This is a genomic window from Roseivirga sp. E12, from assembly GCF_017592825.1.
Taxonomy (GTDB): domain Bacteria; phylum Bacteroidota; class Bacteroidia; order Cytophagales; family Cyclobacteriaceae; genus Roseivirga.
This window is the reverse complement of sequence record NZ_JAGFMD010000001.1, coordinates 115,344-346,029: the sequence shown is the minus strand read 5'-3', so window position 1 is coordinate 346,029 and position 230,686 is coordinate 115,344. Positions and strand designations below refer to the sequence as shown.

200 protein-coding genes and 3 tRNA genes (1 of these 203 running past the window's edge) are annotated in these 230,686 nt (G+C 41.6%); 104 read left to right on the top strand and 99 right to left on the bottom strand.

The genetic code is table 11. From position 1 onward, the window contains the following. Window positions 1–51: 51 nt before the first annotated feature. From ilvC to J4E76_RS01470, 13 genes are all read right to left on the bottom strand, one after another. On the bottom strand, window positions 52–1,125 hold the full coding sequence (gene ilvC, locus J4E76_RS01530; RefSeq protein WP_208500739.1) for a ketol-acid reductoisomerase: 1,074 nt from the start codon (window positions 1,123–1,125) through the stop codon (window positions 52–54). 17 nt (window positions 1,126–1,142) lie between these two features. Continuing rightward, a complete protein-coding gene (ilvN, locus tag J4E76_RS01525; RefSeq protein WP_208500738.1) occupies window positions 1,143–1,649 on the bottom strand; it encodes an acetolactate synthase small subunit in 507 nt (168 codons plus the stop codon). A gap of 1 nt (window position 1,650) precedes the next feature. Beyond that, window positions 1,651–3,372: a biosynthetic-type acetolactate synthase large subunit gene (ilvB, locus tag J4E76_RS01520; protein WP_208500736.1), complete on the bottom strand. Its 1,722-nt coding sequence runs from the start codon at window positions 3,370–3,372 to the stop codon at window positions 1,651–1,653. A gap of 6 nt (window positions 3,373–3,378) precedes the next feature. Further along, the gene (gene ilvD, locus J4E76_RS01515) at window positions 3,379–5,052 is read right to left on the bottom strand and encodes a dihydroxy-acid dehydratase (protein WP_208500734.1); all 1,674 of its coding nucleotides are present in this window, start codon (window positions 5,050–5,052) and stop codon (window positions 3,379–3,381) included. Beyond that, window positions 5,043–5,945 carry a branched-chain amino acid transaminase gene (locus tag J4E76_RS01510; protein WP_208500732.1) on the bottom strand — a complete coding sequence of 301 codons (903 nt, stop codon included), beginning with the start codon at window positions 5,943–5,945 and terminating at the stop codon, window positions 5,043–5,045. Before J4E76_RS01510 ends, ilvD begins: the two co-directional genes overlap by 10 nt. A 629-nt stretch (window positions 5,946–6,574) precedes the next feature. Continuing rightward, complete coding sequence (locus J4E76_RS01505; protein ID WP_208500731.1) at window positions 6,575–6,967, bottom strand: rhodanese-like domain-containing protein; 393 nt, start codon at window positions 6,965–6,967, stop codon at window positions 6,575–6,577. Further along, window positions 6,964–7,665: a gluconate 2-dehydrogenase subunit 3 family protein gene (locus J4E76_RS01500; RefSeq protein WP_208500729.1), complete on the bottom strand. Its 702-nt coding sequence runs from the start codon at window positions 7,663–7,665 to the stop codon at window positions 6,964–6,966. Before J4E76_RS01500 ends, J4E76_RS01505 begins: the two co-directional genes overlap by 4 nt. 5 nt (window positions 7,666–7,670) lie before the next feature. Then, window positions 7,671–9,395 carry a GMC family oxidoreductase gene (locus J4E76_RS01495; protein WP_208500727.1) on the bottom strand — a complete coding sequence of 575 codons (1,725 nt, stop codon included), beginning with the start codon at window positions 9,393–9,395 and terminating at the stop codon, window positions 7,671–7,673. An 11-nt stretch (window positions 9,396–9,406) separates the two neighbouring features. After that, window positions 9,407–10,363: a sugar phosphate isomerase/epimerase family protein gene (locus J4E76_RS01490; protein WP_208500725.1), complete on the bottom strand. Its 957-nt coding sequence runs from the start codon at window positions 10,361–10,363 to the stop codon at window positions 9,407–9,409. Between the two features lie 84 nt (window positions 10,364–10,447). Further along, window positions 10,448–10,867: a cyclic nucleotide-binding/CBS domain-containing protein gene (locus tag J4E76_RS01485; RefSeq protein WP_208500722.1), complete on the bottom strand. Its 420-nt coding sequence runs from the start codon at window positions 10,865–10,867 to the stop codon at window positions 10,448–10,450. A gap of 126 nt (window positions 10,868–10,993) precedes the next feature. Continuing rightward, window positions 10,994–11,066: transfer RNA gene (locus tag J4E76_RS01480), tRNA-Thr, on the bottom strand. 105 nt (window positions 11,067–11,171) lie between these two features. Further along, entirely contained in the window at window positions 11,172–13,352 is a 2,181-nt protein-coding gene (locus J4E76_RS01475; protein ID WP_208500721.1) for a DUF349 domain-containing protein, read from the bottom strand. A 61-nt stretch (window positions 13,353–13,413) separates the two neighbouring features. Further along, window positions 13,414–13,989, bottom strand: coding sequence for a YqgE/AlgH family protein (locus tag J4E76_RS01470; RefSeq protein WP_208500719.1), 576 nt, complete (start codon window positions 13,987–13,989; stop codon window positions 13,414–13,416). Window positions 13,990–14,094: 105 nt separating this feature from the next. Between J4E76_RS01470 and pdxH the strand changes: the two genes are divergently transcribed. Beyond that, window positions 14,095–14,736, top strand: coding sequence for a pyridoxamine 5'-phosphate oxidase (gene pdxH / locus J4E76_RS01465; RefSeq protein ID WP_208500717.1), 642 nt, complete (start codon window positions 14,095–14,097; stop codon window positions 14,734–14,736). Here the strand turns inward: pdxH and bshB1 are convergent. The 8 genes from bshB1 to J4E76_RS01425 form a co-directional block, all read right to left on the bottom strand. Beyond that, window positions 14,733–15,449, bottom strand: a complete 717-nt coding sequence (gene bshB1 / locus J4E76_RS01460) for a bacillithiol biosynthesis deacetylase BshB1 (RefSeq protein ID WP_208502681.1) — start codon at window positions 15,447–15,449, stop codon at window positions 14,733–14,735. The genes pdxH and bshB1 overlap by 4 nt on opposite strands. 59 nt (window positions 15,450–15,508) lie before the next feature. After that, entirely contained in the window at window positions 15,509–16,477 is a 969-nt protein-coding gene (gene trxB / locus J4E76_RS01455) for a thioredoxin-disulfide reductase (protein ID WP_208500715.1), read from the bottom strand. A gap of 127 nt (window positions 16,478–16,604) precedes the next feature. Then, complete coding sequence (locus J4E76_RS01450) at window positions 16,605–17,468, bottom strand: RNA polymerase sigma factor RpoD/SigA (protein ID WP_208500714.1); 864 nt, start codon at window positions 17,466–17,468, stop codon at window positions 16,605–16,607. Between the two features lie 88 nt (window positions 17,469–17,556). After that, window positions 17,557–19,695: a polyribonucleotide nucleotidyltransferase gene (locus J4E76_RS01445; RefSeq protein ID WP_208500712.1), complete on the bottom strand. Its 2,139-nt coding sequence runs from the start codon at window positions 19,693–19,695 to the stop codon at window positions 17,557–17,559. 93 nt (window positions 19,696–19,788) lie between these two features. Further along, complete coding sequence (rpsO, locus tag J4E76_RS01440) at window positions 19,789–20,064, bottom strand: 30S ribosomal protein S15 (protein WP_208500710.1); 276 nt, start codon at window positions 20,062–20,064, stop codon at window positions 19,789–19,791. A 72-nt stretch (window positions 20,065–20,136) separates the two neighbouring features. Next, window positions 20,137–21,834 carry an LptF/LptG family permease gene (locus J4E76_RS01435; RefSeq protein WP_208500709.1) on the bottom strand — a complete coding sequence of 566 codons (1,698 nt, stop codon included), beginning with the start codon at window positions 21,832–21,834 and terminating at the stop codon, window positions 20,137–20,139. Between the two features lie 79 nt (window positions 21,835–21,913). Continuing rightward, complete coding sequence (locus tag J4E76_RS01430; protein ID WP_208500707.1) at window positions 21,914–22,309, bottom strand: START-like domain-containing protein; 396 nt, start codon at window positions 22,307–22,309, stop codon at window positions 21,914–21,916. Window positions 22,310–22,482: 173 nt separating this feature from the next. Beyond that, window positions 22,483–22,556, bottom strand: a tRNA-Met gene (locus tag J4E76_RS01425). Between the two features lie 116 nt (window positions 22,557–22,672). Here J4E76_RS01425 and J4E76_RS01420 point away from each other — a divergent pair. Then, the gene (locus J4E76_RS01420) at window positions 22,673–23,095 is read left to right on the top strand and encodes a hypothetical protein (RefSeq protein ID WP_208500705.1); all 423 of its coding nucleotides are present in this window, start codon (window positions 22,673–22,675) and stop codon (window positions 23,093–23,095) included. Window positions 23,096–23,143: 48 nt separating this feature from the next. On the opposite strand, the gene rplT is transcribed toward J4E76_RS01420, so the two are convergent. The 9 genes from rplT to J4E76_RS01375 form a co-directional block, all read right to left on the bottom strand. Next, window positions 23,144–23,491: a 50S ribosomal protein L20 gene (rplT, locus tag J4E76_RS01415; RefSeq protein WP_208500703.1), complete on the bottom strand. Its 348-nt coding sequence runs from the start codon at window positions 23,489–23,491 to the stop codon at window positions 23,144–23,146. A gap of 88 nt (window positions 23,492–23,579) precedes the next feature. Next, a complete protein-coding gene (rpmI, locus tag J4E76_RS01410; RefSeq protein WP_069841484.1) occupies window positions 23,580–23,774 on the bottom strand; it encodes a 50S ribosomal protein L35 in 195 nt (64 codons plus the stop codon). Between the two features lie 18 nt (window positions 23,775–23,792). After that, entirely contained in the window at window positions 23,793–24,338 is a 546-nt protein-coding gene (infC, locus tag J4E76_RS01405) for a translation initiation factor IF-3 (RefSeq protein ID WP_069841485.1), read from the bottom strand. A 92-nt stretch (window positions 24,339–24,430) separates the two neighbouring features. Beyond that, complete coding sequence (thrS, locus tag J4E76_RS01400) at window positions 24,431–26,383, bottom strand: threonine--tRNA ligase (protein ID WP_208500701.1); 1,953 nt, start codon at window positions 26,381–26,383, stop codon at window positions 24,431–24,433. Between the two features lie 105 nt (window positions 26,384–26,488). Next, the gene (locus J4E76_RS01395) at window positions 26,489–28,996 is read right to left on the bottom strand and encodes a DUF5686 and carboxypeptidase-like regulatory domain-containing protein (RefSeq protein WP_208500699.1); all 2,508 of its coding nucleotides are present in this window, start codon (window positions 28,994–28,996) and stop codon (window positions 26,489–26,491) included. A gap of 80 nt (window positions 28,997–29,076) precedes the next feature. After that, window positions 29,077–29,760: an RNA methyltransferase gene (locus J4E76_RS01390; RefSeq protein ID WP_236017255.1), complete on the bottom strand. Its 684-nt coding sequence runs from the start codon at window positions 29,758–29,760 to the stop codon at window positions 29,077–29,079. Window positions 29,761–29,914: 154 nt separating this feature from the next. Next, complete coding sequence (locus tag J4E76_RS01385; protein WP_208500698.1) at window positions 29,915–32,698, bottom strand: DNA gyrase/topoisomerase IV subunit A; 2,784 nt, start codon at window positions 32,696–32,698, stop codon at window positions 29,915–29,917. A gap of 6 nt (window positions 32,699–32,704) precedes the next feature. Beyond that, entirely contained in the window at window positions 32,705–34,570 is a 1,866-nt protein-coding gene (locus J4E76_RS01380) for a DNA topoisomerase IV subunit B (RefSeq protein ID WP_208500696.1), read from the bottom strand. A 146-nt stretch (window positions 34,571–34,716) separates the two neighbouring features. Further along, window positions 34,717–35,187 carry a hypothetical protein gene (locus tag J4E76_RS01375; RefSeq protein WP_208500694.1) on the bottom strand — a complete coding sequence of 157 codons (471 nt, stop codon included), beginning with the start codon at window positions 35,185–35,187 and terminating at the stop codon, window positions 34,717–34,719. A gap of 138 nt (window positions 35,188–35,325) precedes the next feature. On the opposite strand from J4E76_RS01375, the gene J4E76_RS01370 reads away from it, so the two are divergent. Genes J4E76_RS01370 through J4E76_RS01360 form a run of 3 tightly spaced genes read left to right on the top strand, consistent with a single transcriptional unit; the run spans window position 35,326 to window position 38,196 of the window. Then, window positions 35,326–36,552 carry a sterol desaturase family protein gene (locus J4E76_RS01370; protein ID WP_208500693.1) on the top strand — a complete coding sequence of 409 codons (1,227 nt, stop codon included), beginning with the start codon at window positions 35,326–35,328 and terminating at the stop codon, window positions 36,550–36,552. A 35-nt stretch (window positions 36,553–36,587) separates the two neighbouring features. Next, window positions 36,588–37,829 (top strand): sterol desaturase family protein, encoded by a 1,242-nt coding sequence (locus J4E76_RS01365; RefSeq protein ID WP_208500691.1) that lies wholly within the window; start codon window positions 36,588–36,590, stop codon window positions 37,827–37,829. Window position 37,830: 1 nt separating this feature from the next. Further along, entirely contained in the window at window positions 37,831–38,196 is a 366-nt protein-coding gene (locus tag J4E76_RS01360; RefSeq protein WP_208500689.1) for a hypothetical protein, read from the top strand. 269 nt (window positions 38,197–38,465) lie between these two features. Here the strand turns inward: J4E76_RS01360 and J4E76_RS01355 are convergent, their stop codons facing one another. Further along, window positions 38,466–39,311 carry a S1 RNA-binding domain-containing protein gene (locus J4E76_RS01355; RefSeq protein WP_236017254.1) on the bottom strand — a complete coding sequence of 282 codons (846 nt, stop codon included), beginning with the start codon at window positions 39,309–39,311 and terminating at the stop codon, window positions 38,466–38,468. Between the two features lie 47 nt (window positions 39,312–39,358). Here J4E76_RS01355 and J4E76_RS01350 point away from each other — a divergent pair, with 47 nt between their 5' ends. Both J4E76_RS01350 and J4E76_RS01345 read left to right on the top strand, forming a co-directional pair. Then, window positions 39,359–40,465, top strand: coding sequence for an endonuclease/exonuclease/phosphatase family protein (locus J4E76_RS01350; protein WP_208500688.1), 1,107 nt, complete (start codon window positions 39,359–39,361; stop codon window positions 40,463–40,465). Between the two features lie 24 nt (window positions 40,466–40,489). Continuing rightward, window positions 40,490–41,203 (top strand): hypothetical protein, encoded by a 714-nt coding sequence (locus tag J4E76_RS01345; RefSeq protein ID WP_208500686.1) that lies wholly within the window; start codon window positions 40,490–40,492, stop codon window positions 41,201–41,203. Here J4E76_RS01345 and J4E76_RS01340 read toward each other — a convergent pair. Beyond that, window positions 41,200–41,865 (bottom strand): copper homeostasis protein CutC, encoded by a 666-nt coding sequence (locus J4E76_RS01340; protein ID WP_208500685.1) that lies wholly within the window; start codon window positions 41,863–41,865, stop codon window positions 41,200–41,202. The genes J4E76_RS01345 and J4E76_RS01340 overlap by 4 nt on opposite strands. An 85-nt stretch (window positions 41,866–41,950) precedes the next feature. Between J4E76_RS01340 and J4E76_RS01335 the strand changes: the two genes are divergently transcribed. The 6 genes from J4E76_RS01335 to J4E76_RS01310 all read left to right on the top strand — a co-directional run bounded on the left by J4E76_RS01335 (window position 41,951) and on the right by J4E76_RS01310 (window position 45,919). Next, complete coding sequence (locus J4E76_RS01335; RefSeq protein WP_208500684.1) at window positions 41,951–42,841, top strand: 3-hydroxyacyl-CoA dehydrogenase family protein; 891 nt, start codon at window positions 41,951–41,953, stop codon at window positions 42,839–42,841. Between the two features lie 163 nt (window positions 42,842–43,004). After that, the gene (locus J4E76_RS01330) at window positions 43,005–43,361 is read left to right on the top strand and encodes a hypothetical protein (protein WP_208500683.1); all 357 of its coding nucleotides are present in this window, start codon (window positions 43,005–43,007) and stop codon (window positions 43,359–43,361) included. A 122-nt stretch (window positions 43,362–43,483) separates the two neighbouring features. Then, entirely contained in the window at window positions 43,484–44,266 is a 783-nt protein-coding gene (locus tag J4E76_RS01325; protein ID WP_208500682.1) for a DUF2268 domain-containing putative Zn-dependent protease, read from the top strand. Window positions 44,267–44,332: 66 nt separating this feature from the next. Continuing rightward, on the top strand, window positions 44,333–44,857 hold the full coding sequence (locus J4E76_RS01320) for a DinB family protein (RefSeq protein ID WP_208500681.1): 525 nt from the start codon (window positions 44,333–44,335) through the stop codon (window positions 44,855–44,857). A 5-nt stretch (window positions 44,858–44,862) separates the two neighbouring features. Continuing rightward, on the top strand, window positions 44,863–45,447 hold the full coding sequence (locus J4E76_RS01315) for a DUF998 domain-containing protein (protein ID WP_208500680.1): 585 nt from the start codon (window positions 44,863–44,865) through the stop codon (window positions 45,445–45,447). Window positions 45,448–45,481: 34 nt separating this feature from the next. After that, window positions 45,482–45,919 (top strand): hypothetical protein, encoded by a 438-nt coding sequence (locus tag J4E76_RS01310; protein WP_208500678.1) that lies wholly within the window; start codon window positions 45,482–45,484, stop codon window positions 45,917–45,919. Between the two features lie 31 nt (window positions 45,920–45,950). On the opposite strand, the gene J4E76_RS01305 is transcribed toward J4E76_RS01310, so the two are convergent. Then, complete coding sequence (locus J4E76_RS01305; protein WP_208500676.1) at window positions 45,951–46,595, bottom strand: porin family protein; 645 nt, start codon at window positions 46,593–46,595, stop codon at window positions 45,951–45,953. Window positions 46,596–46,656: 61 nt separating this feature from the next. Here J4E76_RS01305 and J4E76_RS01300 point away from each other — a divergent pair, with 61 nt between their 5' ends. Together J4E76_RS01300 and J4E76_RS01295 are read left to right on the top strand one after the other, a co-directional pair. Then, on the top strand, window positions 46,657–46,914 hold the full coding sequence (locus J4E76_RS01300; protein WP_208500674.1) for an acyl-CoA-binding protein: 258 nt from the start codon (window positions 46,657–46,659) through the stop codon (window positions 46,912–46,914). A gap of 116 nt (window positions 46,915–47,030) precedes the next feature. Next, window positions 47,031–47,495: a hypothetical protein gene (locus J4E76_RS01295; RefSeq protein WP_208500672.1), complete on the top strand. Its 465-nt coding sequence runs from the start codon at window positions 47,031–47,033 to the stop codon at window positions 47,493–47,495. Window positions 47,496–47,547: 52 nt separating this feature from the next. On the opposite strand, the gene J4E76_RS01290 is transcribed toward J4E76_RS01295, so the two are convergent. After that, entirely contained in the window at window positions 47,548–49,023 is a 1,476-nt protein-coding gene (locus J4E76_RS01290; RefSeq protein ID WP_208500671.1) for a glycosyltransferase family 39 protein, read from the bottom strand. 56 nt (window positions 49,024–49,079) lie between these two features. On the opposite strand from J4E76_RS01290, the gene J4E76_RS01285 reads away from it, so the two are divergent. The 7 genes from J4E76_RS01285 (at window position 49,080) to J4E76_RS01255 (ending at window position 56,533) form a co-directional block, all read left to right on the top strand. Further along, on the top strand, window positions 49,080–49,769 hold the full coding sequence (locus tag J4E76_RS01285; protein ID WP_208500669.1) for a 16S rRNA (uracil(1498)-N(3))-methyltransferase: 690 nt from the start codon (window positions 49,080–49,082) through the stop codon (window positions 49,767–49,769). Between the two features lie 9 nt (window positions 49,770–49,778). Continuing rightward, complete coding sequence (locus J4E76_RS01280) at window positions 49,779–51,011, top strand: nucleoside recognition domain-containing protein (RefSeq protein ID WP_208500667.1); 1,233 nt, start codon at window positions 49,779–49,781, stop codon at window positions 51,009–51,011. A gap of 61 nt (window positions 51,012–51,072) precedes the next feature. Continuing rightward, the gene (locus tag J4E76_RS01275; protein WP_208500666.1) at window positions 51,073–51,630 is read left to right on the top strand and encodes a DUF2911 domain-containing protein; all 558 of its coding nucleotides are present in this window, start codon (window positions 51,073–51,075) and stop codon (window positions 51,628–51,630) included. 154 nt (window positions 51,631–51,784) lie between these two features. Then, window positions 51,785–54,097, top strand: a complete 2,313-nt coding sequence (locus J4E76_RS01270; RefSeq protein WP_208500665.1) for a DPP IV N-terminal domain-containing protein — start codon at window positions 51,785–51,787, stop codon at window positions 54,095–54,097. A gap of 109 nt (window positions 54,098–54,206) precedes the next feature. Further along, window positions 54,207–55,157, top strand: a complete 951-nt coding sequence (locus J4E76_RS01265; protein ID WP_208500664.1) for a tetratricopeptide repeat protein — start codon at window positions 54,207–54,209, stop codon at window positions 55,155–55,157. 48 nt (window positions 55,158–55,205) lie between these two features. Then, entirely contained in the window at window positions 55,206–56,105 is a 900-nt protein-coding gene (locus J4E76_RS01260; protein WP_208500663.1) for a GyrI-like domain-containing protein, read from the top strand. A 2-nt stretch (window positions 56,106–56,107) separates the two neighbouring features. Continuing rightward, window positions 56,108–56,533: a VOC family protein gene (locus tag J4E76_RS01255; RefSeq protein ID WP_236017253.1), complete on the top strand. Its 426-nt coding sequence runs from the start codon at window positions 56,108–56,110 to the stop codon at window positions 56,531–56,533. Here the strand turns inward: J4E76_RS01255 and J4E76_RS01250 are convergent, their stop codons facing one another. After that, the gene (locus tag J4E76_RS01250) at window positions 56,534–56,908 is read right to left on the bottom strand and encodes a RidA family protein (RefSeq protein ID WP_236017252.1); all 375 of its coding nucleotides are present in this window, start codon (window positions 56,906–56,908) and stop codon (window positions 56,534–56,536) included. Continuing rightward, a complete protein-coding gene (locus J4E76_RS01245; protein WP_208500662.1) occupies window positions 56,909–57,307 on the bottom strand; it encodes a DUF4399 domain-containing protein in 399 nt (132 codons plus the stop codon). 163 nt (window positions 57,308–57,470) lie between these two features. Here J4E76_RS01245 and J4E76_RS01240 point away from each other — a divergent pair, with 163 nt between their 5' ends. Next, window positions 57,471–58,085 carry a TlpA disulfide reductase family protein gene (locus J4E76_RS01240; protein ID WP_208500661.1) on the top strand — a complete coding sequence of 205 codons (615 nt, stop codon included), beginning with the start codon at window positions 57,471–57,473 and terminating at the stop codon, window positions 58,083–58,085. Here the strand turns inward: J4E76_RS01240 and J4E76_RS01235 are convergent. Beyond that, the gene (locus tag J4E76_RS01235) at window positions 58,078–59,487 is read right to left on the bottom strand and encodes a sodium:alanine symporter family protein (RefSeq protein ID WP_236017251.1); all 1,410 of its coding nucleotides are present in this window, start codon (window positions 59,485–59,487) and stop codon (window positions 58,078–58,080) included. The two genes, J4E76_RS01240 and J4E76_RS01235, sit on opposite strands and share 8 nt — an antisense overlap. Window positions 59,488–59,857: 370 nt before the next feature. Here J4E76_RS01235 and J4E76_RS01230 point away from each other — a divergent pair, with 370 nt between their 5' ends. Then, complete coding sequence (locus J4E76_RS01230) at window positions 59,858–61,258, top strand: hypothetical protein (protein WP_208500659.1); 1,401 nt, start codon at window positions 59,858–59,860, stop codon at window positions 61,256–61,258. On the opposite strand, the gene J4E76_RS01225 is transcribed toward J4E76_RS01230, so the two are convergent. From J4E76_RS01225 to J4E76_RS01215, 3 genes are read right to left on the bottom strand one after another with little or no spacing between them, the layout of a single operon-like run. Continuing rightward, on the bottom strand, window positions 61,255–62,310 hold the full coding sequence (locus tag J4E76_RS01225; protein WP_208500658.1) for an agmatinase family protein: 1,056 nt from the start codon (window positions 62,308–62,310) through the stop codon (window positions 61,255–61,257). The two genes, J4E76_RS01230 and J4E76_RS01225, sit on opposite strands and share 4 nt — an antisense overlap. After that, on the bottom strand, window positions 62,307–63,587 hold the full coding sequence (gene speE, locus J4E76_RS01220; protein WP_208500657.1) for a polyamine aminopropyltransferase: 1,281 nt from the start codon (window positions 63,585–63,587) through the stop codon (window positions 62,307–62,309). The genes J4E76_RS01225 and speE overlap by 4 nt, the downstream gene beginning before the upstream one ends. A gap of 60 nt (window positions 63,588–63,647) precedes the next feature. Continuing rightward, window positions 63,648–64,136 carry a histidine phosphatase family protein gene (locus tag J4E76_RS01215; protein WP_208500656.1) on the bottom strand — a complete coding sequence of 163 codons (489 nt, stop codon included), beginning with the start codon at window positions 64,134–64,136 and terminating at the stop codon, window positions 63,648–63,650. 145 nt (window positions 64,137–64,281) lie between these two features. Here J4E76_RS01215 and topA point away from each other — a divergent pair, with 145 nt between their 5' ends. The 5 genes from topA (at window position 64,282) to J4E76_RS01190 (ending at window position 70,641) form a co-directional block, all read left to right on the top strand. Further along, complete coding sequence (gene topA / locus J4E76_RS01210; protein ID WP_208500655.1) at window positions 64,282–66,771, top strand: type I DNA topoisomerase; 2,490 nt, start codon at window positions 64,282–64,284, stop codon at window positions 66,769–66,771. 67 nt (window positions 66,772–66,838) lie between these two features. Next, a complete protein-coding gene (locus J4E76_RS01205) occupies window positions 66,839–67,819 on the top strand; it encodes a S9 family peptidase (protein ID WP_208500654.1) in 981 nt (326 codons plus the stop codon). Then, a complete protein-coding gene (locus J4E76_RS01200) occupies window positions 67,816–68,361 on the top strand; it encodes an HD domain-containing protein (RefSeq protein WP_208500652.1) in 546 nt (181 codons plus the stop codon). Before J4E76_RS01205 ends, J4E76_RS01200 begins: the two co-directional genes overlap by 4 nt. Before the next feature lie 24 nt (window positions 68,362–68,385). Then, window positions 68,386–69,063, top strand: a complete 678-nt coding sequence (locus J4E76_RS01195) for an NAD-dependent deacylase (RefSeq protein WP_208500651.1) — start codon at window positions 68,386–68,388, stop codon at window positions 69,061–69,063. A 171-nt stretch (window positions 69,064–69,234) separates the two neighbouring features. Continuing rightward, the gene (locus J4E76_RS01190; RefSeq protein ID WP_208500650.1) at window positions 69,235–70,641 is read left to right on the top strand and encodes an MATE family efflux transporter; all 1,407 of its coding nucleotides are present in this window, start codon (window positions 69,235–69,237) and stop codon (window positions 70,639–70,641) included. Window positions 70,642–70,658: 17 nt separating this feature from the next. Here J4E76_RS01190 and J4E76_RS01185 read toward each other — a convergent pair whose 3' ends face one another. Continuing rightward, a complete protein-coding gene (locus tag J4E76_RS01185; RefSeq protein WP_208500649.1) occupies window positions 70,659–74,069 on the bottom strand; it encodes a VCBS repeat-containing protein in 3,411 nt (1,136 codons plus the stop codon). A 14-nt stretch (window positions 74,070–74,083) separates the two neighbouring features. On the opposite strand from J4E76_RS01185, the gene J4E76_RS01180 reads away from it, so the two are divergent. Genes J4E76_RS01180 through J4E76_RS01165 form a run of 4 tightly spaced genes read left to right on the top strand, consistent with a single transcriptional unit; the run spans window position 74,084 to window position 78,482 of the window. Next, window positions 74,084–76,180: a thioredoxin domain-containing protein gene (locus J4E76_RS01180; RefSeq protein ID WP_208500648.1), complete on the top strand. Its 2,097-nt coding sequence runs from the start codon at window positions 74,084–74,086 to the stop codon at window positions 76,178–76,180. Between the two features lie 55 nt (window positions 76,181–76,235). Continuing rightward, window positions 76,236–76,688 (top strand): hypothetical protein, encoded by a 453-nt coding sequence (locus tag J4E76_RS01175; RefSeq protein ID WP_208500647.1) that lies wholly within the window; start codon window positions 76,236–76,238, stop codon window positions 76,686–76,688. A 5-nt stretch (window positions 76,689–76,693) separates the two neighbouring features. Continuing rightward, entirely contained in the window at window positions 76,694–77,149 is a 456-nt protein-coding gene (locus J4E76_RS01170; protein WP_208500646.1) for an SRPBCC family protein, read from the top strand. A 40-nt stretch (window positions 77,150–77,189) separates the two neighbouring features. Further along, the gene (locus J4E76_RS01165; RefSeq protein WP_208500644.1) at window positions 77,190–78,482 is read left to right on the top strand and encodes a sulfatase-like hydrolase/transferase; all 1,293 of its coding nucleotides are present in this window, start codon (window positions 77,190–77,192) and stop codon (window positions 78,480–78,482) included. A gap of 70 nt (window positions 78,483–78,552) precedes the next feature. On the opposite strand, the gene J4E76_RS01160 is transcribed toward J4E76_RS01165, so the two are convergent. Further along, window positions 78,553–82,056 carry an amidohydrolase family protein gene (locus J4E76_RS01160; protein ID WP_236017250.1) on the bottom strand — a complete coding sequence of 1,168 codons (3,504 nt, stop codon included), beginning with the start codon at window positions 82,054–82,056 and terminating at the stop codon, window positions 78,553–78,555. A gap of 94 nt (window positions 82,057–82,150) precedes the next feature. On the opposite strand from J4E76_RS01160, the gene J4E76_RS01155 reads away from it, so the two are divergent. Continuing rightward, the gene (locus J4E76_RS01155; protein ID WP_208500642.1) at window positions 82,151–83,161 is read left to right on the top strand and encodes a DNA/RNA non-specific endonuclease; all 1,011 of its coding nucleotides are present in this window, start codon (window positions 82,151–82,153) and stop codon (window positions 83,159–83,161) included. Window positions 83,162–83,233: 72 nt separating this feature from the next. On the opposite strand, the gene J4E76_RS01150 is transcribed toward J4E76_RS01155, so the two are convergent. Together J4E76_RS01150 and J4E76_RS01145 are read right to left on the bottom strand one after the other, a co-directional pair. Continuing rightward, window positions 83,234–83,629 (bottom strand): hypothetical protein, encoded by a 396-nt coding sequence (locus J4E76_RS01150; protein WP_208500641.1) that lies wholly within the window; start codon window positions 83,627–83,629, stop codon window positions 83,234–83,236. Window positions 83,630–83,755: 126 nt separating this feature from the next. Then, a complete protein-coding gene (locus tag J4E76_RS01145) occupies window positions 83,756–84,358 on the bottom strand; it encodes a tetratricopeptide repeat protein (RefSeq protein ID WP_208500640.1) in 603 nt (200 codons plus the stop codon). Between the two features lie 202 nt (window positions 84,359–84,560). Between J4E76_RS01145 and J4E76_RS01140 the strand changes: the two genes are divergently transcribed. The 5 genes from J4E76_RS01140 to J4E76_RS01120 are packed head-to-tail and all read left to right on the top strand — an operon-like array spanning window position 84,561 to window position 88,573. Next, window positions 84,561–85,250 carry a prolyl oligopeptidase family serine peptidase gene (locus J4E76_RS01140; protein ID WP_208500639.1) on the top strand — a complete coding sequence of 230 codons (690 nt, stop codon included), beginning with the start codon at window positions 84,561–84,563 and terminating at the stop codon, window positions 85,248–85,250. A 12-nt stretch (window positions 85,251–85,262) separates the two neighbouring features. After that, the gene (locus J4E76_RS01135) at window positions 85,263–85,802 is read left to right on the top strand and encodes a DinB family protein (protein ID WP_208500638.1); all 540 of its coding nucleotides are present in this window, start codon (window positions 85,263–85,265) and stop codon (window positions 85,800–85,802) included. Between the two features lie 24 nt (window positions 85,803–85,826). Continuing rightward, a complete protein-coding gene (locus tag J4E76_RS01130) occupies window positions 85,827–86,654 on the top strand; it encodes a hypothetical protein (protein ID WP_208500637.1) in 828 nt (275 codons plus the stop codon). Window positions 86,655–86,710: 56 nt separating this feature from the next. Continuing rightward, the gene (locus tag J4E76_RS01125; protein ID WP_208500636.1) at window positions 86,711–87,781 is read left to right on the top strand and encodes a sensor histidine kinase; all 1,071 of its coding nucleotides are present in this window, start codon (window positions 86,711–86,713) and stop codon (window positions 87,779–87,781) included. A gap of 3 nt (window positions 87,782–87,784) precedes the next feature. After that, window positions 87,785–88,573, top strand: coding sequence for a LytTR family DNA-binding domain-containing protein (locus J4E76_RS01120; RefSeq protein ID WP_208500635.1), 789 nt, complete (start codon window positions 87,785–87,787; stop codon window positions 88,571–88,573). A gap of 27 nt (window positions 88,574–88,600) precedes the next feature. On the opposite strand, the gene J4E76_RS01115 is transcribed toward J4E76_RS01120, so the two are convergent. Further along, window positions 88,601–89,413, bottom strand: coding sequence for a 2,3,4,5-tetrahydropyridine-2,6-dicarboxylate N-succinyltransferase (locus tag J4E76_RS01115; RefSeq protein ID WP_208500632.1), 813 nt, complete (start codon window positions 89,411–89,413; stop codon window positions 88,601–88,603). A 35-nt stretch (window positions 89,414–89,448) separates the two neighbouring features. Between J4E76_RS01115 and J4E76_RS01110 the strand changes: the two genes are divergently transcribed. From J4E76_RS01110 to J4E76_RS01070, 9 genes are all read left to right on the top strand, one after another. Then, a complete protein-coding gene (locus J4E76_RS01110; protein ID WP_208500631.1) occupies window positions 89,449–90,567 on the top strand; it encodes a glycosyltransferase in 1,119 nt (372 codons plus the stop codon). Between the two features lie 152 nt (window positions 90,568–90,719). After that, window positions 90,720–91,379: a metal-dependent transcriptional regulator gene (locus J4E76_RS01105; RefSeq protein ID WP_208500630.1), complete on the top strand. Its 660-nt coding sequence runs from the start codon at window positions 90,720–90,722 to the stop codon at window positions 91,377–91,379. Beyond that, a complete protein-coding gene (locus tag J4E76_RS01100) occupies window positions 91,376–92,287 on the top strand; it encodes a metal ABC transporter solute-binding protein, Zn/Mn family (protein WP_208500628.1) in 912 nt (303 codons plus the stop codon). Before J4E76_RS01105 ends, J4E76_RS01100 begins: the two co-directional genes overlap by 4 nt. Window positions 92,288–92,332: 45 nt before the next feature. Further along, on the top strand, window positions 92,333–92,710 hold the full coding sequence (locus tag J4E76_RS01095) for a four helix bundle protein (protein WP_208500626.1): 378 nt from the start codon (window positions 92,333–92,335) through the stop codon (window positions 92,708–92,710). Between the two features lies 1 nt (window position 92,711). Then, the gene (locus J4E76_RS01090) at window positions 92,712–93,503 is read left to right on the top strand and encodes a metal ABC transporter ATP-binding protein (protein WP_208500625.1); all 792 of its coding nucleotides are present in this window, start codon (window positions 92,712–92,714) and stop codon (window positions 93,501–93,503) included. Continuing rightward, the gene (locus tag J4E76_RS01085; protein ID WP_208500624.1) at window positions 93,504–94,790 is read left to right on the top strand and encodes a metal ABC transporter permease; all 1,287 of its coding nucleotides are present in this window, start codon (window positions 93,504–93,506) and stop codon (window positions 94,788–94,790) included. Window positions 94,791–94,917: 127 nt separating this feature from the next. Continuing rightward, a complete protein-coding gene (locus tag J4E76_RS01080; RefSeq protein ID WP_208500623.1) occupies window positions 94,918–95,817 on the top strand; it encodes a metal ABC transporter permease in 900 nt (299 codons plus the stop codon). A 50-nt stretch (window positions 95,818–95,867) separates the two neighbouring features. Further along, on the top strand, window positions 95,868–97,247 hold the full coding sequence (gene mnmE / locus J4E76_RS01075) for a tRNA uridine-5-carboxymethylaminomethyl(34) synthesis GTPase MnmE (RefSeq protein ID WP_208500622.1): 1,380 nt from the start codon (window positions 95,868–95,870) through the stop codon (window positions 97,245–97,247). A 150-nt stretch (window positions 97,248–97,397) separates the two neighbouring features. Beyond that, window positions 97,398–98,435 carry an alpha/beta fold hydrolase gene (locus tag J4E76_RS01070; RefSeq protein ID WP_208500621.1) on the top strand — a complete coding sequence of 346 codons (1,038 nt, stop codon included), beginning with the start codon at window positions 97,398–97,400 and terminating at the stop codon, window positions 98,433–98,435. A 116-nt stretch (window positions 98,436–98,551) separates the two neighbouring features. Here J4E76_RS01070 and J4E76_RS01065 read toward each other — a convergent pair whose 3' ends face one another. Both J4E76_RS01065 and J4E76_RS01060 read right to left on the bottom strand, forming a co-directional pair. Beyond that, window positions 98,552–99,616, bottom strand: coding sequence for a helix-turn-helix domain-containing protein (locus J4E76_RS01065; RefSeq protein ID WP_208500620.1), 1,065 nt, complete (start codon window positions 99,614–99,616; stop codon window positions 98,552–98,554). Between the two features lie 197 nt (window positions 99,617–99,813). Then, complete coding sequence (locus J4E76_RS01060) at window positions 99,814–100,554, bottom strand: hypothetical protein (protein ID WP_208500618.1); 741 nt, start codon at window positions 100,552–100,554, stop codon at window positions 99,814–99,816. Window positions 100,555–100,793: 239 nt separating this feature from the next. Here J4E76_RS01060 and J4E76_RS01055 point away from each other — a divergent pair, with 239 nt between their 5' ends. Together J4E76_RS01055 and J4E76_RS01050 are read left to right on the top strand one after the other, a co-directional pair. Beyond that, complete coding sequence (locus J4E76_RS01055; RefSeq protein ID WP_208500616.1) at window positions 100,794–103,976, top strand: AsmA-like C-terminal region-containing protein; 3,183 nt, start codon at window positions 100,794–100,796, stop codon at window positions 103,974–103,976. Between the two features lie 207 nt (window positions 103,977–104,183). Further along, window positions 104,184–104,456 (top strand): DUF1456 family protein, encoded by a 273-nt coding sequence (locus tag J4E76_RS01050; RefSeq protein ID WP_208500614.1) that lies wholly within the window; start codon window positions 104,184–104,186, stop codon window positions 104,454–104,456. A gap of 17 nt (window positions 104,457–104,473) precedes the next feature. Here the strand turns inward: J4E76_RS01050 and J4E76_RS01045 are convergent, their stop codons facing one another. Next, window positions 104,474–104,974, bottom strand: coding sequence for an outer membrane beta-barrel protein (locus J4E76_RS01045; RefSeq protein ID WP_208500612.1), 501 nt, complete (start codon window positions 104,972–104,974; stop codon window positions 104,474–104,476). A gap of 355 nt (window positions 104,975–105,329) precedes the next feature. On the opposite strand from J4E76_RS01045, the gene J4E76_RS01040 reads away from it, so the two are divergent. Continuing rightward, window positions 105,330–105,899, top strand: a complete 570-nt coding sequence (locus J4E76_RS01040) for a hypothetical protein (RefSeq protein WP_208500610.1) — start codon at window positions 105,330–105,332, stop codon at window positions 105,897–105,899. 1 nt (window position 105,900) lies between these two features. Beyond that, window positions 105,901–106,296, top strand: coding sequence for a hypothetical protein (locus tag J4E76_RS01035; RefSeq protein ID WP_208500608.1), 396 nt, complete (start codon window positions 105,901–105,903; stop codon window positions 106,294–106,296). On the opposite strand, the gene J4E76_RS01030 is transcribed toward J4E76_RS01035, so the two are convergent. Then, window positions 106,286–107,359, bottom strand: coding sequence for a serine hydrolase (locus tag J4E76_RS01030; RefSeq protein ID WP_208500607.1), 1,074 nt, complete (start codon window positions 107,357–107,359; stop codon window positions 106,286–106,288). The two genes, J4E76_RS01035 and J4E76_RS01030, sit on opposite strands and share 11 nt — an antisense overlap. Before the next feature lie 247 nt (window positions 107,360–107,606). Here J4E76_RS01030 and J4E76_RS01025 point away from each other — a divergent pair, with 247 nt between their 5' ends. Together J4E76_RS01025 and J4E76_RS01020 are read left to right on the top strand one after the other, a co-directional pair. Beyond that, window positions 107,607–108,407, top strand: a complete 801-nt coding sequence (locus J4E76_RS01025) for a sensor histidine kinase (RefSeq protein WP_208500605.1) — start codon at window positions 107,607–107,609, stop codon at window positions 108,405–108,407. Further along, window positions 108,404–109,102 (top strand): LytTR family DNA-binding domain-containing protein, encoded by a 699-nt coding sequence (locus J4E76_RS01020; RefSeq protein ID WP_208500604.1) that lies wholly within the window; start codon window positions 108,404–108,406, stop codon window positions 109,100–109,102. Before J4E76_RS01025 ends, J4E76_RS01020 begins: the two co-directional genes overlap by 4 nt. Window positions 109,103–109,108: 6 nt before the next feature. Here J4E76_RS01020 and J4E76_RS01015 read toward each other — a convergent pair whose 3' ends face one another. From J4E76_RS01015 to J4E76_RS01005, 3 genes are all read right to left on the bottom strand, one after another. After that, on the bottom strand, window positions 109,109–109,336 hold the full coding sequence (locus J4E76_RS01015) for a hypothetical protein (protein ID WP_069841571.1): 228 nt from the start codon (window positions 109,334–109,336) through the stop codon (window positions 109,109–109,111). 484 nt (window positions 109,337–109,820) lie between these two features. Next, the gene (locus J4E76_RS01010) at window positions 109,821–110,744 is read right to left on the bottom strand and encodes a GyrI-like domain-containing protein (protein WP_208500603.1); all 924 of its coding nucleotides are present in this window, start codon (window positions 110,742–110,744) and stop codon (window positions 109,821–109,823) included. 81 nt (window positions 110,745–110,825) lie between these two features. Beyond that, window positions 110,826–111,734, bottom strand: a complete 909-nt coding sequence (locus J4E76_RS01005; protein ID WP_208500602.1) for an SMP-30/gluconolactonase/LRE family protein — start codon at window positions 111,732–111,734, stop codon at window positions 110,826–110,828. A gap of 514 nt (window positions 111,735–112,248) precedes the next feature. On the opposite strand from J4E76_RS01005, the gene J4E76_RS01000 reads away from it, so the two are divergent. Continuing rightward, complete coding sequence (locus J4E76_RS01000; protein ID WP_208500601.1) at window positions 112,249–112,476, top strand: DUF3820 family protein; 228 nt, start codon at window positions 112,249–112,251, stop codon at window positions 112,474–112,476. Here the strand turns inward: J4E76_RS01000 and J4E76_RS00995 are convergent. After that, on the bottom strand, window positions 112,473–113,624 hold the full coding sequence (locus J4E76_RS00995) for a serine hydrolase (protein ID WP_236017249.1): 1,152 nt from the start codon (window positions 113,622–113,624) through the stop codon (window positions 112,473–112,475). The two genes, J4E76_RS01000 and J4E76_RS00995, sit on opposite strands and share 4 nt — an antisense overlap. Before the next feature lie 278 nt (window positions 113,625–113,902). After that, a complete protein-coding gene (locus J4E76_RS00990) occupies window positions 113,903–117,100 on the bottom strand; it encodes a TonB-dependent receptor (protein WP_208500600.1) in 3,198 nt (1,065 codons plus the stop codon). 179 nt (window positions 117,101–117,279) lie between these two features. Between J4E76_RS00990 and J4E76_RS00985 the strand changes: the two genes are divergently transcribed. The 5 genes from J4E76_RS00985 to J4E76_RS00965 all read left to right on the top strand — a co-directional run bounded on the left by J4E76_RS00985 (window position 117,280) and on the right by J4E76_RS00965 (window position 122,850). Next, entirely contained in the window at window positions 117,280–117,798 is a 519-nt protein-coding gene (locus tag J4E76_RS00985) for a YdeI/OmpD-associated family protein (RefSeq protein ID WP_208500599.1), read from the top strand. Between the two features lie 144 nt (window positions 117,799–117,942). Continuing rightward, window positions 117,943–118,401 (top strand): CBS domain-containing protein, encoded by a 459-nt coding sequence (locus J4E76_RS00980; protein ID WP_208500598.1) that lies wholly within the window; start codon window positions 117,943–117,945, stop codon window positions 118,399–118,401. A gap of 98 nt (window positions 118,402–118,499) precedes the next feature. Then, entirely contained in the window at window positions 118,500–118,823 is a 324-nt protein-coding gene (locus tag J4E76_RS00975; RefSeq protein WP_208500597.1) for a PadR family transcriptional regulator, read from the top strand. Continuing rightward, the gene (locus J4E76_RS00970; protein WP_208500595.1) at window positions 118,823–121,456 is read left to right on the top strand and encodes an FtsX-like permease family protein; all 2,634 of its coding nucleotides are present in this window, start codon (window positions 118,823–118,825) and stop codon (window positions 121,454–121,456) included. The genes J4E76_RS00975 and J4E76_RS00970 overlap by 1 nt, the downstream gene beginning before the upstream one ends. Next, window positions 121,456–122,850, top strand: a complete 1,395-nt coding sequence (locus J4E76_RS00965; protein ID WP_208500594.1) for an SUMF1/EgtB/PvdO family nonheme iron enzyme — start codon at window positions 121,456–121,458, stop codon at window positions 122,848–122,850. The genes J4E76_RS00970 and J4E76_RS00965 overlap by 1 nt, the downstream gene beginning before the upstream one ends. Before the next feature lie 8 nt (window positions 122,851–122,858). On the opposite strand, the gene J4E76_RS00960 is transcribed toward J4E76_RS00965, so the two are convergent. After that, window positions 122,859–123,143 carry a GNAT family N-acetyltransferase gene (locus J4E76_RS00960; protein WP_208500593.1) on the bottom strand — a complete coding sequence of 95 codons (285 nt, stop codon included), beginning with the start codon at window positions 123,141–123,143 and terminating at the stop codon, window positions 122,859–122,861. Window positions 123,144–123,161: 18 nt separating this feature from the next. Between J4E76_RS00960 and J4E76_RS00955 the strand changes: the two genes are divergently transcribed. From J4E76_RS00955 to J4E76_RS00945, 3 genes are all read left to right on the top strand, one after another. Then, entirely contained in the window at window positions 123,162–123,764 is a 603-nt protein-coding gene (locus tag J4E76_RS00955) for a DUF6134 family protein (protein WP_208500592.1), read from the top strand. A 176-nt stretch (window positions 123,765–123,940) separates the two neighbouring features. After that, window positions 123,941–124,014: transfer RNA gene (locus tag J4E76_RS00950), tRNA-Asp, on the top strand. A 36-nt stretch (window positions 124,015–124,050) separates the two neighbouring features. After that, on the top strand, window positions 124,051–124,299 hold the full coding sequence (locus J4E76_RS00945) for a GIY-YIG nuclease family protein (RefSeq protein ID WP_208500591.1): 249 nt from the start codon (window positions 124,051–124,053) through the stop codon (window positions 124,297–124,299). A gap of 148 nt (window positions 124,300–124,447) precedes the next feature. Here the strand turns inward: J4E76_RS00945 and J4E76_RS00940 are convergent, their stop codons facing one another. Next, window positions 124,448–126,523 (bottom strand): hypothetical protein, encoded by a 2,076-nt coding sequence (locus tag J4E76_RS00940; RefSeq protein WP_208500590.1) that lies wholly within the window; start codon window positions 126,521–126,523, stop codon window positions 124,448–124,450. Window positions 126,524–126,720: 197 nt separating this feature from the next. Between J4E76_RS00940 and J4E76_RS00935 the strand changes: the two genes are divergently transcribed. Then, complete coding sequence (locus J4E76_RS00935; protein ID WP_208500589.1) at window positions 126,721–127,605, top strand: LytTR family DNA-binding domain-containing protein; 885 nt, start codon at window positions 126,721–126,723, stop codon at window positions 127,603–127,605. Between the two features lie 5 nt (window positions 127,606–127,610). Here J4E76_RS00935 and J4E76_RS00930 read toward each other — a convergent pair whose 3' ends face one another. Next, a complete protein-coding gene (locus J4E76_RS00930) occupies window positions 127,611–128,741 on the bottom strand; it encodes an acyltransferase family protein (RefSeq protein ID WP_208500588.1) in 1,131 nt (376 codons plus the stop codon). Window positions 128,742–128,894: 153 nt separating this feature from the next. Between J4E76_RS00930 and J4E76_RS00925 the strand changes: the two genes are divergently transcribed. Then, window positions 128,895–129,638: a sulfite exporter TauE/SafE family protein gene (locus tag J4E76_RS00925; RefSeq protein WP_208500586.1), complete on the top strand. Its 744-nt coding sequence runs from the start codon at window positions 128,895–128,897 to the stop codon at window positions 129,636–129,638. Between the two features lie 65 nt (window positions 129,639–129,703). On the opposite strand, the gene J4E76_RS00920 is transcribed toward J4E76_RS00925, so the two are convergent. The 11 genes from J4E76_RS00920 to J4E76_RS00870 all read right to left on the bottom strand — a co-directional run bounded on the left by J4E76_RS00920 (window position 129,704) and on the right by J4E76_RS00870 (window position 147,321). Next, on the bottom strand, window positions 129,704–131,074 hold the full coding sequence (locus J4E76_RS00920; RefSeq protein ID WP_208500585.1) for a hypothetical protein: 1,371 nt from the start codon (window positions 131,072–131,074) through the stop codon (window positions 129,704–129,706). A gap of 121 nt (window positions 131,075–131,195) precedes the next feature. Then, the gene (locus J4E76_RS00915) at window positions 131,196–134,504 is read right to left on the bottom strand and encodes a hypothetical protein (protein ID WP_208500584.1); all 3,309 of its coding nucleotides are present in this window, start codon (window positions 134,502–134,504) and stop codon (window positions 131,196–131,198) included. Window positions 134,505–134,596: 92 nt separating this feature from the next. Next, window positions 134,597–135,790, bottom strand: coding sequence for a winged helix-turn-helix domain-containing protein (locus J4E76_RS00910; protein WP_208500583.1), 1,194 nt, complete (start codon window positions 135,788–135,790; stop codon window positions 134,597–134,599). Between the two features lie 26 nt (window positions 135,791–135,816). Then, on the bottom strand, window positions 135,817–136,503 hold the full coding sequence (locus J4E76_RS00905; RefSeq protein ID WP_208500582.1) for a DUF1080 domain-containing protein: 687 nt from the start codon (window positions 136,501–136,503) through the stop codon (window positions 135,817–135,819). Next, the gene (locus tag J4E76_RS00900; RefSeq protein WP_208500581.1) at window positions 136,493–138,733 is read right to left on the bottom strand and encodes a c-type cytochrome; all 2,241 of its coding nucleotides are present in this window, start codon (window positions 138,731–138,733) and stop codon (window positions 136,493–136,495) included. The genes J4E76_RS00905 and J4E76_RS00900 overlap by 11 nt, the downstream gene beginning before the upstream one ends. A 15-nt stretch (window positions 138,734–138,748) precedes the next feature. Beyond that, window positions 138,749–139,867, bottom strand: coding sequence for a histidinol-phosphate transaminase (locus tag J4E76_RS00895; protein ID WP_208500580.1), 1,119 nt, complete (start codon window positions 139,865–139,867; stop codon window positions 138,749–138,751). A gap of 122 nt (window positions 139,868–139,989) precedes the next feature. After that, window positions 139,990–142,617, bottom strand: a complete 2,628-nt coding sequence (locus J4E76_RS00890; protein WP_208500579.1) for an ABC transporter permease — start codon at window positions 142,615–142,617, stop codon at window positions 139,990–139,992. Further along, window positions 142,614–142,949, bottom strand: coding sequence for a PadR family transcriptional regulator (locus tag J4E76_RS00885; protein WP_208500577.1), 336 nt, complete (start codon window positions 142,947–142,949; stop codon window positions 142,614–142,616). Before J4E76_RS00885 ends, J4E76_RS00890 begins: the two co-directional genes overlap by 4 nt. Window positions 142,950–143,301: 352 nt before the next feature. Beyond that, entirely contained in the window at window positions 143,302–145,830 is a 2,529-nt protein-coding gene (locus tag J4E76_RS00880; protein WP_208500575.1) for a TonB-dependent siderophore receptor, read from the bottom strand. A 20-nt stretch (window positions 145,831–145,850) separates the two neighbouring features. After that, a complete protein-coding gene (locus tag J4E76_RS00875) occupies window positions 145,851–146,765 on the bottom strand; it encodes a FecR domain-containing protein (RefSeq protein WP_208500574.1) in 915 nt (304 codons plus the stop codon). Window positions 146,766–146,808: 43 nt separating this feature from the next. Then, window positions 146,809–147,321, bottom strand: coding sequence for an RNA polymerase sigma factor (locus J4E76_RS00870; RefSeq protein WP_208500573.1), 513 nt, complete (start codon window positions 147,319–147,321; stop codon window positions 146,809–146,811). A 275-nt stretch (window positions 147,322–147,596) separates the two neighbouring features. Here J4E76_RS00870 and J4E76_RS00865 point away from each other — a divergent pair, with 275 nt between their 5' ends. The 3 genes from J4E76_RS00865 to J4E76_RS00855 all read left to right on the top strand — a co-directional run bounded on the left by J4E76_RS00865 (window position 147,597) and on the right by J4E76_RS00855 (window position 152,323). After that, window positions 147,597–150,920 carry a phosphoribosyltransferase family protein gene (locus J4E76_RS00865; RefSeq protein WP_208500572.1) on the top strand — a complete coding sequence of 1,108 codons (3,324 nt, stop codon included), beginning with the start codon at window positions 147,597–147,599 and terminating at the stop codon, window positions 150,918–150,920. Between the two features lie 148 nt (window positions 150,921–151,068). After that, entirely contained in the window at window positions 151,069–151,668 is a 600-nt protein-coding gene (locus J4E76_RS00860) for a hypothetical protein (protein ID WP_208500571.1), read from the top strand. A 73-nt stretch (window positions 151,669–151,741) separates the two neighbouring features. Continuing rightward, complete coding sequence (locus J4E76_RS00855) at window positions 151,742–152,323, top strand: hypothetical protein (protein WP_208500570.1); 582 nt, start codon at window positions 151,742–151,744, stop codon at window positions 152,321–152,323. Between the two features lie 49 nt (window positions 152,324–152,372). On the opposite strand, the gene J4E76_RS00850 is transcribed toward J4E76_RS00855, so the two are convergent. After that, window positions 152,373–153,338: an alkaline phosphatase family protein gene (locus J4E76_RS00850; protein WP_370592782.1), complete on the bottom strand. Its 966-nt coding sequence runs from the start codon at window positions 153,336–153,338 to the stop codon at window positions 152,373–152,375. A gap of 784 nt (window positions 153,339–154,122) precedes the next feature. Here J4E76_RS00850 and J4E76_RS00845 point away from each other — a divergent pair. After that, window positions 154,123–156,177 (top strand): S9 family peptidase, encoded by a 2,055-nt coding sequence (locus tag J4E76_RS00845; protein WP_208500569.1) that lies wholly within the window; start codon window positions 154,123–154,125, stop codon window positions 156,175–156,177. A gap of 95 nt (window positions 156,178–156,272) precedes the next feature. Here the strand turns inward: J4E76_RS00845 and J4E76_RS00840 are convergent, their stop codons facing one another. Both J4E76_RS00840 and J4E76_RS00835 read right to left on the bottom strand, forming a co-directional pair. Continuing rightward, the gene (locus tag J4E76_RS00840) at window positions 156,273–157,676 is read right to left on the bottom strand and encodes an IPT/TIG domain-containing protein (RefSeq protein WP_208500567.1); all 1,404 of its coding nucleotides are present in this window, start codon (window positions 157,674–157,676) and stop codon (window positions 156,273–156,275) included. Between the two features lie 149 nt (window positions 157,677–157,825). Continuing rightward, on the bottom strand, window positions 157,826–158,194 hold the full coding sequence (locus tag J4E76_RS00835; RefSeq protein WP_208500565.1) for a hypothetical protein: 369 nt from the start codon (window positions 158,192–158,194) through the stop codon (window positions 157,826–157,828). An 81-nt stretch (window positions 158,195–158,275) separates the two neighbouring features. Here J4E76_RS00835 and J4E76_RS00830 point away from each other — a divergent pair, with 81 nt between their 5' ends. After that, window positions 158,276–159,073 carry a TlpA disulfide reductase family protein gene (locus J4E76_RS00830; protein ID WP_208500564.1) on the top strand — a complete coding sequence of 266 codons (798 nt, stop codon included), beginning with the start codon at window positions 158,276–158,278 and terminating at the stop codon, window positions 159,071–159,073. Here the strand turns inward: J4E76_RS00830 and J4E76_RS00825 are convergent. The 4 genes from J4E76_RS00825 to J4E76_RS00810 form a co-directional block, all read right to left on the bottom strand. Further along, window positions 159,070–159,825, bottom strand: a complete 756-nt coding sequence (locus J4E76_RS00825; RefSeq protein WP_208500562.1) for a hypothetical protein — start codon at window positions 159,823–159,825, stop codon at window positions 159,070–159,072. The two genes, J4E76_RS00830 and J4E76_RS00825, sit on opposite strands and share 4 nt — an antisense overlap. Before the next feature lie 2 nt (window positions 159,826–159,827). Further along, window positions 159,828–161,531 carry a hypothetical protein gene (locus J4E76_RS00820; protein WP_208500560.1) on the bottom strand — a complete coding sequence of 568 codons (1,704 nt, stop codon included), beginning with the start codon at window positions 161,529–161,531 and terminating at the stop codon, window positions 159,828–159,830. A gap of 64 nt (window positions 161,532–161,595) precedes the next feature. Further along, on the bottom strand, window positions 161,596–162,696 hold the full coding sequence (locus tag J4E76_RS00815; RefSeq protein WP_208500559.1) for a hypothetical protein: 1,101 nt from the start codon (window positions 162,694–162,696) through the stop codon (window positions 161,596–161,598). A 14-nt stretch (window positions 162,697–162,710) separates the two neighbouring features. Continuing rightward, window positions 162,711–163,622 (bottom strand): hypothetical protein, encoded by a 912-nt coding sequence (locus J4E76_RS00810; RefSeq protein ID WP_208500558.1) that lies wholly within the window; start codon window positions 163,620–163,622, stop codon window positions 162,711–162,713. 214 nt (window positions 163,623–163,836) lie between these two features. Here J4E76_RS00810 and J4E76_RS00805 point away from each other — a divergent pair, with 214 nt between their 5' ends. Next, on the top strand, window positions 163,837–164,232 hold the full coding sequence (locus J4E76_RS00805) for a hypothetical protein (RefSeq protein WP_208500557.1): 396 nt from the start codon (window positions 163,837–163,839) through the stop codon (window positions 164,230–164,232). Between the two features lie 201 nt (window positions 164,233–164,433). Beyond that, window positions 164,434–164,733, top strand: coding sequence for a GIY-YIG nuclease family protein (locus J4E76_RS00800; protein WP_208500556.1), 300 nt, complete (start codon window positions 164,434–164,436; stop codon window positions 164,731–164,733). A 67-nt stretch (window positions 164,734–164,800) separates the two neighbouring features. Here J4E76_RS00800 and J4E76_RS00795 read toward each other — a convergent pair whose 3' ends face one another. The 4 genes from J4E76_RS00795 to J4E76_RS00780 form a co-directional block, all read right to left on the bottom strand. Continuing rightward, complete coding sequence (locus J4E76_RS00795) at window positions 164,801–167,635, bottom strand: PD-(D/E)XK nuclease family protein (RefSeq protein WP_208500555.1); 2,835 nt, start codon at window positions 167,633–167,635, stop codon at window positions 164,801–164,803. Between the two features lie 250 nt (window positions 167,636–167,885). Beyond that, complete coding sequence (locus J4E76_RS00790) at window positions 167,886–171,020, bottom strand: exodeoxyribonuclease V subunit beta (RefSeq protein ID WP_208500554.1); 3,135 nt, start codon at window positions 171,018–171,020, stop codon at window positions 167,886–167,888. Window positions 171,021–171,078: 58 nt separating this feature from the next. After that, a complete protein-coding gene (locus J4E76_RS00785; RefSeq protein WP_208500553.1) occupies window positions 171,079–174,225 on the bottom strand; it encodes a gliding motility-associated C-terminal domain-containing protein in 3,147 nt (1,048 codons plus the stop codon). 116 nt (window positions 174,226–174,341) lie between these two features. After that, complete coding sequence (locus J4E76_RS00780; protein WP_208500551.1) at window positions 174,342–177,542, bottom strand: gliding motility-associated C-terminal domain-containing protein; 3,201 nt, start codon at window positions 177,540–177,542, stop codon at window positions 174,342–174,344. Window positions 177,543–177,750: 208 nt separating this feature from the next. Between J4E76_RS00780 and J4E76_RS00775 the strand changes: the two genes are divergently transcribed. From J4E76_RS00775 to J4E76_RS00765, 3 genes are read left to right on the top strand one after another with little or no spacing between them, the layout of a single operon-like run. Continuing rightward, window positions 177,751–178,131, top strand: a complete 381-nt coding sequence (locus J4E76_RS00775) for a DUF3127 domain-containing protein (RefSeq protein ID WP_208500549.1) — start codon at window positions 177,751–177,753, stop codon at window positions 178,129–178,131. Window positions 178,132–178,134: 3 nt separating this feature from the next. After that, window positions 178,135–179,331, top strand: coding sequence for an L-2-hydroxyglutarate oxidase (gene lhgO / locus J4E76_RS00770; protein WP_208500547.1), 1,197 nt, complete (start codon window positions 178,135–178,137; stop codon window positions 179,329–179,331). A gap of 40 nt (window positions 179,332–179,371) precedes the next feature. After that, window positions 179,372–180,211: an endonuclease/exonuclease/phosphatase family protein gene (locus J4E76_RS00765; protein ID WP_208500545.1), complete on the top strand. Its 840-nt coding sequence runs from the start codon at window positions 179,372–179,374 to the stop codon at window positions 180,209–180,211. Between the two features lie 23 nt (window positions 180,212–180,234). Here J4E76_RS00765 and J4E76_RS00760 read toward each other — a convergent pair whose 3' ends face one another. After that, on the bottom strand, window positions 180,235–181,194 hold the full coding sequence (locus J4E76_RS00760; RefSeq protein ID WP_208500544.1) for a YheT family hydrolase: 960 nt from the start codon (window positions 181,192–181,194) through the stop codon (window positions 180,235–180,237). A gap of 90 nt (window positions 181,195–181,284) precedes the next feature. Here J4E76_RS00760 and J4E76_RS00755 point away from each other — a divergent pair, with 90 nt between their 5' ends. Together J4E76_RS00755 and J4E76_RS00750 are read left to right on the top strand one after the other, a co-directional pair. After that, a complete protein-coding gene (locus J4E76_RS00755; protein ID WP_208500542.1) occupies window positions 181,285–183,690 on the top strand; it encodes a TonB-dependent receptor domain-containing protein in 2,406 nt (801 codons plus the stop codon). Between the two features lie 189 nt (window positions 183,691–183,879). Continuing rightward, entirely contained in the window at window positions 183,880–184,497 is a 618-nt protein-coding gene (locus J4E76_RS00750) for a deoxynucleoside kinase (RefSeq protein ID WP_208500540.1), read from the top strand. A gap of 136 nt (window positions 184,498–184,633) precedes the next feature. Here J4E76_RS00750 and J4E76_RS00745 read toward each other — a convergent pair whose 3' ends face one another. Beyond that, a complete protein-coding gene (locus J4E76_RS00745) occupies window positions 184,634–185,107 on the bottom strand; it encodes a DUF2452 domain-containing protein (RefSeq protein ID WP_370592781.1) in 474 nt (157 codons plus the stop codon). 33 nt (window positions 185,108–185,140) lie between these two features. After that, on the bottom strand, window positions 185,141–185,320 hold the full coding sequence (locus J4E76_RS00740; protein ID WP_208500538.1) for a hypothetical protein: 180 nt from the start codon (window positions 185,318–185,320) through the stop codon (window positions 185,141–185,143). A 61-nt stretch (window positions 185,321–185,381) separates the two neighbouring features. On the opposite strand from J4E76_RS00740, the gene dinB reads away from it, so the two are divergent. Next, a complete protein-coding gene (gene dinB / locus J4E76_RS00735; RefSeq protein WP_255551973.1) occupies window positions 185,382–186,473 on the top strand; it encodes a DNA polymerase IV in 1,092 nt (363 codons plus the stop codon). Window positions 186,474–186,504: 31 nt separating this feature from the next. Beyond that, complete coding sequence (locus J4E76_RS00730; RefSeq protein ID WP_208500534.1) at window positions 186,505–186,969, top strand: MaoC family dehydratase; 465 nt, start codon at window positions 186,505–186,507, stop codon at window positions 186,967–186,969. Window positions 186,970–186,974: 5 nt separating this feature from the next. Here the strand turns inward: J4E76_RS00730 and J4E76_RS00725 are convergent, their stop codons facing one another. After that, entirely contained in the window at window positions 186,975–187,388 is a 414-nt protein-coding gene (locus J4E76_RS00725; RefSeq protein WP_208500533.1) for a DUF4442 domain-containing protein, read from the bottom strand. A 78-nt stretch (window positions 187,389–187,466) separates the two neighbouring features. Here J4E76_RS00725 and J4E76_RS00720 point away from each other — a divergent pair, with 78 nt between their 5' ends. After that, window positions 187,467–187,901, top strand: a complete 435-nt coding sequence (locus tag J4E76_RS00720; protein ID WP_208500531.1) for a peptidylprolyl isomerase — start codon at window positions 187,467–187,469, stop codon at window positions 187,899–187,901. 32 nt (window positions 187,902–187,933) lie between these two features. Here the strand turns inward: J4E76_RS00720 and J4E76_RS00715 are convergent, their stop codons facing one another. Beyond that, window positions 187,934–188,965 (bottom strand): formimidoylglutamase, encoded by a 1,032-nt coding sequence (locus J4E76_RS00715; protein WP_208500530.1) that lies wholly within the window; start codon window positions 188,963–188,965, stop codon window positions 187,934–187,936. Between the two features lie 113 nt (window positions 188,966–189,078). Here J4E76_RS00715 and J4E76_RS00710 point away from each other — a divergent pair, with 113 nt between their 5' ends. Next, complete coding sequence (locus J4E76_RS00710; protein WP_208500528.1) at window positions 189,079–190,437, top strand: sigma-54 dependent transcriptional regulator; 1,359 nt, start codon at window positions 189,079–189,081, stop codon at window positions 190,435–190,437. Here the strand turns inward: J4E76_RS00710 and J4E76_RS00705 are convergent. Continuing rightward, complete coding sequence (locus J4E76_RS00705) at window positions 190,434–190,814, bottom strand: response regulator (RefSeq protein WP_208500526.1); 381 nt, start codon at window positions 190,812–190,814, stop codon at window positions 190,434–190,436. The genes J4E76_RS00710 and J4E76_RS00705 overlap by 4 nt on opposite strands. A gap of 246 nt (window positions 190,815–191,060) precedes the next feature. On the opposite strand from J4E76_RS00705, the gene J4E76_RS00700 reads away from it, so the two are divergent. The 4 genes from J4E76_RS00700 to J4E76_RS00685 are packed head-to-tail and all read left to right on the top strand — an operon-like array spanning window position 191,061 to window position 196,634. After that, complete coding sequence (locus tag J4E76_RS00700; protein ID WP_208500525.1) at window positions 191,061–193,454, top strand: prolyl oligopeptidase family serine peptidase; 2,394 nt, start codon at window positions 191,061–191,063, stop codon at window positions 193,452–193,454. 20 nt (window positions 193,455–193,474) lie between these two features. After that, on the top strand, window positions 193,475–195,175 hold the full coding sequence (gene ggt / locus J4E76_RS00695) for a gamma-glutamyltransferase (RefSeq protein ID WP_208500524.1): 1,701 nt from the start codon (window positions 193,475–193,477) through the stop codon (window positions 195,173–195,175). 50 nt (window positions 195,176–195,225) lie between these two features. Then, window positions 195,226–196,227, top strand: a complete 1,002-nt coding sequence (locus tag J4E76_RS00690; protein ID WP_208500523.1) for a hypothetical protein — start codon at window positions 195,226–195,228, stop codon at window positions 196,225–196,227. A gap of 5 nt (window positions 196,228–196,232) precedes the next feature. Further along, window positions 196,233–196,634, top strand: coding sequence for a thioesterase family protein (locus J4E76_RS00685; protein WP_208500522.1), 402 nt, complete (start codon window positions 196,233–196,235; stop codon window positions 196,632–196,634). On the opposite strand, the gene J4E76_RS00680 is transcribed toward J4E76_RS00685, so the two are convergent. The 8 genes from J4E76_RS00680 to J4E76_RS00645 all read right to left on the bottom strand — a co-directional run bounded on the left by J4E76_RS00680 (window position 196,635) and on the right by J4E76_RS00645 (window position 203,342). Next, entirely contained in the window at window positions 196,635–197,135 is a 501-nt protein-coding gene (locus J4E76_RS00680) for a hypothetical protein (RefSeq protein ID WP_208500520.1), read from the bottom strand. A 13-nt stretch (window positions 197,136–197,148) separates the two neighbouring features. Next, complete coding sequence (locus J4E76_RS00675; RefSeq protein ID WP_208500519.1) at window positions 197,149–198,843, bottom strand: OmpA family protein; 1,695 nt, start codon at window positions 198,841–198,843, stop codon at window positions 197,149–197,151. Between the two features lie 172 nt (window positions 198,844–199,015). Beyond that, a complete protein-coding gene (locus J4E76_RS00670) occupies window positions 199,016–199,918 on the bottom strand; it encodes a histone deacetylase (RefSeq protein ID WP_208500517.1) in 903 nt (300 codons plus the stop codon). A gap of 42 nt (window positions 199,919–199,960) precedes the next feature. Beyond that, window positions 199,961–201,097, bottom strand: coding sequence for a serine hydrolase (locus J4E76_RS00665; RefSeq protein WP_208500515.1), 1,137 nt, complete (start codon window positions 201,095–201,097; stop codon window positions 199,961–199,963). A 66-nt stretch (window positions 201,098–201,163) separates the two neighbouring features. Next, window positions 201,164–201,715, bottom strand: coding sequence for a hypothetical protein (locus tag J4E76_RS00660; RefSeq protein ID WP_208500514.1), 552 nt, complete (start codon window positions 201,713–201,715; stop codon window positions 201,164–201,166). Between the two features lie 48 nt (window positions 201,716–201,763). Beyond that, on the bottom strand, window positions 201,764–202,285 hold the full coding sequence (locus J4E76_RS00655) for a thioesterase family protein (RefSeq protein WP_208500513.1): 522 nt from the start codon (window positions 202,283–202,285) through the stop codon (window positions 201,764–201,766). Beyond that, on the bottom strand, window positions 202,285–202,797 hold the full coding sequence (locus J4E76_RS00650) for a DinB family protein (RefSeq protein ID WP_208500511.1): 513 nt from the start codon (window positions 202,795–202,797) through the stop codon (window positions 202,285–202,287). Before J4E76_RS00650 ends, J4E76_RS00655 begins: the two co-directional genes overlap by 1 nt. Before the next feature lie 32 nt (window positions 202,798–202,829). Beyond that, window positions 202,830–203,342, bottom strand: a complete 513-nt coding sequence (locus J4E76_RS00645) for a gamma carbonic anhydrase family protein (RefSeq protein WP_208500509.1) — start codon at window positions 203,340–203,342, stop codon at window positions 202,830–202,832. A gap of 140 nt (window positions 203,343–203,482) precedes the next feature. Here J4E76_RS00645 and J4E76_RS00640 point away from each other — a divergent pair, with 140 nt between their 5' ends. Both J4E76_RS00640 and J4E76_RS00635 read left to right on the top strand, forming a co-directional pair. Then, window positions 203,483–204,223 carry a YceI family protein gene (locus J4E76_RS00640; RefSeq protein ID WP_208500508.1) on the top strand — a complete coding sequence of 247 codons (741 nt, stop codon included), beginning with the start codon at window positions 203,483–203,485 and terminating at the stop codon, window positions 204,221–204,223. 86 nt (window positions 204,224–204,309) lie between these two features. After that, entirely contained in the window at window positions 204,310–205,632 is a 1,323-nt protein-coding gene (locus J4E76_RS00635; RefSeq protein ID WP_208500507.1) for an anthranilate synthase component I family protein, read from the top strand. On the opposite strand, the gene J4E76_RS00630 is transcribed toward J4E76_RS00635, so the two are convergent. Beyond that, complete coding sequence (locus J4E76_RS00630) at window positions 205,610–206,419, bottom strand: FKBP-type peptidyl-prolyl cis-trans isomerase (RefSeq protein WP_208500506.1); 810 nt, start codon at window positions 206,417–206,419, stop codon at window positions 205,610–205,612. The two genes, J4E76_RS00635 and J4E76_RS00630, sit on opposite strands and share 23 nt — an antisense overlap. Before the next feature lie 101 nt (window positions 206,420–206,520). Next, a complete protein-coding gene (locus J4E76_RS00625) occupies window positions 206,521–208,083 on the bottom strand; it encodes a hypothetical protein (RefSeq protein ID WP_208500505.1) in 1,563 nt (520 codons plus the stop codon). 176 nt (window positions 208,084–208,259) lie between these two features. On the opposite strand from J4E76_RS00625, the gene miaB reads away from it, so the two are divergent. The 10 genes from miaB (at window position 208,260) to J4E76_RS00575 (ending at window position 218,220) form a co-directional block, all read left to right on the top strand. Further along, window positions 208,260–209,729 carry a tRNA (N6-isopentenyl adenosine(37)-C2)-methylthiotransferase MiaB gene (gene miaB, locus J4E76_RS00620; RefSeq protein ID WP_208500504.1) on the top strand — a complete coding sequence of 490 codons (1,470 nt, stop codon included), beginning with the start codon at window positions 208,260–208,262 and terminating at the stop codon, window positions 209,727–209,729. Window positions 209,730–209,740: 11 nt separating this feature from the next. Beyond that, window positions 209,741–211,009 carry a sigma-54-dependent Fis family transcriptional regulator gene (locus J4E76_RS00615; RefSeq protein WP_208500503.1) on the top strand — a complete coding sequence of 423 codons (1,269 nt, stop codon included), beginning with the start codon at window positions 209,741–209,743 and terminating at the stop codon, window positions 211,007–211,009. Next, a complete protein-coding gene (gene lptE / locus J4E76_RS00610) occupies window positions 210,996–211,523 on the top strand; it encodes an LPS assembly lipoprotein LptE (RefSeq protein WP_208500501.1) in 528 nt (175 codons plus the stop codon). Before J4E76_RS00615 ends, lptE begins: the two co-directional genes overlap by 14 nt. Before the next feature lie 35 nt (window positions 211,524–211,558). Next, entirely contained in the window at window positions 211,559–212,233 is a 675-nt protein-coding gene (locus J4E76_RS00605; RefSeq protein WP_208500499.1) for a hypothetical protein, read from the top strand. After that, a complete protein-coding gene (gene secG / locus J4E76_RS00600; RefSeq protein ID WP_208500497.1) occupies window positions 212,226–212,582 on the top strand; it encodes a preprotein translocase subunit SecG in 357 nt (118 codons plus the stop codon). The genes J4E76_RS00605 and secG overlap by 8 nt, the downstream gene beginning before the upstream one ends. 218 nt (window positions 212,583–212,800) lie before the next feature. Beyond that, window positions 212,801–213,085, top strand: a complete 285-nt coding sequence (gene groES / locus J4E76_RS00595; RefSeq protein WP_069841694.1) for a co-chaperone GroES — start codon at window positions 212,801–212,803, stop codon at window positions 213,083–213,085. A gap of 31 nt (window positions 213,086–213,116) precedes the next feature. Next, on the top strand, window positions 213,117–214,754 hold the full coding sequence (groL, locus tag J4E76_RS00590) for a chaperonin GroEL (RefSeq protein ID WP_208500495.1): 1,638 nt from the start codon (window positions 213,117–213,119) through the stop codon (window positions 214,752–214,754). An 89-nt stretch (window positions 214,755–214,843) separates the two neighbouring features. Then, window positions 214,844–215,416 carry a hypothetical protein gene (locus J4E76_RS00585; protein WP_208500493.1) on the top strand — a complete coding sequence of 191 codons (573 nt, stop codon included), beginning with the start codon at window positions 214,844–214,846 and terminating at the stop codon, window positions 215,414–215,416. A gap of 82 nt (window positions 215,417–215,498) precedes the next feature. Next, window positions 215,499–216,512: a hypothetical protein gene (locus J4E76_RS00580; protein ID WP_208500491.1), complete on the top strand. Its 1,014-nt coding sequence runs from the start codon at window positions 215,499–215,501 to the stop codon at window positions 216,510–216,512. Between the two features lie 64 nt (window positions 216,513–216,576). Further along, entirely contained in the window at window positions 216,577–218,220 is a 1,644-nt protein-coding gene (locus J4E76_RS00575; protein ID WP_208500489.1) for an AMP-binding protein, read from the top strand. 4 nt (window positions 218,221–218,224) lie between these two features. Here J4E76_RS00575 and J4E76_RS00570 read toward each other — a convergent pair whose 3' ends face one another. After that, complete coding sequence (locus J4E76_RS00570) at window positions 218,225–218,836, bottom strand: trimeric intracellular cation channel family protein (RefSeq protein WP_208500487.1); 612 nt, start codon at window positions 218,834–218,836, stop codon at window positions 218,225–218,227. A 110-nt stretch (window positions 218,837–218,946) separates the two neighbouring features. On the opposite strand from J4E76_RS00570, the gene J4E76_RS00565 reads away from it, so the two are divergent. The 4 genes from J4E76_RS00565 to J4E76_RS00550 are packed head-to-tail and all read left to right on the top strand — an operon-like array spanning window position 218,947 to window position 222,100. Further along, on the top strand, window positions 218,947–219,636 hold the full coding sequence (locus J4E76_RS00565) for a hypothetical protein (RefSeq protein ID WP_208500486.1): 690 nt from the start codon (window positions 218,947–218,949) through the stop codon (window positions 219,634–219,636). Window positions 219,637–219,657: 21 nt separating this feature from the next. Next, window positions 219,658–220,212, top strand: a complete 555-nt coding sequence (locus J4E76_RS00560) for a GNAT family N-acetyltransferase (protein ID WP_208500484.1) — start codon at window positions 219,658–219,660, stop codon at window positions 220,210–220,212. Continuing rightward, the gene (locus tag J4E76_RS00555) at window positions 220,212–221,510 is read left to right on the top strand and encodes an MFS transporter (RefSeq protein ID WP_208500482.1); all 1,299 of its coding nucleotides are present in this window, start codon (window positions 220,212–220,214) and stop codon (window positions 221,508–221,510) included. Before J4E76_RS00560 ends, J4E76_RS00555 begins: the two co-directional genes overlap by 1 nt. Before the next feature lie 5 nt (window positions 221,511–221,515). Then, window positions 221,516–222,100, top strand: a complete 585-nt coding sequence (locus tag J4E76_RS00550; protein WP_208500480.1) for a uracil-DNA glycosylase family protein — start codon at window positions 221,516–221,518, stop codon at window positions 222,098–222,100. Window positions 222,101–222,161: 61 nt separating this feature from the next. Here J4E76_RS00550 and J4E76_RS00545 read toward each other — a convergent pair whose 3' ends face one another. Both J4E76_RS00545 and J4E76_RS00540 read right to left on the bottom strand, forming a co-directional pair. Next, window positions 222,162–225,011, bottom strand: coding sequence for a pitrilysin family protein (locus J4E76_RS00545; RefSeq protein WP_208500478.1), 2,850 nt, complete (start codon window positions 225,009–225,011; stop codon window positions 222,162–222,164). Between the two features lie 58 nt (window positions 225,012–225,069). Then, window positions 225,070–226,608, bottom strand: a complete 1,539-nt coding sequence (locus tag J4E76_RS00540) for a peptide MFS transporter (RefSeq protein WP_208500476.1) — start codon at window positions 226,606–226,608, stop codon at window positions 225,070–225,072. A 222-nt stretch (window positions 226,609–226,830) separates the two neighbouring features. Here J4E76_RS00540 and pckA point away from each other — a divergent pair, with 222 nt between their 5' ends. Then, window positions 226,831–228,447, top strand: a complete 1,617-nt coding sequence (gene pckA, locus J4E76_RS00535; RefSeq protein WP_208500475.1) for a phosphoenolpyruvate carboxykinase (ATP) — start codon at window positions 226,831–226,833, stop codon at window positions 228,445–228,447. Between the two features lie 141 nt (window positions 228,448–228,588). Here the strand turns inward: pckA and J4E76_RS00530 are convergent, their stop codons facing one another. After that, window positions 228,589–229,194, bottom strand: coding sequence for a hypothetical protein (locus J4E76_RS00530; protein WP_208500473.1), 606 nt, complete (start codon window positions 229,192–229,194; stop codon window positions 228,589–228,591). Window positions 229,195–229,497: 303 nt separating this feature from the next. Here J4E76_RS00530 and J4E76_RS00525 point away from each other — a divergent pair, with 303 nt between their 5' ends. Beyond that, entirely contained in the window at window positions 229,498–229,965 is a 468-nt protein-coding gene (locus J4E76_RS00525; protein ID WP_208500472.1) for a (2Fe-2S)-binding protein, read from the top strand. Further along, window positions 229,962–230,686, top strand: partial view of a xanthine dehydrogenase family protein molybdopterin-binding subunit gene (locus tag J4E76_RS00520; RefSeq protein WP_208500471.1) — the start only. It continues 1,444 nt past the right edge of the window; only the first 725 of its 2,169 coding nucleotides appear in the window; its start codon is at window positions 229,962–229,964; its stop codon lies off the right edge, out of view. The genes J4E76_RS00525 and J4E76_RS00520 overlap by 4 nt, the downstream gene beginning before the upstream one ends.

Sequence of the window (230,686 nt, the reverse complement as noted above, 5' to 3'; positions counted from 1 at the left end):
AAGAGCACACTCTACCTCCATCAAGAATAGACGGAGGTAGAATGATTTTTTTTAAACGAGTTCTTCTTGCTGAACTGCAGGGGCGTTTTCTGGCCTTAAAGCCCTTACGGCCTTTCCTGCTCTCCACATTTCAGAATTATGAAGCTCATCAAGTTCTTCTTGCAATTTCTCTCTGTAATCAGCTTGAGAGTTAGAATCAATCGATCGCTGTGCTTCAGTACCTGCAACAACAGAAGCATACAATTCCTCAAACACGGGTTTTGTAGCAGCATGAAACTTATCCTTCCAATCCAATGCACCTCTTTGAGCAGTTGTAGAGCAATTAGCGTACATCCAATCCATTCCATTTTCTGCAACTAATGGGTACAGTGACTGAGTAGCTTCTTCTACCGTTTCATTAAATGCCTCTGATGGTGAGTGGCCATTCGCTCTTAATACCTCATATTGTGCCATAAAGAGGCCTTGAATAGCTCCCATCAAGGTTCCTCTTTCTCCTGTAAGGTCGGAAGTCACCTCTTTAATAAATGTAGTTTCGAATAGATATCCCGAACCAACTCCTATGCCTAAGGCAACAATTCTATCCTTCGCCTTTCCAGTAGCATCTTGATGGATAGCAAAAGAGGAATTAAGCCCTTTGCCTTCAAGGAAAAGGCGTCTCAAGCTAGTTCCAGAGCCCTTTGGAGCTACTAAAGCAACATCTACATCCGCTGGAGGCACAATCCCTGTCTTTTCTGAATAGGCGACACCGAAGCCATGAGAGAAGTAAAGCATTTTACCTGCAGTCAGGTGTTTCTTTACTGTCGGCCAGAGCTGAATTTGTGCAGCATCGGATAAAAGGTAGCAAATGATTGAAGCGCGCTCTAAAGCCTCTTCAATTGGAAACAATGTCACTCCAGGCTCCCAGCCATCAGCAATCGCCTTGTCCCATGTTTTTGATTCTTGTCGTTGACCGACCAGGACCTTAATACCATTGTCTTGAAGGTTAAGTGACTGACCAGGACCTTGTACCCCATAGCCAATGATGGCAACTGTTTCATTTGCCAATACGTCTTGTGCTCTTGAAAGTGGAAACTCATCTCTTGTGATAACATTTTCTTCTACTCCACCAAAATTGATTAAAGCCATTTTATTCAGATTAAAGTTTATAGTTCTTTTTGTAATTCATTTTTAGGCCGAATGACAGACACCCTGCCTGACCTGACAAACTCGATAAGGCCATAAGGCTTTAAAAACTCGAGTAATTCTTGTGTTTCTTCTTTATGACCAGTCTTTTCAATGATCATAAATTCCTGTTCCATTGATAATATCCTTGCATGGTTATCGCGTATAAGCCGCTCCACCAAGTTGTTTTCGGAAGCCTTTTCTGTCGACACTTTATACAAAGCAATCTCTTGAAAAACAGTCTCGCCATCCAGATGATAAACCGCTTGCAAAACCTCAATTTGCTTCTCTATCTGCTTGACAATCTTCTGGACTAGCTCTTCCTCTGCATTGACCACGATTGTGAAACGAAAGACATTTTCTGTCTCTGATTCTGAGGTATTTAAGCTTTGAATACTCAAATGCCTCTTCGTGAAAATCGAAGTGATTCTATGCAGTAAACCAATACTGTTCTCGGTGAAAATCGATATGGTAAATGACTTGACCATCTTATGACAACCTTATATCAGAAACTGAAGCACCAGATGGCACCATTGGAAATACATTATCTTCTCTACCGACTTTTACTTCAAGTAGGAAGCTTCCATCATATGCGATCATCTCTTCGATTGACTTGCTTAGATCATCACGATCGCTTACAGACTTTCCTTTAATGCCATATCCTTCCGCGATTTTGATAAAATCCGGATTGACCAGCTCTGTGCTTGAATACCTCTTATCGAAGAAGAGTTGTTGCCACTGGCGAACCATTCCCAAAAAGTTATTATTGAGGATCACGATTTTTACTGCTGCTTCAGTCTGGAAGATCGTGCCCAACTCTTGAATGGTCATTTGGAAGCCACCATCGCCAACAACTGCAATAACTTCACGGTCTGGCGCTCCTAGTTTAGCTCCCAATGCCGCTGGTAAGCAAAAACCCATAGTACCAAGGCCACCTGATGTAATATTGCTCCTGCTCTGATTGAATTTGGTATATCGACAGGCCATCATCTGGTGTTGCCCTACATCCGTTACGAGAATAGCTTCGCCTTTTGTGAGTCCATTGATCTTGCTGACCACCTCTCCCATTTTCAGGGCACCATTCTCTGGCTTGAGCTCGTTGGCAATGACTTTATCATATTCTATTTTATCATAGGCTCTAAACTCCTCCAACCAAGCCCGATGACTATTGAGCCTCACCTGTCTTAGCAATTCGCTTAATGTCTCCTTACAGTTGCCCAAAACAGGAATATCAACTTTGACATTCTTGTTGACCTCTGCAGGGTCGATATCCAAGTGAATGACTTTGGCTTGCTTCGCATAATGTTCTAGATTACCCGTCACGCGATCGTCAAAGCGCATACCAATAGCAATAAGTACATCGCATTCATTCGTCAGCTTATTCGGGCCATAATTACCATGCATTCCCAACATACCTACATTTAATGGATGATCGGTGGGCAATGCTGAAAGTCCTAAAAGTGTCCAGGCAGAAGGTATTCCCGTCTTCTCAACAAACAGTTTAAACTCCTCTTCAGCCTTTCCGAGAATCACGCCCTGACCGAATAGGATCATTGGCTTTTGAGCCTCATTGATAAATTCAGCAGCTTTCTTGACTTGGACAGGATCCAATGCGGGAGCCGGTTTATAACTTCTAATTTCAAGGCACTTTCTATACTCAAAATCGAAAGGTTGAAACTGTGCATCTTTTGTAATATCCACCAATACAGGACCTGGACGGCCGGATTTGGCAATATAGAATGCCCTTGCCAGTGCTGTTGGAATATCCTCGGCCTTAGTCACTTGACAGTTCCACTTGGTCACGGGCATTGAAATACTTACAATATCTGTTTCTTGGAAAGCATCAGAGCCCAACAAACTCGAGCCTACTTGCCCTGTGATACATACCAAAGGTGTCGAGTCAATCATGGCATCGGCAATTCCCGTAATCAAATTCGTAGCACCAGGACCTGAGGTAGCCAATACTACACCTACCTCACCCGTTGCTCTTGCATAACCTTGTGCTGCATGAATCGCACCTTGCTCATGCCTTGTCAGTACATGCTCAAGTTCCTCTTGAAAATCATAGAGAGCATCATAAACAGGCATAATGGCTCCACCAGGGTAGCCGAAAATCATTTTTATATCTTCAGCCAATAGTGACCTTATCAGCGCTTGTGCACCGGATATATGAAGTTTCGTATCAGTCGTTGGTTTCAAAATTGCTTCCATACTAAATTAATTATCGGTGACACAGCCTTCCGAGGCTGATGCGACTGTTTTAGCATATTTTTTAAGCACTCCAGCGCTTACTTTCAGAGACGGAGACTTCCAATTGGCTCTCCGTTTCTCTATTTCTTCATCTGAGATATTGAGTGTAATGGAGTTTTTCTGTGCGTCAATGATAATCTCATCTCCATCTTCCACTAAGGCTATGGTACCTCCTACCTGAGCTTCTGGTGTTACATGTCCAACCACGAAACCATGACTTCCCCCGGAGAACCTTCCATCAGTAATTAATGCTACGGATTTACCCAAACCAGCACCCATAATAGCGGATGTAGGCTTTAACATTTCAGGCATACCCGGTGCACCCTTGGGGCCTTCATATCTAATCACTATGACATGGCCGGGCTTCACCGACCCATTTCGTATACCGTCAATTGCAGAAAATTCATCATTAAAGACAATCGCATTGCCCTGAAAGCGCTCTCCTTCTTTTCCTGTAATCTTGGCTACTGAGCCTTCTTCAGCTAGATTACCAAAGAGCATCTGCAAGTGCCCCGTTTCCTTGATGGGGTTGCTCAATGGTTTCAAAAGCTTCGTCTCAGGTTTGATAGCCTCTACTTCCAATAGATTTTCGGCAATTGTATGGCCGGTAACCGTCATGCAATCTCCATGAAGCATGTCGTTATCAAGCATAAACCGCATAACAGCCGGAACTCCACCTGCTTCGTGCAAGTCTTCCATTAGATACTGACCGCTTGGTTTCAGGTCAGCGAGAAATGGGGTTTGGTCAGAAAGTCTCTGAAAGTCTTTTAGTGCCAGGTCGATATCAACGCTTTTGGCTATCGCAATCAAATGCATTACCGCATTCGTGGAACCTCCTAGGACAGTAATTAGGCGAATGGCGTTTTCGAACGATTTTTTAGAAAGTATATCTCTTGGTTTAAGGTCTAGTTCCAGAAGCCTACGCACGGCCCTACCAACTCTTGCACACTCTTCCGTTTTATCTAAACTAATCGCAGGGTTAGATGAGCTGTAAGGGAGAGACATTCCCAAAGCTTCAATGGCTGATGACATCGTATTGGCAGTATACATACCACCGCAAGCACCAGCACCTGGGCATGAGTTCTTAATAATTCCCTTATAATCTTCATCGGAGATATTCCCAGCGAACTTCTCTCCCAATGCTTCAAAGGATGAAACTATATTGAGCTTTTTCCCTTTGTAGCAACCAGAAGCAATAGTACCACCATAAACCATTAAAGATGGACGGTTGAGACGTCCCATCGCCATTAGGGCTCCGGGCATATTCTTATCACAACCAACTACTGTAATCAAGCCATCGTAGTAATGAGCTCCGGCAACAGCCTCTATTGAGTCAGCTATGATCTCTCTGGAAACAAGAGAATATCTCATTCCTTCTGTTCCATTGGAAATGCCATCACTAACTCCAATGGTGTGGTAAATCAAACCAACCAGGTCTGCACCCAAGACACCAGCTTTTACCTGAACCGCCAAATCATTCAAGTGCATGTTGCATGTATTGCCTTCATAGCCAGTACTGACTATTCCTACCTGCGCTTTGCTCATGTCTTCTTCCGTCAAACCAATACCATAAAGCATGGCCTGAGAGGCAGGCTGCGTAGGATCTTGCGTAAGTCTTTTGCTATACTTATTCAATTCCATTTTAATTCCGTTAGCTGTCTTTTGTTTGAGGGTTTTCTTACCAATTCCTTGTACCTCTCTGATATTTTATATCCTATTGTATCCTTCCAATCGAGTTTAAATGGGCTACCATCTAAGTATCCAATTCCTGCAATTTCTGCTGCTGTTCCTGTGAAGAAAGCTCCATCAGCGCCCTTTACCACTTCAGGAGGAAAGTATTCTTCTCTCACTTCAATACCCATTTCTCCAGCAATATCCATAGCCGTAAGACGGGTAATACCTGGCAGTATATTTCCCAATGGCGGAGTGTACAAAACACCTTCTTTTTCAAAAAAGAAGTTGGCACCACTACCTTCTGCCACACTTCCGTTTCTATCAAGCAATAATGCTTCATCAAAACCCTTTGCCTTAGCTTCTGTGGTCGCCAGAATGGAGTTGGTATAATGCCCGGTTACTTTTGCTTCTACGGGTACTGCCTTAGGGTTTGGTCGCTCATAAGATGAAACCATAACATTTAACAAGGAATCACCCAAGTACTTACCCCACTCCCAGCCACATAGCATCAAATGAACCTTATCTACAGTATGGAGGGTCATATTTTCACCCAAATAAAGTAGTGGCCTGATGTAGGCATTCTTCAAGTCATTTTTTCTCAGCAATTCATAACTATGGTTCGTCAACTCCTCTACTGAATAATCACATTTGATGTGCATTTTTCGGGCCGAATAAAGAAGTCTTTCATAGTGTTCTTCTGCCTTGAATATCATTGCTTCTCCATTGGCGTCATATGACCTGATACCTTCAAAAACTCCTGAACCATAATGGAGTGTTTGGCTAAACAAACTGCCTTTGGCATCGTTGGCCTTGAGCCATTGCCCATCTAAAAAAACTATTGTGTTATCGTTGTAATACATTATTTCTTGTTTAAACTTATTTTCATTCTCAACTTTAATTGAATCAATTTCTCTGCACTCTACAGTTCTAAAATCACCAAGCACACTCCATATCTATTTGTTAATCAACATTTTACACTTCCTTCATTTACAACTTTCAGAACTAACTGGAATCGTTTTCCATCAGCTCATTTTTTCTTATTACTCATGTAGCCTTAACCTTTGAAGCATAAAAAAAGCCTTTCTCGTTTGGGTGAGAAGGGCTCCTTTGCATTGAACAATAGCTTCTTACTCACCCACTGAGGCAGGTAATAATGACTACTGTAATAATGACTGTACACTTATTCATGTTCCTGTTGTTTCCTAACTTTAAAATGACCTTTTCGGCCCTAAAATAAAAAAGCCTTCTCGCGGTGCGGGAAGGCTTGAGTTTCTTTAGTATTGAGACTATATCCTACCCGGCTTTGTGATCTAACACAACGCTAATAATTTGGGTAATGACAATTGGATTACTTCTCATATCTGACACCAAGGTGAGTATTGTAAAATTTAAAATCAAACAAAATTTAATTTAATCTAAGTACCAACTTTGACCGGCTGATTTTAACACCTAGTTATTCCTCTGACAATCAGCAACATATTGAATTGAATTAGTTTTCAATTGGAAGCTTCTTCTCTCGCCAGGCCTCTATTCCTCCGGCTAGGTCATAAGCCTCTTTAAAGCCGAGTCTCTTAAGGATTTTTAAAGTGCTATTACTCCTTCCTCCAATGGCGCAATAGACAGCTATCGGTTTATCCTTATCTAGTTTTTGAAGCTGAGCTTTGAAGTCAGGTTTATAATAATCGATCAGCACAGATTTGGATAAATGGCCTCTTTGGTACTCTCCAATTGTTCTGACATCTACCAATTGTAACTCTGACTTCTCCTTAATCAACCCTTGTAATTCGTCTACCGAAATTACCTTAGATATCAATTTCTCCTGTTCAGAAGATGTAGAACAAGAAAAGAGAAATAAAACCGACAGCGTCAGCAGCTTAATCATGTCAGCAAATTGCCGTCATCATCCCATTGAGCAATATCCATACGCTTGCTTTGGTCAACACACTTAGCTAACCATTCTTCATCGTAAGATAAACCTTGCTCGTCTAAAACGTCTTGAGGAACGCCATCCCAAACACCCGGTCTATTACCCTGATATCCTAAATCTTTGATACCCAATTCAGAAGTGTAATAACCAGTAAGCGTCAAATTCCTTATTCTGGTAAAGAACTTCTCTCCCGCTAGTAATTCAGGGGCTGTTTTTCCTGGGTATGCTATTGTATCGCAAATCGCCAATTGCTGTTCTTTGGTGAGTTTCTTGAACTCCAGGTTATGAAGTTTATTGGAATGATTATCCAACCAAGCCAGTCCACCTCGCATAGGTAGTTGCTGACGAGGCATATCCTTTACGATAAACTCAATAAAGGCAGGAACCTCAGCATCTATCGCACCTCCAATTTCAGCTTTAGCAGGTAGAATTATATCGCACAGAACGGCTATTGTTTCTAACTCATGCTCGTTCAAAAATATCTCTGCAAGTACTTCATTGTCGTGCTCTTGCTCAGGCACAGTACGGCCATAACCGGGTAAACTTACCTCTTCGGTAGTTTCTTCTGCAACGTCAGGCGCACATCCAGTAACAAGTAGTCCGCCTGCGACTGAACCTACTAACAAACCTTTTAATGAATCTCTTCTATCCATAACTCTTAGATATTACGTTTTTTGACTTGGTCTACTAAATAGTCCGATGCTCTCCAGGCAAGTGCCAAGATTGTCCATGTAGGGTTTTTATCTGCTTGGGATACAAATGGTCCAGCATCCATTACAAATACGTTTTCACAATCATGCAATTGATTGTACTTGTTGGTCACAGAAGTTCTTGGATCGTTGCCCATTCTGGTCGTGCCCACCTCATGAATGATTTCACCGGGTTTTGTCAGGCCATACTCACGATCGGCACCCGGTTTATCCCCTAGGAGAATTCCGCCTGTAGCACTTAATACCTCTTCGAAGGTGTCCTGCATGTGCTTAGCCTGCTTAACCTCGTTATTTGTCCACTGATAGTTGAACTTCAAGACTGGGATTCCCCATTCATCGACCACTTCATTATCAATTTCACAATAGTTATCCTTTTGGGGAACGCTTTCGCCCCTACCAGAAATACCAACAACGGCTCCATAATAGCGCTTAATGTCTTCGCGTAGTGAATCACCATAACCACCGACATCGCCCATTCCCGTCACTTTATTCAAATCATTCGGATTGAAACCAAAACCATAACTTGGCATGCCCATTCCTCCCCAAACTTCGATATGATATCCTCTAGGGAAGTCCAGCTTGGCATCATTGAGCCACCAAGGGGTGTATACATGCATACCTCCTACACCATCTTCGTTATAGATCTTACGATCCATAAGTTTAGGAATGAACACTGCTCTGCTGGCACCAGTAGAATCGTGTAGATATTTTCCAACAACGCCACTGCTATTACCTAGTCCATCCTGGTGTACCGAACTCTTTGAATTCAGAAGTATCCTTGCCGAAGAACAAGCTGAAGCGGCCATTATCACCACTTTTGCTTTTAAATGATAGGTCTTTCTGTCCAGTTTGTTGACATAGGTAACACCTGTGGCCTTTCCTTCTTTGTCCGTAGTCACTTCGCTCACCATTGCCTCGTTGAAGAGTTCTACTTTCCCTCCATTTTTCTGGGCCGGGAAGATCAAACAGGTACCCGAAGAAAAGTCAGCATAGGCAGAACATGCACGATTACATTGTCCACAATAGAAACAGCTGCCTCTCTGATTATTAATTCTTTTCGTAAGAATGGAGAGCCTAGAAGGAATTACAGGAATCCCCGTTTTTCTAGCTGCATTGATATAGTGCAGCTCGTGGAGCCTTGGCTTGGGCGGTGGTAAGAAGAAGCCATCAGGTTCGTTCTTGAAATTTTCTTTACTGCCAAAAACACCAATCAGCTTATCAACCTTATCATAATAAGGCTTAACATCATCATAGCCAATGGGCCAGTTATCTCCCAAACCATCAATACTTTTTCTTTTGAAGTCTAAAGGGCCAAACCTCAGAGATATTCTTCCCCAGTGATTTGTCCTACCCCCAAGCATTCTTGATCGGAACCAGCGAAAGTCTGTGCCTTTTTCATTGGTGAATGGTTCACCTTCCAAATTCCACCCACCATAGGCTGCATCAAAATCGCCAAAAGACCTTCTATCTGAGCTGGCACCTCGTCTGGGAGACTCCCAAGGCCAACGGAGTTGGTTTCTATATTGATCTTGTGCTGGGTCAAAGAATGGGCCTGCCTCTAAAACAGCTACATCGAAGCCTGCTTCAGAAAGTATCTTGGTTGCCATTCCGCCACCTGCACCGGAGCCTACTATGGCTACATCATACGTTTTGGCTGATTCAATTATTTGCATAGGTTGATTTGTTATTCAATGATGGATATGGTTTTGCGCATCGCCTCCATAGTCTTTTGCAATGCAGCTTCATTATCCAATTTATTCAGTTCTTCGTTAAAAGGTTCTGCCCTAACAGGCCCGTCATAGCCAACCTGCAGTAAGGCGATCAGAAACTTCTCAATATCTATAACTCCGGTAGCCGCAGGTAATTCTCTTTCCCAGTCTAGTTGCTCGTCAGGCGTCCTTCCTACCTTTGCATCATTCAGATCTACTGTCACAATAGTCTTAGGGTCTAGATTCAGAATATCCTGATCAGATTCACCTGCACAATACCAATGGAAAGTATCCAACTGGATTCCAACATTGGGTTCATTAATAGCGGTGATCAATTCTTGCACCTCTGTCATGGTTCTAATAAATGAATACTTGTCCCTCGACATTAAGGTCTTTGGTCCTACATACTCAAGTCCGAGCATTATATCATGGTCAGCAAGTAAAAGGGCTACTTCTTTAAGTCTTCGTGTATGACGATCGAAATTCTGACGATAAGTCAATTTATCATGCGTAGGCATAATCCAGGTTGACATTCGCTTTGCGCCAGAAAGTTCTAATGCATAGGCAGTCTCATTGAGTCGAGAAAAATCCGAACGAAAATCCGGTGCTGATTCTCTGAATTGGACTGGAAGGTTGGCTGTGCCCCAAGTGATCTGATTCTCTTTCATTTTTGCAACGAAAGTATCAAGCCCTTGGTCTCGCATGGTTGCGAGTTGATCCGTCAAGGGTACTATAGCCTCAAAACCATAGGTGATTGCACTGTCTAATAAAGCCTGTTGAGAAAGCTGAACGCCTATACTACCTGGGTTTAGGCACGTTTTAAATTGACGCTTGATCCTTTGATCAGTCGACCAAAAAGGTGTAGGTAAAATTGCAGATAGAGAAAGTACGGAAGCTTTAGTCAAAAATTCTCTTCGGCCAGGGTCAATCATCCCCTTAAGATAAATAATTCACCGAAGATTCAAGTCCAAAATTGGTCAAGCTTACATATAGTTATTTAGAATACTCCAGTAGCTCTAATCTCTGTGGTTCCTCTTCTTTTTTGGTGTTGGAGGATTCTTCATGGTGAATTTGTGCTCATCCAATAGAGAAAGTAGATCAAAAGAACTGACAATACCCACTATCTCCTTTTCGTGGGTCACGATCAAATGATGAAAATGATGCTTGCGCATTACTTTTGCGGCAACAGATACATCATTATAAGCAGGCACAGTATATACATGACCCGATAAAAGTTGGCTAACAGGAGAACTGTCACCGGGATTCATCTTGAAATCATTAGTTGTAACAACGCCCACAGGTTCATTGTCAGAATTAACAACTGGAACACAACTGATGTGATTTTTGGTCATGATTTCCTTTATATGACCAATTGACTTATGAGGCTCTGTTGTCACAACATTTCGAACCATCAAATCCGCTATCTTGATATTCATAGGTTTATGTTTTCAATAAAGCTATCTACACCAAAATTTAAATCTAATGAGTTTGGTTAGGGCCGATAATGATTTATGTCAGTGAAATGGGCATAAAAAAAGGCAACCATTTCTGATTGCCTTTTGAGCCTCCTATAGGGATCGAACCTACGACCTACTGATTACAAGTCAGTTGCTCTACCAGCTGAGCTAAGGAGGCTTCTTAATTGCTTTTCGTTCAAAGCGAGTGCAAAGATAGAAGTGTCTTCTAAAATTGCAAAGCTGCTAATGTCAATTTTTAAAAGATTTTTTAACGCCTTGGTTATCAAATACTTCTTAATATTCGTAACTGCTTTTTAAGACTTTGAACTTCTTCTTCAGCCTTTGAAATCTTTTCGTCAAACTCTGCCTTTAGCTTATCAGCAGTCTTTGAGTTAGCAAAGAATGCTAGGTTATTATTCCAGAGGGAAATATTGTCCTCAAGCTCGGAGATTTTTCTCCTAAGGGCAGACTCCTTCTTCTGGAACTTCCTGTCAGCCCCACCGCCTTTGTTACCACCTGAAAGCTCCGCTCTTAAAGTCAACGACTCTGCTTCTGAAGCCTCAAGTCCCAACCCGTCAATATAAGCTTTAACAACCTCTTGAAGTTTAGCCTCAATAGATTTAATCGCTCCACGTGGTACAAAGCCAATCTCATTATAAGCAGCTATCATTTGCATCAGTTCTTCTTGAGAACCCGTTCCCCCTTTTGCCTTCTCAGCTATTTCTGCTAGAACTGCTTCCTTCTTCTCTTGGTTCTCAACGTAGGCAGACTCAGTTTGATTAAGTTGTTGCCTCTTGTTATTAAAGAAAACATCACAAGCTTCTTTGAACTTTGCATAAACTGCGTTGCGTTGCTTTTCTGGTACAGGGCCAACTTCCTTCCACCTTCGCTGTAGTTGCTTAAGTTGTTCAGCCGTCTTATCCCAATCCTCACTCTCTTGCAATGCCACAGCTTCTTCTACTAGAGCTTCTTTCTTTGCTAGGTTTTCCTTTCTCAAAGACTCTAGTTTCTTAAAGAACTCATTTTTATTAGCAAAGAAACCTTTAAATGTAGACCAGAAAGAACGGTTAATCTCTTTAGCATTTTCACGAGGAACCCCACCAATGGCTTCCCAACGTTTCTGTAAATCGAGAATCTCTTTGGTCTTTGCGTTCCAATCATTAATTCGATCAGAATTGAATGAAGAAAACGTACCCAATTCTTCTATAAGCTCTTTCTTTTTGCCTAAGTTTTCTTTGAGGTCACCTTTCAGATGCTCCAAGAAGCCCTTGCGTTTTTGATAGATAACATCCGAAGCGGCTTTAAACCTTTTCCAAAGCTCTTCTTGAACTTCTCTGGGTACAGCACCAATGCGCTTATACTCTTCATGCAATTCATTTAATTGAATTACTGCGTCCTTGACATTTTCTAGCTTACCAAGTGCCTCAGCTTTTTCACAGAGCTCAGTTTTGGCAACCTGATTCTTCTTTCTATCAAGGTCTTTAAGCTCAAAAAGAATATGTCTATTATGATAGAAACGATCTAACAGGGCATTGTAGTTAGCCCACAAAGTCTTGTTGTACTGGTTTGGCACAGGTCCAATAGCCTTCCAGACCTCTTGTACTTCTTTGATTGGTTTGAGGCTTGTAGTAGCCTCTTCTCCATCCACTAGAGATCTCAATCGCTCAAGCAACTCTTGCTTCTTCTCTAGGTTCCTTGTCTTGTTCGCTTCTCTTTCTTTGTAGTAAGATGCTTTGCGATCTCTTAAGAGTCGAAGGGAAGCATCGAAACGATTGAAAAGCTCATCATGTCTGAACTCAAAGCCTTCTTCTTCTTCACCGACTTCCGCATTAAACTTTTCTTCGGCCTCTTTCCGGAGATTTGATTCAAATTCAGCAAATAGTGGTTCAATTTCTTTTAGGACACGATCGGCACGCTTAAAGCTTTCTTGTTGAGTAAGCTCTTCAATCGATTCAACTAATTGCTCACGTGTAAAAGTCGTATAGTCTGGAAGTTCTTCTTCCTCTTCCTCAGTTTCTGATTCTACTTCTTCAACAGTCTCGGCATTTTCAGTAGTCTCGGCTTCAACAGCTTCATCTTCAGACTTCTCTTCTGAAGTTTCTGAAGATGCAGCTACCTCGGGTTCTGCTGCCTCTTCGCTTTCAGCTTTATTTTCTTCGGTCACCACATCAGAGGCTTCCTCGATTTGAGTCTCGACATCGGCCTCTGTACTCGCTACTTCTTCGACCTTAGCGGGGGTATCTTTACTTTCAACCACAGGAGTAGGCACTTCTGCCGAAGCTTTTTTCGTTTCGACAGCGGGACTGTCGTCAGAATGATTTGGTTCCTCAGAAATTGGTTCAGTTGTGACTTGTGGCTCTTCGCTCGCGTCCGTTCCTTCTTGTGGGGTTACTTCTTTTTGTTCTTCAGCCTGAGGGTTTGGCTGCTCCTGATCCTCCACCTTCTTATTCTTGTCTTCACTCATATCTCTAAATGCTATCGGCTTTTATTGCCGCACCGTTACAATATCAAATTTAGTAAAACTATCAATTCAATCGAGGATCGACAGGGTAATTTGAAAACACCTTGTACTTACCTCCCATTTGTTTCAAAATAGACTTCCAGAGAATGTCTGATTCCATATCAAATATCTCATTGGCAGTTGCTTTCCTGCGCACAAACCAAGATTGTTTATCCAACTCTGCTCTCAATTGACCAACACCCCAGCCTGAGTAACCGAGATAGAATTGGATATCTTCTTCTTTAATAAGGTTCGAGTTTAGCAAGAATTTGATCTGCTCAAAGTCTCCACTCCAAAAGAGTCCATCATTCAATTTTATGGAACCTTCAATTTTATCATCAAGTCGATGAATGAAATGAAGTGTGTTCTGCTCCACGGGTCCTCCGATATTCAGATAGGTCGGAAAAGTAATCTTCTCTTCTAAGACGTCATCTAGTTTTAGATCTGAAAGCTTGTTCAAAACCAGACCAAATGTCCCTTCATCATTGTTCTCACAAACAAGTATGACCGTTCTTTCGAAGTTTGGATCATTCAAAAAAGGTTCTGACAGGAGAAAATCTCCTGGTTTTGGGTCTGGAATATTAGTATCGTATTGAAACATATGTTCGCTTCAAAGAAAATTATAAATGCATTTTTACTTTGCCTAACGAATTAGTAAAACTTTCGTCTAAAGGTGTTGTTATATTTGCACAGAAATAAATGTAGTATGTCAGACGCTATTGCCGATTTAAGAAAGGAATACTCCAAAGAATCGCTGGATATTGATTCAGCAGACAGAAACCCTTTCAAACAATTTGAGAAATGGTTTCTAGAAGCACAAAAAGCAGAGATTCTAGAGCCAAACGCAATGGTACTAAGTACTACAAATCAGTCTAATCAGCCTTTTCAGCGTACTGTACTCATGAAAGCGATGGACACAGATGGCATAGTGTTCTATACCAATTACAAAAGCCGAAAGGCTCAGCAAATTGAAGAAAACAGTCGCGTATCCGTTCTATTTCCGTGGTATGCGATGGAGCGACAAGTTTGTATTCAGGGAATAGCGGAGAAAGTGAGTGCGGCTACTTCATTGAAATACTTCACCAGTAGACCTCACGGCAGTCAATTGGGCGCCTGGGTGTCTCAACAGAGCAGTGTAATCAGTTCAAGAAGTATTCTTGAAACTAAACTGGCTGAAATGAAACAGAAATTCAAGGAAGGCAAGGTACCACTCCCTGACTTTTGGGGTGGTTACAAAATAAAACCTACGTCTTTTGAATTTTGGCAAGGGAGACAAAGTCGATTGCACGACCGATTGCTATACCAAGCGGATGGTGACAATTGGCAAGTAGCTAGGTTAGCTCCTTAAATTAGATTAAAAATGGAACCGGTTCCGACAGTTCTCTCTACCGTAAAACCCTCTCCATACTCCACTCCAATTTCGTGACCATAATCTATTCCTCTGGCATCGATCATCTTCATAAACCTTGGTGAGGATATGTAAGTCTCAGGCTCACCGCTGTTAGGGTCGTGAAACTGTGTCTTAAAAGCCCTAATGGCATTCATCTTGGTTTCCCAAGCCGCGCTTACATCAACTATAAAATCAGGAGTTTGCGGTATGCTTTGAATATAGTGATAGACTGCTTTTGGCCTCCATGGTGACTGTTCAACTCCATCGATCTCGGTTTTTATCATAGCTAATCCAGCTAAAAAACAGGCTTCTTTAGATAAGAAGGAAGCTCTGCCATGGTCAGGATGACGATCGTCAACGGCATTGGCTAAGACAATCTCTGGTTGATATTTTCTAATGGCTTTGACCACTTCTAATTGGTGGGCCTCATCATTCTTAAAAAACCCATCCCTGAAACCAAGGTTTTCACGTGCAGAAAGCCCCATAATTTCTGCAGCAGCATTGGCTTCTTGCATTCTAATCTCTGGTGTGCCTCTCGTACCGAGTTCACCTTTAGTAAAATCGACAATACCAGCTTTCTTACCTTGCTGGATGGCCTTAATCAGGGTTCCTGCACATGCTAGTTCAACATCATCAGGATGTGCTGCTAAGGCAAGAATATCTAGTTTCACCATAGTATTGGTATAAAAAAGCCACCCCGATATATCGGGGTGGCTTTTAGATTAATTATCTATTCTGCTACTTCTGCAGCAGACATTTCAAATTCTTTTTCAGCGAGGAATCTTTCAGCATCCAATGCACCCATACAACCCGTTCCGGCTGCTGTTACTGCTTGTCTGTAGACTCTATCTGCCGCATCACCAGTTGCAAAAACACCTTCGACATTGGTATGAGAAGTACCTGGCTTCACGATCAGATAACCAGTATCATCCATGTCTAACCAGCCATTGAAGATATCTGTATTTGGTTTGTGACCGATAGCCACAAAGAAGCCACTCACTTCAATCTCTCTCTTCTCACCAGACTTTCTGTTTACAAGTCTCGCTCCCGTAACTCCTACTTCGTCATTACCAAGTATCTCTTCAGTTTCGGTATCCCAAATGATTTCAATGTTTGGTGTTGATTTAACACGCTCCTGCATGATTTTCGAAGCACGCATTTCATCACGTCTTACGATCATGTAGACTTTCGGGCAGAGATTGGCCAAATAGGTAGCTTCCTCTGCCGCAGTGTCTCCAGCACCGACAACTGCTACTGATTTTCCTTTGTAAAAGAATCCATCGCACACTGCACAAGCTGAAACGCCTTTATTTGCGAATGTTTGTTCTGAAGGAAGGCCTAGGTATTTAGCACTGGCCCCAGTAGAAATAATAACTGACTCAGCAGTAATTTCATGCTTATCATCAATCCATACTTTATGAGGATAGCTCGAGAAATCTACCTTTGTAGCCAAGCCAAATCTTAAATCTGTACCAAAGCGCTCAGCTTGCTTCTGAAAGTCAACCATCATTTGAGGACCGTTGATGCCATCAGGGTATCCTGGGTAGTTCTCTACATCATTAGTGGTTGTCAACTGACCACCTGGCTGGCCTCCTGTATATAATACAGGGCTTAAACCTGCTCTTGATGCATAAATGGCTGCAGTGTACCCTGCTGGGCCTGAACCTATAATTAATACTTTTACGTTTTCTGTAGTCATCTCAAAAATTCCTAATTCTTCAAAACTAATCGATTAACAACTTTTAATCAAAGGATTGTTCCCTCTAAAGGCTAAAAACAAAAAAGGCCCTCTTTCGAAGGCCTTTCTTTGCCAATTATATTATTACTTAACCTAAATAAGGCTTCAAAGCTTTACTTCTAGAAGTGTGTCTTAACCTCCTGATTGCCTTTTCCTTAATTTGTCTTACTCTCTCTCTCGTAAGGTTGAATTTCTCACCTATTTCCTCGAGTGTCATGGAGTGCTCTCCATTAAGACCAAAATAAAGTGTAATGACATCTGCTTCACGTTGAGTCAAAGTTGACAGTGCTCTCTGAACCTCTCTTCTTAAAGAGTCATTCATCAATTCAGTGTCTGGCTTATCTTCACCGTCATTTTCCAAAACATCTAGCAAGCTATTTTCTTCACCTTGCACAAACGGAGCATCCATTGACACGTGTCTACCAGAAATCTTCATGGTATCTACCACTTCTTTGGTAGTCACCTCTAGTACTTCTGCTAATTCATCCGGAGATGGTTCACGCTCAAATCTTTGCTCTAACTCAGAAAACGTTTTTGAGATTTTATTTAAAGACCCTACTCTGTTCAATGGTAGACGAACAATACGTGATTGCTCAGCCAATGCTTGTAGAATTGACTGTCTAATCCACCAAACCGCGTAAGAAATAAATTTGAAACCACGCGTTTCATCAAATCTCTGCGCTGCTTTTATCAGTCCAAGGTTTCCTTCATTAATCAAATCGCCTAATGAAAGTCCTTGGTTTTGATATTGCTTGGCAACAGAAACAACGAAACGAAGGTTAGCTTTAGTTAATTTTTCCAACGCAAGTTGATCGCCTTCTCTGATTCTCTTCGCTAAATCTACTTCTTCGTCAGGGGTCAAAAGATCCACCTTGCCTATTTCCTGAAGATATTTATCAAGAGACTGCGACTCTCTGTTGGTAATCTGCTTACTAATCTTAAGCTGTCTCATTCAAACTTTGGGTTTATCCTTGTGTTTAGAACTCTTCGAACAATTTGAAAAGTAGGAAAAGTTCCTACTTAATCAAACGCTCAGTATTCTATTTCTGTTCAGTTTTACTTTCAGGTTTTGGTAAAAGAACCTTTCTAGAAAGTCTAAACTTCCCAGTTTTCTTATCTACTCCAATAAGTTTTACGCTGATTTCTTCACCTACTTCCAATACTCCGTCCATCTTTTCTAGACGCTCCCACTTGATCTCTGAAATATGAAGTAACCCATCTTTACCAGGCATAAACTCAATAAATGCTCCGAAAGGCATGATTGACTTTACTTTACCTTCATATACTTCTCCAACGTCAGGAACAGCCACAATAGTCTTAATACGACCAACCGCAGCTAACATAGCATCTTTATTTACTGCAAATACAGTAACAACGCCTTTGTCGTCCACTTCTTCAATATTGATAGTAGCACCAGTTTCTTTCTGGATTTCCTGAATTACTTTTCCACCAGGTCCAATAACCGCACCAATTTGATCTTTGTCGATTTTGAAACGCTCTGTTCTTGGAACGTGAGGTTTGTAATCTTCTCTTGGCTCAGCAAGAGCTTCTGTCATTTTACCAAGGATATGAAGTCTACCTTCTTTTGCTTGATTCAATGCTTGCTCTAGCACCTCGTATGACAATCCATCAACTTTGATATCCATCTGACAAGCAGTGATACCTTTTGCTGTACCAGTTACCTTGAAATCCATATCACCTAAGTGATCTTCGTCTCCAAGAATATCTGACAACACAGCATATTTACCAGTTTCAGCATCAGAAATCATTCCCATTGCGATACCAGAAACAGGTGCTTTAATCTTAATACCTGTATCCATCAATGCTAGTGACCCAGCACAAACTGTTGCCATTGAAGAAGAACCATTCGACTCGAGAATGTCAGAAACGATTCTCATTGTGTATGGATTAGAATCTTCCGGTGGAAGAACCTTCTTGATTGCTCTCATGGCCAGGTTACCGTGTCCAACCTCTCTTCTACCAGGACCTCTGTTAGGTCTTACTTCGCCAGTTGAGAAACCAGGGAAGTTGTAGTGAAGAATAAACTTGTTATAACCATTCATTGTAGCACCATCAATCATCTGCTCATCAAGCTTAGTACCCAAAGTACAAGATGTCAAAGATTGTGTTTCACCTCTAGTAAACAGAGCTGAACCGTGTGCTGATGGAAGGTAGTCTACTTCACACGAAATCGGTCTGATCTCGTTGAATTCTCTACCATCAAGCCTTTTAGAGTCGTTAAGAACGAAATCTCTAGCGGCTTTCTTGTGAATCTTTTTGAAGAACTGTCTCATTAAGAAACCATCATACTCATGATCTTCAGGAAGCGCTTCCATCCACTCATCTTTGATAGCTCTTATTTGTGAGCTCCTTACGTATTTGTCAGCAATTGCCTGAGATACAGATGCGTAAAGCTTGTCATAAAGTTCAGCGTGCATCTTTTCATAAAGTGCATCATCCTTCTTCTCATGCTCATAAGTTCTTTTCTCAGTTGTTCCAGCCTCTTCAGCTAGTTCAATTTGTGCCAGACACTGAATCTTAATCGCGTCATGAGCGATTTTCATTGCCTCTAGCATATCTGCTTCAGATACTTCACTCATTTCGCCTTCGACCATCATAATGTTGTCCTTGTCGGCAGCAACAATGATTTCAAGATCTGACTCTTCAGTGATGGCTTTACTAGGGTTTACCTTAAAAGTCCCTTCGTGTCTTACAACACGAACTTCAGAAATCGGTCCATTGAAAGGAATATCCGATACTGCCAATGCTGAGGATGCAGCTAGTGCAGCTAGTGAATCAGGCATTACATTTTCATCGTGAGAGATCATTGAGATCATCACTTGAGTGTCAGCATGGTAATCACCAGGAAAAAGAGGTCTTAGGGCTCTGTCAACTAATCGACAGATTAATACTTCGTGATCTGATAGTCTACCTTCTCTCTTAAGGAATCCTCCAGGTATTTTACCTGCTCCAGCAAACTTTTCTTGGTAGTCTACTGATAGTGGAAGAAAGTCTACGTCTTCTTTGGCATCTTGAGATGATACTACTGTGGCGAGTAACATTGTGTCACCCATTCTTACCACAACTGAGCCATCTGCTTGTTTTGCCAGTTTACCCGTTTCAATTGTAATTTCAGCGCCATCGGGCATTTTGATGGACTTAGTGATAACTTTTGTCATATATGTTTTATAAAATAAGAAAGCAGGGTGTCGTTACAACCTGCGTTTAATTAGAAAGGAAAAAGAGGGAACTCTCACGAATTCCCTCATATATTATTTTCTCAATTTCAATTCTGCGATGATTGCTCTATATCTCTCGATATCCTTTGCATAAAGGTAATCTAGCAATCTTCTCCTTTTACCTACCAATTTCAAAAGACCTAATCTTGTAGAGTGATCTTTTTTATTCAGTTTCAAATGTTCTGTAAGGTAGTTGATACGGAAGGTGAAAAGCGATATCTGTGACTCAGGAGAACCCGTATCTGTTTTTGCTTTTGACCGACCATGATTCTCAAACAGCTCTTGTTTCTTTTCGCTTGATAAATACATGCTTAGCTAAAATAAAATTTGATTAATAATTAAACAGCCGCAAAGGTATGGATATTACTGAAAACTAGCAAACTAGGCTGTTTTTAATTCTTTACGCTTTTTGAAGAGTTTTTTGATTTTCCCCATCATATTGAGATAGAAATCTGGCTCAAAAAGCTGTGCATCATTCCGTGCTTGTCTCAGAAAGAAAAGACCAAATGGCAAGAGTGCTACGTTCGAAATCCAAACTGCCAAAGCCGGATCCATCACCCCCTCTTTCCCCCACTTATCACCTGTTGTATTCAATACATAATAGATTAGGAAGAAAACAACTGAAATGATCACTGGCAGCCCAAGCCCACCTTTCTTTATGATGGCACCAATTGGAGCACCAATTAGAAACATAATGAGGCAGGCAAACGATCTAGCAATCTGTTGGTTCTTTGTCACTACAAACTTTCTCTGATCTCTCTTAACAGATTCCAATGCTATTACTCTGGAGTTCAATACATTTCTGGCGGATCTTGACTTGTTAATGCCATAACTCATCGCATTGCTCAATCGGGTCCCGTCACCCTTATAGTAATCCTCGAAGCGTCTCATATGCTGCTCAAAAGTACCCTTACTGACTACCGAAAATTGCTGAGGAACTGTTTTAGTCACCAACCCATTTGCCGCCACCCTCAGGTTATCTGGTCGCTCAACCTCTCCTTGACTGCTTAGCGTTTGTTTATTCTGAACTACTGCTAACTTCTTATCTTCTGGCTTTGGCACTACATCAATAGAGTCCCTAGTGCTCTCTTTTAATTCTCTCTCTGCATTTCTTAGTGAGTCATAATAAGCCTTCGGAACAGCTATTTGATCTGGTATTGGAGCGTCCTTTACATAGTGATAGGTAAAAGTATTGGCCACAAAACTGAACATTTGTTCTTCTTTCTGGTGAATATCTCGCTGCATTGAATCAATTCCTGTGATCAACTGAGCACGCGTCTGCACTAATCGACTCCTTCTAAAAAGACTTTCATCCGTATCGCCCATATCAAAAGAGGAAAGGTCAAAAAACATTCGGCTACTGGTAAACTTATCTCTCACGAATTGCCCCCCTGCCACTTTCTCTTCATACTTTTCGCTCACTCCTTCCTCATACCTGACACCACGATAAAGTTCCAAAGCAAGATATCGTTGATTCATAAATGAATACATGCGGCCTGAGTCGGCCAAAATCACTTTAGTATTTCCTTGGGCATTCGCATTGGTATGATCATAGATAATAATGTCTTTGAGTTGCTCGTCCCCGATCTTCTCATTGACCTTAATACTATAGCCGGGTATACCGGTATAAAACACACCTTCTTTTATATCTAATGCCGGTTTTTTAGTCCTCATATCCCACAGCAAACTGTAGGTCTTGAGGTTGGTCTTAGGCACCAGCTGCGTGTTTGAGTAATAGGTGAATCCCGTCAGTAAAACGACAAAAAAGAAAATTGGCAATAAGGCACGAACCAGTGAAATGCCAGAACTCTTAACAGCTGTTAATTCTGAATGCTCCCCGAGGTTTCCAAAGGTCATGATGGAGCTAAGAAGAATAGCTAAGGGGAATGCGTCCGGAGAACTGGAAATAGAAAAGTAGGTAATCAGCTCGCCAAAAGTGGCAACACTTAATCCTTTGCCCATAATCTGGTCAAAGTATTTCAACAGTGTTACTAGGAGCAATATGAAATCTACTACAACTAGTGTCAATAGGAACGGACCTATAAACGATCCAAAAACTAGCCTGTCAATCTTCTTCATTCGAACTTCAATACGCACAATGACCACTCAAAGATCATGCCTTTACGCTGTTTTATCAAAAGAAATGAAGAATTAAAGACTAACCGCCAATAATTTGTTTGAGAGAGTAGACTATATTTTCCCATAGGTCCTCCTGCTCCTCAGGATCGTCTAAGTCTGAATAATCTGTAATCTGAATGAAAACTGACTGTGTAAGTTCATTTACATTCAACTTCAGCTCAATGTAATTTGGATCATCTTTGTCCTCATCTGTCTCAGGTAAGAACTCAAATTTCACACTGACATTAGCACGTTGGGCAGCCTTTATTGCCTTGTGATCTTCTCCGTCCCAAAGGAAGTTATAAACCTTGTCCTCATTAATATTAACGTCATCAGCAAACCATTGAGCCAAACCACTTGCTGTACTCAAGTATGGAAAAAGCATTTTCTGAGATGCATTAATCTCGAATTCGGTAATAAACTTGTTCTTTCCCATAGGTTAAAAAATCACTTGATGAAATAATATATGACTTATTTGTTACATAACAAACCTCATACTTAATGAGCAGTCTTTTGTCATGAATCATCGTATTGATAATTCATTTAATGCACTTGCATTCATTTGATTGATCGAAAAAAAAGCCCAATTCTAATAGAACTGGGCTTTAGTAGCGAAGACGGGAGTTGAACCCGTGACCTCAGGGTTATGAATCCTGCGCTCTAACCAACTGAGCTACCTCGCCATTTTTGGAGGTGCAAAGATATATATTCATCGATTGAAAACACAACATATATCAACACCTTTTTTCAAAAATTCTATCCCATTATGACGATACTTGTAAAGACAAAAAATACAGTGATGAAAAAGCACTTCTTATTACTTTCTACAGCGCTCTTCATGTTACCTGCTTGTACAGCTCCAGTAGAAAAAAAGATCTCGGATGAAATGGTAACGACTATTGCTTCAGACTTCTTTGTAGCACTGGAAACGGGGGATACAACATTAATGAAAAGCCTACTGACTGAGGATTTCGAAATGTTCGAGCATGATGTGGTTTGGAATGTTGATAGCCTCCTATCGCTTATGCCTAATACCCTAGGCCGAAAGTGGTCTATTGTAGATCCTGTGATTCAAACTGAAGCTGGTATAGCACATATCTATTACTTCAATCAAGGAATTAACCCAAGTGATAGATCCTGGTATGAAAGTATGCTATTGGAAAGTACTGAGACAGGTCCCAAAATTAAGTTTATGCACTCTACCAAATTGTATTTGAAATAAAAAACCCCGACTTTCTCAAGCCGGGGTCCTTATAAACAGTAAGTTATCTTACTTGCTCACTTTCTTTACTACAGCTTCAAAAGCTTCTGGGTGGTTCATTGCTAAATCTGCAAGTACCTTTCTGTTCAATTCGATTCCAGATTGGCCGATTTTACCCATAAACTGAGAGTATGACATCCCATGAAGTCTTGCTCCAGCATTGATTCTTTGAATCCAAAGCTTTCTAAACTCTCTTTTCTTAGCTTTTCTGTCTCTGTAAGAGTATACGAGACCTTTTTCAACGGCATTTTTTGCTACCGTCCAAACATTCTTTCTTCTTCCCCAATAGCCTTTGGCCTGCTTGAGGATTCTTTTTCTTTTAGCTCTTGAAGCTACTGTGTTAACTGATCTTGGCATTTTTTAATTTTTTTGATTTTTGGCGTCCCACTTTCGTAGATTCTTAAGGCCAAAACTCCGGTTAAAAATGAAACCTTAAATGGTTTTTTTAAATGTTGAGCATGTGCTTAACGTTCTTCTCGTCAGATTTGTCTACCAAACCTGTACCAGTAAGATTACGCTTTTGCTTCGTCTCTTTTTTTGTTAGGATGTGGCTTTTGAAAGCGTGCTTTCTTTTAATCTTGCCAGTACCTGTCAATTTGAAACGTTTCTTCGCTCCTGATTTAGTTTTTACTTTAGGCATTATATAATTATTTGTTAATTATTTCTTCGTTGCCTTGGGGGCTAAAAAGAGAAACATCCTCTTACCCTCAAGTTTTGGTAACTGCTCTACTTTAGCATACTCTTCTAAAGCTTGCGCAAATTTCAAGAGAAGAATCTCTCCCCTCTCTTTATATACAATGGTTCTCCCTTTAAAATGAACATAAGCCTTAACCTTTGCTCCTTCTTTCAAGAAGTTAATTGCATGCTTCAGTTTAAAATCGAAATCATGATCATCCGTATTAGGTCCGAACCTGATTTCTTTTAGAACAGTTTTAGCAGCTTTGGCTTTAATTTCCTTTTGCTTCTTCTTCTGTTCGTATTTAAACTTTGAGTAATCAATTACTTTACAAACCGGTGGTACCGCTTTCGGTGAGATTTCAACAAGATCTAAACTCTGCTCTCTTGCCATTTCTAAGGCCTTACTGAGCGGAAAAACACCTTGTTCTACATTTTCTCCTACAACACGAACTTCGCGCGCAGTTATCTTACCGTTTACTTTATATGGCTCTTCTACCCGTCCTCTTGGGGGATAGCGCCTTCTCATTTTAGCGATTTTTACCTCCTTGTTTTATCAAAATGACTGCAAATATCGGCAATATTTTCTAATAACCAACACTCACGTTTTTTATTAAATTATTATTGCTGCCCCATTGAGGCCGCCTTTTCTTTGTTGAAATACCCGATAAAATCATCAACCTTAAAACTTCCAACATCACCATGTCCGTGACGCCTTACTGATACGGTCCTTTCCTCTGCTTCTTTTTCACCAACAATAAGCATAATTGGAATCTTCTTTACCTCTGCATCTCTAATCTTTCGACCAATTTTTTCATCGCGATGATCCACAAATCCGGTGATGTCTTCTGACTCTAATAATTTGTATATCTCCTGCGCATAATCAGCGTACTTTTCAGAGATCGGAAGAATGGCTACCTGGTCTGGCGTTAACCAAAGTGGGAACTCAGCTGCGCAATGCTCAATAAGCACTGCCACAAACCTCTCCATTGATCCAAATGGTGCTCTATGGATCATCACGGGTCTATGTTTTTGATTATCAGACCCAGTATATTCAAGCTCAAATCTTTCTGGTAGTGTATAATCCACCTGGATGGTGCCTAGCTGCCACTTTCTTCCTAGAGCATCCTTGACCATAAAGTCTAGTTTAGGCCCATAGAAAGCAGCTTCTCCCAACTCAGTGACTGTATTTAAACCCTTCTCTTCTGAAGCTTCAATGATTGCTCTTTCTGCTAACTCCCAGTTTTCATCAGAACCAATATACTTTTCCTTATTCTCAGGATCTCTTAGTGAAATCTGAGCGGTGAAGTCTTCGAAACCTAGCGATTCAAAAACATAAAGCACCAGGTCAATTACTTTGATAAACTCCCCTTTTACCTGCTCTTGCATACAGAATATGTGAGCATCATCTTGGGTAAACCCTCTTACACGTGTCAGGCCATGAAGCTCTCCACTTTGCTCATAACGATAAACAGTCCCGAATTCGGCATAGCGAATCGGAAGGTCTTTGTATGATCTGGGTTGCGACTTGTAAATCTCACAGTGATGAGGGCAGTTCATTGGTTTTAATAAGAACTCCTCTCCTTCATGCGGTGTAGTGATGGGCTGAAAAGAGTCAGCGCCATATTTTTCGTAATGACCAGAGGTCACATATAAATTCTTATGCCCAATGTGTGGAGTCACAACAGGGTCGTACCCGGAACGCACCTGCGCCTTTCGCATAAAAGTCTCAAGTCGCTCTCTAAGCTTAGCTCCTTTTGGTAACCACAATGGAAGCCCCATGCCCACTTTTTCTGAGAAAGTGAACAGCTCTAATTCTTTACCTAATTTTCTGTGGTCTCGCTTCTTTGCTTCCTCAAGCATGTGCAAGTACTCAGTGAGTTCTTTCTGCTTAGGGAAAGTGATACCATAAATACGAGTAAGTTGTTTTCTAGTCTCATCACCTCTCCAATAAGCACCTGCTACACTCAATAGCTTAATCGCCTTAATGAAACCAGTATGAGGAATATGTGGGCCACGGCATAAATCCGTGAAGTTCCCTTGCTGATAGAAGGTAATAGTACCATCATCCAGCCCTTCAAGAAGTTCTAGTTTATACTCATCACCTTTCTCTTCAAAATAGCTTACCGCTTCGTCCTTAGAGATATCTTTTCGGACGTAAACGTTCTTCTCTCGAGCCAATTCCAGCATCTTCTTTTCGATGACATCAAGATGTGCTGCATCAAATTCCTGGTCGCCAAAATCCACGTCATAGTAATAACCATGTTCGATAGACGGACCAATTCCAAGCTTAACTCCTGGGTATAGTGCTTCTAATGCCTCAGCCATTAAGTGCGCTGATGAATGCCAAAAGGTAGATTTTCCACCCTCGTCATTCCAGGTCAATAATTTTACTGCTGAATCTTGGGTAATAGCACGGTTGGCATCCCAGACCTCTCCTTCTACTTCGGCCGCTAGTACATTTCTAGCGAGTCCTTCACTGATACTCAAAGCGATATCCATCGCTGAAACTCCCTTGGCATATTCTCTGATACTGCCGTCAGGTAAGGTGATTTTTATTTGCTCTTGGCTCATTTTAATGGGTACCTGCTGCTACAAACCAACAGGATTTATTAAAATCAAATTTTGCGATTGCAAATATGCAATAATAATTACTGAAAAGGCTCTTTATTGATTGTTTTAGAGCGATAAATTGAAACTGAATTTGATGCTTGTTCTATCTACTCCTGGGTTCTCCAAATAGGTCAAACGTCTGATAAAGTCTACTCTAAAGACCTTGAAGATGTTTTCGACTCCTAAACCAACCTCGGCAAATGGCCTCCCATTTTCAAGTACGTTGAAAAAAGGCAAATCATTACCTCCCTCATCCGTTCTGATTTGAGCATCTAATGTACTTTGGCTAACACCTCCGAACAAGACATTACCTGTTCCTACAAGTCTCCATTTCAATTTTCTAAGCAATGGAATTCTATTAAAAACGAACCCTTCAAAATTGTGCTGGTACCTCAATGAAGCAAAGGACTGACTCACGAACTCATAGAAGTTCATGGTATTGAAGGCAATGTCAGTATATACGAACTGTTCATTTCCAATATGAGATGTCAACAGTGGATACGGTACATCATCGAAAATATGGCCTGCATTGACCTGATATCTAGAAACTCCCCAAAAGCCCAACTTAATTCGTTGAGAAACACCGAAGTTAATTTTGTTATAGTCAAAGTCACCTCCGAGTGTCTTGAAACCACGCGTATAGGAGAATAGGAAAATTGGCCACCTCAAAGTACCAAGACTGAAGCGATTATTATCATTGATTAAAAACGTTTCATCCCTAGCGAACTTAAGCCTTATCGTAGCCTCAGTAGTCTCGAAGTCAGAAGCCAAAGGAGCATCCACTCTGCTAAAATCTGTACTATACCTAAAGTCAAACTCTGGATTGAAGTTCTGCTTTTTCAATTGTAAAGCAGCTGAGAAGGATCTGGAAAACTGTCTAAAGCCTTCAATTTGGTATCTCTCGTAACGAAATGGCCTCACTAAATTACCCAGCTGGGTTAGCGCTAAAAATGCACTACCGTCAGATAGAGAGGTTACGGCATCCGGTTGTATACCGAACTGATCTAAGTCATTTCTATAGCTGGCCGTTATGGTTGTCCATTTCTCCCTGTCAAGAATTACATTGGCACCGAACCCATATTTGAATCTTTCATCATCGAATCCATAAGCACCGTATCCATTGAACTGCCACTTAGTACTAAAGTTCTCATTGGTCCTACCTCCGAGTCTTAGTCTCACACCCTCAACGTCATTCACTCCGAACAAGAATGGCCATGGGCCAAGGTCTAATTTACCAACTTCAAAATACCCTCTAGCTACAGTTTTTAGAATATTTGTCCAGGTTTTCACAAAGCGAATATTGTTCAATGAATCGATCATTGCCATTACATTGACCTCCGTGTCACTCAGTTTATCATGACGGCTCTCAGCCCAAAAAGCTTCATCCGTAAGTCGTGCGTCTTCGGCAAGCTCTACTGTCCTTTCGAAAAATCGAGTGGGCTTTGGCTCTGTGACTCTAATATTCTTATTAGAGGTATAGAACTTCGCAAGAAAGCCAGCGGATTTCTTTGTGATTTCAGATGCATCGATCAAAACTCTCGATTTAATCGGCAGCCATGCCCCCGTCTCTGTTCTCTCTAGCTCTTGCTGAATCTTGATCCGATCGATAAAGTTCAAGTTTGCTGTAGGCTGCATTGTGGCATCAATCTGTTTGATAGCATAGTCAGCCTTACTGATCCATAGCTTTCCAAAGAAGGCAAGTTCCTGATCATTTTTTGGTTTGAACTCTAACAGATAAACAAACTCATCCCCTAGGTAAAGGCTATCCTGAAGTTCATAATCGTAGATAATTCGCCATGCATCACCTATGGGTGAAGCAAACTCCTTTTCTACAATGTTCATTCTATTTTGATAGAAATTATACTCCTGAAAGGACGAACCGATAATTTGAGAAATCAAAGAACCATCTTCTATGGCCACACCTTTGATTCGAGTCTTTTGGATTTCCTCTTTCTGAAGTCTAGGATCATCTCGATAGTAAAACTTTGAAAGCGACTCTGATATAAAAAGAGGTAAAATAGGTTTACCATCCTCTCCTGCAATCACTTCAATAGAGTCTAGCACCGCAGTGATTTTCTGCATGTATTTCTTCTCGCGAAGCTGCTGGGAGATATTATCTACATCTATCTGAATCTTGTTATAACTCTCATATTCATAAGCGTCTAGCGTTCGTTTATCATTCTTGCTCTTGTTATCAATCACAGAACGCATGATGGCAAAAGCGGGGTTTTCCTGCTTTCTGGCAAAAACAACAAAATCATCTAAGCTTTTAGCCTCGGGTGTGAGTTGGAAATTGATGGTTTGAGTAATTCCTTTTTGATAAATCTTGTATTTGGTCTCGTAGCCAATGAATGACACGAGAACAGTATCAGACTCAGCATCTCCTTCAATGCGATAAAAGCCATCAAAATCAGTTGGAGAACCTACAGATGTACCCTTAATAACAACGCTGGCGAAAGGAATGGGATCTCCGCTTTCGGCATCAGTTACTTTTCCAACAATCACGGTCTGTGCTTTGAGAGAAGAGATTAAGGAGAAAAAAATGGTAAGAGATAAAAGTATTCTCAGTTTCAAAGTGGCGTGTTTTAAATTACAACTCTTCTTTAACGCAATAAAGAGATAAAAAGTCAGGCGATGGATAATTAATTCTGTTGTTAACTCTCAGAATTCTGAGAATGTTCCCTCATAAAATTATTTATATGAATATCTGATCGTTTCACTATTCTAGAATACCATTCAAGTTTCAATTCTTCTTTCTCTTTTTCTGTCAATTGCCAGACGATATCACTGTTTTTCATTCTTGACACCAACTCTTGCAATAGCAAAGCTGCGCTAACAGAAATATTAAAAGACTCGGTAAACCCATACATCGGTATATGTACCAATTCGTCTACTTGGTCTTTTGCGTACTCCGTAAGCCCCTCCAATTCCGTACCAAAAACAACCGCAGTTTTCTGACTTATATCCAGTTCATGTATAGATGCGACTTCCTTGGATGGGGTTGTCCCGACTATTCGATAATTTTTCTTTTTTAGATCCTGAAAGCACTTAGCGGTACTCTCTTCCTCTCTTTCATACTTATGCTGGCTGACCCATTTTGAGGCACCACGCACAACATTGGGATTCACTTCATAGTCATGCAAACGTTGCGTTATATATAGATCTTGGATTCCGAAGCAATCGCAGGTACGCATAACTGCACTAGCATTCTGTGCATGATAGATGTCTTCTAAAACGACTGTCAAATGGCGTGTTCTCTCAGAAAGGACCTCTTCTATGGTAGTTACTTTATTCGGAGTTACGAACTCCTCCAACATATGTATGAGTTGTTTTCTCAATGTATAGGTCGTTAAAAAAAGAAAGCCGTTGACAAAATGGCCAACAGCTTCGGAAGATGAACAAACAATATTTTAACAACCTTAAGACGATTGTTCAGGATCGTCTGGAATAAAAACAACCCATATTGTTGACACCCTTACCGAATGCTAAATCTTAAAACAATTCTATCGTGTCCCCGACATTATAGTTGCCTGCACCACCCTCTTTCTTGTCATCCTTCTTTGGAGAAGTCTCAGGTTTTGCAGGCTTTGGTTTTTCAACCTCTTTAGCTGGTTCTGATTTCTTTTCTTCTTTAATCTCAATAGGTGCTTCAACAGCTTTTACTTCCTCGGTTTTAGCCTTGCTCTCATTTGCGTCCTTCACTTCCTTCTCCTTTTCAGAGGTAAGCTCTTCTACTTGCTCAGGAATTGAATCTTCGGTCTCAGCAGTAGAATCACTGCTTCCCCCTAAAAGAACTACCTTCTTGACATTATGTGGAGACAGTTTATTGCCAGTCGCTCTCCATCCTTTTACATCAATAAGCATATCCATATCAAAGACCGTAGTCTTTCGTTCTCTCGAGCCCTTTACAGTATAGTGAACTTCTATTTGAGCATCCTTCAATGTGGTGGCCAAAAGCAACTTGGACCCCTTTTCTTCACTGATGAACATGAATTTCTTATCCTTGGTTGAAGTCTCCACTTGGAAGCGCTTCACAAAGTGAGTGCCTGTCGCTGCATCGTAGTGAATTGCTGAGATAACACCTTCCGGATCAAACTTGTGGATGTAGTGAATCTTTGGTGGATCGTATCGGTTCGTCAAATCAAATGAGGTCAGCTCATATTCACCGTTATTATAGATAACCAACACCTTATCATCGGCTTGGAAGTTACCTAAATGTCTACCTCGTTCATCTCGGTTTAGTCGACCAACTGATTCATCATACCAGATATCGAGGCCACCTAAGGTCGAACGACCTTCCATCTTCAACTGCACCTTTCTGACCGGATACTTGGTAACGATATTACCCCCGGAGCCTCTTCCTTTTATGTCGATATCAGCAAAATTGAAATCAAAGACTTTAACCCTTGCCTTGGCACCAGAAGTCAAATAAACTGTGACTAATTCTGCCTCTCCATTCGGGTTTGCAGTAAAGTAGAGTGTCTTTGATCCGCGCTCTCCTTTGGTCAAGTCATACTCTCTATCTCTAGTGACACCCAAAACTTGGAAGCGTTTCACCATGGAACGACCTGACTTACCATCGAGGTACATCATGTTGTAGACCATGCGTTCATCGTTCTTCTTGAACACACCAGCCCATAGAATGTCTTTCCCTACAAAGATCTTATCGGAAATTCGGACGACTTGAAACTTTCCGTCAGCCCTGAAAACTATGATGTCATCTATATCCGAGCATTCGCATACAAACTCATCTTTACGAAGACCATATCCGACAAAACCGTCTTTGCGGTTAACATAAAGCTTAGCATTGTTAGCCGCCACAACCGCAGCCTTAATGTTCTCGAAAGACTTGATTTCAGTTTTACGCTCACGCCCTTTGCCATATTTCTCCAGCAATCTCTGAAAGTAAGAAATTGCATATTCGACAAGGTTTTTAAGATTATGCTCTACTTCGGCAAGCTCCTCCGTGAGTTTTCGCATCAGCTCATCTGCCTTAAAGGCATCAAACCTCGAAATTCGTTTGATCTTAATTTCGGTAAGGCGAACAATGTCTTCGGTAGTAATGTCTCGATAGAACTCTTTCTTAAAAGGGTCAAGCCCTCTATCTATTGTCTCGAGTACTGACTCCCATGTTTCACATTCCTCGATATCTCGATAGATCCTATTCTCAATAAAGATTTTTTCCAAAGAACTGAAAAGGATCTTCTCTAGCAGTTCAGCTTTTCGGATTTCTAGTTCTTGCCTTAGCAAGTCAACGGTTTGCTCAGTACACACTTGAAGCATGTCAGTGACTGTGACAAAATGAGGTTTGTCCTTAATGATCACACATGCATTGGGAGAAATGCTCGATTCACAATCTGTAAAGGCATACAGGGCATCGATGGTAATATTAGGCGATTGGCCTGACGCAAGTTCAATCAGAATCTCAACATCCTCGGCCGTATTGTCAACAACCTTTTTAATCTTAATTTTTCCCTTATCATTGGCCTTAATGATGGAGTCGATTAACCCTGTTGTCGTGGTACCGAATGGAATGTCTTTTATAGCAATGGTCTTCTTATCGACCTCCTCTATCTTGGCTCTAACTTTTACCTTTCCTCCACGCTTTCCTTCATTATATTCCGAGAAGTCAGCCATGCCCCCTGTCGGAAAGTCTGGATAGATTTTTGGCTTCTTCCCTTGAAGTACTTTAATAGACGCTTGAATAAGCTCAATAAAATTGTGTGGTAATACCTTAGTGGAAAGTCCTACAGCAATGCCTTCTACCCCTTGTGCAAGCAGAAGCGGAAATTTCACAGGCAGTGTTACAGGTTCTTTCTTACGCCCATCGTAGGACAATTGCCATTCTGTAGTCTGCGGATTGAATACTACATCCAAGGCAAACCTTGAAAGTCGGGCTTCAATATATCGAGCAGCAGCGGCTCTATCACCAGTTCGTATATCCCCCCAGTTACCCTGAGTTTCAATCAGTAAGTCTTTTTGACCAATGTTTACAATGGCATCTCCTATGGAAGCATCACCATGAGGGTGATACTGCATGGTTTGACCAATGACGTTGGCCACCTTATTGAACCTACCATCATCCATCTCTTTCATGGAGTGGAGAATTCTTCTTTGCACAGGCTTTAGCCCGTCTTCAATAGCAGGTACAGCTCGCTCAAGAATCACATAGGATGCATACTCCAGAAACCAGCCTTCGTACATGCCGGATACGGGAACAACTTCCTTAATCTTTCCTTCTTCGTTATCTGAATCGTCAATAATTTCGTCACTCATGCTAGTCTAGGCGGCTTCTTCAGCCAAATCTTTCTCTATTCTTAGATTATCGATAATAAAATTTTGTCTGTCAGGTGTGTTCTTACCCATGTAGAATTTCAACAGCTCTTGAATACTCGTGTCTTTCCTGAGGATGATTGGCTCTAAGCGCATGTCTTCACCAATGAAATTCTTGAATTCGTCAGGAGAAATCTCACCAAGTCCTTTAAATCGGGTGATCTCAGGTTTGTTGCCTAGTTTCATTATGGCGCGCTGCCTTTCTTCATCACTATAGCAATAAATAGTCTCCTTCTTGTTCCTGACCCTAAAAAGTGGTGTTTCTAAGATGTACACATGTCCTCTTCTCACCAAGTCTGGAAAGAATTGTAAGAAGTAGGTCAGCAGCAGTAATCTAATGTGCATACCATCAACATCTGCATCCGTTGCGATTACAATCTTATCATAGCGGAGCCCCTCCAGTCCGTCTTCTATATTAAGTGCATGCTGTAGGAGATTGAACTCTTCATTTTCATAAACCACTTTTTTGGTCTGGCCAAAGCAGTTGAGTGGCTTACCACGCAAACTAAAGACGGCCTGCGTCTGAACGTTTCTAGATTTAGTAATCGATCCACTGGCAGAATCTCCTTCTGTGATAAAGAGTGTAGTAGCATTGCGAAGGTCTTCATCCTTCTTATCATCATTCAGATGTATTCTACAATCTCTTAATTTCTTATTATGAAGGTTTGCCTTCTTCGCTCTTTCGTTTGCTAGTTTCTTAATACCAGCTATTTCTTTACGCTCCCGCTCTGATTGTAAAATCCGCTTTAAGAGCGCGTCTGCAGCAGCCTGATTTTTATGCAAATAATCATCAAGGGCTTTCTTCACAAAATCATTGACAAACGTCCTCATTGTTGGGCCATCTGGTGCTACGTTCTGCGAACCCAGCTTTGTCTTCGTTTGTGATTCGAAAACTGGTTCTTGTACACGTACTGCGATTGCAGCTACTATCGAAGCCCTAACATCGGCAGCATCAAAATTCTTATTGTAAAACTCTCGAATTGTTTTCACCAAGGCTTCACGCAAAGCAGCTTGGTGCGTTCCTCCCTGCGTTGTGTATTGACCATTTACAAAAGAGTAATAGTCCTCTCCATATTGATTGGTATGTGATAGAGCCAGTTCAATGTCTTCACCCTTGAGGTGTATGATTGGGTACCTTAGATTGTCTTCGTCTGTCTTTCTTGACAATAGATCAAGAAGCCCTTTTTCAGAGTGATACTTTTCTCCGTTAAAGTTTATGGTGAGACCAGCATTTAGGAAACAATAGTTCCACATGAGGTCATCGAGGTATTGTGGAATGAAATGATAGTTCTTAAAGATGGTTTCGTCAGGTCTAAAAACGATTTGGGTTCCGTTTCTACCACTACTCGTAACTTCCTTAGCATCGTTGGTTATCTCACCTCTTTCAAACTCGGCAACTTTAGCCATACCATCTCGATAAGACTGCACCTTGAAATAAGTAGACAATGCATTGACGGCTTTGGTACCTACTCCATTAAGTCCCACTGACTTTTGGAAGGCTCCAGAGTCATACTTTCCTCCAGTATTTATTTTGGATACACAATCGACCACTTTTCCCAGTGGAATGCCTCGGCCATAGTCTCTGACTTCAACTTTGTGTTCGGAAACTTTCACATCGATGGTCTTACCAAAGCCCATCATATGTTCATCGATACTATTATCGACCACTTCTTTCACCAATACGTAAATGCCATCATCTTGAGCCGATCCATCGCCAAGCTTCCCGATATACATTCCGGGCCTTAGTCTAATGTGCTCTTTCCAATCGAGGGACCGAATACTATCTTCGGTATAATTCGCTACTTGATTCGCCATTCAAAATTTCAAACAAAAGGTTCTTAGACAACTGTGCTCATTAGCACTCATTGAAGTCGGAATTTAGAATTAAAAATCTAGAAATGCACGTCTAGTAGCGAGCTTCCGAACAAGCAATTGCTCAGCCTCTGATAATGAGAAGATTACTAACTTCTTCGCTTGCCAAGAATGACTGCTAAGTAGAAGAACCAACTTAGAATTAATACCGGCCCAAGGTACACGTAGAACCCTAGTGTCTTGATGTTATAATCTGCCGACATATTCATCAAGCCTAAAAAAACGAGTATTAAACTGAAGAAAAGATTCAGCACTCCAGCGAAGCCTTTGATCCAATTAATCAGGTCTTTCTTTAGAGACCTATTCCTTATGCCTCGTCCATCTTCGGTTGTTGTAATCTTTTTAAGTACGCGAGTGAAATAGCTGCACACTACATTGGCCAAAAGGAAGACGATAATGGCTCCAAAAAAGTAGGTATTCTTACTGGCAGTACCCAAGGCATCTCCGGCTGGATCGAAGCGGTAATTGACCTGGCTGGCCATAAAGGCATATGACCAGATCAAAGCGCCAGTAAACAACAAAATTGTTACGTTTCTAAAGAACCCTATAAACTTATCCATCTCTGACTTTTAATCGAGCGCGAAGATAATGGATAGAACTTGGTTTCATCATATAACAATTGAATATTCGCAATTTGCAGCAACCTCTGATCTCCTATAGGAGTCTCTATTAAGAAACCATAATAAACAAGCCTGCTGATGAGCATCAATCCATCCGTCATTGCCATCCCCGTCTACTTCCTTTTGATAGGTGTCGAGTTCATAGTACATAGGGTCAATGCAACAAAGTCTTACAACCTTAAAGATGCGATGACAAATATCAACTGTGGAGTTGTTTCACAGATCACTGGAGCTTTCCTGATGGTTATTTTATTCAATGCCTATACCTATATGGAAGCCAACTACGGGCTCCTACACATCCCAATGGTTTGGTGGGCCTTTCCCGTGGCTTTTATCACTTTTGACTTTATGTACTACTGGGCACATCGCCTGAGCCATGAGATCAACTTGTTTTGGGGAGGTCATAGTGTTCACCATCAAAGCGAGGAGTACAATCTTTCAGTAGCATTGAGACAAAGTTCTACTCAAATTCTTTGGACCTTTCTCTTCTATTTGCCCATAGCCTTATTAGGAGTCGATCCTATTGTTTTCATTGTTGCTCAAGGAATAAATCTTGTCTATCAATTCTGGATACACACTGAATCTATCAGTAAAATGCCCAAGTGGTTTGAAGCAGTATTCAACACACCATCTCACCATAGGGTACATCATGCACGAAACCCGAAATACATTGATAAGAACCATGCAGGGACATTAATTATTTGGGATAAACTTTTTGGGAGTTTTGCGGCTGAAGAAGAACGTCCGCAATACGGAATTACCAAGCCCCTTAAAAGTTGGAACCCCGTTTGGGCCAACTTTGCTCACTATACCGAGATCTATAGAAACCTCAAAAAAATACCAAAGCTGAAAGATAAAATCAGGCTTTTGGTCAATAAGCCAGGCTGGCAACCTGAGTATCTTGGTGGCTATGAACCAGCTCCAGAAATCGACCCGAATTATAAGAAGTTTCAAAACACTACTTCGTCTCGACTTAATTTTTATGTGATCATTCAGTTTGTTGTCATTATGCTCACTACACTCTCTTTCTTGTACTTCCTTAAAGAGATGGATACTATTCAAAAGGTTATATCCGCTGTCCTGATCATCTTTTCTGTCGCTTCTTTCGGCTTATTGTTCGAGCACAGAAAATGGAGTCGAGGGGTTGAAGTTTTCAGGCTAGTCTTTATGTCTCTTGGCTTTATTTACATTTTCGGGGGGCTGAACCCTGGACTCACTTTACTCATAATTGCTACCGGATACTTGTTATTATCTTCTCTCTGGCTGAATACGACAAAACATAAGCCAAGGCCAGTGACTGCCTGATTTATTCAGAATTGTTTTTTCATTAAGTTAGTGGGATGAGTCTCAATCCGACTGTCATAGCCATTCCCGTTTACTTTCTGCTTATCGGCATTGAATTGATCGTTCACCGCATAAAAGCCACTAAGTCTTATCGGCTTAACGATGCCATCACAAACATCAACTGTGGAGTCACTTCACAGGTAACAGGTGCTTTCTTAAAAGTATTTTCTATAGGCTTCTATACCTACCTCTACGAGCACTTCCGTTTCGAAACCATAGAAAACAGCGCCTTGACATGGGTGATCGCCTTTATCGCTTATGACTTTTTCTACTATTGGGCACATCGAATGAGTCATCAAGTCAACCTATTTTGGGGTGGCCATAGCGTGCATCATCAAAGTGAAGAGTACAACCTATCCGTTGCGCTTAGACAGAGCTCTACGCAAATCATTTGGACTTCACTCTTCTATACCCCAATGGCTTTTGTAGGTATAGATCCATTGGTATTACTTTCTGTTTCAGGCTTCAACCTGCTATATCAGTTCTGGATCCACACAGAATCTATAGACCGACTTCCCAAGTGGTTTGAAGCTGTTATGAATACGCCTTCGCATCATCGAGTGCATCATGCTAGAAACCCAAAGTACATTGATAAGAATCATGCAGGCACATTCATTGTCTGGGACAAAATGTTTGGCACTTTCAAAGCCGAAGAAGAGAAGCCGACTTACGGCATCACCAAGAACCTTAATAGTTGGAATCCCGTCTGGGCCAACCTGGCGCATTATTCTGACATGATTTCAGACATTAAAACTATTCCTAGATTCTCAGATAAACTGAAATACATATTTAAAAAGCCAGGATGGTTACCCGAAAGCATGGGAGGTTATCGTGCTCCTTTCGACATTGACAGAAAGACTTATAAGAAATATGATCTGCATGCCATCAGAGCGGTCAATACCTATGTATTCGTCCACTATATACTTCTTTTGGGAGGCACAGCCTTTTTTCTTTTCAACCTAAATCGCTTTGATGAAAACCTCCTCGAAAAATCAGCCATGGCAGGTTTAATCATTATTTCCACTCTAAGTTTCGGTGGGCTCTTTGAGTCAAGGTCGTGGGCTATTCCAATCGAGATCACAAGGCTATTCTTAGTCCCCATCACCTTACTTTACTTTTTGACCAACTTTGAATTATCAACTTTTACAATCTCTGGAAGTATAGCATTTATCTTTGGATCATTGCTTTGGTTACTGAAGACCCGATCAGTAACTTCGCAGCCTGTTAATAACAGCTGATATGAAGCGATCTTTCTTACTCATCATCACCATTACCGGCCTTATTCTTGGTTGCTCCAAGCCCAACGATTTAGGTGACTTTGATACTAAAAAGTGGAAAGAGGATCTGAATGGATGCAAGGGCGATCGTGTCGAACTGATTGATGATTTGATTGAAGTAAAGTCAAAGTTTCTGGGCTTATACCAGAAGACCATCATTAAGTCGCTCGGCCAACCTGAAGATCAAGAACTCTATTCAAGAAGTCAGACATTCTATATTTATTACATAGACCCTTCGCCTGCCTGCGAAAACAGCCCTGAAGATCCCCGTATTCTTGAGATTCGATTCACCTCTCTCGGTATTGCCAACGAAGTGAATATCAAATGAGTAACCAACTAATGATTTAGTAGAAAATAAGGCTAATTAGGCATTCAGCAACTGATTGTTTTTTGCTTCGGACTTTTTCAAGAATATTATTTCTCAAATCGAAAAAAATACATAAATTAAGAACCAATCAGATGAATAAGCTGATTGATTTATTGGCTTTCGTGCAATCGTTTTACTCGTTAAAATGGTGAGTCAGTAAAGATTAAAATTAGCTCAAAGTTAGTTTTAGTTTTATAGGTAGTTTAGGTGAAGGTTAGCTACTCCTCAGGCTAACCTTCCACTTTTTTAAGCCTGATCTGAAAATCGAAAATCTCAATCTTTCCGGCCTTATAAAGCCCGCCCAATATCTTCTTAAAATTCTTCTTACTCATTCCGAAGGCTTCCTTGATTTCTTCTGGGCTACTTTTGTCCCCCATTTCGAGTACTCCTCCCGCTGAGATCAGCTGCTCAAGGATGTCTGTACTCATATCTTTCACCGCCTCATAACCCTGTTTCTGGAGAGACAAATCAATCTTACCATCTTCTCTAATGGTTTTTACATATGCTCTTCTTTCATCACCGATTGTCAGCTCCTCAAAAATCTCATTACTATAGATCAAGCCCTGGCACATTTCGTTAATCACCACCTTAAAACCAAGGTCGGTCCTTTGCCAAATATGGACCTTCACTTCATTACCTACTGCCAGTTGGCAAGCATTACTTAAGAAGGCTGATACCTTGCTGGTACCAATCATGCGATTGGTCTTGTGGTCGAGCAGCAGCATTACCAAATAAGACCTTCCCTCTACCATATCGATAGCTTGTTCTTTATTTGGAACAAAGAGATCCTTTTCTAGCCCGATGTCAAGGAATGCACCAAAGTCAGTCACTTGCTTTACTTTCAAACCTACCATATCTCCAATTTGGCCTTTCGGCATACGGGTGACTGCTATAGGTCTACTCATGTGATCCGTGTACACGAACACCTCCAATTCATCCCCTATTTCATATGTCTCAGGTAGAAACTTTTTAGGAATTAACACCTCATCGGCAAGGTCTTCCCCATCGTTTAAATAGCAGCCAAAATCTACTGTTCGCGCGATCTTTAACTTCTGAATTTTTCCTATCTCTATCATCTAAAGTCTCTTCGTCTTTGTATTTTCACTTAAACACGCACAAAGGTATGATTAAAAAGGTCTCTCAATCTACATCTCTCCATATTCTGCCCAAGTGGATTGTGATTGTGCTGTTGACCTTCTGCATCTCCCCTTGCGGCCTCGCACAAAAGGCAAAACCCTACCTAGCCTCAGAAAGCTTTAATGAAACTGCGCGTGACAACAATCGTCTCAGACTAGTATTCTATAATGTCGAAAACCTATTCGATTACTTTGACGATTCCACGACAATGGATGAGGAATTTCTACCAAGAGGTGGAAGGTTTTGGAACAAAGCGCGATATGAAACGAAACAGAAACGTCTCGCTCAAACCATAATGGCGATTGGTGGCTGGGAACCTCCTGCCTTGATTGGTCTATGCGAAGTTGAAAATCGCTATGTATTAAACAGTCTGACTGGCTTCACCGCACTGAAAACCGCGGGATACGAGATTATTCATCAAGACTCTCCGGACAATAGAGGGATTGACGTGGCAGCACTTTATCGGCCAGATAAGTTTGAATTGATCAATTATGAATACTACCCCTTGACATTCCCCTTTGATACGGCAAGTCGGACGCGAGATATTCTTCATGTCATTGGAAAGCTACCCAACCAGGACACTCTCCACCTCTTTGTAAACCATTGGCCCTCAAAGTACGGTGGTGAGTTTGAAACAGAACCGAAACGAATGCGCGCAGCCCAGATCCTTCGAAGTAAAGTAGATTCTTTGCTCTCATTAAACTCCGAAACCTTGATTGTACTGACTGGTGATTTCAATGATGAGCCACAAGAGGATAGCATTATAGATGGCTTGGCCGTAAATAATAACCTCAGTGAACTACAGTCCTCAGACCTTTACAACCTGATGTACCCGATCAGGTTCAATACTGGAACACACAGTTTTCAAAATAACTGGAGCGTAATTGATCAGTTCATTGTTACTGGGGCATTGATGAATGGTTCAGCAAAGACATCAATCTTAGGAAGAACTGCCCAAATCTTTGATATGCCATTTTTAATCACAGAAGGTGCCACAGGCGCCACTCGACCCTTTCGAACCTACCAAGGCCCAAAATACATTGGTGGTTATAGTGACCACCTACCCATTCTATTAGACTTAGTATTAAAATAGGCCCGTTTTTAGTAGATTTCGGCTATGAGACGAGATAAAAAGCCAATTGGTCGATGGTTTGGTGAAGCGTTACTGATTTTCCTAAGCGTTTATGGTGCTTTCTATTTTGATGGCATCAAGGACGAACGTGCCAGGGATAACGAGTACATACGCCACCTAAAAGATTTCAAAAGTGACCTTGAGGAAAACCAAGGTAAATTCAATTACGAGCTAAACTCTGAATATATACGTTCCAATGGTCAAGGCTACATCCAAGGGACAATTAACCGGCTTGAGGCCGTTGACTCCCTTATGGCCACTCCGACAAGAGCTAGTGCCGATTCTATCATTAACCTGATTAATGACGGTGTCATCAATAGTTTGACCCCATGGGTTTTTGTGTCCCCTCAGTATGAAAAACTGGATAGCGAGTATTACTCATTCATTAAGAATGACGACCTCAAAGGCAAGCTTCAAATGCACTTTCGCAATAACCAAAGCAGGATAAATCGAAAGGAAGTGATCAACGATTATGTAAAGCAATTCTACGAGATTGAGGATCAGCTCAATTTGAAAGCAGGCGGCTCTCCTGCTAACCGATCGATTCTTTTTAGCAACCTATCAGTTAATAAGTTAGGGAGGATAATCGAGGGCTATTACAGCCTTAGGAACTCAACAATCAATAACAGAGGAAGTGATAGCCTGATTCTTATTGAGGTAAAAAAAGAACTTGAACTATGGGGAGAAGACTCTAACTAACTTAATGCTCCTCTTAAGCGATTAATCGTTTCCAAGTCGGAATGCTTAGCACCATCAAGCATTGCCGCACTATGATACTCGGTAGCCCCAAGACCTTTCAGTTGCTCGATATTTTCTGGCCTAACGCCTCCCCCTGGCATGACAATGATTTCATCATCGGCCTCATCTATCAGTTCACCAAGCGTGTCCATACCCATCAGTGCCGTTTCGGCTCCGCCTGAGGTTAACACCCTTTGCACACCCATTTCTTTCAAAGTATCAAGCGCCTCGAATTGATTCTGTACTTCGTCAAAGGCCTTATGAAAAGTAACATCCATAAAGCCAGCCTCTTGCATCAAGAGCATCGTTTTGGCTTCATCTATCCTGCGGTCTTCGGTAAGGGCTCCAATGACCACTCCATTACATCCTATTTCGGCACAGAAGGCGATATCTTCTTTCATAATTTCTAATTCCATTATGGAATAATGGAAGTCACCTGATCTTGGCCTAATCAGCACATAAAGAGGGATATCCAGCAACTCTCTCGCCATTTGGATCATCCCTTTGCTAGGCGTGATCCCTCCAACCGAAAGTTCCGAACAGAGTTCAACACGATCAGCTTTTGCGTTTTGAGCGTTCAATGCAGACTCAATAGAACTAGCACATATTTCGAGCTTTATCATTACCGTTTAATCAATAAATCCGAAGCTAAACAATTATTGCCGATGTTGCTTTTATATTTGCGCACAGGAAAACTAGAATAATATAATGGAGCAAATTTCAGTAATAGGTTCGGGAACAATGGGAAATGGCATTGCCCATGTTTTTGCACAAAGTGGTTTCAAAGTAAACTTGATCGACATCTCTCAAGATGCACTAGATCGTGCCCTAAAAACGATCGAAAAGAACTTGGACCGTATGGTGGCCAAAGAAAAGATTGATGAGAATCAAAAAGCTTCCACCTTATCCAATATCACCACCCATACAGACCTCAAGACAGGTGTATCGAATGCCGATCTGGTAGTGGAAGCCGCTACGGAAAACGTAAACATCAAACTAAAGATTTTCGAAGACCTTGAAGAGTTCACAAAACCTTCTTGTATCCTCGCTTCTAATACATCTTCGATTCCTATTACTAAGATTGGTTCTGTCACAAAAAGACCTGATAAAGTAATTGGCATGCACTTTATGAACCCTGTACCGGTAATGAAGCTGGTAGAGGTAATCCGAGGTTATGCGACTTCCAATGAGGTGACTTCATTGATTATGGAGACCTCTAAGAAATTAGGCAAAGTGCCAACTGAGGTCAATGACTACCCAGGGTTTATTGCCAATCGTATTTTGATGCCTATGATTAACGAGGCTATTATTTCGCTGCACGAAGGTGTTGCCGGAGTAGAAGAAATCGACACTGTGATGAAGCTAGGTATGGCACATCCAATGGGACCTTTACAATTGGCTGACTTCATTGGTCTAGACATTTGCCTGTCTATTATGAACGTGCTTTACGAAGGTTTTGGCAATCCTAAGTACGCTCCTTGCCCATTGTTAGTAAATATGGTGACTGCCGGCTATCTAGGTGTAAAGTCTGGTGAGGGATTCTACTCTTGGGGACATGGCACTAAAGACCTAATTGTATCGAACCAGTTTAAGAAATAAAGTTCTCGTCATTGCGAGGTTGTCTCAAAGGACACCGTGGCAATCTCCTTGATTACAAGAATACCAGAGCCACTGCGAGAAATCGTGGTGGCTTTTTGCTTTTTAACAACCTTGTGATGATCAAGTGTGTCTTTGACTTAGGTAATTCGTTAAATTATAAGCCATGAAGAAGTCATATTTCATTCTCTCAGTTTTGCTATTACTCACCGGGTTAACTTCCTGTGAAGAGGAAACCACCTCTGCCTTGGTTGAGACAAGGTTCACTCGTGAAATCCCAAACTGTGATAATACTGGTAATCCTGAAATGAATTGCACAGAATGGGTGGAGTTTACAAACGAGAATGAGGTGTCCTTACTCGCTGGTGGTGGTGACATTGTCATGAATGGAAATTACTCAGTTAACGGTAGTCAAATCATTATCGATCTGGGTATAACAAGTTCTTTTAACATTGGTTTTGAGATTATTGACGCTAATTCTATAAGAAGAATAGAGGATAGTTCTGTTTGGACAAAGGACTAATTCTAATCCAATAGAATTGACGTTCACCACATCCGTTGTTGTTCGTCTCAAAATATGCCATTTCCTTAACCTCCTTCATCAACAACTTCGTAATGACTACTATTTAGTTTGAGGGACCAAGAATGTTTGCAAATCATAGTTCTCATGATATCCGCCCATTAAGAAGGCTTGTTTTGTGCCTTTTTATCTCGAGCACACTACTAGCCTTAAACTGCGCTGAAACTGATGAAGGCTTAGCATGTCATCATTCTTCTTATTCCGTCTTAAATGATAATGACATCTGTCTAGTATTTGAACTCAACGGATTATCATCGAGACTTAAAAATACAATCGAAGATAAAGTAGCCTCAGGTATCTCTCAAATCACCGAGCTTATGCCCATTAATAGTCTTGACATACGCATTGTTGAGAACCCAAACATGATCCCATCTGGTTTCGGCATTGGTGGATTTAATCCAAGTCAGGAAGAAATCATTATTGCACTAGACATTAACTTTTCTGGACTTGAAAAAAATTTAGAAGATGATCTAATTAGCTTATTGGCGCACGAAATACACCATGCAAAAAGAAGACGTTCTGTTGGATACGGTAGTACACTTCTTCAAGCAGTAATATCCGAAGGTCTAGCAGATCATTTTTCAATAGAAGTCGCGGGTATAGCACAACCACCTTGGTCCACAGCGCTAGAAGGCCCACAATTGCAGGAATGGATAAGTTCGGCAAAAGGCATATGGAACGAAACACCCTATAACCACAATGCCTGGTTTTTGGGGACAAATAGTAATATTCCTAAATGGACAGGTTATTCAATTGGTTTTGAGTTGGTCAGAAAACATCTGACCGATAACCCAGAAGAGCTACCTTCCAAATTACACGACAAGTCAGCCAGTTCCTTCTCTCACTAACCTCTCAATGGCTAAGAACCTAAAATTGAAACGAAAGGCTTCAGTGAAACCATCAACTTGGAGTGGATGGTATATTTAAATACATTCATAGCGGATATGAAGTATTTACCTCAAGATGGATTTCCTTACTATTTAGGCCTTGCTGGTAGCGACAGAGCAATCTCGTTATTTCGTTCAAACGACACCTTTGAATTTCTCGACTCCTTGAATGAGCAAACATCGAATAGTCGTTATGCGCCTGATAAATGGAGTATTAAGCAGGTAGTTGGACACATTGTTGATCATGAAAGAATCAAAATCAATAGAGCCTTCTTTTTAAGCAGAGGACAAGATTTAGAACTTTGGGGCTATGATCAGGAATCTCTAGTGAATGGCAGTCGTTTTGACGAATTAAGCTTTGTTGAGCTTCTCAATGACTTCAAAAATGTCAGAGCTGCTTCGATTAGCCTTATCGAAGGGTTTTCAGCATTCCAATTGGCCCTCAAGGGCCAAGCAAGACAATATGAAGTGACCCTAGAAGAGTTTCTGAAATCCATCATTGGTCATGAAAGACACCATATTACCATCATTCAAGAGCGTTATCAGGTTTAGAGAATATGAAGACTGCCGGTACTTTTGGTGTTTTAGCATTTTCGCTATTCTCTCTTGCCCTCCTCATTTTTGGGCTTCTCAATCAAGAATTCTACTTTGTCAATGATGTGATTAGTAAACTAGGAGCTAATGGTCAACCCTTAGCCATTTGGTGGAACATTATTGGCTTTGGGCTGGTTGGACTGCTTCTTATGGGTTTCGGTATCACCTACGGAAAAGTACTAAAGGATCGGTCTGCAGGGCTTCTTTTGGCTCTTTTTGGATTAGGCTTTGCATTCACCTCAATTCCTATTGACATTGGGGAAGTTGATTCTGCGTTTTCAAAGGCACATGTAGTAGCTATTTGTCTAGCACTGGCCTTTTGGCTGTTTGGCTTGGCCCGAATAAGTGCCAATCACTCACAAAGTAAAAGCATCAAGCTAAGAGCTAATGTAGCTGCCCTGCTGCTTGTAACTTCTATGATAGGTGGTGCTACAGAATTATTGTCCATGCCGATGACCCACAGATTAGTTTTTGGTGTTGTCTTCGGTTGGACTTTGGTAACAGCTATTTCAATGCTTAATTCAGAGAAAGAGCTACAAATCAATTGAGATTAACTCATTTTTTATTGAAATTGAAATTGAAATGAAAAAGTTTATACCTCTTATTCTAATTCTGATCTTATCGTCATGTACTGCATCCAAACCAGCAGCAAATATCAAACCTGTAAGGAGTCAACTCCTTAATGACCAGACCTTCTTATTAACCGAGGTTTCGACAGATAAGAATTACGGCCTGTCACAGAAGAAACCCGTTCAAGTTGGTGGGGTTGACAAAAATGAAGGGCCTAAGAACGAAAGAAGATTCTTGAATGCTCTTGCTGGCCCTAATGGCGAAAAAGTTAGCTATTTCAGGTCAGGGAGCTGTTGTCCAGTAAAGAGTGAAAATGGTTTTATGGGGAAAGCCATGCTAGACAACTACAGGGTTACCTGGGAAGGCTCAACCGATACAGTATCTATTTATATCAACATGTACGACTATGGTACCTTAAAGGCTCCTTACGGCTTTACCATCAAAAAGTAAATGGCAGACTTTGGGCAAAACGTTCTAAAGTCTAATCCCTCAACAAATTCAGGGCAACGCTAAACACCCATTGCTTTTGCTTAGGCACAAACTCTCGGCCAATAAGATTACTCAGGCTCTCTCCGGTTTTGCTTAGTCCAGATTCGTATTTGATATCGATAAATATGCGTTCAAAGTCACCTCCTATTCCCCAGTGCCACATAAAATTGGAGCGATTATATTCCGAAGTCACTTTCTCTACATCATTTAGAAATGAGCGCTCCCCAGATAAAAGAATACTAAATGATGGTCCCATCATCAGTCTTAGGTTTCCTATCCGGTAACCGATATTGATTGGAATTTCTAGCGTATTGAATTCAAATTGGGCAAGCGGATTGAAACCAGGCACTCCGTTATAATCATTGAATACGAGTTGTGTCTTAATCTTAGAATAGAGCACTTCTGGCTGGACATATATTCGATCGATATTGACACGATAGAAACCACCAAACTGATAGCCTACCTCCGATTCTGTACTCGAAGTGCTGACCAACTCACTATTGATATTCATCCGTGCACTAACTACTTTCAGAATCGCTCCAGCCTGATGATCCGTACTATAGACCTGGCCTGAAACCAATGCCGGTAAAGACATGGTAACCAAAATCAACAGTAGGGTTTTCAGCTTAGTAATCATTGTTTGGATAATCGTACAAATTATCAATACATTCGGCCTAAAATTAACAGGAATTACTCACATGGCACTGGAAACCGACTTCGAAAATGCAGTAAAAGCATCTTCTTCCATATCCGAAAGACCTTCAAACGAAGATCTATTGAAAATTTACTCACTCTACAAACAAGCAACTGAGGGAGATTGCACTGGCGATGCTCCGGGTGGTTTTGATTTTAAAGCAGCCGCTAAATACAATGCCTGGAAAAGTTTAACAGGTACCAGTACTGAATCGGCCATGAGCCAGTACATAGACCTTATAACAAGGTTAAAATCCGTTTAGGGCAAGTTATTGAACCCTGAAATCGTTTACACTCGTATAACAAAAGGTTATTTAAAAATTGGGATATTATTCGCATATTGCGCCCGGTTTTAAAACTCAAAATAGAATTAACAACAATGGGATTATTCAGCTTCGGTAAGAAGAAAAAGAAACCTGCACGAGCGTGCGAATTAGAGGGTTCACTATTAGAATTCGGAGAGGGCTACTTGCTTACCTCCGCACAGATCATCAAATCAAAAAGATTTTGGGATAATAAAATGATTGAGCCGGAGACTTTGGCTTACTCCAAGGCACATTTCGAGAAAAACGATGAAATGGGCACCAAAATGAGAACGATGATTTTTCAGAAATACAGTTCCAAGGATAAACCTTGGTTAGTTGGTGACGGTCAGGTCACTCAATTTGAAATTGATAAAGATCAAGCAAGGCAGTATGCTAGAGAATGGTGGGAATCAGGTTTTACCTTCACTCCCCCAGAAGTAGGTTCTGCTGACCAAGTACTTGGTGAACAAGAGTTTTCAGAATGGAAAGAATATGCCGTCATGAAAGCTGGTGAAGAGCAACTGAGAAAAATAGGCTAGTTAATAGCTAAAAACATAATAGAAGCCGTTCCGATATGTCGGAATGGCTTTTTTATTGCTCCCTGATGACTTGTAGGATCACCTTGCCCTCATAAATAGTTTCAAGTCTCAAGCCTTTGGAGGTAATGCTATTCCGTAAGAGAGACAAATAGCCAGGTTCTTCGTACCGATCGTTCAGTGTCGGTTCATTCACAAGCAAATAGTCTCCTACTTTTATTTCATTGAAGTCCATTTCTACCCACCACTGATAAGTATCATTGGACACTTCAAAATCGTAAAAGTAAGCCGCCCCATATGAGACGAGGCCATCTGTAATAATGGTTTGTGCGGCCTTGTTCTCGACAAATTCAGTAATTACTACTGCTTCCAGCTCTTTGTAATTCTTGTCTCCTGACTTATAAACCTTATAAGCAGGAATAGCCAGCATAGCGGCCAATGGCAGCCATTTGAGCTTGGCTCCCATGATTTTGGCAAACACTACCTTGTCAGACCAGTAATAGGCTCCAGCCATAATTAAAACAGGGATAACAAATGTTATATGCCTTGTGTCAACTGGCATAGGACTATAATACTTCCAATTGGTACTGATAAACCACCAGCAGCCAATCATCAAAACACTCGCTACTGGCCATAGCGTTTCTGGCTTATTCAATCGCCAATCGTTTCTACTCAATGTCAATAGGGCTGGTAGCGCAAAACCCAAGGGAATAAAGAAACCTCCCCTTAGAAAGCCTAGGAAAGGCAAGTAAGTAAGGCGCTTTAAAATTTCAACAGCATCCTTATCAAAGAAGGTCTTCACTGTTGCTTCGTGATTATCTGATATGTTATTAAACCTGTAGAAGAAGTCTCCAAATGTTTCATGATACCAAAAGCCATGTAACAAGAAAAAGAAGACCAGTAAGCTGACAGAAATGTACCAAAAGCCCTTGTTGTTCTTTCTTCTAAAGTCATTGAAAACCAAGTAGACAAAGAGCGGAAAAATGATCAGAATACTGGTTTTAATTAGAAAGGCACCAAAAAGTGAAAGGGCCATTAAAAGGGCCAGAAGGCGATAATCTCCCTCTCTTCTATTCACAAAATCATAGCATAGCAAGGCAATAAAAACCCCTAAGGCTATTGGAATCTCAGGAAATAGATGCGTCACAAAAGTGATGGTATGATAGTCTGCGATAAGCAATACACCTGAAATGATACCAATCCAATGACCATGTCTATGCCCTATCCAAAAGAGCAGATTCAGGATGATCAGGGCACATAAAAGCGGAAATATGGTAATGGTAAACTGATTAATTCCGAAAATATCGATCAACCAAGAGACAGGATAAAGTAAGCCTACTCGGCTGGTGAAGTGATTATTGGTGATCTCAAAGGTTCCTTGACTGATTTGATGGGCGAAATTAACATAGGTAAAGTCATCCCAGAAGGCCAAACCGTCATTTGCCAGATACCAAACGGCAATAAAAAAGACATTAGACAACAGCTGAATACTCCGATATTTTCGGGAATCGATAAACTCCTTGGGCATCATTAAAACGAATATAGTTGATTAGCCACTTACTCTTTATATTTTCGTGAGACAAAGCGATGCAACTCTTTTATCAACCCGAACTAGTCAATGGAATTCATCACCTCAGTGCAGATGAATCTAGACATGCCATTAAAGTGTTACGCTTAAAGCTTGGTCAGGAAATTCAACTGATTGATGGTAAAGGCTCCTTTTATAAGGCTCGAATTACAGGAGACAATCACAAGAAGTGTGAGTTCGAGGTCATTGAGAAAAAAGAAGAATCAAAGCAAAAAGGCTATAGACACATTGCAATCGCCCCGACCAAAAATCTCGATAGAACCGAATGGTTTGTTGAAAAAGCGGTTGAGATTGGGGTTGATAGAATCTCTTTTATTCTCACTAAGAATTCTGAAAGAAAAGTTCTAAAGACTGATCGATTAGTAAAAAAGGCAATCAGCGCCATGAAACAGTCAATCAAGGCTACCCTTCCACTAATAGACGAGATGGTTACCATTAAGAGTTTTTTAGCAGCAGCAGATGGTGATAACAAATTCATTGCCTATGTCGATTTTGATAACCCTACTGAGCTAAAGTCTGATGTTGGAGAAGACAACCTGGTACTGATTGGACCTGAAGGAGACTTCACTCAGGAAGAAGTTGATTTGGCTATCGCCAAAGGATTTCAAAAGGTATCATTGGGCCAAAGTCGACTGAGGACGGAGACAGCAGGGGTAGCAGCAGTACATATTTTGAATTTATTTCCTTAAGATTGTCCTATGGCCCTAAACTACATCTGGATAGGATTCTTCTTAATTGCCTTTATCGTAGCACTCATTAGGCTTATTTTCTTTGGCGATACGGAGGTATTTCCTGAAATGATGGAGAGCACCTTCAGTATGGCCAAAACAGGCTTTGAAATCTCCCTTGGACTTACAGGTGCACTAACCCTTTGGATGGGGATTATGAGAATTGGCGAAAAAGGTGGAGTTGTCGCCATTATAGCACGAGCAATTAGCCCTCTCTTCACAAGAATATTTCCAGACATTCCAAAGAACCATCCTGTCTTCGGACCTATGATGATGAATTTCTCAATGAATTTTCTAGGCCTTGACAATGCGGCTACGCCATTAGGCCTAAAAACTATGGAAGGCTTGCAAGAGCTAAATCCAGAAAAGGAAAAGGCCTCGAATGCGCAGATCATGTTCTTGGTATTAAATACTTCCGGTCTAACTCTGATTCCAGTTTCTATTATGGCCTACCGAGCCACTGAAGGAGCAGCCAATCCTGCGGATATCTTTATTCCAATATTGTTGGCTACCTACTTCTCTACCTTAGCTGGCTTAATTACCGTATCGATCTTTCAAAAGATCAACCTTTTCAACAAAGTAGTATTAGCCTACATCGGCAGTTTGACTGTGCTTATCGTTGCAGCACTACTCTACTTTCAGTCTATTCCCCAAGAGCAAGTCACCACGATTTCGAATACTGTAGCGGCTCTGATCTTACTGGGCATCGTGTCTTTCTTCATCGTAATGGCAATGAAGAACAAAGTCAATGTTTATGAGTCTCTCATAGAAGGTGGCAAAGATGGTTTCAATGTTGCTATCAAGATTATCCCATATCTAGTAGGCATTCTCGTAGCCATCGGTGTTTTTAGAGCCTCAGGAGCACTAGACTTTATCAATGATGGATTCAGAGTTTTCTTTGAATTCTTAGGCGTTAACACGGAATTTGTGGACGCGCTGCCTGTGGCTTGGATGAAACCCCTTAGTGGATCGGGAGCTCGTGCTGCTATGCTAGAGACATATACCAACTTTGGTGTTGACTCATTTCCAGGCCGTGTAGCCAGTGTACTGCAAGGCTCTACGGAGACGACTTTCTATGTTCTAGCTGTATACTTTGGTGCAGTTAAAATCAAGAACTCACGCTATGCCGCAACCGCAGGTCTTATAGCTGACTTTGTGGGAATAATAGCCGCCATCATTATCTCGTACATCTTCTTCTATTAATAAGTTTATAACCTTCTAGATACGAAGACAGTTAAATCATTTTATTAAAACAGATAAAACCATGAAACGAACACTAATTTTAATTACACTCGCACTTGCATGCACTGCTTTGAGTGCGCAGTCTCAAAAATTCCCAGGTTTAGACCCTAGTCCGCTAGATGTTGCATTTTTTCCTGGTAATTCAGCAAATGCTGAATTCAGAGGGCCAAGAGTTGAAGCCAAGATCAAACTTTACTACAGCCGTCCTCAATTGAAAGATCGTGAGCTTTCTAAGCTAGTTCCTGACGGTAAAATGTGGAGATTTGGCGCTAATGAAGCTTCTGAAATCACATTTTACAGTGATGTAACTGTAGGTAACAAAACAGTAAAAGCAGGCACCTATGCTGTTTTCATTGATGTCAAAGGAAACAACTGGGATTTCGTTCTTCATTCAAAACTCAATACATGGGGGAACTTCCTTATGGATGGTAGTCAAGAAGTAGCTCGAGTAGCCGGAGCGATTAGTACTAACAGCGATTCTGTAGAAGCACTATCCGTAGCATTTAAAGAAGTAGATGGCGGTGCACATATGGTTGTAGGCTGGGGCAATACAATTGCCGAAATGCCAATCAAGTTCTAAAAGAAAACTAAAGCAAAAACTAAGGCCCCGCTCCTACACTATGGAGATTGGGGCCTTTTTTATTTCCGCTTATCCCTAGAATAAGGGCTGTAGCATAAACCGTTTGCAATAATAGTTTTCAAGCCATAACATTAGGTTTCAAATCAACCACATTATGAGAAAAATCATACTACTTGTAATCTTGGCTCTGTTTGTAAGTCCTGCTTTTTCACAACACAAGGCAGACTTCAAGGCAGCTGAGAAATTCAAATCGACCAATCTTCGTAAAATGCTTAAGACAACCAGGGTAAACCCTAGGTGGTTTAAAGACAGCGACAAATTCTGGTATTCTTATACCACAACTGAAGGAAAGAAGTTTTACATGGTTGATCCAGCCAGAAAAACAAAGTCAATGTTGTTCGACAACTTCGACTTTGCCGCTCAGTTAAGTGAATTAACTAGTAAGCCTTGGGATCACAGAAACCTGAGTATGAAGGCATGGAAATTAGAGGATGATAACAAGACTTTCACTTTTATGGTGGACAGCATTGACTATCACTTCGACATCAACAGTAAGCTTATTACTAAGGGTGATTCAACTGAAAAGGCAGATAAGCGTACCAATTGGGCTACCTACTCTCCTGACAGCACGTACATCACCTATGCTAAGAATTACGATCTCTACATGATGAAGGCTGATGATCCCGATTCGACAGAAATCTTACTTGCCGATGATGGAGAGCGATGGTTTAGCTATGGCTTTGACAGAGGCGATACAACCAAAGACAAAAGGTTTAGAGCAGCGGCCAGATGGTTCAAAGATGAATCTAAAATCTACGTTTCACGGTCAGATTCAAGAAAGGTTAAAGAACTCTTTGTCATTGATGACCTGAGTAACCCAAGACCAGAAGTAGAAATCTATAAATACGCCATGCCAGGAGAACAAGATGTTCCTCAGAGTTACCTAAGCATATTTGATATACCCAGCAAGGACAGAATTGACGTTGATATTGATAAATACATTGACCAGACCATTAGACCTTACCTACCGGGAGAAACGTCAGATAGAATGTTTATGACTCGTCAGAATAGAACTAACGACTCGATTGACGTAGTTTCGATCAATACCAATACAGGTGAGTTAAAAGAGCTATTCACTGATGCTAACTATCCATACATATACTCCCCTAATGTTCAATTGTCAATTCTTAACGAAGGAGAAGACTTGATCTGGTGGTCAGAAAGAAACGGCTGGGGCCAGTTGTACCTATATGACGGCAATACTGGAGCCCTTAAGAATAAAATCACGAATAGCGGCTATTTCGTAACAGGAAGAATTCAGCAAGTTGATACTGTTGGAAGAAAAGTTTACTTCGTAGGACGTGGTAGAGAACAAGGCGTTGACCCTTACTATGCGTTGATGTACAAAGCTAACCTAGACGGTTCAGGCTTTAGACCTATCAGTACTGAGCCTGCCAATCACTTCATGAGTATGTCTGAATCGGCCAAGTACTATGTAGACAATTACTCTGCAGTAGATATGGTGCCAAAATCAGTTTTAAAAGACAGTAATGGCAATGTAATTATGGACCTAGAGACTGCTGATCTTTCCCTACTCCACCAAGCCGGCTGGAAAATGCCTGAGCGTTTCATGGTGAAGGCTGATGACGGAATTACCGATCTCTATGGAGTGATGTATAAGCCTTTTGACTTCGATTCAACGAGGAAGTATCCAGTGATTTCATATGTGTATCCTGGACCTCAGACGGAGTCTTTTGTCAACGACTTTACGATTACTGGTCGCTATAATACTGCGCTTGCGCAACTAGGTTTTATCGTTGTAAGTATGGGCCATAGAGGCGGTAGTCCATTAAGAGACAAGTATTATCATACTTATGGTTATGAGAACCTCAGAGACTATGCCCTAGCCGATGACAAGCGTTCATTGGAACAACTTGCAGAAAGGCATTCATTCATTGATTTGGATAACGTAGGTATCTTCGGGCACTCTGGAGGTGGTTTCATGTCTACAGCTGCTATGTTAATGTATCCTGACTTCTATGATGCTGCGGCTTCTTCTGCTGGTAACCACGACAATAACGTTTATAACAAATGGTGGAGTGAAACGCACAACGGCATTACTCGAGTTGACAAGAAAAAGAAAGACGATGACGGTAATGAGTATACAGAAACCACATGGAAGGCAAAAGTGAAGACCAACCCTTCAATTGCCAAGAACCTCAAAGGTCATTTGTTGATCACTCACGGTACTCGTGACAACAATGTGAACCCAGCCAACAGTTTACGTTTAGCCAATGAATTGATCAAAGCAGGTAAACGATTTGATTACATGCCGATTCCTGGGGCACGTCATGGATATGGTAGTAAGAGAGACTATTATGAGCAGATGATGTGGTACTTCTTCGCTGAGCACTTGCTGGGTGACTATCGCAACAATGTTGAGATTGATTTACCCGATGGTAATTAATCAGATATAACAATCTAGAAATGCCAGCTCAATTTTGGGCTGGCATTTTTTTTGATTGTTAGTGCAACTGTAGGTCACTTTTAGTCATCTTCCATCAAAAGCTCAACATATGAAACGGTCAATACTCATCTCCCTACTATCCTTTATCACACTCAGCTCACTTGCCCAAAACCTTCAAAAGGGAATTAACTCTTATAAAGATGGCAAACTCAAAGAAGCCAAGGCAAACCTAGAGGACTACAAATCTAAGAGTCAGGAATACGAAAAAGCTCAATACTACTTGGGAAGGATCGCCTTCGATGAAGAAGAGTACAGCGATGCCATTGATTACTTCAAAGAAGCAATAAAAAAGAACAATCAGAGTGCTGATTACTATGCATGGCTTGGTAATGCTTATGGTGTTTATACCCAAAACATTAGCAAAATCAGACAAGGTATGGTCGCCCCGAAAATCAAAAAGAACTACGAAAAAGCAGTGGCACTTGACCCGCAAAACTTAGATGCACAATGGGGCCTGATCGAGTATTATACACAAGCACCTAGCATTATGGGTGGTAGCATGACTAAAGCGACAGAAACGGCTAATGTCATTATGAGTTTCAATGAGAAAGAAGGTTACAGAGCGCTCTCTACAGTCTATCAAAGAGATAAAAAGTATACGGAAGCAGAACAGGCCTTCGTCAAACTAGTTGAACTTGATAGTGTCTACGCTACCTCTTTAGGTACGTTTTATCAGAATAGACAAATGTATGACAAGGCTTTCAAACACTTTGAGAAGATGCGCGTATCCGAACCTAAAAACACCAATGCAGTCTATCAGATTGGTCGTACAAGTGCTTTGTCAGGCCTACAATTAGAAAAAGGAATCAAAGCCCTGGAAGAGTATATGACCTTGCCATTAAATGAAGGTTCTCCCTCCTATGCAGCCGCTAAAATGCGACTGGCTATGATCTATGAAAAGATGGGCAATAAGACAAAGGCAAAGTCTTTGTACCAGGCTTCGCTCAATGAAGACCCAAAGATGCAATTGGCCAAAGAGGGTTTAAAGCGCGTCAAATAACTTGTATTCTTAGACTTAATTGGCTTTCTGCTATCTTGCTAAGACAGCATGGAAGACTATTATTTAACCAGGATCAACAAGGCTGTTGACTTTATTGACCAAAATCTCAATGAGGACCTAAAGGTTAGTGAAGTGGCTAAGGCCGCGAACTTCTCGACTTTTCATTTTCAAAGGCTCTATAAAGCCATCAGAAATGAATCTCCCTACGACACGATCCTTCGAAGACGGCTCGAAAAATCTGTTTTCTATCTCAAGCATCATCCAAAAATGAAAATCCATGAGATAGCCGAAAGTGTGGGCTTTGGATCGATAGAGAACTTTACCAGACAATTCAAGGCTCGCTTCGGTCATAGCCCGAGTGAATTAAAAAGAGACAAGAGTCTTCTAAATAGCAGGATTTATCAAGATGGTTCAGAGAACAACTTCCATCTTGCCTATGACAAAAGTCGACAACTTCCTCCTACTCAGTTCAAGGTTGAAGTAAGGCAAGAAAAGGAAAGACCTGTTGCCTTGATAAAGGCCATATTTGGAGCAGACGGTTCCGCCCTGGTCGAAGCATATGAAAAACTGATGGCCTGGTATGAATCAGATGGAAACAATAGACCTGATTCAAAAAGGCATGGAATGTCTATCGATGACCCAGATACCACTCCTGCAAACCATTATCGTTATGACTTTGCAGTAGAAACTGATCGAGAGATTCCTAAAAATGGAATTATTGAGAAAGTCATTATACCAGCTGGAACATATGCTTTCATCCATTGTCAGGGTGATATCCTCAAAGTGGGCCAAGCTTGGGATTTTCTCTATAAAAACTGGCTGCCAAATAGTGAGTATATTCCTCGTGATTGTCCGGCTATCGAGTCATTTTTAAAGGGACCAGAACAGATTGGCTGGGAGACTTTTGATATACACTGTTGCATTCCTATTGAAAAAATAAATTATTAGATATGAAGAGATACTTTTTACCCACCCTCATCACATTGCTTTCAGCAACTTTGGTTTATACACATAATACCAAGGAAGATTCTTTTGAGATAGAAGCTTTTTCTATCTCCCTCAATGTAAAAGATATAGCCGCTTCAAAAGCATTCTATGAGAAGTTAGGTTTTTCTCAAATCCCTGGGCAAGGTGCCATTGAGCAACGATGGATGCTCATGGAAAATGGCAAAGCTAGAATTGGTTTGTTTCAGGGTTTCTTTCCTCAAAATACTATTACGATGAACCCTGGCGATGCGAGAAGTATCTTCAAAACTGCTACTGATAAAGGGCTCAAAGCAACTTTTTCTAGCGGAATGGATAAAAATGAAGGACCAGCTTCTTTTGCATTAATTGATCCTGATGGCAATCCCATCTTAATTGATCAGCACAAATAGCTATAATTCAGCGATACACTCAATTTCTACTAGCGCATCTAAGGGCAAGCCTGCAACAGCCACTGTGGTTCTGGCAGGTGTATGCCCTTCAAGCATTTCTCCGTAGACGAGATTCATCTTTTCAAAATTCGCCATGTCACTTAAATACACATTGCACTTAACAATATGCTGAAGAGTTAAGCCTTGTGACGCCAGTACGGCCCTTAAGTTTTTCATCACCTGCTTAGTCTGGCCCTCTACACAGGTCTTTTCTACCTTTCCAGTCTCAGGGTTTATTCCTGTCTGACCAGAGCAAAAGATCAGGTTGCCAGATTTCATAGCAGAAACATAAGGCCCTAAAGCCTTTGGAGCTCCTTTGGCATTTATCTTTTCCAATTATTTGACGGTTATCGTTATGGTCTTACTCCACTCCGAACCATAGGACTGATGAACACCATTTGCAAACTGTAGCGTTAATGTGTGCTCCCCAGGCGCTAAGTCAAGAGTAGTCTCGGTCTGTCCTTTTCCAAAATGGATATGCGTTTTGTTAGCGGGTACCATGTCACCAGTTTTGATAGAAGCGCCATCAATTATCATATGGTGATGGCCAGTACCTTTTACTATCTCTCCTGCTGGTTTGATTTCCATTCCACTTACACCCATTTTTACCAAAACCGAAGTACCCACCTCTTGGCCGTCATTAAGGTTTTCGAAGTAAACTCCATCCTTTTGTCCACATGCTAAAATCGCCAAAGAGAATACTATCAATAGGCAAAGGCTCTTTACTATTTTCATCTTATAGTTTTGTTAAGGTCTAATTTAGGGCCGCTAAAATAGGAAGCGATCCTGAGGAATAACACCTGCAAGCAACTAAGGTTTTGATTATTTTGAGTTATCTGAAAGACACATTACAGTTTTAATCTGAACTTGTTCCTTAGATTTGCTGTAATTAACAAGTATGAAGAAGCCAAAGAAAGCCTCAGTTACCAAAAGAGACATCATAGAGCTGGTCATCATCGTAGGAGTTTTCGCTGCGATTTACCTAACAGGTGCACAGGCTGAAGTTTTCGGGAAGGTTCAGCAAGTGTTCCTGCATACAGGTGTCATGAATGCATCCGAGTTAAGTGAAGATGCTTATGAACAAGCCAATCTCAACTTCAAACTGACCGACAGGGACGGAAAGACTCTCGATGTAAAGAGCCTTAAAGGTCAGACAATATTCATTAATATATGGGCTACATGGTGCGCGCCTTGCGTTGCCGAAATGCCCGGAATAAACAAATTGAGAGAACACTTCAAGGATGACCCGAATGTTCATTTCCTAATGATTTCCGAAGATAGAGATCTTGAAACGGCCATTAAATGGGTGGATAAAAAGGGCTTTGATTTACCGATTTATAAAACAATAACTCCTTTGCCGGACATGTATGAAACAGGCTACGTACCCTCCACTTTCGTAATTTCTCCTGAAGGAGAAGTGGTTGTAAAACATACGGGCCTTGCCAACTATAACACTCGAAGGTTCCGAAAACTACTCGGTAAGCTGTCTGCAGCGAGTACTGTTACTAACTAAACTCTCCTCCCTTTAGCTTCGCGAAATACACTTTAGAAGCTTTAACAACTTTCGGTGCCAGTATTACTGCCGACACCATAGTTGGAATTGCCATCAAAGCAAAACTGCTATCTATCAGAGTAAATACGAAATCTAAAGAAGCAACAGAGCCAACTATTATTGTACCTATATAGATATAGTTATACAAGTTGCCCCTCTTTGCGCCAAGCATAAATGACATACACTTTACGCCATAGTATGAGTAAGAAAGCAAGGTAGAAACTGCGAAAATCAGGATACATAAACCAAGTAGATATCCACCAGCACCACCTGGAATTGCTTGATTAAAGGCTTCGAGGGTAACTGGAATACCACCAATACTCTCTCCTAAATAAGGTTTATAAACGCCTGTACTGAGGATTACCAAAGCCGTTAATGTACATACAATCAGCGTGTCTATCGCTGGACCTAACATTGCTACTAAACCTTCTCTAACAGGTTCATCCGTCTTTGTATCACCATGAACCATTGGAGCAGTACCAATACCAGCCTCATTTGAAAAGGCAGCTCTTCTTACCCCTTGGATAATAATAGCTCCTAATCCTCCACCAAGAATGGCATTTCCTGTAAAGGCCTCGTCTATAATTGAGCCAAAGATTCCAGGAATTTGAGATGCATTTTGCAATAGGATAAAGATTACCAGAATGAAGTACATTACAACCATTGAAGGAACGAGCTTAGATGCCACCTTACTAATTTTCTTAATCCCTCCAAAAATCACAGTTGAGACTAATACAGTCAGCACAAGCCCTGTAATCAATGAAGAGTAAGCCACATTCGCACCTAGCAAGTTGAAGGAAGATGTGGTGTCATAACCCACCGCTGGGCCTAAAATCGTATTCAGAGCAGCAGTCAGTTGATTTGCCTGAAAGATTGGAAGCGCTCCTACTAGGCCAACAATACAGAAGAAAACTGCTAATGGCCTCCATTTCTCGCCTAGACCTTCTGTAATCACATACATTGGACCTCCTCGAACCTCTCCCTCGGAATCCTTCCCTCGATACATTACTGCCAGTGTACAAGTGAAAAACTTAGTTGCAATTCCAAAGAAGGCTGAGACCCACATCCAGAAAATAGCTCCGGGACCACCCGCAGTAATAGCAACAGCGACACCACTGATATTACCCATGCCCACAGTAGAAGCAATTGCGGTCGACAAGGCTTCATAGTGACTGATTTGTCCTTCTTTGTCCTTCTCATCATACTTCCCACGCAAAACGTTGACAGCATGTCTGAAATAGAGGAATGGTGAGAATTTAGAATAGACCATAAAGAACAGCCCTCCTCCCATTACCAGGATAAGAAGTGGAATACCCCAAATCCAGTTACTAAAATCTCGTACAGCGGTTTCTATTAACTCCAAAGCTTAACTTTTTTAAGTAAACCACTATAATAGCCCAATTGGCCAGAAGCGACAAGCACTATAGTGATTTTATAGGGATACTATGATAACAGCGGTAGTAAGGCTTCTCATATAACCATTTGTTCACATCATGATCACACTGACCGTTTCTTTTGGTTGAAAGATCAGTTATATCTCTAAACGCTTTCACCAGCTAAGGATGCTATTAAACAATAAACGCTACAGGATTTGCCTAGCTACCCTTTTGCCTTTGCGGAAGATGATAGCAGTCATGTCACTTTTCTCTCAATAGACAGCCTCGCATACAAAATGTATCCATTTCCGTTTGTGGCGTTATAATTGCATATTCGATACTACAAAAAACATTCGCATGCTCAGTAATTCTCATTATTCAAAGTATTTGATAATCATTGCCTTAAGCCTATTCTTTCTTAGCTCATGCGATGACGATGGTCCCCAGGTCGAACCGAATTTCACTGAGAGTATTTCTTTCAGAAATCAACAAGAAATCAATGACTTTGGCTCAAAAGGTTATACCTCAGTGGAAGGAAGTGTGAAAATTGGGAGTCTAGGGATTTCGAGAGGCATAGTGGATTTAAGGCCATTGTTAGAGCTCACGTCTATCGGAGGAGACCTCATTATCTCAGGAACGGGTCTTACTGATTTAGAAGGCCTCAATCAGCTAGGAACAATTGGAGGTAGTTTAATTATCACCAAAAACACTAGGCTAAGGGGTTTAAGTGGCCTTTCAAGTTTATTGACTATTAATGATCGCTTCGATCTTTTAGAAAATGAACAATTAATCTCTACTCATGGAATAGAAGTATTAGAATCTGTGGGAGGCTCCCTCACAGTTGATGATAATCTAGCACTTAAAAGTCTTTTAGGTTTAGAAAATTTAAACTCCGTTCAAGATTTAATCGTGACTAACAACCCCAATCTCACTTCTTTTTCTGGACTCAGTGGGCTAAATACTATTGGGTTTTTAATGAGAGTCGAAAAGAACGAAGTACTCGAGAATATTTCTGCACTGTCAAACCTGACACAAATAAACTATCATGTGTATATCACTAACAACCCGCAAATGACAAGTCTGGATGGGCTTCAAGGTATTACTAGGTTAGCGAACTTACATGTACAAAATAACTCCTCAATTACAAGCTTGGATGGTCTTAACGGATTGCTGAACGTTAACAATGAACTTTGGATAAACAACAATGAGTCTCTAGAAAGCCTGAACGGATTGAACAATTTGACTGAAGCCGTATATTTTAGTATGTGGCACAATCCCAAGCTCAGCACCCTAGAGCATTTATCTAAAATCACCTCGGTAGCTAGCCTATATATTGGAGGTAGTCCAGACTTGGATAGTTTTGATGGCTTAAATAGTTTGGAAACGGTAGTCAACACTTTATATATCTCTCAGTTGAATTCAATTACCGACCTAAGTGGATTTAGCTCACTAAAAAGAGTGAGATTAGTCATGACCGTACACGATATGCCGAACCTCATAAACTTGGAGGGAATCGAGAGCTTGGAAACTATCCAAAATTTATCTGTTTCCAACAGTCATAAGCTCAGAAGTTTGAAAGGCCTGCAAAATGTCAAAGTATCTGTTGGAGTTGGTTTCTTTGAAAATCCTTCCCTCACGGACTTTTGTGATATTACCAATTTAGTAAACAGCGAGGGCTTCACCGGAGATGTATTCTCTAGGGATAACGGCTTCAACCCAACCAAGCAAGATCTTAAATCAGGAAACTGTAGTAACTAAGTAATAATCTTTAGGTAACCTTGACTTACACCTAAATAGCTTGATAACCTGTAAAGTGCTCTGGCCCCTACAGTAGCATCCCATTCATCAACTCCAGGAGATACTTCATTAAGGTCAGCTCCAACTATTATCCGACCGCTTTTCACCACTTGCTTTATCAGGTAATTGACTTGGTCTAATTCCAGTCCACCAGGAACAGGCGTCCCGGTATTTGGGCATAGCTTTGGATCGAGACCATCTATGTCGAATGAGATATAGACTTTACCGGGCAGGGTCTCTATAATCTCTTGACATTGCTCATGCCATGTTCTCCCCTTGTATTGAGCTTCTTTTAAATCTTGATCAAAGAAAGTAGTGACGCGACCATTAGAGGTTTTAATATAATTAGCTTCTTCTTGACAATAGTCTCTAATGCCCACTTGTACCAGCTTAGTAATCCCCTTATGTTCCAAGACATTATACATAATGCTTGCATGCGAATAGTCAAAGCCTTCATAGGACTTACGCAAATCTGCATGGGCATCTATTTGAAGGATTCCAATTTCTCCCTCCTTTTTAGCACAAGCTAAAATATGTCCTAAGGGCGTACTGTGGTCACCTCCTAATAGAATGGTGGTTTTACCCTGTTGTTGCCAGTATGCTGTCTCCTGCTCAACGTATCGCATTAGCTGGGCGCATTCAGCGTTAATCTCCGCAAGGCGTTGTGTCATTTCGTCTTCAACAGCAGGGTCACTCCCGTTTTCCAACCACTGAATATATATCTCAGACTTTACGCGTAATGACTTTCCCAATGACTCCCAAACCTCAGGGATTTCCGCCATAGCCACTCCCAACTTCCAGGCATCTGGAATATCCGGAATCTCATAATCAATCTGGGCAGATGCCTCTAGTATGGCTGCTGGAGCTTGTGCAGTGCCGGCACCGTAAGAAACGGTAACATCCCATGGAATGGGAATGATCACGACCTGAGCGGTATCAGTGCTATAAGGCAGACCAAAAATAGTCCCCTTTACACCAACAGCATTTGGATCGAAATCATCTATTTGGCTCACTGGTTAATCATTTTCTTAACAAAATTAGGAAGTGCAAAGGCCGATTCATGAATAGCTTCATTATAGTAACTCAGGCCTTGCGACTCTGAGAATGTACGGCTTTTTTCCTTGTCCAGTCCATTCAATGGATGAGCATTTCCTTTAGCACTATAAGAGAAGGACCACATGCCCGTAGGGTAAGTTGGTATATAAGCCAAATAACAGTAAACTTTATCTTGCCCAAAGATCGATCCGTAGACCTCGTAAATCTCCTTAAAGACTTTATTATTAAAACGAGGAGATTCGCTCTGTGTGATCATGATACCGTCATCACTCAAGATGCGATAGACTTCCTTATAAAAGTCTACAGAGAACAAGCCTTCAGCTGGACCAACTGGATCTGTAGAATCTACCACCACGACATCAAAACTACCGCTAGCGGCTTCTTTGACATATTTGATACCATCATCAACAATCAGGTTGAGTTTAGGGTCTTCCAAAGCCGAAGCAATGGTCGGTAAATGCATCTTGCACGCCTCAATCACCTTGTCGTCAATTTCAACCATCACAACTTCTTCCAAGCCTTCGTGACGAAGCATCTCTCTTGCCGTACCACCATCTCCACCACCAATGATAAGCGCCCTTTTTGGATTAGGATGCGTCAGTAGCGGAATATGCGTAATCATTTCGTGATAAACATATTCATCCTTCTCAGTAGTCATCACCATACCATCAAGGGTGAGCATATTACCATAAGCCTGCGTGTTATAGACTTCTACTCTCTGAAAGCCTGACTGCTCATCATAGAGCTTACCATCATGCTTCAGTGATAAGGCAATCTTATCATCTCGCTCTGTAAACCAAACATCCTTAGTACGAATAGGACCACCGTCTTCGGCACTCTTATCATCCCTAAGTTGTTTTACATCAAAGTCTTTTCGAGTTAGAAGTGCCATCTCTCCCCTTTTCAACTCAACTGCCGATCCATGACCTGCTTCGAAGGCTTCCTTCAAATACTGATAAGAGATCCATGGATCAACAGATTCTCCGCAAGTGAATAGATCTACAGAAGCATAACCAAATTCTGGCCATGTGTGAATGGCAAGATGACTTTCTTCGATCACCACCACTCCGGAAACTCCATAAGGTGAAAAGTGATGAAAAGTCGAATTGATTATTGTGGCTCCGGCCTTTACAGCCGCGCCTTCCATACTCTCTTGAATGAGAGTAACATCGTTTAATATCTCCGGAGTACAATCGTAATACTCAACAATGATATGCCTGCCTAGTGACGCCATGCGGCAAAATTAAAACCAAAACATAATTGTTGATACCGCTGTCGAAAAATAAATTTTCACTCAGGACATACCCGGATAATAGTAATCCTTTTCAATACCCATATTCGAAGCAACTGCCTTCCAATCGTCCACGGGTAACTCTATCCATGTACAAGTGGCAGGTGAGTAATCACGGACTGTCATTGTCAATGAAGCAAACAGCTGAGCTATGGATGGATTATGCGCAATGATTGCCACATTATTAAAAAGAGGATCAATCCTGTTCACAAAAGCGCGCATTAAATTTTGGGTGGCTTCATATAACTCCTCCGCATCCATTAGTCTTGGTGTGTAATCCATTTGCTCGACAACTAATTTACCTGTCATTAGTGTCCTTATGGCTGGACTCAGATAAATAGCATCAAGCTTAAGTGGAAGTTTCTGAATATGCTCACCTAAAATAGTTGCCTGATTCATACCATTTCCAGTCAACCTTCTATCAAAATCGCGCTTATCACTATCTGGGAACTCTGCCTCCGCATGACGGATCAGGAATAAATTCTTAACCATTGTGTTGTTGTTTCGGTTATGTGCAAAACAACGACAATTTTGGTTTTTTGATATGTTTCCATCAAGCCATCAATAGTTATAGTTTGTTTTTTTGAAAGTTTTATGCGCATCTTTGAGCGCTCTGAATAAAAACACAAAGTAAATAATGTCAAAAAATCTTGTCATAGTAGAGTCCCCAGCGAAAGCAAAAACAATTGAGGGTTATCTGGGTAAAGACTTCAAAGTTGTATCCAGTTATGGACATGTAAGAGACTTACCTAAAGGTGATAAAGCTATAGACATAGAGAATAGTTTTAAGCCCACCTACGAGGTGACTTCAGACAAGAGAGAAGTTATAAAGCAGCTCAAAAAACTCTCTAAAGCAGCAAATACAATCTATCTAGCGAGTGATGATGATCGTGAAGGAGAAGCCATTAGTTGGCATTTAAAAGAGGCCTTAAAGCTTGACCCAGCTCATACCAAGCGTATAGTTTTCAGAGAAATTACAAAGTCAGCTATTCAGGCTGCGATGTCAAGCCCAAGGGATATTGATGTAGATCTGGTCAATGCTCAACAGGCTAGGAGGATTCTTGATAGACTGGTGGGATATGAATTATCTCCGGTACTTTGGAAAAAAATTAAAAGAGGTCTTTCAGCTGGACGTGTTCAGTCAGTAGCCGTAAGGATGGTAGTTGAAAGAGAAAGAGAAGTCGATGCCTTTGACTCGAAATCTTTCTTTAAAATAAGTGCACTCTTCAATGTTGAAGGCCGTGAGTTGAAAGCAGAGCTTCCTAAAAAGTTTGAGTCCCAGTCAGAAGCCCAGAGTTTCTTAGAAAGATGTCTTGGCGCTGATTATAAAATTGAAAACTTAGAGAAAAAGCCTGCTAAAAGATCTCCTGCTGCGCCATTCACTACTTCTACCCTTCAACAGGAAGCGAGTAGAAAGCTTGGCTTCTCAGTTTCACAAACCATGACGGTGGCCCAAAAGCTTTATGAAGCAGGTAAGATCTCTTATATGAGAACAGACTCATTGAACTTATCAAATGAGGCGATACAAGGTGCTGTAAATGAAATCAAAGCCTCATTTGGCGAAGAGTTCGTAAAAACTCGAAAGTTCAAGACCAAATCTCAATCTGCACAAGAGGCACACGAAGCGATCAGACCAACGGACTTCTCTAATCGAGGTGCAGGCAAGGATTACAATGAGCAAAGGCTCTATGACCTCATATGGAAGCGTGCTGTAGCTTCTCAAATGGCTGAAGCACAATTGGAAAGAACCACCGTTACTATTGGCATTTCCTCAACGAGTGAAAAGTTGGTAGCACATGGAGAAGTAATCAAGTTCGAAGGTTTTTTAAAGGTATATATAGAGTCATCCGATGATGAGGAACCCAATGAAGAAGCGAAAGGCATGCTGCCTCCGTTGAACATTGGACAAGGGCTAAACCTAGATCATATTCTAGGTAAAGAAAGCTTTACTCGACCACCAGCACGCTACACTGAAGCTAGTTTGGTTAAGCGACTTGAAGAAATGGGCATTGGTCGACCTTCTACCTACGCACCTACTATCTCTACGGTCCAAAAACGTGAGTATGTAGTAAAAGAAAACCGTGAAGGAGTTGAGAGAAAGTATACTGAGCTTACTCTGAGAAACGATCAAATATCTACAGCAAGCAAGACAGAGATTACAGGGGCCGAAAAGGCCAAGCTCTTCCCTACTAACATTGCTATGGTGGTAAATGACTTCTTGGTCGAGCATTTTCCGAATGTTATTGATTACAGTTTTACTGCAAAAGTTGAAGCAGAATTTGACCACATTGCTGGTGGCGGTCAAGAATGGGAAAAAATGATCAAGAACTTCTATGGAGGTTTCCATGAGAAGGTTGAAGCCACAGAACAGATCAGCCGTAGTGATGTAGGCTCAAGTAGAGAGGTTGGTATTGATCCGGAAAGCGGCAAACCTGTTATTGCCAGACTCGGAAAATTTGGTCCTTTGGTCCAGATTGGAGAAACCGACCCGGATGACCCAGAGAACAAACCACAATTTGCCAGTTTAAAAACTGGCCAGTTCATTGAAAACATAACCTTAGAGGAGGCCTTAGAACTTTTCAAACTTCCACGTGAGGTCGGAACTTATAAGGACAAGGAAATCATTGCAGCAATAGGTCGTTTTGGCCCTTACCTGAAGTTTGATGACAAGTTTGTGTCACTTCCTAAGGATGCCGATCCACTGAGTATTACTGAAGATGAGGCCATCGTTCTTATCAAAGAAAAGGAAGCGGCCGATGCTCCGATTTACGTTTATGACGGTCAACCTGTTCAAAAAGGAAAAGGGAGATTTGGTCCTTTTATCAAATGGAACAATATGTTCATCAATGTCAATAAGAAGTATGATTGGGATAACCTATCAGATGCGGACATTGTCGAACTGATTGAAGACAAAATCCAAAAAGAGAAGGACAAAGTCATTCACAATTGGGAAGAGGATGGTGTCCGCGTTGAAAAAGCACGTTGGGGTCGTCATAATGTCATAAAAGGAAAGGTTAAAGTGGAATTAGGGAAAAACGTTGATGTATCCAAAATGACACTTGATGAGGCAAAAGGTCTGATAGAAAAGAACACTCCTGCTAAAAAAACCCGAGCCAAAAAGAAATAGTCCGCTATTCAAACATCATTTTTTCATAGTCTAGGCTGATTTGATTATTTTTCAGTAACAAATCACTATGAAAAAGTTTGTCTACTTATTCTCGCTATTTATCATTTCTTCATCAGTATGTAGTGCCCAGTCTTTCCAGGAGGAAGAAGTAATCTTACCTGTCGAAAATGGTAACTTAGGTGGCGTCATCATGATGCCTGAGGGAAAGAAAAAACAAAAATTTCCTGCCGTACTCATCATTCAGGGTTCAGGTCCAACCGACAAGGATGGCAATTCTGCAGGAGTCAGTGGAAAGAACAACTCACTCAAAATGCTGGCCGAAGCACTGGCTGAACAGGGAATAGCAAGTCTAAGGTTCGATAAGCGCGGAATGGGACTAAGCCAGTCCGCTGGCAAACAGGAACAAAACTTAATCTTTGATGATTTTGTGAGCGATGCAGGACTTTGGTTTGACTACCTCACCAAACAGAAGCGATTCACAAAAATTGGAATTGCAGGACATAGTCAGGGTTCATTAATCGGGATGTTGGTGGCTCAGAATAAACCGACAGCCGTTTTCGTATCTATAGCAGGGCCTTCTCTCAATATTGGAGAAACCATAATGGGCCAATTGAAAAGTAATCCCGCAAACCCTCCAGCTATTATAGATGAAGCTAAAAACATCATGGATGAATTGAAAAAAGGCAACAAGGTGGCTGATATCCCCTCCTATTATGCAAGCCTGTTTAGACCAAGCATACAACCCTTTATGAGTTCTTGGCTGAAATATGATCCGCAAGAGGAGTTTAAGAAATTGAGCGTACCCAGCATGGTCGTTAATGGCACAACTGACATACAAGTTACTATGGATGACGCCAATCGCTTGAAATCAGCGAATCCAGATGCTCGAATGATCATTATCGATGGCATGAACCATGTCTTGAAAAATGCGCCTGCCGAAAGAAGTGCCAACATAGCCACTTACAGTAATCCTGACTTACCGTTAAACCCGGACTTTAAGCTCGTAGTTACTTCGTTTTTTAAAGAGCATCTCGCAACAAGCAAATGACAAGAGAAGAAGCAAGAACCATCCTTGAGTCAATGACCAAGGGTGAAAGCCTACTAAGACATGCCCGTACCGTTGAGCTCGTTATGGAAGCTTATGGCAAACACTATAACGAAGATCCTGAAGAATGGGCCATTACTGGAATGCTCCATGATGCAGATTATGAGGCTTTTCCTGAAGAACATCCCAATAAGATTGTAGCCATGCTCAGGGAGAAGGGAGAAGAGAAAATTGCTTATGCCATCTCCGCTCATTATACAAAGTGGGGAGTTTCTTATGACACGCTTTTAAGCAAGGCACTTTTGGCCTCAGATGAGCTCACAGGTTTCATTGTTGCCTGCTGCCAGGTTCGGCCTGATGGTATCGTTGGTTTGACTCCAAAATCCGTGAAAAAGAAACTAAAGCAAAAGAGCTTTGCAGCAAAAGTAGAGCGGGATGAAATTCAAGCAGGAATTGACTTATTAAACATTGACATAACTGACCATATACAATTCATTATCAATGTTTTATCGGAGAATAAAGAAGAACTGAATATTGGCGAATAAATCCAAGAGCCTGGACAGTATCATATGCAAAAGTTAGTTGTTCTTAGTGGGGCTGGCATCAGTGCTGAAAGCGGTTTAAAAACCTTCAGAGACTCAAATGGTCTATGGGAAGGCCATGATGTTATGGAAGTCGCTTCTCCCCAAGGTTGGTCAGCCAACCCTGAGCTTGTTCTAGACTTTTACAACCAAAGAAGGAAACAGGCTTTGACAGCACAGCCAAATGATGCGCATAAAATATTGGCTGATTTAGAAGCACATTTTGAGGTTCAAATCATCACTCAAAATGTTGACAACCTTCATGAAAAAGCTGGAAGTTCAAATGTCTTGCACCTTCATGGTGAGCTTTTTCAATCAAGAAGTACAGCGGATGAGAACCTTGTTTACACCATGGACAATTGGGAGTTAAAACTAGGCGACCTTTGTGAACGAGGCAGTCAACTGAGACCAAACATTGTATGGTTTGGGGAGGCCGTGCCTATGATGGAACCTGCCATCAGGTTCTCTCAACAAGCCGACATCTTTCTAGTAGTCGGCACTTCATTACAAGTCTACCCTGCCGCAAGCCTTATCGATTTTGTCAGTGACCAAAGCAGAAAGTATCTGATAGACCCTAAGCCACCAGGTCATAATTCGGACATCGTTTTCATACCTGAAAACGCCACCTCGGGTATGGGAAAATTAAAAAAGATGCTCTCACTTTAAAATAGGGCTTTGAATTTCTAAATAATTCAACTTGATTTGTGTCATCATGAAGTTATGAGAAAATCCACGTTCATATTAACAGCCGTCCCAGAGCTGCCCATGAACGTGAGTTGCTAAGCAACTTGCGAGCGCCCCCGCTTACACTTTTTTATACTTACATAACTCTCAAAAATGACACAATCTAAAAATACTATACATAGGTATTGGCTATACCTCAAAATGGCCATCGGTGGTAAACAAGAGGACTTCACTACTGGCAGCATACGCAAGGCCATCTTCATGCTCTCTATTCCAATGATTTTGGAAATGCTTATGGAATCGACCTTTGCACTGGTAGATATCATATTCGTTTCTCAAGTCTCAGTTAATGCTGTAGCAACTGTCGGGTTGACAGAGTCGGTTATCACTTTGCTCTATGCTGTTGCCATTGGCTTAAGTATGGCAGCTACCGCTGTAGTTGCAAGACGAATAGGTGAAAAAGACAAGCCAGGTGCTGCAAAAGCAGCTGTTCAAGCAATATTTCTAGGAGCTACAATTGCCGTTTTGATCGGTATTGCTGGTATTATTTATCCTAAGGAAATTCTTGGGCTTATGGGTGCAGAAGAAAGTCTTATTGCCGAAGGCTATGGCTATACCAGAATTCTCATCGGTGGTAACATCACCATTATGTTGCTATTCCTAATCAATGCAGTGTTTAGGGGTGCCGGTGATGCATCAGTCGCCATGTGGACTTTGGTACTATCGAATGGTCTGAACATAATTCTTGATCCAATCTTCATCTTCGGCCTCGGCCCTATTCCTGCTTATGGAGTGGAGGGTGCTGCAATTGCTACGACTATAGGCCGCGGTGTTGCTGTAACAGGGCAGTTCATGATCCTCTTCTTCGGTTGGGGAAGAATTAAGATTGGCATCAAGGACTTTGTCATCAACATTGCAGTAATGTGGAACCTCATAAAGGTTTCCTTAGGTGGAATTGGTCAATTCCTTATAGGAACATCTAGCTGGGTTTTTCTTATGCGGATCATGTCTGAGTTCGGAAGCGATGTATTAGCTGGTTATACCATCTCAATCAGAGTGATGATGTTTACACTTATGCCAGCATGGGGTATGAGTAATGCTGCTGCTACCTTAGTCGGTCAGAATTTGGGCGCAAAACAACCTGAGCGAGCTGAGATTTCAGTATGGAAAACAGGAAAGTACAATGCCATTTTTATGGCCGTGATTTCTGTGATCTATTTGGTCTTTGCCAAGTACATTGTTGGTTTGTTCAGCAATGTAGAGGATGTGGTCAACTATGGTGCCCTAAGTCTACAGGTGATTGCGGCAGGTTATATCTTCTATGCTTATGGAATGGTAATCACCCAGTCCTTCAATGGGGCTGGAGATACAAAAACGCCAACAGTCATCAACTTTTTCTGCTTTTGGGTGTTTCAGTTACCATTTGCCTATCTGGCCGCGGTCACATTTGATTGGGGTCCTATGGGAGTATTTGTGGCCATCACACTGGCTGAAGTACTAATAGCAATGGTCTCCATTTGGCTATTCCGAAAAGGTAAATGGAAGACAGTCCAGGTATAGATTATTTAATTCAGATGTTAGGGACGCTTAGCGAATTTGTAACTCTTTAGTTCATCATTATTTGATGTGACTAACAAGTATTCGTCACTTTGAACGGTTACGGTTTCCAAGTCTCTGACATCTGAATTTAAAACTAATCCCGACTCCGCTAGAGAAAGCGTTTCGAACTCATTATTACCCTTATTGATCACAATAGAGCCAAAACTGGAATCATATCTAACCGTCTCAACTTCTGAACCAAAGAAGTTACCAGCGCAAATGAGGTCTGTTAAACCATCACCATTTACATCCTTGAGTATAACATCTCGAACAGCCCCAAATTGAGATAGGGTTGGCAGTTCCTTGAATTCAAAATTCATATCACCATTGTTAATCAGGATTCCAGAGGCAAAATTATTGACCTCTAGTTTTAAAGACGCCTCGAGACGTTCCTCAGAGTAAATTGCAGTCAAATCTGCGTTTGCGAACTTCTCATAATTGTCAAATTTCTCCAGAATAAATGGCATCTGCTGAGAACTGCACTCGCGCCCTCTTACAGGGAGTAGTTCTTCTCCATTGCTTTTTGAAAGGACAATATCGCCAATACCATTCTCGTCAAAATCATTGTAGAACAGATAAAGCGGAGAGTCTGGCTTAGGGTGGAATTTATTGTTCAGTCCAATATTGCCCACTACAAAATCAATATCTCCATCGTTGTCAATATCGGTTGGTTTAATACTTTGCCACCACCCCTTCAGGTTGTCTAGGTCCAAGCTGGCTTCTTCAAACTCTTCTCCATCGTTCATATAGATCTTTGGGCTCATCCACTCACCTACGACTACCAAGTCTTCAAACCCATTCTGATCGATATCTACCAAAACCCCATCAGTCAACATTTGCGAAGCATCATAGATATCAGAAGAAAAATTCTTGGTAGCATTCACAAAACGACCTCCTTCATTAAGGTAAACAAAGCTTCTAGGTCCTTTAGGGTATTCTCCCGGTACATTTCTATTAATGACAATAAGGTCCTGATCACCATCATTATCAATATCAGAAGCCAATGCCTTGCTTCCTCCTATCTGATCATTTGGTAAGGCATCAGAAACTCTCGAGAAGTTGCCGCTTCCATCGTTTAGATAAAGTCTATCTCTTAAAAGATTGCCATTGCCTTGATAGAATTCACCACTACCACTGACCACATACAAATCTAAATCGTTATCTCCATCAGCATCGAAGAAGGTGGAACCCATGTCTTCATGAGCAGCATCTGTTGAAAAAGTTGATTGTGATGACTTTACATATTGACCACTCGATTGTTGAACAAAGAGACTACCAGACTGGTCTTTTGCTCCACCGATATAAACGTCTTCTAGGCCATCTCCATTAACATCTGCTTTAGTGATGAAAGGACCGTGCTCAGATTGCCTATGCGGCAATAGAATCTCTTTAATGAAATCATCAAACGAATTCTCATCATGCTTGAAATCAATAATCGGTGCGTCAGCCTCGGTAAAGTAGCTTCTCTCCTCTTCGACACTCATTTTTACAAAAGCAGCATTTTGGTAATCGATGACACCACCCTCGATCTCTTTAAGGTCGGTGATAACCGAGCTTTGCCCTGTTGGCCATTCGACTTCAATTTCTTTGATCTTGATGTTTTCGGATAGGTAAATAGCTCTGTCAGAACTTGACAAATACCCCCTACTTCCTCTCACTTTTTCAAGTACTGTATTCCCATCAGTGGTTTTGATTCTAAGGGTAGTACCGAAACCTTCTCTATTGCCTTTCGGACCCACCACTGTGATTTTGCGAAGCCTTACCCCCTCATTTTCTACCGTCAGGTTTTGATTGAGCGTGCACATTAGGTCCATATTGTTGGTGATTATCTCTAAGTCACCATCGTTGTCTAAATCAGAATAAACGGCTCCATTAGAATTGAATGCTCGTTTTAAGCCCCATTCCACGTTTTTCCTTTTGAATTTTAGTCCGTCTATGTTTTGGTAAACCGGGTTTTGAAGTTTCTGACTAGGCAACAACTTTAATATTTGTCCCAATGCGACTTGTTTACCAAGTGCAAAAATACTGTCACTAGCAGTCACAGCATCATTATCTGTAATATCCTTTCTAATACCGTTGGTTATATACAAATCCTTCAGACCATCTGCATTATAGTCTCCAAACAGGGCTGTCCAACTCCAATCGGTTTTATCAATTCCTGATACTTGGGAAACTTCACTGAAATTTCCATCTCCATGATTGTATTGTAATGAATTGATCATGTATTGATGCTGAAGCCCTTGATCAACCATGGTTCTGAAAAATTCATTGCTCATACTGGCCATAAGTCGTTTTGACCTTACATGATCTTCTGGGGCCATATCCAGCGTGACTAAATCAAAATGACCATTATTATCAATATCCGCCCAGTCACTACCCATACTGAAAAATGACATGTGCTGAAAATAATCCTGAATGGATTCAGTGAAGGTTCCATCCTGATTATTGATGTAGAGGAAGTCTGGAGTCAGGTAATCATTCGCTACATAAATATCGTCCCAGCCATCTTCATTAAAATCGCCCATTACGGCACTGAGCCCCCATGCGCTATTGACAATACCTGAACGATCTGAAATATCGACATAGCGCCCTCCTCGGTTCTCATATAGCCTATCTCTTGAATAAGGGTCGTAATCAGAAGGTTTTTCATTTCGCAAGAACATGATGGTATTCTTGTTATTAAAGTCTAAGCGATGATTCATCTGATAAAGATCTAAGTCACCATCTCTGTCGTAGTCAAAGAAATACGCTTGAATACCATACCCCTTATCTGCTAGCCCGTACTTTTCTGCACTTTCGGTAAAAGTCAGATCACCATTGTTAATGTATAAGTAATTAGCTCTCTCATTGGGATCTTCATAACGACCCGAACGTGACAGATATATATCGTCTAAACCGTCTTGATTGATGTCCACAACAGTGACACCATTCTTCCACCCCTTTGCCGCTGAGACACCAGCAGAATCCGTAATGTTTTCGAACTTGAGAGATCCCTTATTCAGGAAAAGTCTGTTCCTAGACTGATTTGAAACAAAATAGATATCCTTGAGGTCATCGTTGTTGAAATCTCCAATAGCCAGACCAGATCCGTTATAAATGTAGTTGAAGTTGAAGAAGTTGTGCGTGTCGTCCTCGCGAATGGTATTGAGGAAGTTTATACCAGACTGTGTAAACGAAATCTCTTTGAAAATTGGGGCCGCAACAGGCGCAGTTTTTTCCTCTGCTAGCTCATTATTCTCATTCTGAGAACCGCAAGCTGATACCATCGCGAAAATCAAAATCACGGAAAAAGTAAAAATCAGGGGTTTGCAATTAGAACCGTATTCTCGTAACATTACACCTTTCATCACCATATATGCCCAGTAAAGTTTCCAATATAGAGTATTCACCCCTAATATCCATTTTGAACGGCAAAAAAACGGGTTTGAAGGTTTTTATCATTTTATTGACAATTCTTGGAAATATTCTATTAACCGTAAGCTGTAACACATCTTTTAAAGAAACTCAGGCACTTAATCGCCTACAATCGGAAAGCAGTCAATACTTACTTCAACATGCCTCAAATCCGGTGGATTGGTTTCCTTGGGGAGATGAAGCATTCTCGAAAGCAAAGACCGAAGAGAAACTTCTTATCATTAGCATAGGCTACTATGCCTGTCACTGGTGTCAGGTGATGGAAAAAGAAACCTTTATGGACACCACTGTAGCACGGTTGATGAATGACAACTACGTTTCAATCAAAGTAGATCGAGAAGAAAGACCTGACATTGATCAAGTATATGCAGAGGCTGCTAAGAAAATGACTGGTACTTCAGGCTGGCCCTTAAATATAATTGCCACTGCTGATGGAACTCCCCTCTTTGCTGGAACTTACTTTGAAAACAGCGATTGGCAGGCCATCGTACAAAGAGCAAGTTACCTTTATCAGGATAATCCTGAAGAAATCTTAGCCCAGGCCAAAGCTCTGGCTAATACACTGAGTCAAAAACAAGAAGCCGAGAGTCAACAATTAAGCCTCACGCTTTCGGCAATTGAACAGGCATGGTTAAGTCAAAGCGATACCGCCAAAGGTGGCATCAGAGGTAATCAGAAGTTCCCCAATTCACCTTATCTATCAGCACTGCTAGACTTTACTTATTACCAGCCCAACAATAGCCTCGATCAGTTTCTTAAAAAGACACTCGATAATATGGCGCTTGGAGGAATGTTTGATCACCTAGGTGGCGGGTTTACTAGGTATTCGACAGACAGCGAATGGAAAATTCCTCATTTCGAAAAGATGCTTTATGACAATGCCCAGCTTATGGGTATCTATGCCAAGGCCTACCGAAAATTCAACGACCCATTCTATTTATACATAGCCGAGCAAACCGCCCAATGCCTCCTCAACGAATTCAAAAACCCCGAAGGCGGCTACTTTTCGTCTATCAATGCGGTGAGCAATGAAGTCGAAGGTGGTTACTATACTTGGACCTTAGATGAAATCCAAGGTTTGGATCAAGCCGATCAGGTGACCAATCTATTCAACATTAGTGAAGAAGGAAACTGGGAAAATGGCCAAAATGTACTTTTTGCTCTGGGCTCATCAAAGGAAGACTACTTACATACCATTGATAGCCCATTCAAAGAAGAGCTATTCAATAAGAGAGCAAAACGCACTGCACCTCCCAAAGACGAGAAAACCATCACAGCGTGGAATGCTCTGGTACTAGATGGCTTTGTAGAACTTTACAGGGCCACTTTTAACCCAAGCTACCTGAGCCATGCCGATGCGCTAGCGAGCTATTTAATTGAAAACCATACCCAAGAAGATCAGTCTCAGGTTTCCAGAACCGAAGATATTAACCAAGTCGGGTTTCTTGAGGATTATTCATTGACAGCTGGAGCGCTCATTCAACTCTATCAAGTGAGCTTCGATGAGCAGTGGCTCAAGTATTCAGAACGAATTTCTGCAGGAATGCTAGAACTGTTCAAGGCCGAAGGAGAAACCTTACTTAAACAAAGTTCGCAGAGCGATCAATTGTTTATGAACAGTATTCCTGTGTTGGATACCGACTTGCCCTCTGGAAATGCACAAGCCGTCAATAACCTGCTAATGCTTTCGGAATTCTATTATGATAGCCGAAGTGAATGGAAAGACAAAGCGACCTCCATGTTGAAAGTTGGACAGTCACAGACTTCAGAAGCATTGGTCTTTGCGGGCACTTGGATTCAAGCCCTCTTAAGAGATTCTAACCCTCCATATGAAGTAGCGATTCTTGGAGAGGAGGCCATCGATATGAGAAACCGACTGGATCTAGCCTTTCGGCCTGATATCATATTCTTAGGTGGCAACTCCGAAGGTGATATCCCCCTACTTGCTTATAAATTACAAGAAGGCAGAACAGTAATCTATGTGTGTCAAAATAAAACATGCAAGTTCCCAACAGACGATACTGAAAAAGCTTACGAAATGATGATTCCGAAAAAAAACATAGCCAATTCATCCATTTCAGACTAAAGTATGAGTGCCTATTCTGCTTGATTTTGGACATTCAAGCACAAATCAAAAAGATATGTCTAGCAAGAATTGGAAAAAAGGAAGAGGGAAACTCGGAATCTTCGAGCCTCTATTAGGGCAATGGGTCGCCAATGAGAACAGTCCTGACCGAATGAATTGTAGGTGCGATCGGAGCTTCTCCAAAACCCTCGATGGTAAGTATATACAACTGAAGGCCGACTGGGACTTGGGAAATAAAGTCTACGAAGACCTTACACTATTTGGCGTAAACGCTGATAAAACTGTTTGTTTTTGGTCTTTCCAGTCAGATGGAAAACAAGCACATGGCGAATTGACGGATGCCAGTGATATACATGAAGAGGCAGTTGCCTTTGTGGCCAAAATGCCTGCCGGAGTAGCGCGTCAAGTCTATTGGCCTGACGAAGAAGGGGGCTTCTATTGGGTAGTTCAGTCAAAGACTAAAAAAGGCTGGAATCAAATCGTTCATCATCATTACAAAAAAGCATAAGGAACATGGAATTTAAGACAGATATTCAAATTAACGCTTCGAAGGAAAAAGTTTGGTCCGTCATTAGCGACATTGAAAATGCAAAGGATAACATTTCAGCCATTGAGAGCATTGAAGTGCTCGAACCACCTACAGATGGTTTACTAGGACTGAAATGGAAGGAAACAAGAACTATGTTTGGCAAACAAGCGACTGAAATAATGTGGATCACTGAAGCCTCGGAAAACGAATATTATCAGACACGTGCCGAAAGCCATGGAGCGATTTACATTTCAAGACTTTGGATTGAAGAAAATGGCAGTAGTTCGACATTAAACATGAGTTTCAACGGAACACCAGTCACTTTCGGAGCTAAGGTTATGTCAGCAGTTATGGGTTGGATGTTCAAAAGTGCCACAGTCAAAGCATTGAACAAAGACTTGGAAGACATAAAAAGAGTTGCTGAAGGAAAGTCTGATTAAACCTACGTACCTGTCTACTGTCTTAATAGAAACTCTAATAATGCCTAAACATCTTTTCAACTCACTACTCCTATTGGTATTACTACTGGGCTGCTCTTCGTCAGACGATACCGATACACCTAACCCAAACGAAGAAACCAATATACTGCTGATTATTGCCGATGACTTAGGCCTGGATGCGCTCAATGGATACAGTGAGGGCTCGGTAAAAGCCAATACGCCCAATATCGATGCATTGGCAAGTAATGGTTTAATCTTCAATAACTTGTGGACCAATTCAGTCTGCTCTCCCACTCGTGCCACCATCTTAACAGGCAAGTATGGTATAAACACGGGCGTACGATCTCAGGGTGACGAAATTTCTGTGAACGAAACTTCATTACAGACCTATATCAATCAATCCAACGAATATGCCACCGCCATTGTAGGTAAATGGCATTTATCAGGTAATGCCTTTTCTCTCGATCCTGAGGATATGGGCATCGATTACTATGCGGGCTTATACTCCGGAGCTGTTAGTGACTATTATAACTGGAACCTAACTGAAGATGGTAATATCACTACAGAAACAGAGTATGTCACTACAAAATTTACAACCATGGCCATTGACTGGGTATCTCAGCAAACCAAGCCTTGGTTTCTATGGCTAGCTTATAATGCTCCCCATACGCCTTTTCATGCACCTCCGGCTAATATGCACTCGCAAGGCACCTTGGCAACTGACCAAGCTTCGATTAATGCCGATCCATTACCCTATTATATAGCAAGCATTGAAGCCATGGATTTTCAAATTGGCAGACTGCTCTCTAGTCTTGAGCAAGCGGAAAGAGACAACACCGTAATCATCTTCATTGGTGATAATGGTACACCCGGTCAGGTTTCGCAAGCTCCTTATGGTAGAAGAAAGGCAAAAGGAACCATGTATCAAGGCGGTGTGAATACGCCCATGATCATTAGCGGAAAAGGTATCTCAAGAACAGGAACAGACAGTAACCTGATCAACTCATCGGACTTATTTGCAACAATCGCATCAATGAGCGGTGTGAGTGTAAGCGAAATCAATGACAGCAAAGACCTGACTCCACTCCTAAGCACTGCGCAAACCAACTTCAGAGAATTCACCTATGCAGAATACAATGATGGCATAGAAGACGAATGGGCAATTAGAAACGATCATTACAAGCTCATTGTAAATACCAACGGGAGTCAAGAGCTGTACTTCCTGGATGATGACCCATATGAAAACAATAACCTTTTAGATGGCACACTTTCAAGCGATGCACAAACTGCCTTTGATTGGCTACAGAATAAGCTCACAGAGATAAGACAATAAAGCCTTGAACACCAAGCACAAAAAAAGCCCGACTATCAGGTCGGGCTTTTTTATTTCATTTTACGATCTATTACTTCTTCTTTAGACCAGGAAGTCCTTCCGGCTTCTCTGAGTGCCAATAGAATGGTCCAGCCTTTTTCTTTCTTGGATATTCTTCATCCAATGTATTGGCATTATAGAGACGACCATTTTTCATCACATGGCTGATCTTGTTAGTGTTTCTGATGTTATCCAAAGGATTCGCATCTAAAATAACTAGATCAGCAAGCTTTCCAGCTTCAATAGACCCTATATCACCCTCAAGGCCGATAGCTGTAGCTCCTAAGATGGTAGCAGTCTTCAATGCATTTAGGTTAGACATTCCTCCAGAGGCAACCGACCAAAGCTCCCAATGGAAACCTAGCCCTTGCAACTGACCATGACTACCTACACCGGCAATTCCACCAGCTTCAACTATGGCATTAACACCTTCTGCATGCTTCTTAAACACATGCTCCTCATCCATAAACCACCCTGGTCTTCTTCTAGACTTCTGAGCTAACTCAGCATAAGGAGTGAAACGCGATAGCTTCTCATCATGATACGGGTTCTCTCTTGAGTAATAGTAATTCTCAGCCCAAGGCCCTCCATAGGACACTAGCAGTGTAGAAGTATAAGCCATTTTAGACTCAGCAACAGTGTGAACTACATCTCTATAAAGTGGAGCAATCGGTAATGAATGCTCATGTCCTGGATAACCATCGATCATCTGGGTCATGTTCAATTTGAAATCTAACCCTCCTTCTGTAGTTGGCATTAACTTCTGCTCTTTAGCAGCTTGAATAATCCACTGTCTATGCTTACGGTTTCCTACCAAGTACATCTTGATAGTCTTCGTATTGTAGTACTCGCTGTACTGCTTTAGAATCTTCTTCGTCTGCTCAAGGCTCTTCAGGTTATAAGACCAAAAGCCAACACCAGGACCAGTAGAGTAAACTCTAGGGCCCAAAATATCACCAGTCTCTACCATGTCAGCATATGTCAATACATCGGTGGTCGCAGTCTGAGGGTCTCTTGTTGCTGTTACGCCATAGGCAAGGTTTGCTGCATATACCCAAACTTGTGTTTTGTGTAAGCCCCAAGCTGGCCACATGTGCGCATGAGTGTCAACCATACCAGGTATAATTGTTTTACCAGAAACGTCAATCACTTCGGTTCTTCTTGGAACAGTCAAAGACCCTGATGGCCCTACCGCCTTTATTCTGGTGTTCTCAATTAGAATGTCTCCATTTTCTATTACCTCATCGCCATTCATGGTAATGATTCTAGCACCCTTCAATAATGCCGTACCATTTGGAATGTCCTTTGTGGCTTTGATGGCTATTTCAATTTCCTCGGCATGATAACCTTCATTTTCCTTCTTGGCCTTGTCTGCAGCCTTTTCTTCATCAGTTTTGGCTTTTTCGGCAGCTTCCTTGTCAGCTTTTTGCTTTTCCTTCTCCTCCTTGGTCATTTCCTTTTCTGCTTTCTCCTTGGCCTTTTTGGCAGCAGAAACACTATCGGTATAGGCCTTGGCTTCATCCAGGTCATAAATGAAGTGAGACTTACCTAAAGACCAGTGTACCTTTTTCGCATCACTAGACCATGCAGGGAATTCTCCGCCAATTTCAGTCAGTTGCCAAGAAGGGAACTGAGCACTTGAAGGGTTTGCTACCGAAATAGTTGGTGTTTGCCCTAGTTTTGGCACCGTAACCACATAAATATGATTGTTGATCTGCGCCATGGCTCTATCACCTTCTGGTGCCATAAAGATGGCTCCAGCTCTTGACGGAGGATTATTTTCTCTCCATCCCTCTCCTTCTTGTAGAGAAGAGTTCTCTTGCTCAGCCCATGGATCAATCACATGATCATTTCCGTGACCATCAGCAGGGTTAGAACCATAAGTTCTGATTCCTGTAATTGCGATCACTCGTTTCTCATCCGTGCCATCCCATCTTACAGAACTTAAGCCTTGAAAGCCACTGAGGTAGATTCTGTCGTCACTGTTCACAAAGTGAGGACTTCCTTTACCTCTGGTCTTCATAATGAAATTGATTTCTCCTCCATCAGATGAAATCCAGCATAAGTCTTCAGCTGCTCGAGGAGCTCCTGGACCAGCAGCATCCTTCAAATTTTGAGCACTACCTCGGGTAAAGACGATTCTACCATTCTTATTCCAGGCCGGTGATCCATAGATAGCCGATGTGCTTGTCAGCTTTACAGGTCTTGGGCGTCCGTCAACATTTACTTTATACATAGAACCACCCTCAGCGTCAGTCCAGGTAACAAAAGCCACAGATTTACCATCAGGCGACCAGGCAGGCTGCGCTTCGGTCATTTCCATATCTGTCAGGCGCTTAGGCTCGCCATCAGGCAAGTTCTTCACATAGAGCCTATTCAGAGAAGTGAAAGCCAACTTTGATCCATCTGGAGAAGGAACTCCATCTCTAATTTGAGTGACAATCATTTCCTTATCATCAGAAATCGGGTACTCAAATTTGAGTCTTGGGCCCATTTCAAGTTCTACATCAACATCCATTGGGATTTCGACTGCAGTTCCACCAGAAACAGCTATTCTATATAGTTTGCCTCCCCATGATGCTACAAGTTGCTTGCTGTCAGGTGTAAATGACATGGCGGGTAAAACACCCAATGGTGCAATTGACTCCTGCTCATCTCTCTGAACGGGATAAGCCAACCATTTCTCATCACCTGTACTTAGATCTCTTAGGATAAGTCCAGTCTCGTCTTCATATCGAGAACCATATACCATCCACTTTCCATCAGGGGAAAGTGTTGGGGTAAAGGCTGAACCGTATCGGGAAGTCACAGTAGCATTTTGGCCGTTCTCACGATCGTAAACGCCAATTTGATATTGAGGTAATTGGGCATTGTAATTCCATGCACCGTTACGTTGTGCGTAGTAGATAAATCTTCCGTCAGCACTGAAAGCAGGCTCCACGGTCTTGAGGTTTGTAGGATTTTTTATGATCTGAAAGCCTCCGCCTCCATCTTTGTGGTACATAAAAAGCTTAAAGCTCCTTCTCCCTTTAGAAACAACCACATAATCCCCATCAGGTGACCATTCAACTGACTGAACCCATTCATTACTGCCTTTAGTAATTTGAGTTGTCTCTTTAGAGTCAAGTTCCATAATCCAGGCATTATCGCTACCACTTCTATCTGATGTAAAAGCAATGTGTTTGCCGTCAGGGCTATATCTAGGATGGGTATCATAGGCCATGCCTTCGGTAAGGCGAGTCGCCTTTCCACCTGTGAATGGCATGGTGTAGATATCACCCAACATGTCAAAAATGATGGTACTGCCGTCAGGGCTTATATCAACAGATACCCATGTACCCTCCTTGGTGTTAAACTTGAGTGTACGTTCTGCCTTTAGAGGCAGGTCTTTAAAAGTCTCTTGTCCTTTTTTTGTTGTGTCTTTATCATCTTGCCATGGAACTAGGGCCATAGCAGGCTGAGCGATCAGAAAAATACCCAACGCCAAGTAAGCGATGAGTCTCCTTCCAAACTTTTGATTGAAGGTGGTTTGCATAGGAAGTTTGGTTTTTGATTAAAAATGACGTGTAATTTAACAAAATACTGACTCTCAGAAAGCTCAATTATCGTTATCATTGTAAAAAAACCACATGGCAAAAAAGACAGCTTCTGGCAGTCGAAAACCTCCAGTTAAAAGGGCCTCCACTCGCAAGAAACCAACAAAAGGAAAAGGTACAAGCCTTGGAAGGATCACTTTGGGATTGCTTATACTCGTTGTTTTGGGATATGCAGGCCTTGCTATTAATGAAGGCAAACTTGTACCTGAAGTCATTGAAAACTTCGAACTCCCCTCCATTCAAGACTCAGAACCCGAAGGTGAATCTGAACCAACTCAAGTTACTGAGGAACCTATATCTTCGGAAACTGACGCAAAAGTCGAACTCGACTTCGAAGACTTTGATTTATACTTCACTAAGGCCTTTGACTTTATGTGGCCTGCATACTCCTCCGATCAAGCCATTATTGAAAGACCTTATTATACCCTTCGATACAATGAAGAGCATGAGCAAGCCATGTGGGTTGCTTATAAACTCTCAGCAGATAGTTTAAAACAAGAGAAATTTCCACGCAAAGATAATTTCAGAAGGGATCCGAGAGTCAGAACAGGTTCGGCCGAACTATCCGATTATAAGGGTACCGGATATGACCGTGGACACCTAGCCCCAGCAGCTGACTTCTCCTATGATGAGTTTGCGCTATCACAGACTTTCTATATGAGCAATATGAGCCCTCAGGTGGCCTCATTTAACCGAGGTATTTGGAAAAAACTGGAAGACCAAGTGAGAGAATGGACTATGGAAGAGTCTGAATTATATATAGTTACAGGCCCCATATTAAACAAGGAATTCACTACCATAGGCAGCAACGAAGTCTCTATACCAGAGTACTATTACAAGATCGTTTTAGATATTCATAAACCGGAGATCAAGGCCATCGCCTTCTTACTCAAAAACGAAAAAAGCGGTGATGCGCTAGAAGCTTTTGTGGTTAGTATCGATCAAATCGAATCTCTTTCAGGCTTAGACTTCTTCCCATCTATGCCAGATGACCTTGAAGATGCACTGGAGGGCAATATTGAGAAGGGCTCTTGGTTTGACTAGCCCTCTCGCAGAATAGAAAGCACAAAAAAAGGAGCCATTAAATGGCTCCTTTTTCATTCCAAAGATTGGATTCTAGTTCTTTTTTTGTCTTTCGGCAGTAATAGCTAGCTCCTCTTCTCCTGTGTAGACTGCGCCTTCCATTTCATCTCCGTCAAACTTCAGTTCCATTTCCATTGATTGTCCCTCAACAGAAATAGTACCTTCCATCACGTTCTTTTCGAAAGTAATGTCTTCGAGTGTCATATCGCCATAGACATCACTCTTGATCGTTACTGAGTATTCTCCTTCTTCTAACGCTACGATCATTTCACCAGTAACATTTCCATCAGGAGTTTCTACTTCATAATCCCAAGTACCTGTAGGGTCATATGTAGTTTGTTGAGCCCACTCTTCCGCATTAAGCGAAACAGCTACTAAGAATAACATAGCGACAGCGGATGCTTTAAGAATAGTTGATAAATTTTTCATTTTGATTTGAGTTTTTTGTTTTACTAATATTAGATGCAAACCGCCTGCAAAAGGTTGCTTCCGTTTATGTATCACTAAAAAAAAGAATCCTACAGATTAAACCTAGAAAAGAAACAGGTTAAATTTCTATCGACAGTGCTTAGCTAGTGCGGCTTTTGCCTCATCAGCGCCTAGTGCAAGTGCTCTATTTAGGTCGTTGCATGCACCAGCTTTCTGATTAAAAACAATCTTCAAGGCTCCTCTATACAAAAATGCCTCAGCATTCTTTCTGTCAAATTCGATAGCCAAGTCGTAATTCTTTTTGGCATCGTCAAAGAGAGACTTTTGATGTAAGCAGCGTCCTTTGATCAAATAGGCTGTAGATTCTCTGCCGTCTGTGGCAATTACCTTATCACAAAAGGCTATGGCTTTATTATAGTCTTTCTTGTTATACCAATATTGAGCCATACTCAAATTGGCATTCAAATTTTCATTGTCTAGATCTAAGACTCTGATAAAGTCTTTACGTGCACTCTCAATATCACCAAGCTCTTCATATGCCCTACCGCGGTTGTAGATAGACTTAATATCCTTTGGCTTGGTAGACAGGTACTCATTGTATGCTTCCACCGCCTCACGGTATTTCCCATCTCTGAACAGCGCATCGGCCTCTTTTGTCAAACCTGAATTACAGGCACTTAGAATCGATATAAGCCCGATTACAAGTAAGAAACTTAGTAAGTTTTTCATCTTTTTCATATCTCCTCAAATATGCGACCGCAAAGGTAAGGTTTTCTGTTAGTTCCAGAGCTAACAACTACAAATTTAACTTAATGGTTATACTCCATCGAACGAACGGGCGTCACCATTAACGAATTTCACTTTACGGGGTTTTAATCTCGCATCACTGAAAACCTCAAACCTTAGTACGCATAATCGGTATGCTGAGACTATGTATTATCGTTTGGTCTTATGCCTACTACTCTTTTCTACTCCTTTCTGTAAAGCCCAGTCCACATTGGGCGAAAGCCGAACTTCAGAAAGCACCAATGTTGAATATCTAATCTCTCTTCCTAAAGACTATAAGACCGATGGACAAGGCTCTCCAATGATACTCTTCTTGCATGGTGGAGATAGGTCAAACACCAAGCATCATCCCAAAAAATATGCAGCCGAGGCGGGTATAGTGTTTGGTTTCATGGTCGTTGCCCCTAAATGTGCCTCTGGCTGCAATTGGTCTACCCTTAACTTTGATGCCCTTCTCACCGAAGTCACTAGTGAATTTAACGTAGACAAGACTCGTATCTATATTACTGGATATAGCTATGGAGGCTATGGTACCTGGAGTGCTATATCCAAATACCCTCAATGGTTTGCCGCAGCAGTACCGATTGCCGGAGGTGGCAACACAGATATTGTGTGCAATGCAAAGAACGTTGCAGTATGGGCGTTTCACGGAGATAAAGACAGTGTAACGTCATACACCCAATCTAAAAAGCTTATCGGAAAGCTCCAGGCTTGCGAAGCAAAAGCCAAACTAGAAACCTTCGAAGGTGCCGACCATTGGATCTGGCCCTCAATCTACAAGGATCAAAGACTCTACGATTGGCTTTCAAAACAGACTAAGACTCAATCTCACTAAACCTTCAACACTATGCGAATTCTTTCGACCCTACTCTGTCTATTCATTTGGACATCAATTGCAGCCCAGGAAAAATCTAAAACAAGTTTTGGTAGTGACTTTGCCAAAGCATGGAAACGTCACAAAATATACACCCTGAGGTTAGTTGAAGCAATGCCTGAGAAGAGCTATGATTATAAACCTGAAGACAATGCTAGGTCATTTAAGGAAATGGCTATGCACTTAGCTGGTGCCAACTACATGTTCTCATCAATTGCGAGCAGCCAAGATTCCCCTGTTGACCGGTCCATGTTCAATGCTGATGGAAAGACAAAGGAGCAGATTGTCAAAATGCTGACAGAATCATTTGATTACGCACTGAATGCTGTGCTCAATGTAGGTGAGGAAACGCTGAATAAAACGTCCCCCTGGGGCAACCCCATCGAAAGCAGCACCACACGTAGTTATAGAGAAATTTTCCACGTCATGAGGGAACATGCGGCTCACCATAGAGGCGCAATGACAGTCTACCTCAGGTTGAATGGCATCACTCCTCCAGGGTTCATTGATTAATCGATTTTAAACTCAAGAAACAAGATGAAAAAGATCACTTTCCTTTTACTGGCAATAGGCCTCATTACATTTAACGGAACATCCAAAGCACAATCCAATGACAGCAAGCTGCTTCCATCAGAGGCACTTGTACTCATGTACAATGCCGTTGACCTTAACCCTGACAAGAAGCGCATTGACAATACTAAACCCTTCCAATCCAGGGTAATCACAGAGGGTTTAAGTGGGGATGAAATCTTTTACTTGGGCGAAACTTACTTTTGGAATTTCATGCCTAAAGAAGCTGCTGAAGCCTATGGGCAATTCTTAGAAGAAGACTCACCTCGTGGTAGAGCCTCGTGGCAACGTTATTTACAAATCCAGTTCAGGGCATTTGAAAAACATGACTTGGTAGAGCAAAAACTCTCAGAGTATAGAAAGAAATTCAAGCCAGTTCCAGACGATAGATATGGCATATATGGTCAAGTCATTAATGTCGCCAACCTTTATGTAAAGCGTGGTGAACACAAAAAAGTCCTTGAGCTAATCAATCAAGAACTCGAGTATGTTAATTATGATGGCGCTTATAACTCGTTACTTCTGCCTGCCTATTTTCATGCATCCTACCGAAGCTTAGGTAAAGTGGACGAAGCTGTCAAAACCCTGAAAAATGCGATGGCAGGACTAACTGAGACGCTAGAAAAGAGAAAGCAAAACGCACCAGATGAAGAGTTTCAATATGTTGTGCACTCACGTCCTGTGGCAAGTATGGAAACAATTATGACTACAAAACTCAGTTATACCCAGATGAACGAGAAATTTGAAGTGCTTATTCAATCCATTGCTAGAGCGCTTGAATTATATGGTGGATAAAACCACCCTCGTAAATTGGCGTATGACTATTGATATCACGATTCAATCAAAATCATTTGAATAAGCGTAGCCTTGTTAACGTAACAGCAGTCATATTATGTTGGCTGCTTTTCGTTGTTATTGACACTCTTAAGAAAGGAAACCTTTTCTCCATGGAAGGCATTCTTTCTTATAATTACATTTCGGGCACCATCATTTGGATGCTTATCACATTACCCCTATTCAGAGTTTTTGAAAAAACCTCGAAGTTTACACTTACTAAACGTGCTTTAATTCTGGTGCTACTTGGTATTGCAGTGGGAGTGCTCAAAAACTTTCTCACGTGGCTGACTGTATTTATAATCGGTATCTCATCGGGGCTTTATTCGGCTTCTTGGGTGTCGTTTAAGAAGTTCTTTAGTTTCATTACCCTTTTCTATTATATGGAAGCCATCATTATCTCTTGGGTGCTTCTCATCATTTTCTTCATGCTCGAGCTGTATAAACAATACAAACAAAAGAGTATTGAGACGGCTCAGCTAGAATCGCAATTAGCAAATGCACAGTTAGAATCTCTACGCATGCAGCTTCAGCCTCATTTTCTATTTAATGCGCACAATACCGTATCAATGCTCATACGGACAGAGAAGTACGAGCAGGCCACAGAGATGATTTCCAAAATCAGCGATTTGTTGAGAAACTCATTAAAAAGTGAAGAAAGACAGCTTGTTCCACTACATCAGGAAGTAACATTAATCAAGAGTTACCTTGAGATTGAAGAGGTTAGATTTGAGGATCATTTAAAGATCAATCTCCAGTTTGATCCAAATACCTTGGATATAATGGTGCCAAACTTACTGCTTCAGCCGCTGGTCGAGAATGCATTCAAACACGGTATCTCAAAGAATTTGGGTGAGGCACAACTTACGCTTAGCAGTAGCCTGAATAGAGACAAACTTGTATTAACGGTGGCAAATACCGGCCCCAGTTTACCTCCTGATTTCAGAATAGAAAAGGCTACAGGAATCGGTCTAAATAACGTAATTCAACGATTAAGTAAGCTTTACAGTGCCGATAGGCACAGCTTTGAAATCAAGAACAGCAACACTGGCGTAAAGGTTGAAATCCAAATTCCAATAGATAATTAGCCATTGAAAAGGATAAGAACGGTAATTGTAGATGACGAAAAAAAGGCCCGCGAAGGACTGAAGTCTCTTTTGAGCCAAGACCCTAACATTGAGTTAATCAAGACCTGCAAAGATGGAGTCGAGGCTATTGAATATCTAAAAAGTGAAGACTGTGACTTATTACTTCTCGATATTCAGATGCCGGCAGTCTCTGGTTTCGAAGTTCTCAAATCCATTAAAAAACCACCTTTTACCATATTCATTACTGCTTATGACGAGTATGCACTTAAGGCCTTTGAGTTTCATGCGCTTGACTATCTCCTTAAACCTTTTTCAGACCAAAGGTTCTTTGATGCCATCGATCGAGCCAAAAAATTGATTAGGAACAACCATTCCGCTCTTTCGGCTAAAATGGACGAACTTTTGAAACAATTGGAGTCTACTGAGGAGCAAAGCGGACTAGTGCATTCCAGCGATAACGACATTCAGAGGCTAGTTATCAAAGTCTCGGGTAAAATATTGCTATTGGACACGAAAGACATTCTTTGGATTGAAGGGCAGGATTACTGTGTAAAGATTCATATGGAAGGAAACTCCCATTTGATCAATGGAAGCCTGAAAGGGATCATCCAAAAACTACCATCAAATACCTTTCTGAGAGTACACAAGTCGGCCATTATCAATACACAGCAAATTGCAAGTCTAGAGCATCTGCAAAATGCTGAGTACATGGTCACCCTAAGCAATAAAGCACAGGTAAAAGTCAGTAGAAGCTATAAGCAACAGATGGACGAATTCTTGAATGGTCTATGATTACCTAAAATGCAATCTCTCTGAGAACTAGACGGCAACATCATTTTCCCTCAATGCATCATTAAGAGAAGTTTTCAGGTCAGTGCTTGCCTTTCTCTGGCCTATGATTAATGCAGCTGGCACATTAAACTCACCCGCAGGGAATTTCTTGACATAACTACCAGGTATAACAACTGACCTTTCAGGCACATAGCCTTTGTATTCAACAGGCTTATCTCCTGTCACATCAATAATCTTAGAACTGCCAGTTAGTGTCACATTGGCTCCTAAAACAGCCTCCTTACCTATTCTGATACCTTCTACAACAATACACCTTGAACCGATGAAGGCATTATCCTCAATAATCACAGGTGCTGCTTGTAATGGCTCCAAAACGCCTCCAATGCCTACTCCACCACTCAAGTGAACGTTCTTACCGATCTGAGCACAGCTACCCACAGTAGCCCATGTGTCAACCATAGTACCCTCATCAACGTAAGCGCCAATATTCACATAAGAAGGCATCATAATCACGCCACTACTTACATAAGCACCATAACGGGCAATCGCATGAGGCACTACTCTAACACCCTTTTTGGCATAGCCCGTCTTTAGTTTCATTTTATCATGAAACTCAAAAGGTCCCACCTCAACGGTTTGCATCTTCTGAATTGGGAAATACAGAATCACGGCTTTTTTGACCCACTCGTTAACCACCCAACCTTCAGGGGTCGGTTCAGCAACTCTTCGCTCCCCACTGTCCAAATCTTCGATAATGGTTTTCACTGCCAAAATAACCTCTTTGTCCTTCAGCAAGCTTCGATCATTCCATGCCCGTTCGATGATATCCCTCAATTCCATAATTCCTTCAGAAAATTTTTAACTTCATTAAACTAATGAAAAAGACCAAAGTAGTCATTGCCTCCCTGCTCAAGCCCATCGATGACACTCGCATGCTCGAGAAATTTGGTCTTTCCTTGGCCGAAACAAATGAATATGATATTAATATCATAGGCTTTGATTCAAAAAATGTAAAGTCAACGCAACAGGTATTCTTTCACCCCCTCGAGCAATTCGAAAGATTGAGTTTTGCCAGACTTACCAGACCATGGAAAGTCTACCAAACTTACCTTAAAGTAAAACCTAAAGTAATAATATTCAATACACATGAATTACTGATAGTTACGTGTCTATACAAAATATTATTTGGCTGTAAAATAGTGTATGATATCCGAGAAAACTATGCAAAAAACATTAGGAGTACCCAAGTCTTCCCTCGTCTGATCAGACCCTTTCTAGCAACCTGGGTCAGGTTCAAAGAATGGTGCTCAAAACCTCTAATAGAACATTATGTTCTGGCAGAAAGAATTTACGAAAAACAACTCCCCTTTCTTTCAGCTCAAAAGACCATTATTGAAAACAAGTATGCTCCACATATTGATGAGCACACAGCCTATAGAGACCCAGATCCGAATTTCATTGACCTAACCTACACCGGAACCATTGGTGCTTCCAATGGAATATTCGAAGCAATCGATATAACAAAGAAGTTACATAAAATCGATCCACGCATAAGACTCAGAATCGTAGGATACTGTGCTTTAAAGAGGGATTTAATTCGTTTGAAAGAAGAAATTAAAGATTATAATTTCATTGAACTTAACGGTGGAGATCATTTAGTTCCTCATTCTGAAATCATTGAAGCCATACAAAAGGCGGATTTTGGCTTTGTACTAAAAAAGCCAAGTAATGGCATGAATGACGAGAAACTCCTAACAAGACTGTTTGAGTATACCGCAAATAAGCTTCCCATCCTGCTACTCAGCAACCCTACCTGGGTAGAGTTCTGCAATCAGTTTAATGCCGCAATCGTCATTACGCCTGAGAATTTTGAACCTAAGAGAATATTAGAAACCATGGCCAATGGTCAGTTTTACAATCAAGGTGACACTAGTTCCAGTTTGTGGAAGAGTGAAGAACCGAAACTAATTAAGCTAATTGACAGCTTGGGATAATTACTTTTAGTTTTATCTAAAAAATTTATTTTACCATACTAACAATCTGTAAAACAACTGAATAGGTGTTATACGGGTTGTTTTAGACGTGGCTATTATTTTTTTTAGACGAATCTAAACACTACATTTACAGCTGAACCAATACTGAGGTCATGTTCAGCTTTGTAGAAGAGAATTACCTAAAAGCCATCTATCACCTTTCCGATCATGGAAGGAAAAGTGTCAGCACCAATTCACTTGCAGAAGAAATGCAAACCACTGCCGCATCGGTCAGTGATATGGTAGCCAAGCTTTCTAAAAAGAAAGCCGTTGATTACCAAAAATACAAAGGTGTTAATGTATCAGGGAAAGGAAAGGAAGTTGCACTGAGGGTAATCCGAAAACACCGACTCTGGGAAGTATTTCTGGTAGACAAGCTTAAGTTCCACTGGGATGAGGTGCATGAAATTGCCGAACAACTGGAGCACATTAAATCCCCCCTACTGATTAGTCGCCTGGATGAATTTCTTGATTTCCCAAAGCATGACCCCCATGGTGATCCTATCCCTGATGAGAATGGTATATTCTCAACTGTTAAAAAAGTAGCCTTAACAGAACTAGAACTGAACACTCCAGCACAGGTTGTGGCTGTAAACGACTCTAGTAGTGCCTTTTTGAAGTATCTAGATAAAGTTGGTGTCTCTATCGGCACTAAGCTGAAAGTTGAGGACACCAATGAATTTGATGGCTCTCTTGACATCATCATTAATCAGCAAAAAGCTCTCACCATTTCCCAAACCGCGGCTCAAAACATACTCGTTGCCAACATATGAAAAGGTTAATCGCATTATTCATCTTAATCAGCACCATTTGGTCTTGCAATAGCAATACAACATCTGAAGATGGTAAACTGACTGTTGTAACCACAACAGGAATGATTGCTGACATTGTTAAGAATGTTGGTAAAGACTCAATTGCAGTCAGCGCTTTAATGGGACCTGGGGTAGATCCACATCTTTACAAGGCCACTCAGGGCGATTTAGGAAGGCTTCAGCGTGCAGATATCATTTTCTATAATGGATTGCACCTAGAAGGTAAAATGGGTGAGGTATTTGAAAAACTCGAACGCATCAAAACAGTTATTCCAGTTGCTAGAGGTATAGATTCAACTTCCTTATTGGATGACCCCATCTACCAAAACGCTTTCGACCCACATATTTGGTTTGATATAAGCCTCTGGGCCTCTACCATCGATGAAGTCACCGCCACTTTGACCAAGTCAGACCCTGTTAATGCCGAGTTCTATAAAAACAATGCTTCGGCATACACAGAGGAGCTTCTAACACTTCACGAATGGGTGAAGACCGAAATTGAAACGATACCTGCCAACAAACGAATCATGATCACTGCCCATGATGCTTTCAACTACTTCGGCAGAGCGTACAACATAGAGGTTCGTGGTCTCCAGGGCATTTCTACACTATCTGAGTTTGGACTCAAAGACAGAGTAGACTTAGTGAATTTCATTGTAGAGAAGAAAATTAAGGCTGTTTTTGTAGAAACCTCAGTCTCTGAGAAAAACATCAATGCCATAGTTGAAGGATGCCGACAAAAAGGACATGACATCATCATTGGTGGTAACCTGTTTTCGGATGCCATGAGCGCAGAAGGTACGCCTGAAGGCAACTATATAGGCATGGTCAAAGCGAATGTCAATACGATTGTAAGGGCGTTGAAATAGTGAGGAAATTAGGTAGTTGGGTAGTTGGGTAAAATATGACATACAATGGGAGATTTTAAAGAACTGGAAGTATGGAAAAGGGGGCATGATATGGCACTAGTGATATTTAAGCTAACCACTGATTTCCCAAAGAAAGAACAGTTTGGACTTATATCACAAATGAGAAGAAGTTCACAGTCCATTCCTACTAACATTGCAGAGGGGTGTGGTCGGGATAGTCAGAAAGAGTTAATAAGGTTCTGCAGTATCGCCATGGGCTCTGCCTCTGAGCTTGAATATCAATTAATACTGGCTAGAGACATAGAATTTATCAGTTCTGAAACCTACAGCAACCACAATGAAGAATTATTGATACTGAAAAGGAAACTGAATGCATTCATACAGTACCTAAAAACCCAATTACCAAACACCAAACAACCCTAGGATGAAGATTGAAGCTAAAAATCCCGTAGTAGAGTTTCATGACCTGACCGTTTCTTATCACAAGAAGCCTGTCTTATGGAATATTGACATGACACTACCCCAAGGGGCACTCATTGGTATTATTGGCCCAAATGGAGCTGGCAAGTCTACCTTGATTAAAGCTGCCATGGGCCTACTACCCTTGGGTTCGGGCTATGTACGCATGTTCGATGAAGCCCTCGACAAAGTAAGACACAAGGTCAGTTACGTGCCGCAAAGAGAGACCGTAGACTGGGACTTCCCTACTTCAGTACTGGATGTGGTGATGATGGGTCGCTACTCTAAACTAGGCCTCCTCACCCGTCCTAGGAAGGCTGATAAAGAAATGGCAATGAACTGCTTGCGTAAAGTGGGTATGGAAGCCTATACAGATCGACAAATCTCTCAACTATCAGGCGGCCAACAACAACGTGTATTCCTGGCACGCGCACTGGCACAAGAGGCTGATCTCTACTTTATGGACGAACCCTTTGCTGGGGTCGATGCGGCTACTGAGGCTGCTATACTAGCTATTATGCAGGAAATGACAGCTAATGGTAAAACGGTTATTGTTGTCCATCACGATTTACAATCAGCCGCTGAATTCTTCGACTGGATCGTTTTACTCAATATGAGATTAGTGGCATCTGGACCAATCGACAAGGTCTTCAATAATGACATGTTGCAAGAAACCTATGGTGGTAAGCTCACCGTTTTGGCCGAGGTAGGTGAATTAGTAAGGAAACGTCAAATGCCAAGCAGGGAGAAATACTAAATGGAAACTTTCAAAGAGTTCTTTTCTTTTAGTGACCCGAGCATCGTTTCGGTAGTGGTGGGCGCAGTCCTTTTGACAGCTTCTTCTGCTGTTGTAGGCACCTTTACTTTCCTTAAAAAGAAAGCGCTTGTGGGCGATGCGGTGGCTCACTCAGTACTACCGGGTATTTGCCTAGCCTTCATTCTTTCTGGCACCAAGAATCCTATCTGGATGATTTTGGGGGCATTTTTAACGGGATGGATATCACTTCTCATTATTGATCATATCACCACAAAGTCAAAGATCAAAGAGGATACGGCCATTGCCCTAATTCTTTCAGTCTTCTTTGGTATTGGCATTTTGATGCTCACTAACATACAGCATTCTGGCAACGCTGCTCAAACGGGCCTTGATTCTTTCCTCTTTGGAAAAGCCGCTGCATTGGTGGGTAAGGACTTGATTGTCTTCGGTATTGTAGCGGTTATTTTGATTGTTACTGTTGGCCTGTTCTTCAAGGAATTAAAGTTGATCGCCTTTGATAGTAACTATGCCAGAGCCTTGGGCATACCTGTCAAATGGATTGACCTATTGTTGACTTCCCTGACCGTGCTTGCCGTAGTGACTGGAATACAAGCTGTGGGAGTTGTTCTAATGGCCGCCATGCTGATTACGCCAGCTGCTGCAGCTCGTTTTTGGACAAATGATGTTTTCAAGATGACATTGATTGCAGCCGTTATGGGTGGAATCTCGGGCCTTTCTGGAGCATATGTCAGTTATGTAGCACCAGCTATGCCCACAGGTCCATGGATCGTGATGATCATCTCAGCCATTGCAATCACTTCATTCTTCATAGCTCCCAAAAGAGGGATTTTTGCGCGTAGTATCCAGCAAAGAAGACTACAACGACTGATTATGGATGAGAACCTCTTAAAGGAGCTCTATCATCTTGGAGAAAAAGATGAAGACCCTTACAAGGGCCGAACCGTCAATGAAATCATAGAAGAGCGATTTTTCCCTAGAAAAGCACTCAAAGTAGCTTTAAGACGATTAAAGCGTCAAGGCTTTCTTGTCAAGAAAAATGGCTACTGGAGTTATACCGAAGCAGGAAAGGTAAAAGGACAACGGGTAGTGAAACTTCATAGGCTATGGGAGCTGTATCTATCTAAGTACATGAAGATTGCTCCTGACCATGTACATGAGGATGCAGAGACGGTTGAGCATATTATAACACCCGAGTTAGAAGCACAGCTAGAGAGGATGCTGGAGTATCCAGAGTTTGATCCACACGAAGAGAAAATACCTTACTAGAATTGAGTAATACGAAGTGCGTATTGAGTACCAATAAACAAATGAATGAGCTAAAAAGATATATGAAATGAGAGTGAGTAAAAATTCAACATTCTTAATTCCTAATTCCTAATTCCTAATTCAAGAGATGGATGCAGTTTATATCATATTGACCTCTTCCCTATTTGCCATTTCGTGTGGCTTGCTAGGCTGTTTCTTAATCCTGAGAAAAATGGCCATGGTGGGTGACGCTATCTCTCATGCTGTGCTCCCAGGGATTGTGATTGCGTTCTTGATTACAGGAACGAGAGACTCCTTCGAAATGATCATCGGAGCTGCTCTATTGGGTATTCTCTGTACCTTCTTAATCGAATTTTTCAATAAGAAAGCGAAGCTGCAAACTGACGCAGCGATCGGAGTAACTTTCACCTCGCTATTTGCATTGGGCGTTATCCTAATCTCGGTTTTCGCTGGCCAAGTCGACCTAGACCAAGAGTGCGTTCTTTATGGAGAGATTGCCTATGTGCCGATCGATTTATGGATATCTGATTCTGGTCAGAACATGGGACCTAAAGCCCTTTATGTTTCTGCACTAACACTCATAGTGAACATCCTATTCATTAGAGTAGGCTTCAAACAGCTCTACCTAACCACCTTCGACCCGGCTTTTGCAGCGACCACAGGTATCTCTGTCGCACTGTGGAATTACCTGCTAATGGGTTCAGTATCTATGACTACAGTAGCTGCCTTCGATTCCGTGGGTGCCATCCTTGTTGTAGCGCTTTTAGTGGCTCCTCCTGCTACAGCATATCTATTAACTGATAACTTTAAGAAAATGATGCTAATCACCTGTGGTATAGCGATTATCATTAGTATATTAGGTTATTACTTGGCTGTGCTCCTAGACGGATCTATCGCAGGAGCTGTGGTTACTGTAGCGGGTATTTTGTTTGGGTTGGCTTATCTATTTTCCCCGAGCAGTGGCATTCTACTTAAGCGGATCAATCAAAAAAAGGAGGCCGAAAAACTCGCTATGCCAAAGGTGTAATAAGGCCTTCCCTTTTTAGTTCAATTCCCTAAGTATATCTTTGCAGGCCTATGCAAGCACTATCGCAAAACGAAGACACTATCATTGCACTCGCCACACCTCAGGGCGTTGGTGCCATTGGGGTAATCAGACTCAGTGGAAATGATGCGATTAAGCTTGTAAACAAGGTTTTCAAGGGAAAAGATCTTGAAGGACAAAAGAGTCATACGATTCATTTTGGTACAATAAGGGATGAAGACAAAATCTTAGATGAAGTTCTGATTTCCCTTTTCATTGCCCCTAAATCCTTCACAAAGGAAAATGTAGTCGAGATATCTTGTCATGGATCGAACTTTATTATCCGTCAAATTATACAACTTTTCATACGCAAGGGAGCGCGTCCTGCCAAACCAGGTGAGTTTACCAAACGCGCTTTTATGAACGGGCAATTTGACCTAGCCCAAGCCGAAGCAGTAGCAGACCTTATCAATGCAGATTCCGAAGCTGCACACCATGCGGCCTTAAATCAAATGCGAGGCGGCTTTTCAGGCGAAATCAAACACCTTCGAGAAGAATTGATCCATTTTGCTTCAATGATTGAATTAGAGCTTGACTTTGGCGAAGAAGACGTTGAGTTTGCCAGTCGAGATGACTTGAAGAAGCTTGTTAACCGACTGCAGGAAGTAATCAATGCCTTGATCCACTCCTTTGACTTAGGTAATGTAATCAAGAATGGCGTGCCGACCGTTATTGCCGGAAAGCCTAATGCAGGCAAGTCTACCCTACTCAATGCCTTGCTCAACGAAGACAAGGCCATTGTCTCCGATATTGCTGGAACCACCAGAGACTTTATCGAGGACGAAATTATCATTGGTGGTGTGGCCTTCCGCTTTATCGATACAGCCGGTCTTCGGGAAACGACCGATACCATTGAGGCTATCGGTGTGGAACGAACGCAAGCCAAGATGAAGCAAGCTTCGCTCATTATCTACCTTTTCGATTTGGCAGACCTTGATATTGTCGAGATGAATAAAGAAATCAATCGATTAGAGAATACAGGCGTACCTTTTCTCAAACTAGGGAACAAGATTGACAAGGTGGAGGAATCATTTGTGGAAGGCTTACAAAAGCAACACCCTGATATGCTTTTCCTTTCTGCAAAAGAGCCAGAACAAGTCGAAAAGCTTAAAACCAGAATCCTTGAACTTGTGAACCTAGACAAGTTCAAGCGAGGTGATACGGTAGTCACCAATGTCCGTCACTACGACTCCCTCCTACAAACACAGAACTCACTGCAAGATGTAATCAACGGCATTGACGGTTCAGTCACCAATGACTTTGTCGCCATGGACATCAGGCGCGCCCTCCACTACCTTGGTGAGATAACAGGTGAGATTACCTCTGATGATTTATTAGCCAATATCTTCAGCAAGTTTTGTATTGGGAAGTAATTAATCCGCCAAACCTTTTCAGAAAAATTCTGCACAACCTGCTTTTTGACAATAATTATAATTGTTGACAGTACTGCTCTGCCATGTCCTTTCTTGAGGTTCAATGAATATTAAGAAAACAACATCTCAAAAACTGTAGAAGTCATTTATATGAAAAAGAAGGTCAAAAAAGTATTAAAGCTCATCGTCATATCATTTATAAGCTTGCTAATCGTTGGCTCCATCGGTGGGCTTATTTATGAAAGCACTGCAAGGAAAAATGCGCTTAAAGCATATCCACCACCAGGTGAAATGATTTCAGTTGGTTCTCATAAGCTTCACCTTGACTGTCGTGGAACTGCGGAAGAGGGCGCTCCTACCGTCATTTTAGAGGCCGGCCTAGATCCTATGGGCGGTTCAATTCTCTGGTCTGGTCTTATTGACTCAATTGCAGAGTTTTGTCGTGTCTGTACCTACGACAAGGCTGGTATAGCCTGGAGCGAAATTGGACCTCAGCCCCGAGTTGCTGATAAACTAGTGGACGAGCTTCACCTGCTACTTGAAAATTCGAATGAAAAAGGACCTTATTTATTAGTCGCCTGGTCAATGGGTGGTCCCTATGCTCGGTTATTTGCTAAAAGGTATTTCGATGAGATGGCGGGGCTTATACTGGTTGACTCATCACACCCAGAACAATTCGAAAGACTCCCTGCCAATAAGAATTTTAGTGTGCCTCCAAAGTTCATACTGAAAACAGTCCCTTTATTACGTAAAATCGGCATCATGCGCAACGTGATGAAAAATGAACTCAACTTCCCACAGATAGCACCTGAAAAACAGACGGCACTTTACAAAGTATCTGCCGGAAGTATATCCACGGTACTTAGTGAATTCAGTAATATTTTGGAGAGTCTTGAACAGGCAGCTGAGGTCACATCACTAGACGATTTACCCTTGACGGTACTTGGTGCAGTAGACCCTCCTAACCCATCTCAAGTGGGCAACATTAGTAAGGAACTACTCATTGAAGGACAGAAGGCCTGGTTCGAAATGCAACGTGAGTTGTCGGAACTAAGTACTCAGGGAAAATTGGTTCCTGTATCTAAGTCTGGACATTATATTCACTTTGATCAACCCGGCATGGTCCTCAATGAGATCAGAGAAATGTATGAAAGACTTAAAACCGATACCATTTCCACAAACCAATAATAATTGCCTAAGAAAATTCCTCTAATAAGGGCACGATTGGTTTTTTATGATTCAGCCCAGTGATTGGGCTGAATTATTTATATAGGTACGGTTAAATGCTTCTTACCCTCACCTTTTCATCTCTTTTTGAATTCTGTCGGGGTAAGGCCCGTTCGCTTCTTGAATTCTCGATTGAAACTTGTTCTGTTATTAAAACCCACTTCAAATGCTAATTCATTCACCCTATCTATTTGTGATATGAGGGCAATTGCCTCATCAACCCTATAAACATTTATATACTCCGCAAAATTGCGGTTGGCATGTTCGTTAATGATTTGTGAAAGCTGGTATGGAGCAAGGGAAAGCTCTTCTGCTAATACTGCAAGCTTGATCTCATTCTGCTTATAAGGTTTATTCAATCTCATGTGAGCCTCTAACTTTTCGAACATGGACCTTGAGAAGCTTTGAGGTAGCGAAGTGCTTTGGTACTTGTTAGTACTCACTTTGATACCATTTAACAACTTGCTGGTTTTAAGTGCTAGATAGCCGATTGAGTAGATAAAGATAGAATACCCTAAAACAATAGCAGTATCTGAAAGTCTTGTTGATTTCCCCAATGCAATACTTGCGAAGTAGATGAAGTGGAACAACACAAAAAACAAGTATGCTTTGAATATCAACCCAAGCCAATGCCACGACTTTAAAATTTCAGTAGCGTGCTTTTTTTCAAGCCTAAGAATGAATTTATAAACGCAATAAGCATAAAAAAGCAAGGAACCCAGTCCGGCCAGTGGCAACAGATAAGAACTAAACAGACTGCTATTCCATTCAGAAATGAGTTGAGGCTTTGTTAGTCTGAGAATAATATACTGGGCATGCCAAGCAAGGACAATCAAAGCTGGCAAAAAATCCTTCCACCGCCCCTTTAAACTAACTTCACGCTTATCAAAGGCTATCAGGTAGAGGTAAAAGAGTGGACCATATAAAAATGTAAATATGAGGCTTAAACCTAACCACCCTGGGCTATCACACTCACAAGTGATCCAGAAAATAACGGTATCAATAGTAGACACCGAAAACAAGAGAATAAGTAAGGCCAAATAGATGTTAGCTTGATTGCTACGCCTTTGGGCAAAAAGAATGACAGCAAGAAAAACGCCCTGAAAGCCAACGGCAAAAAAGAATAGAGGCCAAAAGCTCATAGTTTTTTATTATGTAGGTGCTGGAGGCTTACAACAGACCCAAAAGCCTAGGTAACGTACAAGACGAACAAAACTTAAAGAATGTTACTCGCTTAGGATGGTTGAAACATTGTTGTTGGAAAACTGAAAGATCACCTTGGATGATTTGCTAGCAAACATCTTATCGAAGTTCTGCATTCGGAAATAATACTTTCTAATTACCCTCCTGTCGGTTCAAACATCTTAGCATCGATACCTGTCGCGTTCAGAACTACTTGATCGACAGTATAACTCATGGTGACAATTTTGTTGTTTTGCTCTTCATCAGAACAGCCCTTACAGCGAGGCAACTGTGTTACTCTTATACTTGAAGGGAGTACCAATCCATCATAAGCCTTGAAATCACTATTTCGAATCACATGAAAATTGCCCTGCAAGTCCAGATAAGATTCCTTGGTAATTTGGTGAGTAGCATTATCCAAGACTATAGTAATCCTTCGGTCAAGCAAGTCGCGCATAGAAAGCTCTGTTTCCTGCTTAATACTACTTATTAGCTTAATATTCTTTGCATGTCTATCCCTGTCTATAAAACGTGTCAGGAATGAGTTATGTATAAAGTCTAATCGGGCTTCTCCTTTCATTAATTGAGATCTTGATTCTGTCCCGACCCATGCATCTACTCCGTCAAAACCCTGAAGATTCACGATCCTACCTAAACTGTTTACTAACCGGAATAACATCTTCCCATCTTTAGTCATGACTTGTGAGAAGGTAAAGTCGGTCGAATTATTGCCTTGCCTAATTTTTACAGACCCGAGGAAAGTGATGTTCTGAGTGGACATCAACTTCGATAGCCCTCCCATAGCCTCTAAGTTCTTCGCTATTAGCTCATCAGTCGATTGAGCAAAGGTGGCAAGTGATACAAAAAATGAACAGATACAGATAAATAGAAATCTCATAAACTGTGGTTAGACGAATTGACAAGGTAATTGGAATGGTAATGATTGTTACTCAAAGTATGGTTATTCCACACATGTGAGAAAGATATCAAATAGCACTATTAAATTCTAATCTACCCAATACAAGCTGTCATCATTTTCATTCATAGGATAAGAAACACTTTTTCATTGCTCAAAGGATATAAAAACCAAAGCAATTTATAGTCCTTCTGGGCTTTGAAGCGTATTTTAATGGACTAATGAAAACAACACATAAGTTTAGACGCTGGATCAAAATATTGATGATCATTGGACTTAGCCTGATTTTTCTGGTCACAATTGTTATCGGCATTGTCTACAATCAGCAAGACAAACTCATTCAAAAGGCACTCTCTAGTCTGAATAAAGATTTTACCGGCCAGTTCAGTGTTGAAGACTCGCACATCTCTCCTTTTGTCAACTTTCCCTACGTGTCAATCGACTTAGAAAATGTCGCCATATATGAAACTAAATCAGACAGTACGGAAGCTTTGGTTGGCGTCCAGGATGTCTATGTGGGATTCGACCTCTTGTCTATCGTCAAGGGAGATTACCAGGTTAAAAAAGTGAAGCTCAGTGATGGCTTCATTAAACTCATTCAACACACCGATGGCAGCCTGAACGTATTAAATGCACTTTCAAATGATCAGGTTGTTGAAGAAAAGGCACCTTCAGCTGAAGGTGCTCCACTAAATCTTAGTCTAGAAGCAGTTGAACTGAAGAACATTGATCTCCTTAAGATCAATGAAGCTAATAATATATTGGCTGAGGTGTTTATAGAAAAGATTAGTTCCAGTTTATCTATGTCGGAAGAACATATCAAAGCCAAGTTTGATAGTCGTGTGCTTTTTAACTTGGTACTGGATGGGGATACATCTTTTCTACATGACAAACACCTTTCCTTAAGTACTGGTATAGATTATGACCTCAAGACGGGAATACTTGACCTAGACCCCTCGGAATTATTCATTGAAAAAGCCTCCTTTCTAATGGATGGGCACATAAACGTAGAAGATAGCCTTAACCTCGACCTTCAAATCAGTGGACAGAAGCCTAACTTCGATCTATTCCTAGCATTCATTCCTGAAGAGTACAACCCTCTAATTCAAAGATACGCTAATGGGGGCAAAGTCTATTTCGATGCAGATATCAAAGGACCAGCGGCTTTTGGAAAGACTCCCCACCTAGAAATAGATTTTGGCTGCGAAGAAGCTTTCATTGAAAACCTTGAAGCCGGTAAAGAAGTCAACGACTTATTCTTTAAAGGACATTTCACCACCGGAGCACAGAATTCTCCGGAAACCATGCTACTCACCATACAAGACTTTACAGCCAAGCCAGAAACTGGAACATTCCGTGGAGATGTCAGGATAGAAAATTTCGATTCGCCTGATATCGAAATGAAAGTCAACTCAGAGTTTAACCTAGACTTTTTAGCAGAGTTTTTCAATATACAGGGGCTTGAAGATGTGAGTGGAAAAATTGCCTTGGACATGAACTTCCATGATATTATTGACCTTGACGACCCTTCAAAGGCTATTGAACGACTAAATGAGAGTTATTATACAGAACTTAAAGTAGAAGATCTGAACTTCAAGAGCCCTAATTTTCACTTGCCTCTTCAAGACATCAACATCCATGCTTCCATGGATGGACATAGAGCTGAGATAGATCAGTTTGAGTTAAAAGCTGGTAATTCAAACATTTCTTTTTCGGCAGACATATCAGACCTGCCCGCTATCATTCACCATACGAGTTTACCAGTGGATGTGAATATGGATATTCAATCCAACATGATCGACCTATTGGAAATCACTAAGATAGATAGTCTTACAGAGGGCTTCGATGAGCAAATTCGTGACTTATCGCTTGGCTTTAAGTTTAAAAGCAGTGCTAAAGCCTTCACAGAGTCTCCCTATTTGCCATTAGGTGAATTCTTCATTACCAGACTAAAGGCAGATTTGACCCACTACCCACATCAGCTTCATGATTTTAATGCGGATATCATTATAGATTCAACCGATTTTAAGGTCATAGATTTTACAGGAATGCTAGACCAAAGTGACTTTCATTTTGATGGAAACCTGACACATTATGACTTATGGTTTCAAGATCAGCCTCGCGGTACTTCAGAGATCGATTTCAATTTAGATGCTCAACGTATTCAATTAGAAGACCTTTTCTCTTATGGAGGAGAAAATTATGTACCTGAAGACTATCGTCATGAAGAATTTAGAAACCTGAGGTTTCATGGGCTTTCCAAATTAGAGTTTGACAAAGAAATCACGGCAGTTGGCTTGGAACTTGACCACTTGAGTACTTCTATGAAAGTTCATGGAATGAAGCTGGAAAACTTTGCCGGTAAAATATGGGCCGATAGTTCTAAACTGCTGATCGAAAACCTAGGTGGAAAAGTGGGTAACTCAGAATTCGTTACTGATCTTACCTATTATCTAAAGCAGGATGAGACTAGTCCTAACCACTCCTTTTCATTCAAGAGTCCAAAACTGGACTTTGATCAACTGTTCTCTTATGTGCCTGCCCAGATTGACACCCAAAACGGGCAAGTAGATCACGAAGCTGGGTTTAATGTTTTTGACCTTCCATTTGCCAATATGGACTTCAGCTTTGACATAGATGAAATGAATTATCATAAATACCTGTTGGATGACTTCATGTTGGAGGGAAAAATGCAAAGAGATCATTACATCTATTTAGACACCATGTCTCTTAAAGCTGCTGGCGGAGAAATGAGGCTGAGTGGCTATTTCAATGGTTCTGACCCTAAGCAAATTTACTTCAGTCCTAATATGGAGTTGAAAGATGTTGATCTGGACAAACTACTTTTTAAGTTTGATAATTTTGGTCAAGATCAGTTGGTTTCGAACAACCTGCATGGACAACTGAGTGGGTCACTAAAGGGGAAAATACACATGCATCCGGATTTAGTTCCTGCAACAGACGTTTCTGAGTTAGAAATGGATATTGAAGTCTTAGACGGAAGCCTCGTGGACTTTACGCCTTTCGAGGCACTCTCCAGTTATTTTACGGATAAGAACCTAAACCTCGTAAGGTTCGATACGCTTCAAAATAAGCTTACACTAAGCAATGGAGACCTTATTATTCCCAATATGAATATCAATACTAGCCTAGGGTATTTCGAAATCTCCGGTACTCAAAGCCTCGACCTTAACATGGATTATGTAATGAGAATACCATTTAAGGTTGTTACCCGTGCCGGTTTTAGAAAGCTATTTGGTCGAAAGAATCGTGACAACTCGGATCAGGTAGATGACATTCAATACAGAGACGAATCTAAAAGAACCACTTTTGTCAGTGTAAGGGTCAAAGGAACACCTGAAGATTATGACGTCACTCTGGGAAGAAAAAAGGAAAAGAATTGACAAATACTTCTTCCTTTTGATTGCAGATCTAAGAACTAATAATCAAGAAAACAGCTAAGAGCATCAAAGAATGAGATTGAAGCGAGGCATCCAAGAAAGGGAAGAAATATCAATTGAGAGAATCGAAAAGAATAAAAATCTCACTGGCCAAGTCTAATAACTTCCTCTCCTTTTTTCGCATCTTTGGCACAGAAAGAACAAAGTCTTATGCCCATTAACTATAGCACCAAGCAATCTTCACTCACCAACAACGACATACTTAAAAAGCTAAGAGTGGCGCATAAACTTCGAAACGATGATATTATTGCCATTCTAAAATTGGTAGATTTTGAAATTTCGAAAGGGGCTCTGGGCGATATGTTCCGCGCAGCGGATCACGACAATTTTGTAGAAGCGGGTGATCAAATCTTACGAAACTTCCTAAATGGACTAATCATCCATTTACGAGGTCCAATGCCTGATAAGAGACAGGCCGATTGAATCCAATCGCACCTCAGTTAAAAGATATATCCTAGCTTAAAAATCAGATTCTCAGGGGCATCAATCGAAACTCCAAAGAGAAAGCGCTTTCTTTCTGCATAAAAGCCCACGGAGTATCCAACATCGATAATTGTCTCGGTAAAATCATCTCCATTGTCAATCCTTAGGGCTGGTCCACCTAAAAGACTAGCGAAAAACCTGGTGACACTCTCTGGTTTACTCAGGTAGTACCTAACTCCATAAAGCGCATTAATTGTAATAAGATTGGAAGAAGTAAACTTCTCTGCAGTATTATTTATAGACAACTGCCCATCCCAGCTCAAGCGTTCGGTATTTTTCTTGTATAAGTTAATGCCCAAGTGAATCCCATTACCCGCTTCAAAAGAATTACCATCAAAAGTGAGCTTGCTTGCATAACCAGCAGAGATGGTGAATCCAATTTTCTTCTCTTGTGCTTTACAAACGAAACACAAACAGCCTATAATGCATACAAGAACTATTCTGGAAACGATTTTCATGTCGGACTCTTGATATAGAGATGTCAAGAAGTGAAACTTTCCTCGTTAATGCAATAATGTTGCATGTATTTCTCCTGGACACTCACTTGTACTTTTAAAAATATTTCTACCCTATGGGGTTGGGTAAATGCACCCTTTGCGTATTGCTATTGTAACAAAACAAAAAAGTTATGAAAACAGTAATCATAGAAACCAAGAACACTTTAGCAGCAGTAACAATTTTAGCAGCAGGCATCGCCTTTTTCCAAGCACTTCACTTCGTTATTGGATAAGCTTTCGATAGGCTTAAGTTCGAATCACTTTGCGGTCATGGTTTAATTGGATATACTTAATAGTTAATCCACGACTTTGACGAATGACCGAGAGTAAAAAGAAATTTAGTCGATCAGACATAGCATCATTCTTAGCTGTGATCATGAGTGTTGCTGCATTATTCATTGGCATCATTGAAGCCAGAATCATGGCGGAGCAACAAGAGATAATGGCACAGCAACAAAAGGTAATGGTTGAACAACAAAAGGGTGCGGTCTGGCCCTATATGGAGGTTAAAAGTGGGGTTACCATATTGAATCAACTGTCTGATTCCCTCACATTTAATTCTACGGCAGAGAACAAAGGAGTTGGGCCGGCTATTGTCAAAGAAATTAGCATTCAAATTCTAGATAAGGCCTACAACGACTTTCGAGACTTCACCAATGCCATGGACAGCATTATGGGAAAAGACAAATACGAACTCCTTCAGTTTGCTATTCGAAAATCTCCCAACTCAGTCTATAAGCCAGGTGAGACAAGAAATCTATTCTCAATTAAAATACTAGACAAGGAAGACTTCTACGCCAAAATTGGATTCTTCAATTTGAGTCTTAAATACTGCTCCATTTATGATGATTGTTGGATGGAAAATGGCAAAGAAATAGAGGAATAGGATGGCGTCTTTTGAAATAACCACTATAGAGGTCGATGATCAATTCATTTCTACTTTTTCAACAGAGCAATTTGATAAAAACACCATGGGTGGAATGATGCTAACCGATCGCATCAATGCGCTGAATTTCCGATTAAGAGAAAGTGAAGCTGGTTACAAAACCGACTTCCATGTAGCTGGCGACCCAACTTTAATCATTGTACAGCAGGGCATAATCAGGCTGACCCTTCAAAATGGCAATGCCAGAGACTTCTCCGCTGGAGATATGTTTATTGCCAAAGACTACCTTCCCTCCCACATTGCATTCAATGCTTCAGTGCATGGGCATCGAGCAGAAGTAATAGGTGAACAACCCTTGAGGGCTGTCCACATAAAACTATCTTCTCTTAACGACTAGCTTTCGCTTTCCACATTGCCCATTGTCTAAGAGTAGCGATGGCCACATCCTTACCTAGAGATCCATTGGTAAGCATAATCACTCCGCTTTTCTCTTCGTAATTCATCATAAATCCGGATTCCCAACCGTCATTCGATCCTGCATGCCCTTGAACTGTAATTGGTCCCATTTTATAATTCATATAGCCCAAGCCATAGCTTCCATTAGTAATTGGATCTGGCTTTCTCATCATAGCAAGAGTTTTCTGAGTCAGTACAGGGTTTCCGTTAAAAGCGGCATTGGTAAACTTAATCATGTCCTCCAAGGTGGTGTGCAAACCAGCTGCGGCAGTAGCTGTAAACCTCTCTAGGTAGATCTTATCACCATTCTCGTCATATGGCGAAGCGGTATGCTGAAGCACATGCTTATCGATAACGAAACTGGTATGCTGTAAATCTAGAGGGCGAAAAACAGTCTCTTCCATATATTTAGCAAAGGGCTTTCCAGTCACTTCCTCAATCATCAACTGAAGTATGGTAAAACCTCCACCGGAATATTGAAACTTACTCTGTGGTTCTAACACCAATTCCACCGGCTCATCTGCCCTAACAGGTCCATTATCTCCATTTAAGGACTCCACAAGACTTGGAAGCTTCTTTCTTGGGTTAAAGCCAGGGTACCCATGGACCGATAAACCTGCAGTATGACTCAAAAGTGCTCTGATCGTCACTTTTTTACTATCAAATTCTGAAGCTGGAATCTTCCATCGGGTGATATACTCTTCAACTGGTGCGTCCAGATCTATTCTACCATCCTGTACAAGTTTCATTACCCCCCAGGCGGTAAAGAGCTTGGATATAGAGCCGATATTGAAGCCAGTTTCCTCAGTGATAGGTCTTTTGGCAGCAACATTCGCATACCCTATTCCCTTTTTGAAAATGATCTCTCCCTTATCGAAAACTACAATGGCCATCCCTGGTACATTCTTGGTTTTCATTAGAGCCGGTACATCCTTGTTGAGTGCTGTCCTAAGCACCTTATAATCTTCTTTAGTTTGGGCACTGACTACCGAGGTCATTGCCATTAAAATTGCTATTGCGTAAAATTTTCGAGTGTACGACATAATTCTTTTTTTAATAATCAATGCCTGAACCTAGCAGTAGCAATAGCATTAATTTTCTTTTAATGATCACCTCACCTACTGTGATGACAAACCTCCTCATCGGCATGATGAACTCGGTTGAACATTAAAAAAGCAGTGTTCATCATTAATCACATCTCTACCCGGAAAGCCTTTTGTTATCGACTAGGCTAACACTTACTTTTAGAGGATGATAAACTGGCTGAGGAGGCATGTGAAAGCGATTATCGTACTGATCATATTGATTAGTTCAACGATCAGTATGCTTCATTTGAAACGGGCCTATGAGCTAGACCGCAACTCGAGCTCAGAAGAGGAGTTCAAAATTGCTCAGTTGATATTCGGTCTTACTATTGGTTATGTAGTATTCAGCTTTCTTTTCAACAAATGGAAACAGTACCAACAGCTTAAGAATTCACATGCTCAAGCTCAGCTGGAGCTTTTGAAGAGTAAAATGGATCCCCATTTCTTTTTCAACACTCTGAACAACCTCTATGGGCTGGCCATCGAAAAATCAGACGACACAGCCCCTATCATACTTAAACTGTCAGAGGTTATGCGCTACACTATATACAATGGCGAAAAAGAAACGGTAACGCTTCGTCAAGAAATTGAGCATTTAAGACAATACATCGAAATTCATAAGATTAGGTATAAGACTGACATTAATATCCAATTACATCAAGAACTCTCCACAGAAGAGTTTTTAGTTTCTCCACTCTTATTCATCAACCTCCTTGAGAATGCTTTTAAACATGGCGTTGAGACTTTGACAGTTGGAGCTTTTATTAATATTTATATCAAGGCCAAAAGGAATAGGGTCAGCTTTGAAATTGAAAACAACTTTCTTCCAAGCGTTTACCTACACGGTGGAACTGGACTCAATAACCTGAAACAGAGGTTAAAACTTTGCTACCCAAAGCGTCATACCTTTGAAGTCAAAGCCACTGATGGCGTTTATAAGGCTAAACTTGAGTTGACTATCTCATGACACGTTTTCTAATCATAGATGATGAGCCAATCGCCCATCGAATTATTGAAGGCTATGCCAATAACCTACCTCATCTTTTAAAAGTGGGTAATGCTTATAACGCTATGGAAGCCCTGACCATACTTCAGAAAGAGTCTACAGACCTGATATTTCTTGACATCAACATGCCACAGCTGAGTGGATTTGAAATGCTAAAGACACTTTCAAATCCGCCAAGAGTCATTGTCACCACGGCTTATCAAGAGTTTGCTCTGGAGGGTTATGAATTGAATGTCACCGACTATCTACTCAAACCATTCTCATTCGAGCGTTTCTTAAAAGGAGTAAACAAAGTATTATTGAATGACATCAAGGGTGGAAAATCAAAACCTGATGATATGCCCGAGAAAAGCATATTTCTGAAAGAAGATCGGAAGCTCAGGAAGGTCTGGTTAAACGAAATACGATATATCGAAGCCTATGGGAATTATTGCAAAGTTTACCTTCAAGAAGGTATGATAATTACCCCAGAAAGAATTTCAACTTTGGCATCTCTACTGCCAGAGAAATCCTTCTTAAGAATTCATAAATCTTATATTGTAGCCCATCAGCATGTTGAGGCACTGACTGGTACCAAGATTCAATTGGGCGATAAGTTCCTTCCTATTGGACAGACTTATGCCAATACTGTAAAGCGGTTGTTGAAAAATGATTGAGTGATGCTAGGTTTTCTTACCTGCATTCTTACCGTCTACCCACCTGCCGGCTTTTACCTCTCCTAGGTAGGTTACAGTCTTACTCTTTTCGTATTGACGAACAGCAAATTCCATTTCGGCCTTTGTGTCTCTTCTGATTTTTACTCCCGTACTGGAGCCTTTACTTCTTACTTCTAAATAAAAACCTTCTTTTAAGGTAGGTGGTTTAGTTGCTGGTCTTCCCTTTTTCTCCATCTATATGTTTGATTCTCTTCAGTAAGACTTCATTTTTAAAGCAATGAAGCCGTTGGCCGAAAAGGTAATCAAAAATCAGCTTAGATCATTGTAGAACTTGAGATTCTTAATCGATAAACTCCTAAACAATTGAGACCCATATGAGATTTAATAGTCATGAAATCAATCATGCTTTCTTTATCGGCAATAATCAGCATTATTTCTCTTAATCAACAAAAGATGTCACCCGAACAAATTGTACAAAAGCAGCTAGAAACTTATAACGCACGTGATATCGAAGGATTTATGACCATCACGGCTGATAATGTCAACCAAAAAGGGTAATTCCTACTAGGGCGAGTTACATAGATTGACTTTAGGATAGCATAGAGAGCAACCTACTTAATGCCCGTATCAATTTGATACAGGCTAAGTACGATGCTAAACTGGCTGAATTGACATTATTTCAACTCAGCGGTAAGATTCAGGATGCGATCTTTTAGGCCTATTTGACTGCGAAGTGTATGTCGGTAATCAAATCTTTAGGTGCTACTTCCTGAGGGCTATTCACATACATTTCAAAAGGATGTATTCCCTTTGCCATCTTAAATTCTTTACCCCTTTGCATGGCATATAAAGTACTCCAGGCATTTCCTAAATGATCATAAGCACCTACATGTCTTAGCGTATAGGTCTTAGTAGCAGGAATTTCTCCAGCTACGAGATTTCCAGACAATCCACTCTGCTTAGCATTTACTCCCAAGCAGGCTGTGTATTCGGCCGTCTGCTTTACCATATCCCATTTATGATAAATAGAGAACGCTTGGCCGGTAGCTACACCCTCGTTGGCTTTTGCATACTCCTCAAGCTTACCGTAATCGGCCATCATGTGGTCACCCATTTTATCCATGCTGCATGAAGTTCTAACACCAACATAATGTGTATGTGGGAAATCAGAAACACCTTTGAAATCTAGCTTAGAATCAATCTCTCCTTTTTCAATATACTCTTTGAGCATATTCAAACCTCTCTCGTAATCCATACCTACGAAGGCTTCCATCTGTTTTTTCATCCAAAACATAAAGAAGGGCAAACTACTGTCCATGGTCCAGGTGACTTGTATTGATTCGCCAACTTGTTTCATATAGAAACTGACTTTAGCCTGAGATTTCCATGGTTTTAGAAAGACTAGGTCATAGTCAATAGACTCGTTCTCTCTTTCATTGAGAACGGTCATATTACCTTCTCCTACTCGGCCACCTTTCCATTCGTAATACTTGGCATCTTCTCTTACAGTCACCCTTGTGTTTGGCTCCATTATCAGCCATGGCGACCAACTGGACCAGTGATTGAAATCATTTAGCGTAGAAAAAATCTTCTCGATCGGTGCATTCACCAACACAGACCGACTTATGTTCATCTTAGGCATGTTCAAAAAATTTAGTGCATAGAAAATTAGTCAATTAGCGACTAATTGTAAAGTATAAATGCGACACGGCTCCTTTTTGACCTAATTGTAGCTAATGTGAAGTACTCTAATAAGTACCGGACCTAGTAGGCGACCATCTTGTGTCTCTGCTCCTACATCATTGACATAAAGTTTAGAGCCATCGGGGCTAAAAGCTAGGTCATTCGGAAATGTAAATGTAGCTTCTGAAGCACTCCCATCTTTATTTCCCTTCTTTCCAGAACCTGCCAATAGTTCAACATTCCCTTCTAAATCAATTGTATACACCTGATGGGCACCTCTGGCGAGGACGTAGAAAAGTCCGTTTCTGAATACCAGATGACCATTATTATTTCCAGGAAGGCTTGCTAATACAGAAGTATGTCCCTGAGGGTCAATTTTTACAATATTGCTACTCATGAAGTTGGCAGTATAGAGATTACCTTTATCATCCATCTCCAAACCATTCGGGCATTTTAAAAGATCACTTTTAGCGAAGACACTGGAGTTTCCATCGCTATCGACTTTTTGAATGGTTCCACTTCCGCAGTTAGCTACAAAAAGGGCATCCTCAGTTTTAACAAGTCCCACTGGAGAGAAGAACCCTTCTGTGGCAAAGTCGCTAACACTTCCGTCATTTTGGATCACACTGATCTTTCGACCGCTTACATTACTCTGATAAAAAAGTCCATCAGGTCCTATATCGTTTCCTGATGCTCCATTCAAACCCTTGGCAAACACACTTGCTTTTCCGTCAGGCGTAATTTTAAAAACTTCTGCTCCGCCAGCTTGATTAAGATAAATGCCAAAATTGCTCATATAGATATTTCCAGAAGCATCTACTTCCATGCCCCCACTGCCCGCTTGAATGGGATCGCCAAGCGTTGTCACTTTGGTCACTTTGGGTTTTTGAGCAGTAAGGCTCAATGAAATACTCGCCAAAAAAGTAATTGCTAGAAATTTAAGTCTCATAATGAAAAAATGTGTTTGAGGTTTTCTGTTTTACGTTAGCAATAACAACTAAGGTTATTTATTACCCATGTAAACGGACTCCGTTTTACCCAAAAACGGTAAAAATCACATAAACATGTGATGACTCTCTCGCCTCAAGGAAGCATAGAAGAAGGCGAGTATCCTCTAAAAACGTTTTGCCTCATGGCAATTATTTGGCAGATTAGAAGGAATGAATGCAGTAATGTATATCAGCATCTTTTTAGCAGGCCTTCTTCAAGACGATATATTGAAACCCGCTAGGCAGACAATCAACATTATGCTAAGCATTAATGCTTTTGTGACAAGGACCACATTGATCAGTCTAAGTCTATCACACGGAAACCTCACTCAACAATTTCGTGCTCCCTGTAATAGTAGTCACAGCCATTGTGGTGCTAGCCATTGGTTATAGAACATGGCGATCGGCAAGGGAGAATCCGGTAAAGCATTTGAGGTTTGAATAGCCGCTCGAAGTTTTGATCTTTGGATCAAGATGGAAGCACAAGCGAACGGCAATATTCTTAAAGACTTGGTCATTATGAAGATGCCTTTTGGAAAATACAAAGGGAGAACGCTATGCGATCTCCCTATTTCTTATTTAGAGTGGTTTGCTGGCAAAGGCTTCCCCAAGGGAAAGCTTGGTATGCTCCTTTCCACTATCTATGAAATCAAGCTCAATGGTCTTGAGCAACTGTTAGAACCTATCAAAAGGTCCCTTTAAAGTGCCTCTTGCACTAACTTCATAAATTCTCCAATCTTATTGGGTTCCAACCATCGTGTAACAATTACCATGTCATTGGTTTTATCTACTACTATGAAGTTACCTCCAAAGCCTGCTGCATAGTAAATAGACTCATCTTCTACTCCTCTCCATTTCCGAGGCCCTCGGTTCAACCACCACAAGTATCCGTAGCTGGTATTGGCTTCGGAAGAAACCTGGACAGCATTTACCCAGTCTTTGGATATGAGCTGCTTGCCATTCCAATTGCCTTCATTTAAAAATAATAGACCAAATCGGGCATGGTCCATGGCACTAACAAACACTCCTCCACCGGAATGACCGCCACCAGTTACAGATTGCATTTTCACACCATCGACATTTACCCATGAATTGTCATAACCATACCAACGCCATGTAGTGGAAGCGCCTATTGGATCCATAATACGCTCTTTCAGTACCTGGGGCAAGGGTTTTCTCCATACTTGTAGCAGTGCATAAGCAAGTACATTGACACGTACATCATTATACTCCATCACTGTACCAGGCTCGACTGGTTTCTTAAACCTCCAATCGTCAAGGCCGCCACTTCTAGGAGGACGGTCTGCCCAATCCTGCAAGCCGAAAAGCTCCCCTGACCATGCGGAAGATTGGTTTAAAAGGGTATGCCAAGTCACTTTAGCGTTATGAGCACCATCAAAAGTACCATCCCAAACATAGTCACCGGCTTTGTCTTGAACATTTCTAATCAAACCGTTGTCAATCGCCAGACCTGCTGTAGTAGAGAGATAACTCTTTGTTACACTATGTGTCATATCAACACGATCTACATCACCCCACTGTGCCACGATATATCCATTCTTGATTATTACACCTGCTGGTCCTCCACGCTCACGCATCGGACCCAGAATCTCATGAAAAGGCTCTCTTCCAAAGCCAATTAAGGAGGCTACTCTTGAGTCTTTTGAGCCACTGTACTCATTCTCTTCAGCAAACTTGACTGCTTCATCGAGCTTGGACTGATTTAAGCCTACTGAACTCGCTGTTTTGCTTTCCCACTCGCTCCGTTTAGGAAAATAGTCTTGGGCGTATGAGACTTGAGCAATACAAACCATCGTTAATACAATGACTTTGATCTTAAAGAATTTCATAGAATCTATTTTGGAACGAGATAGAGAGTAATCTCAAAAAATTCAAGCAAGGTTTGATGAGTGGACTAAAATATGAAAGGAGGCCATGACACCTCCTTTCAACCTAATCAAAAACATGATATTAAATCATGTCTTAGAATATTTTCATCCCTACTTGTTGTCACAAAGGTAACACGTCAGTGCTTTATGTAAAGAAAACCGTACAATAAATTAGATCAACAAAGGGGAACCTTGTGATTCCTCTTTGTTGATCTAATTCCTATAAAACTCTCTTTTTGCTAGAATATATAGCGTAGCCCAACTTGCATTTGCCATCTTGATAATAGGCTGAAATCATCAATAAAAGTTGTTGGTTCAGCAGTAGAATAAGAATACGTAGGTTCGAATGTTGCTGGGTTAACAGTTATTGACAGTGGCTGAAGGTCTCTTGGAACTTCTCTCACACCCCAGTCTGAAGTAATGAGGTTACCTGCATTTAGAATGTCTAGAGAAAACTGAACTGTATTGCCATTGGCCAAAGTCAAATCTTGAAGAAATCTCACATCCCATCTACCATACCAAGGACTCAAAGCTGCATTTCGTTCTGCATACTGTCCTCTTCTGCCATTTAGGTAAGGATCTTGATTGATCAGGTCATTGAACCTTGACCTTTGGATATCCTGAAGTACTGCCGAACCGACAAAAGTGTAGTTGGACAATTCTGCGGCTGTAGGAACATAAATAAGGTCATTGATAGCAGAGCCATCGCCATTTGCATCACCAGCATAAGTATAGCTGTAACGTCCACCTTCGGCATACTCAGCGAATAATGAAATTGTCGTTTTCCACTTACCTCCATACTCAAAGGCCTTATGTGCAGTGGCGACCACTCGGTGTCTATTACCATACAGGGAAGGCTGTAACAAAGGCGTGTTGACATTATTGACTGCCGCATTTCTCTCAAAGGCATCACCAGAAATCTCTGCTTCAATCGAGCTAATATCTTTAGCATCGAGATAGTTATAACCTAATGTTGCATAAATGCCATTAGAGAATTGCTTCTTTACTTCTACAGTAACATTGATGCTTCTGCCCATGTCCTCGCTGGTAAAGACATAAGCATTCTGACCTGGGTTACCGAAAGGATCTATTGATCTATCTCCAGGTAAATAATAAGCTCTATTGTCCACTCCCGACAAGAAACCCGTTGGCGTTCTCAATCCAAAGTTTCTTACCATCATGGCATTGATGTCCTTCGTATAAATAACATCGGTTGATACAAACCAGCCGTCTCCAAATGTTCTGTCATAACCAATATTGGTTCTCCACACTTGTGGAAACTGAAATTCAGGATCCGTGATCGTATAAAAGAAGAAGTCTGGGTTGGCTACTTGGTTACCTAACCACACGAAAGGAAAACGGCCTGTGAATAACCCTGATCCTCCTCTCAATTGGAAAGTCTGATCACCGTTCACATCCCAGTTAAATCCTACCCTTGGAGACCAAAGTATATCATTGGTCGGCAACACCGTATGATCAAAAGTGACCTCTTCGTTGTTTTCATTGTAGTAAATCACGCTTGGTGCATAATTACCGTCAAATATGCCATTGGCGGGATCCAAGAGTCCGCCTTTCCGTGCGATGTTCTCTCTGATCTTATCTTCGGTATCGAAGAAAAGAGGTTTGTCAGCTCTCAAACCATAAGTCAAGGTGAATCGATCATTAACTGCCCATTTGTCCTGGACATAGAAAGCCAATTGACCCACGTTGGTCTCAGCCAGTGCCCAGCTGTCATTCGTATTATTATTTGCGAAAGTTGCACGTGCATGATCTACCACGGCATCCATACTACCAGCATTTACAAAGTTCAAGAAGTCCGAAACACTGGCAAAGCCATTTCCAAATGTGCCTCCTGGGTAATTAACACCAAAAGGCTCATAAACACCCAGATTAAAAGAGTTGTCAAATTGGAACTTCTCAAATGATACACCAACGGTAATGGTGTGATCACCTTTATAGATCTCAAAGTTGTTGGTAAACTGAAATACATTTTGATCCAGTCTATTGTTGATTGAGAAAGGCTCGTGCCCCCCAATGATATAACGAGAACCACCTTGGAGAATGTTAAGAACTGGAAAAGGATCACTAAACGGATCTCTACTGTCTTCAAAACTAGTATACCCCACCTGCAGCTTATTCGAAAATTGACTACTGAATAGCGATCTCAATTCTAAAATTCCTGAATGAATCTTGTTATTGATTCTGTACCCTGAATTAAAGAACTGTAAAGTATTTGCATCCGGCCCTCTTCTACCCAAAGCTGAAGGGTGAGCATTTTGCTCCCTGAAGGCATCCAAGAAATTATAAGTAGCCGTTAAAGAGTGTTTTTGATTGATATTCCAATCAAGCTTAATAATACCCTTTTGATTGTCGGTATTGTGGGTATAGCCTTCGTAAGCACCTGTCTCGTAACCAAATCGTGTTCTGAGGATATCACTGACAGCATCTAAATCTGAGGCCAATACTCGAGATACATTATCACCTGTACCCCCCGAACCAGTTGCTCTAAAGTTAGAACCTAAATCTTCTCTTCTTTCCAGCTCAAAGTTAGCAAAGAAGAAGAGTTTGTCTTTAATAATGGGTCCGCCTAAGCTGAAACCTGCCTGAAACTGATTCAAGTCTGGCACAAAAATCTCTTCGCCTCTGACCTTGCTTCCAGTCATTCCTTGATTACGGTAAAAGGAGAAAGCTGTACCCTTGAATTCATTGGTACCGCTCTTGGTCACTGCGTTAACAGCAGCACCGGTAAAACCAGCTTGCGTTACATCATAAGGAGCAATAGATACCTGAATCTGATCAATTGCATCTAGGGAAATGGGTTGCGCGTTAGACTGTCCACCGGGTGTGGCAGCATCCAACCCAAATGGATTGTTAAAAATTGACCCGTCTAAAGAGAAGTTGTTGAATTGGTCATTTCGTCCACCAAATGAATTGCCATCTGAGGCAGGATTCAGCCTATAAATGTCGGAGGCAGACCTTGTAATAGTAGGAATAATTTTAAGTCTGTCATTGTCAATAACTGTTGCAGCACCAGTCCTATCTGTATTAATCTCTGATGAAGCCGCTGTAACCACAACATCCTCTAGGGCTGTAGAACTTTCTTTCATCTCAAAATTGATCGTCTGATTCTTTCCTAGTGTTAGAAAGAAGCCTTGTTTGATCTGAGTTTCAAACCCAACGAACGAAGCCTCCACTCTATAAGGGCCTCCAACTCTAAGGTTGGCGATGTTATAACGGCCATTGGATCGAGTGATGACACCATATCTTGTACCGGTAGGTTCATGAATTGCTAAGACTGTAGCTCCAGGAAGCGTATTTCCACCGGCATCCACAACCGTTCCACTCATTGAAGATGTGGTCACTTGTGCATTTACAACACCCAAGCCTAGTGTAAGCAAGAGAGTGAAACTGAGAAAGTATCGTAGGAATTGTGTCATAGTCATTGAGTTTGTTTGATCTCCTTTACAACACGAATGTAGGTGTCACAACCTTATTGTAACAGTAAATTAACATGAAAATTGAGCAATCTTGCGACAGAAGACATGAATAGGTAATATGCTTGACTGAGTAAAAAGGGCTTGCATTAAACTCTGACTAGTCCATATATTTAAACAGAATGACTGTCACAACAACACTGGAGAAATTTGATCAGGGCATATGGGGTTATCACTTCCCAATCAGTAGTGAAGTAACCAAGAAAATGTCGAGTGACGATCACAGACGTGTCATCTGTAGTGTAAACGGGATGATCAAAATGCATTGTTCTTTGATGCCTCTGAATGATGCTAGCTACATTATGATCAATAAAACCAATAGACTAAAGCTCGGCATTCGTCTAGGAGAAAAAGTAGAACTTAGACTGGAGAAGGAAACTTCAGAATACGGTCTTCCAATGCCAGAAAGCCTTATGGTGCTTTTGGATCAGGATGAGGAAGGGAGTGAATATTTTCATGCCTTGACTCCCGGCAAGCAACGTAGTTTAATCTATATTGTGAGTAAGGTGAAGAGCATTGACAAGCAAATCAATAAAAGCTTGGCCATTCTAGAGCACTTGAAGGATATGCATGGAAAAATCGATTATAGGTTGTTAACCGAAAAGATCAAACTGTATAACCAAAACCCTCATCACTCCTGATTAAAATTCTGTAAGAATACATAATAACAACTTATTATTCTTTCATTCTTAACATAGTCAGAAATTTATTTTGTCTTTCGTGAAATTATCCGTAATTTCTATACCCTTTCTCAGTAATTTTTCAGAAGATAAACAAAAGGCATCATGAATTTCACGGGCGTAAAAACACCAGAACCACCAAAAACAGTCAATCAGTACAGACCTGTAACGGATTATATGACAAAGGATGTGATCACCTTTCATAAGGATCAAAGCATTGCTGAGGCAATGGATACCTTCTTGGAACTCAGGATTTCAGGAGCCCCCGTTGTAGATGACAGCGGACGAATCGCGGGAATACTCTCTGAAGTAGACTGTCTCAAGATTATGGTTGATGAAGCTTATCATAACTTGCCCCACGGTAGAATCAGTGTTGAAAATTATATGAGTGACAAGGTTGCCACTGTCTCAATGGACGCTGATGTCTTGGACATAGCCTCAAAATTCCTGAGAACACACTTTAGAAGATTCCCTGTTGTAGATCACAATGATAAATTAATAGGCCAAGTAAGCCGAAGAGACATTCTAAAAGCAACCAGAGATTTAAAAACCTCAACCTGGTAGCCCCCTTTCACGTAAGCATATTCAATTCAGCAGAAACTTTGTGATTTCTGCTTTTTTTAATTTATTTGTTATACAAATATTTATTAAATAAAAAAACAATGAATAAATCCATTGGATCGCTGGAAGAAATTATTCTATTGATAGTCATCGTACTGAATGACAATGCCTATGCAGTATCAATTTCTGAAGAATACTCTAAACAGTTTAATAAGACGATTTCCATACCAGCCATTCACACGGTCCTCAGGCGCCTTGAAGACAAAGGCTTCATCAAGTCAAGGGTTGGGGGTTCAACAAACCTTAGAGGGGGACGCAGTAAACGCATATACTCGATCACAAGTGTAGGATATCAAATGGCCAAAGACCTCAATAAACAGAGAGAGGCACTTTGGAGTATGGCCCCAAAACTATCTTTTGAATAATGAGTAACAACACAACTTCACCACCGAAATGGGCGGATAAGTTTCTTGAATGGTACTGTGACAAGTCGCTGGTCAACGAGATACAGGGCGACTTGCATGAAATGTATCATCTAAGAGCTGAGAAAATTGGGTCGGTCAGGGCCCAGTTCCTATTTGTCTGGGAAGTCTTAAGGTCTTTTAAGTCCGCCAACTTTAAGAAATGCAGCAGGTACAAAAACTTAAATTATTTCAACATGCTAAGAAACAACTATAGAGTATCGGTCAGGAATCTCCTAAAAAACAAGTTCTATTCAATGATTAAAATATCAGGACTGGCAATAGGCCTAGCCTCTGTTATTCTGATCAGTTCCTTCGTTTTCAATGAGTTGACTTATGATCAATTTCATTCTGATGCTGAGAACATCTATCGCTTCTCGGAAATTTTCAGCAATGAAGAAGGTGTTGTAGAAGAGAAGTCAGCAAGCATCCCCTTCCCTTTCAGTCCAACATTCAGTGTCGACTACCCTGATATTGTTACAACACGACTATATCAGACTTTTCAAAAAGTACCCTTAATGACTTATCGAGAAGAAGGAAAGTCATTTTATGAAGAGAAGCTCTTCTTTACAGACTCAACGTTTTTCGATGTTTTCTCCTTTGAGCTTGTTCAAGGAAACAAAGAAACTGCTCTCGATAACCCGAGGTCTCTGATCCTTACGGAGAGAATGGCAAAGAAGTACTTTGGCAATGAGTCAGCCATGGGAAAAACGATCCATTTCGAAAACAAGCTTCCCTTGGTTGTAACGGGCATTGCAAAAGAAGTCCCCATTAACTCACACTTCCACTTCGACTTCATTTCAACACTCATGAACATTGATGAGGTATTCGAAGCAACGGGCAACCGATTTGGAGATAAAAGTTGGTATTGGAATCCATGTCACACCTATGCCAAAGTACCCAATGGTTTTTCTCAGGAGCAGTTACAGACATACACGGATGAGTTTATCCCTAAACACTTTCCTGCGAGTATGGCTCCATTTCTGGAGTTTCCAATTCAGCGTCTCACAGACATTCACCTCAAGTCTCAACTATATCAAGAAATTGAGGTCAACCGCGACTACAAATCCATTTATATAGCAGTGGCAATTGCCATATTCATAATCATCATTGCGGTGATCAATTTCATGAATCTAAGTGCTGCAAGGTCATCACAACGTGCCAAGGAAGTCGCAGTCAGAAAAGTAATGGGGTCTAGCAAACGACAATTGCTTGACCAATTCCTTACCGAGTCATTGCTCACCAGCCTAATATCCCTAATTATTGCGATTGGGCTGGTCTCTATTCTCACTCAGCCCTTTGAACAGATTACTAACTCACCAGTCAACTTCTCCATCCTATTCCACCCTATTTTCATCAGTACAATTGTCGTTTTCACAATGCTCATCGGCTTACTAGCCGGTATATACCCTGCCTTCTTGGTGACATCCTTTAAACCAGTTGATGCTTTGAAAATTGGGAATATAAAGTTGACCGGAAGAAAGTCGCCATGGATATGGAAAAGCCTTGTGGTGTTTCAATTTGCCACCTCCGTTATTCTAATCATTGGCGCCATAGTGGTTAATCAGCAGCACTTATTCCTACTCAATAAAGACATGGGCTTTACCAAAGAACAGGTGGTCATGGTTCCGATTCGAGGGACGAGCATCAAGCGCCAATCTGAGGAATTCAAGGTAGAGCTATTCAAAAACAGCTCGGTTGTCAGCGCCTCTGCCATGTCTGATATACTAGGAAATGATGTACCCCTCAGGCCTTTCCGATTCGAAGGGCAACAGAAGTCTCAAAACATCCCTGGTTTATTTGCTGACTTTGATTTTGTAAAAACCTTCGGCTTAAAGCTTAAGGAGGGCAGAGATTTCTCCATAGATCTCGAAACTGATAAGGAGGCTTTCATAATTAATGAGTCCGCAGCCAATCAATGGGACAGCGCAGCTTGGGAAGGCAAACATATTGGCTGGGCTAGAAAAGGAAGGCCAGTAATAGGTGTTGTAGAAGACTTCCATTTTGCAGACCTCAAGCAAGAAATCAGACCTCTCGTTATCACCTACAGCCCTGGTTGGTATGCATATATGGCCATTAGAATACGTCCTGAGAACATTTTCCAATCAATAGAGAACTTGGAATCTGTCTGGAATCAGTTCGAACCCGGGCGACCATTTACTCCTTTCTTTTTGGACGATCGACTAAATGATATCTATGAAAGCGAGCGCAAAATCAGTCAAATGGTGGGGTACTTTTCCATCATCTCTATTTTTCTCGCGGCACTAGGCCTTTTGGGCTTGACTAATTATTCGACCCTCCTCAGGGTCAAAGAAATTGGCGTTCGTAAAGTTCTTGGTGCTTCTGTCATCAGCATACTTAAACTTCTGTCAAAAGACTATGCCCTACTGGTGATAGTCGCCAACCTGATCGCCTGGCCAGCAGCCTGGTACTTTTCTCAAGAGTGGTTAGCGAACTTCACTTTCAAAATCGATTTGAACATCTGGATTTTTGTATTTGCCGGTCTAGCTTCTCTAGCACTCTCCATTCTTACCATTTGTTTCCAAGGCCTAAAAACCGCCTTGGTTAATCCTTCCACCTCTTTAAGAAGCGAATAATGAAAAAATTGATTCTAACCCTCTTTTTGGTCACGGCTTTTAATGCTTTCGCAACAGACATTTCAGTCAATGAAATCGCCTGGAATAAGAACAAGAATGAAGTCAAATTCACTTTATCATGGAAAAATGGCTGGAAGAATGCTCGAAACCATGATGCTGCTTGGGTTTTTGTGAAAGTCAAAACTACTTCAGGTTACCAACACGTCAAGCTAGCCTCACGAGGCCATGATGTAGCCAGGGATGCCAAAATCGTCTTGCCCCAAGACCAAGTAGGTGCATTTGTTGAACCACAAAACAATCACCGCGGAGATGTAAGCTTCAATGTAACTCTAAAATTGGATGAGAAATCTTTACAGAATGCAGGTGAAGAATCTATTGTAGAGGTTTTTGCCCTAGAGATGGTCTACATTCCCCAAGGTGGTTTTACGCTTGGTGACCCCGATCCAAAGTCAATGGATTTTGCAGCTTTATATAAGTCGGATGAGAATGGTCAACCCAAGGGGCTGTATCAAATTGATTCGGAAGAACAGGTAATTCAGATTGGTCCAAAAGACAATGCCCTGTTTTACAATGCCGGACGTTATCCTATTTATACGGGAGATCAGGCAGGCCCTGTACCGGGTACTTTCCCGAAGGGTGTACAACCCTTTTACATCATGAAATATGAGACCTCACAAGGCTTTTATACCGAATTCCTCAACAGGTTGGCACCGGATGTTGCGCAATCTTTAAGCCCCCACAATACGGAAAAATACTACGAAGGCAGAGGCAGTATTAAGTTGGCTGATGGTATTTACAAGACCGAATTTCCCGACAGGCCATGTAATTATATTACCTGGGATGATGGAGCTGCTATGGCCGATTGGGCAGGATTAAGACCCATGACAGAGTTGGAGTATACGAAAGCAGCAAGAGGTCCTAAAACACCAATGGCCCATGAATACCCATGGGGAACAGACAACAAAGCAGGTCTTGCCCGTTTTGTAGATCTTGATGACAACCTTAAAATAAAGAACGGTCTGAATGAAGCAAGTATATCCAATGACAACAGACACTTGTATGGAGCCTCCTACTACTGGGTGATGGATTTGGCCGGTAGCTTATGGGAAAAATGTGTGAGCATTGGGCATCCGATCGGGAGAAACTACAGAGGCACGCATGGTGATGGCCGAACAGGAGAAAACGGTGAGGCTACTAACAGCGATTGGCCCAAGGGAATTGCCGAGGAAGGTGGATATGGTTACCGAGGTGGCGGTTATTACCAACATGGCAAGAATGAAAGTGACATCAACCCACACAGTCCAATTGCTTACAGAACCTATGCCAGTTGGTCAGGTGGTAAAAGATCAATAGCCTACAGTCAACGCTATGTTAGAACGGCTCCTAGTAACTAAAGGGAGCCTTACCAAACATCTTTCCACTCAGGGTGTCTCAAGAGTGTAGCCTTCGCAAAAGGACATAAAGGCAACATTTTGATTCCTTTTTTCCTGACAAAGGCAACAGCATATGCAACAAGCTGAACACCTGCCCCTTTACCGCGTAATGCTTCGCTGACTTCTGTATGGTCAATAATGATTCTCTCAGGACCGGCTATTGAGTAGGTCATCTCAGCAAGGATGCTACCGCCCTCTTCTATATAAAAGCTCCCTTTGGTTTCGCTTTCTTTCTCCAGTATATTGTATTCCATATGTTATCAAACACACAGATGTACCCAAAGTTTCTTAGAACATCCACTTTGTTGTTGATCTGCATTGCTATTACCCTATTTACCAGCTCGGTCAATGGCCAAACGTTGACTTATGATGCTTTTATCAGAGGCGATAAGGTAGGCGAAATGAAGGTGATTCGAGAAGTAAATGATGAGGCCACAAAAATCACTGTCGACACTCACATTGAAGCACATATGATTGTAAAGATTGTTGTGGACTTCAAGAGTAGCTCGACTTATATGGACAACAAGCTGCTGATTGGAGAAGCTGAATCTCGAACCAATGGGCACCTCAAAAACTCTGTGCATACGGTCTTTCGAGATGAGCACTACGAACTAAACAAAGATGGCAAGTCATCAAAACTCGATCAAAAGGATTTAGTAGGTGCCGACTATTACTACTTTGAGGTGCCTGATAATGGTACCAAATCCTATGCCCTGGCTACGGGAGGAATGCTAAACATGATCATGAAGGACCAGAATAGCTTCTATTTTGAGCATGATGGCAAAAAGGAACTTCACACTTTCAAAGATGGGGTGCTTCAAGAATTAGAAATTAGCCATAGACTTTATACAATTACTTTCAAGCTCAGAAACTAATTCAGGCTAATATTTTTGCTAAAGACTTCAATCAAAGACACTTAGAAATCCACGTGTATCAATGCTTGATTTTTCAACGATTTCAGATCAATATTTTTTGATTTGATGTTTGCAAATCAAAAGAAGGGTACTACTTTTGCATCACCTTAAACGAAAGGCACACAAAAAGACATTTTGGAGCGGTAGTTCAGTTGGTTAGAATGCCTGCCTGTCACGCAGGAGGTCGCGGGTTCGAGTCCCGTCCGTTCCGCTTAAAGCCTCAGAGAAATCTGGGGCTTTTTTGTTTATGAAATACTATATCTACATACTAAAAAGTGAGAAGGATGGTAGCTTCTACATCGGGTATTCCCATAACCCAGAAGAAAGATTGGTAAAACATAACAACTCAAACCGCGGCTACACATCGACTAAAAAACCTTGGAAATTGGTCTATACAGAAACTTTTGGTCACAAAAGTGCGGCTATTCAACGTGAGAGATTTTTAAAAAGACAGAAAAGCGCTGAGTTTCTCAGAAAACTAATCAATCAGAAATAGTATGCTTGTCCCGAGCACTCGGGAAGGTCGGGGGTTTCCCGAAGTCTCGGGATCCGTTCCGCTTAAAGCCTCAGAGAAATCTGGGGCTTTTTTGTTTTATGCTCTTGTATAGTCTATTGAACACCAAGCGACAATCATTGATAGAGGCTCACCAACAATCGTTTCCTCTCAGAATCTTCTCCAATTCAACTAAACTATTTACAAAATCACTGAAATACTTATCCATACCCAAATAATTTGAAGATATACCTGAAACTATCCCTGAAAAAAGTGTCTTTGCCAATTTGCCATCTCTTTGGGCTTCAGTGGTATTCAGTTGAGCAATTGCGGCATCATAATAGGAGTTAAAATTATCGACACTGCTCTGGTACTTCCTGAAAAGTCGCTGGGTTTCCATAAGGACATCACCAGCCCAGATTTCACCTTTGTAACAAACTGGTGAGTCTATGGCTATGCCTAGTTCAGTCCACATTTCCTCAATAGTAGACGTAACTTTATACCTGCCATCTGTGTGTTTGGTATGGTTCCTGTAAATGCAATCACTAAGAACATTAGCTGACTCTATTGTATTACCGCAACTCCTTGCGTAAAAGGCAAATGTCTTACCAAAGTCGGCAAGCAATTTATTTTGTTGGACTTTTCTAAACTCGGCAATATTTGAGGCGACATAACCTTCTAACGAACCTTTGGCTGGATCATACTTGAATCTACTTACTACAATTTTTTTGGCTTGGTCCTTACGAGGTCCCTTTTTAACACCGTCTATGTAGAAGCCACTACCCTTAATCTTTCCATCCTCAGAGTAGAGGGTACCATTGCCATTCGGTAAGCTCCCTGCAATCGCACCCTGATAGTAACTACCGCCATGATAAGTGATTTTACCTTTGTCAGCAACTCCATATCCATTCTTAAATTGTCCCTGATACCGCTGTAAGAACAAATCATAGGTGTATACAAGAACACCAAATCCGTGAGGTAAACCGTCTTTCAATTCTCCATTATAGAGGCCCTGTTCGGTCAGTACCATACCCTTTTCTGAACAGTCATCAGAAATACAAATAGGTTTCTCAAGTTCAGCTCCTCCATTGAATCTACCATTTTGAAAACGGTTGCCATAGATACGCTTTCTTGGGCCATCATCTTCTTTTACATCCGGACCTGTCAGCGTTCCAAAACCGTGAGGCACACCATTTTTCATTTCACCGATATAGGTATAACCTCCGGTATATTCTACTAAAGCTGGACTATCTGGAGTTGCACCACCCACCCTGACCGTTTTATTAATCCGTTTAAGAATCGGTTTGAAGTCTAAGCTGCATCCAATTCCCTCAGCGACTATCTTTACTAACTCCTCATCTTGGAAATAGAATTTGATCGGATTCTTACTAGTACTCACTTTATACACACCATCTTCCACATCCCATGGATATTCAAATCCATACTTATACATCATCGCTTCTTGAGAAGCGTACTTAGTTAGCTCCATAGGCAACTCTATATCTGTATTCTGGACATCGATGGTAATCTTGTCTTCCCTGAATTTATTCTCCTTTACTTCGATAGTCACCCCTTTTAAGTTCCCTAATTTGCCAATATTACAAACAGTGCAATCACCGGTTTCACATGTTGTCAGAATGTCTTCAGTGTGCCAGCCAACGGGATTATAACTAATGGCCTTTTCCTTTTCCTTCAAAAACAACTCAATTTCAGAAGCCATTAGTTCTCCATCTGCGTTTCTTCTATACAGAATTGTCCCATTCCAACAATCTGAAAAATTACCTTGAGCAGCATTAAGGGCCCAATCATGTCCTATTTGAACAGAAACACGATTATACTTCTTCTTAACTTTCACAAATTTGTCAGGGTATTTAGACTTGAGTGATCCATGATCTTTGGGATACCCCAATGCAAGCAGAACTTCATCGATTGCTTTGGCGTCATTAACCCGCAAAAAACTGATCAGTTCCCTATGATCCTCACCTTCCCAAAAAGAACCTTTTTTCAAATCTTCGGCACCGTAGTAGAAGGCTGGATTTTCAATTTCTGGGCCCGCCTCTTTATTACCCCATCCATTATGCTCTTTTATATAGGCTGCAACTTTTGGTTCCAGAGGGTCTGAAGCCAAAAGATAGACTAAACAAGAGAGGTCTTTACATGCATCATTCTGAGCGATTGTTGGACTTGCTAAAACTAATGACAACAACGAAACAAAGACTATCTTCATGATTATGAATCGGTTATACTCAATCAATATACAACTTTTACTTTTTCAATAAAATGGGATTTGAGAAGTAAAAGTCTTGACAAAATTCAAAGAAAATTGCTAGGTAATTGGGAATAAAATCTACTCCTATGCAGCCTTTTCATGGATGACGCATCTTTAGAGCATCGCACTAAAGATGACAACCTAACTAACGCATCATGCAAAGCAAGACTAACAGTTTTTCGATTCTAAAAGAAAAGGAGAGAATCATAAGCATTATTCTACCCCTTGTTAAAGTCATCAAATGGAAGTGGGTCAGCATTGTCTTGTTAGGTATTAGTTGCAACACATTGGTCAATGTGATTTTTGATTACAAACATCAACGCCCTCTCGTTTCTGTAAGCTTTGAAGAGTACGTAAATGCCATAATTGCCTCCTGGATCTTGCTTTCGACCACACGATGGGTTTCTAAAAAAGTGGAAGTCAAATTCCCTTGGAGAGATGGTATTACAAGGCGATTAGTGAGACAGGTTTCCTTGCAATTCTTACTGGTCATTGTATTGTTGAATGCACTTGTCATCGGAATCACCTATTTCTTCTATGGCGGTTTCTATTCATTTGATGAGTTGATGGTCATCAACCTTAGTATGGTTACCCTAACGGTCATTTTTACCTTGATAGATACAGGAATGGATTTCTCAAGGAACTGGGCCATTACAAGCACTAAGTCCAATCGTGACGACTCATTATCTACCAAACCTATCTATGTGACCTTGGGTAAAGTAAGACACCTGTTGAAACAAGAGAATATCCGATGCGCCACCAGTGAATCTGGTTCTGTGATGATCTTGACAGATGAAGATCGCAGGTTAGTATACCCACACTCCTTAGATGCACTTATGAAAAGCTTGGATGAAAGCAGCTTCTTCAGGGCCAATCGACAAACCATTCTAAGTCATAAAACAGTGAAAAGCATTAAAGCGCTGGATCATGGCAAAATTGAGGTCAGCCTCACTCCTGCTTGTAAAAACATAAGTTCTGTGACAATCAGCCGAACCCGTGCTTCAGCATTCAGGAGCTGGCTAAAATCACGCACTGCCTGATACGCTTAAGGTTTCCTTGGATACTTCCTTCCGTTCAAAAACTTACCAATAAAAGTTGACCTCACCAGGAAGTGATAGGTCGTAAAGCAAATCACAGTCGTCACTATTACCACAATTAAGAACTTTGCAAACACGGGTATTGGCCAGTCAAATATAAAGGCTGGAATCAGGCCTGTTAGTGGAAGGTGAATCAGGTAGACCCAATAAGAGGCATCTGAGACATACCTCATTCTTGCCGAGTAACGACTCGCATAGCGAATGAACAGTCCAGAAATTCCAAAAACGAAAAACCAGACGGTGATAGCATTCAAGGCACCGTACAGAACATCATCTATGTATGGCCGAAATACAAACCTCAAGGTAAAGACGGTCACACCTAGAAGGGTAAATAACCAATCATTTCTCATCATATTATCCAGAAAGTGCTTCGACTTAAAGAGTACCCAGCCAATAAAGTAGAACATGCTATAAGCCAGTAGCACCGGCACATCTGGCGCGAATGACAATGGTGTTGATATCCAGGTATCCCACATCCAGACAAGCATTAAGAATAGGATTATAGAGAAGAGCATAATGAAAATGACTTTTCTCCTCATAAGCCATTCAAAAACTCTTACTACCCTCTTGGTAAAACCTGGTGCCCTCTTTAAAAGGGTGGCCAAACCGAATGATAAAGCAGTTATCATCAGTAAGTAATAGAGGAACCATAAGTGATATGTTACCTCTGGCAACCAAGTCATTGTAGTCATGATCGAAGTGATACCAACTCTCATCGTTTCAGATGTAAAAGTCCAGACCGTTATCAGTATGGGGTGCAAAAGCAATAGAAATACGACAAAGGGAAAGAGTATTCTCTTTACTCGATTTTTAATCATTAACCGTGGTCCACGATCATAGAACAGCATTGAACCAAAAAATCCCGCTACCATAAAGAATATGGGCATTCGGAAAATGTGAATAATACCGAAAATATAATTCATCGATATGTGCGTGCCATTGGGGTCCTTCGCCCAGAAGGGATCTTTTCCAAGACTATAGGGTTCCGTTGCATGTAACACGATACCCAAGAGCATCATGACCGCCCTTAGCGCATCTAGGGAATGTAATCTTTGACTTTTTAAATGACTGACCTTCATAGTTGATATTTTTGAGTGGAGTAAATCAAATCAGAATTCATATGTCTCAGGGCTGTATTGGCTTTTTATCACTTGAACTGCTATAAATTGATTGATGAAATGAATGATCATTAGCTCCTGATTTTTTGAAGAAGTATTATTTATCTTCGACCGATGCTTTCTCAACTCCCCTTACTGCATTGGTTGATACTCTTTGGCGCGGCCTTTATTCTGGGCCTATCTAAGTCTGGCATTAAGGGCATAAGCATTATCATTGTGGCTATGCTGGTTTTCATCTTTGGGGCAAAGAGCTCAACTGGCATATTACTTCCAATGCTTATTGTGGGCGACATCTTTGCTGTGATTTATTACCATAGACATGCCCAATGGAAGTACCTGTTTAGACTCCTCCCTTTCATGATGCTGGGTGTAATTCTGGGTACCTGGATCGGAGACTCGCTGACCGAAGAGGTTTTTAGAAAGAGTATGGCTGCTGTTATTCTAATCTCTGTAGTAGTCATGTTTTGGTGGGACCAAAGGAAATCAAAGCACGTTCCTCAACAATTAGGTTTTGCTGGCATTATGGGGCTCACAGCTGGATTCACGACCATGGTAGGTAATCTGGCGGGTTCATTTGCCAATATCTTCTTTCTAGCCATGAGACTTCCTAAAGATGCTTTTATTGGAACTACAGCATGGCTATTCCTTATCATCAATCTTTTTAAAGTCCCTTTTCATATCTGGAATTGGGGTACCATCACAACAGAGACCATTCAAGTGAGTGCAATTACCATTCCGGTGATATTCCTTGGGCTTTTTATGGGAGTTCGTCTGTTGAAAAGAATTAATGACAACCTATTCCGAAAGTTCATTCTTATTATGACTGGCATCGGATCTATCATTATTTTCCTTACTTGACACTGCAAACTTTATTGACTGAAGTGTCATTTGAAAGCTCAATTTATCCCAGAAAAATCCCGTGATCATTCCTGTGTAAGCTGGAGTTTATAAACCCTAATTAGTTCGTAATCTCTTTCCTCATCCCCATCATTTGGAACATAGACATACAACTTGTCCAAACCATCTCCTCCAATTAGCACTCCTCTCGTTTTGTTATACTGAGTAAACTCGGCCTGACCCTCTTGTGGGTCAAAAACGGGTAATTGAAAATCGGGCACTACTTTTTCTCCATCCTTAAACAATTGATAGTAAAACTTATAGTGCTTTCTTCTAGTACTTGGCCACTCCTCATTCTTGCCAATTTTTTCTGGTGAATTGATTAGCCTACTCAGTTCCTCGGAGGGGAGTCCTGTACTATACATGGTTAGCGTATATTCTCCTAATTGAATAAGTAAGAGATAAGTAGAATTAGCAAATCGACCTCCTTTGTTTATCCAAGCCAACTGCTCATAACCTAAAGTGCCGCCTTTAACCTCTCCCATTTCTACTAGGTCACGGAAATGATCTGGCTTTAAATCCATCCTTTTCATTAAATCCCCAGTCGACATATCGTAAATATCGAGGTACGGAATCTCAGTATAAAGGACTTGAAGCTCATCAGTAATGTCATTCAATGAGACTTTGGGGCTTAAGCCATTGGCAAACTTACTATCTGGAGCAAAGACATGATGGTCTGGGTATCCATATTTTTTGACCGTAAAATCTGTTACAGGCTCATAGCCTGTTTCAAATCTCTTAAGGTTATAAAAGCGTAATGGTTTGGGTACTTCATTGACACTATCCTCTTCATTATTCCACTTGGGCAATGCCATCGCAAGCATCCCTGCATCATCTCCCGCGATGAAACCACCAAAAGTAACACCGACACTAGCGTCTAAAATATTCAGGCCTTTATACTTTTTAAGAAATGTACCATCCAAGCCATATTGATGAAGTCCCTTGGCATTCAAAACACCAATGCTCTTTCCACCTAAAAAGAAGTTGTCAGCCGCCTTCCCACCAAAACCCTCAGGACCTTTATCTGAACGATTGAACTGTTCAACTATCTCACCATTTCGGTCGATAACCATATGTCCTAATTCATTAAACTTCGGGCCACCCCCACCCATATAGATCATTCTTTCCCTAGCGATATCCCCAGCCAAAAAAAGACCCGTTTCAGCATCATAATCATATACTTCTAAGTTGCCAATCACATCGATCATAATAGAGTCTACTTGCTCCAATCGTACTTTGGTAAACTTCCTAGTACTAGATTCAGTTGGTTCTTCAACTAACTTGGTTGTCTCGCTAGATTGACATGCAACGATTAAAAAAACAGCGATAATTCTCAATAGTCTAGAAATTGCTTTTGAGATATTAACTAACTGATGACCTTCTTCTATTTTTTTCATATGAGTTTTGCCTTGAAAGCAAGCTACGAAAAAAATCGTAGGTTAGAAATATTTCTGTTATAACACAAAAAAAGTCACCCTAACTGATCAGGGTGACTTTGTACAATCTTGATTTTAGTTTCTAGTTAGATCCTATCGGAGAGAAATCTACTTTTTTCACTTCTTCCATATAGGCATCCCAGTTTTCACTGTACCAGGCGTCCACTTTTGCTTGAACTTCCTTCAGCCTATCTTCGAACTGCTTCTTTAACATCTCTTGCGTTCTGCCTGGCATGTCATAAGATCCACTTACACTACGCGAAAGGGTAAAGCCTCTATTCTGCAACGGTGTGGGACCATTTCCTCCACCGCCAAATCTTCTTCCGCTACCCACAAGGGCAGATAATGTCTGCATTTCCTTCTTGACCTCATTGCTTCTGTTGCGGAGTGTCAGTATATCACGTCCCCGTTTCCCTTGCAATGCGGCAATCACCTTGTCGACAGTTGCCATGTCTCTGGTGAGCTTAGAAGAGATTTTGGTGGCTTCGTTAGTGATTTTATTCACATCACGAATCATATCTCTTCTGGCCACTAGAATATCCATAGCCACTTCTTGCCTAGGGTCCATTTTCACCTCTATGCGGGTCTCATCACTTTGGTCACCCACCGTCACCTTTACATTGTATGTACCTGGTAAAATTGGTGCACCACCACGCTGGAACCTGCGTGCAAACTGAGCTGGAATACCAGCTGGTAAGGCAGGTTGCTCAGTATCCTTTGGTGGGTCTTCATCAAATCTCCATGATACCTGGTTCAATCCATCTTGAACAGGAGCAGTCAGGTTTCTGACTACATTGCCACTCAGGTCAGAGATTTCGACTTTCGCCTGAGGACCCCTAGCAGCTCCACCTCTGCCACCAGCAGCTGCGAAGCGACCTCCGCCCTGTCTGAATCTTCCGCCAGCAGCTTGTCTGTTACCTCCGCCTCCTCCAGCGACTCTTCCGTTTCCTGCTCCCTCTGCTCTACGTTGTGGTGCGGTCACTTCTGGTTTCTTAGCGAAGAATTTGATTATAGCTGAGCCTGAAGCCCTATTCTGTCCTTCGAATGTGGCACTACCCGGATTGGCTGGGCCGCTGGCAGATCTAGAACTCGTTATATAAGCTGTCTTAGTAGGTATAGCCGTTACAGAAGCCTCTATTACCGATTGCTGACCTTTGTTAGCCATAACTCTTAAGGGTTGAATATCATCCAACACCCAGATAGCACGACCGAAAGTACCAATCACTAGATCGCTTTCTCTCTCCTGGATCACTAGGTCCATGGTAGAAACACTTGGATATCCGTTCTCGAACTTGCTCCAGTTTTTAGCTCCATCAATGGAGATATACAAACCATGCTCAGTTCCGAAGAACATTAAGTTCGGCTCCACAGGATCTTGAACAAAAGACAAGGCATAGCCGAAGACTTGATCTTCACTAGCCAAGGCTTCCCATGATCTGCCATAGTTTTTGGTTCTCATCAGATAAGGCTTAAAATCGAAGCGTCTGTAATTGTTAATGACAGCCACAGCTTCTCCATTATTATATCTCGAAGCTTTGATCTGTGTCACCCAGCTTCCGGCTGGCACTCCTTTGATGTTCTTAGCAACGTTGGTCCAAGTACTTCCACCATCTCTGGTCACTTGCACATTACCGTCATCCGTTCCTACCCAAATAACACCTTGCTCGGTTGGGCTAGGTTCAATGGCCAAAATCGTTGTAAAGTTCTCAGCACCAGTGGCATCTCTTGTTAATCCGCCACTCTCGTTTTGCTTCTGCTTAGTAGTATCATTGGTTGTCAAGTCAGGTGATATCACATCCCAGCTATCTCCTTTGTCAACACTTTTGTGTACAAACTGACTACCGAAGTAAATGGTAGAATTGTCAAATGGATCTTGCGCTATCGCTGCATTCCAGTTAAACCTTAGCTTGACATTCGGATCAGAGTGATTCGGCTTAACGCTTTTCGATCGGCCTGTCAATTTATCATAGCGATTGACATTACCTTGCTGAGACATGGAGTAACCAAAGCGTGAATCATCTTTGTCAGGCACCACATCGAATCCATCACCACCACCAATTGAATGGTAATAATCGTTTCTAAGACCTCCTCTGGTCCAATTATAAGCAGGTCCTGTCCAGCTACCGTTGTCTTGAAGACCACCGTATACATTGTAAGGAACTTCGTCATCCACAGCGATATGATAGAACTGGCCTAAAGGCAGGTTCTCTACAAATTGCCATGTCTTGCCCATATCTCGGGTAATCGCCATACCACCATCATTACCCAGTATCATGTACTTTGGATCGTCTGGGTGGATATATAGTGCGTGATTATCTACATGGATCAGGCCTCTACTAATTAACCCTGAAAAGGACTTACCGCCATCTTCACTTACATTGACATTGGTGAAAATGCTATACAGTCTATTCTCATTTTGAGGGTCGACATAAATGTCAAAATAGTAGAAAGGTCGATTACCGATATCGGACTTATCATTGATCATTGTCCAATTCTTACCACCATTCTCTGAGCGATACAAGGCATTATCTTTTGCCTCAATAATCGCATACACTCGATCTGGATTGTTAGTAGCAAAGGCCAAACCCATTCGACCTACGTCTCCTTCTGGAAGACCATTTTTCTCAGCCGATTGCTTCGTCCAATTTTGGCCTCCGTCAACGGTCATATAAAGTCCAGAGCTTGGTCCACCGGAGGTGAAAAACCATGGTTCTCTTCTATGTTGCCACATATTGACCAATATCTTATCTGGGTTAGAAGGATCCATAACCATATCACCTACCCCCGTCATTTCATCTACATAAAGAATCTTGTTCCAGGTTTTTCCTGCGTCTGTCGTTTTATAAACGCCACGTTCTGGGTGATCGCCCCAAGGAGATCCAATGGCACCGATATAGACAGTGTTCGGATCATCTGGGTGAATAATGATTCTGTGGATATTCCTTGTTTTCTCAAGACCCATTAGTTCCCAGGTGGCACCGGCATCGAGGCTTCGGTAAACGCCATATCCTCCAGTTAAACTGTTTCTTGGATTTCCTTCTCCTGTTCCTACCCAAACCACGTCAGGGTTCTTCTGAGAAACGGCCACTGCTCCAACGGACAAGGCCAAATTGCCATCAAATATGGGTTCCCATGCAATTCCTCCACTTTCAGACTTCCAGAGGCCTCCGGAAGCGGTACCTGCATAAATAACCTCGGGATTGTTTCTTACGACATCTATTGAAGTCACACGTCCACTCATACTGGCAGGGCCAACGTTTCGTGGTTTCATGGATTCCATTTTAGGAAAGTCGATTTGTTGCCCATGTGACAGGAAGGTCACAAGCATGGCAGATAGTGCTAAAAGTGTGGTCCTCACCCCTTTGGCACTGGCATAGTTTCTAGTCTGCATATTTTAATGGTTGATTTGAAGGTTTGATTACTGAATATCGGAAAGGTTTAGCAAGCATGCAGAGACTTACATGAACGGTTACCGAAGAGAAACTAGGCGTCCCTTAAGTGTTTTTTGAGCTGTGTCTTGTATGTCGTTGGAGACACACTACTAAGCACCAGCTTGTTGCAACCACAGAAACGAGCAAATGCCTTGATTTTGGCAGCGAACTGATCGCAAAAGTGCTCATCAGGAATAAAGCCATCTTCAAACCACAGCTTCTTTATGTGGAAGGTCCCGGTCTTACGATCTGCTTTGGGGTCAAGTCTTCCGACAAATCGATCGCCATGGAGGATCGGCAAGGTGTAATAACCAAACTTCCTCTTTTTCTCAGGTACATAGCATTCAATCAGGTAATCAAAATCGAAAAGCTGTTTTACTCTGTTACGCTGAATGACGAGGTTATCGAATGGCGATAAGAGGTGCAGGTTTTGCTTAATGGGCCCATCTAAATCATTGATCTTTTTATGCGATGAATAATACAGTTCAGGCCTTCCATCGACCTTTATTCGAATGATGTCTTTCTTACCGATCCTCTTAGCCAAAGCCAACTGAATCGGTTTCTTAAGGCCTTTTCGCAAATAGCCCATTTCGGTTTCTGTGACTATACCTTGGGCACTGATCGCTCGGTCAATCAGGTAATCGCAATACTCCTTTTGACTCGGCTTTTTAAGACCCACTGAATCAGGATAAACACGTTCGGTTAAATCGTAGACTTTCTGAAAACTCTGGCGTTCAGAAATCATCAACTTACCTTCCATAAACAGCAACTGCAAAGCTACCTTGGCGGGCTTCCAATCGCTCCAGCCCTGAACTACCTTTGATGCCTTCTCAAAATCTTTCGATCCAAGAGGGCCTTCTTCTTTGATGCGTTTTAAGACCTTACGCATCACTTTTTTATCCTTCTCAAACCAGAACTTATCCGCCTTTTGTACCTCCGCTTTATGATAAAGACTGAAACGGAAGTCTTCTATCGGAAGAAATGCTGCCGCATGACTCCAGTATTCAAAAACAGATCTATCTGACACCATCCGATCTAAATCCTCCTTCTGGTAGTCAGCATTCCTGCTGAAGAAAACATGGTGATGTGCTCGTTCTGCTACGGAAATGGTATCAATCTGAACATAGCTCAACCGTTTTATGGCATCCAGCGAAGACTCTTGAACTCCCGACAAACCTTGAGCTCGCAAAACAAGCTTCCTTGCCTGTTCTTGGGTAATTTCAACACTGTCTTTTTTAGGATTCAATTGGGCGTCTTTTGATAGGTCCTTGCTTATTTTTCAAGCAGGTTGAGTTCATCAACCGAAGCAGGTAGCTCTCTCATTTCACCCTCGAGACTAGCCGTTTTTATGCGAATGTTTCTCCATTTCACTTGCCTACCCTCTTCTTCTTTGGTGCCCACACCATGCACCTGAAGTGCGATAAAACCGGCACTAGAGACACTATCTTTTACAGCCGCTGTGCAAATATCATTTACCCAAATATGAATCAAGTCACCCACAGCCTCGATTCTGTATTTATTCCATTGGTTATTCTTAAAGGCAGATTTACCTTCCTCATTTAAGTCTAGCGGATAAAGCCAGCCTCTTCTTGATTCATCGTAAAGTCCACCACTCCATTTTCTATCTGAAGGATCTATCTCGGCCTGATAGCCGAAGACTGTTCCACTTTCTTTTTGCGCACTTCTAAACTGAATACCGGAATTCATTCTTGGGTCTACGAAAACCTCGAGCTCCAGGATAAAATCGCTGTACGGTTTTTCTGTGGCCAGAAAGGTATTCGCAGTGCCTTTGGTTGTGCCTACTATTTCTCCTTCATTGACTTCATAAAGTCCTTCTCCACCGAGTATCTTCCAACCTTCCAGATCTGTTCCATTGAATGGTGCTGCCCACTCATCTTTAGTACCTGAACAAGCCGAGATTATGACTACGGCTAGCAATAATATCGACCTAGTTTTCATTAGAAACATCGTTTACTTCTTCTTGTGTGAAAGCCCCGTCATTCGGTTTCACTTCCCTTAGTTTTTTGATCATATCAGCATTAGCTCCGCGACTTGAAGTACCGAAGGCATTGCTCAGATAAGTAATTAAATCGGTGATATCCTGATCTGTAAAGTTCGGATTGCTTGCCAAGCCAGGCATTTGTGCATTGAACTCATACCTTTCTCCATTCACGTCCACAGGTCCTTTCAAGCCATGTAAGAGCACCAAAGCGAGTCTATTGGCTGGACCTTTTATCCAATCTGAATTGTCTAATGGAGGTGCCAGACCTTCTATTCCCCTGCCGTTGCCTCCGTGACATGCTGCACATGTCTCTCTGTATAGCTGAAGTCCATGCGTTCGATCATCCAGAGGAAGAGATTCCTGTGCGTAAATCCAGAATTTCTTATCTGAATCTTGGTTTGCTACTACACCTTCGAGCTTAGCTCTGAAGTCTGGTCTGATATTCGAACCATTCATTTCTAAGAAATCACTTTCAGTACCTAAAAGAGAACTTATCAAAGCCTCCTCATAGAGTCCATTTGGATTCCTTGACAATATTTTATCGGCATAGTCTGCCAGACCCTGGCTGCCTGGATGGATGGATTTCCCAATAAATATCAAAAGATAGAGATCCAATGAGGCACTGTTCCTAGCCATTAAGGTTTCAATTATATCGATCTGCTGACTTTGGTCAGCTCGCCCATGTATCATTTGAAGTGCATGAGAAGCAAGGCTCACATTTTCACTTTTTGAAGACACCAGCAACGTATGCGAATCAATCGCCTTCAACCCATCCAAAGCATAAAGCGCATGGACAGAAGCCACGGGGTTTTCGGCATTTCTAAGCAAAGCTTGAAGGTAAGGTATCGCATCTTTCAGTTCATTTTGGATAATTAGCTGCTGCGCCCTGTCTCTCACCCATCCGTTCTTATGGTTCAATAAGGCTACTAACCCCTCTGCGTCTTGCTTATCAAAATCAGGTAATGCACTGAGTCCAGCCTCTTTGCTTTTCACCCTAAGAATTCTGCCCATCCCCACCATCTTATCCATACCAGCAGCGGCAAGTCGTTCTCTTAAATAGGAAGTCATATAGGCGCCATGCTGAATGATTCCTCTGTGCATGTCTACCACGTACATACCACCATCAGGGCCACTAGATAGGTTAACCGGACGAAAACCTTCATCGGTAGAAGCGATAAATTCTCGATCGTCATACGCTTGCTTAGCTGTAGTGATCGGTCCGTCAAACATTAAGAGGTTGCGTTTGATTAGATTCGCTTCAGGCGCACATACAAAGGCGTTTTCAGTATACTCAAGAGGGAATTGACCACCGCGATACACCAATGGCCCGCAGGATGAAGTGACATTTCTCAAAACACTATCCTGATCCAGAACACCTGGTTCATAGCCCCTATTCACTAGTGTAGCATGTAAGGGGTAGACTCTCTGGTTTCGGGTTAGCACTTTCCCCAAACCATCCTTAGGTTCATAGTATTGATTTCGCGTAAGCACATTGGGCAACACATAGTCACCCATGATTTGCGTGGAGTTATTGTTGTAATAGAGCCTTCCGAAATTGTCTTTTGTAATTCCCCATTGCCCGCGGAAAGCTGTAGGTTCTTTCAACCAGACACCATTCTCCCTTTTATACCTGAAATGCGATCTGGCATTATAAATCCAGTTATCAATGTTCATCATCAAACCATTGGGCTGATGCTCTACATTGCCCTCATCGGCATACAATGAGTCAACCAGTACTTTCTTGCTGGGCTTATCATCCTCGATTTCTACAAACCACAGGTTAGGTGGTTCGGCATAGAGCAAGCCACCATAGACATGAGCAATGGCTCTCGGCAATACAAGGCTATCCAAAAAGACTTTTGAATGATCCACCTTACCATCTCCATCCTTATCTTCTAATATAGAGATGACTCCATTGGGCATGGTCTCACTTTCGCCTGTGAGTGTCTGCATATAGCCTCTCATTTCCACCGTCCAAATTCTTCCCTGATTATCAAAGTCTATGGCCACTGGCGCTTCCAAGAAGGGTTCCGAAGCGATCACTTCCAGCTCAAAGCCTGGCTCAACCACATAGTCTTCGAGAGAGACAGATGGCTCTTCATAATCGGGTTGGCAGGCGGAAAAAAGAATGAATATCAAAAGTCCGAAACAGGTTTTTGATATTAGCTTAATTGATTGTTTTTGCATGTTCAGGATGGCGTTTTAGGACAATACCTTTTTGAGCTTCTCAGCAAAATACTGTACCTCTTCGACTGTTCCGGTGCTTATTCGGCACCAATCTGTGTAAGGAGGAAAGGCCCTACCCACTTTCACGCCCTCGGCAAGCATTTGTCGGTTGAAAATGTCAATATCCCTTCCCGTTTTAAAGAAGATAAAGTTTGTATTGGACTTTATGTACTCTAGCTTGAGCTCGTCCATTGCCGCATACATAATTTGCTTGCACTCATTTACTTTGCGCAGACTAAACTGATAAAACTCTTTGTCTTGCATGGCCGAAGCCGCAGCTTTCAGGGCAAGTACATTGGTATAGGCCACCACATTATCCCTGATCTTATTCGCCAGTTCGGGCTTGGCAATCAGGTAACCAATCCTTAGGCCAGCAAGACCATATACTTTGGAAAATGTTCTAGAAACGATAACGTTTTCGCCCTTCTTGACAAGGGAAGTCATTGAAGGATAGTCCTTTTCTTCGATAAAATCATAGTAAGCTTCATCGCTAAACACGATGGTTTTCTTGGATGCCGCTGTGCAGAAGTCAATCAGCTTATTCTTGGAAAGCAGTGTGGACGTTGGGTTATTCGGATTGCATAGAAAGATCAATTTGGTCTTGGCCGAAATCCTTCTTTCCATCTCATCTACATCATGGGTAAGATTTTTGTCAAGGTCAACCCAGTTGATGGTAGCACCCCACTGCTTAGCATACATCATCATGGCTAGAAAGGTAGGTCGGGCGGCAATTATCTCTCCCCCGTTATTGGCGAAGGTTGAGCCTGTAATTTTCAAGCCTTCGGTCGATCCGCCAGTAATGACAATGTGATCTCTTGAGACACCCTCCTTTTCAGAAATCATATCGAGTAACTCTTGCGAATAAGTATCAGGATATCGACAGCCGATCTTGAAAGCATCTATCATGGCCTGTCTCACCTTTTCAGAAGGCCCAAAAGGGTTTTCATTGAAGTTGAGTTGGATAGGAAACTCTAGATCTCTAGGGTTGAATTTGGCCTTCTCTTCGGCAGTCAATGAGGAAATTACACTGCTTCCACTGAGTAGCGATAAAGCTCCGAGAGCGCTGCCGCGTCTCATCCATTCTCTTCGATCCATGATACTTAAGGTTGATTACATGGAAGATAATGAAATCTTTAGAAAATCGACCTAGGAGATTAGCTGGACTGCGAATGAATCGGAACTGTTAAGACTAGTCAGATTGTCGGAAGCGATTGCCTTTATTCACTTCTTAAAACCTTGACTGGGTTTGTCCATGCCGCTTTGATGACCTGATGACTGACAGTAATGGCCGCAATAAGCAATAGGCTCAATGTCGGCCAAAGGAAGATGCTAAGGTCTAAATCTATGCGATAGTGAAAGTTACTTAGCCAGTTACTGCCTAACCAGAAAATTAAAGGCCAAGCCAAGAGGTTGGCCACAAGAATTAGTATAAAGAATTGCTTCGAAAGCAGGACCATAATCTTGCTCAATGAGCCTCCTAAGACCTTTCTAATTCCCACTTCTGTAAGCCTTGCCTGCACCGAATAGGTAACAAGACCATACAAGCCTAAGCAAGCCAGAATCACTGCTAACGAAGAGAAGAGACCCACTAGTCGTGATAATCTTATCTCCTGATCGTACATGCGCGCAATGTCATCGTCCAGGAACTTAATGTCGAAAGGCGCTTCTGGTATAATGTTTTTGTAATCACTTTCAATGGATGATATAACCTGAGTTAGGTTATCACCTTGTGTCTTGATCAGGAAGGTCGAAGGTATGGTAAATGGCATCACGATCGCCATGGGTGCGACCGGTGCATGCAAAGAACTATAGTTAAAGTCTTTGACCACCCCCACTACTACTCTATCTCGGTTGTTGAACTGAATCCTTTGACCAACCGGATCTTCAAGCTTCATTTGAGCCACGGCAGTCTCGTTTAGTATCATGGCACTTGCCGTGTCATTGGGGAAGTCTTTGGAGAAGAAGCGTCCCTGAGTGATCTCCAAGTCCATTAAGTCTATAAAGTCATAGCCTGTTTGATAGTAGTTCAATTGAAAGTTCTCACTTGGCGGTGCGCCTTCTAAGTGTGCAGGACCGCTGCTCGATGAGTTACTAAACTGATGAGACGACTCGCTGAACCCCGTAACAAAAGGATTTCTGAGCATGGTATTCTTTAAAACATCATAGCGCTCGTTCATATCTACACCCAAGACATTTAAGATCAGCACATTCTCGGTTTCAAAACCTAGGGGTTGCTCTCTCATAAACTGGGTCTGCTTAATGATCAGGAAGCTACCAGTCAGCAAAACGATCGATACCACAAACTGAAAAACGGTAAGCCCTTTGCGGACTCTATTGCCCACCGCTGAAGTTTTTAACCTTCCCCTTAAAGCCTTAATAGGACTGAAAGTAGAGAGCACGAATGAAGGATAAAGTCCCGCCAGAAAGCCAATGAGCAAAGTTACCCCCAAGAGCACTGGAAGAATGCCTAACATACCTGCAACATCCGTAGGCAGTTCAATCTGCAATAAGTCAGAGAACAATGGTTGTGCTAGCCATGTGAGGCCTATGGCAATGAACATACTCGCCAAAGCAAGCAGTATTGATTCCCAAAGGAATTGGGCCTTGATTCTACCACTGACGGCACCCATCACCTTTCTCATGCCGATTTCCTTGCCGCGATTCAGTGAAATGGCGGTCGATAGGTTCATATAATTGAGACTGGCCACTATGAGTACCAGAATGGCAATGGCCATCAGCGTGAAAATAGTATTCTTATCGCCTAGCCTCACCAAGTCCCCATGGTTGGTAAAATGCCCGTAGTCTAAATAGAGTTTTTTCAGGGGCTGAAAGTGGGCGGTTACCTTGGTATCCGTTCGGGTGTAGTTTTCTTCATAGAGTCCTGTCACTCTCTCTTCTAGCTGGTCGACATCCAAGTCTGCATTGAGCTCAACAAAAGTGTAAAAGCCGCCCCAAGACCAACTATTCAAATCGGCCAAGTAGCCTTCGGGCACCACATAAGTGGTAAATGAGATCAATAACTCGAAGTCTAAATGCGTATTGGACGGAAGCTCTTCCAGCACACCTGTTACGCGTAAAGGCAGCTCGTTGTCAAACCGAATGATTTTCCCCATCGGGTTTTGGTTGCCAAAGAAGCGCATGGCTAAATCAGAAGAAATGACAATGGAATTGGGTTCATCAAGAGCGGTCAAAGGATTACCCATGGCCAGCGGATAGTCCATCATTTCCAAGAACATGGAGTCCGCATAAAAGCCCCTTCCTAGAATAAAAGGATCGTCTTCTATGAAATAGACATGTTCGTCCGTTGATCGGAGTCGCGTTACCTTACCAATTCCTGGGAAGTTATTCTTGATGGCTGGTGCCAGTGCTGGTGGCGTTCTCACCCAGTTGTAAGTAGCTGAAGGGCGCGCATAGGTGCTGGTGACACGATAGATTTGATCGGCATTGCGATGAAAGCTGTCAAAGCTCAACTCTTGCTGTATATATAAAAATATGATCAAGCTACTCGCCAAGCCGACAGCCAGGCCTAATAGGTTGATAAGAGAGAAAAGTGGGTTCTTTTTAAGGTTTCTGAAGGTAACCAGCGTGTAATTTCTCAGCATAGAGGTATGGTTTTTAGAGAACCAGGGGTTTGGTTTATCTGATTTCAGGGTGTGTCGATTGACGAAAGTCAAAACGTTTTGCCAGTAGCGGAGCTTGGCGCGCATAGGTTTCCCATGCTCCGCCTGTTTAAAAAACTGCTCCTGCATATCACCTAATATGCTATCCGCCAATTCATTCTTACAATAGGCCTTAAAAATGCGGGTGGCCAGTTTCGGAGGCTTTATGGGATTGTTTGTACTCAACCTTTCGAAATGTCTAGTACGCTACTGGGAATCTGATTCCATAAGGTCTGGCGTGCCTCCTGAGCTTCTATAAGTGCGCGCTTGCCTAGTGTGGTAATGATAAAATGTCTTTTCTTTCTGCCACCTCTCAAGGTGGATGTGTCCCCTATCCTTGATTCGACAAGCCCCTTCTCTTCAAGACGATACAAAGATGTATGTACACTACTCAGTTTTACGGATCGTTTCAACTGAACTTCTATTGCCTCTGTTACAGATAAGCCGTAAGCATGATCATGCTGGGCGGCTACTACCAGAAGGACTATCTCCTCGAACTCTCCAATACCTTGTCTCATATAGGTTTTTACTATTTTGTAAAACAACTAAAGAAACGAAGGTCTTCAGAAAAGGTTATCCCGAAAAAATGGCGACTCAAAGGAAGTCTTTAGAAAGTAACTTTCAGTTGAATATTGGGGGAAAAGCCCAAACCCCTTAGCACGTCATTCCAGAATTTTTCTTTCTACTTTTCTTATAAGGAAGAAAAATATCCGGAATCTCATTGATTCGAGCTTTTAGATACCTGCCTGTCAGCAGACAGGCAGGATAAAATAATCCACTTTTAAAGCTTTGAATTATTTTTCCGGCATGACGGAAGGCAAAAACAGACATTATGAATTCTTGATCCTCCAGTCAGAATAAAGGGATAACCTAAAAAGTCACTTTTAGTTGAATATTGGGAGAAAAGCCTAAACCATATCGGATGGTGTTATTAATATTCACGTTTTGCTGGAAGGCGTTGATGATATTCCTGCGATCGTAAACATTCAATATGGAGAAGCCTAATACTCCCCTCCAACCTGCAGTCGGTTTTGAAAAGACGTAAGACGCAGACAAGTCTAGCTGGTGCTGAGCAGGAAAATTACCGGTGTACTCAATATCATATTGATTGCCATTGTTGTCGAGAATCTCATCGCGGTCGGCCTCATATACCGGAACGCCTGACATTAAGCTCCATGATGCAGCCAAACTCCATCGGTTCATTGGCACAATAAACTTTAGGTTCAGTACATGGCGCTGGTCATAGAAAGCTTCACGCGTCACAACTCTCGGTGGCCCTTGTTGTTGTTGCACTCTAAACGATTCTTCCGCCTTGCTCAATGAATAGCTAATCCATGATTCAAAGCCATCCCACCGCTTCTTGGCCAGAAAGTCAATGCCTTTGATATTTAAATCACCGGTTAAATTAGGCGTTTGATTCCCTCCGGGTCGAATAACATTGCTCACGTCTTTTTGATAGAATTCCACATCAAATAGCCAGCTGCCACGATCCACCAAGCCTCCAAACATATATTGCTTACCTCTTAGCACGGGAATATTATCATCGACCAGAGTCCAGAATTGGTTCTCTATGCGGAAGTCATCAAAGTCGTTCGCAAAGTTCTGCCTTACATACTGATAAGCGCCTGTTGCAGAGCCTTTCAGGAAAAAGGAATTTGACACCAAGTAGCTCACAAAGAGTTTAGGCGCCAAAAAGGACTGATCTCCTACCGAAAAGTGGTTGGATCGCAGACCCGCATCCACGATCAGCTTATCGCTAAATTGATGCTTTAGACTTAAGTAAAGCGAATTGATATCGCCATTCCCACTCCTTCTATCCACCACTTGCGGATTGTCTCCATCGACTGTATCGTCAAAAGTGATATCGTGATTCGAGAACTCATACCCTGCATTTAAATCGGTCTTCTCATCTAATTTCACCTTCAGTGCCAGGTCAATTCTTTGGTCATCAATTCCATTTTCCACAAACTCCCTATTGACCCCATTGCCATTGTTTCGGGGTTCTGTTCTTTGCTCTTCGAGGCGAAACTGCGAAGAGGTATATCGAGTTCTCAGGTTAATGGCCTCCGTCAATTGTGCCTGCCATTCCAAAGTCATCCCCCAATTATCTAATTCAGATACCTCAGTCTCTATCCTATTCTGATTTCGAGAGAATAGCTCATAAGAGAAGTCATTTCCAATCGTCAAAAAACTCAGGCTCAAATGATGCTTGCTGCTGGGTTTGTAAATCAACTTGCCATTCATATCGCTAAAGCCGATATTGAGGTTTCGGAGCTCTATTGGTCCATTGAGGGCGATATCAGAAATTCTACTTCCCTGAAAGTTCAGGTCATAATAGGCCTCAAGTTTGGGAGGCATATCACCAAATATTTTCGCCCTAGCGGAAAAAACAAAGCCCAACTTGTCTTTGACAACGGGTACCCTCAGTTCCAAGCCCGAAGTGACGGTATTGGTCATCAAACCAATGCTGAGTGAGTCTGGTACATGCTGCTGTGTTTTAATATCAACTACCCCGCCTACGCGTCCGCCCCAAGATGCTGGCAGCCCTCCTCGGTAAACACTGATCTTGTCAACAATCCCTGGGTTATAGGGTGAAAAGGTGCCAAAGAAGTGACCTGTATGATAGATCGGTATGTTGTCAAAGAGCATCAGGTTCTGATCGAAAGGTCCTCCCCTAAGATTGAGACTACCCGGCTTGCCGTTGGGTGATCGAATGCCCGGCACTGCCTGCAATACCTGAAAGACATCCCCATCCGTTTCCCCGGCAATTAAACCTAGGTCTGACATATCCACCTCAATCCGGTGATCGCCTAGTACAGAATTGACTCCCGTAGTGATATAGGACAAGATGGTCACATCCCCCAAGTCAGTGGTCTCGGCCTTCATACTGACTGTGTTTCCGCCAGCTTGTAATGCCATTACCGTAGTACTCACCTGATGGTAGAAAGAGGTATTGATGGCAAGGGAATCGGTGATAAATACGTCTTCCATCCTGTACAAACCATTCTTGGGAAGCAAGTAATTAGGTTGCTGATTATTCACCGCCACATAGATCAAGTCAATCGGTCTTTGATCATCTGCATCAATTGCCTTGAATTCGAGACTCGAACGAACAGGGATTACCAGAATTCCATTGGCACCCGCTCGTTCAAATTTCAAAGGGAGTCTATCACTGATCGTTTCTAATGAAGCGTCTAATGACTGAGATGAACTATTGACAGAAAGCCGAAGCAGCCCAATCAATTTGGGGTTGTAAGAAAAGACTACATTATGCTTTTGCTCCAGCGATTTAAAAACCTCGATAATCGACTGGTTAGACTGTGCCAGACTCCATTGTCCAATGCCTAAGAGCAAGCAGCATGTCCATAAAAAGCAAGTCGACCTAAGGCTTTTGAGCATATTCAAAGATGGAGTGGCTTTTATTCAAAAACAACTGTTCCTTCAGCAAGGGTATATTCTATTTCCAGCGGAGAGAATATGGAACGTAAAGCTTGTTCTAGGTTATTGTGCGGAAAGCTTCCTGAAAAACTTTCGGTCGCGATGTCTGAAGGCAGAGCAATTTCAACCTGATAGTATCGCTTTAAATCGTTGATCACATCTTCTAATTCGGTCAACTCATAAACACTCGATGCACCTGTCCAGCTTGGTGTTCTATTGTCAAAGGCTATTCTTTCAAAGCTGCCGTTTTCAAAAACAACTCCCTCTCCCGGCTTGAGCACTTCTCGCTGATCAGCAGAGATAACGGCCACGCTACCTTCAAAACAATTTACTTTTAGTGCTCCGTTAATGGTTTGCACATCGAACTCGGTACCCAACACGGTAACATCACCATAGGCGGTGTTCACGGTAAACTTGGCACCTGATTCCACATCAAAGAAAGCCTGACCGACCAAGTCGATCAAGCGATCATCATCCCAATTACTTTTGTTATAGCTCGCACTCGAAACGGCTCCCAGGGTAATCACAGAGCCATTGGGCAGGTCATGCTCGATAGTCTCTGCCAGACCTGTCTTCAGGTCAACCAAACCGCTATTGCGGGTATAGTCATAAACAAACCAGACGGTAGCCAACAAAGCGATGGCTGCGGCATACCTGAGCAGAGGCCTCATGCTGATGACCTTAGTTTCTGGCTTGGCAGCTGCGGTCTTCTCTCTTAGCCTTTTTAAGCTTTCTGCAGTGTTGACCGGAGGCAATGACCAGGTACTGACATCCTCGAGCACATGCTTGAGGTCCTCAAGATCATCTCGTTTGCTGAGTGTAGCCTTTTCTTCTTCGGAGAGATCTCCACTCAGCCATCGGGCAATAATTTCTTTATTTTCGAGTTCTGCGCTCACAATTAACTAACGGTGGGTTCTTGGGATCACCCAACCCCTCTCCTTAAATATTTTTAAATTCTTCGATTCTGTCCTTTAGTTTGACCAAAGCCTTGGCCATGCGTTTCTCAACGGCTGTCTGGCTAACACCCAACATCTCCGCAATTTCTTTATAAGTATGCTTCTCAATTCTGTTGAGTAAAAACACTTCTCGCTGCCCTTCGGGCAAATCAGAGATCACCTCTTCTATCCGTTGGCGAAACTCTTCTGTCCTTAGGATATGGTAAGGATCTTCATTGTTCTGTTGCGTTACCTGATCCTTCTCAAACTTTAGAGAGACCTTTTTCGAACGTACCTGATCCAGAAATAAGCGATTGGCCACGGTATGTACAAAGCCGGTGACCTTTTCAAAAAGCACATCGGCACACTTTTGCCAAAGCCGGATAAAGCTCTCCTGAGCGATATCTTCTGCCTGATCTAAGTCACCACATTTGTAGTAGACGTAGTTCCTTAGGCCATTGAAATGCTTGTGGTATAAGGTGTTATAAACCTCCTCTTGACAGACTGATTCCTGCATTGCCTTGAAAGTACATATTAATCATTTCTCAAGGAAAAATGGAAAGGAATTAGTTGAGGCTCCGTTTGTCACCAACAACTACCTCCCAAATTCTCTATTTGTGATTATACCAATAATTTCTTTTCTTCATAGGAGATAAAACACAACAATACCTTTCACTCACTACGCTTTTCTGGAAAACTAAACTAGGCGCATATAGCAAGTCTCATTGGAGGTATGATGACACAAAATCATGTCGTTATCCTACGGGGGGGCAAGCATAAATAGAATCACATATGAAGAATATGAAAGATAAAATATTAGCTCATTTTGAGCCAGACTTAGCAGTTAAACTTCTTGAATTCGGAGAGACTTTGTCTAAAGTGGATTGTGATGTATTCGTCCTCATGTCTAGAAAATTCTGCTGTCTCTACGACTTATTGACCTCAGTTGGAGTTACTGTAATTGATAAACCCGTTGTTAGCGATAAGTTGCTAGACACTGACACATTTATCTTCCAGAACAAGCGTGTTGCTATTGTGGATGACATTGTTATTTGTGGGACAACAATATGGAAAGCCAAGTCAAATCTTCTTGAAAATTATGGAGCAAAAGAAGTCCTGACTTACGTTTTTTGTACAAATGAAAAATATTGGGTTCCAGAATGCATTGATCCGGACTACAAGGCAGTTGTTCTTTCTGACCAAAGATCCCTGACCTTCTGTGCGTCAATTGTATCTGCATTATCTATCGCTCCTCGACCTTATGCAGTTGATTTCCCCCTATTCCATCAGTTAGAAATTAAAGAAAAGTACTGGCAACTATTCATTTCTTCGCAGGCTTGGAATGTATACGATATAACCAACACAATGCAGGAGCTGAATGGAGTTAGTTCATTGTCATTTTTCCCAACTACTGAAGTGCTTGATGATTTTAGGAGTAGAATTGGAGAATCTGTTTTCAATTTGGTTGAAATTTCCAAGATACGCGTCTACTCAATTAAAAATGATTGGGGATTTGAATTGTCGGTTATGCCGATTGTAACCTTTAAACCAATATTATCTGACGACATCTCATTGATTACTGATTCCTTAGAATCATCACTCTACAAGATTGGATTTGAAACCAAGGATATAGCTAGGTTAGGCAAGCAACACAACTCCCTAACAAGCAAGTTGCGACTTATTCAATATATTTCATCTATTCTGCTTGCCAGGATATTCCGAAAAGATGTTGAATACGTACTCGAAAAGAAATTGAGAATAGAGACTAGGCAACTGGATGTAGATTTGCTTTTCGGTAAAGAGAACTATCACATAGTCCACGAAATTGGCAGGTATTTACTTGAAAACGATACCCTAAGCTTTTTAAGTAACGGAGTAATTGAGCCTTCCGAAATTGAAACTAGTAATACTGAATTCGAAGATTTGTTCGAGGAAGGCCAGTTGAATGTAGTAGAAATAAATGATTTCAACCAAGACAATTATCGAAACGTATTTGCTGATTTCAGCAATATATTTCTAAGCCTATACAGGTATAAGGAACTACCCTCCAGAGTTAAAGTTAGAGAACATGCCCCGCTCAATCAATGGGATGAAATTAGAGCAATCGATAGGCTTGAAACTGGAATCACATGGTCTGGGATTCTCACATACCTCAAGAAAACTTATGAGTATGAGCTGACTGACAAAGTCAAAAATGTGCTCTCACTTATTCTGGACTATAGTATAGACAAAGGAATTTGTGTTCCAGTAACACGGTATGATGAAAGTACAGGGGCAATATATCGAGCATATCGGCATGGAGAGGATGTCAAATTCGCTGAGCAAGAGACTCAATTATGTGGTCACTTAATTGAAACGGCCATCAAGTCATACGACAAGGAAGCACTTCCGAAGCTATATCTTGAAAAATTACTAGTCCTATTTATCCGTGTTGGTGTAACGAGGGGCATTTTTCAATTACAATACGGAACTTCTGGGCAAGATGGCGTAGCAAAAATTGGATTTCATTTGCATGGAGCGGTTGTGAAGATGAAGAAACGCAATAACTACAACGTTGAGTCCGATTTGTGGCTTTCTCGGCACCTACTTGAAAGACAGGTGATAGAACGAGCAGGAGATAACAATTACCGGTTCAAGGAGCACTTTGATGCAATTCAGATATCTACTTCCTCTATTCCTGAATCAAAGAAGTTTGGAATGATTTTAGGACTTTTAGTAAAGGGAGTAACTAAAGAAGATGACACGTTACGTTTGACGGATGATGATTTAATCTTTCTAAGTACTTGTTTTAGACCAAAAGATGTTGCTGCAGCTCTCTATGTCGAGCATGATATTTTCATAGATAGACTTAGTCCAACCGTTGTTTCAGTTCTCAATGCAATCGCAGAAGGGAAGGCAGTCCCGTACCACAAGCGAAAGGAAATCGTTCAAGGGGACGGCTTTACCGCCCTAAATAGTATTCATAAAAAATTTCGCGGTTGGAGGAACAGTGGTGCACAACAAGCAATTTCCAAGGGAACTAGAATATTGACCGCTTTGAATCAAGATACTGCCGTACTCGATTGGGAGTCTTATTGGGATTCATTATCAATTCTCGAACGAGAAGATGAACAATCAATATTTGATAAAGATATTGAAGTTATGGCCAGAATTGGCCATCGACTTCTGTTAAATGTTAATTTTCTGACCTTGCTTCTATTACTCAATCCTGAGGAAATCGAAAAAACAAGAAAAAAAAGGATTAGTTCAAGTGTTAAGAAAATAAAAGCCTTCATGGAGAGAACAATTGCAGTTGATGTTAATCTACTCAATGAGCGAGACTTAACCCTGGTGTCTAACCTGGATGGACACTCCAATTCTGATTTCAGAAACTTTGACATACTTGGAACCGCAAAGTATTTGCAAAAGGAAATTGGTTCTTTAAATTATGAGATGTCTAAAACTCGTGGAGCTGTGAGTTTTGAATTAGATAGGTTTGAGCAGCATGGCGATGGAACAATTAGCTACGACCAGGTAATCTACTACGACATAGTTGACTCCACTGCGACAAAGAAGATGAGGACTCATCAAGACGTAGAGGCATACCGCAGTCTAATAAAAAAGACAAAGTTGGGTATAAACGATTTTGTAACATCAATGCAGAAGAATGCTCAACAGAACAAGGACGATATGTATTGTTGGAATGGGAACGCCACATCTACGAATGATGCCAAGTACATATTTCTATCCAGCGCGAAACAAGGATTCAACAATAGGAGGATTAAAGAATTCATAGATAGGCTATACTCTTTTTCAACAGAATCAATTTCTTTCAGAATGATAGTTTCACCGACTAATGTATTTCATTCAGATGTCTTCAAACGATTTAGAAGTACCGAGGTTGAAGGGGAGCACTTCTGGGAGCACTATAGCCGAGTTCATAAATTTTTCAAGCACCTTGAAGACAAATTCGAGAGCCATAAGAACTTAGTTCTGTTTATCGGAAACAATGAGACGATTGACTTCAATATGGAAGGGTCAGGACTGTTCTCTGAGAAATTATGGCAGGGAGAAATAGAAACAGTAATAGCAGCTGGACATTTTAAAACTTATGGTGAACTCTGGACGCCAAAATAAGACTTGTTAACGCGGTGTATAGGTAATGACACTACACCCTTGGTTCATAATGTAGTGCGGACCCACCTTACAAGACCAGCACTCACTGCAAGTAAGCGCTAGGGTGGTAAGTTCCTACATTAATCGCATAGTTATAAATGATTTAGAAATGAGCATTAAAGTCTATTCAGCTGCCAAGGCAGTTTCATTAAAAAAAGGATTAACCAAAGAGCAAGCTTGGAAATCCATCATTAGCATGTTTCATGTAGAGAGCAGACTAAATTATGATGCCATATCCTTTATTTATGGGCGCTATAGGCTTGAGGAAAAAGTGAAATCACTTGGTGACAATAACATCATTTACAATGGAGATGTATTCAAAGCCACAACCGTTCATGGGACTTCAATCTATGTGACAATTAAGGAATGGAATCCCTATGAGTCATTTTCATATGACGAACAGATGTGGTCAAAAGGAGAAACTGAACTCTCAGTTCCAAACCGAACAGATTTCCGGTTTCTGGAACACCCAGAAGGAACAACGATTGAACTAATAAGACGAGAAAAAGCTGATTCAAGCAAATGGAGAATGAAGGGAATCTTGGGTTTCTTTGATCATTTATGGGTAAGCGCCAACAGTGGATCTTGGGCCGCATTTAGACTAGCTCATATTCTTGGAGGAAATGCTAAATTGAAGAATAACGAATCAACAGAAGTTGCTGGATATAAAATAACAAGAAACGACTCTTTGAGAAAGAATTTTAGTTAGCCATACGACAACGCACTGGTTCGCACTTGTAGTGCGTACCTTTCTTACAAACTCAGCTCTCACTTATTAAAAAATGAACCTAATAAAACTATTCGGACTTCAACGAAAAAGCCAAAAGCCATTTGAACCATCTCAAATTCTGCATATGTGGGAAGACGACAATCTAATGATTGAATTACTTCCGAAAGAGAATTTAGAATTCGTTATAAATGAGACTAAAAGGATTGATGATTTTGGAAAAGAACATTTTGACGGGACCGGATTTACAGACATCACGGTAATTGGAGAAAAACCCGTGAAGACATTTGATAAGCATGTTCCGCTAAGTCGAGTAAAAGAAATATTGAATGATGCCAACCTCAATCGAATTGATAAAGTTGTTATGCAAGGGGTTGGACTTTTAGAAGGCGACAATGCACCATTGGGGTATGGCTCTAGGGATTTCGCTGTTATCCTTGAAGGTGATGCAGACATACTTGAAAATATTTGGATCACCGGACAGACTGAAAATGATGTAGACAGACAAAACCTAAAACTAGGACTCATAGAGTTCGGAAAGCAATTCAGCTTTATAGGCGTAAACTGGTATAATTCCGGATACTATGACCTGAGTGACGAAAAACAGGTTGAGGAGTACATTAATAATATTTGCTGATAACTTCTCTAGTCTTAGCAGTCTTGTTCGGACCAAATTCAGCGTATCCTCACCTCCCAATAAAAGCCTCCCCATCAATCCCCTCGGCTATTTCCTTAGGCATGGTTAAGTCCATATAATTAACAATTGAGGGCATAATATCCACTATACCGGGGTTCTGATAGAAAGATGGTAATGGTTTTGGGTAATTGGTGACTATCCATGTGGTGCGCTCTCTGTCGGATTGGCCACCATGGCCCTTGCCATTGACTGCTGTTCTGCCATGGTCGGTGGTGATAATGATTAGCCAGTCTTCATCATACTGAGCTTCCCGCTGTTGAACGGCCTTCCAAATGCGTCCTACTTGTGCATCGGCTAGTTCGACTGCCTTCGCCATTTGAGGACTATCGCCATAGCGATGTCCCATATCGTCTGTATATTCTAAATAAACCCAAGAGAGGTCTGGTGCATCGCTGGCTATGTAGTCGGCTGTTTCTGTGGCCACCATCTCATCGATGTTCAGGATGTATTGGCGTTCGGCATCATGCGGAAAGCGCACCGTATCCAGTTCGAAGCCATCGAAGGCATAGTCCATTTTGAGATTCCCTGTTTCTGGAAGCCCCTCCCCGATTAGCTTGGTGCGATTGTCTAGCCAGGTAGAGAAGATTGCTGTCTTCAGGTTTGGATTATGTTCCTTGGCTATCCTAAATATGCTCCAGTAGTCGTAGTTCGGGGCTTTGATGCTATTGCCCCAGACATTGTGCTTGTTGGCCCAAGTGCCTGTCAATAGGCTATTATAGCCCACTGCAGAGATAGTGGGCGATTCAGATGCTCCACCCTTCTCTCCACCTACATAAGCCCGTGTATAGCCTGTCTCGTCAGCTATCTCATCGAGATAGGGAGTGTTGGAGGCCTCTAATACATCTGCAGGTATTCCATCTAGGAGGATAAAGACTACTTTTCTTTCCTTGGGTGGGCTTTGGCAAGCAGAAGCAAAAAGTGCACTAATCAATGCCAGCGCTAAAAACCTAATCATACTCATATCGTTTTCAAATAAACTCTTGATACCACCTCCCTTTTCATCCCGAGCGAAGTCGAGGGAACTCACCCAATATAGCAAATCGATGACTTTGAAGACCCTTCGGCTTCGCTCAGGGTAGAAAGAGGTTTTCCCACTGGTCCGCAATGTAGTGCGTAGCCATTTTGTAAGATCAGCACTCACTGCAAGCCTGCCTATCGGCAGACAGGTGAGCGCTAGATTGGTAGACTCTTGATACCACCTCCCTTTTTATCCCGAGCGAAGTCGAGGGAACTCACCCAATATAGCAAATCGATTACTTGAGAAGACCCTTCGGCTCCGCTCAGGGTAGAAAGAGGTTTTCCCACTGGTGCGCACTTGTAGTGCGTATCCTTTTTTCAAGATCAGCACTCACAACATGTGAGCGCTAGGTTGAGCATAATTTGGTAGTGCTTACTAGAGATGTACCTTAGTATAGAGATCGTCATTCCAGAATTTTTCTTCTAAGTTATAACAGAAGAAAAATGTGTGGAATCTCATTTATTTCAAGTCCTAAGAAATTAGATACCGGATAAAATAAGCCGTCTTAAAATTTACGGCTAATTTTTCCGGCATGACGACAAGAGTCAGCCGCCAAGCACCAAGTTGACCTCTCTTCATTCTTAATTCTTAATTGATCATTCTTCATTCCTAATTCATCATTCTTAATTCTCAATTCTGAATTCTCCCTCCCACTTATCAAATGGACTTTTAAAGTGATATGGGATTTGGTTATCTTAATCGTCAAATCAACCTTATTCACATGAAGTATCTCAAGAAGCTCACCGCAGTGGTATTATTTGCGTTTCTATGCCTATCCGTTCAGGCACAGGTCTCTAACAAGATAGAAATGCTCGACATCTTTAACCTCGAGTTTGTATCCGATCCACAAATCTCTCCTGACGGTCAGAAGATTGTTTATGTCCGCAACTTCAAGGACATCATGACCGATAAGAACTTATCTAACCTTTGGATAGCGAATTTTGACGGTTCGCAAAACAGACCTCTAACTACGGGTGAGCAAAACGATCGCTCACCAAGATGGTCGCATGATGGTAGCCGCATTGTCTACGCTTCGAACAAGTCCGGCAAGTCAGAAATCTATCTCCGCTGGATGGATTCAGGAGATGAAATGGTGCTTGTTAATTCAGAAAAGTCACCTTCAAGTATTACTTGGTCTCCAAACGATAAGCATCTGGCTTTTAATATGTTTGTTCCGAAAGTAAAGCCTTCACCGATTAAGATGCCGGCTAAGCCGAAAGGTGCCACCTGGAACGCTCCACCAAAGTATGTGGACAACCTGGGTTGGAGACGAGATGGTGTGGGTGAGGTAACACCGGGCAACCAACAACTCTTCACTGTTCCTGTTTCCGGAGGTACTCCAAGACAGCTCACAGAAGGACCATTTAACCATGGCAATGCCGTCTGGGCAAAGGATGGAAAGCACCTTTACTTCAGTGCCAATATGAGAGAAGACAGAGAGCTGGAAGGCTCCGATTCAGATATCTATAGTGTCTCCCTCAGCGATGGAAAGCTTACCAAACTAACCGATCGATATGGCCCAGATAGCAATCCGCGTATCTCTCCTGACGGCAAGAAAATGGCCTACTTCGGCTTCGATGATAAGTATAAGGGCTATCAGATCAACAGGCTATATGTAGCCAATGTAGATGGTTCTAACAGTCAGTTGATTTCGGGTAAACTCGATAGGGACGTTTCCAATATCAAATGGTCTGCTGATGGCAAAGGACTTTACTTCCAGTATGTAGACAAGGCGCATACTAAGATCGCCTATATCACCCTGAAAGGGAAAGTAACAGATATTACCGAAGGGCTTGGCGGTGTTTCTCTGGGAAGGCCTTATACCTCAGGCGCCTACTCTATTGCCGACAATGGCAATTACGCCTACACTTGGGCCGAAACACACGAACCGGCCGATCTTGGCGTAGGTAACGCTGGAAACAACAAGAGGGTCACTAAAGTGAATGAGGACCTTTTTGACTATAAGCAATTAGGTCAGGTTGATGAGATTTGGTACAAGTCTTCGGTAGATGGACTCGATATCAACGGATGGATCGTTACACCGCCAGATTTCGATCCCAACAAAAAGTATCCATTGATCTTGGAAATCCACGGTGGACCGTTCTCAAGCTACGGCCCGGTTTTCTCGGGCGAAATTCAGCTGATGGCTGCTGCGGGCTATGTAGTGCTCTATACCAACCCACGAGGTAGCACGAGTTATGGCTATGACTTTGGGAACGAGATTGACAAGAACTACCCTAGCAAAGACTATGACGACTTAATGTCTGGTGTGGACGAAGTAATCAGTCGTGGATATATCGATGAAAGCCAATTGTTTGTTACAGGAGGCTCTGGAGGCGGTGTTTTGACTTCCTGGATCGTTGGTAAGACCAATCGCTTTAAAGCCGCTGTAGTGGCCAAGCCAGTGATCAACTGGTACAGCTGGGCGCTCTACTCAGATATGTCGGCTTTCGCTACGCGTTATTGGTTCGAGAAGAAACCTTGGGAAGATCCTGAAAAGTATATGAAGCACTCTCCTATCTCATTGATTGGCAATGTAACTACGCCAACCATGTTACTGACGGGAGAAGCTGACCTAAGAACTCCTATTCATGAGTCAGAGCAGTATTTCAGTGCCCTAAAGTTGAAAGGTGTTGAGACAGCCATGGTTAGGATTCCAGGTGCCTTTCATGGTATAGCGGCAAGACCGAGTAATCTAATTGCCAAAGTCTCTGCTATTCTGGGTTGGTTCGACAAGTACCGAACCGAAACTGTATCGGTAGATATCAGGAGGTAAACCCTCACAAAAGAAAAGTCAAAGGCCTCAATCAAAATACTGATCGAGGCCTTATTATTTGACCCAGTGCCTAATACTGTAATTAACTGTATGAATTAGTTTTGAAGGAATTCTCTCATGATGGTCCAGAAATTAGCCTCTAGATCATCCATGGCAACTCCAAAATGATTTAGGAAAGCCTCAGGCTGTGGAACTCCTGCACCAAGATCATCATAGTAGTTCTTCATATCCTGTATGTCATTGCCAAGTTCATCGTCTTCCAGCAAGTAACGAACTACCAGCTCGAAGAATCCATAGTATTCAATGGTTCTAAAAGAGTCGCGTATCTCTTGCGGAAAGTCACCCCAGACTTTAATTTGAATCGGATTCCCTTCTCCAGGAACATTGGTCATTAGTTGCTGCCAATCGTCTAGCTCCTTAATCGTTTGAATTCGGTGATTTCGAGCCCCATAATTAGCAAAGCCTTCACGCATCCAAACGGTATTCGATTGTCTACGGGAATAATCACCAATCATCAAGAACTCAGTGATATGCGTGATCTCATGCTGAAAAACCTTCCACCAACGATCCAGATCGCCATCATATCGAGGAGAATCTCTGGACCGTATAATGCAGCCATCGCGATAGGCCAAGCCCGAAGCGGCTGCCTGATTATAGTCGGCCATAATATGCATCTTGTTGGCTCCCCATACCGTAGCCCATTCTGGTCGAAAGTCAAAATCTCCATCCTGATAGTCTATGATGGTTTTGATATCCGCCAAAGCCGTTTCAGCCTCCTCAGATATGGTTCTACGCATCTCTTGACTTGCCCCATCACTGTAGACCATAAAGTGTTCAGATTCTATCGGGTGATTGTCGTGATATCGGATATCCCAACCAGGAATGTGCCAGGAGCCTCTTGAGGTATTGATTTTAAAGTTGTTCTCAGTAGTAATACTCTGCCCTTTTACCCTGACAGTCAATTCTCCCTCGCTGTTGAATTTAAGCGGCACCTTCACTCTGATGGAAGTACTATTGACCGCAACTACCTCACCGATCGTACCATAAAAGTTTACAGAAACGTTAGCCAGATCATCACCAAAATTCTCTCCGATAATCTCTATCTCTTCGCCTAAGAATCCCTCATTCGGTGAAACAGCGGTGATCACTGGTGGATCGGCCACTAAAATGGTCAGGTCTTGGCTGCTCTGTACTTCCTGGTTTCCTCTTTGGACAGTTATCGGTCCGGAGCTTACGGCATCAGGAACTTCAACGAGGATTCGTGTGGTTGTCAAGTCAAGAATTTTCAAAGTCTTGCCCTGAAGCAGCACTTTCATTTCACTTAGCCGCGAACTGAAATTAGCTCCCTTAATACTCAAAGACTCACCACAATACAATGCCGGTGGCTCTAAGGAGGATATTTCCATTAGATCAGCTTCTGATTCTTTATCACCGCAAGCGGAAATGGCTAATAGTTGAAGACAAATAAAAAGGGATAGAAAAGGCTTAATAGATCTCATTGTTGCTTTAGTTTATGAGTAAACATTCACCCAAGAAACCTCAGTTCAGCGAGAAGAAACAACCGTTTTGGCAATTTCACATCATCATGTGATACACGAAAATGATCAAGATTTGGCCCAATATTGATAAACGGGCATAATAGAAGGACTTAGACAGAGAAGTCCATTTCAGTACAAGCGACTAGCCGACTATCGGCAAGTGCTTCTGTTCTTAAGTGTCCAGGATAGTCAGGGTGACCTCCGAGCTGAGCCAAGGCCATCTTATTAGGATATTTAACAATCAACACGGCATCCCATAGGCGTTCATCACTTGGACCAATCAGCATACCCATCGGTTGACCAGACCATACCAGTTCAGCCCCAACCTCAGCGATCAATGGTGCTACGGCTTTAATATAGGCCTGGTATTTATCAAGTCCACCCGTCTTGAACTTTAGCATGTTAATCATAAACAAAGGCCCAATATCAGGCATTTCCATAAACTGCTGCTGTTGTTCGGGAGTCGGATTGATGTGCATAATTTCTCTATTTGGTTTTAAGATAGTCTTTTCTGAAAAGAAACATCAACTGATAATTACGTCCCTTATATTTATGGTATCATGCGGAGCAAGTTGGCCCTTTTATTAATGATCATGTCCCTTTCGTTTGGATGCAGTGGGCCATCCAAAGAAAGTAGAGTGCTCACTACTCAATATGGCTCGATAAAAGCACTTCAGGCTCACCTAGAAAAGGATAAAATGACATGGTGGACCTATCACAAGGGCCACATCATTCTTTCCACTGAGTTCAACCCACTTGACACTGACGGGGCCGAAATTACTAAGAGGGATTTTCTAGAAAAACTCAATACGGGAGACTTCATTGCAGTGGAAGTTGAAGACGAGTCAAAACAAAAGTATTATCAGTTGTTAGCCATCTCGGAGAATGCTGATACTTCCATCAGTGGCATGGTAGAAGTGGATGGTTATACAGCACTGGAGCATTTCTTACAGGAAGGAAGGGACTTTCCTGACTATGAATTCATCGACCTCGATGGGAACTACTACGCTAGGGATGATCTTTTGGGAAAGACCGTATTCTTAAAAACATGGTTTATCGCCTGCGCTCCATGTATCGAGGAAATGCCAGACCTCAACGAGTTGGTAAAGGCATATCAAAACCGTGAAGATATCATCTTTATTAGTCTTGCACTCGATAAAGCCGAAGCCTTAAAAGCGTTTCTGCAAGAGACACAGTTTGACTACAAGGTCATTCCACTTCAGGGCGATTTCATCGATGAAAACTTAGTCAACCTCGCCTACCCCACGCACTATCTGATTGGCCCTGACGGCAAGGTCAAAAAGGTCACTCATAATTTCGAAGAGCTAGACTTAGCCAGAGTTGCCATGGGCATTTAGCCGCTTGCATCGGGACATGCATACTCATAAGAATCTCTCTTAAATTGCATATTGAAGCTACTTCCAGGCTTAATCTTCATACCTGACCAGTCGTCCCAAAGCTTTGCTGTCAACGTATTGGGTGCTGGATTGGCATCTAATTGCCATCCGACCAGAGCTTGTAGTTTGCTATAGCCAGCGCTTTCCTGTCCTAGCTCCCAATAGACGAGGTAATCATCTCCCACACAGATAACAGCTCCATCCACAGAAGCTTCGGATTGAATTTCCGTCATGATTTTAGCCACCTGATCCATGAACTCGTCTGAGCTAAGGGCTGAAGGCTTTCCTGCCACCAAGTGCCGAACTTCGCCCCGCATCCAATCAACAGCCTTGTCAATTAAGTAGCAAGGCTGCTCCGAAGTGAGTGCACCGTTGAAAAAAGTCGGAAAATCAGCTCGGCTTTCATCTGTATAAACAGAGCCGTGTGTTAGGGTATAGGTCCTCACTCCCAGCGTATTAAAACCATTGTGATAAGTGTCTTGCGACTCCCAATACAAAATGGCTGTTTCATCCGGAACAGTATCCGGCTTGTCTGCCAAGTCGCAGGGTATAGTCGGAATATATGCACAAAGCCCAATGGGAGTTTGCATTTCAACTGTTGCCGGCACGAAAACGGTGGAGAGCTTGTCGTAGAAGTCCTTTACTTCTAGCGATGGCGATCTATACCCTCTCCATACTCTGACAGCATTCGGTGGTGGTGGCAGCTTGCTCATGACTATTTCTTTTGATTGGTTTTACCTGCAGCTACAACTTGGGCAGCTACCTTCTTTAAAAACCCAACGGGTGGTGCTGGTTCTTCTGGTTTTTTGTAAGGGCAACCCAACGGGAACTCCCAATGATCGTTTACACAAAAGCTACATGCGCCTTCGGCACGGGTCAGGTAGCCCTTCTCTCCAGAATTGCCCTTTTTATAAGTCAAAGCTCCATTATCATATAGAGACTCTAATACTTCTGCCATTTGGCGATGCGGATTATAGTAATCCGGACTCAGTACTTTTAGGGCTTCCGCAAACTGTTTTTCCAGTTGCTCAAACACTGCATAAGTATCAGATACAATTTGAATAGTGGTATAATCTTCAGATTCTTCACCCGGCACTATAGTAATGTCCTTGCTCTGTTCAAAGTATGCATAGCAGTCCGCATAGTCCTTTTTAAAGGATTCGAAGTCACTACCACTCATTCTGAACTGAGGAAGAAAATTGGTATTGTAAGAAAAGTGTGGTGTAACAATGAGTCGCGTACTGAGTTCGTACTTGCGGCCGTCAATCTCAGTAGAGAACTTAAAATAACACGGATTGCTGTCGCTGATCGTCTCCTTAAACAGTGTAAAGGCTCCATCTTTCGGATACTTCGGCATAGGATACTTCTGATCGATCAAGCCCTCAAAGGCATCTCTGAACATATTCCAGGAAGACTCTCCTACCAGATAAAGGACTACGGGCTTTGTTTGTACCATTTGCTTAATGGCCCATGAATTCTTAGAAACACAGTTGTTGACAATGGTCTCTTCCTGATTCCCCAGATAGTCTTCATTCCAGTGTGGTGAAGCACAGGCCACCATATCCAATTGACCGACATCCTCCCCGATCTGGATATCTGCATCTTTCATTCCCTTGGCCTTTAGAAAGGTTGAGAACATATCAAGCGTAGGAACAAACTGCTCGTAATAACCAATCTGCTCTTGATAAACATCTGTTGAAACATCAGCTGGCACATTCAAGCGAGCGGCAATAACATCTCCTTTCTTGAAGACATTATCCGGCCCATAGTGATTGTATAAGAGCACATACCGAGGGGTTCCTGTCTTTCTATTCAGAGGGATTACCGTGTTTTTACTATCACCATCATAGCGTACTTCTATGGAGTAATCAGGTCCTTGGTTGGTTCTTTCTGCACTAACCACCTTGCCATCTTTCTCGGCAAGAATCTGGCCTTCGGGAAGTAAATATTGTTTGACAAAATCTAAATCAAGGTGCTCTTGATACACCGATCGATATCGATAGTAATAGGCATATTTTGTCCAGGCATCGGTCTTGTCATCGCTGGTAAAATTGGGATAAGCCCAACTAGTTCCCTGTAAGCCCGGTGCAAAGGCTGTCATATTAGGGTTAATACCAATGGTCATAATAGGCGCCTTACGACAGCCATCCATGACTTCCCCATTCGGAAAAGCTTCCTCTCTGGTCTTCCCTTTTAGCCAAAGGTAATCTTCAGGGCTGCCTTCGGGTTGGTTCTCCTTTGGAATGCTACTATCGAAATCAAAGGAAGGATAAGGTCCATAAGGCTGTTTGAGCGGATTGTCAGGCCAAAAAAACTTACAAGTTCCGCATGACCTGACATTATAAACTAGATCTATTTCTAAGGGGTCTTTCGAATCGACATTGACCGCTCTGGGTGGGTTGTACTGAGGATTGCTCATGTGTGGGTGTTTAATAATGAATAATAAAGCCGACTTGTGATCACAAGCCGGCTTCACGTGTGGTTTACTGACCGGAAATCGCAGCCCATGTAGTGAGGGCTCCATTAAAACTGGTATAGAATCCAGCAGTTTCGTAAATCAGGCTTGACCACTCATTCCTCACATCGTCAGGAATTGAGGTCCCATCTTGAGCCGTATCAGCCACCACGGGGTCTGATATATTTCTTACATAGCAATAATCGACTCCCATTAGACCCGCTTGATGGCCAATCACAGTATCGTCCATTTCGAGTGCCGAGTACTGAGCTGAATCATTTCCCTTGGCAATGAAATAATAGTCGGTGGTTAACAATGGTGTGTCCTTCGCCTCAATAACTTTCGGACTATCGGTATTGGAAGGCTCTAATGGATAGTTTACCAAGTCTTTATAGCCAAAAGGTGCCGAGTCCTTCTTCTCTTCGTGAAGCTTACCAATGAGGTAGTTCAACTCGTCCTCGGTCATTACTGAACTCAAAGGCATAAAGAGCTTTTCTGCCGAAGGTATCATGTCCACATATGGATAGAAGGAAGAGGTAAAGGTTTGATTGTTGTAATCAACACCTGTGTTCTGTGATTTCCGAAGTTCTATATGTCCAGAGTTGGTGAGCGCCACATCACCTAGTACTGTCTTTGTAGTAGGCCCACCTGCCGTGCCGATAGAGTAAACCTGTTCAGGTTTAGCATCTTCGATGATGCATTTGGTCATTTCTGTAAGCCCTGTGATATATGGAGGGTGAGATAAATGAGTTTCTGACTTGAAAAGTAAGACCTTCTTGTCCTTACCTGATTTATCAGTAATACCAACCAACAGATAGTAACCCCAAAGACCTTCTGCGGAAGACTTGGGAATATTACGGCTGTATAACTTCCAAGCATCTCTCCAAGTGGTCGGATCATATGGACCTCTAGTTGATCCACTGTTTACAAAAACATGGTCCAGAGCTGCCCATTCGGCACTGGTCCAGGTGATCACCACTATATCAGCCGAAGGCAATGGCGCGTCTGGACCGCTGTAGTCGAAAGGAATGATCTTAGGTGCGCTCTGACCTATTGATTTCCAATCGACAATCGGAAGGTCAGGTAGGTAAGCATCGTGCTTGTACGTTTTAGTATTTATTCTTGACATGTGTATATGGTTTATTAGCAGACTAAAGTGAAATTCTGATCTTTTATCATAAATGTATTGAGGACACTGAGACCGGCCCCAGCCGTAACAGTACTCTCAACATCCCATCCTAAAACACTGCCATAGATCCCGTTGAAGGTCATTTCTCCAGTATCGCGGTAGGTAGCAAAGTATGGAAACCCTTTAGCGTCTGTGAAAGCTGATACCGCAGCGAGTCCTCTCATTTGATCGGGGGCATCAATATTCAATACGGGGTGTGAGGGTTCGTCAGCACCGTCCATAAAGTGATCTACGTTCACCTTGTTGTACTTCACATTGGTCTTGATAAAGAAGTTCTCACCTCCCATTTGAAAGAAAGAAAATCGTGTCCAACCTTGTGCCCAACCATCAGTCCATACGGTTTCAGCATACAGCCCCTGTGAAGAAGGTACCGACAATTGATACTTGGCAACATCTCCCGTATTCATATTATAGGCTATGAAAAAAACGCCATATCTCCATGCGAAAGGCTTAACCGTAGTATTTCCTTCACCGATTTTCGCATCATATACCGATGTTAGCGTAAAGTCATCGGCTACCTGAATGAAGTTTGCGTACTCGGAGTTTGAACCATCGTAGCAGATTAGCATTGGCTGACCCGCGAGGTAGAAAGGTTCTACTATAGCACAACCAAAATCAATCTTTTCAGTGGCTACCTGGATCAGGTACATACCGCTCTTTTCGTCATAAGCTTGAAAAGTAGTAGCACTACTATTGGTAGCATTGAAGGCAACCAAATAGGTCTCGCCATTCAATTGGTAATTGGCAACAGCTGACGTACCTGTAGGCAGGTTGTAAACCATTGTAGGGTCTACTTGGTCAGCCGAAAACTGACCATCCGAAGAAGCTGTAGCAGTTTGTACAGCATAGAGCTGGGTATTAGACATGTAACGTGTGTTTTAGTGTGACTTCAATTTAGAAACCAATCTCCCTTGGTTTTCTAGCTGAATTCATTGAGAATGGAAAATAGTGGAACCCAACCCTGGGCGTATTCGGTGAAGCAGCTCAAGATGAAATTATGTGCACTTCAGCCGATTCTTGGCTTGAATCGTTCATTTGGTCTCTTGTAATCCACTTATTCGAAAATCAAACCATTAGATTATGAAAAATTCGAGCAACCCTTTAAAAGTCATACTGACCTTAGCTTTAGTACTTCTCATAGCTTCCTGTGGCAATGGGAACAGTGAAAACTCTAACTCCGATAAGCCCTTTGACCCTATCGGGAAATGGGAGTATAAAGTCACCACTGATGTGAGTTATGGCGCCATCGACATCTCAAAATCTGGCAATGCATTCAAAGCCGTTATGACTACCGAAGTCTTTGGAACACTAGAACTCATGAACCTAAAAATTGAGAACAAGGTACTCACCGCTGATCTCGATGTTGGCGGCACACCCGCCATCATTAAATGTGAATTCGATGGAGACGATTTTACGGGAGCCGTTGTGGCTGGAGAAACGACTTTCCCAATGGTAGGGCAAAGGGCTGAGGATTGAAAAACCCTCTCGCCTTTGCGAGAAGCGAGTGTAACTCGTGACGAAGCAATCTCCCTATCGCAAAAGAAAAACTGACATCAAGGAGACTGCTTCGCGATGCTCGCAGTGATGGTTTCCTGAATTTCATTGCGAAGAAGTATGACGAAGTAATCCCCCTAATTTGTCAACAGAATTTAATAGCTTGAAGTAAACACAACGACTTTGGCAAAAGGAGGCTTTGTTTACATAATGACCAACAAGTACCACACAACACTCTATGTTGGGATGACCTCAGACCTTGTTTCTCGAGCAATCCAACACAGAGACAAGCTTTATCCCAAGTCGTTTACAGCTAGATATAATGTAAACAAGCTGGTCTATTATAGTCCTTTTGATATGATAGCCTCTGCTATTGAGGAAGAGAAACGAATCAAAGGTGGGTCTCGAAAAAAGAAAATCGAGTTAATTGAATCCATTAACCCGGATTGGAAGGACCTCTATGATGACATTAAAGATTGGTGACAGACGAGGAGACTACTTCGCTACGCTCGCAGTGACAATTAGCTAGGGAGACGAAGCAATCCCCGCATTACACTCGTCTACAAACTCGATTAAAGGCGCAGTACTCGCATTGTTTTAAGTCTTCCGTTTGGTTGAATGGAATGTTAGGGTCATAGATTTCATGAACCATCGCCTTTAACTTGGTGTCAAAGGATTCTATTACTTCTTCTGGTACCAATTGCCCCGCCCGTAGCCATTGTGTACCCTGACTCAGGTGCCTCATGCTTAAAATACCAATGCGCACCTGATCAGATAAATGCCCTCTGGTCAGCAGTGCATAGAGATAACCTTGAAAACCAGACTTAAGATCAGAATTTTCAAAATAGGCTTGCGTATATTCTTCTGCAGCAAGTTTCAACTGTGTCATTGACGACAACTTCACTTTCCCAGTCTTATAATCGATGATTTGGGTCACGCCATCCTTCTCATCAATTCGGTCGATCGTTCCTCCTATCTTCACCCGCTCCCCTGTTGGAAGCGAAACGAAATACTGAAAATCATTTCGCTCCAGACCTACCATTTTGAAAGGCGCCTGCTTGATATCCAGGTCAAGGACCTTCAAGACCATTTGCTCCATCACTCGTTTGGTCACGAGATCTCGGCCTTCTAATTGCTGATTCGACTGAATGATCTTATTCTCTTCTAGAGAAGTCAACAACTGCTTTTCGACAAGTCTTTTCAATGCCTTAATCTGGTCCTGAGACACTTCCTTGCCTAGGTATGGCATATAGAGTTTTTCAAGTACCTCATGCACCACAATACCTAGATTACGAGCATCAATATCCTCTTCTACCTGGTCTTGTTCACTAAAACGGGCTGCATATTGGAAATAGAATTTCAAGGGACAACTCACATAAGTGGTGAGCGATGTTGGCGAAAGAAACTTCTCTGCTTCGTTGCTATCTACATACCGCTGAAGCATTCCCATCACTTCAGGGCCTTTTTCGATACTTATGGCACGTTTGTCAACCTGAGGGGGAATGATACCTTCATAAGTCTTTTCCGTAACTATGTGATTAGCATGTTGCTTATACCTTCTTAGCTGTTGTAAAACGAAACGGCTCACCTCTCCTGTCGAATCGGCAGCGACCGTATTGTCATAAATGAAATGTACATTCTCAGCCCGTTGGATCAGTCGTTTAAAGTGGTATGCATAAATGGCATCTTGCTCTTCGAAGGTAGGTAGTTCAAAGACTCTTCTTAGGCCATAAGGAATATAGGAGTTCAGACTTCTACCTGCTGGAATCTTGCCCTCATTGGTTGAAAGCACAATCACATTTTTGAAATCCAATGTTCTCGTCTCCAGAAAACCCATGATCTGAAAACCACGGACTGGCTCGCCTTCAAATGGTATTTTGATGGATCTGAAATGCTCTTGAATTATCTTTTTTATCAACCTGAGAGAAAACCCATCTCGAGTTTTCAAGTAGTCGTTCAGTTGGTTGAGCGATTTGAGAAAGAAGTAGATAAACTCCTTATCGGCTACTCCATTTTCACTGGCTTTGAAATGGTAAAATACTTTCGTTAAATAGGTTTTAAAAGACTGACTTAGTACTTCCCAATCCGTTTTAGAACCCAACAAAGCACGTAGTTCGGGAGACTTGATTCGCTCCAATAGGGCATTGAGGCCTACTTTATTCTTCTTTTCCTGAACAAACCACTGATTGAGGTGGTCGTAGATGCCTTCGTGAAAAATAGCCGTGTAGGCATTTGATAGAAAAGGCCTCAGGTCATAAACATGGAATATAATATCACCATTGACCACTTTCGCCCTTCTCATAAGTTCCAGATAACTCAAGGCAAAATCATAGACCAAAGTCGACTTCATAGGGTAACCCATGGTGACGTTCAGCTTGTGATCAGCCATAGGAATCGCATAAAGCAGTGGCAGCAGTAATTTTTCATCCGCTAAGACAATGGCTGATTCTTCAGGTTTGACTCCCTTGGCCACTGTGTCAGCCATTAATTCAGCCGCTAAATGGGCTTGCCCCATTAATTGCGGAACAGCATGGACTGTAACCTGCTTAGGTTCTACCAACGAATTGGCATTAATCCAAACCGCATCTGGCCACTTTTGCTCATATTCTCTCACAAAGTCACCAGCTTCCTCATGCTTATCGCGTAGGTAGTAAGTGTCCACATCCCAATACAGAGTCGCTCGGTCCGCCTTGACTAAAGCATCAAATATCACTTCTTCAGATTTTGACAAGGCGTTAAATCCACAAATATGGTAGTGGTCGTATTTGTGATCGAAGTGTTCCTGTTTTAGTATTTCGGCCAGATTTCTGTACAACATCCCTCCATAAGCCTTTTCTTCGGCCAAAAGGGTATCTTGATATTCTCCATACACGTTGCCTACCTCTTGCCAAATCTTTAGGAACTCGGTCAGTAACTTGGTTTTCTCTTGCTTCTCGGTAAGGGTTCGATAGCGCTCTATTATTCCTCGGAGTTCATCATTATAGCCAAAGACATGATCGATTTCCTTAATATTCTGTAGTGTTGAGTAGATCTCTTTGGCATCAGCCATATAGCGATCGATCTCGTCATAATCTTTTAAAATGACCTTTCCCCAAGCATAGAACTTATCGAACTCAAGGTCCTTATCTCGCTTTTGATAGACTTGGAATAAATTGAAAAGCAAGGTTAACTCATCTGTGATAGTGAAGCCAGTCATCTGCTGCACCAGATCTTCAATACTAAGGATGGTGGGAAGAATAAAATGGCGATCTCCAAAGCGATTGAGCAGCGCCCGTTTAAAGAAAACCCCTCCCCGCTTTGTCGGAAACACATAGCAATGAGATTTCAACTCTGGTATAGCTATGTCATCAATATGATCGACTAAAGATTCGTGGAAGGTTTTCATAAGCAAACTCCTTTCTTTAGCCTCCCCAAATCCCTCCAATGGAGGGACCTGGATACTGTTTTCGGGGTCTTATTTGTTGACTCTATAGATGCTGAAATAAATTCAGCATGACGACCTATTTGATTTGATAAGCAGTAAATCAATACAAAATCATTCCCCCCGTCACCCTGAACTTGTTTCAGGGTCTTGATCAATGACAGCATGGATACTGAAATAAATTCAGCATGACGTAGTACAATCTGTAAGCTTTTCATTGGGCAACCTCCCTTACCACTACTGGTTCGACATAGATGAGGTGGCCTTCAACTGCCTCAAAACCTAGTGCCTGCATAGCCTTCATATATCGCCTTACTTGATCATGATGTGACTCAGCTTCCTTCTCTTTCTTATAATCGATAACGATCGCCTTGTTCCCTTGAGTCAGAATCCTATCCGGTTTGTGTATTCGGTTATCATGCCAAATCTCACGTTCATTGAGCACATCATATCCTTCTGAAAACCAAGGAGATATCAATGGATCTTGAAAAAGTTTCTTTATTCTCAGTGCTACTGCCCTCACGGCTTGATCATCCAACTCTCCTGCCTGCTGCATTTGCTTGAGTACAGGTTCCAAGTCGTCCGAAGTGTTGATGGCCGAAAGCACCACATGCACTTGATTGCCTATGGTTATATTCTGGGCATCTTCCGTTTCTTGGAGCATAAAGAATCGCTCAGAATCATTTCTAATAGTGAGCTTCTGTAGATAAGAAGAACTAGGATAAACCTTAATCCCGAGTGCATCATCCTTCTCATCATTAGTACCCTCCTTTGCCGTTGAATTGCCAAATGAATAATCGGTAAAGGCTTCAGTTTGTGCCTCCTCACCATTTAGGTTTGGAAGTATTTGCCAGAGCAAAGACTGGATGTTAGATGGAACAGCGTTTCTCCCTTTCAATTCACCATTCGGAGCCCCGATATACAGCTTCTCTCTTGCTCGAGTAAAAGCTACATAAGTCTTGTTCAATACATCCAATACAAACTCTTTTGACTCTTGGTAGAAGGCTTCCGCAAAGTGCGAATTGGACAGCGAACGTTTAGAGTAGTCGAGTGGAACGAACTGCAAGTCTTGATAGTCAATTGGTAAATCCCGTGTCCAGAATTGATGTCTGACCGGAGGAAGAATACTCCAGTGAGCAAAAGGTATGCACACAATTGGTGCTTCTAGGCCTTTGGACTTATGAATAGACATAATACGCACGGCATTGGTCTTTTCATTTGCCGAAACCGTAGTGTCATAGCCCTCATTATCCCACCACTCCATAAAAGTATTGATAGAGTTGATCCCTTTCTGGGTCTGTTCCAGGATCACGTCCTGTAACTGCTGAATATAGATATCTGCATGATCGGTGAAATCAAAGATCAAGAGCACTTCGCTCACCAAATCGAAAAGAGACTGCTGCTTTAAATGATGCTTCTGATCTAAAAACTGTTTTGGAAAAGCGGCTTCTTCCAAAGACATTCTGTCATCACGAGCACGTAAAAGCGCTTTTTGAGCATCTCGACCACTTAATTGGTGGTAAAGGCGAATCAAATTCAGAGATAAGATTTCGTCATAATCGGATTGCAGGTATCGAAAGACTTCCAGAATAAACACTACTAAATCACTCTGCGTAATCCTGAGCGATTCTCCATTAATGAACGGAATGTTCTCAGCTAATAGGGCATTCGCAATATCAGGAATCTCACCATTGGCATTGACCAACACCAAGAAATCGCTGTATTCAAAGCCTTGGGACTGATTAGTCTTAATCACGTCTACCAGATCATTAAGGGATGATGCTTTCCATGGGGACTCATCTTTCTCGTAGAAGCGCACCCTAACAAATCCCCCATCCTTTCCTTTTGCTTCCTGATGATGTTGGGCATAAGCCATTTCAAAAAGATCGGTATCGGTAATGGACTCATGCTGACCGATCGCCACAGGCAACTGCTCAAACAATTGGTTATTGAAGTTTACCACCTGACCGAGACTCCGATAATTATCCGCAAGATTTTGTTCTGAATCCTTGGTGTAGAATGCTCCTAAACCTCGTTTTAGCTCACTTAGCAAAAGCTTCATATTGCCTCCACGAAAGCGATAAATAGACTGCTTTACATCGCCAACGATCAGTACGTTGTTATCTTCAGACAAAGCATTAATGACCAGAGGTTGAAGGTTACTCCACTGAAAATTAGAGGTGTCTTGAAACTCATCGATCATAATGTGTTTAAAGAAACTGCCGAGCTTCTCGAAAATAAAAGGTGCATCAGCCTCCGCAAGTATGTCTTTGAGAATTAGATTATTATCTGAAATGAGCATCACATTATGCTCATCTCGATAGTCTTTTAAATGCTTATTAAGTTCTTCTAAAAGGCCGTATGAGAAGATATTCTTTAGGAGTACTTTCGCTGTATTATACTCTACCTGATAGCTGTCAATGTAGTTGACGACAGCTGGACCGATCTCACCAAACCTACCCGCTACAAGTGCGTCTATTTCGTCTACTTTAGGAGATGTCTTGGTATACCATGTGTCATCTCCATTCACAGTTTTTAGAAAGGATGCGGTCAACGAGAAATCACCTCTCACAAGCTTCTTAAAGGTATTGGCTACACTTCTCGATCCGCCTTTAAAGTCTTCAACCACCAGGCTGTGCTTGGTCAAAAGGTCCAGGGCCTCATTGCCAAAGGCCTTCAATTCGTTTTCATAACCCTTGACCGTTTTGCTCATTTTCAGAATGAGTTCTTTAAGGCGATCTAAATCCAAGTCGATCTCACGAAAACCATCCTGAAATGCCTCTGAGAACAAACTCTTTCCCAACTTCTCCATGTTCTGGTCAACATTCCAAGATTTGTCATTCTCCATTTGCTCATTGGCAAAGGAAACCAGCCAATCTCTCACCTGCTTGTTATCATCTAGACTTCTGAAGAGCTGATCAATAGATTCGCTCAAGGCCAAAGAAGTATTCATTTCCAGCTCATAGCTCAATGGTAAGTCGAGCTCTCGAGCAAATGATCTAAGTACCTTGGAAAAGAAGCTGTCTATGGTAGAGATTTCAAACCTGCCGTAATTATGTATGATGAGTTCATAGGCCTCACTGGCTCTCATCTGAATCCCTTTGTCATCAAGTTGATCGCTCAAGGACGATTTGATACTCTGAAACATTGGCCCTTCACTGCCTTCCGATAATTCCAGTAAGGCATCGAGAATCCTCCGCTTCATCTCCTCTGTGGCCTTATTGGTAAAGGTGATGGCAAGAATATGTTTAAAGTCGTTTGGATTCAGCAACACTAACTTCAAATACTCTCTTACAAGTGTAAATGTCTTACCCGATCCGGCTGAAGATTTGTATACGGTTAGTGGCAATTCGGCTTTGATTTAGACCAAAGATGAAATTAATCAATGCCAAAGAAATGAGAAGGAATTAGCGAATTAACTTGACTGATCCACGAACAATTTCTTCGAAAGGAAAGCCATTGACTTCACCCCAGTAACTCAAAACATATGAGTAGACACCAGATTGTACTTCTTGGCCTCTGAACGTACCGTCCCAGCCTTCGGTGATATCATCGGTGTTGAATAGGACCTCTCCTCCCCATTCAGAGTATATTTTCATTTGAAAGCTTGTGGCACAATCATAGACTACACTGAATGTATCATTGACCTTGTCTCCATTCGGGCTAAAGGCATTGGGTACATTAACGCGCGGATAACGCTCTGAAATTTCCTCATTTGGAAAGGTAAAGCTGCATCCGTTAGCATCGGTAACAGTGACAGAGTAAGTACCTGCAGACAAGCCTTGGATCAATTGAGCGTCTTGCGGTGGACTTGTATTCCACCGATAGGTATAGGGTCTTGTTCCTCCCTGAGCTTCTACGAAAATGGTTCCCGAAGGCACATTAGGGCAGGTAGGATTGTCAGTAGTAATTGCGAGTAATGGCTCTGGCTGCTCAATTTCAAACTGTATGTCCAATTCACAACCTGTACTATCTACGATCTTAACATTATGAAGTCCTACAGAAAGTCCTGTAATGGAGTTGCCAACATCGGTATTTCTTCCATCAAGGAAGACCTGATAAGGTGCTACTCCTCCCTGAATCAGAATATTTGCCGAGCCATCATTACCACCATGGCATCTGGTGGTCTCAAGTTCTAAACTGGCGACAAGTTCTTCAGGGTCAACCAAAGTGAATGTAGTAACGTTAAGGCAGCCGATCTCGTCTCTCACAGTGGCTGTATAATCACCTGCCGACAAGCCTGAAATCCTCTCTCCGGTCATACCATTGTCCCAAGCCACCTCGATAGGGCTACCATTGCTACCCGTGATATTCAGGCTAATACTTCCATTTGATTCTCCTTTGCAAATGGGAGGCACTAGGTCGACTTCAACGTTGAGCGGTGGGTTTATCGTTACATTGAGTACTTCAGAGAAGCCTTCGCATCCAGGACTTTGTGGATTAAACTCCCTAAACCAAACCTGCCCCTCACCTAGTGCTGTCCAAAGAATTTTTACAGAATTCCCAAAATTTGATCCAACAAAACTGCCTTTATCATTGACAAACCATTCGTATTGTGAGCCGCTGGCTTGCGATGTGAAATACGTAATACTCGCATTTGGATCGATACACACTTGATCAACCACAGGGCTGTCACTCATTGGCTTATCAGGCCGTAGCAGATTGTCAATCTTAACGGCAATTGTCAGTGTATCTATACTACATTGATTGGAAGCGGTAATTGGTAAAACTTTTATAAATGCTTCATCATTGATACCTCCCCAATCAACTGTAACGGAAGGTGCTGTAATATCCGAAACAATCACACCTCCGTTGATAAACCATTGATAGCTATCATGAGGTGTCCCCGTGATTGCATATTCTATACCCGTAATATCTGGACAGACAGATACAGGGCCGCTGATCTCGTTCTCTGCGAACTCAGTTACAGTCACGGTCTTCTTTACCACAACTGCATTGTTGCAAAGACTACCACCATCTGACGCTACAACAATCACCTCATATTCACCGGGAGCATCATATTTGTGTGTTACCTCTCGAAAAGCACCCTCCTCTCCTAAAAGACTTGTACCATCTCCGAAGTCCCAGAAAAAAGTATCAAAAATCGGATCGGTACCAGGGAGCACCTCAAAATCTACTCTCAGATCAATGGACGACTCTATGCAAATAGCATCCAAACCAACGAGCTCCACACTTTCTCTGACACGCTCATTGAGGATTCGACTTAAGCTCGCCCCAGCCATGTAACCGTAAGACTCTTCGCTACCAAAAGCATATACATAGGGAATTACTCCCCCCGGTGAACTGATGGTATGATTGCCTTGGGTGAATACTATCGTGGCATAAGCTGCATCGCCCACCACCTCAAACTGATCTGTGATATCTACATTATCGAGAATGATATTACTTAAATCATCCTTCCGGGTCACCACAGTCATATGATAGTCAAGGGAACTAAACAAAGGCATTGAATTGAAAGTGACCTGTTGAATTCCCTGCTGCAAAGGACTCACCAAAATCATCAATGGGTCTGAGCGGACTCCATCACAAGCCTGACTCTTGCTGAACTGTCCTACAGCAATAGGTTTATCAGCATCGATAAACTTCACCTCATACATAGAGTCAAGAACGTGATACTCCCCAGCATCTAAGCGGATATCACTCATTCCATCGATCTTGATGGTAGTTTCATCAACGGATGCCAGAATTTTAACCAAGTCTCCAGATGTCCTACCCTCAAAAGGGACGAACAGAAATTCATCTCCCCAAGTCGAAACTGGGAACATCTGCTCAACTAGATGATCCTTTGTTTCACCACAAGCGGAAACATTAGTCGATTTATTCCCTGAGAAGACTGCAATTTTCTTACAGACAATACCTGCTTCTATGATTGACCTTACCAGAGTACCTGTTAAGTCTTCTCTAGATTTCACCTGATAAGTTTCTCCAGCATCTAAGGTTATAAGATTAGATTCTCCGGGGCGCCAACCCTGAAACGTATGTGCTGAAGGAATGATTTCTACCTGTGTACTATCCTGTGTAGCCACTATCAGCAAGTTCGACTCCTTTGCATCATTATCAAGCGTATCTGTTTTTATATGAGCCATCACATAATACTCTGTATCCAATGCTCGTGTGGGAATAATGACTGTTGCGTCAGATCCGGAGATCACTTTATTCAAAATGTGTACAGATATGTCTTTATCAGATGTTATGTGAACACCATGATTGTTTTTGCCTGCAGCATTAGCCATTAATTCATCCGGAAGGATAACCAAGGTGGTCTTTCCTGGCTCGATCAGTTTAGTATTGAAGAAATTACCCAATGGAGTGCTTAAGGTAACATTGGCCTGTTCATCAGCATTAATATAGATTTCGAGAGAAAGCCCTGGAGTGGGTTCATTCTCAGAAAACCCAAGCCAAAAATCTTTCCCTTGCGTGGTAACCTGCCCAAGGGCCAAAACTTGAGTAAAAAGCAATAAACAACCAATAATGGCGAGCCGAGAGCTGGCCATATACAGTCCATCTAATAAGGATCCAATCCTTTTATGCACTCTAAATTGGTTTTAGTAGGTCGAAAATTGGTTATAACGCTATAGGAATAACAATTCAATAACGATCTACCCTAGGAAAGAGACAGGTTTAAGGCGTGTTTCGAGAGGTAATCTATCTACCTAATCAGTTTGATAGAGCCACGAAAGGTTTCTTCAAAAGCCACATCATTGAGGCTTCCGGCATAGAAGATAACGTAGGAGTACTTTCCATCTGGTGCAGGCTGACCTTCAAAACTTCCATCCCACCCAACATTGACATCCTCGGTTGAGAAAACAACAGAGCCCCATTTGTTATATACCTGCATGGAGAATCTAATAGAACAATCTGCAACTGGCTGAAAGGTATCGTTCGCCTGATCGCCATTAGGACTGAATGCATTAGGAATAAATATTCTTGGAAATCTTTCTGTTACCTCAACAGGCAAAGAGGTCTCGCAACCATTAGCGTCCACAATTCTTACTGTATAATTACCCTTGCTCAGATTGGCAGCGTTTGGATCATTTTGTGTTGGATTATTACTCCAGAAGAATTGGTAATCAGGTGTCCCTCCCTTGGCATCAATGAAAGCAGTACCATCAGATGCTTGTGGACAAATTGGATCATTGATCAAAGACTCAAGATCAGCCTCCAAAAGCATTGGCTGATTGATTGTGAAGGTTGTCGAAGTTTCACAACCATTAGCATCGCGAATGGCCACTTCATATGTCCCAGCAGCTAGTCCATTCACTGTTCCTGTATTTGTGCTTCGGGCAAACCCATTACTTCCTGTCCAGTTATACACGTAATCCCCATTAGGGAATGTCGTTCCGCCCACTACCAAGATGGTTGCTGCACCATTAGACTCCTGAAAACACCTAACATCTGTCAATTGATTATCAGCTACTTCTAAGACATCCGGCTCTCCCACGGTATAGGTAAACATCACTTCACAGCCCAGATCATCGGTAACTGTTGCCGTATAATCCCCTGCAGCAAGACCATTAATATCCTGCCCCATCATTCCATTACTCCACGCAACAGAGTAACCCGGTTTTCCACCTGCCAGCACTATACTTATGGTGCCATTGGCTTCACCATTACACAGCACATCCTGAATGGTCGGTATTGATAATATTTCAGGGTAGATAATTACATTAAGCCTCTCTGAAAATCCTTCACAATCAGAAATCAGTGGATTAAACTCTCTGTACCAAACCTGACCGGTTCCAGGCCCATCCCAGTTGACTCTTACTTCATTGGAAGTATTTGCACCTACAAATGTCCCACCCTGAACAAACCATTCATATTCTGACCCGGCTGTTTGCGGAGTGAAATAAGTCACATCGCCTAATTCCGTAAAGCACACTTCAGTATCTGTAAACCCATTGCTTTGTGGTAATGCGGGCTCAAGCCTTTTGTTGATAATGACATCATAAGTCACCGTATCGGCTACACAACCCAAGGTATTCGTAGATATGATCTTCAATGACGCATCTGGCCTAGCCGCCAACCAGTCAACGGTAATTGCATCTCCAACATCTGAACCTACAATATTTCCACCATCAATCACCCACTTGTAAGTGTTACCAGCAGTCCCTTCAACAGAATAGGCAATACCATTCACATCTGGACAAACAGAAGCCGGGCCATTGATATTAGTAATCTCATTTGGAGTAACTGTGATGGTCTTAGTAATGGTCTCAGAGTTTTCACCACACTCATCTCCACCATCAGAAGCGAATAAGGTAATAGTGTACTCTCCTGGAGCGGTATAGGTATGCACGGTATCTCTTCCTGTGGCAGTATTTCCATCACCAAAATCCCATTGGAATTCAGTAAACCTTGGCATCTCTCCTGCCGGCACTTCGAAGTCAGCGGTGAAATCAATCTCGTTATTAACGCATGCCTCATCAGCAATAATGTTGATATCCGGATCATCTCCGACTATTTGAAGATTAAGATTTGCTAAGGAGGCTCCTGCTACATAGCCAAAAGATTCTATATCACCATAACCATAGATATAGGCTATAAATCCACCATCAACCACAGTTGTATAATCCGTTCCACCTTGCAGCGTCACTGTAGTATGCGAATAAGTCGGATTACTTGGTACAGGCGTAAAGGTAGCCGGATCCACTTGAGCGCCATTGATCATGACACTATTAACACTTGAAGTTTGGACAATGAGGTTAGTGAAAAACACCTGAATTTGAGAAACCTGTAATGTATTAAAAGTCACCTGGTCCAAGAGTTGCTGATTCGGACTCAGCATAATCATAAATGGATCTCCTAAATCATTAGGGATATTTGAACCTGCAGGAAAGTCACAACTCAATGACTGACTAAACTGTGCTACCTGAAGCGGTTTATTGGAACTGATAGACTTAACATCATCAAAAACAAAAGTCATATACTCTCCTCTTGCCATTGCAGGTAAGGCTCCTTGACCGGTGATAAACACTTCAGTATCATCTTCTGTAGCGATCACACGAAGCCCATAGGACTCTCTTTCTTCAAACGGCACCGCAATATAGTCTGTACCCAACGTAGAAACTGGAAACATCTGTTCATAAAGGTGATCGCCCGCATGGCCATCTGCTCTAAAATTACCATTTCGTACTCCTGAACAATCCTGGCCAGCAGTCACCCTTGTCCAACGATTACCACCATAAACTGCGAAATTCTTACAACCATCACTGCCCGGAGCAATAGTTACCAAGGAACCCGTCAAGTCTCCTGCATTGGCTTGGAGTTGATATACATCACCCTGATTAAGAATAATTCTAAAAGTCTGATCCGGAAGTTTATTATCAATTGTTCTTACCGAAGGAGTTACATCTATCTCGGTACCGTTCTCGGTCGCTACAATCAACATAGAAGAAATAGACTGCGGATCGAGTGCTTCGTAGTAAGATGAAACTACATAGGAGTTACCAAGCGTTAGCTTGGGTAAAATAACTGCCGCATCGGCACTAAAAGGCTCATTTGCCAGGGCATAAACCGAAATATCATCATCCGAGACAATTTGAATACCTCGCCTCTCATTGTTTCCAGAGGTGGATGCTTGAATATTTGGAAAGAAATCGTTGAGAATAAATTTCTCAGTTTGACCTGCAGTAACTGTAAAATCTATTTCAGCACCATTGGCAAAAATGGTAATCTTGCCTTGAGTATTTGTCTTGCTGGTTATGAAGATTTCGCCATTGGAAAGACCATCAGGGCTATTCACAATGTTTTCCATAAACCCAAACCAGAACTCTCTCCCCTCAGTTGTTACTTGAGAAAAAGCAGTTAGGCTTGTAATGGCCAAAAAGAAAGTTAGTAGTAATCTCCTCAATTTATTAAACGCTCTAAGAGATGCTTAATACGAAACATCAAAGATGGTCATATTTTCGATTTCTCAAATGACTTGTTTAGCCAAATGCATTAGTTAATCAGCTATATGACAACAGTGATAACGAAAAGTTTGATGAAAGTCGCATTCTCAGTCCAATGAATTTGTTTCTTCACTGAATATTCAATTGCTTTGGGCAAATTTTTAGCCCATGGAAATCAAAGCCAAAATCCTCAAAATCTTTCCTGCACAACAAGTCACTGCAACTTTCAAAAAAAGGGAGTTCGTAGTTGAATATGCAGATAATCCTCAGTATCCGGAATATGTAAAATTCGAGTGTATTCAAGACAAATGCGATCAACTCGATAGCTTTTCCGAAGGCCAAGAAGTCAATGTCAGCTTCAATTTGAAAGGTAGAAAATGGACAGACCAACAAGGGGTAGACAAATACTTCAATTCACTTCAAGCTTGGAGAATTACAGCAGAACAAAGTCAGGCTGCAGCCCCAGCGGGGGCAACACCTCCTCCACCTGCTTCTAACGATGAGCCGGATTGGCTAAATGCAGACGAATCTGACGATCTACCTTTTTAATATATGAAGTATGACCTTATTATAGTCGGAGGTGGAATCGTAGGTCTTGCAACAGCTTACAAGAGCCTTCAGAAAAACCCAAAACTAAAGCTTGCTCTTATCGAGAAAGAAGAGCAGCTATGCAAACACCAAACTGGGAATAACAGTGGGGTAATACATTCTGGGCTCTATTATAAGCCAGGGAGTTTAAAGGCTACCAATTGCATCAATGGCTATAACATGCTATTGCAGTTCTGCGATCAGGAAGAAATCGCCTACGACTTATGTGGTAAGGTAGTGGTTGCAACAGATGACTTCCAAAAACCCCTGCTGGAGAATCTTTACAATAGAGGCTTAGAAAACGGTCTTGACAAAATTTCTAAAATCAGCATTGAGGAGCTTAAGGAAATTGAGCCCCATGTGAATGGCATTGCAGCTCTGAAAGTACCTTATACTGGGATTGTCGACTATGTAGCGGTTGCCGAGAAATACGCGGACAAAATCCGTGAGGCTGGCGGCCATATCTTCCTAGGAGAAAAAGTATTGGATATCAATGAATCAACTACTGGATCAACGGTTGTGACCAACAAACAAACGTTGGATACTCAACTCGTAGTCAATTGTGGTGGATTGTATTCTGATCGGCTAGCGCGAAAGACTTCGGAAGACGTAGACCTGAAGATCATTCCCTTTAGAGGAGAATACTTCAAGCTGATACCAGAAAAAGAGTATCTGGTTAAGCACCTGATCTACCCTGTACCAGATCCAAATTTCCCTTTCCTCGGTGTCCATTTTACACGAATGATGAAAGGCGGTATTGAAGCAGGACCAAATGCCGTGTTGGCCTTTAGACGAGAAGGATATAAAAAGTCACAAATCCATTTGGGCGAATTAATGGAATCTTTGATGTGGCCCGGCTTTCAAAAAGTGGCAAAGAAATATTGGAGAACAGGTTTTGGAGAGCTTTATCGTTCTTTTTCAAAAGCAGCATTCACCAAGGCCTTACAGAAGCTTATACCAGAAATCCAGGAATCTGATTTAGTGGATGGTGGTGCCGGAGTTCGCGCTCAAGCTTGCGACCGTAACGGAGGCCTCTTGGATGACTTCTCCATAATTGAAGCCAAACATGCCATCAATGTATGTAACGCACCGTCTCCTGCAGCCACATCATCTTTATCCATCGGTGATACGGTGAGTGATTTGGTGATCAAGCGGTTCTAAGTTTTCAGTAGCTAATTTTCCAAATTCCATATATTCGGGTATGAAGAAATTCTTGCTATTGTCTTCCATAGTACTCGCTATTTCAATTAGTCTGCCTACAATAGCGCAGACACATTCCTTTCTATCCTATAATATTCGATATAACAATCCGAATGATGGCATGAATAAATGGGATGATAGGAAAGACGCAGTAGTAGCACTGATTAACCACTATGACCCACTTGTTTTCGGAATTCAAGAAGGCTTAATAAGTCAGGTGCAGTTTATAAAGGACAAAACGACTAGATATGATTATCTCGGTGTGGGCAGAGATGACGGTAAGACCAAAGGAGAACTTAGTGCTGTTTTCTATGACACCGAAAAAGTTACTTTACTAAAGGAAGGAACATTCTGGCTTTCTAAAACTCCTGACAAAGTGAGTAAGGACTGGGATGCTGCCCTACCCCGAATATGTACTTATGGACAATTTGAAGTGAAGGCTACCAAAGAAGTATTTTGGTTTTTCAATACGCACTTTGATCATATAGGCAAAGTGGCTCGGGCCAACTCTGCTTCACTAATCGTACAAAAAATTAAAGAGATTGCTGGTTCGACAGCACCAATTATTCTTTCTGGAGACTTTAACGCAACACCTAATAGCCAACCTATTCTAAATATTACAAGGTATATGAAAGATGGCTACTCCGACTCTCAAAATGAATTCTATGGCCCAATTGGTACTTTCAGTGGCTTCGATATTAGTGCCAAACTGGAAAATCGAATTGACTATATTTTCTTTAGAAACATAAATGCAGTCAGTCTATCTCATATTGACGACAGGAGACAAAATGGGCTTTGGGTTTCCGATCACCTACCGGTTTTACTTAAGGCGAGATTCTAGTTTCCTAAGACTTTAAGCACTTATCAATTTGTCAAAAACTCCAATGTTCTCAGCTCTGAATAAGTAAAGTCACTCCCCGATTCAACGAAACCCACATGTCCTCCTCTTTTAGGGGTTTCTAGGTAAATATTCGGACTCCCTTCTGCCAAGTGATATGGAAAGCAATCTCCAATTAGCAAAGGATCGTTTAATGCATTGAGAATCAACAAGTCTCTGGATATTTTGGAAATAAAAGGCAAAGGGTTACAGTGTTCATAGAAAGCCTTTCTACTTTCGAAACCATGTAGTGGTGCAGAGAACATCTCATCGAACACCTCAAGTTTCTTGATGTTAACCAATTCTGAAACATCAATCTCAGGATACTGCTCAGCTTTCCGTTTCAACTTGTCCTTCAATTTTCCCAGAAATCTTTTTTCGTAAACGGCATTACTTCTCCAGCCAAGAGTATCCACACTTTCAGGCAGAGAACATGGAACCGATATAACCACCGCTTTTTTAAGCTGATCAGGGAGTCCAAATTCTGACTCCTCTCCAAGGTACCTAATGGTCTGCCCTCCTCCCATGCTCATTCCAACCATAGCCAGCTCAGCGTATTGTTCTGTAGCAAGTGCATGATCAACGACAGTTCTTACGTCATAACTAGCTGCGTGATGGTATAATATCTTTTGCCTATTCATCTCGCCATTGCAGCTTCGGTTATTCCAGGCAAGGACATCCCAGCCATTAGAGGAGAATAATTTAGCCATACCCATGGCATAATGCCGATCTGAACCGCCTTCCAACCCATGTGAAATAATGAGTAAGCGATTATGACCATTTTTCAGCCAGTCGAGGTTCAAAAAGTCATCATCGGGAGTTTCTATTTGCTCTCGCGAATACTCAATACCCTTGATTTTTCGAGTCATACTCGGAATGATAGTCTCGAAATGTCCATTCAAATAAAAAAATGGTGGTCCCTTATAATTAGAAGCAACTATGGGCATGTTTAATGGGGTATATTTGGGACTATCTTTAAAACTGAAACTTGACGAGAAAGTTAATTGATTAAAATTCTATTGAAAACAAGGAGCGCAGTGAGTTGGAGGAAATGTTTTGTTTGGGTTACGTTCTTTGTCATTAACCTGTCCCTTTCAAGCCAAACCGTTAAAGTGGTTAATCAGGTTAATAATGCGCCAATCAGTCAAGCAACAATTCAAGAAAAAGAAACAGATAGAGGAGCAATCACCGATGCTTTTGGTATTGCCGACCTGAAAGGCTTTACGCAAACAGGGACCCTAGTCATCAGACACCCTTCATTTAGGCCTCGTGAAATTAAGTATTCGGACCTAGCCAAACTCAATTATACAGTCAGCTTAACTGAGGAATATTTCCAAATGGAAGATGTGGTAGTCTCTGCCAATAAGTGGGAACAGAACAAAGTGGAAATACCACAACGCATCGCTGAGTTTGAAGCTGAAGAAATCGCTTTGGCTGAACCAGCAACTGCAGCGGATATTCTCAGCATGAATGGACAAGTCTTTGTACAAAAAAGTCAATTAGGAGGCGGTAGCCCAATCATTAGGGGTTTTTCCGCTAACTCAGTTTTAATTGTGGTTGATGGTGTGCGGATGAATAATGCCATTTATCGAAGTGGCAACCTGCAAAACGTAACCACACTCGACCCGAATAACTTACAAGGTGCTGAAGTAGTATTCGGCCCTAGTTCAGTGATCTATGGAAGCGATGCACTCGGTGGCGTGATGGACTTTCACACCAAGACACCAAGTTTTTCTAATGACGGTTTGGGCTTTAGAGGCTCTGCCTTTGCAAGATATGCTTCCGCAGCCAATGCGAGCACAGGTAATATCCAATTCGAGATCAACCAGCCAAAATTCGCATCATTTACCAGCTTCACATATAGCGATTTCGGAGACCTAAGAGCTGGCGCGAACCGCACGGATGATTTTCCCGACTTTGGTAAACGTTTCGAGTATGTCGAAAGGGTAAACGGTGAAGATGTAATCGTTCAGAACGATGATGTGAACCGACAGGTAGGATCTGGTTACGATCAGTATAACCTGTTACAAAAATTCAGATGGCGATTGGGCTCTTTCTCTGACTTTACGTACGCCTTCCATTATTCAAACTCATCAGACGTACCAAGATATGATAGATTGACCCTCAGGGAGAATAATACATTAAGAAATGCAGAATGGTATTATGGGCCTCAAGATTGGCAGATGCATTCCCTGCAGATGCGATTTTTCTACCCTAATCAGTTCTTTGACCAAATGAAAATGACCACTGCTTTTCAATCCATTGAAGAAAGTAGGCATGACCGAACATATACAAGCGATATTCTAAGTAGTAGAACGGAAGAAGTGAAGGTGTTTTCCTTTAATCTTGATTTCGAAAAGGTTTTTGGTCTTAATGGCGAGCTTTACTATGGACTAGAAGCTGTGAATAATGATGTAGAATCTTCCGCCTTTACCACTGACTTAGATACAAACGAGCAAAACCCAACCAGCACACGTTACCCGGATGGAGGTAGTACATACAATTCTTTGGCAGCCTATATCAGTACCAAAAATCACCTTAGTGATCAACTAATTCTTAATACCGGCATACGTTACAGCTATGTTAGGTTGAATTCTAAATTTCAGGACAAGACCTTCTTTGACTTCCCTTTTGATGAGATCTCTATTGATAACGGAGGGTTCGCTGGAAACATTGGGCTTGTGTATCTACCTAAACCCGGGTGGAAATTTAACACCATACTTTCAAGTGGTTTTAGAGCCCCAAATGTTGATGATGCCGGAAAGGTATTTGATTCAGAACCGGGAACTGTAATTGTACCAAATCCTGACTTGAAGCCTGAAACTAGCTATAATATTGAATATGGTATTAGTCGTCAGGTTGGTAACAAATTCAAAGTTGAGGTTGTCAACTACTTTTCCTTTCTCCAAAATGCATTGGTTAGAAGACCTTTTACATTTAATGGTCAACCTCAAATCATTTATGATGGCACACTAAGTAATGTATTTGCAGAGGTCAACGTTGGAAAAGCCTTCATTTGGGGCCTTTCATTCAACCTATCTGCTGAGATTTACCCGAACATCACCCTTAAAAGTAGTGTGACTTATACTGAGGGAGAAGATACGATTGAAAACTTACCTTTACGCCATGTCACTCCCCTCTTCGGGGAAACGAGTATTAATTTAAAACAGGAAAAAATCACTTCCAGTTTTATTGTCAGATACAGCGGTGGTATTGACTTTGAAGACCTTGCTCCTTCAGAGCAGAACAAGCCACAGTTGTATACCGCTGATGGTGCACTGCCCTGGGCCATTATCAGTATCAACAATTCATACCGACTCAATGATCGGCTTAGTATCAATTTGAATTTGGAGAATCTATTAGATACGCACTACAGACCCTATTCATCAGGAATCAGTGCACCCGGATTCAATGCTGTCTTGTCTCTACGGGCCAACTTCTAGCATCATAACACTTTGTTAATCTTTACGTTACGATTAGGATAAATAAGGATGATACATTAGTATCGATTCTTATCAAATCATATTTATTGGGTGTTAATAAAAAAGGTCTGTCTGTCAGGCTTTTTTTATGCCTTCCGTTCTCAAAAGCGGCTAAATCCTATAACTTGCAAACCTTATTTAGAGCAAGTAATGCACGTAGCGATAGCAGGGAACATTGGGTCAGGGAAAACCACATTGGCCAAAAAATTAGGTAAGCAGTACAATTGGGATGTGCAGCTTGAATCAGTAGAAGACAACCCTTATCTAAAGGATTTCTATGAAGACATGTCTAGATGGTCCTTCCATTTGCAAGTCTATTTTCTCAACAGTCGATTCAATCAAGTAGCTCGAATTAGGGAATCAAAGGGTGGTACAATTCAGGACAGAACGATCTATGAAGACTGCTACATATTTGCTGCCAATTTGTACAAGTCTGGCCATATCGTAGAAAGGGACTATCAGAACTACTTGGAACTCTTCAAGTCAATGATCAAACATGTACAACCTCCCGATTTGTTAATCTATCTCAAAGCCGATATTTCAAGGTTGGTAGCCAATATCCAAAAACGTGGTCGCGATTATGAAGAGCTAATCAGAATTGAGTATTTGAAAAACCTCAATCAGCACTATGAAGACTGGATTGGAAATTACAATCTCGGAAAACTCTTAGTTATTGATGTTAATGACATGGACTTTGTCAAAAATGTAGAAGACGAGGCCTCCATCTTAGAAAAGGTTGATCTAGAGGTAAATGGGCTATTTTCTTAACTTAGGTATCTTGAGAAGAGTGAAATTATTTCATTACATTAGAATTGTTATTTAACAACACTCTACTTTTTAATCAAAACTTTTCCAGTCCTGTTCGTGATAATTATCGCAGACAGGACATTTTTTTTATCCCCTTCTAGATTTCTTCTTCTCCCTTTTCTAAAATATCCCAAGTGTGATCGGCTAGTAATTTTACGGTGGCTATGTACTTCTCAAAAGGCTTAGACCTTCCCCACTCCTTCGGTCCAATCAGGGACAGCGTATCTTTATGGTCCTTTTTCATATATAAATGATATACCTTCCCAATCAGTGGCTGAAATGACATTTGAGCTTGATAAATTCTCTCCGAAACATCTACTCTATCTTTGATCGTTTTGGCTTGTTGAGCAAGCAGCTGCATCTGATCATAGATCTGTTTCATGTCCATATCAGTCTGCTCATACATGGCGGAGAGTGATCGCCCCTTGATTTTGCCCTTATCTTCAGGCTTAATCATGGCTGCACCAACAGTATGTGGAAACTCGATAGTCCCAGGGTTTGGCGTTGTCATTTCCGCCATCTTTTCCATGTCAACCTGATCCACATCTACTTTCTTACCTGGTTTGCTCACTGTTGCTTTTATTTTGTTAAAGCAGTTCTACAACTACTTTGTTTCACTTTTAATGGAATCTTTCACTTCTTTTTCGGAAGGAGCGATAGATTCTTTAAGGTACTTTTTAGAGCCCGGGAACGAGGTTTTGGTAGAAATATCATACCCAACAATAATTGTTGCTATAAAAAACAGGATGGCAATTGCCACAAAAATCTTCTTCTTACGTTTCATACCTTCGAAAAACAAATTTCTGTAATTCACTGCTAAATTCGGTATCAAAGTCTAAAAACCATTGGAAAGTCATCGCAAAATAATTCACATTGATATGGATGCCTTTTACGCATCAGTGGAACAGCATGACAATCCAGCGCTTAAGGGAAAACCTGTAGCTGTTGGTGGCAGTAAAGAGAGAGGCGTTGTTGCGGCAGCCAGCTATGAGGCCCGAAAGTTTGGTGTTAGATCGGCCATGCCCTCAGTAACAGCTTATCAGAAGTGCCCACAAATAGTCTTTGTTAAGCCAAGGTTCGAACGGTACAAGGAAGTCTCTAATCAGATTCATGAAGTATTTCACACTTACACCGACCTGATAGAGCCTCTCTCTCTTGATGAGGCCTACCTAGATGTTACTCAAAACAAGAAGGGGATTTCGTCTGCTACAATGATTGCAAAGGCGATACGAGCAGACATCAAAGCAAAAACTGGCCTTACGGCCTCTGCCGGTATCTCTACCAATAAGTTTATTGCCAAAATTGCTAGCGACTATAATAAACCTGATGGCATTACTCTGGTTGGACCCGAAAAGACCGAAACATTTCTAGAACAACTGGCTATCGAAAAATTCTTTGGTGTTGGTAAAGTAACGGCCAAAAAGATGCGAAGCCTCGGTATTAATAATGGCATGGATTTAAAAGCTTGGTCAAAAGATGATCTCATTACAAATTTTGGTAAGTCAGGGGGCTTCTACTATGAAATTGTACGAGGGAATGATGACCGCCCCGTCAACCCTAACAGAATAAGAAAGTCTCTGGGTGCTGAAAATACTTTCGATTATGACCTGATAGAACTGGTCGATATGAAACTGGCACTTGAGCCGATAGCGGTTACTGTGATGAAGCGACTCGAAAAGGCAAATACCTTTGGCAAAACACTGACATTGAAAGTGAAATTCAAGGATTTTTCTCAAATCACGAGAAGCCAATCACTTACGGAAGAAATCCGTACACTAGATCAACTTGTTTCGTTGTCGTTTGACCTTTTAGAACAAATCAATTGGGAAGAATTTCCTTCTGGTGTTAGGTTGCTGGGAATAACTTGTTCAAATTTCGAGAAAAGGGAAATAGTACAACTTTTAAAAGAAGGTCATCAATTGACTTTAGATTTTTAGATTTAACTTTGACTACTATTAATAAAGACGAATGGCAAAAGTAGTAATTGGAAGTCATGCAGAATTCGAACAGTACATCGGGAAAGAACTTGGTGTCTCAGAATTTTTGAAGATTGATCAAGAACGCATAAATGCCTTTGCAGATGCTACAATTGATCACCAGTGGATTCATTTAGATACTGAAAGAGCTACCAAGGAAGGTGGTTTTGGCAGTACAATCGCTCACGGCTATCTCACAGTTTCCCTCCTTCCCTACTTATGGGAACAGATTGCAGAGATCAATAATATCAAAATGATGATCAACTACGGTATTGAGAAACTCAAGTTCAACCAACCGGTATTAGTTGATAATGAAGTAAGGCTTAAGGTGAAGTTGAGTGCACTGGCTGACCTTCGTGGTATTACCAAATGTCAGTTGAATGTGAAACTTGAAATCAAGGATAACCCAAAGCCAGCATTTACTGGTGAGTTTATATTCTTGTATCACTTTAAGTAGCTGCACTATTTCTTCCTAACATAAATCGTTTTCTCAAGTTCACAAACAGTTTCCCCTGCTTCGTTAGTGATAGTCAAAGGCAAAACATAGTCCTTCTTGCCTAAAATTTCCACATCTGCTTTCACCTGATCTACGAACTCTTCGGTGATTTGAAATACACAAGTAACTTTTCCAGTCGCTGGCTTCCTAAACTTAATACTTGAAGCTTTATCCCAGACTATGTAGTTACGTCCAAGTTTTTGAACCAAGAGCAGCATAAAGAAGGGATCGGACATGGACATAAGGGACCCTCCAAAATGTGTCCCTACAAGGTTTTTGTTCCACCACCGCAATTTCATTTCTATCTCAGCGCGTAGAAAATCAGGGCTTATGTGCTTCACACGAATCCCAGCCCCTACGTATGGCGGGTAAAAGTTCATCAACTTAATTTTCTGTTGTCGAGATAGTCTGAACATTCTATTGAAAAGGTTACTTTTGCGTCAAATAACGAAATTAAAATGACAGCAGAAATCCATACTGAAAAAGGTTTGATGAAAGTGGAGTTTTATGAAAAAGACGCTCCTAATACAGTAAAAAACTTTGTTGATCTATCGAAGAAAGGATATTACGATGGACTCAATTTCCATAGAGTACTTCCTGATTTTGTAATCCAAGGTGGATGCCCTAACGGCATAGGTAATGGTGGACCTGGTTACTCTATCGATTGTGAACTAGATGGTGATAACCAATATCACGACAGAGGCGTGTTATCCATGGCACATGCTGGTAGAAATACTGGAGGATCTCAATTCTTCATCTGCCACAGCAGAACCAACACTGCACATCTCGACAGAAATCACACATGCTTCGGTAAAGTAACTGATGGCCTAGATGTGATCGATGATATCCGTCAAGGAGACAAAATCGAAAAAATTGTGATTATTGAAGACTAATCGAGTCCGCTCTAAAGAATTAGCCCAAAGTTCTACTTTGGGCTTTTTTTATGGATTGCCTTGGCAAAATCGGTAACCAAATAAGCCAGCGACTTGCCAACCAATCTTGAATCTAATTCTGAATCAGGTGCAGCTTCTGGCAAGTGTAGATAAGCCACTTTTAAGGCCTTTGCAGACTTTCTAATAAACTGTCGGGCTTGTTCGACCGAAAACCCTGTAGGTGATATTGCACTGCTCGGCATCATACGAATGGCATCCATATCCAGCTCAATGCCACAAGGCACATGTTCATCAAAAACGAACTCTAGTGCCTTTGACAGATCCTTGTCCAAATATTCAACATCTTCTAAAAAATGATATCGTACGTTCTTAGTCGTATCCATCATTTTGAGCATCTGCTCTCCATTATAGGATTGATGGAGACCAAAGGCAAGATACTTATCCAGAAAGCCTCCACTCTTCGCATATGAAAAGCCATTACCGCTATGCCTTCCCTCCAAAGCTCTATAGTCAGCATGCGCATCAAGATTAATACAATGGACTCCTCGCCTTCTATTCAGGCCCAGTGAAACTCCCTGCAAGATTGGATAAGCATTGTTATGCCCTCCACCAATAACGATGGGAATCAGGCCGGACTGCACAACGCTTTCAATAATCGGTGCTACAAGCGCATCGAGGCTTTCACAAAGCACATGCATCTTTTGGGCGAAATAGTCTGAATTGCACTCTGTTTCTAGCGCCTGTCTTTGCAAATCCTCAACATCGACCACACCCGCCACCAAAAACTCACTTCCTGAGAGGAAGCGGTTGCTTTGAACGTTTAGAAAGGCAGATAAAAAAGAATCCCATGCGCGCTCCGTACCTGGATTGCCATAGTTTCCCAAAACACCAATGCACTCTGGAATTCCTATTAGACAAAATTGAGCTCCTTTTTCTTTGAAACTCTTCAATTCAGATAGTTTATTCGTGTTCAAGGTGTGAATGAACTCACCGATTTTGCTTTCTCCTTTTCTGACTTTGGTGAAGGCTCTTGTTTGCTTTACTGTTAATCTGTTAATGGACATATCAAACGATTGGAATCAAATTAGTAAAAAGTGATTAGTCCTTCGATACATCTGCTTTTTTAAACTTCTAATAATTGATATCTTCACCCCTAGTGCCCAACCAAATATTATAGATGGAATATATACCCGAGCCGGTAAAGATTTTTGTGGTCGAAGACGACCCAGTATATATGAAACTTGTTCAGTATGTGGCAGAACTCAACCCTGATCACGTAGTAAGAACCTTTGACAATGGAAAGGATTGTCTTGACCATCTACATGAAAATCCAGCACTCATTACCCTAGACTATTCTTTGCCAGACACTACAGGCGAAGAAGTACTCAAAGCAATCAAGGCATATAACCCTGAGATCCCCGTCATTGTAGTCTCATCTCAAGAAAGTATCAATACCGCTGTTGAACTCCTCAAGCACGGAGCTTACGATTATATTACCAAAGACAATGAGACGCGCCAGCGATTGTTGAATGCTATCAATAATGCAAAAAAACAGGATGCACTGACCAAGGAGGTCATTCATCTTCGTGAGGAAGTTGGACAGAAATATGAATTTGACAATAGCATTATCGGTGAAAGTCCAGCGATTCAAAAAATCTTCAAGCTGCTGACCAAAGCAGTCAAAACAAATATTACTGTTTCCATTACTGGAGAAACGGGAACCGGAAAAGAAGTGGTTGCTAAGGCCATTCACTATAACTCAGACAGAAAGGATAAACCTTTTGTAGCTGTCAACATTGCTAGTATTCCTGAAAACCTCATAGAAAGTGAACTTTTCGGGCATGAGAAAGGCGCCTTTACGGGTGCCCTGGCAAGAAGAAAAGGAAAGTTCGAAGAGGCACACACAGGTACTATCTTCTTGGACGAAATTGGTGAAATGGACATTAGTCTACAAGCAAAATTACTCAGGGCTTTACAAGAACGAGAGATTACCAGAATTGGGGGCAATGAAGTAGTCAAGTTTGAAACAAGGGTAATAGTAGCTACACATAGAAACTTGGCTGAAGAGGTCCAGGCAGGTAATTTCCGTGAAGACCTTTACTATCGTCTCTTAGGGATTCCGATCGAACTACCTCCTCTTCGTGAAAGAGGAAAAGATATTTTATTAATTGCCGAACACTTCCTAAATGCCTTCATCAAGGAAAACAAGATGGGTAAGGTAAAATTGAGTAAGGAAGCCCAGTCGAAATTGATGAATTATCCTTTTCCGGGAAATGTTAGAGAGCTAAAGTCAATCATTGAATTGGCAGCAGTAATGTGCGATGATAATGTGATTGAAGAAGTAGATATTACCTTCAATACTTTACAAAAAGAAGGTCAGTTCTTGTTTGAAGAAATGACCCTGCGTGATTATACTTTCAAAATCATAAAGCACTTCTTGGATAAGTATGACAACAATGTATTATTAGTTGCGGATAAACTGGATATTGGAAAATCGAGTATCTATCGTTACATAAAAGAAATGGAAGACGCCTAATGAGTCACCAGTTTTCCCAAGCTCTCTTCCACACGCCAAAAGAGAGACTTAGGGTCAACCGGTTTACTTAGAAATGCCCCTACCTCCAAATCATCGAACTGGATGTTAAGCTCATTTGACCTTGCACTTGAGAGTACAATCACCTCCATATGAGAGAGTATAGTGCTTTTTCTTACGGCAGTAACAAACTCTACTCCATTCATCATAGGCATTTCATAATCTGTTATAATCACATCAACACTATTCCCCTCACTCAACCACTTCAAGGCATCGCTTCCGTTACTCATACATACCACATTATAGTAGGGCACCAGAAGAAATTCTAAAAGTCTTCTCGAACTCCGTTCGTCATCTACTATCAATAGTTGCCTTTTCATATGCTGATGTTTAGCGTGACAAATGCCGAAAGTGTACCAAAAACCACTGAAGCTCTGGTATATGCCTTTAGACATTCTTAAGCTATTTTACTCGGTATGCAGAGTAATTTTATGGTGAAGATTTGTCCCAAAATGAAAACCTTACCTCCCAAATAGAGAGAAAAGGTCCAGCCGACCATCCATAATATTTGACATTACTTTACTCTGGTTTTTATTTATGTTTGGGAAAAATCATTCAAAAAAGTTATGCGTAAGATTCTCTTATCTCTATCGATAGTTCTTTGGGTCACTTCTTCATTTGCCCAGACTAAACCTCTCACTGATTTGACAGTCGAGGAGATCATGCAATCCCAATCAAAGTTTGTAGGAACTCCCCCATCTCGTGTGAGCTGGTCAAAGGACAGTAAGACTATTTTCTTCAACTGGAACCCTGAAGATTCGGGGAATGCCACTACTTACAAAATAGGTAAGAATGGAGGTACACCAGAAAAAGCAGATGACAGAAATGAGGGATGGCCTTCATCTTATGTCTTCAATGACAATGAAAGCAAAATTGTCTTTGTAAAAGGTGGTGATGTGTACACAATGGATATTAAGTCTAAAGCCGAAACCCAAATCACGTCCACCAATGCTCGAGAAAGCAATGCTCGATTTCATACAAATGATGTCATCACTTTTGTATCAGAAAACAATTTGTTTTCAGTGAATACAAAGACAGGCTTGATCAGTCAGCTTACTAACTTCAATATCGAATCAAACGATGGTCAAACGGCCAGAAGAAATTCTAATCAGAACTCAGGCAATAGAGAACAAGACAGCTGGCTAAGAAAGGATCAATTAGAGACGTCAAGCATCCTTAAAGACCAGAGAAATCGCCCTCGCAACCAAAATCGCTTCCGTAACTTTTCTAATCAGCAGCAAAGTGCTAACAGTAGACGTGGATCTGTAAAACTTCCGAATGTTAGAAACCTCAGACTTTCGCCAGATGGCAAATACGTGAGCTTTAGCGTTTACTACGCTCCCGAAAAAGGCGCTAAAAACACAATCGTTCCTAACTATGTAACTCAGTCAGGTTACACCACAGACATTCGGGCCAGAACCAAGGTTGGTGGAGAGCAAGGACATAGCAAAATAGGTATTTACAACATCGCAGATGATGAGCATTACATGCTTGATACAGAGAAACTTCCGGGCATTTCTGATCTACCTGACTATGTAAAGGATTATCCTGATCGTGAAGTAGAAGCTAAGCCAAGATTGGTTTCTGCCAATACCATTCTTTGGTCCAAAGATGGTCAGTACACTGTAGTGCACTTTGCTTCTCATGATAACAAAGATCGCTGGATCATGCGCTTATTACCTGATTCTGGTGACCTAATTGAGGTAGACAGACAAAGAGATGAAGCTTGGATTGCTGGCCCTGGAATTGGAAGCGAATTTGGTTCTGGTACTTTTGGATTTCTTCCTGACAATAAAACAATCTACTTCCAGTCAGAAAAGTCAGGCTATTCGCACTTATACCTTCATGATTTTTCAAATGGGGTACAGACTCAGTTGACATCCGGCAACTTTGAGGTATATGGTCCTTCATTATCTAAAGATGGTTCTAAGTGGTACTTCACAGCCAACATGAAACACCCTGGTATACGACACTTCTACAGTATGCCTGTCAAGGGAGGTAAAGTCACTCAGATAACTACTGAGGATGGTAATAACCAAGTTACACTTTCTCCTGATGAGAAGACACTAGCAGTGCTTCACTCCTATATCGACAGACCGAATGAACTATTTGTTCAAGCGAATAAGCCAGGAGCTAAAAGAACACAACTGACAGAAAGCTTACAAGACGGTTTTAAGCAGTATGATTGGTACCAACCAGAGATTGTCACTTTCACTGCCGAAGACGGTGCAACAGTACATGCAAGGTTGTATAAGCCAGAAAATCCGAATGGTGCAGGAGTCATCTTTGTACATGGAGCAGGCTATCTCCAAAACGTTCACTACTGGTGGAGTACTTACCAGAGAGAGTACATGTTTAACAACATGCTCAGGGCACAAGGCTATACCGTTTTGGATATTGACTATCGTGCAAGTTCAGGCTATGGCCGTGATTGGAGAACAGGAATTTATCGCCACATGGGAGGTAAAGACCTTTCAGATCAAATTGACGGGGCAAAATACCTAAGAGAAGAGCATGGCATTGAGTCAGATAGAATAGGTATGTATGGTGGATCTTATGGTGGATTTATCACCCTATTTGCAATGTTCCAGCACCCAGATGTAATTAGCGCTGGAGCCGCCTTGAGATCGGTCACCGATTGGGCACATTACAACCATGGTTATACTTCTAATATTTTGAATACTCCTGTAGAAGATCCGATCGCTTACAAAAGAAGCTCACCGATTTATTTTGCTGATGGCCTAGAAGGAGATTTGTTGATTGCCCATGGTATGGTAGACACTAATGTGCACTTCCAAGATGTAGTCCGCTTAGCACAGAAGCTCATCGAACTCGGCAAGGACGATTGGGAAATGGCACTTTATCCAGTTGAAAGTCACGGATTCCAAACACCCTCTAGTTGGACGGACGAGTACAAGAGAATTTATAAGCTCTTCCAAAATACCATAGGTAAAAAATAGACATCAAGCCTTAAGACATTATGAAAAGACTTCTCTCCTTTCTACTGATAACAGCCCTCTTTGCATGTCAGACTCCACAAAAAGAGTCAAACGAAAATCGAGGTAAAATTGCTGACAAGGCCATGGTGGTCTCCGCCCATCCTCTGGCATCAAAAGTCGGCAGAGAGATCATGCAGAAAGGAGGAAATGCTGTCGATGCAGCCATTGCCACTCAGTTTGCTCTGGCTGTTGTATATCCAGGCGCTGGTAATATCGGTGGTGGTGGTTTTATGGTCAGCAGAATGGCTGATGGAGAAATTGCCACACTAGATTATCGCGAAAAGGCCCCTTTATCAGGAGGTCGTGACATGTACCTAGATGCCAATGGCGATGTCATCCCAATGGCCAGCGTTCGTGGTCATTTGGCAGCGGGAGTTCCCGGAACAGTAGCAGGCCTTGAGGCTGCTCATGAAAAATATGGCAAGCTTGATTGGGCAAGCTTGGTACAGCCTGCTATAGATCTAGCAGCCAATGGCTGGGCGTTAACGGCAAGAGAAGCTAGAGGACTTAATGGCAATAGAAAGGTCTTCATACAGTATAATACAGTACAGCCTGATTTTTTCTTAGCTGAAGAGGGATCTGAATGGAAAGAAGGTGATATCGTCAGCATACCTGATTTAGCTAAAACCCTCGAAAGAATTCGGGATAATGGCAGGGATGGCTTTTACAAAGGAGAGACCGCCAGACTGATTGTCGCGGAGATGGAAAGAGGCAATGGCCTAATCTCACTTAAAGACTTGGAAGAATATACTGCCGAATGGCGTACTCCGATCACAGGAAACTACAGAGGTTATGAGTTCATTTCAATGCCTCCACCCTCCAGTGGTGGCATTGCAATCGCCCAGTTATTTCATGCGGTGGAGCCTTTTAACCTTAAGAAGATGGGCTTTCATAGCGCTGACGCCATACACCTTATCACCGAGGCAGAAAGAAGGGCTTATGCAGACAGAGCTGCGCACCTAGGAGATCCTGATTTCTATGACGTACCTCGAGATGGGCTTATAGACAAAAACTATACTGGAGGAAGAATGACGTCATTCGATCCAAACAGAGCTACACCAAGTGCGGAGATTAATGCCGGCACGCCCGCACCTAAAGAAAGCGAAGAGACCACTCACTTATCCGTTGTTGACCCTTGGGGCAATGCAGTATCAGTAACTACGACCTTGAATGGTGGAATGGGTAGTAAGGTATTCGTTGGCGGTGCAGGCTTTCTGTTAAACAATGAAATGGACGACTTCAGTTCTAAACCGGGTACTCCCAATATGTATGGTTTAGTTGGAGGAGAAGCCAATGCCATCGAACCAGGAAAGCGCATGCTGAGCTCGATGACGCCTTCAATTGTTTCTAAGGATGGGAAGCTATTTATGGTGGTTGGAACTCCTGGCGGGTCGACAATCATAACGTCCGTCTTTCAAACCATTATCAATGTCATCGACTTTGATATGACCATGCAGGAGTCTGTTTCAGCTCCGAGATTTCACCACCAATGGCTGCCAGATGTAATCCAGACAGAACGCGAGGCATTCGACAGTCTGCTCATCGCCAATTTGAAGTCTAAAGGTCATGAACTGAGAGCCAGAGGAACCATTGGTAGAGTCGATGCTATTTTGGTGCTTCCTAATGGCAAACTAGAAGCTGGTGCCGACCCTCGTGGTGATGACACGGCCGATGGTTATTAAATTCCACACTGCCAAACTTGAAGAATTCTCTTTTTGGTTATCTTTAAGGTATGCGCTGCATAGTTGCATTCCTTTTACTCACCAGTACAACACTCTATGGCCAGCAGTTGCTGCCAAGCTTTGATTCAGAGCTAATAGAATCGGTACGCATTGACGAAAACCTAAGAAAAAGTCCTAAGGAGTACTTTATCAAAATTTATGAGTACAATAAAGACTCAGCCCGTCTGATCAAGTCCCCTATTATTCCGTATTACCTTCTAGAAAATGGACAACTTAAGGAGGTTCAATTTCGGTCGAGCAATGAGGTGCTAAAGTCTCACTTCTTTGATAACCATGGTCGTATAATTGAGCAAAAACGATTTGGCTTTCAGGAGAATATGCCAAAGATCACTTACGAGTATAACGATGATTCTTTTGAAGCAACAGAGACTATCTACAGACTTGGTGATCGTGTACACTCTAAGTCCGTTGTCAAATACAACTCACTCCTACAGGTAATAGCGAAAGAGGAATATCGCGGTAAGGACAAGCTCAATCGCTTCTGGAAGTACCACTACAACGAACATAATGACCTCATTGCAGATCAATTCTACGACACATACAACAGTGTTGACAAGCCTTCGGATTCACTTCACATTGAATATGTTTATGATGGTCTTGAGCGGAAAATTTCTAGACACGACTACCGAGCCAACCACTTAGAGTCACGTACCGACTATGCCTACTTCCCCGATTCACTTGTGAAGCAAACTACCTTTTTCAGTTTAAATGGTATACCTAAAGAAAGACATCTGGAAGTAAAAAAAGACTCTCTAAGAGTAATGGTTAGAGGCTTCTTTCAACATGGAGACACCGTGAATTTCAGGTCGCGATTCAAGGAATTGTATCTATATGGGGACTTAGTCGAGTACGAGAGCCGAACATTAAGAGGCACCTATGTAGATCGGTATACCACTTTTTACGAATATGACGAAATGAGCAACTGGATCAAGAAAACCACCTATTCCAATGGCGTAGTAGTAAAGAAAGAAGAGAGAACAATTCTTTACTGATGCTCATGGAAAAACCCAATATCTTCAGTAAAACATTAGTCGTCAATCAGGGTCACTTAGACGAACTCAACCATGTCAACAATGTTCAGTATTTACAATGGATACAGGACGTAGCTAAACAGCATTGGGAGGTCTGTGCTGAGCAGCAGTGGGTGGACAAGTATGCATGGGTGGCCTTGAGTCATTTCATTGAATACAAGAAACCTGCCTTTCTGAATGACACCCTATTGATACAAACACATGTACATGAGTTTGATGGCGTCAAATCCAATCGGTTAGTGAGGATTAGTAATCAAGCATCAGGTGATCTAATTGTACAATCAAGCACCTCGTGGTGTATGCTAGATAGAGAAAAAAATAGGCCAACAAGAGTTTTAGAAGCGATGGTTGAGGCTTTCTCCGATTGATCAACTGCCACCTATTCGACCTTCTGCAGCTGATTTCATGAATTCGGCAGGATAATCAATAAAGTCTATATGCCTTTTGATTTTTCCTTGACCATCGAAGTATAACCAGATAGTGAATCGCCATTTGTGATCTATGGCCATAGGCTGACCACCGAAATAGAACGGTGTAAAATACCCCTTACCCACTGCCGAGCTGTCGGTCAGGGCCAAGTCTTCTAGCACAAGCGATTTTGGGAATTCTGGGTGTTTTCTGAAAGATGTGTCTGGCCAATTATAAAAATCAATGAATTGATCCTTATTATATTTTAGTCCGTAGACTACATCTTCAAATAGAAGGTTATCAGCATAAAGATCAATGAAACCCTCCCAATCAGATCTATCGGCAAACATTTCAAAGAATAGCTCTGCCTTTTGTTGAGATACTTTTTTACGCTCAGAACATGAGCTGAAGGTCACAAGGAAGACTATAAGAATGCAAGTACCAATTAGCCTATTTCGCATCAGACAGTCATACTTATCTGATAATCACAAACTCGACCCTACGGTTGATTTCTATACCTTCAGGGCTCTTATTGTCACTCAGAGGCTTAGTACCTCCATAGCCAATAAACTCAATTCGATTACCATTAATGCCTTTTGAGAGCATATAATCCCGTACCGTTTTGACACGCTCCTCAGATAACTCCTGCAATAATTTCTCGTCTCCACGATTGTCCGTGTGACCTTCTAGACGGATAGCCATTCCCGGGTTATCTTTCATCAATTGAACAAGTTCATCGATTTGTCTAGTCGCTACCTCTGGGTTTGCAAAAGATGATCTAGCCCTGTTAAAAAGGACATTCTCAATCTCCACTGTTGTGCCAACCTCTTCTCTTGTGAGCAATAGGCGCTCGATACCAGCGGCTTCATTGGCGGAAGTTTCTCCAGCCTTAAAAAGCTTCTGATACTTGAGATAACCCTCCAATTCAATGGATACTTTTAAGTCTGTACCTTCTTCTAATGTTAACTCGAAGCGTTTTGAGGGAGAAGAGATGTCAGCAGTCTTAATCGTTCTTTCTTCGCCATTGTAAGTCAATACTACATCCGCATCAACCAAGGCTTCGGTTCGATTGTCCAAAACCTCAAAAGTCATCAATATTTGTTTCTTCGGCTCCTCAACAGGAACTACAACAGCAACTTCTTCCTTAACCTCTTCTTTTGGCTTTTCCTCCTCCTTTTTCTCCTCTTCTTCAACAACTACCTCTTCCGCTTTATCATTTTCCGGTTGAACTACTGGTGTGATCACTTCAACCTCTTCGGCTTCTGGAATGCTTTCTGGCATCGAATACGCGAAAACATCTCCAAAGCCCTCGCTGTTTTGAGTTGACGAGAAATAGGCCAATTCATCACCACTAATGAAAGAAAGTCCTTGTTCCGCCCCCACTGTATTGAAACCTTCTCCCAGGTTTCTTGGGGTTGACCACTCTAGCCATGAGTCATCACTTTGGCGTTCTGAAAGAAACACATCGCGCCCTCCAATACCACCATGCCCATTAGAAGTGAAATAAAGTGACTTCATGTCATCTGAAAGAAAAGGCACCCATTCTTGTGCATAAGTGTTAAGCACATTGCCCATATTCTTTGGTTGTGTCCACTCTCCATTCTCTTCTTTAAAAGAGATGTATAAATCTTCATTACCCTCAGTTTCATATGACTGTATCGCCATGATGATAACCTTTTCGTCTTTCGAAATAGTAGCACTAATATGAGATGACTCATTAGAGAAAAACTGTATGGCTAGCTTTTCCGGAACTCCCCAAACACCACCTTTGACAGTTGATACAGAGATTCCGTTCTTGAGTTTACTGATTCCTCTTCCTTCTGGATCGAAAAAGTTGAGTAGATACATTCGTTGCCCATCAGCACTAAACCCTACCACACCATTCAATCCGGGATGATTGATTGCTGCGCCAGCATGAACAGGCTGAGACCAACCATTGGACGTCTTCTGACTCAACCAAATGTCTCCTTGATCGAGCACTCCTCCTATGTTAGCAGGATGTCCAGCTCGTGTGAAATATAGTGTTTGCCCATCAGGGCTCAACATCGGACTATGCTCGTCATAAGAAGAGTTGATACCATCGATTCGGATATGAGCCAATTCTTGTCCGGTTAAGGCAAAACAGCCAAAAAACATCAACAAGGTGATTACCGCAACGCGCTTGTACATTAGTTATGTCGAATTAAAAATTGTTGAGCGTTAACATGGTTAGATTAACTATGTCGGAACAGTTTCTGCCAGCCAGCTCAGCACAAATTAAATAAATTGAAACTAGAAAGGCTAGCTGACAAGTGATAGTGTCTTTGAATGTGCCATAGCTCACTGCTGAGTAGTCAATACATCAGAAGTAAATCCCCTGAGCCAGCCTGTAAGTATTGGCATGCGCTTCAACGATATGCGCTATTTTTTCAGAATATCCTCCACCCATACATGCCATCACAGGAATTTGATTTCTGTGACAAAGCTCTAAAACCATACTATCCCTTTTCTTACAGCCATCAAGTGTCATTCCAAGCCTACCTAATTTATCTGTTGCTAAGACGTCAACTCCTGACTGAAAACAGACAAAGTCAGGTTGAAAGTCATCAAAAACCTCATTTAGATGTCGATCCAGAAGTTTGAGATAGGTTTCATCATCAGTTCCATCTACTAGACCAACATCCAAATCCGAAACCTCCTTGTGCATCGGATAATTCGATTGGCCGTGCATGCTAAATGTAAAAACACGATCGTCTTTAGCGAATATCTCTGCAGTACCGTTGCCCTGATGTACATCCAGATCGACAACAAGTATTTTGCTTGCCAATCCATTATCTAGTAGGTGATGCGAGGCGATGGCAATGTCATTCAACAAGCAAAACCCTTCACCTCTATCCGTAAATGCATGATGGGTACCTCCAGCAACGTTCATGGCGATGCCATCGTTCAAGGCATACAACGCGCACTGGACACTTCCATTCATAATCACTATTTCTCGAGAAACCAATTCGCTTGAAAGCGGGAAACCTGTTCTTCTCTCCTCCTGTCTGGTGAGGTCTTGGTTCTTTAGCTTTTGCCAATACTGATCATCATGTGTCCTTATGACTTTGGCCTCCGACAGCGGAGTTGGTGCGAAGAAGTTATCTGAATTGACTGTTCCCTCATAAAGCAATTGCTCTGGCAACAGATTATACTTCTCCATGGGGAACCTATGGTTCTTGGGAAGCGGATGGGCATAAATTTCAGACCAAGCAATCTTTAGCATGTCAACTTTCAGCGTAAAAGCTAAAACTCACCAAAGATGTTTTCAATTTCCAATTTCAGCGCGAATAATATTGGCCATTTGTGGAAGTTGTCTTAAAATTCCTCTTCTCGGAGGATCTGAGGCATTAATCTGATAGCAAATAGAAAAGCCTAAATCCTCGAAGTACATCATATTGGTAATGTATCCTGGCATAAAGCCACTGTGTCCCATTACTCTTCCATTTGGAGAGTTTCTGATATGCACTCCAAGCCCCCAGGTACCCCCCATGCCGGTGGCCTCTCTGCCATCAAAGTATTCTTTGAGCAGCGCCTTGTCAAACATCTCCCCTTCATAAATCTTCTTAGCCAGTACGGCCAGGTCTCGGGTTGTGATTACCAGTCCACCACCAGCCCACTCGAACTGCCAGTTATATCTACTCCTTCCATTCTCATCCAAGGCATTACCCGGAAAGAATGGGTCTTCTCCATTATATCCTTGCGCCAGTTTTTCATAAACTCGCCCCGTCTGTGGGACTACATGATTCAATCTGGCCCGATCCAAAACTCTCGTTTGAACTTCATCATATAGATCATTGCCTGTCACAGCTTCAATGACCATCGCTACGATAATGTAGTTTGTATCAGAGTAGGCAAATTGCTCTCCGACAGAGAACAATGGTTTGTCGTCATAGACATAAGACAAGAGTTCTTCTGGTTTCCAAACGCGGTCCACATCAGCTATTACATCTTTCTGAAATGCCTCTTTGAATACATAGCGCGGAATACCGCTCTCATGCCTCATCAGGTTTCTAATAGTCAAGTTTGCTGCATTAGGCAGACGTTCAAACCAACTGTTATTCCCCAGGTAATTCTTTACGGGTGCATCTAAATCCAGCTTCCCTTCTTCAATCAGCTGCATTACTACTACGGAGTAAAACACTTTCCCAGTACTGCCACCAAGCATTTTGTGATCAAACTCCATTTCTATTTTTTTCTCGAGATCAGCATACCCAGCAGTGAGGGTTATTTCCTTTCCATCAGGTAAAACAGCCGAAAAACTAACACCTGGGGCATTGGAAGCCTCATAAATCTCGGTCAATTTATTCCTCAGTTTGTCAGAAAGGTCTGCCTCTTGGCCTTTAAGGCTTGGCAAACTGATTAGCGACAATAAAATCAGGGTAGTAAAGGTTCTCTTGATCATATTGAAAATTAATAAAAAAGGCCGCTAATTCATCAGCGGCCTTCAGTGTCAATATTGCGAAAATCTTTAATCTTCGTCATCCTCAAACTGAAAAGAATAGTGTGTCTTATCCAGCTTAAGTGTATCTCCGTTGAAGTCTTTAATAAATTTTTCTATGACAGCAGGTGTAATTGCGTCAACATGCAAGCCAACGTCTAGACCTATTCCAAAATCCGCATGCTCATCCATATCTACATGCTCTTGAACCTTAACAGCCTCCTCCTCTTCTAACTCGTCCATTACTTCGGTTAGATACAGACCAATTTCTTCTTCTAAATCACCCAATGGTTCAATGTCTCCATTCTCATCCTCTTCATAAGAGATAGACTTATAATCTGGGAATTTTTGAGCCACCTTATGCTCAGCTAACTCATGAATTTCGCTGCTATGCTGCAACCTAAGGGTATAGATTGCGGCATCATAAATCGCTTCCTTGCCTTCATATTGTCCTACGAAGTAGAAATTCATAAAGTCATCAGAATTGTCTTCGGACTCTATGACCACGTAAGATTGATCTTCACCAATTTCTGATTTTATCTTGGCGATTTCTGCTGGATCGAATCCATCATTATTTTTCATATGCTATTCTTATAAAGTACTGGCTTCTGCCGAAAAAAATCTTGTATTCTAAACTTCAGTTTGGATAAGTTGTTTCACCTCTTTTACTCGTTCATCAAACAAGGTAGGGTCATAATTGACTCCTTGAAACTGCATAGCACCTAAATAGGCTTTTACTTCATCCGAATGAGTAATCGTTCTACTGGTATTCATACCGACATACTTAAATGTAGTCCACATGAGTGTTTTAAGATGGCTTTTGTAATCGTCAAGCATTACGTACTCCACGACTATGGTATTATCATCAAACCAAACTAATCGCGTGATTATCCTTACCCATTCTCCAAGGTTAGCAGGTTTTAAGTAAGCAATGTGATGATTATACACCACCCAAAATGCTTCATAGGACTTAATTAAGTCCATGATCTCAACTCCATACAATTTAGGGACCTGGTCTTCCCTTGCATTGAAGAAATAGTCTAAGTACTTAGCATTATTGAGATGCCTCAAAGGGTCACAATCCTGAAAACGGATAATGACACGAGATTCTGTTTGCTTGGCATACTCTCTATGCGGATCGATAATAAACATTACAGATATTTTTCTTTAACAATCATAACATGGTGAGCATAATGACCTGCTATTAAAGCAGCTAATGCACGAACCGTTACTTTGGAACCACTGGCGATTCCTTCCTTCAAAGTATCCTCTTCGGTAACACTTTGAAGAAGAGCCAGTGTCGCAGTTCTAATGGCTCTAAACTCATCAACCAATGAGCTCATAGTCCTTGCATTCATGCGGCTATTTTCCTGATACACGTCTTGATCCATTCCCGGTAGCTCAACCGTGTCACCTCTTACAATACTTAATGCCCGATAAGAAAAAACACGCTCTGCATCATTCAAGTGATTCAAAACCTCCTTGATCGACCACTTTCCTGGAGCGTAGCGATGGTCAACTTTATCTTCTGCAATACTGCCAAAAAAATCGGCTATTGATGTGAGTTGACCTTCTAAAACTCTGTAAACATCCTCTTCTGGAAGCTTACTCACATAGGGTTCATAAAACGGATTATACTCAGATGGGGCTGGCTTTTGAATCATGCTTTTAATTTAAAAAAATCTAGGACTGATGACTAATCATCAATCCAACTAGTATACATAATATAGTTCTCAGGAGTTCGATCGATTACCTGTCTTAATTTTGCATCAATTTCTTTTACTTTCTTAGCTGGAGTACCAGCATAAAGTGAATTCTCTTCAACAATAGTATTGGCCAACACCACTGCACCAGCGGCAATCATTGAACCAGATTTGATAACGGCATTATCCATAACAATCGCACCCATTCCAATCAACACGCCATCTTCTACTATACAACCATGCACTATTGCATTATGTCCCACGGATACATTCTTGCCAAAAACAGTCTTTGAATGGTTAAGAGTTCCGTGTATCACAGCTCCGTCCTGAATATTACAATTCTCTCCCATTTCTATGGAACAGACATCTCCTCTAATCACTGCGTTAAACCAAACGTTACAATTCTCTTGGAGCGAGACATCTCCAATTACAGTTGCATTTTCTGCGAGCCAACATGATTCTGAAATATTAGGATGAACTCCCTTTACACCTTTAATAATTGCCATCTATTAAAATTATATGTACATACATTGAACTTTTTGAAACGACTGCAAGTTTACCCTACAATCCGAAACAATTCACACCCTTTGGCGTTAGTGCACTGTCGGATTTAAAGAAAAGAAAATAACCCTACAAATTGACTAAAATGAAAAATTTAAAATCTACCCTTGGACTATTATTATTGGCTACGCTTGTTTGGGCCTGTGGGCCAAAGGGCACAGCAGTAGAAACATCAGAAGCCAAAGCGGTAGCTTCAGGCGATAATGCCACAGCACTGTTTTTAAATCCGAACTCATCGCAAGTGACATGGATCGGAAGCAAACCAGGTGGAAAACATAATGGTACTATAGACATTACCTCTGGTGAAATCAGTATCAATGGTGATGAAATAGTTGCTGGCAATTTTGTAATCGATATTAACACCATCACCGATTTGGATATGGCTGGTTCTGGTGGGCAAGCCAAACTAGAAGGCCACCTGAAGTCAGCTGACTTCTTTGACGTTGCCAACTTTCCTGAAGCAAAATTTGAAGTAACGAGCGTAACAGTCTTTAATGCGGCTTCATTGGCATCTGATAATGCCGAGTATGCCACTGAAAATACGCCAGCAAAATTGAGCGAAATTCTCGTTGAAAACCCAACTCACTTTATTTCTGGTAACCTTACGATGAGAGGTACTACCTTGAATATCACAATTCCTACACATGTAGAATTAGGTGAGACAACATTGAAAGCCAATGCAAGCTTCAATATCGACCGCTCTAAATGGGGCTTGATGTATCAGGATGAGTCTTCTGTGGCTGACAAGGCCAAGGATAAATTCATTTACAGTACGGTTACCGTTGGCTTCGTAATTGAAGCTAGTACTGAGAAAGTATCTGAATAAGCGAGATAAAGAACTATAAAGCCTCAAGTAAGCCTACTTGGGGCTTTTTTATGCTCTAAGGTTTGTGCATTTTTGCAAGCCTTTAAATGACAACAATCAACTTTCCATACAAAGGACTAAGCAAAGACGAGTTCCTTCTCAAATCCCTTACCTGGGCCGAGCAACATAGTCATTTCGCATATTTCAATGCAAACCAAATTAGCTATCCGCATGACGGATTTCGTCATGTATTAGCAGTGGGTGCTCATAAGTTGTTGGAAGTAAAAAAGGGTACTGCTTTTAACGACTTGAAGGATTTCCAAAATGAAATAACTGCTAGTAGGAGTCTAAATGATTGGATCGTGGGCTATTTAGGCTATGACCTAAAAAATGAGGTTGAAAGACTTGAGAGCCAGAATAATGATCGTCTAGGCTTTCCTGAGACCCAGTTTTTCAACCCGAATCACTTACTCCTTTTTGGCGAAAACAGTTTGGAGCTTTTGACGGGTCAGGAAGATGTTTTTGAAATCATACTTAATACTCAGGAGATACCTGCAGAGAATGAATTCACTAAGCCAAAGGCATCGGTTAGCAAAGAGGACTACCTTTCCAATGTCGAGCGACTGAGGCAACATATCGAAGAGGGTGATTGCTATGAGGTCAACTACTGCCAGGAGTTTCACGGAGAGATTGGGCGTTTAAATCCAATCGCACTCTATCGAGTCCTTAATGATATCTCTCCCAACCCTTTTTCTTGCCTTCAAAAATTCAACGAACACTATATCATTTCGGCTTCTCCAGAGCGCTTTTTGAAGCGAAATGGAAGTACGGTCATCTCACAACCGATCAAAGGAACCAGACCACGAAGCGAAATTTCAAATGAAGATATTCGCCTTAAAACTGATTTACGCAACGATCCGAAAGAGCAGGCTGAGAATATGATGATTGTTGACTTGGTGAGAAACGACTTGGCAAGGACAGCAAAAACTGGTTCAGTTAAAGTAGAAGAGATCTTTGGCATCTATTCATTTCCACAAGTTCATCAGATGATTTCAACCATCACTGCTGAGATAAAAAACGACATAGACTCAATTGATGTGATCGAGAAAGCCTTCCCTATGGGCAGCATGACGGGTGCTCCGAAGGTGAAGGTCATGGAGTTGATAGAAAAATACGAGAATACTAAAAGAGGACCTTTCTCTGGTGCTGCTGGTTATTTTATTGGAGATCAGGCATTTGACTTTAACGTACTTATTCGCAGCCTCTTTGTCAATCAAGAGACTGGCACCTATTCCTTTCAGGTAGGTGGCGCCATAACTTATGATTCCATTCCAGAAAAAGAGTATGAAGAATGCATGGTCAAGGCCAAAGCAATCTTTGAACTTATTAAAAAGAGCTACCTTGTTCTTAGTTCCCCTTTAAACGCATGATATAAGACCTTAGGGCATCTGCATTAGTCGTATCAGTTGCAGTCTCTAAGCCTGTATTCAAAGTTGTTATTGCTTCATCTACTTGCCCTAGTCTTTCTTGCGCTTGTGCCTTGGAGAAGTAACCTCCAAGGTCAGAGACTTCTGGTAATTTAAAATCCCACATTGCAACGGCATCCTGGTATTTTTCGTCTTGCACCATTCTGCGATGCAGTGTATACCATTCCCCAATTTCAAATCTGTAAGTTGCTGTATCTAAGTCAAGGCTTTGGTAATGCTTAAACATCTCTTCCACCCCACTTTCCTCATAAATAGGAAACAGAACATCTGCCAAGAATATCTTCGGCTCCGCGACCTTAATCATATTAAGGTCAAACTGCAGTGTTGCATTAGGTGGAATATCATCTCCAGCACCGCGTGCTCCATAACCAAGCTCAGGTGGTATGATGGCCAATATTCTATCTCCTTGCCTGCCATACATCACCACCTCATCAAACCCTTTGATCAAGGAAGTTCTCTTTGCATCAAATTCAAAGATTTGTTCTCCTTCTGAATAGGTAGACCAAACCGTATCTCCTGCTACAATCAGATTGATATGGGTTGACACTCGACTCAAAGAATCGATTTTAGGGCCATTACCTCTTTCTAGGTATAGATACTTGACGCCACTGGCTAGGAAGACAGTATCGCTGTCAGAACCTGAAGCACCGCTACCAGAACAAGCCTGCATAAAAATGGCTGTGGAAACGATAAGAGAAGCAAATAGTAGATTGAAAGTCTTTTTTAACATAAGAGTTGAATAAGCACCAAAAGTAATAAACAATAATCTAAGGCATAAAAAAGGGTGAGCACCATTGATGCTCACCCCAAAAAGGTCTCTTAAGACTTCTATTAGTATTCTCGTGGTTTTCTAGATAAGGTAACCCTCCAAATTTTATTTGAGGCGGCCGAATTACCAGGACCAAACGTACCTGGGTTAGCTTGAAAGGCTTCAATACCTCCATAGACATAACCTAGATCTAATGTCTCATCTCCCACAAAGGTCTTCTCTGCATCGATCAGTTCTGTTGTTTTACCATTAGACAAACTAAAAGACTTGATGTTTGTCAGATTATTCTGAATAAAGACCGACTCGGCACCGTAAAAATAATCACTGTCAAAGACGTTGTCTTTCAAGGTCCATGAACTTGAATTTTGGTTGACATCAAATTGAACCTGCATGGCCGCATTGGTAAACCCAGAAACCTGAAGGTTTCCTGCAGACTGACCGTCTCCTATTCCACCTAACAAGAAAGTATGTACCCTTTCTGTTTCAGAATCATAAAGTGTGAAGTCTGCACATGCATAAACGTTTCGGGCTTGTTTGTAATTAGAATCGATGGTGTAACTAGAGCTGAGTGATGGATGAACATATATGGCCGATTCCCAAGGGAGTCTCCATCTTGTTGTATCCTTATTCACAATGCTAAGGCTATCAGGTCTAAAGACTCCAGAGTAAAAAGTGAGTCCTTCAGTCAATGTACCAGCGCTATTTTTGAATAATGAAGGAACTACAGGACCATCTCTTCTACGAAACTTCGAATGAGCATCAGAATAAGAAGTAGCCAACTGACTCACTGTCATATCACTAATTGGACTATCCACAGTAATGTCCAATTGATATGGATTTGCTGCGTTTTGACTCATCTTGAATGGATATACCGCATCTAGGTACTTTTGTCCATTAGGAGCCTTTGATCCAAAATCATGTCCACCTGCAAGATAGAATGTATCATCCAGTTTGAATATTTCAGCACCAGTACTCTTCAAGCTAGCATTACTTCCTGCGGCAAACAGTTTGGTCCATTCAACTCCCGAGAGCTTGTTACTAACAAGACTTATCATCGAAGGCACATGAATTCTTGCTACATGATCAAAAGTATTGTAGGCATTACTCGAGTTGGTGTCATTCAACGGTGTACCATAACCTCCGACAACATAAAGGTATTCACCGTCTTGCGTTACTAAAGGGTTTGAATTACGAAAGACTGTTCCAAAATCTCTCAAAGCCGCATACAATTGGATATTAAGGGGCTGGGCTTTTCCCACAGCATCTAGCATGTCTCCGTAGGACATACCAGTCACTGTATCCTTTACAACGTCATAGGCAAAAATGTCTTCGTTGAAAGAAAGCGGTAAAAATGATTTGGCAGCATAATCACCGTTAATGATTCCATGTATTCCACCATCATCGGCTAATCGGTTAGTCCTACCTGCGAACAATAGCCATATGTTGCCATCTACGCCATGCACAAAGGACTGAAGTGCAGGAGCGTTGTTGAGTGTATCAAGAGTAACTGAAACATCATAAAGATACCCTGTTGGATAGGCTTCTACTTTAGAGGACTTATTACACGAAGAAATGGTAAGAATCAAAGTACAGAAGAGTGTTAAGCATAAGGTCAATTTTTTCATAACATATGTGTTTGGTCTTAAGCAAGATAAATAAGTAATGCCGCCTAAGACAAAATGAAATTAAAAAATAGCTGTAACCAGCTAGACCGATGAATAGTTAAAGTAAGACTGACAATCTGTCACATTTTAGGACTAAAAGCATTATATTTGCCGCTCGAAATTGAGCAGAAAGATTGATGGAGAAGATCATTCAGGATATAGACATTCTAGACAGAAACAGCCAAGAGGCAATGGAGACGGTAAAAACCTCTAAAGAGGAAAATACCGGTCAGAAGAAGAAGCTTTATATAGAAAGCTATGGTTGTCAAATGAACTTTGCCGATAGCGAAGTGGTGACTTCCATTATGAAAGACAATGGTTATGACACCACGTCCGACTTTGAAACTGCAGATGTGGTCTTTCTTAATACTTGCTCCATTAGAGAGAAGGCAGAACAGACTGTAAGAAAAAGGCTTAGCCAATTCAATAAGGTAAAGAAAGAAAAGCCGGAAATGACCATTGGCGTATTGGGTTGTATGGCCGAAAGGCTCAAAGACAAATTGCTCGAAGAGGAGAAAATCGTTGATGTTGTTGTTGGCCCGGATGCTTACAGGGACCTACCTAAGTTGGTCGAGACGGCCGAAGATGGCTTGAAAGCAGTAAACACCTTCCTCTCAAGAGAAGAGACTTATGCTGACATCTCCCCTGTCAGGTTAAACTCCAATGGTGTTACCGCTTTCGTATCCATTATGCGAGGCTGCGATAATATGTGCTCTTTCTGCGTAGTTCCTTTTACAAGAGGTCGCGAGCGAAGCAGAGATCCTCATTCTATCATTAATGAAGCGCAAGAGCTATTTGATCAGGGCTATAGAGAGGTCACCCTACTTGGTCAAAATGTCGATTCATACAAGTGGTCGGAAGATGAGAACAACAAAGCTTGGTTAGAGAAGAAAGAGAAAAAAGGGGAAGAGGTACAAGTAATCAACTTTGCCAACCTTTTGGAAATGGTGGCAAAGATTTCGCCTGATCTTCGAGTACGATTCTCAACCTCTCATCCAAAAGACATTACAGATGAAGTGCTTCATACCATGAAGCGGTATGAAAACATCTGCAAATACATTCACTTACCAGCACAGAGTGGCAATTCTCGGGTTCTCGATATGATGAATCGGACTTATACACGTGAGTGGTACATTAATCGAGTAGATGCTATTAGAGATATTCTTGGTCAAGAATGTGGTATTTCTTCGGATATGATTGCAGGCTTCTGTACTGAAACTGAAGATGAACACCAAGACACATTGACATTAATGGACTATGTGCGGTATGATTTTTCCTACATGTTCTTCTATTCCGAACGACCTGGAACACTGGCGGCAAAGAAATTTGAAGACGACATTCCATTAGATGTTAAGAAGAAGCGTCTACAGGAAATCATTAACAAGCAACAAGCTCTATCGTTGGAGAGGAATAAACTGGATATAGGGCAAGTCCAAAGGGTCTTAATAGAAGGAAGATCTAAGAGATCAGATGAACAACTTCAAGGCCGAAACTCTGCCAACAAGGTTGTTATTTTTTCAAGAGAGAATTACCAAAAAGGTCAATATGTGAACGTTCTGATTGAAGAATGTACAACAGCTACACTATTTGGTAAGGTCGTTTCATAAATCTATTTGATTTGAACAACAAAGAATTACTCAGTATAAAACAACGCTTCGGCATTATTGGTAACAGCCCCAAACTGAACCATGCCATTCAGATAGCTGCGCAAGTAGCACCAACTGATATGACGGTGCTGATTACTGGTGAAAGTGGTAGTGGGAAAGAATCTTTTTCCAAAATCATTCATCAGCTAAGCCCTAGAAAACATGGTAAATTCATAGCCATCAACTGTGGAGCCATTCCTGAGGGAACAATTGATTCAGAGCTATTCGGACATGAAAAAGGATCTTTTACGGGTGCTTACGAAGCTAGAAAAGGATATTTTGAAGACACAAATGGAGGTAGCATCTTCTTAGACGAAATTGGAGAAATGCCCCTTCAGACTCAGGCAAGACTATTGAGGGTCTTAGAAAACGGAGAGTTTATCAAAGTTGGTTCGTCAAAAGTTCAAAAAACAGATGTGAGAGTGGTAGCGGCCACTAACGTCAACCTATTGCAGGCAGTAGAAAAAGGGAAATTCAGAGAAGACTTATACTACAGATTAAGTACTGTACCGATTTTTGTTCCGCCTTTAAGAGACAGAGGCCAAGATGCTGATTTGCTTTTCAGGAAGTTTGCTTCTGATTTTGCTGAAAAATATCGAGTTGACAGCATTAAGCTGAATGATGAAGCCAAGGACGTCTTAATTAGATATCGTTTCCCTGGAAACATACGTCAACTCAAAAATCTAGTGGAGCAAATCTCTGCTCTTGAGATGGAGAGAGATGTGACCGCTGAAACGCTATTGAAGTATATACCTCAAAACAGCTCAAGCTTACCAGCAATTTACAAGGGAGACAAAGATTCAGCTTCCGAAAGCTTAAGTGAAAGAGATCTACTCTACAAGGTACTCTTCGACATGAAGAAAGACATGAATGATCTGAAGAAGCTGGTCAATGGCATGATGGAAACTGGAGTATATGATAAGCAGGTCATAACTGACAATCCTAACCTTTTTCAGAGCCTGGACGAAAAGCCCACCCTTTCTGACTCTTCTGAAACCAAAGACTACTCAGAACCCATCTACCTTCAGCCAAGTGTGGAAGAAGATGTACCATATGGCTATGATAGTGTACACGACATTACCCACGTGGAAGACGAGTCACTCTCTATAGAGGAGAAGGAAAAAGAGCTCATTATTAAAGCTTTGAGAAAAAATAACAACAAAAGGAAATACGCGGCACAAGATTTGGGGATATCGGAACGTACACTTTATAGAAAGATCAAGCAGTATGAAATCGATTAAGCTTCCTCTCCTACTTTCTTTACTCCTTTTAGTTTCTTCATGCGGAATTTATTCCTTTGATGGTGCGTCCATTGATTATGATCAGACTAAAACACTCTCTATTGCAAACTTTATAAATGAATCTGGCGGTGGCCCTCCTAACATGGGTAACACATTTACGGAAGGTTTAAAGGATTATTTTCAACGCAGAACCAAACTAGAGTTAGTACAACAAAGAGGTGACCTTCAATTTGAAGGAGCCATTTCTAATTATAGTGTAAGACCACAGGCCATTAGCTCATCGGGAAATAATAATCAAGCGGATGGTACAGGGTTAATGAGACTCACCATTGCTGTTCAGTTAGTCTTTACCAACACTAAAAAAGAAGACGAGAATCTTCAACAAGCCTTTTCATTCTATTCAGATTATGATCCTGCTACAACTACATTAAATGCTGTTGAAGATGATCTAGTGGAAGAAATTTTTGAACAGCTCTATTTTGATATTTTTCAAGCCTCTGTTGCCCAGTGGTAATATTCATTCTAATTTAGACGCCCTAATAAGAATAAGTGGAACGAGAACGATTTAACACCTTACTGTCAGACCCTTCACAAGTCACTAACGCTGACATTAAGGCCTTGAATGACTATCGTAAGAAGTATCCCTATTTTCAGAGTTTATATGTAGTGGTGGCTAAGGCATTAAAAGAGCGAAACCACCCAAAGACCGAAGCATTCATCAAAAAAACAGCCGCCTATTCTACTGATGCAGAATATTTGGAACAAGTGATTAATGGAGACTTCAAGTTTCGTAAGAAAAAAGTCAAGGCATCAGAACCTGCACAATCGGTATCAAAAGATGATGTTGCAGAAATCAGAGCAACAAAAGAGAGAATAGAAGCCCTCTTGGCAAGCACCGAGACAGAGCCTGCAGTTGTAAGCAAAAAGGAGTCTCCGACAACAAGTCAGGTGGAAATCATAGAGAAGTTCATCAAAGACGAACCTTCCATCGAACGTCAAAAATTGTCAAAAAGTGAATTACCAAGCCAACAAGAAGATTTGGCCAGTAAGGCATTAAAGAGTGTAGAGGCCTTTGAAACCGAAACTTTAGCCAAATTAATGGTTATGCAAGGCAAGCATAAAAAGGCCATTAATATTTATGAAAAACTCCGTTTGAAGTTTCCTGAAAAAAGCACTTACTTTGCAGGCCAAATTGAGGAAGTAAAGTCCAAAAAGAATGTTTAAGTTATTTATCATACTAGCGATCATCATAGCCATCTTGTTAATTTTGATCGTATTGATGCAAAATTCAAAAGGTGGTGGTTTGTCAAGTCAGTTTGGCGGTGGCGGAGCACAGCAGATCATTGGTGTTAAGAAAACCACTGACTTGTTAGAAAAGGCGACATGGATTTTCATCGTAGCGCTGATTGTTTTCAGTTTAGCGTCCAGCCTAACCCTTAATGATGGCACACAGCAGTTGACCAACCCAAATATTGACGCTGCACAACAATCATTGCCTGGCAGCACAATACCGGCAGTAGCTGATACAACGAGTGCCATTCAGCCAGTAGCGCCAGATACTACAGGCCAATAAGCCTTAAAGAACTTCAAAAGAGAGCCCCGACATGTCGGGGTTTTTTTATGCCCTAGACTTATGTCAGTTTTTTAGAAAAAATGACAGTAATTCTGACAGATCATACTGACACGAATTGCCCGATAAACTGACAAAAGTTCTTAAAAACGAATTGGCACATTTAGTGCAATAGGCCGATCCGTATTGTGAAACACAAAAACCTTAAAACAATAAGTAAAATGTCTAAAGTAAACATTACTCCACTTGCGGACAGAGTTCTAGTAGAACCAGCTGCTGCAGAAGAAAAAACTGCTTCAGGTATCATTATCCCTGATACTGCTAAAGAGAAACCACAAAGAGGAACTATAGTAGCTGCTGGAAGCGGTAAAAAAGACGAGCCGATGACGGTGAAAGTTGGTGATACTGTATTGTACGGTAAGTATGCTGGCACTGAGCTTTCTGTAGAGGGTAACGACTACCTGATCATGAAAGAGTCTGACCTGTTCGCAATCATCAATTCTTAATCTAAAACTGAAAATCTAAACCAATAAAGAAATGGCTAAAGAATTATTCTTTAACAATGACGCCAGAGATCAACTGAAGAAAGGCGTTGATACATTAGCTGATGCTGTAAAAGTAACCCTTGGTCCTAAGGGTAGAAATGTCATCATCGACAAAAAATTCGGTGCCCCTACTGTGACTAAAGATGGTGTTTCTGTAGCAAAAGAAATTGAGCTATCTGAGCCTATCGAAAACATGGGTGCTCAACTAGTAAAAGAAGTGGCTTCTAAAACTGCTGACGATGCTGGTGATGGTACTACAACTGCAACTGTTTTGGCTCAGGCCATCTATAGTGCTGGAATCAAAAACGTAGCCGCTGGTGCTAACCCAATGGATCTTAAGAGAGGTATCGACAAAGCAGTTACTGCTGTTGTAGCCGACCTTAAAGGGCAGTCTAAGCCAATCAAAGACTCTAAAGAAATAGAGCAAGTGGGTACTATCTCTGCTAACAATGACGCTGAAATCGGTAAAATGATTTCTGACGCTATGGATAAAGTAGGTAAAGATGGTGTAATCACTGTTGAAGAAGCTAGAGGTACTGAAACTGAAGTAAAGACTGTAGAAGGTATGCAGTTCGACAGAGGTTACCTTTCTCCATACTTTGTGACTAACACAGAGAAAATGGAAGTTGAAATGGAAAACCCGTACATCTTGATCTATGACAAGAAGATTTCTTCGATGAAAGAATTACTTCCTGTATTAGAGCCAGTAGCACAAAGCGGTAAAGGTCTTGTGATTATTGCTGAAGATGTAGATGGTGAGGCACTTGCAACTTTGGTTGTAAACAAAATCAGAGGCTCACTGAAAATTGCTGCTGTTAAAGCTCCAGGCTTCGGTGACAGAAGAAAAGCCATGTTGGAAGACATCGCAGTATTAACTGGCGGAACTGTTATCTCTGAAGAAAGAGGTTACAAGCTTGAAAATGCAACAATTGAGTACCTAGGTACTGCCGACAAGATAAACATTGACAAAGACAACACTACAGTTGTTAACGGTGCCGGTGATGCCGCAAACATCGAGGCTAGAGTTAAGGAAATCCAAACTCAAATCGAGAACACTACTTCTGACTACGACAAAGAAAAACTTCAAGAGCGTTTAGCTAAGCTTTCTGGTGGTGTAGCTATCCTTTACATTGGAGCTGCTACTGAAGTAGAAATGAAAGAGAAGAAAGATAGAGTTGATGATGCATTGCACGCAACTAGAGCTGCAGTTCAAGAAGGTGTAGTTGCTGGTGGTGGTGTAGCTTTAATCAGAGCGTCTGCAGCACTTGATGGTGTTAAAGTAGCTAACGAAGATGAAGCAACTGGTGTGAACATCATTAGAATTGCTGTTGAATCTCCTCTTAGAACGATCGTTGCCAACGCTGGCGGTGAAGGTTCTGTTGTTGTAAACGAAGTGAAAGGTGGAAAAGCTGATTACGGATACAATGCAAGAGAAGACAAGTACGAAAACATGATCGCTGCGGGTGTAATTGACCCAACTAAGGTGACACGTTTGGCACTTGAAAACGCTGCTTCTATCTCAGCACTATTACTTACTACTGAGTGTGTAATTGCTGAAGAGAAAGAAGAAGGTGGCGCAGGAATGCCAATGCCTCCTATGGGTGGCGGTGGAATGCCGGGCATGATGTAATAACATCTCACAATAGATTTATAAAGCCCACCCAATTATGGGTGGGCTTTTTTTATACCAAATCATTCAATACCCTAATCCTCTCCCCTATGAAAAGATTATTTCTACTACTTAGCCTTTTCACTTTGATGCTGTTGTCTTGTAATTCAAAAGTTCAAGATTCAGAGGAAAAGGAGTTGATCAAAGCATACTTTTCCTCATTAAATAACTTCGAGTTAGAAGCTATACCAAACTACTTTTACGATAGCATCAGAATGAAGGAGAACGACTATCTGTATGTCGCTTCAAAGGACAGTTTCTATATAAAACTTCAATGGGATTCTGTATTTAGACCAAAGTATGATGTCATAGCAATAGAAGAGGCAGACAATGATATTATAGTAGAAGTATCTAAATCCGATCCTCGAATTCTATTCCTGAACGAAGAACCTACTATTTACCGTGATCGTTTTAGCTTCAAAGATGGTAAAATCTATAGCATTGAAACCGGAGAATTTGTTCTCTTTAATTGGGATCTTTGGGATAGCAACCGATCAAAAATAGTCAACTATATAAAAGAGAATCACCCTGAACTTGATGGGTTTCTCTATGATCAAACCAAGCAGGGTGCTCTGAATTATACCAGAGCCATAAACCTCTACAAAGCAGCACATCAAGAATAAAAAGTCATTGGCTATATACTGAAATCTTGAATTATCAGTTAATAAATATAAATTGCAACAGTGTTGCATAAACATTCTTGATTTGAAAAGACCAAAACTACTTTTACTGTTTATTGCAGTCGCCTTCGGTTGCTCATCTTGTGCCACTTTATTGAATCGCCCACATCAGGTGGTGTCCGTACGGTCTACAGAATCTGTCAAACTTATATATGAGGGTGATACACTACGGAGCCTTCCTAAAACAGAGTTAGAATTTGTCGTTAAAAAAGAAAAACACCCATTCAATGTGGTCCTCTTTAATGACTCAAGCTCAAGAACCTTTGATATTCAGGCCAGAAAGAGCTGGACATATGCCCTCAATCTATTTACTCCATACCTAGGTGGTTTGGTGGTGGACGAGATCAGTGGTAAAAAATTCACTTACCCTAAAAGGGTATATGTCGACATGGACAATACGGAAATCAGTTACCTCCCCTACTATCCCATGCCAAAGGAGCGTCTCAACTTCAAAAATCGATTATCGATTACACCCACTGCAATTATCGGAATATATCATCCTGGAATCGAAATTGGTTACCAACGGCTGTTTGGAGAACTGTTTGCCCTCCAAACCAACCTGAGATATTTACTAGCTGCCAACACCAATTACTCTAGAAATGCCAGTGGATTCAGAATAGAGCTCAATCCAAAGTACTACTTACGAAATCAAGAAAAGTCTAGAATCTATACCTCTCTGAGTTTACAGTACCTTAGAAAAGACCATGAAGCGGAATATGACTTTTTGATTCCGGCCAATTTTGATGATGATGATTTTCAAAATGATCAAATCACCCAATTACTGCCAGTTGAGAAGCGGTTTTTCTCTTTAACTCCTAGAATTGGAGTTGAGCATTACCTCTCAGATAGACTAGTCATTGATGCATTCTTTGGTGTTGGCTTAAGATATCGAGAAACCAGAGTAATTGGTGCCAACCCGAACTTTCTATTTAGCGATGGCAATTGGGAATGGTTCGATGTGGCGCATGATTCTAATAGGGCAAGCACTCGGCTCTCGGCAAACTTAGATTTCAACTTTAGAATCGGCTGGGTTTTCTGAGGCTTTCATTATCCGTGTCCGTAGTTTTTCGCTATATTTCTGTTAGCCAAATTCTAACTCACTTATGGAAAGATTCAACACTCCATTGGAGGCCTTTGCCCATTGGGTAAATACTACGCCCCAGAAAACCTTCTTAAGACAACCTATCAATCGTGTATTTAAGGAATACACTTTTGAGCAAGCTGATCAGGAAATCCGTAAGACTGCATCCGCTTTGGAGAGAATGGGTCTTCCCGAGGGTAGCCATGTAGCGATCCTTTCTAAGAACTGTGCCCACTGGATCATGTCCGACTTGGCCATAATGATGGCAGGATGCATATCCATTCCAATATATCCAACCCTTGGTGCTGACTCCATTAAAGAAATTCTTATTCATAGTGAGTCAAAGGCCATTTTTGTGGGCAAACTCGATGATTACAGTCAGCAGAGAGCCGGAATCCCTGATATCCCAATCATTGGAGTGGAACTGTATGGAGTCAATGAACAACATGGCTGGGATCAGTTGGTAGGTTCGCACGAACCATTGGAAGGTTTGACTACTCAGAATCCTGATGAGCTAATGACCATTATGTATACCTCAGGTACCACAGGAAACCCTAAAGGTGTTATGCATACAGTTGGCTCTTTTAACACCCTGATTACCACAGCTGTTGAAGCTATAAAAATGCCAAGCCAGCCTCGCTATTTTTCCTACCTGCCAATGACCCACATTGCCGAAAGAGCGGGAATAGAGTTATCAGCTATTTATAGAGGTGCAGCCGTGAGTTTCCCAGAATCTCTAGATACTTTCGGTGAAGACCTGGCATTGGTACAGCCTGAGACCTTTTTTGGTGTGCCGAGAATCTGGCAAAAATTTCAGGAAAAGTTACTTGAAAAGATGCCACAAAAGAAGCTCGATCGATTGACTGGCCTACCAATTATTGGAAGTATTATCAAAAAGAAAATCAGACAGAAATTGGGGCTTTCTGCGTCAGTAGCCAACTTTTCAGGGGCAGCTCCTATTGCCAAAAGCTTACAAGAGTGGTATGCCAAACTGGGTATAGAAATCAATCAGGCTTATGGTATGACGGAAGATTGTATACTCTCCCATTTCAATTTACCGGGTGCGAATAAATTCGGCACGGTAGGCCGTCCGCTTCCTGGAGTTACTTCAAAACTTTCAGAAGAAGGAGAAATACTCATCAAGAACGATTGTTTGATGAAGGGCTATTACAAAGAGCCCGAAAAAACGGCTGAAATGTTCTCTGAAGATGGTTTTCTAAAGACTGGCGACATTGGGGAGTTTGACCATGATGGTTTTCTTTCCATCACTGGCCGTGTGAAAGATCAGTTCAAAACTGACAAAGGGAAATACATCAGTCCTGCACCTATTGAATTGGAGCTATTAAAGAATGGAGACATAGATCAGATCTGTGTGGTTGGGACTGGAATACCTCAGCCCATTGCGCTCATTGTAGTATCGGAACTTGGCAGGCCCAAAAGCAAGGCCGAACTGGAAGAGTCATTGCAAAACAGCATCAACTCACTCAATCCTAAGCTCGAGAAGTTTGAAAAAATAGCTAAAGCAATCATAATGAAAGAGGAATGGTCTGTGGACAATGGCCTCCTAACCCCTACGCTAAAAGTGAAACGTAATCGAGTCGAGGCCATCCATATGGAAATGTATGGGAAATGGTTTGAGTCAGCTGATAAGGTGGTTTATGAATAGCCTGTTATTTAATAGAGGGCAATGACCAATTCCTGACCACCACAAGAATCCTGATCGCGATAATGAATAGGATGGTGATAATCATTTGAATGTTTGGGGCAAGGCTTGTCTGTCCTAATAGAAGATACAAGCCTCCTCCAACAAGACATACCGTTGCGTAAATCTCCCTTCGAAAGATCAAGGGGATTTCATTAACAAAAGTATCCCTAAGTACTCCTCCGAAAACAGCAGAAATAGTACCCATAATCAAAGCCACCAGTGGAGACAGACCGAGCGCCAAGGTCTTCTGTATACCCAAAATGGTAAACAGCCCAATACCGATTGAGTCAAAAAGAAACATGGTCTTCCTTAACCTTTCAAAGACTCTTTTAAAGAACATTCCTGCCAAAATTCCCAGCCCTATGACCAAGAGGTAGTTCGTATCTTGTAACCAGCCAACAGGCTGACTACCAATAAGTAGATCTCTAATAGTTCCTCCACCTATCGCTGTAACAAAAGCTATCACTGAAGCACCAAAAAAATCCAACTGCTTTTTAGAAGCCAAAAGCCAACCACTAATGGCAAAAACACATGTTCCTGCCAAATCAACGATATAAATCAATTCGCTCGCTTCCATGACCTCCTAATTTTTGTGCGAAGATATGATTATTCTTCTGATGACATTGCGAAATTATCTTGCTGCAACATTTTTATCATTTATGTTCTCAAATGACCAAACGTCTAACCATGGTCAACCTCAAACTTAATTGGAAATATTGCCTAGCATTATACTGTATCACAATGCTATATGCCTCTCTTCACGAGTTAGTTCATCACTTTGTAGGCTTCCTTGTATGTGGAGATTGGGGCTACAAAACTTTCAATTCATTCGTGACAACCTGTGATGGAACTCCCAAGTCTTACATAGCTACATATGCAGGCCCTGTTTTTTCATTCATTATGATGTATGTAGGGGCATATTTCCTAAAAAAGAGATCATCTACCTTTCATAATCATCTTGGTTTTGCTCTGATCTTTGCACAAATGCCTGCTCAGCGCATGTCGGGCCCTATACTTGGTTTTAACGATGAGCTCTACGCTACTTCTAGGTTATTCGAAGGTGGCATCAACACGCAAATCATTGTAACCATAATTCTTTTTGCGATCTGCATCCCTCCCCTAATCACCGCCTTTAAGGCAATAAAGAATAAACGGAGGATACTTTGGTTCCTCTTGTACTTTCTATTCTTACCCTATATTCTTTTTGGCCCACCATTCGTACTTCTAGAGTACTTAATGGTACAAAAAGGAATCCTTGATGAAGCCATTATAGGCATAGCCACCCTCTTTATCATTAATGAACTGTTTACAATAGGTCTCTACTTCAAAGTCAAAAAGTATATCAATCCATTCTATAAAAGTAATGCCTCCATTTGACGAAATTATTTAAATTGGTTCATGTCTTCAATCAACATTCGATTCGTGCACTCATCAGACGCACAGGACCTGTTGAAAATTTATGCATCCATCGTTTTGGAAACCGCTACTTCTTTTGAAACAGAAGTACCGACCGTTTCGACTTTTACTGAACGAATCAAGATTTATTCTGAAAAATCACCTTGGCTGGTAGCCGAGGTTAATGATCAAATTGTAGGTTATGCCTATGGCACAAGTCATAGATCAAGACAGGCCTATCAATGGAATCAGGAAGTGACGGTCTACGTACATCCCGACTTCAAAAGGCGAGGAATAGCACGCCTACTCTACACTAAACTGTTAGATTTACTTAAGGAAATGGGCTTCAGAAAGGCTCTGGCTGTAATTACACTCCCTAATGACCCCAGCGTTGAATTTCATAAGAGTCTTGGCTTCAAACATATAGGTGAAATGAAAGGCATAGGCTTTAAACTTGGAAAATGGCATAATACCAGCTGGTGGGATTTGGATTTGGGTGATAACAGCGCTGAGCCTTTGGAAATTAAACCAATCACCTCAATTGAACACCTATTGTAATGGCAGTTAGCAGTAAACCCACCCTATTCCCTGTATTGGCCGTCAATTTCATAGGGACATTAGGTTATAGTATAGTTCTGCCCTTTCTGGTTTTCTTGGTAAATGATTTCGGAGGTAATGAGTTTATCTACGGTATAATGGGCTCGGTCTACCCTGCTTTTCAATTCTTTGGTGCTCCAGTACTTGGACGATGGTCCGATAAGTATGGCAGAAAGCGTATACTCTTCATAAGTCAGGCAGGTACTCTCCTCGCCTGGATCATCTTTATGGTAGCCTTGTTTGCACCAAAGACAGTCTTATTTGAGGCAAACGGCACTTCAATTGGAAGTTTTGCACTTACCCTCCCCTTGATCATTCTTTTCGCGGCAAGGGCTCTTGATGGCATTACTGGGGGAAACATCTCTGTTGCCAATGCCTATCTCTCTGATGTTTCAACAGATGAAAACAGAAAGGCCAATTTCGGTAAAATGGCCATGTCATCGAGTCTTGGTTTCATTTTAGGACCTTCCATCGCTGGTTTACTCGGAGCAACTGAGTTTAAGGAGGCTATTCCTGTAGGTGCTGCAATGCTCATATCCATCGTAGCACTCTACGTCATTTGGTTCAGACTTCCAGAATCCAAAACTGATTTAGTCAAGCCAGATTTGAGTCAGTTTAAGCTTCGGAAACTCTTCGCTACCGAACAAAAGGATTGCTATGAAGTAGAAGACTGTCCTGAAAAGGGCTTAAGAGCTGTTTTAAAGATTAAGAACATACCCTTTATGCTCTTGATTTACTTTCTAACCTTTCTCGGTTTTAGTTTCTTCTATGTATCCTTCCCAATGCACGCTCTAAAAGCATTAGATTGGTCTGCTTTTGATCTTGGAATCTTTTTTTCAATAATGAGTGGCTTACTGATTCTAGTCCAAGGTCCAATTCTAAGTCAATTATCAAAAAGAGTGTCAGATGAATTCCTTATCACAATTGGAAGCCTTCTGCTAGTCGCAAACTTCCTATTAATCGGTTCATCTAATATTGTTTTCACTTATGGGGCTCTTACTTTCTTTGCCTTAGGTAATGGCCTTATGTGGCCTTCGTTCCTATCTCTACTCTCCAAATATGCGGGAGACGAACAACAAGGTGCTGTCCAAGGAGTTGCCAACAGTGTAGGTAGCTTGGCCAGTATTCTAGGGCTCTTACTAGGTGGTTGGCTCTTTGGAATTGTCGGCAACGTAACCTTCTATACGGCAGCAGGGCTTTTACTCTTAATCTTTCTGCTTTCGTTTCGTTTATTTACACTTAAGAAACAGCAAGGCTAAAGCATATGGCTCAATCATTTTCTGAACTGCTCAGAGACATCAAAGAATGTCAAATTTGTAAAGGGAAGTTTCCGCACGAACCTAATCCAGTGGTTTCGCTTAGCGAAAACTCTAGAATCCTAGTTATTGGGCAAGCGCCAGGTACTAAAGTACACGCCTCGGGTATCCCTTGGGACGATGCATCTGGAAGAAACTTAAGGAAGTGGCTCGGTGTCACTGATGAGCAATTCTACGACACTGAGCTTTTCGGAATAGTACCCATGGGCTTTTGCTACCCTGGAAAAGGAAAATCAGGCGACCTTCCTCCACGTCCTGAATGTGCCCCAGAATGGCACACCAAGATCTTCGGCCATTTACAAAACATTAAGCTCACGCTCCTTATCGGGCAGTATGCCCAGAATTATTACTTGGGAAAGCGAACGGAAGCTACACTTACAGAAACAGTGAGAAACTTCGAATCTTATTTACCAGAGTACTTTTGTCTGGTACATCCATCGCCTCGAAATGGCATATGGATGCGGAAGAATTCTTGGTTCGAGGAATCCGTTGTTCCCGAACTGCAGCGCACCGTTAAGGAAATCATACGCTAATTATCAGATATAAAAAAAGCTCTTTCAGTATATGAAAGAGCTTTTTACTAATCGCTTTATCTTACTTCTTGATGACTAAGCTTTCATCATCCTTATTGACCAATACTGGCTTTCCTAGACCAACATTATTCAATCTTTTCAGTTGAGTTTTACCATCTCCTACCACCACATATATCAGCTTATCAGGGTTCATATATTCGGCAATTAACCTTTTGGCTTCTGCCACATCCATAGACTTCAGCGTAGCCTCATCTTTCTGTACATAATCTAATGGTAAGTCGTAAGTAGAAATGTTTTGAAGTATCCCCACCAAACTGCCCAATGTCTCATATGACTGGGTGTTGCTTCTCAGAATTGAAGTCCTGGTAGAGTTCATATCGTCCTCAGAAAATTCATCGCCATAGTTATCTAAAATCTCCTTGAAGAGCTCAACAGACTCCTTAGTGACATTACTTCTAACACTCGATGCTGCTGTGAATGATGTTCCGTTCTGCTTTCTAGAGTAGTTTGAGAAGGCACCATAAGTATAGCCTTTCTCTAGTCTTAGTTTCCTGAAAAGAATAGATCCAGAGCCAGCACCTAATTTATAATTGGCCATGGTAGCTGCGGCATAATCGCTGTTATCTCCTTCCATGCTTACACGACCTATGTTTATCACCGATTGCTTAGCCTCAGGATAGTCCACAAAATAAATTCTGGAGTCAAGGGAAGGTGCTTTTATCTCGTATGATGGAAAGCTCACCTCTTTACTTTCCCAATCGTCAAATATATCCAGAGACTTAACAACATCTGCCTCGCTGATTGCTCCTACAAAGTGAAAAGAAGCAATTGATGGCGAAAAGTTGCTTTCATAGTATGCTTTTAAGTCATCTAGGGTAATACCACTTACGGACGCAGATGTTCCTGAAACTGGGTTTGCGAAAATATGATCCTCACCATACAAGACCTTATTAAAGACCTTTGATGCAATAGCATTCGGGTTGGCATTCCTTTGTTGGATGGAGTTCAGAGCCGAACTCTTAACCCTTTCAAATTCAGTCTCGTCCCAGCGAGGCTGAGTAATCACTTCATGAACTAACTCTAAGACTTTATCATAATTCTTAGCCAAGCAGTTACCGGAGATCGTCATGTATTCCTGAGACGTAAATACTCTAACACTTGCACCAAGTTGGCCAATTGCCTCTTGTAGTTCTTGTGGAGTTTTGGTTGCTGTACCCTCCATCATCATGTTATCTAATAAGGCTGACGTACCAACCTTTTCTGGCTGATCAAGTAGCATTCCTCCCTTGATACGGATACTAAACTGCGCCATAGGAAGCTCATCTTGATAGATATGTAACACATCCATTCCGTTAACCAACTCCGCCTTAGAGATTGAAGGTGGGGCAAAACTTAACTCACCTTTCAGCGGAGGGGCTGTACTTCTGTCAATCTTAGAAGCAGTCTTTACAAACTCAACATCCTTCTCATACTTATCAAGGTTGCCCTCAGCACCTTGTACAATAGCTTCTTCAACTACCGATGCCTTAACAGAACCATCTAGTACCAAATCTCCTTGCCCTACCGGAACAAAGCTTGTAGCCAAGAAATTCTGACCTTTGATATACTGGTTGTACACACGCATAATGTCTTCTCTTGTCACAGCCAAGCTGTTCTTCAAGTCTGTAGTAATATACCCCGGGTCACCTGCGAAGGTGTTATAGTCAGCTAGTTGATATGCCTTACTGAAAACACTCGATGCAGAATTGTAAAGCCCTGTTTCTAGTCCAATCTTAATTCTATCTAAATCAGCATCAGAGAAGCCTTCAGTTTCAAACTTTGTGAAAGCCTCATCTAAAGCAGCCTTCAGGTCGTTTAAGTTAGTACCATCAAAAGCTCTAGCGCCTAGCTTGAATGTTCCTGCGATCTCATTAGAACTATTGAAAGCAAATACCGATGGTGCTAGCTTCTTTTCTTCAACAATCACCTTGTACAAAGCGGACTTCTTTCCATCTGTTAGTATTTGACCTAATAGATCCAGTGCCCACATATCAGGGTGGTACTTTTCAACAGTTGGCCAAACCATTTCTAAATCAGGAAGGTTAGCAAACTTGTCTTCATGAAAAAGAAGCTTGTTTGCATTCAGCACAGCTGGCATAGGCTCAATAGCCTCTACCTCTGCTCTTGGCTCTAACTCGCCAAAATACTTTTCTACTAATGCTTCAGCATCAGCTTCATCAATATCTCCGGCAATGACCAATGTGGCATTATTAACACCATACCACTTTTCATAGAATTCTCTAACATCGTCAACAGTAGCATTCTGAAGGTCTTCCAAACTACCAATCACATCCCAACTGTATGGGTGACCTTCTGGATAAAGGTTTGTAAGCTGAACATATTCTTTATGTCCATAAGGTCTGTTATCTACCCCTTGCCTCTTTTCATTCTTAACAACCTGCTTCTCGTTCTCAAGTCCCCATTCAGAAACCGTATTAATGAAAAAGCCCATTCTGTCAGACTCCATCCAAAGTACTTGCTCCAGTGCATCACTTGGCACCGTTTCGAAATAAACCGTACCGTCAGTCCAAGTACCTCCGTTGAAGGTACCGCCAAGGTCATTCATGTTTTTAATGAAATTCCCTGCTCCTACATTTTCAGAATTTTGGAATAACATATGCTCAAAGAAGTGTGCAAAACCAGTCTTGCCTACTTTCTCTCTGTTTGAACCTACGTGGTAGAGCACTGCGACTGCCACCATTGGGTCGGAAGTATCTTGATGTAATACTACTTCAAGACCATTCTCTAAAGTGTACTTCTTGTAGTCCACAGAGAATTCATCTGAAGATGAATCAACGGACACATCGCAAGCTGTTGCTACAAACAGGAGTAGCATCAGGAGACCGCTTAATTTCTTAAGATTGTGTTTCATAATGATTAGGATTTAAATGTTATAAAAAAGCCTCGACTAGGTCGAGGCTTAAAAGTCTTTAGTGAACGTCTCCCATGAGTTTCCTCAGTGGTTTATTCAGTGCGAGCAATAGCAGTGCTGCTCCAAAGGTGGTCAGTACAATGGTCATATACTGAGAAGGCATATTGGCCAATGCTTCCGCATCTCCTCCACTTGCTTCACCAGCGATCAGGCCTGCTAACAAATTACCAAGTGATACTGAAAGGAACCAGATACCCATCATTTGGCCTTGATAGCCTTTTGGTGCAAGTTTCGTTGTTAAACTCAAGCCAACAGGGCTTAAACTTAATTCGCCCCATGTATGGAACAAATAAGTAAAGATTAACCAAGTAGGTGCTGCCATGTCTCCAGAAGCAGCAATCTTAGCTGCGAAGTACATCACGAAGAAGCCTGCTGCCACGCCAAATAGTCCAAAGAAGAACTTCAATGGAGAACTCGGCTCTAAATTTCTTTTAGCCAACCAAATCCACATTGCACCGAAGAATGGAGCAAAAAGGATAATGAAAGTTGAGTTAACAGACTGGAACCAGCCTGCAGGCATTTCCCACCCAAAGATAGAGCGATCGGTAAAGCGATCTGCAAAGAGATTCAAGGTAGAACCTGCTTGCTCAAAACCAGACCAGAACACCGCTGAGAAGATAAAAACTACCCCAATGGCAATTACCTTATTTCTATCACTTTTCTCTAAGCCTCCAAGAACAATTATATATCCAAGGTATGAGAATGCTACAACAGCTATAATGATACCTGATATGTTGGCAATAGCTTCAGCATTCACAGGAATTACTCCTGAGAACATGAGCACTACAAGGATACCAATTACCCCTACAATTGCCGTAGTAATCTTTTTTAGTGAACTCTGAGATTCTTTTTCCTGAGGTGTCTCCACCACAGGAGCATTACCTACATCCGCTAGAGTACCCGAAGTCAATCGGTATTGAATAAGACCCAACACCATACCAAAGCCTGCAAGACCAAAGCCTAAATGCCAGTTATACTCAGCAACAGAACTGGTTAGCAGTGGAGCCGCGAAGGCACCAATGTTAATTCCCATATAGAATATTGAGAAGCCCGCATCACGCTTACTATCTCCAGGAGCATAGAGTTGCCCTACGATTGAACTAATGTTTGGCTTTAATAAGCCTGTACCAACTACGATTAAAATCAGCCCCAGAAAAAAGGCGTTGGTATCTAATGCTGAGAGTTCAGCCTTTTCAGCTGCACCAGAGAATAACTGGAGAATTCCAGGGATACCCATTGTAAAGTGTCCTAATGCGATGATAATACCACCATACCAAACGGACTTTTTAAGACCAAATAAACGATCGGCTAACCAACCTCCGGGCAAAGCGAGCAAGTAAACCCCCATGGTATAAAGTCCATAGATTGCTCCTGATGTTTTATCATCAAAGCCCAAACCACCATCTGATACCGCGGTGGCCATAAATAAAATGAGAAGGGCTCGCATACCGTAGTAACTGAACCGTTCCCACATTTCTGTAAAGAACAAGGTTGCTAGTCCCCTAGGGTGTCCCCAAATCGTCTTCTGATCTGACATAGTTAATTTTTTCGTTTTAGAATAACCTTTGAATCTAACATGAGTCAAAGCATTTTACAAATCGTATTTTAATAAATGGCTCATACCGCCAATTTTACCTGATTTCCATTGATCAAAAAGTCTATCACCAACAAGTTTTTCAGGTATATTTAGGAGGTATTTTAAATACCTATAGTTACTTTTGCAATCGTTTTCACAAAGAGAGAAAATTAACCAAAAATCATGCTAGAAACTGGAATAAAATCCAACAAAGCTGGGCTTGAAACAGCCGGAATTAAAGTTAAAGAAGCACATTGGAACCTCAGCCCCACTGAGTTAATCGAAGAAGCCATTCAAAATGGCGAAGGGCATTTGACAGACACAGGCGCATTAATGTGCGATACTGGCAAGTTCACAGGACGTTCTCCTAAAGACCGATTTATCGTAAGAGATGAGTCTACTGAGGAGAAGGTTTGGTGGGGCGACATCAACATCGGAATTTCTCCAGAATCTTTCGATATCATCTACAACAAGATGATCAAGCACCTTGAAGACCGTAAAGTATACGTGAGAGATGCTTACGCTGGAGCCGACAAAACGCACAGACTCAAGCTAAGAGTTGTCAACACTATGGCTTGGCACAACCTCTTCTGCAACAATATGTTCATCAAGCCTGATGCATATAAGTTACCTGACTTCGAGCCAAACTTCACGATTATCTCATGTCCTGAATTCAAAGCAGACCCTGCGACTGACGGAACAAGACAGGAAAATTTCGCAATTGTAAACTTCACTAAGAGAATGATTCTTATCGGTGGCACTGAGTACTCTGGTGAGATGAAAAAAGGGATTTTCTCTGTACTCAACTTCTTATTACCTACTGAGGATGGCGTTTTACCAATGCACTGTTCTTCTAACATGGGTATTGAAGAAAGAGACACTGCAGTATTCTTTGGTCTTTCAGGTACTGGTAAGACTACTCTATCTGCAGACCCAAATCGATTGCTCATTGGTGATGACGAGCACGGTTGGACATCTAAGAATGTATTCAATTTTGAAGGAGGTTGCTACGCAAAAGCCATCGACCTTACGGAAGAAAACGAACCAGACATTTACAGAGCCATTAAGTATGGAGCGATTGTTGAAAATACAAGGTTCCACCCTGGTACTAGAAGTGTTGACTATGCGAATACCGAGGTAACTGAAAACACAAGAGTTTCTTACCCTCTCAACCATATTAACAACATTGCAGAACCTTCAATCGGAGGAATCCCTAAAAACATATTCTTCTTAACATGTGATGCTTTCGGTGTAATGCCTCCAATCTTGAGATTGAATAAAGGACAAGCGATGTATCACTTTATTTCTGGTTACACTTCAAAAGTAGCAGGTACTGAAGCTGGAGTGACTGAGCCACAGCCCGTATTCTCAGCATGTTTTGGAGCACCGTTTATGCCACTCCACCCTACTGAGTATGCTGAAATGCTTGGTAAGAAAATGGAGGAGCACGATGTCAACGTTTGGCTAATCAATACTGGTTGGACTGGCGGACCTTATGGTGTTGGTTCTAGAATTAAGTTGAGATACACTAGAGCAATGATTTCAGCTGCACTTTCAGGTGTATTAGATAATGTTGGTTACAGAAAGCATTCAATCTTTGGTGCTGAAATTCCAATGACATGTCCTGATGTACCTAGTGAAATACTCAGTGCTAGGGAGACATGGAAGAATGATGACGGTTTCTACGAAACCTCTAACAAACTAGCTAGAATGTTCCAGAACAACTTTAGCAAGTTTGAATCTTATGCTAATGATGAGATCATGGCTGGGTCTCCAAAGCCAAGAGAAGATTACAAATAGACTATTAACTATAGAAGCTAGAAAGCCTGTCCTATTGGATAGGCTTTTTTTGTACAAAAAAAAGCCCGTTCCGTCCGAACAGGCTTTTTTGATACAGGGGTTAGCTGCATCTTCGACACTACTAATGATCTTAACTATTGTTTATTGCTCTACTCCACTCTCAAGAGATTCTAATCGATTGAGTGCGGTCTGTAATTCTCTTCTTAAAGTGATCTGCTTTTCAGTGGCCTGAAAACGTTGATGCCGATATTCATCGACAATCTTGGAATATGCCGACTTTACGCGCTTCACTACGCTACACACATGTTTAATCCGTGTATAGACCACAGCGACAATTGTGGCAAGCAGTCCGATTAAGGACCACACGAGGGCATTGTAAAAACCCTTTTTAATGGAAAGACCCAAAAATCCAATTTCAGCATTTTGCTCCTCACTGATTTGAAGTCTTTCCTTGATCAGGTCGAGCTCTGTCTGAATTGATTTCAGTTCAGCCTTTGTCTCGACAGCTGTCATTTCAAGGTTTTTGATTTGTAACTGATAGGCGCTAATGCTATCAATCATTGCCGAACGGAAATTCAGCAACTTCGAAGTCTTAATTACCTTATACTCTTCGTAAGATTCCGACTCGGACATTATGTCGGAAAGGATGTTTCTGAGGGGTTTGTTTTCTTGTGCGTATACTGTGAAACTGAGCGTGAGGAGTAGTACTAAAACCCCTGCCCACTTGGCATGCTTAGGTTGATTCATAGTATTGTATTTAGGTGAAATCGATACCAAGTTAATGAATGGGAAACAGACTATTTACATTCTGTTGTACAAAGCATTTTTCTGATATCATCAGTCAAAAAAGTGACTTGTAAAGACTGTGCATCAAATGTTTATAACTGAAATTATGGTTTAAAGCGATTTAAATTACCCCTCTGCGTTCATCGAGAAAACTGGGCTTTTCGTCTATGAAACTCGAACATCAACCCCACTCATAGTTATAGCCTATGATTTTGGCGTATTAGAGCTTATCTTCTATTGAAATTCAAGTCTAACAACTTCTCTATGCCATCATATAATATAAAGGTTAACGGCAAGTCACTCTCTGTAGAAGCCGAAGCCAATACACCACTACTCTGGATACTACGAGACGAGCTGAAAATGAAAGGAACCAAGTTTGGCTGTGGTATCGGTCAATGTGGAGCTTGTACCGTTCACTTAAATGGTAATGCCGCAAGATCTTGCTCTCTACCAATTTCCTCTATCAGCAATGCCGACATTGTCACCATTGAAGGACTATCAGAAGACGGAAGTCATCCGGTTCAGGTGGCATGGATGGAAGAGAATGTTCCACAATGCGGCTATTGCCAAGCTGGGCAAATGATGTCAGCCTCTGCATTTTTATCAAAAGTGGAAAATCCATCAGAAGAAGATGTGCATCAATGGATGTCCGGGAATATTTGTCGCTGTGGAACTTATCCACGTATTAAGAAAGCCATTTTCAGAGCCGCTAAGAAAGGAGTTACAGAATGAAAGAGCAATTGACAACATCGCGTAGAGGCTTTCTTAAACTCACAGGAATTGCGGGTGGCGGCTTAATGCTAGGCTTCAACTTGACAGGCTGCGATACATTACCAGAAAACCCTGATTTTAGAGATCTCGAAATCAACGCATTCATTCTCATCAATGGAGACGGCACTGTAACGATAAAGGCCAAGAACCCAGACATTGGGCAAGGTGTAAAAACATCACTACCCATGATATTGGCAGAGGAGCTAGATATTCCTTGGAAGATGGTCACTGTGGAACAGGCTGAACTGGACAGTCGACTAGGCTCTCAGTTTGCAGGAGGAAGTACTGGCGTTAAGACAAATTATGAAAACCTTAGAAAAGCAGGAGCTGCGGTTAGAGATGTTATAGTCAGGGCAGCAGCTGACCAATGGGGAGTGCAGCCATTAGACTGTAAAACAGAAGACGGCTTTGTCACTCACGGTAGCAAGCGCCTCCACTACGGGCACTTGGCTGAAGCAGCCGCACAACTGGAACTCAATGAAGATCCACCTCTAAAAGACCCTAAGACATTTAATATCATCGGAAAGTCTCGACCAGATGTTGACTTAAAGAAGATTGTAACTGGCGAGGCCTTATATGGTATTGACCAAGAGATTGACGGCATGGTCTATGCCACAGTATTGAAACCGCAAGTCTTTGGTTCTAAACTGGCGAACATTGAAGACTCCGAGGCTAAAGCTGT

Coding starts and splice junctions, on each gene's coding strand:
- ilvC (WP_208500739.1), bottom strand. CDS start 1,125: ATGGCTTTAATCAATTTTGGTGGAGTAGAAGAAAATGTTATCACAAGA.
- ilvN (WP_208500738.1), bottom strand. CDS start 1,649: ATGGTCAAGTCATTTACCATATCGATTTTCACCGAGAACAGTATTGGT.
- ilvB (WP_208500736.1), bottom strand. CDS start 3,372: ATGGAAGCAATTTTGAAACCAACGACTGATACGAAACTTCATATATCC.
- ilvD (WP_208500734.1), bottom strand. CDS start 5,052: ATGGAATTGAATAAGTATAGCAAAAGACTTACGCAAGATCCTACGCAG.
- J4E76_RS01510 (WP_208500732.1), bottom strand. CDS start 5,945: ATGTATTACAACGATAACACAATAGTTTTTTTAGATGGGCAATGGCTC.
- J4E76_RS01505 (WP_208500731.1), bottom strand. CDS start 6,967: ATGATTAAGCTGCTGACGCTGTCGGTTTTATTTCTCTTTTCTTGTTCT.
- J4E76_RS01500 (WP_208500729.1), bottom strand. CDS start 7,665: ATGGATAGAAGAGATTCATTAAAAGGTTTGTTAGTAGGTTCAGTCGCA.
- J4E76_RS01495 (WP_208500727.1), bottom strand. CDS start 9,395: ATGCAAATAATTGAATCAGCCAAAACGTATGATGTAGCCATAGTAGGC.
- J4E76_RS01490 (WP_208500725.1), bottom strand. CDS start 10,363: ATGATTGACCCTGGCCGAAGAGAATTTTTGACTAAAGCTTCCGTACTT.
- J4E76_RS01485 (WP_208500722.1), bottom strand. CDS start 10,867: ATGAATATCAAGATAGCGGATTTGATGGTTCGAAATGTTGTGACAACA.
- J4E76_RS01475 (WP_208500721.1), bottom strand. CDS start 13,352: ATGAGTGAAGACAAGAATAAGAAGGTGGAGGATCAGGAGCAGCCAAAC.
- J4E76_RS01470 (WP_208500719.1), bottom strand. CDS start 13,989: ATGTTTCAATACGATACTAATATTCCAGACCCAAAACCAGGAGATTTT.
- pdxH (WP_208500717.1), top strand. CDS start 14,095: ATGTCAGACGCTATTGCCGATTTAAGAAAGGAATACTCCAAAGAATCG.
- trxB (WP_208500715.1), bottom strand. CDS start 16,477: ATGACTACAGAAAACGTAAAAGTATTAATTATAGGTTCAGGCCCAGCA.
- J4E76_RS01450 (WP_208500714.1), bottom strand. CDS start 17,468: ATGAGACAGCTTAAGATTAGTAAGCAGATTACCAACAGAGAGTCGCAG.
- J4E76_RS01445 (WP_208500712.1), bottom strand. CDS start 19,695: ATGACAAAAGTTATCACTAAGTCCATCAAAATGCCCGATGGCGCTGAA.
- rpsO (WP_208500710.1), bottom strand. CDS start 20,064: ATGTATTTATCAAGCGAAAAGAAACAAGAGCTGTTTGAGAATCATGGT.
- J4E76_RS01435 (WP_208500709.1), bottom strand. CDS start 21,834: ATGAAGAAGATTGACAGGCTAGTTTTTGGATCGTTTATAGGTCCGTTC.
- J4E76_RS01430 (WP_208500707.1), bottom strand. CDS start 22,309: ATGGGAAAGAACAAGTTTATTACCGAATTCGAGATTAATGCATCTCAG.
- J4E76_RS01420 (WP_208500705.1), top strand. CDS start 22,673: ATGAAAAAGCACTTCTTATTACTTTCTACAGCGCTCTTCATGTTACCT.
- rplT (WP_208500703.1), bottom strand. CDS start 23,491: ATGCCAAGATCAGTTAACACAGTAGCTTCAAGAGCTAAAAGAAAAAGA.
- rpmI (WP_069841484.1), bottom strand. CDS start 23,774: ATGCCTAAAGTAAAAACTAAATCAGGAGCGAAGAAACGTTTCAAATTG.
- infC (WP_069841485.1), bottom strand. CDS start 24,338: ATGAGAAGGCGCTATCCCCCAAGAGGACGGGTAGAAGAGCCATATAAA.
- thrS (WP_208500701.1), bottom strand. CDS start 26,383: ATGAGCCAAGAGCAAATAAAAATCACCTTACCTGACGGCAGTATCAGA.
- J4E76_RS01385 (WP_208500698.1), bottom strand. CDS start 32,698: ATGAGTGACGAAATTATTGACGATTCAGATAACGAAGAAGGAAAGATT.
- J4E76_RS01380 (WP_208500696.1), bottom strand. CDS start 34,570: ATGGCGAATCAAGTAGCGAATTATACCGAAGATAGTATTCGGTCCCTC.
- J4E76_RS01375 (WP_208500694.1), bottom strand. CDS start 35,187: ATGGATAAGTTTATAGGGTTCTTTAGAAACGTAACAATTTTGTTGTTT.
- J4E76_RS01370 (WP_208500693.1), top strand. CDS start 35,326: ATGAGCATCAATCCATCCGTCATTGCCATCCCCGTCTACTTCCTTTTG.
- J4E76_RS01365 (WP_208500691.1), top strand. CDS start 36,588: ATGAGTCTCAATCCGACTGTCATAGCCATTCCCGTTTACTTTCTGCTT.
- J4E76_RS01360 (WP_208500689.1), top strand. CDS start 37,831: ATGAAGCGATCTTTCTTACTCATCATCACCATTACCGGCCTTATTCTT.
- J4E76_RS01355 (WP_236017254.1), bottom strand. CDS start 39,311: ATGATAGAGATAGGAAAAATTCAGAAGTTAAAGATCGCGCGAACAGTA.
- J4E76_RS01350 (WP_208500688.1), top strand. CDS start 39,359: ATGATTAAAAAGGTCTCTCAATCTACATCTCTCCATATTCTGCCCAAG.
- J4E76_RS01345 (WP_208500686.1), top strand. CDS start 40,490: ATGAGACGAGATAAAAAGCCAATTGGTCGATGGTTTGGTGAAGCGTTA.
- J4E76_RS01340 (WP_208500685.1), bottom strand. CDS start 41,865: ATGATAAAGCTCGAAATATGTGCTAGTTCTATTGAGTCTGCATTGAAC.
- J4E76_RS01335 (WP_208500684.1), top strand. CDS start 41,951: ATGGAGCAAATTTCAGTAATAGGTTCGGGAACAATGGGAAATGGCATT.
- J4E76_RS01330 (WP_208500683.1), top strand. CDS start 43,005: ATGAAGAAGTCATATTTCATTCTCTCAGTTTTGCTATTACTCACCGGG.
- J4E76_RS01325 (WP_208500682.1), top strand. CDS start 43,484: ATGTTTGCAAATCATAGTTCTCATGATATCCGCCCATTAAGAAGGCTT.
- J4E76_RS01320 (WP_208500681.1), top strand. CDS start 44,333: ATGGTATATTTAAATACATTCATAGCGGATATGAAGTATTTACCTCAA.
- J4E76_RS01315 (WP_208500680.1), top strand. CDS start 44,863: ATGAAGACTGCCGGTACTTTTGGTGTTTTAGCATTTTCGCTATTCTCT.
- J4E76_RS01310 (WP_208500678.1), top strand. CDS start 45,482: ATGAAAAAGTTTATACCTCTTATTCTAATTCTGATCTTATCGTCATGT.
- J4E76_RS01305 (WP_208500676.1), bottom strand. CDS start 46,595: ATGATTACTAAGCTGAAAACCCTACTGTTGATTTTGGTTACCATGTCT.
- J4E76_RS01300 (WP_208500674.1), top strand. CDS start 46,657: ATGGCACTGGAAACCGACTTCGAAAATGCAGTAAAAGCATCTTCTTCC.
- J4E76_RS01295 (WP_208500672.1), top strand. CDS start 47,031: ATGGGATTATTCAGCTTCGGTAAGAAGAAAAAGAAACCTGCACGAGCG.
- J4E76_RS01290 (WP_208500671.1), bottom strand. CDS start 49,023: ATGATGCCCAAGGAGTTTATCGATTCCCGAAAATATCGGAGTATTCAG.
- J4E76_RS01285 (WP_208500669.1), top strand. CDS start 49,080: ATGCAACTCTTTTATCAACCCGAACTAGTCAATGGAATTCATCACCTC.
- J4E76_RS01280 (WP_208500667.1), top strand. CDS start 49,779: ATGGCCCTAAACTACATCTGGATAGGATTCTTCTTAATTGCCTTTATC.
- J4E76_RS01275 (WP_208500666.1), top strand. CDS start 51,073: ATGAAACGAACACTAATTTTAATTACACTCGCACTTGCATGCACTGCT.
- J4E76_RS01270 (WP_208500665.1), top strand. CDS start 51,785: ATGAGAAAAATCATACTACTTGTAATCTTGGCTCTGTTTGTAAGTCCT.
- J4E76_RS01265 (WP_208500664.1), top strand. CDS start 54,207: ATGAAACGGTCAATACTCATCTCCCTACTATCCTTTATCACACTCAGC.
- J4E76_RS01260 (WP_208500663.1), top strand. CDS start 55,206: ATGGAAGACTATTATTTAACCAGGATCAACAAGGCTGTTGACTTTATT.
- J4E76_RS01255 (WP_236017253.1), top strand. CDS start 56,108: ATGAAGAGATACTTTTTACCCACCCTCATCACATTGCTTTCAGCAACT.
- J4E76_RS01245 (WP_208500662.1), bottom strand. CDS start 57,307: ATGAAAATAGTAAAGAGCCTTTGCCTATTGATAGTATTCTCTTTGGCG.
- J4E76_RS01240 (WP_208500661.1), top strand. CDS start 57,471: ATGAAGAAGCCAAAGAAAGCCTCAGTTACCAAAAGAGACATCATAGAG.
- J4E76_RS01230 (WP_208500659.1), top strand. CDS start 59,858: ATGCTCAGTAATTCTCATTATTCAAAGTATTTGATAATCATTGCCTTA.
- speE (WP_208500657.1), bottom strand. CDS start 63,587: ATGGCGTCACTAGGCAGGCATATCATTGTTGAGTATTACGATTGTACT.
- J4E76_RS01215 (WP_208500656.1), bottom strand. CDS start 64,136: ATGGTTAAGAATTTATTCCTGATCCGTCATGCGGAGGCAGAGTTCCCA.
- topA (WP_208500655.1), top strand. CDS start 64,282: ATGTCAAAAAATCTTGTCATAGTAGAGTCCCCAGCGAAAGCAAAAACA.
- J4E76_RS01205 (WP_208500654.1), top strand. CDS start 66,839: ATGAAAAAGTTTGTCTACTTATTCTCGCTATTTATCATTTCTTCATCA.
- J4E76_RS01200 (WP_208500652.1), top strand. CDS start 67,816: ATGACAAGAGAAGAAGCAAGAACCATCCTTGAGTCAATGACCAAGGGT.
- J4E76_RS01195 (WP_208500651.1), top strand. CDS start 68,386: ATGCAAAAGTTAGTTGTTCTTAGTGGGGCTGGCATCAGTGCTGAAAGC.
- J4E76_RS01190 (WP_208500650.1), top strand. CDS start 69,235: ATGACACAATCTAAAAATACTATACATAGGTATTGGCTATACCTCAAA.
- J4E76_RS01175 (WP_208500647.1), top strand. CDS start 76,236: ATGTCTAGCAAGAATTGGAAAAAAGGAAGAGGGAAACTCGGAATCTTC.
- J4E76_RS01170 (WP_208500646.1), top strand. CDS start 76,694: ATGGAATTTAAGACAGATATTCAAATTAACGCTTCGAAGGAAAAAGTT.
- J4E76_RS01165 (WP_208500644.1), top strand. CDS start 77,190: ATGCCTAAACATCTTTTCAACTCACTACTCCTATTGGTATTACTACTG.
- J4E76_RS01160 (WP_236017250.1), bottom strand. CDS start 82,056: ATGCAAACCACCTTCAATCAAAAGTTTGGAAGGAGACTCATCGCTTAC.
- J4E76_RS01155 (WP_208500642.1), top strand. CDS start 82,151: ATGGCAAAAAAGACAGCTTCTGGCAGTCGAAAACCTCCAGTTAAAAGG.
- J4E76_RS01150 (WP_208500641.1), bottom strand. CDS start 83,629: ATGAAAAATTTATCAACTATTCTTAAAGCATCCGCTGTCGCTATGTTA.
- J4E76_RS01145 (WP_208500640.1), bottom strand. CDS start 84,358: ATGAAAAACTTACTAAGTTTCTTACTTGTAATCGGGCTTATATCGATT.
- J4E76_RS01140 (WP_208500639.1), top strand. CDS start 84,561: ATGTATTATCGTTTGGTCTTATGCCTACTACTCTTTTCTACTCCTTTC.
- J4E76_RS01135 (WP_208500638.1), top strand. CDS start 85,263: ATGCGAATTCTTTCGACCCTACTCTGTCTATTCATTTGGACATCAATT.
- J4E76_RS01130 (WP_208500637.1), top strand. CDS start 85,827: ATGAAAAAGATCACTTTCCTTTTACTGGCAATAGGCCTCATTACATTT.
- J4E76_RS01115 (WP_208500632.1), bottom strand. CDS start 89,413: ATGGAATTGAGGGATATCATCGAACGGGCATGGAATGATCGAAGCTTG.
- J4E76_RS01110 (WP_208500631.1), top strand. CDS start 89,449: ATGAAAAAGACCAAAGTAGTCATTGCCTCCCTGCTCAAGCCCATCGAT.
- J4E76_RS01105 (WP_208500630.1), top strand. CDS start 90,720: ATGTTCAGCTTTGTAGAAGAGAATTACCTAAAAGCCATCTATCACCTT.
- J4E76_RS01100 (WP_208500628.1), top strand. CDS start 91,376: ATGAAAAGGTTAATCGCATTATTCATCTTAATCAGCACCATTTGGTCT.
- J4E76_RS01095 (WP_208500626.1), top strand. CDS start 92,333: ATGGGAGATTTTAAAGAACTGGAAGTATGGAAAAGGGGGCATGATATG.
- J4E76_RS01090 (WP_208500625.1), top strand. CDS start 92,712: ATGAAGATTGAAGCTAAAAATCCCGTAGTAGAGTTTCATGACCTGACC.
- J4E76_RS01085 (WP_208500624.1), top strand. CDS start 93,504: ATGGAAACTTTCAAAGAGTTCTTTTCTTTTAGTGACCCGAGCATCGTT.
- J4E76_RS01080 (WP_208500623.1), top strand. CDS start 94,918: ATGGATGCAGTTTATATCATATTGACCTCTTCCCTATTTGCCATTTCG.
- mnmE (WP_208500622.1), top strand. CDS start 95,868: ATGCAAGCACTATCGCAAAACGAAGACACTATCATTGCACTCGCCACA.
- J4E76_RS01070 (WP_208500621.1), top strand. CDS start 97,398: ATGAAAAAGAAGGTCAAAAAAGTATTAAAGCTCATCGTCATATCATTT.
- J4E76_RS01065 (WP_208500620.1), bottom strand. CDS start 99,616: ATGAGCTTTTGGCCTCTATTCTTTTTTGCCGTTGGCTTTCAGGGCGTT.
- J4E76_RS01060 (WP_208500618.1), bottom strand. CDS start 100,554: ATGAGATTTCTATTTATCTGTATCTGTTCATTTTTTGTATCACTTGCC.
- J4E76_RS01055 (WP_208500616.1), top strand. CDS start 100,794: ATGAAAACAACACATAAGTTTAGACGCTGGATCAAAATATTGATGATC.
- J4E76_RS01050 (WP_208500614.1), top strand. CDS start 104,184: ATGCCCATTAACTATAGCACCAAGCAATCTTCACTCACCAACAACGAC.
- J4E76_RS01045 (WP_208500612.1), bottom strand. CDS start 104,974: ATGAAAATCGTTTCCAGAATAGTTCTTGTATGCATTATAGGCTGTTTG.
- J4E76_RS01040 (WP_208500610.1), top strand. CDS start 105,330: ATGACCGAGAGTAAAAAGAAATTTAGTCGATCAGACATAGCATCATTC.
- J4E76_RS01035 (WP_208500608.1), top strand. CDS start 105,901: ATGGCGTCTTTTGAAATAACCACTATAGAGGTCGATGATCAATTCATT.
- J4E76_RS01030 (WP_208500607.1), bottom strand. CDS start 107,359: ATGGCAATGACCTCGGTAGTCAGTGCCCAAACTAAAGAAGATTATAAG.
- J4E76_RS01025 (WP_208500605.1), top strand. CDS start 107,607: ATGATAAACTGGCTGAGGAGGCATGTGAAAGCGATTATCGTACTGATC.
- J4E76_RS01020 (WP_208500604.1), top strand. CDS start 108,404: ATGACACGTTTTCTAATCATAGATGATGAGCCAATCGCCCATCGAATT.
- J4E76_RS01015 (WP_069841571.1), bottom strand. CDS start 109,336: ATGGAGAAAAAGGGAAGACCAGCAACTAAACCACCTACCTTAAAAGAA.
- J4E76_RS01010 (WP_208500603.1), bottom strand. CDS start 110,744: ATGCCTAAGATGAACATAAGTCGGTCTGTGTTGGTGAATGCACCGATC.
- J4E76_RS01005 (WP_208500602.1), bottom strand. CDS start 111,734: ATGAGACTTAAATTTCTAGCAATTACTTTTTTGGCGAGTATTTCATTG.
- J4E76_RS01000 (WP_208500601.1), top strand. CDS start 112,249: ATGGAAGCACAAGCGAACGGCAATATTCTTAAAGACTTGGTCATTATG.
- J4E76_RS00995 (WP_236017249.1), bottom strand. CDS start 113,624: ATGAAATTCTTTAAGATCAAAGTCATTGTATTAACGATGGTTTGTATT.
- J4E76_RS00990 (WP_208500600.1), bottom strand. CDS start 117,100: ATGACACAATTCCTACGATACTTTCTCAGTTTCACTCTCTTGCTTACA.
- J4E76_RS00985 (WP_208500599.1), top strand. CDS start 117,280: ATGACTGTCACAACAACACTGGAGAAATTTGATCAGGGCATATGGGGT.
- J4E76_RS00980 (WP_208500598.1), top strand. CDS start 117,943: ATGAATTTCACGGGCGTAAAAACACCAGAACCACCAAAAACAGTCAAT.
- J4E76_RS00975 (WP_208500597.1), top strand. CDS start 118,500: ATGAATAAATCCATTGGATCGCTGGAAGAAATTATTCTATTGATAGTC.
- J4E76_RS00970 (WP_208500595.1), top strand. CDS start 118,823: ATGAGTAACAACACAACTTCACCACCGAAATGGGCGGATAAGTTTCTT.
- J4E76_RS00965 (WP_208500594.1), top strand. CDS start 121,456: ATGAAAAAATTGATTCTAACCCTCTTTTTGGTCACGGCTTTTAATGCT.
- J4E76_RS00960 (WP_208500593.1), bottom strand. CDS start 123,143: ATGGAATACAATATACTGGAGAAAGAAAGCGAAACCAAAGGGAGCTTT.
- J4E76_RS00955 (WP_208500592.1), top strand. CDS start 123,162: ATGTACCCAAAGTTTCTTAGAACATCCACTTTGTTGTTGATCTGCATT.
- J4E76_RS00945 (WP_208500591.1), top strand. CDS start 124,051: ATGAAATACTATATCTACATACTAAAAAGTGAGAAGGATGGTAGCTTC.
- J4E76_RS00940 (WP_208500590.1), bottom strand. CDS start 126,523: ATGAAGATAGTCTTTGTTTCGTTGTTGTCATTAGTTTTAGCAAGTCCA.
- J4E76_RS00935 (WP_208500589.1), top strand. CDS start 126,721: ATGCAAAGCAAGACTAACAGTTTTTCGATTCTAAAAGAAAAGGAGAGA.
- J4E76_RS00930 (WP_208500588.1), bottom strand. CDS start 128,741: ATGAAGGTCAGTCATTTAAAAAGTCAAAGATTACATTCCCTAGATGCG.
- J4E76_RS00925 (WP_208500586.1), top strand. CDS start 128,895: ATGCTTTCTCAACTCCCCTTACTGCATTGGTTGATACTCTTTGGCGCG.
- J4E76_RS00920 (WP_208500585.1), bottom strand. CDS start 131,074: ATGAAAAAAATAGAAGAAGGTCATCAGTTAGTTAATATCTCAAAAGCA.
- J4E76_RS00915 (WP_208500584.1), bottom strand. CDS start 134,504: ATGCAGACTAGAAACTATGCCAGTGCCAAAGGGGTGAGGACCACACTT.
- J4E76_RS00905 (WP_208500582.1), bottom strand. CDS start 136,503: ATGAAAACTAGGTCGATATTATTGCTAGCCGTAGTCATAATCTCGGCT.
- J4E76_RS00900 (WP_208500581.1), bottom strand. CDS start 138,733: ATGCAAAAACAATCAATTAAGCTAATATCAAAAACCTGTTTCGGACTT.
- J4E76_RS00895 (WP_208500580.1), bottom strand. CDS start 139,867: ATGGATCGAAGAGAATGGATGAGACGCGGCAGCGCTCTCGGAGCTTTA.
- J4E76_RS00885 (WP_208500577.1), bottom strand. CDS start 142,949: ATGAGACAAGGTATTGGAGAGTTCGAGGAGATAGTCCTTCTGGTAGTA.
- J4E76_RS00880 (WP_208500575.1), bottom strand. CDS start 145,830: ATGCTCAAAAGCCTTAGGTCGACTTGCTTTTTATGGACATGCTGCTTG.
- J4E76_RS00870 (WP_208500573.1), bottom strand. CDS start 147,321: ATGCAGGAATCAGTCTGTCAAGAGGAGGTTTATAACACCTTATACCAC.
- J4E76_RS00865 (WP_208500572.1), top strand. CDS start 147,597: ATGAAGAATATGAAAGATAAAATATTAGCTCATTTTGAGCCAGACTTA.
- J4E76_RS00860 (WP_208500571.1), top strand. CDS start 151,069: ATGAGCATTAAAGTCTATTCAGCTGCCAAGGCAGTTTCATTAAAAAAA.
- J4E76_RS00855 (WP_208500570.1), top strand. CDS start 151,742: ATGAACCTAATAAAACTATTCGGACTTCAACGAAAAAGCCAAAAGCCA.
- J4E76_RS00850 (WP_370592782.1), bottom strand. CDS start 153,338: ATGATTAGGTTTTTAGCGCTGGCATTGATTAGTGCACTTTTTGCTTCT.
- J4E76_RS00845 (WP_208500569.1), top strand. CDS start 154,123: ATGAAGTATCTCAAGAAGCTCACCGCAGTGGTATTATTTGCGTTTCTA.
- J4E76_RS00840 (WP_208500567.1), bottom strand. CDS start 157,676: ATGAGATCTATTAAGCCTTTTCTATCCCTTTTTATTTGTCTTCAACTA.
- J4E76_RS00835 (WP_208500565.1), bottom strand. CDS start 158,194: ATGCACATCAATCCGACTCCCGAACAACAGCAGCAGTTTATGGAAATG.
- J4E76_RS00830 (WP_208500564.1), top strand. CDS start 158,276: ATGCGGAGCAAGTTGGCCCTTTTATTAATGATCATGTCCCTTTCGTTT.
- J4E76_RS00825 (WP_208500562.1), bottom strand. CDS start 159,825: ATGAGCAAGCTGCCACCACCACCGAATGCTGTCAGAGTATGGAGAGGG.
- J4E76_RS00820 (WP_208500560.1), bottom strand. CDS start 161,531: ATGAGCAATCCTCAGTACAACCCACCCAGAGCGGTCAATGTCGATTCG.
- J4E76_RS00815 (WP_208500559.1), bottom strand. CDS start 162,696: ATGTCAAGAATAAATACTAAAACGTACAAGCACGATGCTTACCTACCT.
- J4E76_RS00810 (WP_208500558.1), bottom strand. CDS start 163,622: ATGTCTAATACCCAGCTCTATGCTGTACAAACTGCTACAGCTTCTTCG.
- J4E76_RS00805 (WP_208500557.1), top strand. CDS start 163,837: ATGAAAAATTCGAGCAACCCTTTAAAAGTCATACTGACCTTAGCTTTA.
- J4E76_RS00795 (WP_208500555.1), bottom strand. CDS start 167,635: ATGAAAACCTTCCACGAATCTTTAGTCGATCATATTGATGACATAGCT.
- J4E76_RS00775 (WP_208500549.1), top strand. CDS start 177,751: ATGGAAATCAAAGCCAAAATCCTCAAAATCTTTCCTGCACAACAAGTC.
- lhgO (WP_208500547.1), top strand. CDS start 178,135: ATGAAGTATGACCTTATTATAGTCGGAGGTGGAATCGTAGGTCTTGCA.
- J4E76_RS00765 (WP_208500545.1), top strand. CDS start 179,372: ATGAAGAAATTCTTGCTATTGTCTTCCATAGTACTCGCTATTTCAATT.
- J4E76_RS00760 (WP_208500544.1), bottom strand. CDS start 181,194: ATGCCCATAGTTGCTTCTAATTATAAGGGACCACCATTTTTTTATTTG.
- J4E76_RS00750 (WP_208500540.1), top strand. CDS start 183,880: ATGCACGTAGCGATAGCAGGGAACATTGGGTCAGGGAAAACCACATTG.
- J4E76_RS00740 (WP_208500538.1), bottom strand. CDS start 185,320: ATGAAACGTAAGAAGAAGATTTTTGTGGCAATTGCCATCCTGTTTTTT.
- J4E76_RS00730 (WP_208500534.1), top strand. CDS start 186,505: ATGGCAAAAGTAGTAATTGGAAGTCATGCAGAATTCGAACAGTACATC.
- J4E76_RS00725 (WP_208500533.1), bottom strand. CDS start 187,388: ATGAACTTTTACCCGCCATACGTAGGGGCTGGGATTCGTGTGAAGCAC.
- J4E76_RS00720 (WP_208500531.1), top strand. CDS start 187,467: ATGACAGCAGAAATCCATACTGAAAAAGGTTTGATGAAAGTGGAGTTT.
- J4E76_RS00715 (WP_208500530.1), bottom strand. CDS start 188,965: ATGTCCATTAACAGATTAACAGTAAAGCAAACAAGAGCCTTCACCAAA.
- J4E76_RS00710 (WP_208500528.1), top strand. CDS start 189,079: ATGGAATATATACCCGAGCCGGTAAAGATTTTTGTGGTCGAAGACGAC.
- J4E76_RS00705 (WP_208500526.1), bottom strand. CDS start 190,814: ATGAAAAGGCAACTATTGATAGTAGATGACGAACGGAGTTCGAGAAGA.
- J4E76_RS00700 (WP_208500525.1), top strand. CDS start 191,061: ATGCGTAAGATTCTCTTATCTCTATCGATAGTTCTTTGGGTCACTTCT.
- ggt (WP_208500524.1), top strand. CDS start 193,475: ATGAAAAGACTTCTCTCCTTTCTACTGATAACAGCCCTCTTTGCATGT.
- J4E76_RS00690 (WP_208500523.1), top strand. CDS start 195,226: ATGCGCTGCATAGTTGCATTCCTTTTACTCACCAGTACAACACTCTAT.
- J4E76_RS00685 (WP_208500522.1), top strand. CDS start 196,233: ATGGAAAAACCCAATATCTTCAGTAAAACATTAGTCGTCAATCAGGGT.
- J4E76_RS00680 (WP_208500520.1), bottom strand. CDS start 197,135: ATGCGAAATAGGCTAATTGGTACTTGCATTCTTATAGTCTTCCTTGTG.
- J4E76_RS00675 (WP_208500519.1), bottom strand. CDS start 198,843: ATGTACAAGCGCGTTGCGGTAATCACCTTGTTGATGTTTTTTGGCTGT.
- J4E76_RS00670 (WP_208500517.1), bottom strand. CDS start 199,918: ATGCTAAAGATTGCTTGGTCTGAAATTTATGCCCATCCGCTTCCCAAG.
- J4E76_RS00665 (WP_208500515.1), bottom strand. CDS start 201,097: ATGATCAAGAGAACCTTTACTACCCTGATTTTATTGTCGCTAATCAGT.
- J4E76_RS00660 (WP_208500514.1), bottom strand. CDS start 201,715: ATGAAAAATAATGATGGATTCGATCCAGCAGAAATCGCCAAGATAAAA.
- J4E76_RS00655 (WP_208500513.1), bottom strand. CDS start 202,285: ATGTTTATTATCGATCCGCATAGAGAGTATGCCAAGCAAACAGAATCT.
- J4E76_RS00650 (WP_208500511.1), bottom strand. CDS start 202,797: ATGATTCAAAAGCCAGCCCCATCTGAGTATAATCCGTTTTATGAACCC.
- J4E76_RS00645 (WP_208500509.1), bottom strand. CDS start 203,342: ATGGCAATTATTAAAGGTGTAAAGGGAGTTCATCCTAATATTTCAGAA.
- J4E76_RS00640 (WP_208500508.1), top strand. CDS start 203,483: ATGAAAAATTTAAAATCTACCCTTGGACTATTATTATTGGCTACGCTT.
- J4E76_RS00635 (WP_208500507.1), top strand. CDS start 204,310: ATGACAACAATCAACTTTCCATACAAAGGACTAAGCAAAGACGAGTTC.
- J4E76_RS00630 (WP_208500506.1), bottom strand. CDS start 206,419: ATGTTAAAAAAGACTTTCAATCTACTATTTGCTTCTCTTATCGTTTCC.
- J4E76_RS00625 (WP_208500505.1), bottom strand. CDS start 208,083: ATGAAAAAATTGACCTTATGCTTAACACTCTTCTGTACTTTGATTCTT.
- miaB (WP_208500504.1), top strand. CDS start 208,260: ATGGAGAAGATCATTCAGGATATAGACATTCTAGACAGAAACAGCCAA.
- lptE (WP_208500501.1), top strand. CDS start 210,996: ATGAAATCGATTAAGCTTCCTCTCCTACTTTCTTTACTCCTTTTAGTT.
- secG (WP_208500497.1), top strand. CDS start 212,226: ATGTTTAAGTTATTTATCATACTAGCGATCATCATAGCCATCTTGTTA.
- groES (WP_069841694.1), top strand. CDS start 212,801: ATGTCTAAAGTAAACATTACTCCACTTGCGGACAGAGTTCTAGTAGAA.
- groL (WP_208500495.1), top strand. CDS start 213,117: ATGGCTAAAGAATTATTCTTTAACAATGACGCCAGAGATCAACTGAAG.
- J4E76_RS00585 (WP_208500493.1), top strand. CDS start 214,844: ATGAAAAGATTATTTCTACTACTTAGCCTTTTCACTTTGATGCTGTTG.
- J4E76_RS00575 (WP_208500489.1), top strand. CDS start 216,577: ATGGAAAGATTCAACACTCCATTGGAGGCCTTTGCCCATTGGGTAAAT.
- J4E76_RS00570 (WP_208500487.1), bottom strand. CDS start 218,836: ATGGAAGCGAGCGAATTGATTTATATCGTTGATTTGGCAGGAACATGT.
- J4E76_RS00565 (WP_208500486.1), top strand. CDS start 218,947: ATGGTCAACCTCAAACTTAATTGGAAATATTGCCTAGCATTATACTGT.
- J4E76_RS00560 (WP_208500484.1), top strand. CDS start 219,658: ATGTCTTCAATCAACATTCGATTCGTGCACTCATCAGACGCACAGGAC.
- J4E76_RS00555 (WP_208500482.1), top strand. CDS start 220,212: ATGGCAGTTAGCAGTAAACCCACCCTATTCCCTGTATTGGCCGTCAAT.
- J4E76_RS00550 (WP_208500480.1), top strand. CDS start 221,516: ATGGCTCAATCATTTTCTGAACTGCTCAGAGACATCAAAGAATGTCAA.
- J4E76_RS00545 (WP_208500478.1), bottom strand. CDS start 225,011: ATGAAACACAATCTTAAGAAATTAAGCGGTCTCCTGATGCTACTCCTG.
- J4E76_RS00540 (WP_208500476.1), bottom strand. CDS start 226,608: ATGTCAGATCAGAAGACGATTTGGGGACACCCTAGGGGACTAGCAACC.
- pckA (WP_208500475.1), top strand. CDS start 226,831: ATGCTAGAAACTGGAATAAAATCCAACAAAGCTGGGCTTGAAACAGCC.
- J4E76_RS00530 (WP_208500473.1), bottom strand. CDS start 229,194: ATGAATCAACCTAAGCATGCCAAGTGGGCAGGGGTTTTAGTACTACTC.
- J4E76_RS00525 (WP_208500472.1), top strand. CDS start 229,498: ATGCCATCATATAATATAAAGGTTAACGGCAAGTCACTCTCTGTAGAA.